Here is a 230686-nt window from a genome sequence, read left to right as displayed (position 1 = left end):
TTACAGGTCGGCCCGGGCGTCGCCCGGGGCCCGCGCCGCCGTCGGGCCCTCCGTCTGCGCGGGCTCGTCGCCGAGCAGGTACCGGGCGCCGGCGCCCTGATCGGCCGCGGCGTCGTGCGGGTTGTAGAGGGAGCACTTGCGCAGGGACAGGCAGCCGCAGCCGATGCACCCCGACAGGCGCAGCTTGAGCCGCTCCAGGTCGGCGATCTGCGCGTCGATGCGCCGACTCCAGACCCGCGCCACCGCGTTCCACTGGTTGGCGCTGGGGGCGCGGTCCTCGGGTAGCCGGGCCAGCGCGGCGCCCGCTTCGTCCAGCGAGAGGCCAACCTGCTGGGCGGCGCGGATGAAGGCGACGCGGCGGAGCGTGGCGCGGGCGAAGCGGCGCTGGCCGCCGGCGGTGCGCTCGGAGTGGATCAGCCCGAGCTCCTCGTAGTAACGCAGCGCGGAGGTGGCCAGCCCGCTGCGGGCCGCGAGTTCGCCGATCGTCAGTCGGTCGTGCTTCGACGTCATGGCGTGCGAGCGTAGTCGCCGCCCGCCGCTGGCAGCAGTGCCCTCCGCTGCGCCAACAGCCCCTCCCCCGCTGGCCGCCGGGGCGGCGGCGCCGACCCCGACTGCATCGACGGCGACGATGCTGTACGCTCTTGACCTGCAACGACGACGGCAACGCGAGGGCGCGGCCGACGTGGGACGCATCGGGACGTGGCGCAGCTTGGTAGCGCACTTGACTGGGGGTCAAGGGGTCGCAGGTTCAAATCCTGTCGTCCCGACTCGTGAGAGTCGCAGGTCAAGGGCTGGTTTCGGAATCTTCCGAAACCAGCCCTTCCTCATTCCCCGGGGACCAGTTGGGGACGGGTCGCCTTCCGCCCTGATCGGAGCCCTCCTGGGCCGCCATGGCCGCCATGTGCCCAGGCCACGCGCGGTGTCCGTCAGCGTCTCGCCGCCGCCCGGGACGACGCCCGGTTCGCCGAACAAGCGCATGGCCGCACTCGACGCACGGATCGCCGCACTGCCCGCCGCTCCACCCGCGCGGTCCATGGACGCATCTCCCCGTTCTGCCAGGCGAGGGGCGGAGCACGCGGTGTCGGTAGGGGCTCTACAGCAGGGCGCCGCCGGACACTTCGAGGCGCTGAGCGGTGACCCATCGCAGGTCCTCGGAGGCGAGAGCGGCGATGGCGTCGCCGATCTCCCGTGGTTCGCCGACGCGGCCGAGCGCGGTCTGTGCGCTCAGGTTCTCGCGCAGCCGCGCGTCGTCCCGCATGGCGCCGCCGTTGAAGTCGGTGGCGGTCGGCCCCGGGGCGATGGCGTTGACGCGGATCCTGCGCGGCCCCAGTTCCACGGCCAGTGTCCGGCTGAGGACCTCGACCGCCGCCTTGGAGGCCGAGTACACCGAGGTGCCGGCACTGGTGTGGCGGCTGAGGGAGGAGGAGACGTTGATGATCCGTCCCTCGTCGGCCAGCACGGGCGCGAGCGCCTGGATGAGGAAGAACGTGCCGCGCACGTTGGTGTCCATCACCGCGTCGTAGTCGTCGACCGTGACCGCTTCCAGCGGTCCGAACAGTCCGATCCCGGCGTTGTTGACCAGGACGTCCAGCCGGGTCGCGTCCCAGCGCTCCAACCGCGCGGCCAGGTGGGAGACGAAGGCCGGAAAGGAGGCCACGTCGCTGATGTCCAACCGCAGCGCGGCAGCCGTGGCGCCGGTTTCCTGAACGCTCTCGACCACCTCCTCGGCCTCCTGCGCGTCGCCGCGGTGGGTGACGATGACGCGCAGCCCGTGCCGGGCCAGCGCCTGGGCCGTGGCCCGGCCAAGGCCGCGATTGCCGCCGGTTATCAGTGCGATCTTGCCTGACCCCATGAGTGCTTCCCCTCCGGGAACGGAACGACGCCGGCCGGGAGTGCTCCCGCCGGTCGAGGCGAGTCACTCGACTCGCAACCCTGTCCACGTAACCACCCGCTCGATGGCGAGTCAAGTGACTCGCCTCGGGGTGGGTCATACTGGGCCCATGACCGCAGGACTCTCCGCGCATCATCAACGACTCGCTCAGCGCAAGCGCGAGGCGATCACCGCGGCGGCCACGAGGCTGTTCCTGGAGCGGGGCTATGACGGGACCTCGCTGGCGAAGATCGCGCAGGAAGCGGCCGTCTCGAAGTCCACGCTGTTCAAGCAGTTCCCCACCAAGGCGGCGCTCTTCGAGGCCATCGTCACCGAGTACTGGAAGGGTGGGCCGGACCCGGCGACGCCCACGACACACCCCGGTGACCCGCGCGCCGGCCTGAGCGCGATCGGCCGCCAGTACGCCGACCTGATCGGCCGGCCCACGATGGCGGCCCTCTTCCGCATCGTCATCTCCGAACTGCCGCGCTTCCCGGAACTGGGACGGGCTCAGTTCGAGCTGGGCAAGCTGCCGTACTTCATCTCCGTCCAGCGCTACCTGGAGGCCGAGCACGCCGCGGGCACAGCGGTGGTGCCCGACGCGGAGAGCGCCACCAACCAGTTCCTCGGCATGATCGCCAACTACGTCCTGTGGCCGCGGATGCTGCTCGCCGACTGGAACCCCGCACCTGCCGACATCGACCACGCCGTCGACGAGGCGGTCACGACGATGCTCGCCCGCTACGGCCGCGGCGCCGGCGACCCGCGGCACTCCTGAGGACTTCGGCGCCGCTGCCGGGTGCGGACGGCACCCGCCCCCTGGGACGGAAACGGCCAAGGCTTCTGGCTCCGCGCCGACGTGCCGGAGTCGGGCGCGATGTACGGACCTGATCAGTCGCCGAGTGGATCGGTGTGTACGGGGAGCAGGATGCGGAACGTGGCGCCCTGACCGGGAGAGGTGTGGACTTCCATCCGGCCGTGATGGGCGGCGACCAGGGAGTGGGCGATGGACAGGCCCAAGCCGGCGCCGCCGGTCCGCGTCCGGCCTCGGGCGGTGTCGGCGCGGTAGAAGCGGTCGAAGACGCGGGCGGCCTGTTCGGCTGTCAGGCCGGGGCCCTGGTCGCTCAGTTCGAGGATCGCCAGTGTGTCGCGTGTGCCCACACCGATCCGGACCGGGCTGCCGGCCGGGGTGTGGGCGATGGCGTTCCCGATCAGGTTGGACATGACCTGGCGTAGCCTCGCCTCGTCGCCCAGCACGGGGGCGGCTCCCGGAGGGCCGCCGCCGGGCCCGGTCAGGGTGACCGCCCGGTCGGAGGCGAGGGCTCTCAGGTCGTGCAGGGCGTCAGCCGCCAGGGTGCGCAGGTCCATGGGGGTCGGCTTCAGCGGCAACTGGGTGCGCGCGGTGGGGTCCTCGTCCAGGCGGGCCAGCAGCAGGAGGTCCTCGACGATGTGCACCAGGCGGGCTGATTCGCGCTCGATGCGGTTCATCGCGGTGTCGACGTCCGCCCGCTCGTGCATGCCTCCCATGCGGTACAGCTCGGTGAAGCCCTTGATCCCGAACAGGGGCGTACGCAGTTCGTGGCTGGCGTCCGCGATGAAGTCGCGCATCCGGTCGTTGGTGGCCGCCCGTGCCGCGTCACCGGCTTCGATCCGGTCGAGCATGCCGTTGAGGGCGGCGGCCAGGCGCCCCAGTTCCGTACGGGTGGAGGCCAGGTCGGGGACCCGCCTGGAGAGGTCACCGCCGGCGATGGCCGCCGCGGTCGTCTCGACGCGTCGCAGGGGACGCAGCCCGGCGCGCATGGCGAACCAGCCGATGACGCCCAGCAGGACGAGGACCAGGGAATCGATCACCAGCATCCGCAGTCCCAGGCTCCGGATCGTGCCGTTCACTTCTTCCAGTGAGCCGGCCACGACGATGCTGCCCGTGGAAGGCGTGCCCCTGTCCGTGTCCTGTCGCGGCGGCGAGGAACGCACCGGCTGGGCGATCACCCGCCAGTCGCTGCCGCCGCCCGACGCCTCAAATGGGTCACCACCGCGGGTCGCGACCGCCGCTGTGTCCAAACGCGGCAGCTCGGGTACGTCGCCCACGGCGGGGCGCAGGCTCCGCGACACCCGACCGTCGGCGTTCAGACGGGCCACGTACACGTCACCGATCAGCTGACGCTCCACCGCATCGCGCACCGGCGGCGCGGTGACGTCGGGAGCCTCGCCGAGGTCGGGGAGCCGCGCTGCCGCTGTGGCGGCCGTGCGCAACCGCTCGTCAAGCTGGTCCACAAGCTGCCGCTGGAGGAGCGTGATCAGCAGGACGTTGCTGGCCAGCAGGGCGGCCACCACCAGCAGCAGGCAGATGATCACCAGACGGGTCCGCAGCGACAGACGCGCGGCGCCGCGGCGCGTGGACGTCGTGGTCATCGCCTGGGCCTGCGCAGGACGTAGCCAGTGCCGCGCACGGTGTGGATCAGCTTGGTCTCTCCGGTGTCGATCTTCCGGCGGAGATAGCTCACGTAGGAGGCCACGATGGAGTCGTCGCCGCCGAAGTCGTAGTGCCAGACCTGGTCCAGCAGTTGTTCCCGGGACAGGACCTGCCCGGCGTTCTCCATCAGCACGCGCAGCAGGTCGAACTCGGTCGGAGACAGAGCGACCGGCACGCCGCCCCGGGTCACCTGATGGCTGTCGACGTCCAGTTCCAGGTCGCCCACCGTGACGCGGTTCTCGGGTGGGTGGCCGCTGGTGCGGCGTAGCACGGCTTGGATGCGCAGGACCAGCTCCTCCAGGTTGAACGGCTTGGTGACGTAGTCGTCCCCGCCCACTCTTAGCCCGCTGATCCGGTCCTCGGCCGCGTCCCGCGCGGTGAGGAAGAGGATCGGCGTGTGTCCTGTACGCACGTCCGGGCGCGCTCGCAGGCGGCGGGCGACCTCGAAGCCGTCGATGTCGGGCAGCATCACGTCCAGCACGATCAGGTCCACCGCGTGCTCGCGTACCGCTTCCAGCGCCTGTGCGCCGTTCTCGGCCGAGTCCACGTGGAAGCCGGCCAGTTGCAGGCTGGCTGACAGCAGCTCGCGCAGGGTGGGCTCGTCCTCCACGAGGAGCAGGCGTTGTCTCGTTGTCATGGCATCTGTCCCCGACCGGTGGTCTACTGCACGCCCAGTGTCCCCGCCGTGTCAGGCATCGCGCTTGCGGAACACGACGAACGCCGCCGCGAGGAGTGCGGCCACGCACCCGGCCATGACGCCGAGCCCGGCCCAGGGGCCCAGTACGTCCGGGTCTCGGACAGCGGTGATGATCTGTCCACCGGCGATGGGCGGCCAGAACTTCGAGACCCAGTCCCCGAGCGCGCCGGGCAGCGCGGGCGCGAATGCCTGGACGATGAGCATCGCGCCGAACAGCGTCGTCACCGTAGCCGTCGTAGAGCGGATCACCGCGCCAAGAGCCAGTCCGAAGAGGGCGGCCAGTGCCAGGTACACGCCACCGCCGAAGACGCCGCGCAGTGCCACACCGTCCGACAGCGCCAGGTGTGGAGCGCCCGCCCCGGACAGCGCAGCCTGTCCGACGAGAAACCCGCCGAGCGACACCACGATCCCGACCGGCAGTGCCACCCCCACCAGCACCAGGGCCTTCGATGCCAGGACCCGGGCCCTCTGTGGCACGGAGGTGAGGGTGGGCACGATCGTGCGCGCCCCGTATTCGGAGGTCATCACCAGGCCGCCCAGCAGGCCGAACGCGATCTGCGCCACCAGGTAGCCCATCAGGCTGGTCGCCAGCGGATCGAACGCGGCCTGGTCGGCGGGCGACAGGTCCGCGTACTCGTCGCCTGCCGACGAGCCGTTCAGCGCGGCCAGGGCCACGGCGAAGGCCAGCGCGCCCAGGATCACCCACAGTGTCGACCGCATCGTCCGGATCTTGACCCACTCGGCGTGCAGGCTGTGCCAGAAGGTCGCCCGGCCCGACCTCGCGCTGTTCGACGCGGGCCGCCCGCGGCGCGCACGAGAGAGCGGCTTCACCGGAACCGGTGCCGGCTCGGGGTGCGTGCGAGGGTGGCTCATCAGTTCGTCTCCTTCTCGGCCTGGTACTCCACCGCGTCGCGGGTCAGGTCCATGAACGCCTTCTCCAGGGACACCTGACGCGGGGACAACTCGTGCAGCTCCACTTCGACCGCCGCGGCCAGGGCTCCTATCGCGGCGGCTTCCAGGCCGGTGACCACGAGCGTGTCGTCGCCCTCGGCCCGCACGCCGGCGGCGCCGGCCAGCAGCGGCCGGAGCGTCTCGGCCTGCGGGGTGCGCACCAGGACCTCGCGCTCGGAGTGCGCTTCGATGAAGTCCTTCATCGTGGTGTCCGCGATGAGCTTGCCGCGCCCGACGACGATGAGATGGTCCGCGGTCAGTTCCATCTCACTCATCAGATGGCTGGACATCAGCACCACACGCCCCTCGGCGGCCATCCTGCGCATGAGCGAGCGGATCCACACGATGCCCTCGGGGTCGAGACCGTTGAGGGGCTCGTCGAAGACCAGGACCGGCGGATCGCCCAGCAGCGCGGCGGCGATCCCCAGGCGCTGGCGCATCCCGAGGGAGAAGGTCCCGGCCCTGCGCCGCGCGACCTTCTCCAGTCCCACCTCGGCCAGTACCTGGCCCACGCGGCTGCGCGGGATCCCGTTGCCGGCCGCGAGGGCCAGCAGGTGATGGAAGGCAGTGCGGCTGGGCAGCACCGCGCCGGGGTCCAACAGTGCCCCGACCGCCTTGAGCGGGGCGGGCTGGGCGCTGTACGGCCGACCCTGCACGGTCGCGGTGCCTGAGCTGGCGGCGTCCAGGCCCAGAACCATCCGGAGGGTCGTCGACTTGCCCGCGCCGTTGGGCCCCAGGAAGCCGGTGACCTCTCCCGCGCGGACGCCGAAGGTCAGGTCGTCCACGGCGAGGACCTCACCGTAGCGCTTGGTCAGTCCACGTACTTCGATCATCGAGTCTCCACAGGCCAGCGGTGGCAGAGGTGCCCGCGACGACCACGAGCACCGCACCAGCGTCGCCCGCGGACATGGGAGCGCATGGGAGAACATGAGCGCCGCATGGCACCGCTGGCCCGGTGACCTGCGCTCATCGTGTCGCCGGTTGCCTGCGGAGCAAGGTCCTCACATGGAACTCACACGTTGGCCCGCTGCCGCGGAGGCAAGATCGGTCGCGTGGTACGCGATCCCCATGACGATGCCGAACTGCTGACCCTGGTTCGCCGCTATGTCACACCCGGACGGCGTTACCTGAAGCTCAGCGGCAGCTTGCTGCGCATGGAAAGTCCCGAGTACGACCGATTCATGCGAGATCTCCGTGAGGACGCGGGACGTATCACCCCGGAAGAGATCGCCACGCTCCTTGAGGGCAGTTGGCGAGAGCGGAGAACCGCGGCTTGGCTCGTGGCTGTCTCCCGCCGGACCGAGTTTCGTGAGCGTCTCGGGGAACTCCTGCTGTCCAGCGAGGTCTGCTGCGTTGGGCTGGCCTACAGCGTGGCCCTGGCGAGTTTCGGAACGGCGCGGGACGCTGACCTGCTCGCCGCCTACCTCGATCGCTACCTCTGCCGCCCTGACCTCGGATACGACCAGGCCGTCGTCATGGGCGCTCTCCAGTTCATCGACCTGAGCCTTGGAGGCGGTCAGGTCGACCGTTTCCTGGGACCGGGCGGCTTGTGGCAGGAGTGGCTCAAGGAGGCGCCTCACCAGCAGGCTGACACGGACCCCGCCCCCCACTTTCTGAGCCTTACTCGTCGGCTCTGCGTGTTCGTCGACGAATGTGCCGAGGCGCTGTGAGCGCCCCCCTCTCCTGGTGGCCTCTCTGAACCATGGCCGCCGCCCGGCGGAGCGGTCAGATCTGCGTGCAGACGCGATGCAGTCGAGCCAGTCGCGTCTGGCGTATCCGGTCCGGCGGATGGCGTTGCTGACGCTGGCGCCGGCGAAGTCGGTGAGGACGGATCCCCTCCGGGACGCCGAGGCGCTCGGCGAGGGCGGCAACGTCATGCTGGACGTCGCCCCCGTACCGCGTCAGCGTCCCAGGACGCACCGTTCAGCGGGTACCGGGTAGCGGAGCGGGAGCGGCTGCGCGGTCGTCGCGTCAGGCGGTGCGGTTGCGGCGTGACGTCCGGCCGCCACCAGGGCGGCCTGGCGGGCGATACGGGTACCGAGGTACTCGGCGGTGCCGATGTCGGCGGCGTGGACGGTGTCGGCGCCACCGTCGAGCGGGGTCTGGGCGCCGGCGCCGCCCCAGAAGCCGAGGCGGTTGAGGTCGTTCTCGGAGGCGGTGGTGGAGTTCCAGCCGGCGGCGAGGCCGAGGCTGACCCACAGCATGCGGTGCTGGGCGGCGAAGGTGGCGAAGAAGGCGAGGGTGCTGGACTTGTCGCCGGCCTTGGACGCGGAGTTGGTGAAGCCGGCCGCGAGCTTGTCGGCCCAGCGGCCTTCCGCGAAGCGGCGGCTGGTGGCCTCGGCGAAGGCGTGGAACGCGGCGGACGCGCTGCCCATGTAGGTGGGCGAGCCGAAGACGATCGCGTCGGCGTCGTCCAACTGCTGCCACTGTGCGTCGGTGATGGTGTCCACCGGAACGAGGGCTGCATCGGCCCCAGCGTGCGCCGCTCCACGCCGGACCGCCTCGGCGAGGACCGTGGTGTGGCCGTAGCCGGAGTGGAAGGCGACGACGACTGAAGGAGGCGGGGTGACGAACTCGGACATGCGAACTCCAGCGATTCACGCGGTCGGACACCGCGATGGGGGAAGACGGAGGTGCTCGGCCGGGGTGTGCGTCGCCGACTGCTTCGGACCGTGTCCCTGACGCCGACGTGCTCCCCGTGCACTGTCGACGCTACGACGACTACTCAAGACGCAAGGACGCTGACCGTCTGGCTTTTATGACCGATCGTCTACGGTGACGCGATGGATCCCATCGATGACGTCCTGGCGGCGAGGTCTGTCGAGGACTCGCGGTACGTCAGCGTAGAAGCCCGCGGAGCCTGGGGTATCTCCTTCAGGTCGCCCCATACGACCTACGTGATGATGATCAGGAGCGGGCGCTGCTGGTGGCAACCCGGCTCGCACGCCGAACCGGAACTGCTCGCCCCTGGCAACTGCTTCCTGGTACGGGCCGGCGCCGAGTTCGCCCTCGCGGACGAACCGGGGCGGTCCCTGGTCAGTTGCGAGAGCCTCCTGGCGTCTCAACCTGGTTCTCCTGTGCGCCACGGCACGGAGGGGCCGGTGACCGAGATCGTCTCGGCGCGGTTGGCCTTCGACACCGGTGCCGCCGAGCCGCTGTTGAGAGTGCTGCCTCCCGTACTGCGGCTCGATCTCGACGACTCGATCGGCGACGCGTTGCGTTCCACCTTCAGGCTGCTGGAGTTGGAGCGAACATTCTCCGGTTTCGGGTCCGGGTTCATCACGAGCCGCCTGGCCGACGCTCTCTTCGTGTACGCGCTTCGTACCCACGTCTCATCCGCCGACAGCTCACACGGGTGGCTGTCCGCTCTCAGCGACCCGCGGCTCGCGCCGGCACTGCGCGACCTTCACGCCGATCTCGCACACCCGTGGACGGTTGCGGAACTCGCGCGCCGAGCCGGGATGTCGCGAGCGGCGTTCGCCGCGGCGTTCAGGCGAAAGACAGGTGACTCGCCCATCAACTACCTCACCTACTGGCGCATGCACCGGGCGAAAGCACTGCTGCGTGACACGGAATCGAGCCTGCAACAGATCGCCCTCGTGATCGGTTACGACACCGACGCCGCCTTCAGTCGGGCGTTCCGCCGGCACGAGAGCATCGCGCCCGGAGCATGGCGACGCCGTTGGCGTGCCTCAGCCGGGGACTCGGGCGAGGCGGCCGAGTGACACCTGGCCGGGTCACGGCAACCGGACAGAACCGCCCGGGCGCGGCCTTCCCGCCCGGCCTCCTGCGGGCCCGTCCCCCGCGCGTGCGGGAAGCGGAGGCTTACAAGTTTCCAGGGCGGGCACGCGCAGGGTGACAGCCTTTACATCAGGATGAACAGGGCGAAAGGAATTACCGTGTCGTTTCTCTGGGCCATCATCGCGGGGCTCATCATCGGTCTGCTGGCGAAGCTCGTCATCCCTGGCCGCCAGCCCATTCCCTTGTGGCTCACGATCATTCTGGGCATCATCGGCGGTCTCGCCGGCAACGGACTCGCCTCCGCGTTCGGTGTGCGTGACACCGGTGGCATCGACTGGATTCGCCACTTCTTCCAGATCGGCATCGCGGCCGTCCTGATCTCCGCCCTCACCCCCATGTGGTTGCGCCGGCGGGCATGACATGAGGCGGCGGTCGGCCATGTGGGGCCACGCCGCGACCAGCTCGCGCGTGAGGTGGGCGAGGCGTTCGGTCGCGTCCCCGGACAGGGACGGGCCCACAGGGGTCCGGACACCTCGCCTCCCACCGTGGACCGTGCAGCGGCCGGGCGCGCGGGTCCGCCTGACACACCCAGCACTGCCCCGGCAGTGCGGGGAGTCGGCGGGCCAGCGCGCCCGGCCCACGCGGCAGCGACCTCGTCCCCGCCAGCCGCGAGGCGCCGCAGCACTCGCACGCACCGGACTCGGGCCCCGCGCGCGGGGAGCAGGACGGCGGGCAGGGCCGTCCGACGCGGCTCAGGGCCACGTGAAGAGGAACGGGGTGCTGGCTGAACGCGTGCCGTCCGGGCCGACGGCCACGACGTCGAGGGTGATGGTCGTCTCTCCCTGCTTCTCGAGTTGGTCGACGTAGTAGACGGTGTTGGAGGTGCCGCCGAGGTAGAGCGGTGACGCGTTCTGGGCGCGGCGGCGGTACACCTCGTAGTGGTGGACCGCCGGTTCGGGGGCGGAGGGCGTCCACGCCAGCCGGAGGCCCTTGCGGTTGTTGGGCAGTGCCACGGTGCCGAGGTTGCGGACGTTGGCCGGCGTGCCAGGCGTCCCGAAGGCTCCGTCGTGGACGGCGATCTGGCCGACGTTGATCGCGTAGGTGTCGACCGTCGTGGTGGAGACCGCCCGCAGGGCGAGTTGGACGACGGTCCGGTTGGCGTAGCCGGCCAGGCTCAGTGTCCTGGTCTCCCAGTTCGCCGATGTGGTGCTGCCGAGGTCGATGGTGGTGAACTCGGTGGGCTTGTCGCTGAAGGCCAGGGCGAGCTTGAGGTGCGTGGCGCCGGCGACCGGGGTCCGGAGGGCGACGGTGGCCTTGCTGGCGGAGGTGAGCGGCAGCCGGGTCTGGTACAGCCGTACCGTGGCGGCCTTGTTGGCCGTCAGCTTGCCGCTCAGGCGCAGACTGGTGCCGCCCTCGTAGGCGTCCGTGAAGGAGAACGACGCGAGGACACCGGCGTCCGCGGGCTCGACGACCCACCGGTAGGTGGGGAGGACGTCCTGGAGGGAGAGGTTGTTCCACCCGCCGGTGCGGACCTTCTCCCCGCGCCGGAAGTACCCGGTGCCGTGCCCGGTGTTGAAATGGGTCACGAAGGGCAGTCGCCGCACGGGAGTGGACTCGGCCACATAGCGGGCGATGCCCCGCCAGCCCTCAGTGGGCGTGGATGCCGGATTCCCGTTCGCGCCGACCCAGGTTTTCGCCTCCTTCGTGTAGAAGTCGGCCAGGTCCATCGTCTTGTACTTTCCGTTCACCTTCTCCGGCATGGACTTGTCCTCGGGGACGAAAAGCGCCACGGAGGTCAGGTGTTTCTTCCCCTGTGGGCAGGCCGTCTCCGGGTCGAGAGGGGTGGCCCACGACATCTCCACCCCCGCGTAGACGTCGTAACGGCTGCGTTTCAGTTCGCCGGTGGCCTTCTCCCCCGATGTGGTGAGCTTGCTCTGATTCCACCGGTAGTCGAGGAAGAGGGAGTCCGACACGCGTACCCCGCCGTCCTGCAGGAACATCTTGTTGGCGTCGTTCAGTTCGCCCTGCCAGTCGATCTTGCCGGAGGCGACCATGCTGTCGTACCACATGAATTCGACGGTGCTGGTGGCCCGCGCGTAGGCGAGCACGTCCCTGAAGCCCCGTGCGATGGTCGCGTCGGCGCCTTCGTCGCCGCCGGTCTCCTGATTGATGAACCAGCCCTCGAAGCCGTAGTGCTGGGCGACGTGGATCAGCTTGTCCGCCACCGGATACGCCGCACCGGCTTTCTGGACGAACTGCTCCAGCCACTTCTTCTTCCCACCCGGCTTTCCTTCCTGGGGAAAGAACACCGTTCCGTAGACCTTCACGCCGTTGCGGCGCGCGGCGTCGAACACCGGCGCGCTGGGGGCGAGGATGAGTCCCTCGCCGGCGGAACCGCCCCAGAAGACCAGGGTGTCCAGGTACTGCCAGTGGCTGAAGGCGTAGAACGTGTGGTCGTAGAAGCCCTGCGAGGGGTTCTTCGAGGTGTCGGCGAACACGCAGCAGGCGGCGATCCGCGCCTCGCCGGCCCGCGCGTTGGGGTTCGCCCTCAGCCCGGCGTTCTGCTCCCGGGGCATCAGGGGGACCCGGGAGCGGTTGAACGACGCGTTGGGGTCCGTGGCCGGGTCCCAGGTCAGAAGGGTGTCCGGGTGCCAGTGGGAGGCGTAGGGCGGGTCAGTGACCGACGGCAGGGCCGGGGCCGTCCTCGCGTCCGTCGCCACCTGAGTACCGGTCATGGTGATGTCCTCCTCCTGTCGCCGCATCGCGTACGCGACGGGGGATTCGCGCGAAGCGTGCCTTACTGGCACAGGTCTCTCAGGACGGGGCTCTTCTCACACGAGCGTCCGGCACTTTCACTCCAGCGGTCGGGGGCGTTACGGACGGCTCCGCCGGGGCGGACCAGGCTGCCCGCCAGGGCGAGCCTGCGAGAGGGCCCCGGCGTGGGCCTCCGCGCGGGCCTCGGCGTCACTCGGATGGCGTACCCCGGGCAGCGGGCGGCGGTCACGCTCGGAGACTGGAACTACCCAAGCCAACAAGAGGAGCGCCCATGACCACCGCCGCGGACATCATGCACCCCGGGGCCCAGTGGGTACCGGCAACCGAGACCCTGGACCGGGTCGCCCAGCTCATGCGGGAACTCGACGTGGGCGCCCTTCCGGTCAGCGATCCCACCGACCCGAACGAGCGGATGTGCGGCATCGTCACCGACCGTGACATCGTGATCGGTTGTGTCGCCGCAGGGCACGATCCGGCGCGGGTCACCGCGGGAGACCTGTGCAAGGGCACACCGCGCTGGGTCAGCGCCGACGCCGACGTGGACCAGGTGCTCAGGGAGATGGAGAGCAACCAGATCCGCCGCCTGCCGGTCATCGACGAGAACAAGCGCCTCGTCGGCATCATCAGCGAAGCCGATCTGGCCCATCACCTGAGCGACGACCAACTCGCGCAGTTCGTGGAGAGCGTCTACGCCTGACCGCCCGAGCCGAGCACGGCGACGCCTGCCGAGCGCGCCGCGCTCGCTCCCCGAGAGACCGCGCGACGCGGCCCGGCTACCGCTGAGGTGGTGTGGCCGGGCCGTGCGGGGTCGCCCGCGCGGCTTCGGCCGCCTCCCGCCCGGCGCCCCGCTCACCGGCGCAGCAGCGAGGGCGGCTCCTCCTTCCCCGGCGTCGGGGTGCCGTTGATCGCCGGGCCGAGCATGATCGTTCGGGAGACGAGGAAGGTGATCGGGACGGCGGCCGCCGCGGCGATCAGCGGTGACGCCTTGTCGTTCATTCCCGCGAGGTCGACCAGTACGTAGACGCCGCCCGTGGTGATGGTGAAGTTGGCGACCGTGGTCAGGGGGAAGAGCAGGAAGGTGCGCCAGGCCGGGCGCGTGCGGTAGGTGATGTACACGTTCAGGAAGTACGAGCCGACGGTGCTCAGCGCGAACGCCACGACGTGCGCCGCCAGATAAGGCATCCACCGCAGCAGGAGCAGGTAGCTGAGGTAGTACGTGCCGGTGTTGACGACTCCCACCAGGCCGAACCGCAGGAATTGTCCGGCGATCACCGCACCAGGTCCTTGATGTCTGCCGTCTGGTCCACGTTCGTGCTCTGGACGAGGTAGTGCGGGCGGCGCTTGACCTCGTAGTAGATCCGCCCGATGTATTCGCCGATCACGCCCACCATGACCATCTGCACGCCGGCCAGCGCGGTCATGACCACGAGCAGCGTGGCATAGCCCGGCGTGTCCACCCCGTCCACCAATACCCCGCCGACAATCCACGCCGCGTAGAGCACAGCGACGGAGAGCAACAACAGTCCCAGATACACCGCGGCACGCAGCGGCTTGTTGTTGAACGAGATCACACCATCGGCACCGTAGTTGAGCAATTGGCTGAACGTCCATTTGCTCCTGCCCTCCTCCCGTACCGCGTTACGGTATTCGAAGGTGACGCTGGGGAAACCCACCCAGGCGAACAGTCCCTTGGAAAAGCGGTTGTACTCGGTGAGCTGGAGTACGGCGTTCACCGCGCGCCGGGAGAGCAGTCGGAAGTCGCCGACCCCGTCCACGAGTTCCACGTCGACCAGTCGGTTCACCAGCCGGTAGTAGCCGCGGGCCATCCAGGTGCGGGTGACGCGGTCGCCGTCCCGGGTGCGCTTGGCGATCACCTGGTCGTGGCCGGCCTCCCGCAGCTCGACCATGCGCCCCACCAGCTCGGGCGGGTGCTGGAGGTCGGCGTCCATGATGATGACCGCGTCGCCGGACGCGTTGCGCAGGCCGGCGAACATCGCGGCCTCCTTGCCGAAGTTCCGGCTGAACGAGACGTAGCGCACCCGCGCGTCGGTCCCGGCGAGCCGCTTGAGCATGGAGAGCGTGTCGTCCTTGCTCCCGTCGTCCACGTAAACGAACTCGAACTCGTGCTGAATGGTGAGGAGCTCAACGACGAGGTGCTCGTGGAAGCGGTCGATCACGGCTTCCTCGTTGAAACACGGGACGACTATCGAGATCAGCATGATTCTCCCCGTACGGGTTCACGGTGGTCGGGTCCGCTCGGGGTGTGAGCGGAGCGCGGAAGGGTGGGAGCGGGCCGGTCAGTCATGGCTGGCCGCGCTGGTCGAGGGGTGGCCGGCCGGCGCGCGGCCGGTCCGCCGCGCCCGCCAGGCGCGCCAGGCGCCGATCGAGACGAGCCCGAGCAGCGCCAGGCCGGCGGCGGCGGCCCCGCCGCGCAGGCCGGGCGGCTGGAAGGTGCAACTCACGGAGGTGGCCTTGCCGTCGAGCGGCACCGAGACGAGGCCGAGGTAGGAGGTGGCGGGGCGGGCGGAGCCGCCGGCCGCGCACTCCCAGCCCTTGATGTTGGGCATGGCGACCACGGCGGTGCCGCGGCTGCCGGCGGGCACGGTGGCGCGCACGGTGGCGCCGTCCACGCTGACGTCGGTGGCCCCGCGGCCGGTCAGCCGGTCGGCGGCGGCCTTGAGCTTGCCGCGGTCCAGGCAGCCGATCGCGCCCCTGGGCACGGAGCCGCCGCGCAGGGCGGTGAGCGTGATGCGCACCTGGCCGTTGGCCGGGGTGCGGCCGAGTTCCTGCATGGCCGCGCTCCGCTTGGGCGGGTAGTCGCCCCGGAAGTCGGCCTGCGGGCCGCGCCCGTCGCGCAGGTCGGCCTTGCCCCAGTAGCGCGGCGCCCACAGGAAGACGGAGCTGCCGGGCCGGCAGACGGCCTTGACCTGCGCCGTCGGGTCGGCCGCGCGGTGCCGGGCCGGCACCCGGTAGCCGCCGTCGCGCGTGCGGGGCAGTTGCGGCCGATCGGTCAGGTGCAGCGTGTAGCTGGGGACGTCGTACACGCGGGCGCCGAGGAGCAGTTCCTGGTTGCGGTAGGCCGAGCTGCCGTACGCGGGCCGCGGCCCGGGCGGGCGCACGGTCACCAGCGGGGGGACCTTCTGGCGGACGGTGACCACCGGCCCGGGGTGGCGCGGGTTCCACCGCTGGTGCGGGTCCGGCGGCGAGTACAGCCGGGCCCCGACGGAGAAGATGACGTCGGTGACCGGGTTGTCCAGGCTCTGCACCGACCGGCCACCCGAGGTCCAGCCGCCGCCGAGCGCCGTCATGGTGCGGCTGAGCACGTCGGAGGTGAGGCTGCTGTAGTACTGCGCGCCCTGGCCGCCGACCATCATCGGGTCGTTGCCGACGGTCTGTTGGCGGCCGGGTTCGGTGCGGTAGGCGGGCCAGCCGTCCACGGCCTGGATGGCCGCGCGCTGCTCGCGCTGGCGCTCGCCCCAGGGCGCGTAGTCGTCCATGTGGGCCAGCCGCTTGCGGTCGCTGACGGCCAGCGTCGCGGCGGACTGCCCGACCTGCATGCCCACCAGGAGTACGGCGGCGAGCACCACGAGCACGGGGCGCCGGCGGGCGTCCGCGAACCGCCAGAGCGCGAGGGCGAGGGCGAGCGCGGCGGCGCCGGCCAACATGATCGGGACGGACCACGCGTACAGGAGTTGGCTGTCGCGCGCGGTGAGCGTGAGGGCCGCGAGGACGCCGCCGCCGCCGAGCAGGGCCCGCCAGGTGGGCCTGGCGTGGGCGAGCGAGAGCCAGGCCGCGATCACCAGCAGGGCGCACAGCACGAACGTCTGCCGGAACTGGCTGCCGTTGGGGGTGGTGAAGGCGTGCCAGGCCAGGTGGGTGGGCTTCCACTGGAAGGACAGCAGCACGGCGACGACCAGCGCGGACCAGCCGTACCGCACGCGACGCGGCACGGCGGTGTTGAACGGCAGCGTGAGGGCGAGGAGCAGGGCGACGGTGTCGACGTAGAGCGAGGGCGAGTTGTAGCCGTAGCCGCCGGGCAGCAACCGGGCGAACACGTCCTGCCACGGCTCGGCGACGAACTCGGTGTCGCGGCCCGGGTACGCCTCGCCGGTGCCGGCGTAGATGACGCTGACCAGCGGCGCGGCCAGGCCCACCCCGAGCAGCAGGGTGACCAGGGGCCGCCACAGCTCGCCGAGGAGTCGCGGGACCGAGGGGCGCGGGGCGGAGGCCGGCGAGCCCGCGAGGGTGGCGGCCGGGGTTCCACGGTCTGCGCCCACGTCGTCCGGGCCGTCGTCGCCCGCGGCGGTGGCGGGTGCGGTCGCCGGGTGCTCGGCGGCGGTTTCGCGCTCCGCCTTCGCCGCGGTCCGCGCGCTCCCGCGCGGGGTCCCGGCCACGGCGGTGACGACGTGCGCGGGGCGGTCGATGACCAGCCGGGCGATGACGAACAGCGCGGCCCCGATGGTGGCCATGTACGCCGTGTAGAAGTTGGCCATCCACGCGACGGCGACGAGCAGCGCGCCCGTGATCGTCCGCCGGCGGGCCAGCGCCCACTCGCCGACCAGGCACAGCAGCGGCAGGGCGATCAGACCGTCCAGCCACATAGGGTTGTACACCGCGGTGGCCAGCGTCCAGCCGCACAGCGCGTACGAGGCGCCGAGCGCTCCGGCGACCCACCAGGGACCGGTGCGCACCGTGCGCAGCAGCCAGGCCATGACGGCGCCGGCCGTGGCGATCTTGAGCACGGAGATGACGTAGACGGCCAGGTCGATCTCGTCCCGTGGGAAGAGTCCGACGAGCACCGCGAAGGGGCTCGTCAGATAGGTGCCCAGGTCCGGCAGGAAGCTGGAGCCGTATCCGGACTGCCAGTTGACGAGCACGTCGCCGTCGGCCTCGCCGTGCAGCATGTCCCACAGGTGCGCGTGGTACGGCACGAACTGATTTCCCAGGTCATTGACGTTCCGCGTGCGTGACCCGAAGGGAAAGCTGCGGGCCAGGGCGTCACCGAAAACCAGGCAAATCATGGTGAGCAGTGCCGCGAGACCCGCGGCCCGTGCACGGACGCCCCGAAAAGACGACTCAGACTTCGCCTCGTCTTGACGCGGAATGGCATCCGCTGCGGGCATGGTGAGAGAAGGCATTTTTTCTTTCGGGGATGTGAAAGGGCAGTGACTGAGCGCGGAGATTGCGCGCTGCTATTTCCCTGTCCGGCCGGGCCGGCGCGTTTCCGTGACTCCGGTCACAGATCGGCAGGGGCGACGCTGCGCGAGCGTGCGGAACCACGGGCCGATGCCAATTCGTTCCCCTCTCGGACCAGCGCGTTCGAGTTCGTCAGCGGGTTTGACGAGCGAAATACGGGGAGGGTTGCCCACTCGCTCGAACAAAAAAGCCGCGCCAAACGAATGCGCCGGGAGTTAATTGTTCCTCAAACCTGAGTTCACTTGGCATTGGGCAACCCGTTGGAATAGGGGCCGGCGGGCGGGCGAGTGGGACGGCCGGCGTACGGCAAGGTGGCGCGCGGGCGCGCGTTGGGCGCGCCGCGAAGGCGGGCGGATGCGAGGGCGCGGCGGCGCGCGGGGGCGAGGGCGCGGCGCGGAAAGTGGGCGGCGCGCGCGGTGGGCGGCGACGGGCGGGTGACGGGGCCGGGGCCGGGGCCCGGTGCGGCCGGGCCCCGGGGGGTGTCGGGGGTCAGCCGTCGTGGGTGAGCAGGCCGAGGCGGGCGGCGCGCGCTCCGGCCTCGAACCGGCTGGCGGCGCCCAGCTTCTGCATGAGGTGGGTCATCAGGCGTCTGAGGGTGCGGTCCGAGCAGCCGAGGCGCCGGGCGATGCTCTCGTCCTTGGCGCCCAGCGCCATCAGGTTGACGATCTCCCGCTCCTGCGCGGTGAACTCCTCCTCGGAGCGGTCACCCGCCTCGTCGGTGGCGTAGGGGCGGCCCGCGGCCCAGCCGTACTCGAAGACCTGTTGGAAACAGAGCGCCAGCAGGGGGCTGTGCACGATGGCGTCGCCGTCCTCGAAGTGCGGCGCGGCGCCGAGCGAGAGCACGGTCACCGCGTGGTCGAAGGAGGCGAAGTGGGCGGGCACCGCCGTCGCCACCCGGAGCCGGGCGCCCCGGGCGACCAGGGTGTCGAGGTAGCGGCGGGCGCTCGGGGCGCGGGTCGCCGCCGGGGAGACCACCATCCGCCAGCGCACGCCCTGGTCGAGCATGTGCAGGTCGTTGACGAGGCTGGCGTCGAGGACCTTGGCGTCCGGCAGCGACATCCGCATGACGATCACTTCCTCGCGGCCCAGCGCGTCGAACTCGTGCAGCCGCTTGCGGAAGAGTTCCCGGTCCCGGAAGAACTCGACCTCCGCGGTGTGCACCCCGGCCACCCGGGTGGACGGGAGCAGGCCCAACACGTCGTCGATGGCCCGCATGCCGGCCTCCAGCGAGGACGCGGCCGAGCGCAGCCGCTGCTGCTGGGCGGCGACGAGTTCGCGCAGCGCGCGCTCCACGGAGCGGACCGCGGCCCGGTCCTCGCTGAGCAGTCGGCGCTCGATCAGCCAGCGCGCCACCCCGTCCGGCAGCGGGCCAGCGCCGGCGGCGTCCGCCGGGGGCGTGCCCATGGCCTGCCGGACGAGCGTTCCGTAGGCGTTCCTGGCCTCGGCCGCGGTCGGGCGGTCGGCGCCGTCCGGGTGGGGGCAGGCGCAGGTCGGGCGGTCCACGGCACGCGGCGTACGAGAGTCGATGGACATGCGCCTGACAATAGGTCGTACCGTGGCGCCGGACCAGGGTGAGGCGGCGTGCTCGCGGACGGCGCGCGTCCGCGCTGGCCGGCAGCGGCCACGCCGGTTGCGGCCAGCGCAGACCATGGTCGCCCGCGGCCCACGGCATCTACCGTCGTCGCAGCACCGTCCGGTACGTGGACGTCGCGAAGTCCACGCACCGCTGCCGTCCGCGCACCCCCCACCGCACCGGGCGTGGACGGATCGACGAGGTACCCCGCCCCGTCGATGGGGTCTCCCCGCCCCTCCGCGTCTTCCCGCGCCCACCGCTCCGCCCGCGCCGCTGGCCCGGCGCGTGCTCGGGCTGCCCGCGCGCTGCCGCCCACCGGCGGCCCGAAGACGCGGCCAGACTCACCGCCGGTGCCTGTACGGGCCGCCGGCGGCAGACGAAAGGTTTTCCCCGATGAAGCGTTCCCGTCTTGCCGCGGTGCTCCTCGCCACTCCCCTGGTCGTACTCCCGGCGGCCACGGGCGCGGCGAACGCCGCCCCGAGCGAGCCGTCCGCCCCGATGGTCGCGGTGCAGAAGGCGGCCCCCGGCCAGGCCGTGCAGGGCAGCTACATCGTCACCCTCAAGTCCGGGGTGACGGCCAAGAGCCTCACCAGGGCGAAGGGGTTGAACACCCAGTACGTCTACTCGAAGGTCTTCAACGGCTTCGCGGCCAAGCTCACCGCCGGCCAGTTGAGCGCGTTGCGCGCCAACCCGGCCGTGCAGGCCATCGAGGAGAACCAGAAGGCCACCGTGAGCGGCACGCAGAACGGCGCCACCTGGGGTCTGGACCGCATCGACCAGCGCAACCGCCCGCTGGACAGCACGTACACCTGGAACCGTGACGGCGCCGGCGTCACCGCGTACATCATCGACACCGGCCTCGACAGCCGCCATGCGGACTTCGGTGGCCGGGCCCAGAACGTGTACAACTCGGTCGGCGGCAGCGGTGAGGACTGTCACGGCCACGGCACGCACGTCGGCGGCACGGTGGGGGGCAACGCGTACGGCGTCGCCAAGGGCGTGGCGCTGCGCGGCGTGAAGGTGCTCGGCTGTGACGGCAGCGGCTCCTTCGCCGGCATCATCGCCGGGTTCGACTGGGTGCGCGCCAACGCGGCCAAGCCCGCGGTCGCCAACGCCTCGCTGGGCGGCGGCTACTCGGCCGCGGTGAACACGGCCGCCGCCAACCTCGCCAACTCGGGCGTGCACCTGTCGGTGGCCGCCGGCAACGACAACCGGGACGCGTGCAACTACTCCCCCGCCAGCGCGTCGAGCGTGCTGACCGTCGCCGCGTCGGACAGCTCCGACCGCAAGGCGTCCTTCAGCAACTACGGCCGCTGCGTGGAGACGTACGCGCCCGGCGTGTCCATCACCTCGGCCCGCATGGGCGGCGGCAGCACCTCGATGAACGGCACCTCGATGGCCTCGCCGCACGCGGCGGGCGTCGCCGCGCTGTACAAGGCCAACAACGGTGACGCCTCGTCCGCCACGATCAACAGTTGGGTGACCAGCAACGCCACGCCCAACGTGATCACCGGCAACGTCACCGGCACCCCGAACCGGCTGCTGTTCAAGGCCGGCCTGTAACACCCCACCCGCCGCGCGGGGCGGCCATCGGCCCCGCGCGGCCGGTGTTCCCGGGCCACGGGAAGGCCCACCCTCCGACGCGGAGGGTGGGCCGCACCCGTCCCTCGGGTCGCCGGTCGCTAGCAGGTCAGGGGCTTGCGCCAGGCGCATTCGAGCGCGCCGGACTGGTCTCGGGCCCGGTCGGTAGCGGGGCGGCGCGGCGCGCGGGTGGTTTCGCGGTCGTCCGACGCGGCCAGGGTGACCACGATCGCGTCCTCGATGTCCTTCACGGACGGGGCCAGGTGGTGGTTGAGCACGACGCTGTACGCCAGTTCGCGGCCCGCGCGGTCGGTGACGTAGCCGGTGAGGGCGGAGGCGCCGGTGAGCGAGCCCGTCTTGGCGCGGGCGTTGCGGGCCGCCGGGGTGTCGCACATGCGCGAGCGCAGGGTCCCGCCGGTGAGCCGGTCGGGGTCGCAGGCCACCGGGAGCGCGGCCTGCCACAGCGGGTACCACGGGGCGTCCCGCACGGCGGTCAGCAACCGGGCGAGCTGGCCGGCGGTGAGGGCGTTCATCCGCGACAGGCCCGAGCCGTCCACCTGGCGCAGCCGCGCGGTCTCCACCCCCTCCGCACGGAGGTAACCCTCGATGGCCGCGAGCCCGGCGCCCCAACTCCCGCTGCCGGCACGCTCGTAGCCGATGGCCTTGGTGAGCACCTCGGCGTGCGTGTTGTTGGACAGTTTCAGGAACGGCCGCAGCAGCTTCGACAGCGGCATGGAGCGATGCGTGGCGACGGGCTCGGCGTCGGCGGGGGCCGGCCGGCCGGAGCGGGTGGCGCCGTCGACGCGTACGCCCTCGGCCGCCAGGGCCTCGGCGAAGACCGTGGCGGCGTGGACGGTGGGCTCCCAGACGCTCACCCACTGCTTGCCGGGTTGCCCGTCGAGCGGGATGGCGCCGCTGACGGTGAGGGTGTCGCCGCCGTGCGCGCGCTCGACGGCCAGCGTCCGTGGCTGGCCGGCCGGCACGGTGCTGGCCAGGTTGACCACGCGCGGGTAGCGGCTGTGCGGGACGGTGCGCACGCGCGGCCGGTCGCCCTCGCGGGCGCCCGGTGTGGTGTGCACGATGACGCTGCCCGCGTCGTAGTCGGTGTCGGGGGCGACGGTGAGCGCCGAGATCGGGGCCGCGTAGTACGCGGACTCGTCGTCGGCGGCCCAGCCGCGGCCGATCCGGGCCCGGTCGAAGCGGGTGTCGTCGGCGACCAGGTGACCGGTGACGCGGGTGATGCCGGCGCGCGCGACGCGCGCGGCCAGGGCTCGGTAGTCCGCGGCGAGCAGGGTGGGATCGCCCGTGCCGCGCAGGTACAGGTCGCCCGCGAGCACGGCGCCGCGCCGGGGCCCGTGCGCCAGCACCTCGGTGCGGAAGCGGTGGTCCGGGCCGAGGAGTTCCAGCGCGGCGGCCGACGTCGTCAGCTTGGCGTTCGACGCCGGCAGCAGGCGTTCCTCGGGCCGGTGGGCGTAGCGGACGGCGCCGCTGTCCGCGTCGGCGACCACCACGCCGGCCGCCGCCCCGTCCAGGCGCGGGTCGGCGAGGATGGCGTCGATGGCCTCGGGCAGGCCCGGGGGCGCGGCGGGGTCGGCGCCGACCGGTGAACTCCAACTCAGCGTGGCCAGCAGCCCGACGACGAGGGCCGCGGCCCCCAGCCGGCGCGCGCGGTGCGGAGGGTGTGCGCGGTGCGGGCGGTGTGGGCGGTGTGCGCGCCTGCGCTGCGGGTGGTCGGCGCGGTGCGGGCGAGGGGTGCGGGGGCGGTGCGCGGGTCTCCTCATGCCACGGCAGCATCCCGCGTCGCGGGCCGCCATGGGAGTACGCCACGGGCGGGTCGCCGCGTTTCGCCGCCGCTGGCGTGGGAGGTGCTCCGGCCCGCCGGTTCGAAAGAGGGCCGAAGAGGGCCGAGCACGAACCGAGCCAGGGTGCCTCTACGAACGGGGCGCGGCGCGCCGTGACGGGTGGCGGGCGGGGTGTCGGCCGCATCCTTCGCTTTATCAGGAGATGGCGGTCCGCAGCGCACTTCCCGGATATCGCCCGGTTCTCCCGAAACTGCCTTTAGTGTGATCTCCACACCGGGGACCTAGGGGGGTGCCCGGCCGTGATTGAAGGATGTCCTGATGTCAACGCTTTCCATACGCACCGCCGCCTGCGCCGCCGCCGTCGCCGGGGCCGTGCTGGTTCCGCTGCTGCCCGCGCAGGCCCACGCAGCGGGCTCCGTGCACCTGCACAAGATCTACTACGACAGCCCCGGCACGGACGACCGGTCCACCAGGAGCCTGAACGCCGAGTACGTGCAGATCAAGAACTCGACCAGCCGCGGCGTGAACCTCCGGGGCTGGACGCTCACCGACGCCTCGCGGCACAAGTACACCTTCGGCACCTTCACGCTGGGCGCCGGCAAGACGGTGACGGTCCGCACCGGGCGCGGCAAGGACAGCGCGTCCACGAAGTACCAGAACCGTCGGGCATACGTGTGGAACAACGACCGGGACACGGCGACGCTGCGGAAGTCCTCCGGCAGCCGCGTGGACACCTGCTCGTACAACTCCACCCGCTACGACTACAAGAACTGCTGAACCCCGCGCGTCGGCGCCCGTCCGTCCGCGCTGGTGCGCGGGCGGGCGGGCGCCCCCGGGCCGGGCAGCGCCCGGCTCAGGCGTCGATGCCGGCGGCGCGCAGTCGGCGGCGGACCTCGTCCCAGGCCGGGTCGACCGGCTCGCTGGTCCGCGTGCCGACGGAGACGTCCTTGAAGCCGCTTGAGGTGGAGATGCACACCACCGGTCCCTCGACGTCACCCACCTGCCGCAACCCCGCCAGTCCGGCCGCCGCCGACAGCTCGACCCACAGCCCCGCGGCGGCCAACTCGCGTTGTGCCGCCCGCATCTCGTCGTCGGTCAGCAGCAGGGGCCGGCCCTGGCTCGCGCGCAGCGCGACGACGCCGCGGTAGCCGCCGACGGAGCAGTCGATGCCGTACGCGTCGGTGTCGCCCACCTCCACCGTGGTCGCGGGCACCCCGGCGCGCACCGCCGCGGCCAGCGGGCCGCCGGCGGCCGGCTCGCAGGCGAAGATCCGCGGGACGGAGTCGGTGACGCCCAGGCGCTGGAGTTCGGCGAAGCCCTTCCAGACGCCGTAGAGCAGTTCGCCGTAGCCCGTGGGCACGAAGACGGCGGCGGGGGCCCCGAGTTCGGCGTGGATCTCGTACGCGATGGTCTTGTAGCCCTCGGCGCCGTAGGCGTGCCCGGTGTGGGTGGCCGTCAGGTTGCTGACCGGGTGCAGCCCGCAGTGCTCGACGACCTTGCGGACCAGCGGCCACCGGTGGTCGATGGGCACCGGCAGCACCACCGCCCCGTACGCGTGCAGGAACGCGTCCACGGCCGGGGGCGTGTCCGTGGAGGTGAAGACCACGCAGCGCAGCCCGGCCCGGGCCGCGTAGGCCGCTGCCGCCGCGCCGTGGTTGCCGGACGAGGCGACCACGACGCCCGGTGCGCCGGCCCGCACCGCCGCGCTGGTCGTGCAGCGGTTGAGCCGGTCCTTGTGGCTCCAGGTGGGGTTGCGCGCCTCGTCCTTGATGTGGACGCCGGGTGCGAACTCGATGAGCGGGGTGCCGCCTTCGCCGAGGCTCGGCGCGTCCAGCGGCGGCAGCAGGGGCGCCCACCGTTCGATGCCCGCGCCGCGCGGAACGCCGTGCCGCGCGGCGTACCCCGGCTCGAACAGGGCGGTGTCCACGCGCTCGTACGCGTAGTCGACGTCGACCGGATAGGAGAGCGTGTCGGTGCTGGTCCGGGGGCAGCCGCGGGTCAGCGCGGGCCACAGCGGATAGCTGATGTCCGGGTCACCGAGTGAGCGCTGGACGGTGGCCAGCGTGCTGGGAGGGGTCACGCCCCCCGAGCCTAGGGCGTGGGACCCCGGCGCGCTGTCGGACGGGGGGTTCGCCGGGGTCGGTGAGGAGGAGCGGCGGGGCGGGCGCATGGTGGTCGGGGGCTTGGCGGGGCGTACGACGCCGGGGCGGCGGTGCGGTGTTGCCGGATGGGCGGGCGGTTCCTACCGTCGCGGCATGACACCTGCTCGCACCGTGACCGCCGCCGTCGTCCAGGCGGCGGCCCCCCTCTTCGACACCCCCGCCGCGCTGGCCCGGGCCGACGAACTCCTGCGCGAGGCCGTCGGCCGGCGGGGCGCGGAGGTCGTCGTCTTCCCCGAGGCGTTCGTCGGGGGCTATCCCAAGGGTCTGGACTTCGGCGTCCCGGTCGGCAGTCGCACCCCGGAGGGGCGTGACCTCTTCCGCCGCTACCACGCCGCGGCCATCGAGGTCCCGGGCCCCGAGGTGGCGACGCTGGCCGCCGTCACCCGTGAACTCGCCTGCCACGCCGTGGTCGGCGCGATCGAGCGCCAGGGGGGCACGCTGTACTGCGTGGCGCTCTTCTTCGGCCCCGACGGCTATCTCGGCCTGCACCGCAAGCTGATGCCGACCGCCGCCGAGCGCTGTCTGTGGGGCCAGGGCGACGGCTCCACCCTGCCCGTCATCGACACCGGCGCCGGCCGCCTGGGCGCGGCCATCTGCTGGGAGAACTACATGCCGTTGTTCCGTACCGCGATGTACGCGAAGGGGGTGGACCTGTGGTGCGCGCCGACCGTCGACGACCGCGACGCCTGGCAGGCCACGATGCGGCACGTCGCCGTGGAGGGGCGCTGCTTCGTGCTGAGCGCCAACCCGTACCTGCGCCGCGACGCCCTGCCGGCCGACCTCCACCCGGTGCAGGGCGACGCGCCGGACACGGTCCTGATCAACGGCGGCTCCGTCATCGTCTCCCCGCTCGGCGAGGTGCTGGCCGGCCCGCTGCGCGACGGCGAGGGCATCCTGACGGCCACGCTGGACCTGGACGACCTCGCGCGGGCCCGCTTCGACTTCGACGCCACCGGCCACTACGCCCGTCCCGACGTCTTCGCCCTGCACGTCGACGAGTCCGCCCGCGCTGCCGTCACGTACCGCTGCTGACCTCGGTGCCGGCGCTGGGGGCGGGCGCGCGAGTGGCCCGGGGTTAGGCGGGCAGCGCGGCGACCTCGGCCGCGGTGGGGTAGGACTGCTGGGCGCCCGGCCTGGTGACGGCCGCCGCGCCCACCCGCACGGCGTACCGCACCGCCGTCGCCAGGTCGTCGCCCGTGCCGAGGCGCCAGGCCAGGGCGCCGGTGAAGGCGTCGCCCGCGCCCGTGGTGTCCACCGCCTCGACCGGGAGGCCGGGCACCCGGGTCTGGCCTCGCCGGTCAGCGGCGAGGGCGCCGGCCGGGCCCAGCGTGATGACCACGGAGCGCGAGCCGCGCCCCAGGAGGGCCGCCGCCCAGGCCGTCGGGTCGCCTCCCGCCCCCGCCGGGTCCCCGTCGAGCAGCGAGCGCGCCTCGTGTTCGTTGACCACCAGCGGGTCGCAGGCGGCCAGCACGTCGGGCGGCAGCGGCGCGGGCGGCGACGGGTTGAGCACCACCCGGGTGTCCGGGCCGACCGCCCGTGCCGCCGCCGCGACCGTCTCCAGCGGGATCTCCAACTGGAGCGAGACCACCCGGGCCGCGGCCAGCAGGGGCGCCGCCGCCTCGATGTCGGCCGGCGTCAGGCGGGCGTTGGCGCCGGGCGAGACGACGATGCTGTTGTCGCCCGAGGGGTCCACGGTGATCAGCGCGACGCCGGTGGGGGCGCCGCCCACCAGCACCGGGCGCGTGTCCACGCCCGCCGCGCGCTGGGTGTCGAGCAGCATGCGGCCGTGCGCGTCGTCGCCGACCCGCGCGAGCAGCGCGGTGCGCGCGCCCAGGCGGGCGGCGGCCACGGCCTGGTTGCCTCCCTTGCCGCCCGGATAGGTGGCCAGGTCGGAACCGAGCACGGTCTCCCCCGCCGCGGGCCGTCGCCGTACGCCGACCACCAGATCGGCGTTGGCCGACCCGACGACCACCAGGTCATGGCCTTCCGTCAGCACGTCACGTCCTTGTCCGCCCTCGCGGGCCTCGTCGCTGCGTCCACCGGAGGCCGCCGCGCCCGGCTCAGCGCGGGCGCGCGGCGACCACCTTCACCGGCACCTTGACCGTACGACGTGGGCTCTCGCCCCGGGCGAGCCGGATGGCGTTGCGTACCGCGAGGCGACCCAGTTCGCGCGGTTGCTGGGCGACGGTGGCGGCGAGCGCGCCGCCGCGCACCGCCCGCAGCGCCTCGGGCGTGCCGTCGAAGCCCACGACCTCGACGGACGTGCCGGCTCTGGTGCCCAGGGCCTTGACGGCGCCGAGCGCCATCTCGTCGTTCTCCGCGAAGACGCCGTCGACGCCGGGGTGCGACTGGAGCAGGTTGGTGGTCACGTCCAGCCCCTTGGCGCGGTCGAAGTCGGCGGACTGCCGGCCGACGACCTTGATGCCGGGGTAGGCGGCGATGCCGTCGGCGAAGCCCTTGCCGCGCTCGCGGGCGGCGGAGGTGCCCGGGGTGCCCTGGAGGACGACGACGGTGCCCCGGCCGCCGAGTCGGCGGGCCAGTTCGCGCGCGGCGAGCCGGCCGCCGCCCACGTTGTCGGAGGCGACGAGGGTCAGGGCGGGCGCCCCGGTCACGCCCCGGTCGGCGGCCACCACGGGGACGCCGCGCGCCACGGCCCCCTGGACCGCGGGGCCCGCGGCCTGCGAGTCCACCGGGTTGACGACGATCGCGTCCATCCGCTTGCTGAGGAAGTTCTGGACGTGGTTGGCCTGTTGGGAGGCGTCGTTCTGCGCGTCGGTGACCTGGAGCCGCACCCCGGCGGCCTCGGCCTCCTCCCGCGCACCCGCCTTGAGCTGGACGAAGAACGGGTTGTTGAGGGTGGAGAGCGACAGGCCGACCCTGGTGCCGCCGCCCGAGTCGGGGTCGCGCAGCGCGGCGCCGACGACCACGGCCGCGACCACCACGGCGGCCACCCCGAGCCGGAGCGGCGCGCCGGTCAGCCAGCGGTGGCGCGGTCCCTGGCCGCCGCCCGCGGCACCGGGCGCGGCACCGGACGCGGCGGGGCGGGCCCCGGCGCGCCGGCGCGCGGTGTCGAGGAGGACGGCCAGCGCGATGACCGCGCCGATGACGACGTGCTGCCAGAACGTGGAGACTTCGAGGAGGTTGAGCCCGTTGCGGAGCACGGCGAGGATCAGCGCGCCGATCAGGGTGCCGGACGCCTTGCCGACGCCGCCGGCGAGGCTGGCGCCGCCGATGACGACGGCGGCGATCGCGTCGAGTTCGTACCCGTCGCCGGCCTGCGGCTGCGCCGACGAGAGCCGCGCGGCCAGCAGCACGCCGGCGACGGCGGCGAGGGCGCCGCTCAGGGCGTACGCGACGATCTTGTGGCGCCGCACCCGGATGCCCGAGAGGTGGGCCGCCTCCTCGTTGCCGCCGATGGCGTACATGGCCCGGCCGGTGTACGCGCGACCGAGCACGCCGGCGGTGAGCAGGCCCGCGACGAGCATGACGAGTACGGGCACCGGCAGCCAGCCGCCGAGGGTGTCGCCCAGCGTGCTGAGCGGGTCGGGCAGTTCGATGGGGCTGCCCTGCGAGACGACCAGGGACAGGCCGCGGGCGATGGAGAGCATCGCGAGCGTGGCGATGAACGGCGGCAGCTTGCCGAAGGCGATCAGCGCACCGCTGACCAGCCCGCAGCCGACGCCGGTGGCGAGGGCGAACAGCACGGCCAGCCACACGGGCAACCCGTGCGTGGTCGCGGTCCAGGCCAGCACGATCGCCGAGAGCGCGGCCACCGAGCCGACCGACAGGTCGATGCCGGCGGTGACGATGACGAAGGTGACGCCGAAGGCGAGAACGGCCGTGACAGCCGCCTGGACGCCCACGTTGCGCAGGTTCTCGGCGGTGAGGAAGTCGCCGGACAGCAGCGACAGCGCGGCGACCAGCACGACCAGGGCCGTCAGCGCGCCGTTGTCGAGCAGCAGGCGGACCGCGCGCTCAGCCCCGGCGCGCGCCCCCACCGCGTCGGCCTCGTACCCCGTGTCAGCGGCCATCGGAGTTCCCCTTCTTGTCGGTCTCGTTGGTCTTGTTGGTCGCGTTGGGCCTGGTGGCTTTGGTTGCCTCGCTGGTCCTGGTTGCCTTGTCGGGCTCCGTTGCGTTGCCGGGCCTACGGGGCTTGGTCGGCTCCCCGGGCCCGGCGGGCTCGGTCGGGTTGGCCCGGTCGGCGTCGGCTGGGTGAGCCCGGTCGGCTGGGTTGGCTGTGTTGGCTGGGGTGGCTGGGTCCGCCGAGTCGGCGGGGCTGTGCGCGGTGGTGGCGCCCACGGCCAGGGCCATGACGGCGTCCTGGGTCGCCTCCCGCGCGTCGAGTTCGCCGGCTATCCGGCCCTGGGCCATGACTAGCACCCGATCGCTCATCCCCAGCACCTCGGGCAGGTCGCTGGAGACCATGAGGACGGCCCGGCCCGCCGCGGTGAGTTCGTTGACGAGGCGGTAGATCTCGACCTTGGCGGCCACGTCGATGCCGCGGGTCGGCTCGTCCAGGATGAGCACCCCGCTCTCGGCGAGCAGCCACTTGCCGATGACGACCTTCTGCTGGTTGCCGCCGGAGAGCGTGCGCACGGGGTGGTCGAGCCCGACCGTGCGGATCGCGAGCCGGTCGGCGACGCGGGTCGCCGCCGTGCGCTGGGCCGCCCGGTCCACGAGGCCGGCGCGGGTGGCGCCGCGCAGCGTGACCAGGCCCAGGTTGTCCGCCACCGAGGCGTCGAGGAGCAGCCCCTGCCCCTTGCGGTCCTCGGGCACCAGGCCGATGCCGGCGCGCAGCGCGGCGCCGACGTCGTGCGGCGGCAGGCGCCGGCCGAGCACCGTGACGCTGCCCGCGTCGTACGGGTCGGCGCCGAAGACGGCCCGTACCACCTCGGTGCGCCCCGCGCCGACGAGCCCGGCCAGCGCCACCACCTCGCCGGCCCGCACCTCGAAGCTCACGTCGTGGAAGCTGCCGGCCCGGGTGAGGCCGGCGACGCTGAGCAGCGGCCGGCCGGGCCGGTCGGGGGCGCTGCTGGCGCGCGGGTACTGCTGTTCGATGGCGCGCCCCACCATGAGGCGGACCAGGGTGTCCCGGTCGGTCTGGGCCGGGACCTGGGTGACGCTGCGTCCGTCGCGCAGCACGGTGACGCGGTCGCCGATGGCGGCGATCTCCTCCAGGTGGTGGGTGATGAAGACGACGGCGACGCCGTTCGCGCGCAGCGCGCGCACCCGGTGGAAGAGTCGGTCGACCTCGGCCCCGGTGAGCGCGGCGGTGGGCTCGTCCATGATCAGGAGGCGGGCGTCGCGGCCGAGTGCCCGCGCGATCTCCACCAGTTGGCGGTGGGCGATGCCCAGGTCGCGCATCCGGGCCCGGGGGTCGACGGGCACCCCGACGCGGTCCAGGAGTCGGGCGGCGTCCGCCTCCATGCGCCGGCGGTCGACGAGGCCGAGGCGGCGCGGCGGGCGGCCGAGGAAGAGGTTCTCGGCCACGCTCAGTTCGGGCACCTGGGCCAGTTCCTGGTAGATGGTGGCGATGCCGAGGCGCTCCGCGTCCCTCGGTCCGCTCAGCCGTACCGGTGCGCCGTCCAGCATGATCCGCCCGGCGTCGGGGCGGTGCGCGCCGGACAGGATCTTGATCAGCGTGCTCTTGCCCGCTCCGTTCTCGCCGAGCAGCACGTGCACCTCGCCGGCGCGGAGGTCGAAGTCGACGCCGTCGAGCGCGACCACGCCGGGAAACGTCTTGCGGATGCCCGCCACGCGCAGCACGTGCGGGTCGTCCGGTTCGGCCTGCGGCTCCATCCGGGCCTCCCTTCCTCGGGTTGGTGGCTGGGGTGTCCCGCCGCGCGTGCGGGGCGGGTCGGTGGCCGGGGGCCTGCGGGGTGGTCGTGCCCGGGCCGGCGGCCGGCCGGCGCGGCGGGGCGACCGGTGAGTGGGGGCTGGCGTCGTCGTCTGCACAAGGGGCGTGTTGCCCGCGTTGTGGTGCCGCGACCCGCCGGCCGGCGTGCGGAAGGCGGCGGGCGGACCGGTCGGGGCCGGGCCCACCTGGCGCGGCGGCCCGGCCCGCGAGCCGGGCCGGGTGCCGTCGGGGCGTGCGACATGCCTGGTGGGAGGGGGTTAGGGTGCTAGGTCGGGCGCCCCTGACCAGGCGCGCCACCGGGCAGCGTCAGCGGCGCTCGACGGGCTCCGACCGCTGCCTCCTACCCCCACCCCGAGGAAGCCGCATGATCTTCATCACCGTGAAATTCACCGTCCGCCCCGAGCGGGCCGACGACTGGATGGACGTCGTCCACGACTTCACCGAGGCCACCCGGAACGAGCCGGGCAACCTGTTCTTCGAGTGGTCCCGCAGCGTGTCCAACCCCCACGAGTACGTACTGGTGGAGGCGTTCCGCGACGGCGAGGCCGGCCGCCAGCACGTGGAGTCCGCGCACTTCGCCGCGGGCATGGACGCCATGTCGTACGCGGTGGCCACCACGCCGCAGATCGTCTCGACCGAGATCCCCGGCATGGACGGCTGGGGCCAGATGGCCGAGGTGACGCCCCGGAGCGCCTGACGGCGCGCGCTGGCGGTGGGCCCGCGCGGTGCGCCGCGCGGGTCCGTCGTCGCTTTCGTGGGCGCGAGCCGCCCGGCACTGCCGGTGCGCGCTCCCCCACCGGGCGCCCCGCGCCATGCGCCGCCGTGGCCCGCGCCGCCCGCTCGGCCCACCGCGGGTGCGGGGCCGCGCGGGCCGGCCGAGACTGGGCGGGTGACCGTCCTCCGCGCGCTGGCCGCCCTCCCGCTCCTCGCCGCGCTCGCGCTGTCGGCGCCCGCCCCCGCGCCGGCCGCGCCCGCACCCCCGAGCCCCGCCGCCGCGCCGGCGGCCGGGCGGACCGTGTCGGCCTGGCTGCCGTACTGGCAGCAGGAGGGCGCCTACCGGGACGCGCTCGCCCACGCCGACCAACTGCACACGGTCAACCCGTTCTGGTACGAGGCGACGTCCGACCGGCGGTTCACCGCGCACCCGGGCGCGGGCGACCGGCGCGTCATCGACGGCCTGCGCCGGGCCGGCGTCAAGGTCGTGCCGACCGTGACCGAGGCCCCGGACGCCGCCGCCATGGCCGCGATGCTCACCGACCCCGCGCGGCGCGCGGCCCACGTGGCGGCGCTGCTGCGGCTCACTGCCAGCCGGCCCTACGACGGCCTCGACCTGGACTACGAGCGGATGAACCACTCCGCCGACGCTGGCGTGTTGCGCCGGGTGCGCGGCGGATTCACCGCCCTGGTCCGTGAGGTGTGCGCGCGGCTGCACGCGCGCGGCCAGCGGTGCACCGTGGCCGTCTACCCGCGCACCCGGGCGCGCGACACGGCACCGGTCTACGACTACGCGCGGTTGGGGCGCGCCGTGGACGGGCTGCGCATCATGGGTTACAACCTGCACAACGCCCTCGGCCCGCCAGGGCCGTTGAGCTCGCCGCGCTGGTACGACGCGATCCTGCGCTACGCCACCGCGCACGTCCCCGCGGCCAGGATCGAGATGGGCGTCCCGGCATACGGCTGGGACTACCGCACCGGCGACCGGGCCCGCGCCACGCACCGCACCACCCGGGAGGCGCAGGCCCTGCGGCGCCGGGTGGGGGCCGCCCTGGAGCGGGACGCCGACTCGCGGACGCCGCACTTCCGGTACGTCGAGGACGGGCGGCGGCGCGAGGTGTGGTACCAGGACGCCCGCGGCATCGCCGCCCACCTCCCGGTGCTGCGCCGGCACGGCGTGACCCGCACGGCCCTGTGGGCACTGGACTTCGAGGAACCGGCGCTGTGGCGGACGTTGGCCCGCGGCGGGCCGGACCGGAAGCCGTAGGGCGCACACGGCGTGCACGGGAGGCGCGAGGGCCGAGCGGGCGCGCGCTCCCCCGACGTGGAGGGGCTCCCGGCAACACCCAACCGCCGTGTATTATCCGCGAGTTGAGCGGTCTCTGTGGTCAACCCCACTGCGCGATGGCTGTGTTGCGCATTGACGGAGGCGCCCGTCTCGCGACTAAGGTGATCTTTCGTACCAGCTCCCACCCCGGCCTCTCCATCGCCGTCAACGAGATCATCGACGCGGACGACCCCCACGCCACCCTGCTACGCGACACGACACCCCCATCCGCACGACGACACCCCCATCCGCACCCAACATGCCCTCGCCCATACCTACGCCCACGGCCCCCGACCCACCTGGCCCCACCGCACACCACCCGCACCCGTCACATCCCTGCCGACGTTCCCCTTCCGCCCGGCGCCGTGCCGGAGCCGGTCGGCCTCGCCGTCGAGGGGCCTGGCCCGCACCTGGTCTGTCTGCCCAGCGTGTTGGCGACCTCGGGGCCGCACCAGTTCGCCCGGTTCGCCGCCGCGTTGCGCGCCGACTGCTCGGTGAGCGCGCTGCCGCTGCCCGGCTTCCGGCCGGGCGAGCCGCTGCCGGCGAGCCTGGACGCGCTGCTGGACGCGTTGGCCGAGGCCGTGCGATCGGCCGTGGGTGACGAGCCGTTCGCGGTGGCCGGCTACTCGTCGGGCGGGCTCCTCGCGCACGCCGTCGCCGAACGCGTCGGGGCCCGGGCGGTGGTGCTGCTCGACAGCCGTCCGCTCGACGCCTACCGCGCGGCCGACTCCGAACGGCTGCTGGCGGGCCTCGCCGCGCGGGCCGACTACCTCGACGACACCCGGCTCACCGCCATGGGCGGCTACCTCCGGCTGCTCGCCGGGGCCAGCCCGCAGCCGCACGGCCGCCCCACCCTCCTGGTGACGGCCGCCGAGCGGGAGGCCGAACCGCTCGCCCCGTGGCCGCTGCCGCACGCGGAAGTGAGCGCGCCCGGCGACCACTTCACGCTGATCGAGGAGCACGCGGAGACCACCGCGAAGGCGGTCGGCACCTGGCTGGCGGAGCTGGGGCAGCTCGCCTGACCCGTACAGAGCCGGCCCGGCACGGGCTCGTACGCGTGGGCGGCGGCACGAAGCGCCGCCGCCCACCACCCCCGGCTTTGCCCTCCACATCACCGCCCTGCATGCTGCGGTTCATGTTCACGAAACACGGCGTTCGCCCCGACGGGTTACTGATCGGGGCCTGCCTGGCCGTCGCCGTCACCACGCTCGCGGCGCTCCCCCTGTCGCTCGCACCCGGCTGGGACGAGCTCGTCTACCTCAGCCGCTACGCCCCGTACGACCCGGCCACCCCGTTCAGCGCGCCCCGCTCGCGCGGCGTGCCCCTGCTGGTCGCCCCGGTCGCCGCGGTGACCGACTCGGTCGTCGTGCTCCGCTGCTACCTCACGGCCACCGCGACGCTCGCCCTCTACCTGGGCTTTCGCCCGTGGACGCGGGTGCTCGGCAACGCGCTGGTCCCGGCCGTCGCGGCGGCGGGGTACGGCAGCCTGTGGATCGCCCTGTTCTACGCGGGCGCCGCGATGCCCAACCACTACCTGGCGATGGCGGCGGTCGGCGCGGTCGGGTGCTTCCTGCTCGCCGTCGCTCCGCGCGCCACCTCGGCGAGCGTGCCCAGCCCCGCGTCCGCGCGCCCGGCGCGCGGCCCGCTGGTTGGGCTGGCCCTCGCGCTGTGCGTCGCCGCGCTGATGCGACCGAGTGACGCCGTCTGGCTCGCCGCCCCGCTGCTCCTCGCGCCCCTGGCCGTACCGGCCTGGCGCAAGCGCGCGCCGGCGGCGGCCGTGGCCGCCGGACTCGCGGCGGGCCTGGTGCCGTGGGCCGTCGAGGCCCACACCCGCTTCGGTGGCATACGCCAACGGCTGCGGGAGGCCAGCGACATCCAGGGCGGCATGCGCCCGACGTTCTCGCTGCCGGAGTACGTCACGACGCTGGACGGCCCGCTGCTGTGCCGGCCGTGCACGGGCGACGCGGTGGACTGGCCGGCGGTCGGCTGGTGGGTGGTGCTGCCGCCGCTGGTCGCCCTCGGGTTGTACGCGGCCCACCGCGCCGGCCGGGCCGGCGCCGCCTGGCTGGCGGTGCTGGTCGCGACGGCGACGGCGGCCACCTACCTCGCGTTCCTCCCGTACGCCGCGCCGCGCTTCCTGCTCCCCGCCTACGCGCTGCTGGCCATCCCGGCAGCGCTGGGCGGCATCGCCGCGGTCCGCCGCGCCTGGCCGTCGACCGGCACGGACGACACGGACGGCGCCGGGCGGGACGGGGCTGCGGGCGCACGCCTCGCCGCGCGTGCCACCGCGCGCCGGCGCGTGCGGGCCACCGTCGTGATCGTGGCGCTGGTGGGCGTGTGCGTCGCGCACGGCACCGTGCAGTGGGACATGGTGCGCCGCCACGTCCGCGTGCAGGAACGGGCGCGCGCCGACTGGCAGCACATCGCCGCCGTCCTGCGCGAGCAGGGTGTGCGCCCGCCGTGCCTGGTGGGCGGAACCCACGCGGTCGTGCCCATCGCCCACGCCGCGGGCTGCCGTTCGCAGCGTGACACCCCCGACGGCCGTGAGTCCGGTGGCGGGGTGCCCGACGCCTTCGTACTGCGGGGCGACCGCCGCCCGCCGCCATGGGCCCGCGCGTGGCCCCGCCACCGGGTGCCGGACGCCCACTACCGGGGCTGGCGGGTAGCGGTGGCCCCGCGCCCGGGGAGCGGGGACTGAGGGGCCTCGCACGCGACGTGGGGCAGCGGTTGAGTAGGGCAGTTGAGGCAGTGTCCCTGGCCGGTCGTACGCGAGGAGGGTCCAGTGCCGCGCGGGACGCGCCCGCGCGGGGGCCGGATAATGTGCCCTTCCATCGGTGAGGGGGCCGAGGCATCGGCGTGGGGCTCGACGGTCAGGGCTGGAGCGCTGCCCGTTCTCGGGTGGAGAAGGAGCTGTGCGCGGCGGAGCGCGTCGAGGAGGTTGAGCGGCTGCGCGGCGGCTGGACCTCGGAGACGCGCCGCCTGGATCTCCACGGGACCCCGACTCACGCCACCCGACAAGACCCTCGTCGTGCCAACCGGCCGCGGAAACGCCCTCAGGGAACCTGGTAGCCGGGGACAGAGGGCCAGCGGACCGTCAGGAGCACGGACTCCTCCTCCGCGTACCACGAGTGGTCGACGCCCCGGCCCCATACGACGTAGTCACCTTGCTCGGCCAGGAGAACACTGCGTCCGGGCAGTTCCACTCGGAAACGCCCTCTGATGAGGACCTGCAGGGTGGTGCGCTCCTCACCGGTCACCCACCGAGCCCGTTCATCGCCCCGTGGGTGGACGCCCCACTTGATCTCCACGTCCTCGCTGTGCCGAGGATCGGAGGCGTCCTTGAAATGGCCCAGCAGCCATCCCCGGTCCAGTGCGGCGTCCCTGCCCGCGTTGCCCACGTACACGCTGTCGGTCATGGCTCCGGAAGGTAGCAGCCAGCGACGTCGACACTCACAGCAGCGACTACCGTCACCATCGCAACAGACCACGACGACGCCGGACCGGACGGCACCGGGACAAGCGGTGCTCGGCGAAGGCGCCCCGCTGCCGCTCGTGCTCCCGTCGGTCACCCCGCGCCGGCCGCGCACCGGCCGCGCGCCGGCACGGCGTACGAGCACGCCGCTTCAGGCGCCGCCTGCCGCCGGGGTCCGCTCCGCGCGGGCGTCGCCGACGCCCCCCTCGTTACGCTGCGGGGCGTGACCAACCCGGACGCTCGCCGCGCCGACCGCCACCCGGACCGCCCCGCCTGCCTCGACGTCTGCATCGACCCGTCGGCGGCGGGCGGGACGAAGCCGGTCCTCGGAAACCCCTTCGGGGCCGAGGGCCGGGCGGGGCCGTCGCGTTCGGGCGCGGGTCGGCGTCGGTTGGTGCGCGGCGGGGCGGGTGGGGCCGCGGCGCTGGCCGCGTGGACGCTGGCCGGGCGCCCGTCCGAGCCGGGGCCGGTGCTTCGGCTGCGGCTGGCCACGGGGCCCGAGGGCGGCCCGTACAACGCCTTCGGGCGGGCCCTGGCGGCGGCCGTCGCGGCGAGCGGACAGCGGCTGGAAGTGGTGCCGGTGGCGACCGCGGCGAGCGTGGACAACCTGCGCAGACTCGCCGCCGGCGAGGTGGAGTTGGCGATGACCATGGCGGACGCGGCGCAGGACGCGGCGCGCGGCAGAGCGCCCTTCGCCAGGCCGGTACCGCTGACCGCGCTGGCCCGGGTGTACGTCAACTACACGCACCTGGCGGTCCCCGCGCACGGCCCGGTGCGCTCCGTCGACGACCTGGCGGGGCGCCGGGTGGCCACCGGGGCCACCGGCTCGGGGCTGCGGACGGTCGCCGAGCGGCTGTTGCACGCGGCGGGGCTGGCCGGCGAGCGCGCCGCGCGCGAGGCGCGCCTCGGGCTCGGCGAGTCGGCGCGGGCCCTGCGCGCCGGCGACGTACACGCCCTGATGTGGTCCGGAGGCGTCCCCACGCCGACGCTGGAGGCGCTCGCGCGGGCGATGCCGCTGCGGTTGGTGCCGCTGGACGCCCTGGGGCGGGAGCTGCGCGCCGCGTACGGGGCCGTGTACGCGCCGGTGACCCTGCCACCCGGCGCGTACGGGCTGCGTGAACCGGTGCGTACGGTCGGGGTCAGCAACTACCTGGCGGCGCGCGGCGACGTGCCCGCACGGGTCGTGCGGGCGCTGCTGCGGGTCGTCTTCGGGCGCTGGCGCGAGTTGCTGCGCGAGGTGACCGCCGGCGCCCGCCTCGAACCCCGGTTCGCCATCGCCACCGGCGTCGTGCCCCTCCACCCGGGGGCCGTGGACTACTACCGGTCGGTGTACGGCTGACGCGGCCCGTGGCTCGCGGCTCGGCGGCGTGGCCAGGGCACGCCGCGGCGCGGCCGGGCAAGCGGGCGAGCGGGCGGGTTCGCGGTCCGGTGAGGGGTCGTACGGGCTACGGCGGCGCGGCGGCGGGCAGTCGCAGTTCCACCGCGAGGCCGTGCGGCGTCGCGGGCGCGATGGTGAGGGTGCCGCCGCTGGCGCGGGCCAGTTCGTCGGCGATGGCCAGGCCGAGCCCGCTGCCCGGCAGGTTCTGGTGCGCGGCGCCGCGCGCGAAGCGCCGTACCAGGGCGGCGTGCTGGTCGTCCGGCACGCCGGGCCCGTCGTCCGTCACGCGCACCGTGACCTGGCCGTCGCGGGCGACGGCGTCGATCCGCACCCGGCCGCCGGGCGGCACGAACTTGGCGGCGTTGTCGAGCAGCGCGTCGAGCACGCGGCCCACCGCGCCCGGCAGCGCGCGCACCCGCAACCCGTCCGCGATGTCGGCGGCCAGCCCCACACCCAGCTCCCGGTAGACCGGCGCCCAGGCCACAGCGCGCTCCCGGGCCGCCGCCGAGGCGTCCTGGGGGGTGCGCTCCGCGGTGCCGGACTCCACGCGGGCCAGCGCCAGCAGTCCGTCGAGGAGTTCCTCCAGCCGCTCGGCCTCGTCCAGCGCGCGGGTGTGCTCGTCGCGGCCGGCCGGCGCCAGGTGGGGTTCCACGTTCTCCAGTTGCAGCACCAGCGTGGCCAGCGGGTTGCGCAGTTGGTGGGAGGCGTCGGCGACGAAGTCGCGCTGGCGGCGTATCGACTCGGACATGCCCTCGGCCATGGCGTTGAAGTGCTGCCTGAGTCGGCGCAGTTCCGGCGGTCCCGAGTCAGAGACGGCGCGGGTGTGCAGGCTGCCGGCCGCGAGGCCGCCGACGGCCCGGTCCAGGTCACGTACGGGGCGCATCAGCCAGCGGGTGATCCCGCCGGCGGCCAGGGCCGCGGCGGCGAAGGCGACGAGCGCGCCGGCCGCGATCAGCGACCAGCGCGTCGTCACGTCGCGGCGGGCCGCGTCGGTGGGCACGGCGAGCACCGCGCTCCCGCTGACCCGCTCGTCCCGCCCGACCGGCTCGGCCAGCACCACCATGTCCGGGCCCCAGGGGCGCACGGTCGGCAGCCGCTCCGTGGAACGCCCGGCCAGCGCCCGGTCCTTGGCCTCGGCCACCCGTGGCCCGGACCACCAGGAGGGGGGTCCGGCGCGCAGTACGGCGCGGCCGTTGGTGTCGGTGATGAGCACGCCGGCGCCGTACAACTGGGCGTAGCGGTGGATCTCGGCGGCCAGCTCCGACTGGTCGGCCTCGGTGAGCCCGCGGTCCGCGAGATCGGCGAACCGCACCGCGTCAGCGCGCCGCTGGAGCAGCAGGTGTTCGGTGCGCCCGCGCGCGTACGCGTCGGCCAGCGGTACGGACAGCAGTACGGTCGCGGCCCCCATCATCGCCATGAGCACGGCCAGTAGCCTGCGCCTCACCGGTGCGCCGGTCCCAGCGCCGCGGGCGGCTCCTGCGCGTCGCCGGCGGCCGGTTCGCCGCCCGTCCCGGGGCCGAGCTGGTAGCCGAACCGGTGCACGGTGCGCACCAGGTGGGGTCGGCCGGTCTTGGTGCGGATGCCCGCGACGTGCACGTCGAGGGAGCGGGACGCGGCCCGGAGCGCGTCGCCCCAGAGGCGGTAGAGGATCTCCGCGCGCGAGTGGGCCTCGCCCGGCCGGGCCGCGAGGTAGGCGAGCACGTCGAACTCGCGCCGGGTGAGCCGGACCGGCGCGCCGGCCACGGTCACGGTGCGGGCCGCGAGGTCGATCACGGTGTCCCCGGCGCGCACCGGCCCCGGCCGGCCGGCCGCCGGCTCCCCCGGCGCGGGCGGTTCCGTGCCGGGAGCGCCGGGGGCGGGGCTGGTGCGGCGGCGTACGGAGTCGATCCGGGCCATCAGCTCGGCCATCCGGAACGGCTTGACCACGTAGTCGTCGGCGCCGGCCCGCAGCCCGCCCACGATGTCGTGCTCCTCGCAGCGCGCGGTGACCACGATCAGCGGCGCGGCGCACAGGGGACGCAGCCGGCGCAGCAGCTCAAGCCCGTCCAGGTCCGGGAGGCCGAGGTCCAGGAGGACGAACTCGGCCTCCCCGGCGTGCCGCAGGGCGTCCTGGGCGCGGCTGACCCGGCGCACGGTGTGCCCGCGCACGGCCAGCGCCGTGCCGAGGGCGTGCGCCATGCGGTCGTTGTCCTCGACGAGAAGGGTGTGCATGAGGACTCTCCTGGTGACCGGGGGCGACGGCTACCGGAATACCACGGGCCGGCGCCGGATGCGACGGCCGGCCGGACCGGCCCCGTGCCGGCCCCGTGCCGACTGCGTGAGCCCACTGGCCGTCGACCGCGGGCCGCGGGTTGGCGGCCGGTCCACGCGGGCCCGGGGCCGCGCCCGGCCTGCCGCCTGTACGAGCGGCACGGGTTCACGGTCGAGAGCGAGGACCCGGTGGACGTGTTCATGGTGCGCCGGCCGACCTGAGCCCGCCGACCTCGGCCTTGACCTCAGTCTTCGCCTTGGCCTCAGTGGTCGCGGCCTCGGCGGTCGCGGAGTCGGTGGCCACGGCCTCGGCGGTCGGAGCAGCCGTGGTCGGGGCGCCACCCGGTGCGAGAACGTCGGCCGGAGGGGAGGTCTCGGTCGTGGCGGGGTCGTCGGCCGCTTCCTCGGCGCGACTGAGGGCGACGTTCCTGGTGTCCGGCATCAGCAGGTAGGTCACCAACGAGACGAACGCGCAGCCCGAGACGTACCAGAAGAACATCGACTCCCGCCCGCTGTTCTTGAACCACAGCGCCACGTACTCCGCGGTGCCACCGAACAGCGCGTTGGCGATCGCGTACGGCAGGGCCACCCCGAGCGCGCGTACCCGGGTGGGGAAGAGTTCCGCCTTCACTGCCGCGTTGATCGACGTGTAGCCGGTGACGACCACCAGGGCGATCAGCGAGAGGCCGAGCGCGGGCCAGTACGAGGAGGCGGAGCCGAGGGCCGTCATGATCGGGTACGTCCCGACCGTGCAGCCGACGGCGAAGGTGATCAGCAGGGGCCGGCGGCCGATCCGGTCGGACAGCGCGCCGGCGAACGGCTGGAGCACCGCGAAGACCGCGAGCGCGGTGAAGCTGACCAGGGTGGCGGTGTTCTTCGGCATCCCGGCGCTGCCGATCAGGTACTTGGTCAGATAGGTGGTGTACGTGTAGTAGGCCACCGTGCCACCCAGCGTCAGGGCCATCACGAGACCGGCCTGGCGGCGGTGCTGCCACAGCACCTTCAGCGTTCCCGCGCCGTCGTCCGGGCCATCCACCGACTTCTCCTGGAACGCCTGGGTCTCGGTGAGCCGCCGCCGCAGCCAGTAGACCACCACCGCGAACACCGTGCCGAGCAGGAACGGAATCCGCCACCCCCAACTCTCCAACTGGCCTTTGGACAAGGTGTGTTGCAGGGTGATGAGGATGCCGAGGCCGAGGAGTTGGCCACAGGTCATCGACACGTACTGGAAGGACGAGCCGAGCCCGCGGCGGTGCCGTGCGGACGCCTCCGTGAGGTAGGTCGCGCTGGCCGCGTACTCGCCACCGATGCTCATGCCCTGCAACAGCCGCGCGAGCAGCAGCACGAGGGCGCCGCCGTAGCCCGCCTGGTCGTAGGTCGGCGCGATGGCGATCAGCAGCGCGGCCACCGACATCATGGTGACGGTGAGCGTGAGCGCGCTCTTGCGGCCGTGCCGGTCGGCGGCCCGCCCCAGCACCCACCCGCCCACCGGGCGCATCAGGAAGCCGACCGCGAAGATGCCCGCCGTGTTCATCAGCTTGGTCGTCGGGTTGTCGCCGGGGAAGAAGGAGTCGGCGAAGTAGATGGCGAAGCTGGCGTAGATGAACCAGTCGTACCACTCGACGAGGTTGCCCAGCGACCCACCGATCAACGCGAAGCGACGCTGCCGACGCTCCTCAGCCGCGTCGACCGGCTTGGCTGTCTCGGCTGGACTGACTGTCTTGGCTGGACTGGCTGGGTTGGCTGAGTTGGCTCGGTCGGCTGGGTTGGCTGTGTCGGCAGGGTTGGCTGGCTCGGCCGTGCGGGTCGCGTGGGTCGCGTACGACGCGTGGGTCGCGGGCGGTGCCTGGGTCGCGGGCGGTGGGTGGGGGCCGTCTGCCGCGCCCTCGGCGGGTGGTGTGGCGTGCGGGGGTGGGGTGGGTGAGCCGATGGGGGGCGTCGGGGTGGCGGCGGACGATGACATGGCGGCTCCACGAAGCTCCTGGTCGGGGTGGTGCGAGGTGCCCAGAGCATCGGGTGGTGCGCGGTCGCCTCACAAGGCGCGGCGACGAGATCTAACGTTCCGCTAAGAAACCCACCGCGCCCGTGCGGTGCCGGCGCGCTCCGGCCGCCTTGCTACTATCCGCGACCTGGGGCGCGATGGCCCCGTGGCAGCGAAACCGGGGAAAGCGAGGGGGTCGGATGAGCACGCGCACGCTCCGCACGTCGGTGGTCGCGCTCCTCACGGCCGGCTTCGCCGCGGGCACCCTGGGCACCACGCCGGCCGAGGCGGCGGGGCTGCGGGGTGGCAGGGTCACCTGGTACGCGACGGGCGAGCGCGTCAGGGTGACGGACACCCGTGCCGACGGTTACGCGTTCGGTGTGCGCCTCTACGACACCAGGCGGCCCAAGGCCGTCAGAACCTGTGCGGTCAACGGCCGGGGCCGGTCGCGGGTGTGTGACTTCGCCTTCCCCGAGGGCCGCCGCATCATCATCGTGGCCCGCCTCACGAAGGGCTCCCGGGCCCTGTACGCGGGCTCCGTCCAGGTCCGTTCCTGACGAGGCGCTGACGAGGCGCTGACGGGGCGGCCGTTCCTCACCGACCCGGTCCCGCCCCGTCGGCGACCCGCTACTTCCAGGGCAGGTTCCGCCAGGGGCTGCCCGGGTCGGACATCAGCAGCCGGTGGGCGGCGACCATCTCCTCGTACCAGTCCCCGAACTCCTCCTCGTCGAAGTGCAGACAGCGCCCGAGGATGTAGGCAGCGGAGAAGTCCGCCCAGGAACGGTAGTTGGCCTGGCTGAGCCGGCCCGCGCGCAGCACCGCCTGTTCGGCCTCCGACAGCGTGCAGTAGCGGGCGCCGAGCCCCCAGCGGGCCATGCAGGAGGCGCGCCCGTAGTCCCACGCCTCCACCGAGCGGACGAACCTGCCGTCGGCGAGCAGCCCGTCCGCGCGGAACCTGGCCTCGTAGCGGGTGATGCGGCCGATCAGCCGGCGCACGCCGGCGACCTGGGAGCGCACCTCGGCGTCGCTGCGCGGCTGGGCCACCGTGACGCCGTCCGGGGTGATGCGCGGCTCGGCCGCCTCGGCGGCGTTGTGCCACAGCGCCCGCTCCGCCACCTGCCGCCAGTGGTCCACGTCGACGGCGCCGGCGAAGTCGAGCGCCAGCGAGCGGCGGATGCCAAGCGTGAACTCCCATACCGGGCTGGTCATCTCGGCGCGCAGCAGGAGTTCCAGGGTGCGCTGCCAGTCGGCGCGGGAGGTGATGCCCCACCACTCGCTCAGCCGGTCCCGCTCGGCGGTGTAGCCGCCGCCGTGGTAGGCCATGGCGTTCCACAGCTCGGCGTTGTTGACGCTGAGCAGCGCCCCGCAGGCCAGACCGTGGGCCACCGGGCCGCGCAGCGGTCCGCCCACGATCAGGGCGCGGAGCTGTGGGTGTGGCGGGGCGTCGGTGGCGGCGGCGCGGTCCGCGTGCTGCTGCCAGACCGCGCGGTGGCTCGGGGTGGTGGGGAAGTACGCCTCGCACGGGCTGCCCGGGTTGACCGCGAGCCACGGCGGGTCCTTGGGCCCCCACACCCGCGCGTACCAACCCAGCGAGCCGGAGTGGAAGACCGGGTCCTCGGCCGGCGCCGGCAGCATGCCCTCGGTGTACACGGCGAGGCAGTCGGTGCGGGTGCGCGGGTCGCGGTAGGGCGTGAAGACCACGGTGTCGGGATGGGCGTCCACGCGCTCCCGCGAGTCCGCGACGAAGAGCGGGGTGTGGGCCAGCGCGGTGACGTAGCGGGCCCAGTCGCCGCGGGTCTTCGCGTCGTACAGCTCCTGCTCGATGGCGCTCGGCGGCTGCCACGCGGAGGACTGCCACTCCGCCCGCGGCTGTGCCTGTGCCGTCACCCGTGGCTGTGGCTGTGGCTGTGGCTGTGCGGGTGTCTGTGACTGTCCCTGTGGTTGTTCGTGTGCCTGTGGCTGAGCCTGCCGCGCGTCGTCCCGTGGCGGGTTCGGGCCGTCGGCCGCCGTGGGCGCGTCGGACGGCTGTCGGTCGTCGGGGAGCCGGGGGGCGCCCGGCGGGGCGGGGTCGCCGGCCGCGTGCGGGTCGGTGGGTGGCGCGGGGTCGGCGGCGGGGCGGGGGGCCGGCGCGTGGCGCGGCGGGGTGCCGCCGGTGTCGGTGGGTGGGTCGGCCTCGGCCGCCGAGGCGTCGCGGGCTGCCAGCGTCTCGCGCTCGCCGACGCCGCGCGCCGGGCCGTCGACGCTCCGCACGGGACCGTCGGCGGTGCGCTCGGGCTCGGTGCCACCCTGTTTCGCGGGTTCCTCCCCGTTCCACAACCCCATGAGCGGGAACTCTACCCAGCACCCGCCCCGTAGCACCCGGGTGGCCGGCCACCGAATGCCCCCACGGAAGGCGAATCTGCCCTCGCGGAACGCCGATGTGCCCCCGCGCCGGGTCGGCGCGGGGGCACATCGGGTGGTGCGGTGGTACGGGGAGCCCTCGATCAGCGATCGGTCAGGGGCGCCCGCTCAACGGTCGAGCCGCTGGTCAGAGGCTGACGCCCTTGCCGCGCAGGTAGCTGACCGGGTCGACGTCCGAGCCGTAGCCGGCGCCGGTGCGCACCTCGAAGTGCAGGTGCGGGCCGCTGCTGTTGCCGGTGCTGCCGGACAGGCCGATCTGCTGACCGCCGGTGACCGACTGGCCGGCCGAGACGGAGAGCTGCGACAGGTGGGCGTACTGGCTGTAGTGGCCGTCCGCGTGGCGGATGACGACCTGGTTGCCGTACGAGCCCGCCCAGCCGGCCGAGACGACCTGGCCGGCGCCGATCGACTTCACGGAGGTGCCGGTGGCGACCGGGAAGTCCACGCCGGTGTGGTAGCCGCTGGACCAGCTACCACCGGACTGGTGGTAGGGGGTGCCCATGGCGCTGTTGGCCACCGGGGCGGTGAAGCCGGTCGCCGAGGGGGCCTCGGCCTGCGGCTTCGGCGCGGCCTGGGCGGCCTGCGGCTGCGCGGCCTTGGGGGCGGCCTGCTGCTTCGGCGCCTGCGGCTGGGCGGCCTTCGGGGCGGCCTGCGGGGCCGCCTTCTGCTGCGGGGCCTTGGCGGCGGAGCCGGCACCGGGCAGGGTCAGGTGCTGGTTCGGGAAGATCAGGTTCGGGTTGTCCCCGATGACGTCCTGGTTGCGGTCGTAGACCGCGCGCCAGCCACCGTTGACGTCGTGCGCCTGGGAGATCTTGAACAGCGTGTCGCCGGAGCGCACGGTGTACGCCGTGCCGGCGGTCGAGTTCTGGGTGCGCGGAGCGGGCTTGCTCTCGGCCTTCGGGGCGGCCTTCGGCGCGGCCTTGGGGGCGGCGGCCTTGGGCGCGGCCTTCGGGGCAGCCTTGGGGGCAGCCTGCGGCGCGGTGCGGGCGTCGCGGGTGGTGTTCGCCTGCTCGCGGGCACCGTCGGGGGAGACCTGCGGGGCCGGGCCGCCGGCGGTCAGGCCCGCCTTGACGGAGCACACGGGCCAGGCGCCGGGGCCCTGGACCTTGAGGACCTTCTCGGCCACGGCGATCTGCTGGTCCTTGGTGGCCAGGTCGGCGCGCGGGGCGTACTGCGCGCCACCGAAGGCACGCCAGGTGCTGTCGGTGAACTGCAGGCCGCCGTAGAAGCCGTTGCCGGTGTTGATGCTCCAGTTGCCGGTCGCCTCGCACTGGGCGACCTTCTCCCACACGTCCACCGAGGCGGCGTTGGCCTGGGTGGCACCGAGGAAGGGAATGGCGAGGCTGGCGCCGCCAGCGGTCAGCGCGACGGACATACCGAGGCGACGCGGGCTGATGCGGCGGTGACGCGTGCGATGAGACATAGGGGTATCCCTCTCCTATGCCTGCGAGGTGAGCTGTCGGATTCGGGCTGGAGTTGCCCGGACGTGCCCTGCGCGGCGCCTGGCGCCGCGACACGTCTTCACCCCTAGCCGACCGCGCTCGGCGCGGTACGGCACTTACCTGGTTCCCCCGCTCTTGCCGTCATGTCTTTGAAGTTTCTCCTCGGCCAGCGGCAAGATTCGGCATCCCGGCGTCGGATACCCGCCTTCGTTTCAGCGGGAGCGCCAACAAAACACATTCATTTCGCCGGCGACAAGCCATGAACCGCCCGATAAAGATCAATTAAGGCATTAGCTCGCAATGCGAGATAACACTGCGTACGGGATCTGTCTCCCGGGGCGACATCTTCCGGACGCCCACAGCGGCCATATCCCTGACGGGGGCGGGGTCCGGCCGGGCAGCCGACATCGCACGGACACGCCGCGTGACAGATCAACCAGCGACACCCGTGAGCTGCAGCACAGAGCCCGATAAGCCCGAACAGTCCGTTTCTAAGTGATCTCGCCGGACGCTCTCGCGGCATCGGCACACCCAGCCAGTCGGCCCCACATGTGCCCCGCGCCACAGAAAACCGGCACGTCGGCGGGGTGTCTCGCACGCCTTCCCCTTAAGAACACGCTCCATGCCTCGTCCGGGTTGCCTCACTCCACGAGAAATCCCGCCCCCGCCCCACGCCGCCCCGCCCCGTCCCCGCCACGCGGCCCCGCGTATCCCTCCTGCCTCGTATGCCTCGCATGCTTCGCGCGCCTCGTACCACCGAAGCCGACAGGTCCGGGCGGGGCGAAGGCGACTGGCGGACTCCGCCGGGTAGCGGCGACGACGGCTGTCTCCCTCGGCGAGGCCGAGCCCGCGCATCACCCACGAAGGCATCGCGTCCGGCACACACCCACGTCGGCGGCCCACGTCGGCGCCGAGTCGCCGAGCGGCCCCCTCCTGGCGTTCCGGCCGCCGCCGGTCCGTCTCCCCCGCCGCGAACATCCGCCCGCGCGACCCGCTGACATCTCCGGGTCTCGGCGCTACCTTGTTCCACCACCGGCAGCACCTCCGTCCCACCCCTCAGGGCACGGTATTCAGCCCTCGTATCGCCTCATCTCGCCTCTCTCCGCATACTTTTGACTGAGCGTTTACTGTGGCCTGGTTCAGGTTGCGAGGGGGGCACATGCGAGACGAAGACAGGGCCGGGGCCGGCGGAGGGCCCCACGACCCCTGGGCGGGCAGCACACCGGCGCGGGCCGACTCCGAAGCGGCACAGAGATGGCCCCGGACGCCGACGCACAAGGACTCCCCCGCGCCCGGCCGTCCGCACGTGGTGATCGAGGGCCGGTACGAACTGCTGGAACCGATCGGCAGCGGCGGCATGGGCGAGGTGTGGAAGGCCCATGACCGACGGCTGCGCCGGTACGTGGCAGTGAAGGGCCTGCTCGACCGGAACGCGATGACCGCCGGCACCCAGGACGCGGCGATGCAGCGGGCGCGCCGGGAGGCGGAGGCGATCGCCAAGATCGAGCACCCGAACGTGGTGACGGTCCACGACCAGGTCGAGACGGACAACCAGGTCTGGATCGTGATGAAGCTGCTCGACGCCGGGTCGCTGGCGGACCTGCTCCGCAGCCAGCAGGTGCTCGCCGTGCCCAGGGCGGCGGACATCGGCCACCAGATCCTGCGCGGCCTACGGGCGGTGCACGCGGCCTCGGTCGTCCACCGCGATGTGAAGCCGGGCAACGTGCTGGTCCGGGACGACGGGCTGGTGATCCTGGTGGACTTCGGCATCGCCACGTTCGTGGGCGCCGCCTCCCTCACCCGACCCGGCAGCATCATCGGCACGCCCCCGTACCTGGCACCCGAACTCTTCGCACCCGGCTCCCGCGGCCCCACGCCCGCGTCCGACCTGTGGGCGCTCGGCGTCACGCTGTACGAGATGGTCGAGGGCCGCCTCCCGTTCGGCGGCAGCGAGGTCTGGGAGGTCCAGGAGAGCATCCTGCGCACGCCGAACCCGGTCCCCCGCTACGCCGGCCCGCTCGCCCCGGTGATCCAGGGGCTGCTGCGCAGCGACCCCGACGAGCGCCTGGACGCGGCGACGGCCGACGTCATGCTGCGCGAGGTGCTGGGCGGTACGTCGAACGCGGGCCCGGCCAGGGTCGAGTCACCCCCACCGGCGCCCGCGCTCGAGCCGGACCCCGCGCCGAGGGTCGCCACTCCCGCCGCCGCTGCCCCGGCCTCGCCCGAACCGGCCTCCCCCGACCCCGATCCCGCCCTCGCGGAGGAGCGCCCGCGAACCGGCCCCCGTAAGAGGGGAAGGGTGGTGGTGGCGGTGGCCACGTGCGTCGCACTGCTGATCACCGCCGGCTGGTTCGTGACGGACGGCTTTGACTTCGGCGAGAAGGCCGAGGGCAGCGGTACCGCCGGCCCGGACCGCCAGGGCGGCGGCCCCGGGACGCCGACATGGCGGAAGACGCATCCCATCCTGCGGATCGGCGTGAAGGACGACCAGCCGGGCCTGAGCGAACGGGTACCCGGCACGAAGGACAGGTACACGGGCTATGACATCGACATGGCCTACAAGGTCGCCGAGCACCTGGGGTACACGGACAAGGCGGACGTGAAGTTCTCCGCGGTGACCACCGAGAACCGCAGCAGCGAGCTGGCGAAGAAGACGGTGGACCTCGTCGTCGCCTCGTACACCATGCGGAACGACGGCGACATCGACTTCGTCGGCCCTTACTACAAGGCGGGCCGCGGGTTCCTGGTGCACGAGAAGTCGAGCAAGTACCCCAACATCCAGGGCCCCAACGACCTGAAAGAGCTCGGCGTGGAGGTGTGCACGCCGCAGAAGTCGACGTACTGGAAGGAACTGCCCAAGCTCGGCTTCACCATGATGAAGTCCCCGCCCACCAGCTACAAGCGCTGCCTGAAGGAACTGTTGGACGAGGACTCGCAGGTCTACGCCGTGGCCTCGGACGACGTCATTCTCGCGGGCTACGAGAAGACGTACGCGGGCGAGGTCCGGCGGCTGGAGACCATCGAGGGCACGGAGGCGTACGGCGTGGCGATGCTCCCCGGGCAGCCGGTCCTCAAGCGCGAGGTGTGCTCGGCGGTGCGGAAGATCCTGGCGGACAGGAAGGGCTGGGAGTCCATGTACGAGAAGAACCTCGCCGCCCTGCTCGCCCCGCAGGGCCCACCGGGCCCACCGGATCTGGACCCGGAGTCGTGCGAGGAGCCCTGAGCGGGGCGGGGAGGCGCGCTCCTTGAGCCCGCCTCCCTGCCCCGAGCGACCGCCGGGCGGTGACGGGGAGGGCAGGGAAGCGCTCCGTGCGGGGTGCCGGATGGCCGGCGGGCCCCTCGCGTCGGCGGTCGGCGGCGTGCCTAGCGCGCGCCCCCGGTCGGCGCGGCGTCCTCCCCGAAAAAGGCGAGCAGCTCCCGCACCACGGCCTCCGGCTGTTCCTCCGGTACGTAGTGGCCGCTGCCCGCCACCTCGACCACGCGGATGTCGGTGCCCTTGTCGGGACCCATCTGTTCGCGCAGCGCGGCGTAGCTGGTCTCGCCGGCCAGCGTCAGGATGGGGAGCGTCACGGGGGCGTGGGTGGCCAGGTCGGCGATGTCCTGGCGCATCGTCTGGTACCAGCCGTTGCCCGCCCGGATGGCCTCGCGCGTGTCGTAGGCGTGGGCGTAGATCCGCCGCGCGTCCTCCTCGACGGACGCCTGGTCCAGCAGCATGTGCCCGTACAGCCAGTCGATCAGCGGGCGGAAGCGGCCGGCGAGCAGTTCCTCGGGGAGGCCGCGAACCTGGTTGAACGCGAACCACCAGGGGTAGCCGCCGCGCCCCTCGGCGATGGCCGCTGCCTGTTCGTCCGAGCCGGGCAGCATGCCGATCCGCAGCCAGGAGTCGTCGGGTACGCCCAGGTCGATGGTGGCCAGGCGGCGCACGGACGCCGGGTGGTTGGCGGCGAGGTGGTAGCCGAGCGACGCGCCGATGTCGTGTCCGGCGACGAACGCCGAGTCGTGGCCCAGGTGTCGGATCAGCTCGTGGATGTCCCGCGCCATGGTGCGCTTGTCGTAACCATCCGCCGGCTTGTCCGAGCCACCCATGCCGCGCAGGTCCACGGCGGTCACCCGGAAGGTGCGGGCCAGCTCGGGCAGCACCTTCCGGAACTGCCACCAGGTCTGCGGCCAGCCACCCAGCAGGATCAGCGGGGCGCCGCTGCCGCCGGTGACGTGGTGCAGTCGGACGCCGTTGACGGTGGCATACGCGCTGGTGAAGTCGCCGGCGAGCGAGGCGGCCAACTCGGCGTCGGTGGGGACGGGGCGGTGGTCGGTCATGGGGTGGGTCTCCTTCTCGCTCTTCTTCTCGTCTTCTGTCTTCTGGCCGGTCGCGCCTTCTCGCCGTGTCGAGCGTCGGGCGTGAAGGCTTCCGGTTTTCTTGAATGAGCAGTCAAATAAGCGGGCAGGGGTACGTCAGGCGCGAGACAGGCTCGGGCCACCCCGGCACCTGGGGCTCGGCCACGCAGGCGGCGACGGCCGCGTGCGGGCGCCGCAGCGCCGGGCGGCGCGGTACGGCGCGAGGCGGGCGCGCTCCGGGCCGGAGATGAGGGGAGGAACGGGGGACGGGGGTGACGGGCCCCGTCGCGGCGGCTCAGTCCAGGACGGCCAGCGCCCGCTCCACGGTGTCCTTCAGGAAGCGCTCGCGCACCGGGGTCTTGCCCACGACGCGGACCCCTTGGAGCAGCGTGACCAGGAACCTGGCCAGCGACGCGGGGTCCTTGTCCGGCGCCAACTCGCCCTCGGCACGGGCCCGGACGAGCGCCCCCATGATGGCCGTCTCCAGGGATTCCAGGCCGGTGGCCACCCGCCGGCGCGCCCCCTCGTCCGCGGGCAGTTCGACCGCGGTGTTGGTCATCAGGCAGCCCTTGTGGTCCTCGTCCGCCAGCGCGCCCTCCACGTAGAAGCGGACCAGGCCGCGCACCGCGTCGAGCCCGGGGCCCGGCCCGGAGAGGCGGCTGACGAACGCCTCCCTGGCGTCCTCGCCGTAGCGGTCCACGGCCTTGAGGTACAGCTCACGCTTGCTGCCGAAGGTGCCGTAGATGCTGCCGCGACCGAGCCCGAGGTGGTCCACCAGGTCCTGCATCGAGGTGGCCTCGTACCCCTTGCGCCAGAACAGCTCCATGGCCGCCCGCAGCGCGGCGTCCGGGTCGAACTCCTTCACCCTGCTCATGCGCTCACCCTAGGAGAACTTGACCGATCATTCAAGTAAGCCGCCGAAAGGCCCGCCCTAACTCGCCAACCCCTCGCCGTCCTCGCACGGTTCTCCGACTGGGCCGCGGCGGGGCTCGCGCCCAGGCTGGGACGCAGGGTGGGACGAAGGAACGGGAGGAAGGGGGCGAGGGGACGGGAAGAAAGGGAAGAAAGGGCGCGCCAACGCGCCGGGCGCGGTGGCATGCTGGCGCCCGTGAACGCGCGTCCTCACCTCCAGGTCAAGCTCGACCCCGCACTCCACCGCTTCGTCACCCCGGACCGCAGGGGTGCGTCCTTCCCTCTCGCCACCGACGGGACCTCCTCGCTCGGACACGTCGTGGAATCCCTCGGCGTCCCGCTCACCGAGGTGGGCGAGTTGCTGGTCGACGGGGACCCGGTGGCCACCGCGCACGTGCCGGGCGACGGCCGCACGGTCGAGGTGCGCCCCGTGCGGCGGCCCCAGCGGGTGCCGGGAGCGCCGCTGCGCTTCCTCCTCGACGTCCACCTGGGCACCCTCGCGCGCCGGATGCGGCTGCTGGGCATCGACACCGCGTACGAGAACGAGGACATCGGCGACGCGGCGCTGGCCACCCGGTCGGCGAGCGAGCGCCGGGTGCTGCTCTCGCGCGACCGGGGCCTGTTGCGGCGGCGCGAGCTGTGGGCCGGCGCGTACGTGTACAGCGACCGGCCCGACGAGCAACTGCGGGACGTGCTGGGCCGGTTCGCGCCCCACCTCGCGCCGTGGACCCGGTGCAGCGCGTGCAACGGGCTGCTGGCCGAGGCGGACAAGGAGTCGGTCGGGGAACACCTCGAACACGGCACGCGCCGCACCTACGACGTCTTCGCCCAGTGCGTCTCCTGCCGCCGGGTGTACTGGCGAGGAGCGCACCACGCGCGCCTGGAGGCCATCGTGGAGGCGGCGCTGCGGGAGTTCGCCCCGGTGGCCGGGCGGGGCACGGACGGCGGGTAGGGCCCGGAGGGTGGGTAAGGCCCGGAGGGTGGGCGGCCGTCCCACCCTGGCCCGTCCCACGCCCGGTCGGACTGGTCAGCCCGACCGGCCCCGTCGCCCCCTTCGGCTCCATCGCCCCCTTCGGCTCCGTCAGCTCCGTACGCCCTGACCCGCGCCCCGCCCGAGCGGCCCGGCCCCGTGCGCGGTGGCTCGGCGACACCTGGGGTTTTAGCCGGACGCCAGGATGCGGCGGGAGGATCACCTACCCAGACTGGATGATCCCTCTCCCACGCGCGCACGTACTGCCGCAGCAAGGAGGTCCGCGTGTTCAGCTCACGATGGCGCCGGGGCGCGATCACCGCGATCGCGGCGACGACGTCCCTGGCCACCCTCGCCGTCGGCTCGGCCATCGCCGACGGCACCGACGCACCCGAACGGCCCACGATCACGGTGGCTGACGGGCGGACGCAGGCGGCGTTCTCGTACCGGGACGCGGTCCGCGAGCACCTCATGGTCCAGCTCGACGTCGACAGCGACCGCGACGGCAAGCTGGACCGCGCGGGCGTGGACGTCATTCGTCCCAGGGAGACCGACCAGGGCCTCAGGGTGCCCGCGATCATCGAGTCGAGTCCGTACAACGACACGGTCGGCCGCGGCTTCGAGTCGGAGAAGAAGGCGTGGGACGAGCGGGGCCGGCCCACCACGTTCCCGATGCACTACGACAACTACTTCGTGCCGCGTGGTTACGCCGTCGTCCAGGTGGACACGACGGGCACGGCGAAGTCCGACGGTTGCCTCACGGTGGGGGGCGACAGTGACGTCGCGGCCAGCAGGGCGGCCGTGGACTGGCTGAACGGCCGGGCCCGGGCCTACCGCGCCGACGGCAGCGAGGCGCGGGCCCACTGGTCGACGGGCAAGGCCGGGATGGTGGGCAAGTCCTTCGACGGCATGCTGGCCAACGCCGTGGCCGGCACCGGCGTCGACGGGCTGGAGACGATCGTGCCGATCTCGGCGGTCAGCTCCTGGTACGACATCACCCGCTCGCGCGGCGCCAAGCACTGGGAGGGGTTCAGCCACTACCTGTCCACCGAGCTGGACACCGACCCGGACGCGAAGTGCCAGGCCGTACGGGACGACCTGAGGGCCGGCGAGGACGACGCGACCGGCAACTACAACGCGTACTGGCACGAGCGCAACCACGTCGCCCAGCCGGCGCCCGAGGTGGGCAGGGTCAAGGCGAGCGTGCTGGTGGCGCACACCCTCAACGACCAGAACGTGCGGCCCAACCAGTTCACCCACTGGTGGGAGGGGTTGAAGCAGCAGGGTGTGCCGCGCAAGCTGTGGCTCGGGCAGTACGGGCACACCGACGGCTTCGACTTCCCGGGGCGCCGGGACGTGTGGGTGGACACCCTGCACCGGTGGTTCGACCACTGGCTGTACGGCATCCAGAACGGGATCATGAACGAGCCGCGGGTCGATCTCCAGACCGGGCCCACCACCTGGACGACACAGTCCGACTGGCCGGCGCGGACCTCGTCGGTCTCGCTCCACCCGGGCGCGGACGGCTCGCTCGGGCTGCGTCCCGCCCGCACCGGCTCCCAGTCGTTCACCGACGTCAAGGCCAGCGAGGCCGATCTGATCACCGACCCGACGACCGCCAAGCCCGGCCGACTCGCCTATGTCAGCCAGCCGCTGACCGGCCAGGCCCGGATCTCCGGCACGCCGTCCGTGGACATCAGGCTCTCGCTGGACAAGCCCACCAGCAACCTCACCGCGCTGCTGGTCGACTACGGCACCGACGAGCGCGTCGACGTGCTGCGCAACGAGCCGCAGAACAACCTGCACGACGGTGTCCAACTCATCGACGAGGAGAGTTGCCACGGCGAGAGCACCACGGCCGATGACGCCTGCTACAAGAAGGCCGTCAACGTGACCGCCAAGCACCCGGTGCACGTCATCGCCCGCGGCTCGCTGGACGCGCAGAACCACGCCTCGGCGAGCGACCCGCAGCCGCTGACGCCGGGCCAGGGCTACCAGATCCGCTGGCAGACCCTGCCGAACGACTACGTCCTCAAGCCCGGCCACCGGATCGGGCTCGTGCTCGCCGGAACGCCCGCCGAGTACCTGTACTTCGAGACGGCCACCGGCGCGCGGGCGACGGTGGACCTGCCCGCCAGCAAGATCACCATTCCGGTCGCCGACGCCGCGCTCACCAGCGCCGACTTCGCCGCGCCCACCCCGGACGCCGCACCGTGGCGCGGACCGAGCACCGCGCCCCGGCCCCCGCGCCCGACGTTCCTCCGCTGACGGCCCGCCGCCCCGCCCACCCGGCGGGGCGGCCCGCGCCACTGACCCGGGACCCGGTCAGCACCGCGACCGGGCCTCACTCGCACGGGTACGGTCGGCGTGAAGTACGCGAGGATCAGCCAATCGGGCGTAGCGTCAGATACATGACGAAAGTGAATCTCGCGGGTGAGAAGGCCACTTTGCTTCCCACCCTCTACGGCAGGGCGCTGGACTCCCAGTCCCCCGATTCCATCCTGCACGACACCATGGCGTACGACGCCGTCCAACAGATCGAGGTGGACTTCTCCACCGTGGGCCTGCGGCGCGGCGACGACACCGCGATCGCCCTGCGGGCCCGGTGCCTGGACGACTGGGCGCGTGAGTTCCTGGCGGCCCACCCCGAGTGCGTCGTCCTGCACCTGGGGTGTGGTCTCGACACCCGGGTGTACCGCATCGACCCGGGGCCGGGGGTGCGGTGGTTCGACGTGGACTACCCCGAGGTCATCGAGTTGCGCGGGCAGCTCTTCCCGGACCGCGAGGGCTACACGGCCATCGGCGCGTCCGTGACCGACCCGATGTGGCTCGCCGAGATCAAGGGCGACCTGCCGGTGCTCGTGGTGGCCGAGGGCCTGTTCATGTACCTGAGGGAGGACGAGGGCAAGGACCTGGTACGGCGCGTCCTCGACCACTTCCCGAGGGGTCAGTTCGTCTTCGACGGCCTCAGCAGGCGCGGCACGAAGCTGCAGAAGCTCAACAAGGCGGTGCAGGCCGCGAAGGCCACCGTGCACTGGGGTTTCGACAGTTGCGAGGAGTTGGAGGCCATCGACTCCCGGCTGCGCTGCGTGTCCTCGATGAGCGCCTTCGACCTCGACAACGACCGGCTGCCGACGGGCTTTCGCATGACGGCCAAGGTCTCCAAGGTCTTCACCGGCATGCGGAACCTGGCGGTCTTCTACCGGATGGACTTCCAACCCTCCGCCTCCGGCTGACCCTCGACTGCCGGGTGGTCCTCCGCTCCCCCGGGCCCACGGACGGTCGGGCGCGAGCCGGGCGTCCGTGGGCCCGGGGTGCGGTGGTCGGTTCAGTGTCCGCCGGTGAGTTGGCCGGCGAGCTTGTCGTGGATGGCGGCGCTGGGTTGGTTGAGCCCGACGATGGTGACCTTCTTGCCGCGCTGGCGGTACTTGTGCTCGATGGCGTCGAGCGCGGCCACCGACGAGGCGTCCCAGACGTGCGCGTCGGAGAGGTCGATGACCACGTCGTCGGGGTCGTTGGCGTAGTCGAACTGGGAGACGAGGTCGTTGGACGAGGCGAAGAACAGCTCCCCGGTGACGGCGTAGACGACCTGGCCGCCGTCCGGGTCGAGGACGCCGGAGACCCGCGCCAGGTGCGCCACCCGCCGGGCGAAGATCACCATGGCGGTGAGCGTGCCGACGATGACGCCGACGGCCAGGTTGTGGGTGGCCACCACACAGCCCACGGTGACCACCATCACCAGCGTCTCCCCCACCGGCATCCGCCGCAGCGTCGCGGGGTGGACCGAGTGCCAGTCGAAGGTGCCCACGGCGACCAGCACCATGACGGCCACCAGCACGGCCATCGGGATGTCGGAGACCACCGGCCCGAAGACGATGCACAGCACCATCAGGAAGGCCCCGGCCAGAAAGGTCGACAGCCGCGTCCTGGCCCCCGAGTTCCTCACGTTGATCATGGTCTGGCCGATCATGGCGCAGCCGCCCATGCCGCCGAAGAAGCCGGTGACGATGTTGGCGATGCCCTGCCCGACGGATTCGCGGGTCTTGCCGGAGTGGGTGTCGGTGATGTCGTCCACGAGCTTGGCCGTCATCAGCGACTCCATGAGGCCCACCAGCGCGAAGGCGAAGGCGTAGGGGGCGACGGTGGTCAGCGTGTCCAGCGTGAAGGGCACGTCCGGCAGGCCCGGCACCGGCAGCGAGGAGGGCAACTCGCCCTTGTCGCCGACGGTGGGCACCGCGATGCCGGCGGCCACGGTGATCACGGTCAGGGTGACGATGGCCACCAGCGGCGCCGGGATCACCCTGGTGACCCTCGGGAAGAACACCATCAACGCCAGCCCCGCGGCGATCAACGGGTAGACCGCCCAGGGCACGTCGTGCATCTCCGGCACCTGTGCCATGAAGACTAGGATGGCCAGGGCGTTCACGAAGCCCACCATCACGCTCCGTGGGACGAAGCGCATCAGCTTCGCCACCCCCAGGGCGCCCAGCACCACTTGGAAGGTCCCGCCGAGGATGACGGCGGCGACCAGGTAGCCGAAGCCGTGCTCGCGGTTGAGCGGGGCTATGACCAGGGCGATCGCGCCGGTGGCGGCGGAGATCATGGCCTTGCGCCCACCGACGAAGGAGATCACCACGGCCATCGTGAAGGACGCGAAGAGGCCGACGCTGGGGTCGACGTCGGCGATGATCGAGAACGAGATGGCCTCGGGGATCAGCGCCAGGGCCACCACCAGTCCGGCCAGCACCTCGGTACGGAAGACCTTGGGCGAGGCGAGCCAGTCAGGCCGGCCGACGCCCCTGGGCAAGCGGGCGCGCAGCGCGGCGGCGGGGGACAGCGGTGAGGACATGCGACCGTTTCTGTTCGGGCGCCCGCGCCCGGGCGGCGGGGGCGTGCGCGTCGTGTACGGCCCCGGCCCAGCGGACGGAGCGGACGGAGCGGGTGGGAGACAGCGGAAAGGCCTCGGCGGGTGGCGCCGGGGCGTCGTCGCGGGCCGTACGCGGGGCACGCGGCGCGGGCTCCGTCGACCGCGGGTCGGGCAGCGTCACCCGGACGTTCCAGAGTGCCACCTGAGGGAGCGACCCGGGGCGGTGAGGCCGTCTCCGGGGAAGGGTGACGCCCCGCCCGGCGCCGCCCGAACTCTACCTTAACGTGAGGGCAGAGTACGCATGCCGGCGGTCCGCCCCGGGCGCCACGGCGGGCCGGCGCGGCACGGCTGATCCGTATGCTGGGGTACTTCCCGCCTGGTGGGCGACGGAGAGCACCCAAGGAGACGACGCTGCGATGACGGAACGGCGGATGCAGATCGGTGAGGTCGCCGAGCGGACCGGTTTGTCGCTGCGCACCATCCGGCACTACGAAGAGGTCGGCCTGGTCACACCGTCCGCCCGCAGCAAGGGTGGCTTCCGGCTGTACACCGAGGTCGACGTCGAGCGCCTGATGGTCATCCGTCGGATGAAGCCGCTGGACTTCTCCCTGGAGGAGATGCGGGACCTGCTGGAGATCACCGACCGGCTGGCCGTCGCCGACGACGGGCCCACCGGCGAGGAGCGGGAGCGCCTGCGCGAGCGGCTCGACGCGTACCGCGAGGTGGCCGACGCGCGCTGCGAGACGCTGCGGGCCAGGCTGCTGGCGGCCGAGGACTTCGCCGCCACCCTCCGCCGCAAGCTCGACCCGGCGACGTAGGCCCTCGCGGGACGGCCCGCGAGGAGGCGCGGCCCGGGGGCGCGGCTAGACGAGCCGTTCGGGCCGGCTGAGCGCGGCGTGCACGAGGTGGTCGGCGTACGCGTCGGTCAGCCGACCCGGCCGGAACAGGATGCGGTACATCATCGGGGCGACCAGGCTGTCGAGGACGGCCTCGCAGTCGGGCACGGCCTCGCCGCGCTCCCGCGCGCGCCCGAGGATGACCTCGACCTGCGCGGCGGCGTAGGTCGAGCACTGCCCCGCGTTGCCGCCGTCCGGGTCGCCGAGCAGCGCGTCCCTGATGTACGCCCGGCCCGTGGGCGAGGCCATCTCCTCGAGGAACTGCCGGGCCCAGGCCGTCAGGTCGGCGCGCACGTCGCCGAGGTCGAGCGGGGGCTCCTCGGGGCGCAGCCGCTCCACCGCCACATCCGACAGGAGTTCCTGGAGGTCGCCCCAGCGCCGGTAGATGGTGGACGGGGTGACGCCCGCGCGGGCCGCGATCGCCGGGACGCTGAGCGCGGCCCGTCCCCGTTCGGCTTCCAGCGCGTGCACGGCGGCGTGCACCGATGCCTGAACGCGGGCGCTGCGCCCACCGGGCCGCGCCATGGGCTTGGGGCTCATGTCTCCACCTTAATGCCACATCGTTGCGTCTAGCCGGCCGCCGGCCATCGGTCGCGCGCCCGGCGCACCCCGGCGCACCGGCGACGGGGGGCCGGCGCGGGCCAGCCCCGTGGGCGCGCGGGTCCGCGCCCACGGGGCCGTGGCGGGGCGCGCGGGTCAGGACACCAGCGCGCCGGGGGTCGTGCGTACGCCGTGGGCCGCCTCGTAGGCACGGCCGGCGCGCAGCACGGTGGCGTCGGCGAGCGGGGCGGCCATGAGCTGCATGCCGATGGGCAGGCCCGCCGCGTCCCGGCCGACCGGCAGCGTCAGCGACGGCATGCCGGTGATGTTGGCGGGGGCGCTCAGGCGCACGTACGCGTCGGAGACGCTCTCGACCGTGCCGTCGGGCCAGTGCACGGCGTGCTGGTCCACCGGGACCGCGGTCATCGGCACGGTCGGCGCGGCCACCACGTCCACCTGCTCGTACACCCGCGCCCAGGCCCGGCGCAGCAGGGTGCGGGCGCGCTGGGCGCGCAGGTAGTCGCCGGCCGAGACCAACTCCCCCGCCTCCAGGAGCACTCGCACGTCCGGGCCGTACGACTGTGGGGTGCTGCGCAGCGTCTGCTCGTGGTACGCGGTCGCCTCCGGGACCATCAGGCCCCAGTGGATGGCGTGGATGTAGCGGTCCATCGGGGTGGTGACCTCGACGAGTTCGGCGCCGAGGTCACCCAGCCGTGCGATGGCCGCGCGCACCGCGGCCTCGACCTCGGGGTCGACCCGTTCGAAGTAGTACGTGCTCGGGACGCCGACGCGCAGGCCGCGCAGCCCGTCCTCGTCCGCGCCGCGCAGCACGTCGCCGGCGGACCCGGCGGGCAGGCTGGCCGGGTCGCCGGCGTCGGGCCCGGCCAGCGCCGCGAGCAGCAGGGCCGCGTCACGCACGGTGCGGGTGATGGGGCCGACGTGGTCCAGGGACCAGGACAGGGAGGTGACGCCGGAGCGCGGCAGCAGCCCGTAGGTCGGCTTGAGCCCGACGAGGCCGTTGAGCGCCGCGGGCACCCGGATCGATCCGCCGGTGTCGGTGCCGAGGGCGAAGGTGGCCGCCCCGGCGGCGACCGCGACCGCCGAGCCGCCGCTCGACCCGCCGGCGACCCGGTCCTGGTCGATGGCGTTGCGCGACTGGGGGGTCGTCAGGCCGTAGGCGAACTCGTGCGTGTGCGTCTTGCCCACGAGCACCGCGCCGGCCTCGCGGAGCCGGGCCGCGACGGCGCTGTCGGAGTGCGCCACGTGCCCGGAGCGCGCCTGGGAACTGGCCGTCGTCGGCAGTCCGGCGACGTCGATGAGGTCCTTGAGGCCGCCGGGGACGCCGTGCAGCGGGCCGCGGTCGCGGCCGGCCGCCCGCTCGGCGTCGGCGCGTTCGGCCGCCGCGCGCGCCACCTCGTCGGTGACGGTGACGTACGCCCCGACGCGCGCGTCGACGGCCTCGATCCGCTCCAGCACGGAGTGGGTCAGCTCGGTCGCGGACAGCTCGCGGTGCCGCAGGGCGTCGCTCGCCTCGGTGAGGGTCAGCTCAAAGGGTCGCATCGGGGACCTCCGGCAGGGCGGAGTAGACGGCGGCGGGGTGGGTCTCGCCGAAGTCCAGTTCGCGCAGCCTGCTGACGACGGCGTGGATGTGTTGCGCGGTGGTGGCGACGACGGCGTGCCGCTCGCCGTCCAGCGGGAGGCCCGCGCGGTGCGCCCAGTGGGCGGCCTCCCGCGCGGTCAGGTCCGGAGTGCTCATGGGTGCCCTTCGTCGGGGTGTCGGCCGGTGGGTGACGGCCGTGGGGCGCCTGCGCTCCCCATTTAAAGCAGAAAATTTGCGTTAGCTGGAGCCTAGGGACTAGCGTCCACTAATGCAAACGGTTCGCTTTTATTGCTCCTCCGTCGCCGTCTGACCCCCGCCGCGGACCGCCCCGCACCGCCCGAGGGCCCGTACTACCCGGCCGCCCGACGCCACCCCGTACGAGCCGCGCGGCGCACTCGCCACCCACCGACCCACCCGAGAAGGACTCGCCCGATGCCCAACTCGCCCCGCCCGCTCGCCACCCCGCCCGCCTGGACCGTCGGCGATCTGCGCGTTCACCGCGTCGACGAGGTGACGCTGCCGCCCGCGACCGGCCCCTGGCTGCTGCCGTCGGCCACCGCCCAGGTGGTGGACCAGGCGCCCTGGCTCCGGCCCGACTTCGCCGACGAGGCCGGCGTGCTGCGGCTGGCCAGTCACAGCTTCGCCGTCGTGGTGGACGGCCTGCGGATCGTGGTGGACACCGGCATCGGCAACGGCAAGACGCGCGCCAACCCCGCCTGGGACCACCTCGACAGCGACTACCTGGCCCGCCTGACGGCGGCCGGCTTCGCGCCCGCCGACGTCGATCTCGTCATCCTCACCCACCTGCACACCGACCACGTCGGCTGGAACACCCGCGAGCGGGACGGCGCGTGGCACCCCACCTTCCCCCACGCCCGTTACCTGACCGCCCGCGCCGAGTGGGACCACTGGGCCGGGGTGGAGCTGGAGGACGCCAGGCGGCAGATGTTCCGGGACTCGGTGTACCCCGTCGCGGACGCCGGGCTGCTCGACCTGGTCGACGTCGCCGCCGACGGCACCACCGTCGCCCCCGGCGTACGCCTGCTGCCCACCCCGGGGCACACCCCGGGCCACCTCGCCGTGGAGCTGCGCAGCGGCACCGGGACCGCGCTGATCACCGGTGACTGCGTGCACCACCCCGTACAGCTTCTCGACCCCGCGATCACGAGCTGCGTGGACGCCGACCCGAGGCAGGCCCGGGCCACCCGGCGGCGGTTGCTCGCCGCGCTCGCGGACACCGACACCCTGCTGCTCGGCACGCACTTCCCCGCGCCCACCGGGGGCCTGGTCCGTTCCGCCGGCGACACCTTCCGGCTCGCCCCCGTGCCGCCCTCCCCCGCGCCCCGGCCCGCGTGAGCCGGCCAGCCCGCGCGCCCGAGCGCGCCCCCCGTGTGCGCCCCCGTGCCTCGTCTCACCCGCCACCCGCCCCGGCGACCGGCACTGGACGATCGGGCCGCTCCGGGCCCGCCCGGCACCGCCGGGCGACCGGACGCCCGGGGTCAACGGGTACGTAACGCCCCCACCCTCGGAGCAGCCGCCCACCCACCCCCCGAGCAGGACCGTTTCCGCACTCCCCGCGCGCTCGGCACACGCCTTGACCCCGGGCCCGTACGCAGTACCTTCGGTGCGCACAACCGGCCGTGGCCGGCTTCGACTTGAGGGGAAGCACAGTGCGCAAGGGCGATCTCGTCGGTGACCGGTACCTACTCAAGGAAGGGCCGATCGCGGGTGGCAGATCCGAGGTGTGGCTCGCCCACGACACCGTGCTGGGCCAGGACGTGGCGCTCAAACGGGCCCGGACCGACGACAACAGCGACCGCGCCTTCACCCGACTCCGGGACGAGGCACGGGCGTTGGCCAAGTTCCGCCGGCACGAGAACGTGGTCACCCTCTACGACGCCGTCAAGATCGGCGAGCCGCCGGCGGCCGAGTTCTGGCTGGTCATGGAGTACGCGTCGGGCGGCAGTCTGGCCGGCCGGCCCCCGGTCAGCCCGGGCGAGGCCGCGTCGATCGGCGCCCAGATCGCCGACGCCCTGGAGGAGTTGCACGCGGGGGGCGTCGTCCACTGCGACGTCAAGCCCGGCAACATCGTGCTCGGTGACGACGGGGCGGCCAAGCTCACCGACCTCGACGCGGCCTACCGACTGCCCGGCTTCGCGACCCGCACACCCAACCGCGGCATCGCGTACACCCCGGACTACGCCGCGCCGGAGGTGGTGCAGGGCATGCCGGTCCCGGCGTCGGACGTCTTCTCGCTCGGCGCCACCCTCTACGAACTGGTCTGCGGCCACCCGTCGGCGGGGAGCGACGGCGACGCCTCCTCGCGGCGCTCGGCCACCGGCACCGCGCCCGTGCGGCCCGACGACGAGACGCACGTCGACGGCGAGGACAGCGCGGCGGGCGGCGGTGGCGCGGCGGGCGGCGGGGTGGTGGTGTCGCGACGCCGGACCCGGGGCGGTCTGGCGAGGCCGAACGACGATGTGGGGCCGCTGCGCGAGACGTTGGACGCGATGTTGTCGGCACAGCCGCACGACCGCCCCACGGCGGCCGAGGCGTGCCGGCGCCTGCGGCGGATCGCGGCGGGGGCCGACCAGCCACCGGCGCCGGACGCCGACGAGCGGCAGGCGGCGAAGGAGCGCTGGAGGCCGACGGGGCGCCGGCCGTGGGTGGTGGGTTCGGCGGCGGTGGCCGTCGCCGTGCTGGCCACCGTCGTCCTGCTGCGCCTGACCTCCGGCGACGGCGACGGCGACAAGGGCGGCGAGGGGAACACGGCCAGGGGCGCGTCGAGCCAGACCGTCCCGCCCGCACCGCGACCCGCGCCCGCGGCCCGTGGCATCGACCCCTGCGGGCTGGTCAGCACCGAGAAGCTCAGCCGCTTCGGCGAGGCCCACCTCGATCCGGCCTACGGCAACTTCGACCGCTGCGACGTGCTCGTGACGGACGGCGAGGACAGCGAGGTCGACATCAAGGTCGACCTCAGCAACGACCCTCCGTCCGACGCCGCGCCGGCCGCCCGCCGGGTGGGTGGGGTCGGCGTGACCGAGTTGCCCGCCGAGAGCGACGAGTGCACCCGCAGGCTACTGCCGGGCGGCGGCGCCCGGTACAGCGTCTACGTCACCGCCCACCAGATCGGCGACGGGCCGGCGCCGCTGTGCGAGATGGCCGAGACGGCGGCCACGTACGCGGCGCAGCGACTCGACAGGGGCGGCCCGCCGCGCCGCACGACCCAGCCGGCGGCCGACTCGCTGTCGCGGCAGGACGCGTGCACCCTGCTCGACGCCGAGGCGCTGTCCGTGGTGCCGGGCATCGACGCGGGCGACCCGGACGTCGGGTACGGCAACTGGGAGTGCAGTTGGCGCAGCACCACCAGCAAGATCGTCGCCGACCTCAGGTTCGATCGCGGGCTGACCTCACCGTCGTCGACCAGCCGCAACACCCAACTCGGTGGGCGCGAGGCCGTCGTCGAGCCGAAGGGCGACGGGTCGGACACCTGCCGCGTCCGGGTGGTGCACCGCCCGTACACCGACCACAACGGTCGCCGGGCGACGGAGCAGGTGCACCTCGTGCTCACGGGGCCGCAGCCGGTGAACGAGCTGTGCACCATGGCGACCGATCTCGCCACCTCGGCCGCCGACGAACTTCCCCCTCCGCGGGCGTAGTCACCCGCCCCCGCGGCGGCCGAGGTGTGTGCGGGAGAGCACGTCCCCTTTCTAGCGGGCCCGCGCGGGGACGGGTCCCGGGCCCGGCGGGGTAGGGGCCGGGCCCGGGCGAACGGGGCGGGGCGGCACGGTTCGGGCGGGGCGGCGCGGCTCGGGGCGGGGCGGCGCGGGCCGCGTGGGCACCCGCTGACCGGCGCGATTACCGTATGGGCCATGACCGATTCCGAGGATGTGCGTCGCACCGCGCTCTCCCTGCCGGAGACAGTGAAGAAGATCGCCTGGGGCATGCCCACGTTCCGGGTTGCCGGAAAGATGTTCGTCACCATTCCCGACGACGAGACGTCGTTCGCGGTGCGCTGCCCCATGGTCGAGCGCCAGGAGCTGATCGCGGCGGAGCCGGCCAAGTTCTGGGTCCCGCCGCACGAGGCCAGCTCCCACTGGGTACGGGTGCGCATCGCGGCCCTCGACGACGAGGACGAGTTGCGCGACATCGTCGTCGACTCCTGGAAGCAGGCGGCCCCGCCGCGCCTCTTGGAGAGCTTCACCGCCCCCGCCTGACACCGCCGGCCGTCCCGGCCCCACCTGGGCCCCGGCCGGCCGCGCCCGCGCCGGGCCCGGGGCCGGTGGGGCGACAGGGGTGGTCACGCCAGCGTGCGCAGCAGTGCGCGGCAGGCGTCCGCGCAGCGGCGGCACGCCTGGGCGCAGACGCGGCAGTGCTCGCGCGCGTCGGCGTGCTGTTCGCACTCCTCGGCGCAGGCGGCGCAGACGGTGGCGCAGGCTTCGAGCTGGGCGCGGGTCACGTTGACGTCGTAGCCGGTGTGGCGGGAGAGCACCGAGGCGGTGGCCGCGCAGATGTCGGCGCAGTCCATGTCGGTGCGGATGCACCGGGTCAGGTCGCCGACGGCGCCCTCGGCCAGGCACGCGTCGGCACAGGCCGTACACGCCTGGGCACAGGCGGCGCACTCCTCGATGCAGCGCTCCAGGGCAGCGGGGTCCACGCCGCCGAGGTCGGCGGGGTAGGTGTGCAGCATGTCCTTGACCGTCGTCGTCATGACGGGCTCCTCGTCGGTCGGGGTGCTGCCGGACCGGCCCGCCCGGCAGGGGTGACTCGCTCCCCGGGTTTCACCGCGACACAAGCGCAAACGCCACCTGCCCGGTGGTGGGGAGTACGCCGATACGTCTCGCCCGATATCTACCGATATGCGCCAGAGAAGCGCACAATGGAGTCGGCGTGATGCCGCAGGACGCGGCCACACTGGTGCGAACCAAAAGGAGGCGGGACTCATGGCCAATGTCTCGCGTCACCCCGGTGACCTGGCGGATCACCCCGACGTGTCGGAGATGCGCGACCGGTACGCCCGCATGCTCGGGCGGCCGGGAGTGGTGGCGGTGGACGGGCTGCTGCTGCTCGCCGGGCTGTACGTGGCCATCTCTCCCTGGACGGTTCACTTCGCCGCGGCGGAGACCGAACTCGCCCGTAACAACCTGATCATGGGCATCGCGGTGGCCGTCATCGGCCTGGCACTGACGATGGTGCCGGAGCGGATGGCCGGTCTCAGCGCCGCCTGTGCCGCGATCGGCGTCTGGTTGATCGTCTCGCCGTGGGTGGTCACCCGCCACCCCGACACGGGGACGGTGTGGAACAACGTCGTCGCGGGCACCGTCATCTGTCTGCTCGGCCTCGTCGCCGCGGCCATGGCGACCCGTGCCAGCAAGCAGGTCCCGTCGGTCAGGACGTAACGGACCAATCCCCACCGCCTCGTACCGAGGTGGGCCGCCGCGCCGGTGCGCACACCCGCCGGCGCGGCGGTGCGTCCGGCGCCGGTCAGGGCGCGGCGCGCGGCCGGTGCTCGGCCAGCCAGCCCGTGGCGTACGCGACGGCGTCGGCCACCGGGAACAGGCGCGCCTCCGCTCCACCGACCGGGCCGCACAGCACCGGGCGCTCCTTCTCGAAGGCGGCGCCCAACTCGTCGAAGCGGTCGTCACTGATCGACCTGTCCCGTACGGTGCTCCAGCGGCGGCCCGCCGGGGTCGTCACGGCGAAGGAGTTGTCCACCCGCTGCCCCGGGATGCGGTACTCGGCCAGGTGGAAGGCGGTGCACGAGTCGTACCCCACGCCCAGCAGCAGCACCCGGGCCGCGGCCTGCTCGAGGCGGGCCAGCGGGCTGCGCTCGCCGAGCCGGCAGTCGAGCGCGTGGTCGTCCACGATCGCGTGGGCGCGCGCTCCCACGGCGGCGAACGAGGTCTGCGGGTGGGCGCTGCGCGCGGCGCCCGGCCAGGTGCGGGCGGCCTCCGGTATCGCTCCCACCCGGTAGCTGCGCGAGGTGGCCGGGTCGTAGGCCGGCAGCGCGGCGCGGATGGTCGGCCACCAGTGGGCCGGCACGGGTGGTTGACTCCAGCCCGCGGGGTCCGAGTTGTCGCTGGTGTGGGTGGGGACCACCAACGTGCCCGCAGGCCCCAGGACATCGAGCAGGGCCGCGACGACGACCGGGGCGCCGCCACAGACCCAGCCCAGCGAGCTGAGCGAGGAGTGCGCGAGCAGGGTCTCGCCGGGCCGTACGCCCAGGTCCCGCAACTCCGTGACCAGGGAGTCGCGCGTGCACAGGGGGCCGGTCGGCTGCGCCATCGACATGGCTGACGAGTCTGTAACACCCCGGCGCACGCCGCCACCGCGCAGGCGCCCGCCCGCGCGCGTTCCGGCCACCGCGCGCCGGGCCCACCCCGACAGGGGCTCGCCTCCGCGGGGAGCCGTCCCGGACCCGGCGTCGTACGGTGTGGCCGAGCGCGCCACGGTCGGGGCGCGCGGTGGGGCGCCCTTTCCGTCTCGGCCCACGCCCCGTCAACTCCGGGCGCTGGCGATACCCTTGGCAGCGAGTGCGTTCTTGTGTCAACTCAGCTCCGTGAAAGGGAATTCCGTGAGCAGTCTCAACAAAGGGCTGAAGAAAGTAGAGGTGGCCCTCAAGTGGGACCCGAGTCCCGCGGGCGAGCCGGTCAATGATCTCGATATCATCGCCGCGACCTATTCCACCGATGCGCCGTACGGGAAACCCGTCTATCTCGTCCACTTCGGCAGCCGTTCGCCGGACGGCACCATCAACCTGAACCGGGACAGCCAGACGGGTCAGGGTTTCGGCATGGACGAGGTCATGATCCTGGAGCTCGACCGGCTCGCCGAGACGTACGGGCGGGTGGTGGTGGGTGTGGTGATCCAACAGAAGGGCGGACACAAGGCGTTCGGGGACGTGCCGAGCACCGCCGTCCAGATACAGGAGCGGTACACCAAGCTCGTGGAGTACGACTTCTCCACCGTGGCGGGGGCGACGGCGGCCACCATCGCCGAGTTCACCCGGGACGAGGCGGGAGAATGGGAACTGCGGGAGACCATTCGCGGATTTGACACCGACCCCGCGGGATTCGCCGAGTTGATGGGCCAGCGGCCCGTCTGAGGGCCCACTTCGGCTTTGCCGTTCCGCGGCTTCGCCGTGGCATTCGCCGAACCGGGTTCGTCGCCACTACCCCTTGCGGGCCGCGTAATGTCGCGCGGCCCGCACTCTGTTTCCGCACTTCGTGGTGCACCAGCGGCGGGCGGCGTGCGAGCGCAGGAACCAGCGGGCGCAGCCGCGCGCGCCGCACTCGGCGAGTTGGGCCGCGTCCGGGCCCGTCAGCAGTTCGGTGCCGTCGTCGGCGAGCAGCGAGAGCGCGGCGCCGGCCGGATTGCCCGAGTCCGGTTCGTCCGCGCGGCGCGGGCCGTCGGCGGTCCACGTCAGCCGGGGGGTGGGCGGGGCGGCGGCGAGCGCCGCGTTCAGCGTCTCCAGGCTGGCCGGCGCGGGCGCGGCGCCACTCGCGCGGGCCGCGAAGAGTTCGCGCAGCGCCTCGCGGAGCGCGCGGAGCCGGCCGAGCTGGCGGCCGGTGAGGGCGACCGGGTCCGGCAGCATCTCGTGCCGGACCAGCCACAGGTGCGCGGCGTCGGTGTCCTCCAGCAGGTCGACGGGGCCGTGGCTGACCGTGAAGCGCGTGTTCACCAGGGCGAGCGAGGCGAAGCGCTCCTCGCCCGGCACCGGGAGCTGATGGAGGTAGTACGGCGCGTCATGGTCCACGGCCTCATGGTAACGGTTGCGCTTCTCCGTGAGGAGGTCTAGCGTCCCTCACGCTGAACATCATCAAAAGGCGTGAGAACTCTGGAGGTGCCCCCCGTGGCCATCGACGTCGACAAGCTCCGCGACGACTTTCCGATCCTGCGACGGACGATGGCCAGCGGCGCGCGACTGGTCTATCTCGACTCGGGTGCCACCACGCACAAGCCGCTCCAGGTCCTGGACGCCGAGCGCGACTTCTACCTGACCCGCAACGCGGCCGTGCACCGGGGCGCGCACCAACTCGCCGAGGAGGCGACGGAGGCGTACGAGGCGGCCCGGCAGACCGTGGCGGACTTCGTCGGCGCGGCCCGGGACGAGGTCGTGTTCACCAAGAACGCCACCGAGGGGATCAACCTCGTCGCCTACGGCCTGGGCCAGGCCACGCGGGGCAGGGACGGCCGGGGTCCCATCGGGCCGGGTGACAGGATCGTGGTGACGGAGATGGAGCACCACGCCAACCTCGTGCCCTGGCAGCAGCTCGCGGCCAGGACCGGGGCCCGGCTCGACTGGTTCCGCCTGAGGACGACGGCCGGCTCGACCTCGACGACCTGGACCGGCTGGTCGACGCGGACACCAGGGTGGTGGCCCTCAGCCACCAGTCCAACGTGCTGGGCACCATCAACCCGGTGCGCGCCATCGCCGAGCGGGCGCACGCGGTGGGCGCGTACGTCGTGGTCGACGCCGCCCAGTCGGTGCCGCACCGGCCGGTGGACGTGACCGCGCTCGGCGCCGACTTCCTGGCCTTCTCCGGGCACAAGATGCTGGGCCCCAGCGGCGTGGGCGTGCTGTGGGGCCGCGCCGAACTGCTCGCCGCGCTGCCGCCGTTCCTCACCGGCGGCTCGATGATCGAGGTCGTGGAGATGGACCACGCCACGTTCCTGCCGCCGCCCCAGCGCTTCGAGGCGGGCGTGCCGATGGCGGCGCAGGCGGTGGGGCTCGCCGCGGCGGTGGACTACCTGCGGGCGCTGGGCATGGACGAGGTGGCGGCGCACGAGGACGCGCTGACCGCCCGGGCGATCGAGCGGCTGAGCGAGATTCCGGGCGTGCGCATCATCGGCCCGCGGGACCTGACCGAGCGCGGCTCGGCCGTCTCGTTCACGGTCGCGGACCTCCATCCGCACGACGTCGGGCAGGTGTTGGACGAACGCGGCATCGCCGTACGCGTCGGGCACCACTGCGCGCGCCCCATCGTCCGCCGCTACGGCGTCCCGGCCACCACCCGGGCGACGTTCTACGTGTACAACACGCTGGAGGAGGTCGACGCGCTGGCCGACGGCGTGCGCGCGGCCCAGGCGTACTTCGGCGGATAGCCGCACGTCCCGGCCGCGCGGTGGCGTCGGCGGCCCGCCCGCCCGCGCGGCCGGTGGAGGCATTCGAAAGGTTGGCCGAATCCTTGCCGCCGACACGGCGCGATGTCCTCGCCCCGCCCCACGGTGTTGGTCATCCTGGTCCGGTCAAGTACCGGGCCTCACACAGCCGATGATGGGGCGTCATGAACGGTGGTGCCGCCGTGTCCTCGCCGGCTCAGCTCGCACTGGGTGAGTTACGCCAGATCAACGTACGGGTCTCCACGCACCCGGGCCTCACGGTGCGCTCCCTCTTCTCGGACGTGCTCGGCGGCCCGCCGCAGGGCGTGCCGCCGCGCGTCCGCCAGATGATCCGGGCCGCGCTGCCGCCCGGTGCCGCGCGGCTGCTGCGGTCGCTGTTCGCCGCGTCCCACTCCCCCATCCCCTGCTTCCTCACCTCGGCGATGGACCCGTTCGCCGAAGGCGGCGTGGAGGCCCAGCTCGAACGCATCCGGGACCTGTCGTCGGACGCCGTCCAGCACCAGGTGGCCGAGCACTTCACCGGCCAGCCGACCGCCGTGTGGCACCGGCTGTTCCAACACCCCCGGGTCTTCGCCGCCGCGTCGGCCAGCGTCCAGGAGGCCATCTGGCGGGCGTACGAGCCGCTGTGGCGGCGCACGGCCGCCGTCCGGGCCCGGGAGGTCGAGCGCATCGGCACCGCCCTGGTCACCCATCAGCTCCCGCTCGTCCTGGCCGACCTCGGCCCGGGCTCCCGGTTCGACGGCTCCACGCTGCACTTCGCTGAGGCCCGGCGGCTGCACGGCGGTTCGGTCACCCACCCCCGGCAGGGGCCGGACGGCAACCTGCTGGTGCTCGCGCCGCTGTCCTCGGGCACCAGGGCGCTGGCGGGCTGCACCGTGGGCGCGGGCAGCGTCCGCGTCGGCTATCCGCCCGCGGGGCTGGCCCGGGCCCTCGAGGGCGCGGACGCGTCGCACCCGGCGGACGCGCTGGTGCTGGTGCTGGGCGAGCAGCGGGCGACGATCCTGCGGCACGGCAGCCGCGGGGCCACCATGACCGAGATCGCCCACCACCTCGGCTGCTCCCCGGCGACCGTGACGTACCACTGCGCGCAACTGGAGCGCGCCGGGCTGGTCCAGCGGGTGCGCCAGGGCCGCACGGTGCGGCTGCGGCTCGCCGACCGTGGCGCCGAGCTGATCGACCTGCTCCGGTGACGTGCCCGGGCGCGGGCACCCCGGGGGCAGCGTGGGTGCGCCGTCAGCGGGAGTTCCCCGCGGCCCCGGTCGGCACGGCCTCCCGGGGGACGTAGGCCACCCACACCGGGCCGCGGGCGAAGGCGAGGCGGTCGCCGTCGGGCGTGGTGAACTCCGTGCCGCGGGTGGCGGCCGGCCGCTCCCAGCGGGCCTGGTGCGCCTTGCCGTCGCGCAGCACCAGGGCCGGCCCGGAGCCAGTGGTGTCGGTGAACGGCGACGCGCTGCCGGAGCGGTCGTGGAAGCGCGAGTCGCGGATGGTGACGCCCTGCACGACGACGGTCGCCGGCCCGCGCCCCTTCGCGTCGGCCACCGGTACCGACGTGCCGTCCATCGAGACCCGGTAGCGCTCGCGCTCGCCCGCCCAGGCGAAGGAGACCGCCGCCGCCGGGTAGCGGACGGTGTACGAGGGGGTGCTGCGACCACCGGCGGGCGCGGCGCCGAAGCGGAAGCCGATGTCCGCCGCGTCGTCGGCGTCGGGCGCGGCGGACAGCGCGCGCTCGGGCCGCAGATAGAGGTTGTGCGGGGCGGCGCGGCTCTCGCTGCGCGTGTAGCCGTCGCCGACCCGCTCGGGCGGCACCGGGTGCAGCGGGGCGTCCTTCACCAGCGGCAGCAGCTTGGACTGCGCGCCCGAGTAGGCGAAGGCCGGCTCGCCGAACTGGCGTAGCAGTTCCAGGTCGGTCTCCCGGGCGCTGCGCACCGGGCCGACGGTGGGTGGCAGGTGGGAGGAGTAGACGGCCATCAGGCGGGAGAGGCCGGCCTCCACGCGCTCGACGTAGACGATGTCGGCCGAGCCGAGGCCGCTCTGGGGCCGGGCCGGCCCGACGTTGTCGATCTTCACGGCGAGCACGGGGGCCTCGCGTGCCGCGAGGCCGGTGAAGGGCGACGTGCCGTCCTCGGGTCCCGAGCTGTCCTCACACCCGACGGCGGCCAGCGTGAACACGGTGGTCAGTGCGGCCCACCACGCTGCCGCCCGGCGTTTCCTGATGTCCACCGCAGCCCTCTTCGTCCGGGAGTTCGGCTCCAGCAGACCCCATCATCGGCGCCCGCGCCAGTGGGCGTCACCCATCGTGGGGTGAGGGCGCCGCCGGTGCGTCGGGCCGGGGTCTGGTCCGGTGGTACGAGGGGATGACGCTGGCGATGGCCGCGCCAAGCGCCGCTCGGCCCGCACCGCCGGGCCCGTGGCCGGCCGGTGGAGGGGAACTCAGCGGCAGGCCGGTCGCGCTGCGGGCCTCGCGCAGCGAGCCGTGCACCACGAAGGCGTGGTGCAGGCCGGTCACCCGCAGCATCTTGAGGGTCACCGGGCGGGTGACCAGGACGCGCAGGCGGCGCCCGCGCGCCATCAGCCGCTCGTGCAGCGAGCACAGCAGGCCGAGCCCACTGCAGTCGAGGAACGTCACCGGCCGTAGGTCGACGATCACCTCACCACCCGCCGCGGCGATCAGCCGGCGCAGCCGGGGCGCGAGTGCCTCGGCTGCCACGATGTCTATCTCTCCGTGAAGCTCGACGACGGTGTTCGCGTCGTCGTACCAGCATCTCGCTTGGAACTCGGAATGCCACTGGCGCATGAGATGCCCTCATCGCTGTCGGTGCGTCCTCGGTCAGACGGTGAACCGTCGGTGCGTGCCGAGATTCTGACTCCTCGACACGCGGCATACGTGCGGTGGGGGACGGTAGTCGCCAGGGGCAGGGCGACACCGGTCTTCACACTATTGCCGCTGTCACGTGCGACTACACCGACACTTACCGGCCAACTCCGAAACGGCGGCAGAACGGCGAGCTTTGCACAGCGACGCCGTGGTTGACGTTCTTTGACAGCGCTTGCGTCGCCCGCCCCGAAGATCGCCCACGCCGCCGGGCCGGCGCCCGCTGGGGACCGCCGCCGCCCCCGTGACCACGGCAGGCCCGGTGAGCGCGGCGCGCCAGCGCCCGAGACGCCCCCGTGGTGGGCCGCGTGGCGCGGCGCGGCCGGGCCACCCGCGCGGCGTGCCCGGCCGGCGCGGGACCGGCGGGTAGAAAGCGCCGCCACCGGGGTGCGCGGGTGTGGATGGGCCGGTCATCTGGCTGGTTCCGACCTGTTCGCCGTGGCAGACGTCCGGCATGGCGAGGCCCGGTGAGAGCACGCCCAACCGCCGTACGGGGGCGCCGGCGAGGGGCGCGGAGCGGCGTACGAGCCGGGGGCCCGCGGTTGTCGGGGCGGTGCGCGCGCGGGGCGGCGGGGTCGAGCGGCGCGAGCGGCGCCCGCGCGGGCGCGAGCGCTCGGGCTCGGTGGGGGGAGCGGACCGCACCCCCGCGCGCCCGGTGTCGGGGGGCGCGCCGGGATCGGCGGCGTGCGGCCCGTGGAGGCGGCGGTGGGCGGCGAGGGCGGCCCCACGCGCCCTCAGGCGCCCCACAGGATGGCCGAAAGTTTTCCCCTCTCGTGTGCCGCTTCTCCGCGCTGTCATCCGATCCCCCCGAAAGCCTCCTGGCTCGCCCGCGCACGGCCGCGAAAATCGCTGTGCCTGCCGCCAACCAGCACGTAGTTTCCGACACATGGACAGCACTGCCGGTACGGCACCCCCGCGTCTGACCCGCCTCACCTTCCACGGCCCGTTCTCGGAGGAGCGGGCCGCGCGCATGATCGACCGACTCGCCAGGACCGAACCCCGCACCATCCTCGACATCGGCTGCGGCTGGGGGGAGTTCCTGCTCCGCACGCTCGCGGCGACGCCCGGCGCCACGGGCGTCGGCGTCGACCTGAACGAGGAGGACATCGCCCGGGGTCGCGCGCTCGCCGCCGCGCGCGGGTTGGACGAACGGGTCACCTTCCACGCGGAGTCCGGCGTCGCCACCACCCGCGGCCCCGCCGACCTCGTGCTCTGCTTCGGCGCCAGCCACGCCCTGAGCGACACCCAGCCGCCCGGGCACACGGCCGCCGCGCTGGAGGCGCTGCGCGGGCTGGTCAACCCCGGCGGCCGGGTCGTGCTCGGCGAGGGTTTCTGGGAGCGCACTCCCACGCCCGCGGAACTCGCCGCCATGTGGCCGGACGCCAGCCCTGACGAGCACCCCAGCCTCGCCGGGCTGGTCGACCTGGCGGTGGCCGCCGGGTTCCGCCCGGAGTGGATCGAGTCGGCCGGTGTCGACGAGTGGGAGGAGTTCGAGTCCGGCTACCGGGCCGACGTGGAGGAGTGGCTGGCGCACCATCCCACGCACCCCGCCGCCGAGGAGACCCGCGCCCGCGTGGACCAGCAGCGCTCACGTTGGCTGCGGGGCTACCGCGGGGTGCTGGGCATCGCCTACCTCACGCTGGTCCCGGTGGCGTGAGCACCGCCTCCCGTCGGCCCCGCGGTCTCGGCGGTGCGGCGGCGCTCGACCGCGCCGCCTGCCGGCCGGCGGGCAGGCGGCCGACGGGAGCCGTCCCACCCCGTCGCGCGGCGGCGGGCCGGCCACGCGGGGGCGGCTCGGGGTGCCGACGGCGTTCCCGGGCAGAGTAGGCGGGGCGCCGCCCCTCCCCGCGTACGGGGCGGGGCGCCCGCGCATAATGGGCAGCGGAACTATCCGCTTCGGACGGTGCCGCCGCCGGGCCCGCTCATGCCAGCCGACCGGGACGGGATCCGAGGAGAACGACGTGAAGATGTCCGAGCTGAGCCGCCGCAGTGGGGTGGCCATCCCCACGATCAAGTACTACCTGCGCGAAGGGCTGCTGCCGGCCGGGCACGCGACGGCCAGCAACCAGGCGGACTACGACACGGACCACCTGCGGCGGCTACGGCTGGTCCGCGCGCTGATCAGCTTCGGCGGCCTCTCGGTCACGGCCAGCCGCGAGGTGCTGCGCGCGATCAGCGAGCCGCTCGACCTCTACCACACGCTCGGCGTCACCCACTACGCGCTGGGCGCTCCGGTCGCCGACACCGGCGCGAGCGCCGGCACGGGCGACCCGGACGCTCCGGGCGAGGACGACGACTGCGCGGCCGAGGCGGCGGCGTTGGTCGACCGGATGGGCTGGTCGGTCGGCGAGGAGTCGCCGGGGCGCGCCGCGCTGGCCGCCGGGCTGCGCGCGCTACGCAGGGTGGGCGCGGACGTCGGGACGGACGAGCTGCTGCCGTACGCCGAACTCGCCGCGGCCACCGCCCGGGTGGACCTCGACCACCTGGCCGGCATCGAGGACCGTATCGACGTCGCCGAACGCGCGCTGGTCATGACCGTCCTGTTGGAGCCGGTCCTGGCCACCCTGCGCCGGATGGCCCAGGAACACGAGGCGGCGCTGCGCTACCCGAGCGAGTCGAAGCAGCCCCCGCGTCCCCCCGCGGCCCGGGCCGGAACCGACGCGGCCGACCGGGGGGCGCGCACCGGGTCCCACCGCGCCACCTGAGGCGCCCGAGCCACCGACCGCACTACCCCGGGCGCGGCGTCCGCCCGGCCGCCCCTCCCCCGCGTACGCCCAGCGCACCGGCCAGGCGTCGGCGGTGGCACCGGGCGATGAGACCGCGTGAGGAAACCGACTCACCGGCGGCCGAAGAACTCCACCTCCGCGACGGCGACGCGGCGCTTGGCGCTCTCGCCGTAGGCCGCGTCGACGGTCAGCCGTACGCGTACGACGTCGGAGCCGCGCACGTCGAAGGTCTGTTGGCCGGGCTGGTCCTTGAGGTTGACCGCCTTCGTGGAGCGCTCGCCGTCGGCGGTGAAGAGCGTGACGGTCAACTCGGCGGGGCGGGCCTGGGTCAGGAACTCGTCCTGGTTGGCCGACCGCCCCGAGATGACCAGCAACTTCCGTAGCCGCACGGGCTCCTCGAACGTGGCCTCCAGGTACTGGCCGGTCGCGGGGCCGGTGTCGGCGGGGGACCAGTAGCGGTTGGTGAAGCCGTCGAAGGCGGCGCCCGCGCGGTGCCCGCCCGCCTCGCTGGAGGCCCGCGCCTCGGCGGGGCGCAGCGCCTCCGGCTTGCCGGTCTGGTCCTGCGTGAAGGTGAGCGCGTCCGAGAGCTGGGAACGGGCGAAGTACGCGGCTGCCAGGAGGATCAGCAGCGTCAGCGGCAGCGCGAGCCGCGGCCTGGGCCACGTGCGGTGCCGGGGCCGGCTGCCGGCCTCCAGGACCCGGTCCCGGTCGCGCCCGAACAGCCGCCGCCACCACGGCGGTCGGTTCTGGCCCGGGGCCCGGACCGGGGCGCCGAGCTGCGCACCGCAGCGCTGGCAGAGCCGCCGCTCGTGCGGGTTGTCCGCCCGGCAGCGCGGGCACGGGCGGCTGCCGGTACGGGTGGCGGGGCCCGGCGCGGGCGCGGGGTCGGCCGGTGCCGGCGCCACCCGGTGGTCGGGCCCGGGGTCGTGCGCGTCGTCGCGCCGGTCGCCGGGGCGCCGCAGGGCCACCCCGTCCGGCCCGGGTGGGGGCACCGGCCCCGGAGCCGGCCGGGCAGCGGGCCGGGAAGGTGACTCCGGGCCCGGCCGCGGCCCCGGCGGTGGCACCGTCGGCGACTGGAGCGGGCGCGGTGGCGGCGCGCTCCGGTCGGGCGCGCGGGACGGCGGTGGAACGGGGGGCGGCGCCGGGTGCGGAGACGGCCCCGGGGGCCCGGGCGCGCGGCTGGTGGCGGCGGGGTCGGGCTCGGGGGTGGTGGTCTGGGGCGGGTCGACGGTAGCGGCGGCGGCCTCAGGAGGAGGCGTGCTCGGGCGTGGTTCGGCGGGCGGCGGGCTGGGAGCGGGGTTCGGGACGGGGTGCGGGGCGCGGCCGGCGGGTGGTCGGCCGGCGGGTGGTCGGCCCGTCGCGCCGCCCGTGTCCGGGGGTGCGCCGGCCGCGCCACGGCCCGCGCGGTCAGCCTGGTCCGCCGCGTCTTCCCAGTCCAGGAAGGCCCGGCACGAGGCGCAGAACTGGGCGCCGGGCGCGTTGCGGTGTCCGCAGTCGGGGCAGGTCATGCCGGGCCCCCCGGGTCCTCGCCGGTCGCCTCGGCGGCCAGGATCTCCAGGCGGTACCCGACGTGCGCGGGGACCTCGGCGGCCACCAGCCGCTCCAGGCGGGCCCGGTCGAAGCGCTCCGGGTCGGCCACCCGCAGCCGGACCCGCACCCAGGGCGGCGCCGAGCCGGGCAGCGCGCCACCGCGCTCGTCCGCCCAGGTGGTGGCCCCGCTCTCGGTGATCTCGGGCTCGACGCCGGTCTCCACCCGGATCGCCGCGGCCAGCCCCGCGCGGGTGCCGCGCTCGCGGTGGCGTACGACCGCGCTGGCCACCACCGCCCGGCGCTGGTTGACCGGCCGCTCCTCGTCCGTGCGGGTGGCGACCCAACTCGCCATCCAGGCCACGAAGTCGTCGGGGGCGGTACGCGGATGCAGGTAGGCGGGCAGGTTGTCGAGGGTCAACAGCACGGGGGCGAGCACCTCGTCCAGCGCGCCGAGGAAGCGTACGAGGAAGTCCTGGTCCAGGTAGACGGCCGGGAGCTGGTCGGCCAGCGGGTGGGGGGTGGGAAGCCCCGGGATCACGGCACGCATCTCACACCTCACGGACCCGCAACTGGTGCTCGAAGCTGAACACCAGCGCGTGCTGATCGAGGAGGATCTTGTTGGCGGGCTCGGCCCGGTCCCCGGTGACCGGGTCGGCCGGGAACAGCAGGACGTCCTCGACCAGTTCGACGCCGGGCAGCCGCTGCAACACCGCGTACACCTCGCCGGCGTGGACGGGCCGCCCGAAGGGCCAGCCGTCGCCGTCGGGGCCGCCCGAGAGCGGGTTGAAGTAGCCGTACAGCGCGGCGAGCCCGGCCTCGCGCAGCCGGTCGGCCGCCGCGCCGCGCTGCGCCTGCACCCTGGCGACGACGGTCACGCCCTGGTAGTACGGCGGTTCGACGTGCAGCCGAGTGCCCAGCGGGCGGCGCTCGTCGAGATGCGTGCCGATCATCGAGAGCGTCTCGGTCGAGGGGGTCAGGTCCTCGAACCTGATCCGGCCCTGTTGGTCGCCGCGCCCGGCCGGCACGATGAGCAGCCGCACCCCGCCCGCGTCCGCGGCCCGCCGCGCCCGGTCCTCGGCGGACTCCGCCCCGTCGTCGGCCAGTTCGCCCACCGGCACGCAGTGCACCCGGGCCACGTCGGGCGCGGCCTCGCGGGCCAGTTGCTCGTAGTCGTGCGGCACGACGGCCCGGTGCAGGGTGGCCAGCGTCAGCGGTCCGCGCACGCGCGCGTCGTCCACGCTCTCGCCGTCGACGCCGCCGAGCGCCGGGCGCCGGTTGTCGACCCGCGCCACGTACGGCATCGAACTGCGCAGGATGCGCAGCGCGTGCCGGGAGACGTTGCCGCGCCGCCCGCCGCCGGTGCGGTAGCGGCGCACCCGCACGGTGCTGCCCTTGGGCGGCACGGCGCCGAACAGCCGCAGCGAGCCGTCGCGTTCGCGCACCGCCGGACCGAAGTCCACCTGTCCGGAGTTCGGGTCCAGGGTGATGTGTCGTTCGTACGCGGTGGAGTGGGCGAAGTTGTCGACGCGGGTCCACTCCACCCAGCCCGCGCCCTCGGCGACCTCGACCACGAAGGGTTCCTCGCTCGGCACCACGGGCGGCCTGGCCACCTGGAAGCTCTGCCCCGGCACCCCCTCGCAGACGCCGATGACCTCGTCGGTGACGGTCTCGGCGTGGCTGGCCTCCACGGTGCCGCCGATGGTGAACGCGGTGATCTCGCGCACCGTGGGCGAGGCCACGTAGGTGGGTTGGTCGGGCGCGGCCTTGAGCAGCCGGCACCGTATCCAGCCGGCGGTGTGCCGGGCCACCACCGACGCGGCGTGCTGGGCGGGCAGGTGGATGATGACCTCGCCGGCCTTGTTGAAGCCACCCGTGTCGTCCTTGTCCACCTCGCAGGCGACCCAGGCGGAGCCGTCCCACGCCTCCCACAACAGCGGCGGGCGGCGTGGGTCCACGCCCACGCCCTCGACCCTGCAGTCCAGGCGCAGCACGACGACGCAGGCCGGCGCGGGGTTGGACAGGCCGACGTACAGGCAGTCCCCGGGGCGCGGGGTGGTGCCGAAGCAGTGGACGTCGCGGCCGAGCGCCAACTCCTCGGTGCCGTCGGTGGCGTCCCCGCCCAGCGGCCAGGTCGCCAGGTGGGCCAGCGAGCACGGCACGACGGACAGGTCGGCGCTGGTGGTGAAGACCACCGCCTCCTCGGCCTCGGTGCGCACGGTGGCGACCTCGGTGCCGGCGGGGACCCGCACCGGCTCCGGCTGCGGGGCCGAGAGCCAGAAGGTGACGTCGGTACGGGCCGCGGTGGGTGGGTAGAGGCGGACGCCGATCAGGTCGAGGAAGGCCAGGTAGTTCTTGTCCGGCACCCGGTTCAACCGGTAGACGAGCTGGTCGACCATGCTGGCGAACGCCTCGATGAGGGTGACACCGGGGTCCGAGACGTTGTGGTCGGTCCACTCCGGGCAGCGCTGCTGCACCAGTCGCTTGGCCTCGTCCACCAGCCCCTGGAAGTGCCGGTCGTCCAGGTTGGGGCTGGGGAGCGTCATGTGCCCTCCTCGTGCCGGGGGATGACGTAGAACGGGAAGACCAGGTTGCGGGGGTCGTTGGCGCCGCGTATCGCGTAGCTGATGTCGATGTAGAGCACGCCCTCGTCCGCCTCGTCGAAGCGCACCGCCACGTCGGCCACGTCGATGCGTGGCTCCCAGCGTTCCAGGGCCAGCCGCACCTCGTAGGCGAGTTGGCCGGCGGTGCCCGCGTCGGCCGGGGCGAAGACGTAGTCGCCGAGCGCGCAGCCGAACTCGGGGCGCATCGGGCGCTCGCCCGGCGACGTGGACAGGATGAGCCGGATGGACTCCGCGATCTCCTGCCCGCCGCGGACCAGGGCGATGCTGCCGGTGGCGTCGGTGCGGGGCGGGAAGGCCCAGCCGGCGCCGATGAACTGCTGGACCATGGTCAGCCTCCGATCAGGACGGTGGGGCACCCGGCGACGATCGGCGAGCCGCACCCGGCCGCGTCGCCCACCCGGGCGGCCGGTCGGCCCCCGATGAACACGCTGGCGCTGCCGGGCGGGCGCAGCGGGGACGCCGGGTGCGCGGCGGGTGACGCGCACTGGTGCGGGGTGCCGACGGTGGCCGCCGGGCGCCCGCCGATCAGCACCGTCGGCACGCCAGGTCCGCCCACCACCCCGGGGTGGCCGGTCGGATCGCCCACGCGGGCGGCTGCTGGCATGCGCGCTCTCCCCCTGCCTTCGCTGCGGTCCGGTCAATTGATGCGTACCAGCGGGGAGTTGATGGCCACGGTCGAGCCGCCCTTCACCTCGGTCCGGTTGGTGCCGTGCACCGCGACCTGGCTGCCCCGCACCTCGACGGAGCCGCCGGTGGCGAGCTTGACCTCGCCGTCGCCGCCGTTGACCTGGACCCCGCTGCGGGCGGTGAGCCGCACCGCGTCGCCGGCGAGTTCGAGCGTCCCCTTGCCGGCGTCCAGCGAGACGCCGCTGCCCGCCTTGATGGACACCCGCTGGGTGGCCTCGATCTCCACGGTCCCGTCGCTGTGCAGCACGATGGTGGTGCCCTTCCGGTCGAGGTTGATGCTGAGCTTGCCGTCGCCGGTGACCAGGCGCAGGCCCTGTGGGCCGTTCGCCGTGTCGAGGAGTTCCAGCTTGTTGCCGCCCTTGGAACCGAACGCCCGCCTGGTGACCGCCCCGCTGGTCGGGTCCACGGCACTGCCCTCGCCACCCGCGCCACCCGCACCGCCGGCCCCGGCGGCTCCCGGGCCGCCGCCCCCGCCGGGCTTGTCCTGCCCGTTGTAGAGCGCGGCCAGCACGTACGGGCGGTCCATCCGGGCCTGTTCGAAGCCGACCAGCACCTCGTCGCCCACCTCGGGGATGAACGCCTCTCCCCCGCCGATGCCGCTGGCCTGCGCCGTGCGCGCCCAGTCGCTCGCGTACTCGTCCGACAGCCACGGGAAGCGCACCTTGACCCGGCCCAGGCCCTCGGGGTCCTTGGTGTCGGTCACCGTCGCGTTGACGAGCCCGGCCCGGTGCGCGCCACTCGCCTGGCCGCCGCCGCCCGCGCCGCCGGTCAGTCCGTACAGCGAGCGCTCCTGCTGCCCGGAGACCGTCAACCAGGTCTCGTAGCCGCGTACGGCGTCGAAGACGTGTCGGGACGAGGTGATGGTGTAGCGGCCCTCGAAGGGCTTGCCGACGCCGGTCAGGGTGACCGCGCCGCCGGCCCGCACCGCCGGGTTGCCCCTGATCACGGCCTCCAGCTCGGCGAACGAGCCGGCGATCCGCTGGGCCAGCGCCTTGGCCGCCTGGTCCACCTCGGCCTGGCTGCCGTAGACGGCGTCGGTGGCGACGTAGGTGGCCTCGCCGAACGGCTTGGCCGCGTCCGCCGCCGTGAGCCCGAGTTCCAGGGTGGTCGCCGTGCCGGCGTCGGCCCGGCCGACCAGGGGTTGCTTGGCCCGCACGTCCCAGCCGCGCACCTCAACGGCCGACACCTGTTCGGCCGCCGAGACCGCGGCCCGGCAGCGCAGCAGGTTGTCGCCCATCTCCAGGACCAGCGGGTTGCTGTCCGCGCGGGCCGCGGTGTCGGGGGCGCCGCCGGCCTCGGTCGGCTTGGTGACGTGCAGTTGGCCGTCCATCACCCACGCCTGCGCCCCCGCGCCCTCGGCCAGCGCGCGGATGAACTCCCAGTCGGTGACGTTGGGTTGGGCCACGTGTTCCAGTACGGGCCCGGCCACGTCCACCGTGCCGGGGCGCAGGCCGGCGCGCTGGGCGACGCGGGAGACGACGTCGGCGAGCGTCATGTTCTGGTAGCTGGCCACCCGGCGGCCCCGCAGCAGCCGGTGCGACTCGTCCAGGCCGCGCACCACCGTGAACGTGCCGGTGTCGTCGATGTCCACCTCAAGGGCGGTGACGTGCCCGCTCAACAACGGCCCCGAGGCCCCCTCGCCGGCCTGGGCCAGCAACCGCACCGGCGCGCCGATCTCGATGCCGGCCTGCTCCAGGAAGACCCGGCTCGGATCGCGGAAGCGCAGCAGGAACAGGTCGGGCAGGGTACGGCTGTCGTCCACGTACGCCTCGACCAGCGTGTTGGCCCACGCCGCGGGCAGCGGCCGGCCCGCCACCTCCACCACCAGCGTCTTCGCGACGCTCTGGCTCACCATCGGCGCCCCTGCGTCGACGGGGCGCTGGGCAGCGGGTTCGGCGCCACCACCGGGGCCGACCCACGCTCCAACTCCCCGGCGCGGGCGGAGGGCGCGAGTCGGCCCTGTTGCCCGTGGGCGGCCAGGTCCCGGGCCGTCGACCCGCGGCCGGGCAGCGCCGGGGCCGCGGCGCTGGCCGCGCGCAGCCGGGTCAGCTCGTCCGGCGCGGGCAGCAGCAGCTCCCGGCCGTTGGCCAGCCGCATCGGGTCGTCGATGCCGTTCGCCTCGGCGATCACCCGCCAGGCCGTCGGGTCGCCGTACTCGCGCCAGGCCAGGTCGGGCAGGGTGTCACCGGTGCGCACCTGGTGCACGCGGCGCGCGTGCAGCGCGCCGGACGTCGGGTTCTGGCCCGGCGTCTCGCCGCTGATCTCCTCCATCGTCACCTGGCACACGGCCCGGATCGGCACCCCGGAGGTGGTGAACAGGGTGTACTTCACCTGGACCTGGCTGAGGTAGCCGGGGAAACCGGTCAGGCCGCCCCAGTGGAAGACCACCCACGGCGGCGACGAGCGCTGTTGCTGCCGGGTCTCGCTGGTCGGCACGCAGCAGGCGAGCAGCTTCTCCACCGAGGTCACCACGCTGGTGTCCTGGGTGTCGCTGGCGTCGAAGAACATTTCCACGGTCAACTTGCTGGGCTTGGGCCCCTGGTACTCGGGCGGCCCCGCGCTCTTCGCGCCCTTGGCCGGGCTGCGCTTCCAGGCCGCCGCCTTGGTGAGCGTCAGCTCCTTAGGGTTGAACTGGAAGTCGATGCGCCCGGCCGGCCCACCCGGCGTGAGGCTGCCGCCCGGCGGCGGGGTGCGCATCTCCAGGTACGCGTGTTCCAGCTTGGGCCGCGCCCCGCCGCCCCCGGGCCCACCCCCGGTGCCCGCCGCGCTGAACGCCACGGAGCCACTCATGTCGTACCCCTCCGCCCCCTCCGCCCGCGCACGCCGACCCCGCGCGGCACGCCGCCCACCCCGGACACCGCTCAGCCCTCCATGACGTAGCCGTGGTGGGCGATCTCGATGGTCTCGATGGCCACCTTGGGCGACTCGGGATTGAACGAGGGCCCCGTCCAGCGCACCGGCACCACCTCAAGCAGGCCCCACTGGGCGACCTTCTGCCCGTCGCCGGTACGGGCCTCGATGTGGGCGGTCTTGCGCTTGAACCCACCCGTCATGCTCGCGAACCACCTGGCCACCTTCTCCGTCTCCCGGGTCAGTGGCCGCGACAGCTTGACGTTGGAGTACTTGAGCCGGGTGGGGAGCTGCCACAGGTGGCCGTTGTTGCCGCCCTCCTCGCGCTGTTCGAGCACCACCTCGCACCCCAGGCCCTCGCACGTGTTGAAGGAGCCCAGCTCGATGCCGTCGATGGTGACGACGAAGCACACGGTCACCGCCGGGTCATCGGTCACGCTCACGCCGTACCTCCCTTCCCTGCCTGCTCGTCGCTGCCCACTCGTCGGGGGCCTGGTCATCGGTGCGGGGTCATTGGTGTCTGGTCATTGGTGTCTGGTCATTGGTGTCTGGTCATCGGTGTCTGGTCATCGGTGTCTGGTCATCGGTGTCTGGTCATCGGTACGTGGTCATCGGGTGCCTGGCGTCGGGGTTCCGCTCATCGGTGTTTCGTCTCGATCAGGAAGCCGGCGCGTTCGCGTTCAAGCCGCAGCTCGGCCTTGAGCAGCCGGCTCAGCGGCGCGAACAGGGCCCGCACCAGCTCGTCGGTGACCGCCGGCGCGCCCCGCCCCCGTCCGTCGGAGGCCGACTGCCCGCCCCCCGGCGCCGCCTCCCCGCCCCCGTCCGGCGGCTCGTCGCCACCCGGCGACTCGGCGTCCGGTACGGGCTCGGGGCCGGGCCCCGGCTCGGGTTCCGGTCCGGGGTCGGGCGGCGGGTCCGGGGGCGGCGGCTCGGCCGTCTCGACGTCCCGTTGCACGGGCGGCGGCCCGGCGGCGGGCGGCGTGGCCGCCGGCTGCCGGAAGACCACCGAACCGTCAGCCATGCGTTGCGCCACACCGGCCGCGACGGCCACCGCACCGGCGTCGGGCAGCGGCCCGGGTGGGCCCGACTGCCGTACGCCACCGCCGCGTTGGGCCGTTGACCGGTGCGACTCCGTGGCGCGTTGCAGGGCCGGCGACGGCGCGTTCGGGCCGGTACGGGTCGGGCCCCGCTCGCCGCCGGGCGCGCTCGGCCCGCCGGACCACGGCCCGGCCCACCGCTGCACCTCGACCGCCGGCCCGCGCACTCCGCCGGAGCTCGACGCTGAGGAGTCGCCCCCCGTGCCCGACGCGGCCGACTCGTGCGTCGTGGCTGACGCGGCCGACTCCGTCTCGGGACCGTCCCACCGCACCGGAACGGCGGCCTCCGACGGCTCGGACAGCGGCCCGCGTGCGGCCTCCCGTACCGGACCGGAGAACAGCGGCACCGCGCGCTGGGCCACCAACGGCGCCACGACCTCGGGTGCCGACGCCGGCCCGGTGGGTGCGGGCAGCGGGCTGCCGTCGGCCGCCGCCTGCCGCACCGGAACCGCCGCTCGCTGCACCACCTCGGCGCCTCGACCGGGGCCGGCGCTCCGCTCCGTCGGGCTCGCGGCGTACGGGGGCGCCTGCGTACTCGACTGCCCCGACCGGGTCTCCCCCAGCGGCATGTCGGCCGACGCGGCGACCGCCGGCGCGGCCGGCTGGTCGGGCTCCGCCACGCGGGAGACCAGCGGGTCGGCGCCGAGCAGCGGGCGGGTCGGCGGCTCGGGGGCGGTGGTGGGAGGGGGCCCGGGCGCGTCGGTGAGCGCGAACCCGTCGGGGGCGGGCGGCGGGTCGGCGGGCGTTGGGGTCGACGTGTCCGAAGGCGGCGGGGTGTCGGCGCCGGCGGTGGGTCCGGCATCGGTCGGGTCAGGCACCGGGGGCTGGCCGCTGGTGCTCGCCACGGGGGTGCGCTGGGCGGTGGGCGGCAGCCCGGACAGCGGCGCGCCCAGCCCCGTGCCGCGCGTGCCTACGGGCGGGGTGCCGGCGCCCGACGGCCCCGGGGTCGCTGAGCGTTGCACGGCGAACGGCGGCGCGCTACCGGAGGCGGGAGGCGGACCGCCGGGTTCCGTGGCGGGCCGTGGCGTGGCCGGCGGCACGCTCGGCACCTCCCGCAGGAGGGCGGTCTCCAGCGGGCGCGCGGAGGTCAGCGGCTGGGTCGGCTGGGTCACCACACGCTGGACCGCCGCCCGCGGCTCGGCCGGGCCGGCCGGGAGGGCGTGGCCCGTCGGGTCGGGCGCGAAGTGATGTACGGAGGCGGTGTCGTGGCCCGCGCCCGAAGAGTCCGAGGTGGCCGGGGTGGTCGGGGTGGTCGGGGTGTCCGGGGGGTCAGGCTCCGTGGTCGCGGGACCGGTCGCGGTGGCGAGGTCGTGGCCGAGTCCGGCGGGCGCGTCGGGGCTGACGAGGTGGCCGAGCGGCGTGCTCAACGAGGCGTCCTGCCAGGTGCCGAGCGAGGCGTGGAACGGTTCCGGGTCGGCGACCAGGGGCGCGGCGCCCACGGTCCGTTGCAGCGGCGGCAGGTCGCGCCACGCCTGACCGCCGGACGCGCGCCCGGCGGCGCCGTGGCCCGGAGTGGCGCCGGAGGCCGGGGCAGCCGGGGGCTCGGGCGACGCGCTCCCGGCCGAGGCGGCGCGGCCCAGGCCGGTCAGTCGAGACAGCCGGGACAGCAATCCCATCAGCGGTCGTCCCTCCCCCTCGTACGGCGCGGTTCACTGCCCGTTCAGCCGGGCGATCTGGTGGACGTAGCGGAGCCGGTCGGCGTGTTCCAGGTCGAGGATCTGGTCGAGCGACCAGTGGAAGTGGTAGGCGAGGTACGCGACTTCCTCGTGTATCCGGTCGGTCGCGTACGTCACGATTCCCCCAGGCGACCACCGCCGGCGAGGTCCACGGCGAAGGTGTCCCGGCACGACGGGCACGTCACGGAGGCGCGGGTGTGCCCCTCGGAGTTGATCCTGCGGTAGAAGTCCTGGAGGAACGCCAGGTCGGAGGCGAACAGGTCCTCCACGACGCCCGGGTGGATGTCCTCGATCGTGCCCAGCCTGACCAGCACCCGGGAGATCAACACCACCGACAGGTAGGCGCTGTTGTCGCGGACCCGATCGTCCCGCAGCGGAACCAGCTCGTCCCGCGCGGTCGCCAGCCGCATCACCCCCGACCTGTGCACGGTGCCCGACTCGTCGACGTACCCGCGCGGCAGCTCGAAGGCGAACTCGGTCCGCAGCTTCTCGGGCTGCCCGCCGTTCCCCTCCTCGCGGCTGGACGCCGGCGCGGAGGCGTCCGCGGGTGGGGCGGGGATCGCGATGGTGCGCCTGCGCATCACTCGACTTCAATGCTCTCGAAGGTGATGGCCAGCTTCTCGGTGAGTACGGAGGTGTCGCCCGCCTTGAGCGCGCTGATCTCCAGCGTCTTGGGCCACGCGTTGATCAGCTTGTACCGCTTGATCGGGATGCCCTCGTAGTCGTAGACGATGATGGAGCCGTTGCGGCGGGCGTTGTTCATGCGGCCGAAGCGCGAGTCGGTGATCCACCGCTCGAAGCTGTTGTCCTCGGTCAGGCCGCGGGTCACGGTGACCTCGCCGGCCTTGGGGCGGCCTGGCAGCTTCTTTATCGCGTACTTGCCGTCGGCGGTGTTCTGCTTCAGCTCGATGACGTCCTGTTCCATCTTCAGGCCGGTGACCTCGGTGATCTGCCGGATCAGCACGCTGTCGAATTCCAGGCCGAAGGAATGCCCGACGGAGCTGTCGAGATCGGGCAGCGGCATAGCAGCCTCCTTGAGTCAGTCGGTCGCGGGCGCGGGCCGGTGCGTCACTCGTCGACCGCGCCGGAGCCGCCGGAGAGTTGGGCGAGTCGGAACACCACGAACTCCGCCGGCTTGACCGGCGCCACCCCGACCTCGCAGATGACCTGGCCGGCGTCGATGCTCTCCGGTGGGTTGGTCTCCCGGTCGCACTTGACGTAGAACGCCTCCTCCGGGGTGAGCCCGAAGAGCGCGCCCTTGCGCCACTCGTTGACCAGGAAGGCCGAGATCGTCCGCCGCACGCGGGCCCACAGCGCGTCGTCGTTCGGCTCGAAGACCACCCACTGGGTGCCCGCGAGGATCGACTCCTCCAGGTAGTTGAAGAGTCGGCGTACGTTGAGGTAACGCCAGGCGGGATCGCTGGCCAGGGTCCGCGCGCCCCACACCCGGATGCCGCGCCCGGGGAAGGCCCGGATGCAGTTGAGCCCGATCGGGTTGAGCAGGTCGTGCTCGCCCTTGGTGATCTGCGTCTGGAGCGCCACCGCGCCGCGCACCACCTCGTTGGCGGGCGCCTTGTGCACGCCGCGCGAGACGTCGTTACGGGCCCAGATGCCGGCGACGTGGCCGCTGGGCGGCACGAAGGCGTTGCGTCCGACGGCCGGGTCGAACACCTTGAGCCACGGGTAGTACAGCGTGGCGTACTTCGAGTCGAAGCCCGTCGTCTCCGTGCGCCAGGTCCTGACCTGCTGCGGGCTGAGGCCGGGCGGCGGGTCGAGGATGGCGATCCGGTCGCCCATCCCCTCGCAGTGCGCGATCAGCCCCTGCTGGACCGCGATCACCGTCTCCAGGTCGAGCACGCGCCGCTGGTAGGCGCTCATCAGGTCGGGCGCGGCGACCATCGTGACGTCCTCGACGGCCTCCAGACCGCCGAACCCGGTCCGCTGGTCCGGGTCGCCCACGTACGTCTCGGCCGACACCGCCTGCGGCGCCACGCCCGCGGCCCCGCCCGGCGGCACGGCCAGCCGAACCGACTGCGGCTCGGGCCGCGGCGGCGCCGCGCCCTTGCCGGGCTCCTCCAGGGCGATCAGTTGGGATCGCGCCTTGACCTGCGTCGCGACGTTCTCCTTGCTGCGCTTGGTGGTCACCACGGGGTACGTCTCGGCGACCTGCCCGTCGTGCCGGACGATCAGCTTGAACACGTCCTGCGGCGGGTCCTCGGCCTCCGAGTCCGCGACCTCGACGGTGATCTCGCCGGTCACGCCGGGCAGCGTCCGCACGACGTACGGGCCGAGCTGGGCGTGCGGCGCGATGTCGATCTCCTCGTGGGCCGTGCCACCCGCCCCGTCCGGTTCCTGCTCGGCGCGCGGGCCGCCGATGCGAATGACGTAGCAGACGCCTCCGCCGTTGGCGAAGTACCCGTAGACCGAGGTGGCCAGGTACGTCCCCTCGACGAAGTCGCCGAAGACGGTGACGAACTGGGTCCAGTTCGTCACCAGCGTCGGCTCGTTGAAGGGGCCTTTCTGTGCGAACCCCACGAAGGCGGCAACCGAGGTCCCCACTCCCTCGATGGGCCGTGACCCGGACTCCACCTCTTCGACGTAGACGCCCGGGGACAGGTACGACGACGGCATACCACTCTCCTTGGCCGGGGGAAACGACAGCGATTCTCGTCATGTAAAGGATCAACGGAAAAGGACTTCGGGCTACCCGGCGTGCCTTCCGGGTTGCCCCAACGGGCAGCGGGCAGATCGCTGAGCGGTCACCGCGGGGTGCACCGGATCGTTCCCCGCCGTCTTGTGCTGTGGACCGCCGCCCGGGCGCATCCTGACGCCCATGTCCACTGCGCACGCGGGGAGTTGGGACGGCCCGGGGCGAACGACGCGCGTGCCCTGCGGGCGGTAGCCGGGTGCTGCCGTGAAGAGCACACCCGACGCGCCGTCCCCCAGCCGGCAGCGCCCGCACGCGGGCGCGCCCGCCGCGGGGCAGCATACGGGCGCGGACACGGAGCTGGCGCCCACGGTCGGTGAGTCGCCCGGGGTGTCACGCGCCGTCCGTACGCCCCCCGCCCCGGTCTCCGGCGGGCCGGGCCTGGACCGGCGTGGCCTGCAACGGCTGCAACGCGCGGCGGGGAACGCGGCGGTCTCGCGCCTTGTCGCGCAGCGGTACGCGGCGCCGGTGAAGCCGTCCCCGGCGCAGGCGCCGGGCTTCCGGCGCGTGAAGGCGGACGTCGGGACCAAGAAGCAGACAATCAAGCAGCACCAGCCCGCGACAACGGAGTCAAAGTCCGCCCAGGACGCGGCGGTGGCGCCGCCGGACGACAAGGAAGCCCAGGGCAAGGCGGCGCAGGCCGAGAAGATGAACGCGGCCAAGCCGGGCGAGTTCAACAAGCAGGCGTTCATCGACGCGGTGAACAAGGCGATCGCCGATCAGGCGCCGAAGAACCTGAACGAGGCCGACAAGTTCGCCGACTCCGGCAAGGCCGACCAGGTCAAGGAACAGGTGGACGGCAAGGTCACCGACGGCAAGAAGACCTCAGCCAAGGACATCGAGACCACCACCAAGGCCGCCCCCGACACCTCGAAGGCCAAGACCAAAAAGGTCACCCCGATGACGGCGGACAAGCCGCCGGGGAACCCGGGCGCACCCAGCGCGGACGACGCGGTGCCGGACAAACAACCGCCCGAGGTCACGGACTTCTCCGACGGGCCGAGGCAGAACGACAAGGCGATGGCCGATGCCGAAGTCACCGAGGAGCAGTTGGCCAAGGGCAACGAGCCGCAGTTCGACGAGGCGCTGAGCGAGAAGAAGAAGGCCGAGGAGCACTCGAAGAAGGCCGGGCCGCAGGGCCGACAGGCCGAGGACGCGGAACTGGCGGACGCGAAGGCGGGCGCCGCGGCGGCCGGCGCGAGCGCCATGGCCTCACTGACCGCGACGCGCAGCGAGGCGGGCCAGAAGGTCGACGGCGGCAAGGGCGAGACGAAGTCGAAGGACGAGAAGAAGCGCGAAGAGGTCACCGCCAAGCTGCAGAAGGTCTTCGACGCGACGAAGAAGGACGTCGAGTCCACGCTTGAGGGCTTGGACAAGAAGGTGGACGACCAGTTCACCAAGGGTGAGAAGGCGGCGAAGGACGCCTTCACCGAAGACCACAAGCGCCGCATGAAGAAGTACAAGGACAAGCGCTACTCGGGCTTCCGCGGCAAGCTCCGCTGGGTCAAGGACAAGTTCAAGGGCCTCCCGGAGGAGGGCCTGAACATCTTCAAGGAGTCGCGCAAGCTCTACGTCTCCAAGATGCAGGGCGTCATCTCCTCCATCGCCGACACGATCGGCACCGAACTCGGCAAGGCCAAGGCCCGTATCAAGCAGGGCCGTTCAGAACTCAAGGCCGAGGTCGACAAGCTACCGGAGGACCTGAAGAAGTACGGCCAGGAGGCGGCGAAGGACTTCGAGGGCAAGTTCGAGGACCTGGAAACCAAGGTCAACGACAAGTCCGACGAACTGGTCCAGACCCTGGCGCAGAAGTACACGGAGGCCCTGAACAAGGTCGACGACGAGATCAAGAAGCTCCAGGACGCGAACAAGGGCCTGATCGCCAAGGCCAAGGACGCGATCGTCGGGGCGATCAAAACCATCATGGAGCTGAAGAACCTCCTGATGGGCATCCTCGCCAAGGCCGCCTCCGCCATCGGCAAGATCATCAAGGACCCCATCGGCTTCCTGGGCAACCTCGTCAAGGCCGTCGGCGCCGGCCTCAACCTCTTCACCTCCAACATCCTCGACCACCTGAAAAAGGGCCTGGTCGCCTGGCTCCTTGGCACCGCCACCAAGGAGGGCATCGAGATCCCGGCCAAGTTCGACATGAAGGGCATCATCCAGCTCGTCGGCTCCATGCTCGGCCTCACCTGGGACAACCTCCGCGCCCGCATCGTCGGCAAGGGTGTGCCTGAGCAGGCCATGGAGAAGGTCGAACAGTCGGTGCCGGTGGCGGGTGCATTGTCGCGGGAGGGCCCCGCGGGTGCGATGGATGAGATCCAGGCCGATACGGGTGACCTGAAGACCAAGATCCTGGATGACCTGAAGTCTTATCTGGTGCCGACGGTCATTATCGCGGGCATTTCGTGGATCGTTTCACTGCTCACGCCGGCTTCGGCTTTTGTGCGGGCCGTTAAGGGCATCATCGACATTATTACGTTCATTGTTAATCAGGGTGCGCAGATTGTTGAGTTTGTTAATGCGGTTCTGGATGCGGTGATTGCTATTGCGGGCGGGGGTAGTGCCGGGGTTCCGAAGATGGTTGAGGCTGCGCTGGCGGCGAGCATTCCGTTGCTGATTGGATTCCTGGCCGCATTGGTGGGGGTTGGCGGGCTGGCCAACAAGGTGAAGAGCGTACTGCGGGCTGCGGGGCGGCCGGTGAAGCGATCCCTTGACAAGTTGGTGGGGGTGATTGCCCGGAAGGGGAGGGCGATTTGGGGGCGACTTAGAAGAAAGCGGCATCAGAATGAACACAACAATAAGGCAAAAGAGAGGCACAGAAGAGATGCCCGCGAGGATGATAGCCCTCAAAAGAAAAGGGACAGCCTAGAGCGCATTGCCGCCACCTTAACTCCAAAGATCATTAAGTACGTAGGATCCGGAAAACATCGCACAGCCTTAGAACGGAGGCTCTCCGCATGGCGTAAAGAATACCGGCTCACCAGCCTCACGATGGCGCGAGATGGCTCAATAGAAGCCAAGATCAACCCATCAGTCACAATCAACAAAATCAGCATTAAAGATCGGCAGCTAGCCCAAATGATTCTCCCCGCCCTCGTAGAAGCCGAACGCGAATATTTCGCACATCTACTCCTGGATGAAGGCCGTGGTCCGACGCTGACTAAGGCAATTCACGGCTGGTCCAACGGCCGCCCCAATTCTCTAACCGAATTATCATCCTTCGAAAAAGGCATGGTAATGGCGTATTTTCGCCCCGGAGTCAAAGTTCTTGCAATCGAAAAGGGAGTCTCGATATTCACACCCGACAGCCAGCGGAGAAGCGCTTCTGTTGGCGTAATCGGGAGGGTTAACAACGTTGGAGCTTACGCCGCCAAGAAGAAGATGAACAAGAAAGGAAAAGTTATTGACGTCCTCAGCGCCGCTCAAGATTTGCGATTGAAATCAAAAAAGGCATACGGCAACCCTCTCGACGATCAAGAAATTGCCGCGAACTTGAGTTCATCGGAATTCAAAGAAACAGAACTGCGCGGCCGAGGAAACCCGCGCACTAAAACCGCAGCGAAGGCTCTTGAAGTTTTCATTCGTGCGATGAGAAGGAATCACAGGCTTATTCAATCGGTAGAAACAGGTCGAATGCACGGCGTGCCAAGTGCGACGGCGATTCGCAACGCCCTAGTGCAATCTAGGGTTGTGACGGGACTGGATCCGATCCTCGAAATGGATGGACAAATGAATATAATGGCACCTCTTGCGCAAGACCCAGATCAACAGAAGAAGCGCGAAGAGCGCCTCGGCATCGTCCTTATCGAGATGATAAAGACGTCTCCGCGCGCAGAAAATTCCCATATAATGAGCGAAAACTTCCTCATGTCAGGCAATATACTCGTGGCGGACGGGTACAGCGTTAATCCATTGGCCGAGCAAGTTGAACGCTACGCAGAGGCCAAATTGTCGGGAGCCGACCCAGAGCAGATCGAAAACGAGTTTAGGATGCTCAAGGTCGGGGTACGCGAATTACTCGAGCGCACGAATAGTTGAAAATTAAGACAATGCATTCGAAAGGCTGACCATTCGACCGCTACTACCAAAAGGGTATTCATGCGCCTGAATATGGTCTTCCGAGATGAGATCGACCCACAAGAACTGGCCAATTTTGCTGAGCAGAAACAGTGGATTTTTCACGGAAGCTACCCCGCAACGGAGTCAGAACCTGCGGAGCTCACCTGGGCATCACCGACAGGTGTCGGCATACACCTGATTGAGGACGAGGTACTTGACCTGATTTACTTGTCAATCGAGAGTGATTCGATAAAGGGCACACGTGAGAGCGATCTCAGGGAGGTTGCACGGTCAATCTCAGAGAGGTTCGAAACGATCGAACCTCAAGAGCTGTTAGACCTCTACCACTCCGAGCCAGACTGGAACGGTAAAGTGCTCGCCCTGATGCTGGTGGCGGCAGTAGCGGGTGAATACTCCACAGGCATCTCTGAAGCAGTGAAGAGCGGGTTCAGTTCTCAAAGCTCCGACGTGAGGAAGGCTGCAGCTATCGCCTCGATGTACACTCCTTGGAGCGACCTCAGGGAAATAGTTGAGGCTGTTTCTCGGAGTGACCCCGATGACCAAGTTCGCAACCTGGCTGCGACATCACTCGCAAATTTCCCATAATATCGCAGAGAAGTGCGGAATCAGTCGCTCCCTGCGGGTCAGTGGTCTTCGGCTGTGCATATCGCCCCGTGCGGAACTCTGACTAGCTCAGCATTCAACACGAGATATAATCTCCTGAATTCGCCCTCACCTCATGCGCCTCAACTACCGCGACCGAGCGAAGCTCCGAGAAGCCGGCGTAAGCGTTACTGGCTACGCCCTCCGCCCATGCTTGCGGTTTATTCTGGCACGGTGTCCCTACCAGCACCACACGCCACTCGCCTACTTTCGTGAGCTTTTTGCTAGGGTGAAGCATGCTCACTCATTCCTACGTCTCCAGTGAGCGGCTCACGACGCCCGTCTCCGTACACGAAGACATTGTCGACGCGGTGCACGCCCGCGTCGACAAGCGCTCGGTGCCCGCATACGGTGAGACCACTATGCAGTCCCAGACCGAACGCGAGGGTCTAGCCGAGATGACTTCGGCTAACGAGAAGACCCACGGGCCGCTGACCGCCGAGGAGATTCGAGCAGCCGAGGCCAAAATGTTCGGCGACGCGGATATCGCGAGCTTGAGCCGCACCCCGCCCGGCCCGCCCGTCACCATCACCAAGGTCTAACCCAGCACTCTCAAGCCACCCCTCACACCAACAACCCCACATACTCCCCAAACTCCGAAGCCAGCGTCAGCCGACCCAGCTTCTGGTACTCCCGCTGCACCGCGTGGATCAGGTCCTCCATGCGCACCGGCCCGCCGGACTCCGCCGCCAGGTATGCCGCAGTCACCGCGACCGAGCGGATGTTGCCACCGGCCAGCTCGAAGGACTCCGCGCAGAAGTCCAGGTCCAGGCCCTTCGCTCGCGGCAACAACGGCCCCAGGCACCGTTCCCACAGCACCCGCCGCTGCTCCGCGTCCGGCATGGGGAAGTCGACCACCAGGTCCAGGCGGCGCGTGAACGCGTCGTCCAGGTTGGCCCGGAGGTTGGTGGAGAGGATGGCCAAGCCGTCGAAGGACTCCATGCGTTGGAGGAGGTAGGCGCTTTCGACGTTGGCGTAGCGGTCGTGGGCGTCCTTGACCTCCGAGCGTTTGCCGAAGATCGCGTCGGCCTCGTCGAAGAGGAGAACGCCGTTGATACCGGCAGCCTCGGAGAAGATCTTCTCCAGGTTCTTCTCGGTCTCGCCCACGTACTTGTCGATGACCGTGGCCAGGTCGACCGTGTAGAGGTCGAGGCCCAGGTCCGCCGCGATGACCTCGGCCGACATCGTCTTGCCCGTACCCGAGTCGCCCGCGAACAGGGCCGCCACGCCGCGGCCACGGCCGCCGCCGGGGCGCATGCCCCACTCGCCCAGGACGCGGTCGCGGTGGCGGGCGCGGGCGGCGAGTTCGCGGAGTTGGGCCAGGGGGTCGGCGGGGAGGACCAGGTCGTCCCAGGTGACGGCGGGTTCGATGCGGCGGGCCAGACGGTCGAGGCCGGCGGCGTTCTGTGCGCGGGCGCCGGCGCGTACGTCCTCGGCCTGGACCTCGCCGCCGTTGAGGGTGGCCACTTGCGCCGCGCTGCGGGCCGCCTGTGCCACCTGGGCCGGGGTGAGGAGGAACGGAGACAGGACGCGGGTGAGGTCCAGGTCGGCGGCCAACGGTGCCGAGTGGGCCTGTTGCCACAGGGCCGCGCGGGCCTCGGGGCCGACGCGGGGGGCGGGCAGCAGGAGGGGTGGGCGGGCGGACCAGGTGGCGTCCCAGGGAGCGCGGCCGACCAGGATCACGGGGAGGTTCGCCTCCGCGACGAGGCGGATCACCTCCGGTTTCTCCCTGGTCAGCGGATCGATGGGGGCGCCGACCAGACCGGCGCCGGTGAGGCGGGCCTCGCGGACGAGGGTGCGTACGGCGTCCGTCGGGTGCGGGTCGGCGGCCAACCGTTCCAGGTCCACGCCGATGACCGACCGGCCCGCGTGGGAGAGCGCCGCCGCGGCGAGGGCCGTGCCGGCGCCGCCCTGTTCCTCGCGTACGTAGGTCAGTCCGACGCCGCCCGCGATGGCCCTCGCCAACGGGGCCGGGTCGCCGGTGCCTGGCGTCTGACGCCAGCTCGTGCCCGGGTCGCCGTGCCACGGCGCGAGGACGTCGGCCACCCGGGGGTCGGGGGTGTCGTGGCCCAGCAGGTGCGCCGTCACCCGGTCGGGGACGCGCAACGCGCGGGCCAGGAAGGGGCGTTCGGGCTCATCGACGAGCAGCAGTCCGCCGGCGCGCAGGGGCGCGGCGGGGTGCAGTCGGCCCCGTGCCTGCGCGTCGGCCGCCGACACGCCGCACAGGCCGAGCGCGAGGCCGGCCGAGGGGCGTTGGCGGGTCACGTCGTCGTTCAGGTAGGCGTAGAACTGCTCGAAGCGGTCGTCCAGGTCGGGTACGAGCGCGATGAGGAGGATCTCCACGTCGAGTGGGGTGAGGCCGAACTCGCGGGTGAGGGCGCGGAGGCGGGTGGGGCTCGTGGTGGACTCCACCCTCTTCTGGAATCGGTCCGGCTCACCCCGCTCCCCCGCATCCGCCCAGAGGGCGTCCGCCTGGTCCGCCCATGCCTCCGCCGCCGCCAGTTGGTCCGCGTCCGTCGCGTCGGGGCCGGCGGTCGTGCGGCCCTCGTCCAGGAGGCGGCGTACGGTCTGGTCGTCCAGGTAGAGGCCACGGAACGCGTCGTCCGGGTTCGGGTCGGTGGCCTGGCGGGCGTCCACGGCGCGGCGTACGCGCTCCTCGACGAGGGCGGCCCTGGCCAGCAGGTGGCGCAGGCTCAGGTCCTGGGCCGGGTGCGTGGCATCCTCGCTCATCCGCGCCGTTCTTCCGAGATCCGGCGACCGATCCCGGCCTGACGGCGACGCCCGGCGCCACGGCCCGTACCCGCACCGGGCTCGCCCGTGCCGCTTTCCTGCGCGGCCGGGTCCGGGCGGCCCGGCTGGCGGCCGTAGATCGGCAACTCGGCGCCGCCCGGCGTGCGTTCGCGCGCCGGGGCACCGGCCGCCGGGTCATGCGGGTCGTGGTCCGTGAAGCCGAGCCGCAGCCCCTCGTCCGTGACGGGCGGGCCCACCGGGTAGACCGGGGACTCCGTGACCGGGACGCTGACGACCAGGTCGAGCGAGGGTTTCAGTTCGCCGCCGAGGGCGCTCCACACGTCGGCGAACGAGCGGTCCTCAGGCGGTGGCAGGGCGACCGTCATCGGGACGGCGACACCGATGTCGGCGAGCGCGCCGGTCAGCCGTTCACTCGGCAGCGACTCGTGACGTAGCAGGCAGGCGAGGAGCGAGGAGAGCAACCGGTGTTCGTCCTCGGGGCGCTTGGTCCAGGCGGTGATCAGGTACGAGAGCTTGAAGAAGCGCGGCGGGCGGCGACGGGCCACGACCACGCCGCGCGCGTCGTACTCGTTGTGCAGCCCGCGCTCCCGCAGTCGCATGTCCTCCCTGATGTCGTACAGGTACAGGTTGATCGTGGGAGCGTTGACCTTGGCCGCCCACTCGCGGGTGGGCGCGTCGAAGACGACGGCGATCTGGGCGCCCTCCAGGACGTCCGTACGGAACAGCGCCCGCAGCACCTCGTCGACCTCGTGGATCACCGGCCCGTCTCCCTCCGCCTCCGTCGTTCCCAGCCTCGTTCCCGTACGTCGGCCGCCGGGCCGACCGCGCTCGGCGGCTTTGGCCACGTCAACTGCGGCCCGCGAAGTCGGGTGGTTGCAGGTTGCGTTGGACTACCAGGAACGGTTTCGTCAGCCGATCGATCCCGCGTACGTCGGCGCGCAGCTCGCGCGGGCCGAGGCGGTCCTTGCGGAGTACGAGCATCTGCACGGTGAAGGTGCCGTCCGGGCTGACGCGTACGGACGAGCGCGCGGGCGTGATGCCCGGCTTCCAGGACAGCGAGACCACGGCGCCGGGCGGGAAGTCCGTGCCGCGCACCAGCGCCACCTCGCCGGGCGTGCCGACCTTCGGGGTGACGGTCAGCTTCGGCTGGAGGACGCGGAGGCGGGCCGTGGCCGTGTTGTCGCGCTGGTCGGGGTCGGCGAGCGAACCGCGTACGGACGCCCGTACGTCGCCGCTGACCGCCGCGCGGTACTCGGCTCTCTGGGTCACCACGAGCCGCCCGCCGGGTGCGATGGAGCAGGGCGCGCGGCGGGTGCAGGCCGTCGGGGACGCCAGGGTGCGCCGGTCCGCGTCCTTGGTGCGCGGCCAGGTGGTGTCGAGGACGACGTCGCGCGCGGTGTCGGGGCCGGCGTTGGTGATCACGAAGCCGGCCGAGATCCGCTGGCCCGGGTAGGCCCGGGCGGGCGCGAGGGTCGCGCTGACCGCCACGTCGGCGCTGGGCGGCCGGGGCGGGTCGGGCGGACGCGGTGGGTCGGACGGGTCCGGCGGGTCGGGTTGGTCCGGTGGGTTCGTCGGGTCCGGTGGGTCGGGCGGCTCGGGTGCGGGCAGCACGGTGAAGGTGGCCGTATCGGTGCCCTCGTTGGCCGCCGAGTCGGTCGCGGTGCAGGTCACGGTGGTCCGGCCGACGGGGAACAGCGAACCGGACCGCGGGTCGCAGGTGACGGGCAGCGGGCCGTCCACCTCGTCCACGGCGGTGGCCGGGAAGGTGATCCGCGCACCACGGTCGTCGGTGGCGTCCACCGTACGGTCGTCCACCACGATCACCGGCGCCGTGACGTCGTTGACGCGGATGGTGATGCGCTGCCGGTAGTTGGGGGTGGGGGGCGGGTCGTCATCGTCGCCGCCGGGACCGCCCGGGTCACCACCGGGGCCGCCGGGGTCGCCACCAGGACCGCCCGGGTCGCCGCCGGGGCCGCCCGGATCGCCACCAGGGCCACCCGGGTCTCCCCCGGGGCCGCCGGGCCCACCGGGGCCACCCGGGTCGCCACCAGGGCCGCCGGGGTCGCCACCGGGCCCACCCGGGTCACCACCGGGCCCACCCGGGTCACCACCAGGGCCGCCCGGATCACCGCCAGGGCCGCCGGGGTCGCCACCGGGCCCGCCCGGGTCGCCACCGGGCCCGCCCGGGTCACCGCCAGGACCACCCGGATCGCCGCCAGGACCACCAGGATCGCCGCCAGGGCCGCCGGGGTCGCCACCGGGCCCGCCCGGGTCGCCACCGGGCCCGCCCGGGTCACCGCCAGGACCACCCGGATCGCCGCCAGGGCCACCCGGACCACCCGGATCGCCACCAGGCCCACCGGGACCGCCCGGCCCGCCCGGGTCACCACCGGGACCACCGGGATCACCACCGGGCCCACCCGGATCACCCCCGGGCCCACCGTGCTGGCCCCCCTGGTGGCCACCCTCATGGCCACCGTACTGGCCGCCGTGATGCCCGCCCCACGACGTCGCGGTGGTGCCGCCGAGTACCCCGCCGAGCGTGCCGCCCGTCTGCGTACCGTGCTGGCCGCCGTGCGTGCCGGCGATGGTGCCGCCGGTCACGGTCGTGACGGTGTCGCGCTCGCCACGGCCGCCCGTCCGGCCCGTGCCCGGGTCGCCGTCGCCGGGCTCCTGCGACGCGTCGTCGAAGAGGTGCGCGTGCACCCTGCTGTCCGGGTCCGGCACCTTGCCGTCCAGCAGGAACTGGACGCCGCACTCCACCGCCGCACCCTGCGGGGCGTCGTCGGCGAGTGCGATGGTCTCCCGGAAGGTGGCCACCTCGCCGCTCGTGACCTGCTGGGACGCGGGCTCAAGGCGTACCTGGAGCGCGGGGTCGCAGTTGACGGGCTGGTGGCTGACGGTGGTGGGCAGGTTGGTCAGGCCCTCGGTGATCTTCTCGGCCACCTGGTCCGCGTCGATGCCTTGGAACAGGGTGCCGTTCGTCGCCTGGATGACCTTGGTGGCCTGGTTCGGCTCGTGGGTCGGCTCGCCGTTCTGGCCGGGGCCGTTGCCGTTGTCGCCGTTGCCGTTCAACCCGTCGCCGAGGTACGTCTCCACGTCGACGCCGATCACCCGTACGCCCGCGTCGACCAGGGCGTTGGTCGCGTCGGCCAGGGTGTGCCCCTCGCTGGGGTCGTGGCTCGACGCGTCGCCGACCAGGACCACGACCGGGCTCGCGTCCTCCCGGAACCGCGTCTTGCCGTCGGCTCCGTTGGCGATCTGCCACAGCGCGTTGATCCAGTCCTCTGCCGGGCCGGGGCTGCCCGTGCCCAGGTCGGCCTTGAGCGCGTTGACCGCTCGGGTCACGGCCGACAGGTCGTGCGTGAGGCCCTGCCCCACCTCGAAGACCCGCTCCTCGTCCTTCCGGTCGCCAAACCTGGCCACCGCGAACTGCGAGTCGGGCTGCGACGCGCGTACCCCGGTGGTGATCTTCTCCAGGTCGTCTCGCAGATCGGCGAGGGTGTCTTCCATGCTGAGCGTTGCGTCCACGAGCAGCACCACGTCCGGCCGGGGCGGTACGACAGGCGTCCGGACCTCCTTGACCACCTCGGTCGACTCCCCTGGTTCGAGGGAGCGTTCCACGACGGCCGGTGTGATCCCCTCCGGGGCGGGCGATCCGCGATCGACGGCGAGGCCCGGGACGACGCTCACGGCCAGCAGCAGGGCGAGGGTCAGGGCGGCGACGCGGAACGCGTCGGAGCGCTCGGCCGGTTCGCCGTCGGCCCGTGATCGGTCGGCGCCGCGCGACGCGGGCCGCCAACCGCTCAGTCGCCAACCGTCCGGCCGCCAGCCGCTCGACCGCCACCGAGCCGGCCGCCACCGGGCGCGGCCAGCGGTGTCGGTTCCGGTCCGCGTTGGAAAGCGCTCACGCCCCCGCACAGAACCCCCCACTCGGTCCATGACGCCCATGCCGCATCGGATCGCTCAGCCAGCCCTGCCTGCGCTCTGGCCTGCGCAGCCTGCGCGCCGGGCTCCAGCCTCACCCGCGCGCCCACCCCCGGCAGCGGGGTCCGAGCCAGCCCTTCGGGTACGGCGCCTGCCCGAAGGGGCAGCGCGGCGGGCCACACCACGGGCGGCAACCCACCCACTCGGCACCACCCAAGCCACCGCACCACACCACACCGCTCACCACGGTCCCAGCCACCGTCACCCGCACAGCCAGACACACCCACAGCCATGACCACGGTCATAACGCCGATCACGTCACCGTCACAGTCACCCCCACAACAGCCACCCATCACACCCATCACACCCACTGACACAGCCACCACAGTCGGCACAGCCCGGCACAGCCATCCCAGCAACACAGCTGACACCAGCGGGTGACAACTACAGCGAACAGGGTTACTGGTTGCGTGCCGCCCACCCCGCACGACCGCGAGGTGCGCCGGCGCGGGCGTGCGAGGGCGCGGGTTACGGGCGCGCCCCCCGGCGGGGGCGCGTCAGATCAGGCCCTGGCGGAGCGCGTACGCCACCGCGTGCGAGCGGTTGCGCAGGTTGAGCCGGGTCATCACCGCGTGCAGGACGTTCTTGATGGTGCGCTCGGAGTAGGCGAGCTTGAGCGCGATGTCGGCGGTGTCGTACCCCTCGGCGACCAGTCGCAGGACCTCGATCTCGCGTACGGAGAGCCCGGTGAAGTTGAGCCCGCGCGGGCCGAGCACCTCCCCCTGGAGGCGGCCGACCTGGGCGAGCAGGGTGCCGAGCAGGTCGGCCGGCACGTGTCCCTCGCCCTTGGCCACCGCCGCGATGACCTGCACCAGGCGCTCGGGTGTCGCCTCGGTGCGCCGGATGACGCCCACGAAGCCGCACTCGGCGGCGCTGACCAACTGCTGTTCGTCGATGTGCGTGGTGACCAGCACGCCGCGGGCCGTGCCGGTGCGTTGGAGTTGCCGCAGCAGGCTCAGCACCTCGTCGTCGATGAGGTCCACCACCACGAGGACCACCTGCGCGTCCTCGGTGCCCGCCGGGTCGACGATCCGCACCTCTGGTCTGGTACGGAGTTGGCTGGCCACGCCCGCCTGGGATACCGGATCTTGTGCTCGAAGGTCCACCAGGATGCGCTCCGCGCTCGTCGGATGCATATGCTCTCCCGCCCCCATATCTGCCATGGACCTGACACGAACGGAACCTGTGCCACCCCTCAGGTGCGTCGCTGTGCCACCCCCAGATGTGGCGCTCTTTCCCTTACCCGCGCTGTTCCTCACCCGGGAAGGAACCGATGGCTCAGAGCGAACCTGGTTCTGCCCGAAAGTGTTCCTGCTCGGCCACTCCTGTCCTGTGAAGCACGCCGTACCGTCCGGGCATGAGTGTTTCGGCCAGCTTGGACGACTCGCCCGTCTCCGTTCAGCCCGGCGGCGAGGCCGATCTCCCCGTACAGGTACTCAACTCGGGAACCACCGTTGAGGAGTTCCGATTCGAGGTGGTCGGGCCTTGTGCCGCCTGGGTCACAGTAGAACCAGCGGCGCTGTCTCTCTACCCCGGCGCATCGGGCACCGTCACGTTGCTGCTGCGCCCGCCGCGGAGTTCGCGGATCTCCGCGGGCCCGATGCCGCTCGGTCTGCGGGTGATTCCGACCAACGACACCGCGCACACCCAGGTGCCCGAACGGACCATCACCATCCTGCCGTTCGCCGACGTCACCGCCGAACTCGTGCCGCGTTCCTCGCACAGCCCCTGGCGCGGGCGGCACAAGCTGGCCGTCGACAACCTGGGCAACACGCCGCTGACGCTGGGCCTGGCCATCCAGGAGGGTACGGAGCGGGCCAAAGTGACCTTCGAGCCGGCCGAGCTGACCATCCCGCCCGGCCAGGCGAAGTTCGCGCAGATCGCGGTGCGCCCGACGAACCGGCTGTGGCGCGGCGCCCCGGTCACCCACCCGTTCCAGGTCGTGGCCGCGGCGCGGGGCGCGGAGGGCGTCGACGCTCCCGCGCCGCACGCGCCGGTGGTGGTGGACGGCTCGTACGAACAGCAGGCCATCCTGCCGCACTGGTTACCCCGCGCGCTGATCGTCGCGGTGTTGCTGGTGGGCGTGTTGGCCGGGCTCTGGTACTCGCTGCTGCGGCCCACCGTGCGGTCGGCGGCCCGGGAGGCCATCACGCCGGAGGCGATCGAGTCGGCGATCGACGAGGACAAGAACGGCGAGCAGGGCGACAGGCCCCCGGGCCAGGGCGGCGACACGGCCGGCGCGACCGGCGGCGGGGCCAACGGGGGCGAGGCGACCGGCGGCGGCGTCAACGGCGGGAACACCGCCGGCAACACCGGCGGCGGGGGCCAGAACGGCGGCCGGAACGGCGGCGGCAGCCAGGGCAACACGGCGGGCAACGGCAGTGGAAACGGGAGCGGCAAGCCCGGCGAGCCGGGCGGCCCGGCCGCGCCGAAGAGCGCCCGCGTGCAGGTGCGCGACGCGGTGGGCGGCTCCTCCACCACGCGGGACGCCTACACGGTGCCCGAGGGCAAGACGTTCGCGCTCACCGACATCGTGGTGCAGAACCCGCAGGGCGACGCCGGGACGCTGACCGTCTCCAGCCAGGACGGGCAGATCCTCAACCTGGCCCTTGAGAACTTCCGCGACTCGGACTACCACTTCGTCACGCCGATCCAGGTGCCCGCCAAGAGCCGGATCAGCATCTCCGTGAGCTGCCGCGAGGTGGGCAAGCCGGTCAAGGCGCCCCGGCCGACGCAGTGTTCGGAGTCACTGTTCCTGGGCGGCTCACTGATCGCCGACGCACCGGCCGAGGACTGAGGATCGAGGACTGAGGGTCGAGGACTGAGGGGCAAGGGCCGCGGGGCGGGCGGACCGATGGTACGCGGGCCGGTCGCGGGACGGCCGGCCGAGGGGGCGTGCGGCCCACGCGCCCTCAACTCCCTCGCGTGACCGCCTGTTTTGCGGCCTCCACGGGCGCACACAGGTCGTGCAGGTGCTCGCCGGGCAGGAGGCGGTGGGTGGTGCAGCGCTCGCCCCGGCTCATGAGGTCGGTTGAGGCGGAGATGATGGTGTCCAGCCGGTCGCGGGTGCTCGTCAGGCCGGCGATCTGCTGGTCGATGCGGTCCCGTTCGTCCGTGAGGCGGTCGAGCAGCAAGGGCGTCACCTCGCCCGTGACCATGCACGGCATGATGCCCAGGATCGTCTTGCTGGACAGGCCGGCGGCGTAGAGCTGCTGGATCAACTCGACGCGGCCGACCGCGGATTCCGGGTACTGCCGCTGCCCGCTGGCCGAGCGCACCGCCGGCAGCAGGTGCTGCTCCTCGTAGTAGCGCAGCGATCGCACGCTCACGCCGGTCCGCCGTGCCAGCTCGCCGATACGCATCGGGTCCGCGCCTCCCTGGGCCCTGGCCTGTGGTCCTGCTCACAGGAGTTGCCTCTGACGTCAGTGTCAGGTTTTAGCGTAACCCACGACCGGACCACGCATCACCGACCAGCGCGGAGACCCTCATGACCAGCTTGTTCGACACCTACCTGCTCGGTGGACGCACGCTGCCCAACCGCATCGTGATGGCCCCGATGTCCCGGGCGCGGGCGACCGTCGACGGGTTGCCGACGCCGTCCACGGTGACGTACTACGCCCAGCGCGCCAGTGCCGGGCTGATCGTCAGCGAGGGCGTGCAGCCGAGCCTCCAGGGGCAGTCGAACCCGTACACGCCGGGGCTGCACAACGACGAACAGGTCGCCGCCTGGCGGCCGGTGACCGATGCCGTGCACACGGCCGGCGGGCGGATCTTCGCCCAGCTCATGCACGCCGGGCGGGTGGGGCACGAGGCGGTCGCGGGGTTCCACCCGGTGGCGCCGTCCGCCGTGCGACTGGAGGCCGAGCTGTTCACCGGGCCTCGGGGGAGGCTGCCCGCGCCCGTCCCGCGTGCGCTGGCGACCCGCGAGGTGGCGGGCGAGGTCGCGGCGTTCGCCGACGCGGCGCGGCGCGCGGTGGACGCCGGCTTCGACGGCATCGAACTGCACGGTGCCAACGGCTACCTGATCCAGCAGTTCCTGTCCTCGAACGTCAACCAGCGCACGGACGCGTACGGGGGCTCGGTCACCGGTCGCATCCGGTTCGCCGTCGAGGTCGCCGAGGCGGTCGTGGACGCCATCGGCGCGGACCGGGTCGGCATCCGCCTCTCCCCCGCGGGCACGATCTGGGACGTCGAGGAGAGCGAGGTCGCCGAGCTGTACACGGCGCTGTACCGGGAACTCGCTCGGATCGGCGTCACTTACGTGCACACCCTGAACTCCGCCGACCTGGAGCTCACCGCCGCGCTGCGCAAGGCGTGGCCGCACACGTACATCATGAACCCGTCCGCCGGCATCGTGGGCCCGCAGGCCGACCGGGAACGGGGCGAGTACTGGCTCGCCCAGGGCATGGACCTCATCGGCTACGGCCGCGCCTTCATCGGCAACCCGGACCTGGTGGAGCGGTTCCGGCGCGGGGCGCCGCTGCGCGAGGCCGACATCGAGACGTACTACCAGGGCGGCGACCGGGGCTACATCGACTACCCGCCGCTTCAGGACTGACCGTACGGAGCGTACGGAGGGTGCTGAGGCGGGGGTCGAGGGACGGAGGTCGGAGGTGAGGGCTCTCGCCGGGGGCCTACTCGGGCGGGGTTTCCTCCTCCTCTTCCTCCGGCTTCTTCTCCGCCCGTTGCACGAACGCGCCCTGCACGTCCGCCGGTTCCTCGTCCTCGCCCTCCTCGGCGGCGCGCTGCACGGCGGGCGCGGCCGAGAGCTGGACGGCCGCCGGGGCCGCCGGGGCTGCGGCCGGCTGCGGCGCGGCGGACTCGGCCGGCTGGGGCGTGGGCGCCGGCGGCTCCGCCATGACCCGCTCGGCGGTGCTGGCGGCCTCCTGCTCGAAGCGGTCCCCCGGGTCGCTCACCCGGATGCCGCCCGGCGCCTCGGCGCCGTCGACGGGCCCGGAGCGCTGCTGGACGACGTGCGTCAGCTCGTGGGCGAGCATCGTGCGGCCCTGTTGCGAGGACGTGTCGTAGGCGTCGCGCTGGAAGACGACGTTGTTGCCGACGGTGTACGCGTGGGCGCCGACCTCCTTCGCCGAGTCGTGCGCCGCGGCGTCGGTGTGCACCCGCACGTCGGAGAAGTCGGCGCCGAGCCGGGTCTCCATGTCGGTGCGCGTCTCGGGGTCCAGGGCCTGCCCGCCGCCCGAGGACACCACGTCGTGCACCGACGAACGCGGCTGCTCCACGGCCTCTTCGGTGGCCTCGGTCGCCTCGTTCTCCCCGGCTGCCTTGCGCTGGACGAGGGTGCGGGCGGCGCTGTTGCCGACGGCGCGTTGCAGGGTCGCCATGCCGGCGCGGCCGAGGACGTCGGTACGGCCGGCGACGGCGGCCCGCAGGACGTGCGGGGTACGGGCCCGCTCGTGGGCCTCGGCCGCCGCGCCGCGCGCGCCGGCCTCGTGGTGCTCGTGGTGCTCGTGCTGCTCGTGGTCGTGCTCGTGTCGGCGCATCGTCGGCTCCCTTGGGGCGTCCCCCACCCGGCGTCCTGTCGCCCTCCAGCCTGGGCGCCGGCCCGGCCTCGCGTCCAGGCCAGCTCCCGGCGGAGCCGGGCAGCCCTGGCTGCACCTTCGGGCAGCGGCGGCGACTCGGCGCGCCACACCACCGCCGACGCCACCCGACGCGTGCCGGACTCGGGGTGGGGCCGTTCCGGACGTGGCGGGTCCGGGCGGCGGGGTGGCATCATCCGAGGCGGCCACCGGCAGCCAGGGCGGTTGCGGCGACGGCCACGGCGGGGGGCAGGGCAGTGTGGGACGGTCGGTACGTACGGTTCCAGGGCACGACCCGCAACGAGCGCGGCGCCTACCCCGGCATCTTCGTGCTCGTCAACGGGCTGGCGCTAGAGGGCAGGCTGACCGCCGAGCAGGAGCGCTTTCGGCGGGCCTCGAACGCCTGGTACGACGCCGCGTACACCAACCCCTCCCACGTCGACGCGTCGGTGTACGACCGCGAGCGGCATCCGACGGCCGTGGCCTGGTTCAGGAGCTCGGCCCGGCACCTCATCGAGCGGGCTGACGGCTATCTGGAGATCCTGACGGCGCACGGCGTCGAGTGGGTGCGGCTCAGCTCGACCGATCCGGGGCGCGTGCTCTACGAGGACGCGGTGCAGATCGTCGTGGTGCCGCACGCGTCGGCCGCGCCCGGGAGCGCGTCCGACGTCGCGCGCTCGCGGTGAGGGCCCGGGCCACGCCCCTGGTGCGACCCGGGCCCCGTGCGCCCGCGCGCCGCCGGGCGCGGGGCCCGGGCGGCTCGCGGACGGGCTCGGATCAGCCCTGGTAGCCGGCGAGGATCTTGGAGAACTCCCACTGCTTCTGGTCGATCCCGCTGCACGAGCCGCCGTCGCCGCCGCCCGCGCACGGCCGGTCCCGGTTCACGGCCCAGAAGCTGACTCGCGCCAGGTGGTGCTGCTTGGCGTAGTTGACCATCTCCTGGAAGCCGGCCGGGGTGACGACCTCGCCCCGCACGTCGGTCTTGCCGTTCATCGAGGAGAAGCCGACCTTGCGGTACGCGGCGGCGTCGCTCAACCCGTACTCGGCCTTCACGATGTTCTTCAGGCCGTCCACGGCCGACTTGGTGGCGGCCACCATGTCGGTCGTGCCGTCACCGAAGTCGAACGGCATGACGGTCCAACCGTCCACGTCCAGGCCGGCCTTGGCGCCCTTGCGCACCAGGTCCTTGCCCGGCGCGATGGGGCCGCTCGGGGCGGTGCCGAAGGTGACGTAGACCTTCAGGCCCCGGTTCCTGTCCTTGAGGATCTTCAGCGCGTCGATGACCCGCTTGCGTACCGGCTCGCTCTCGACCTCGGTGGACTCGATGTCGATGTCGATCGAGTCGAGCTTGTACGCGTCGATCACCTTCTGGTACGCGCCGGCGAGGTCGGCGGCGGACTTGCATGCCTCGCCGAGCTTGTTGCCGCTCCAGCCGCCGATGGACGGGGTGATGGAACCGCCCGCCGCCTGCACGGCCTTGATGGTCTGCGCGTCCCGCCCGCCGGCCAGCGGGCGCTGGCCGTCCCAGGCGGGCTCGCAGCCGCCCTTGGCGAGGATGAAGGCCATGGTGAGCTGGGTGTTGCCGGTGGCCTTGAGGAACTCCGTCGCGTTCGGCGGGTTGCCCCAACCGAGGTAGAGATAGGGGCCGTTGAGGCCGCTGACCGCGGCCTTGTCCGCCCCTCTGGCGGGCTGCTGCTCTGCCGACTCCTGGGGTGTTGCCTGCGCGGTGGCCGTCATGACTCCGGCGGCGGTGAGCGCCACGGCGAACCCGAGTGCGAGGCGGCGGCGCGGTGCGAGGTGGGGGTGCACGGCACGCTCCAATCACGTGGAGGGGATGTGGCGTGGCGCACGCTATCCGCGTGTCATGGTCCAGACAATAGAAACGTTAGGAAAGTTTCCTGTTGGCTGGAGTTCGCCCACCCACAGCCCGCGCCGCATCCCTCTTCGCGCCTGTCCTCTTTCTCAAACCGCCAGTTCAGCGCGGTGGTTGGGGCACGACGCGGCCGTCGCGGCCGGTCGTTGCGCGCCAGCGGTCGGCGCTCCGGCGCACCGCGCCGCCTGCGCGCCCGTACGCCGGCGGGCTCCGTACGCCAGCGGTCTCCGTACGCCGGCGCGTCTCGCTCGGGTCGCGGGGCGGTGGTGCTCCGGGCGGGGGCGGCCGGGGCGGCTGTCAGGCCGGCGGCCGACAGACCGGGCACGGCTGCGCGCCGGTGCCGCCTGTCGTACCCGCCCGCCCGCACACCCGCAGGCCCTCACACCCGCACCCGCTCCTTCCCGGCTACGCCCGCCGTGCCCCGCGGCGCGGCCACGTCCGGCGCCGCCGTTCCGGCCAGGGGTGCCGGGGCCGGCGCGGCGGCCGGAGCGGTCGGGGCGGGGTCGGCCGGCGCGTCGGGGCAGGGCGCGTCCAGGGCCGCCACCTCCGCGAGCCGGCGCATCGCCGCCCGGACGGCGCCCGGCCCCGCGGGCAGCAGCGGCAGCCGGACGGCGGGCGTGGGGATGCGGCCCTGGGCGGCCAACACGCCCTTGACCACGGTGGGGTTGGGCTCGGCGAACACGGCGGCGGCGAGGCCGGCCAGCGCGTGCCCCAGCGCGCGGGCCCGCTCGACCCGTCCGGTGCGCCAGGCGGCGACGAGTTCGGCGAACCGCTCCGGGGCCAGTTGCGCCGTCGCGAGGATGCCGCCCGTGGCACCGACGGCCATCAGCGGGGCCACGAACAGGTCGTCGCCCGCCAGCACCGCGCGCCCCTCGGGGAGGTCTTCGAGCAGCGCGAGGGCCTCGGCGTCCACGCCGCCCGTCGCGTACTTGACGCCGGCGACGCCCGGCAGCCGGACCAGCGCGCGCAGCGTCGCGGCGGTGAGCGGCTGACCGGTGCGGTACGGGATGTGGTAGACGACCAGCGGTACGGGGCTGCCGGCCGCCAGCTCCGTGAAGTGCGCGAGCACGCCCGCGTCCGAGGGCCGCGAGAAGTAGGGCACCGGGACGAGGGCCGCGGTGATCTCGGGCCAGGCGGCGAGCGCGGCCAACTCCGCCGCGCTGCCCCTCGTGTCGTGGGAGCCCGCGCCCACCACGAGCGGGGCGGAGCGCCGGGCGCAGACGCGGGCGCACACGTCGATGACGGTGCGCCGCTCCGCCGCGTCCAGCGTGGCGGGCTCCCCCGTCGTGCCGAGCGCGACGATGCCGGTGGCGCCGCCGTCGAGGACGGCGTGGGCGAGCCCTTCGAGCGCGTCGACGGCGATGGCTCCGTCGGCGTCGAAGGGCGTGATCAGTGGCGTGTAGAGCCCGTGCAAGGGCAGGTGCGGCGTCATGCGGCTGAGCCTGCCGCAGCCCGAAGATGCAGGTCCAGTTCGCTTTTCTGGCATCGAGCGTAAGCTGAGCTGATGCTTGACGTCCGCCGTCTACGCCTGCTGCGCGAACTCGCCCTGCGCGGGACCATCGCCGCCGTCGCCGAGGCCCTGGCCTTCACCCCCTCCGCCGTCTCCCAGCAACTCAGCGCCCTGGAACGCGAGGCGGGGGTGCCACTGCTGGAGCGCACCGGGCGCCGGGTGACGCTCACCCCCGCCGGCCAGCGCCTGGTGCCGCACGCCGAGGCGGTGTTGGAGCGGTTGGAGCTGGCCGCCGCCGAGTTGGTCGACGCCCGGCAGGGGCTGGCCGGCCCCCTGCGGATCGGCACCTTCCCCACCGCGGCCCGGGCCATCCTGCCGGCCGCGCTGGTCGCGCTGGCCGACCGGCATCCACGGCTTGAGCCGATGCTCTCCGAGGTGGACCCGGCGGCGGTGGCGGACGCGCTGCGGGCCGGCGAACTAGACGTGGCGCTGGTGCACGACTACGACTTCGTCCCCTCTCTGGCGGAGCCGGGCCTCGCCACGGAGCCGCTGTGCGCCGAGGCGATGTACCTGGCCTCGCTCACCCCGCCCGAGCCGCCCGCCGCGGCGCCGGTCGGGGCGCGGCGGCCGACTGGTGCGCGCGCCGGCGCGGCGGGGCCCGGGGGCGCGCCGGCGTGCGAGGGCGACGACGGGTCCGGGCTCGCGCGCTGGCGGGACGCGACGTGGATCACGGCCACGCCGGGGACGCTGTGCCACGCCATGACGATCCGGGCCTGTCAGGCGGCCGGCTTCGCGCCTCGGGTGCGGCATCAGGTGGACGAGTTCGCCACGGTGCTCGCCCTGGTCGCGGCGGGTCAGGGAGTGGCGCTCGTACCGCAGCTCGGCCTGGTGCACCCGCCGCCGCAGGTGACGCTGGCGCCGATGGCGATGAGCCGCCGGACCAGGATCGCCTTCCGTAGCGGCGCCGGCCGGCATCCGGCCGTCGCGGCCGTCGCGGCGGCGCTGCGCGCGGTGGTCGCGGAGGACGCCCCGGACGGGCACGGCGGCCCGCGCGGGCCCCTCACGATCGACGACACGGGGCGCACCACGGCCGTCTGAGGGCGACTTGACTTCAAGTCGACTTGAAGTTGCAGGCTACCTGCCATGAACACCACGACGCTCGAAACCCCGCCGACCACCCCTTCCGGCTACGCCGCGCTGCCCGGGCTGATGAGCCTGATGACCGGCGACGAGAAGCACGACGCCGCGGCCACGTCCACGCTGGACGCGCTGTGGGTGCTCTACGACCGCGTGCTGCGCGTCTCGCCGAGCGAGGTCGACTCCCCCGGCCGCGACCGGTTCCTGCTCTCCAAGGGGCACGGCCCGATGGCGTACTACGCGGTCCTCGCCGCCAAGGGTTTCCTGCCCGTCTCGACGCTACCGACCTTCGGGGCGTACGACTCGCCGCTCGGCCACCACCCGGACCGCACGCTCGTCCCCGGCGTCGAGATCGGCAGCGGGTCGCTCGGGCACGGGCTGCCGCTCGCCGTGGGGGCGGCGCTCGGGTTGCGGGCCCAGGGGCTGACCGACTCCGCCGTCTGGGTCCTGATCGGGGACGCCGAACTGGACGAGGGCAGCAACCACGAGGCCATCGCGTACGCGGGCGCCGCCGGTCTGGCGCGGCTGCACACCCTGGTCATCGACAACGCCTCGGCCACGCACGGTTGGCCGGGCGGTATCGCCTCCCGCTTCGAGGCCGCGGGCTGGTCCGCGACGACCGTGGACGGCCGGGACCACGAGGCGCTGTACGCGGCCTACACGCAGCCGCATCCGGACCGGCCGCACGCGGTGGTCGCCCGCGTCGAGCCCAAGTAACCCGCCCCCACGTAACCCGCCCCACCGCGCGCCCGGACCTCGCACGCCGCGAGCCCCAACGCGCCGTCCCGTCACCACCCACCCACCCCACCCACCGTTCGGAGAGACCCACCCATGGACACCATGCGCGAGCGCTTCACCGCCATCACCTCCAGGCTCCTGGACGAGGACCCCCGCCTCGCGGTCGTCCTTGCCGACATCAGCGCGGACCGGTTCACCGACGCCGCCCGGGCCCATCCGGATCGGGTGATCAACGTGGGCATCCGCGAGCAGTTGCTCGTCAGCACCGGCGGCGGGCTCGCCCTGACCGGCATGCGCCCGATCGTGCACACCTTCGCCAGCTTCCTCGTGGAGCGCCCCTTCGAACAGGTGAAGCTGGACTTCGGGCACCAGGGGACGGGCGGCGTGCTGGTCAGCGCCGGCGGCTCGTACGACTGGCCCGCCGGCGGCTTCACCCACATGGCGCCGGGCGACGTGGCCCTGCTCGACACGCTGGACGGCTGGACGATCCACGTGCCGGGCCACCCGGACGAGGCGGAGACCCTGCTGCGACACGCGGCAGCCGCCGGTGACGACCGGGTCTACCTGCGCCTTTCCGAGCAGTCCAACACGGCGCCACGCCCCGTGGACGGCGCCACCCTGCACACCGTGCGCCGGGGGCGGCGCGGGGTCGTGGTGGCCGTCGGGCCGATGGTGGACAACGTGCTCGCCGCCGTCGCCGGCCTGGACGTGACGGTGCTGTACGCGACGACGGTGCGCCCCCTGGACACCGCGACGCTGCGGTCGGCCGCCGGCGCCACCGACGCGGCCGACGTGGTCCTGGTCGAGCCCTACCTGGCGGGCACGTCCTCGGCCGCCGCCGGCGAGGCGCTCGTCGACCTCCCGCACCGGGTGCTGGGGCTCGGCGTGGCCCGCCGCGAGTTGCGCCGGTACGGCACCATCGAGGAGCACCTGGCGGGCCAGGGCCTGGACCCGGCCGGACTGCGCGCCCGCATCGCGGGCTTCCTCGGCGCGTGAGCCGGGGCGGGGCGGATCGGGGCAGGGTGGGCGACGGGTGGGCGGGGACGCGCTGGGTGGACCAGGCAGAGCGGCCCGGGTCGTGCTCGGGTCGCGCCCGCCCGCGTGACGGCCTCGTGTCGGGCGCGTGACGGCTCGCGGGTGACGGGCGGTCACGTCGGATGAGGCCAACGACCCCTGTACAGCGGTGAAGTGACCGATCGTCGGGGCCGCCGTGGTGACGGCCAGGGAAATACGAGCCGGCGATGCGGTGTTGACCTTCCGACCCTCGTCCGTGTCACGATCAGGCGCTTTGTTCTCCGCTCCCGCCCCGCGCAACCCTCGCGTTTCAGGAGGATCGTTGGACACCACCGCCCCACCCGCCGCTCCGCACGACCCCGCCGGCGCCCCCGCCGCCACGCCCCCGGCGGCGCCCGCCGCCGACGCCCCCAGCGAACCCACCGCCGGCCTCGAAACCACCGCCGCGACGCCGGTCGACCCACCCACCCGCTCCCCGCTGTCGCGGCGCACCTTCCTGCAGGCCGCGGCCGGCACCGCCGCCCTCGCGGGCGGGGCCGTGGGGCTCGTCCCCGAGCCGGCCGCCGCGGCGCCGCACCGGGCCACCCTGTCGTTCACGGCCGCCACCAACGGCGCGGCGACGCTGGCCCCGGCCGGTGACCGGCTCGTCGCCGAGGTGCAGAACATCCTGTGGTCCATCCCGCGCGCGGGCGGCGAGGCCACCGCGCTGACCACGCCCGACCTCGAGCCCACCCGCCCGGTGTTCGCGCCCGACGGCAGGACGCTGGCCGTCTGCGCCTACCGGGGTGGCGGGTTCCACCTGTGGACGCTGCGCCCCGACGGCACCGGGCTGCGGCAGCTCACCGACGGGCCGTGGGACGACCGCGGCCCGGCGTGGTCCCCGGACGGCACGCGGATCGCGTTCGCCTCCGAGCGCGGGGGCGACCCCGTGAAGGGCAGTCCGTACCGGGTGTGGGTGCTCGACGTGCGCAGCCGCCGGCTCACCCAACTCACCGGCCTGCCCGGCCAGGACGGGCCGCACCAGGACGGCGCCTGGGAGGACTTCGACCCGGTGTGGTCGCCGGACGGCGCGCGGGTGTTCTTCGTGCGCGGCAGGCTGGTGAACGCCGCGCTCGACGCCCGCACCATCGCCTCCGTGCCCGCCGACGGCGCCGGCCCGGTCACCGTCGAGCACACCGACACCAGCACGGCGCAGCTCATGACGCCCGCCCTGGCACCCGACGGCAGGCTCGCCTACCTGCGCACCACCCCGGCGCCCGCCGCCTCCTGCACGCTGGTCGTGGACGGCGCCCCGGTCAAGGTCGGCGGCGACGTGCTGCCGGTGCCGCCGCGCTGGGTGTCACGCGATGAGTTGCTGCTCACGGTGGATGGCCAGTTCCAGCTCGTACGGCCGGGGCGGGCCGGCGCGCGGGAGGACGCCGCGGGTGCGCCGGGCGGCTCCGCGGCGCTCACGGGCGCCGAGGTCATCGCGTTCTCCGCCACGCTGCCGGTGCGGCGGCCCCGCTACCGGGTCAAGCGCTACGACTTCGACGGCGCCGGCGTGCGCCCGGTGCGCGGCGTGCATCTGCCCGCGCTGTCGCCGGACGGCCGGCGGGTGGCGTTCGCCGCGCTCGACTCGCTGTGGGTGGCCGACATCGGCGGCGGCCGGCCCCCGCGCCGCGTCGTGCGCACCGACCCCACCCGCTATCTGCTGGCCCCGACCTGGACGCGGGACGGCAGCGCGCTGGTCTACGCCGACGACCGGGACGGCCTGTTCGCGGTGCGCCGCCGCGACCTGCGCTCGGGGGCGGAGACGGTGCTGGCCTCCGGCGGCCGGGTGCAGCCGGCGCTCTCGCCCGACGGCAAGCGGCTGGCCAGCATCGACATGTCGGGCAACCTCGTCGTACGCGACCTGGCGGCCGGCACGGAACGGGTGCTGGCGGCGCCGCTCGGCGCGGGCGGCCTGCCCGGGCGGCCGAGCTGGTCGCCGGACGGGCGGTGGCTGGCACTGTGCGACCGCAACCGGCTCAACCAGCGCTTCCGCGAGGGGTACAACCTCATCCGCGTGGTCGACGCCGACAGCGGCCAGGCCAGGCTGCACGCCGTCGCCCCGCACGTGTCGATCTCCGACCGCTACGACTCGGGCCCGGTCTGGTCGCCCGACGGCCGCCACATGGCCGTCGTCACCGAGTCCGCGCTGTGGCTGCTGCCGGTGCGCCCGGACGGTACGCCCGACGGCGCGCCGCGCCAGCTCACCGAGGAGAACGCGGACCACCCCTCCTGGTCCGGGGACTCGCGCACGCTGCTCTACCTCTCGTCGGGCAGGCTGCGGCTGGTCTCGGCCGACGGCGGCACGCCCCGTACGGTCCGCGTCGCGCTCGACTACCGGCGTCGGCGGCCCGAGGACCTGGTGGTGCACGCGGGGCAGGTGTGGGACGGCACGGGCGAGGCGGTGCGCGAGGACGTGGACCTGCTGGTGCGCGGCGGGCGGATCGCCGGCATCGAGCCGCACCGCGCGGGCCGGGCCGCCAACCGCCGCGTGGACGCCTCCGGGCACACCGTCATCCCGGGCCTGTGGGACGCGCACACCCACCCCTGGCAGGTGACCTACGGCGGACGGCAGCCCGCCTCCCAGCTCGCGTACGGCATCACCACGGCCGTCTCCTTCGGTGGCTTCGCCTACGAACAGCTCCGCATCCGCGAGGCGATCGCGGCCGGTGCCCTGGCCGGGCCGCGCCTGCTGACCACGGGCGAGCTGCTGGACGGCGGCCGGGTGGCGTACAGCATGGGGCGCGCGCACCGCACGCGGGCCGGGCTGCGCCGCTCGCTGGCCCGGGCCGAGGCCCTGGACTGGGACTTCGTCAAGACGTACGTCAGGGCGCCGGGCTGGATCATGGAAGAGGCGGCCCGGTTCGCGCACGAGCGGCTCGGGGTGCGCTCCGGCAGCCACCTGTGCACGCCCGGCGTGCAGCTCGGGCAGGACCTGACGACCCATCTCCAGGCCACCCAGCGCCTTGAGTACGGCCATGCCACGTCCGCCACCGGGCGCGCGTACCAGGACCTGCGCGAGATCTACACGGCCGGCGGTGACTTCCACATGGTCGCCACGCCGTTCACCTCGTCGCCGCTGGTGGGCGCCGACCCGTCGGTGGCGGACGACGAGCGGGTGACCCGGCTGATGCCGCCGTGGGACACCGCGTTGGTGCGCCAGCTCGCGGCGCAGCCGCCGACGGAGGCACAGCTCGCGGCGTTGGGCACGGAGATCGACGTGTACCGGCGGGTCCTCGCCGACGGCGGTCTTGTCGCGCTCGGCACGGACGCGCCGCTGGTGCCCGTGGGGCTCGGGCTGCACATGGGGCTGCGCGCGCTGCACCGGGGCGGGCTGACGCCGGCGCAGGCGCTGCGCACGGCCACCTCGGTCTCGGCCAGGGTGTTCGGCGCCGAGCGCGAGTCGGGCACGCTGGAGCCGGGCAAGCTCGCGGACCTGGCCGTGGTGGACGGCGACCCGTTCACGGACTTCGACTCGCTGGTGCGGGTGGTCTCCGTGTTGCGGGGCGGGGTGCGCTACGAGACGCGCGCGTTGGTCGAGGCGTTCCCGGCGGGCGACACGCTGCCGGCGGGGCCCGCGCCAGGCCACCGGCACGCCGACACGCCCGACCACCGGCACGCCGACGGGGCTGCCGGGGCTGCCGGTGCCCATGAGGCAAGCTGGCTGGAGGTGGGGCGGCTGTTGCGCCGGGACTCCTGCTGCGAGGGCGAGGGCTGATCCGGCGCGTGGGTGGGTCCGGTGCGCTCCGGCGCGGGCGCCCCGGACCCACCCGCTCCGGCCCTCCCGCCGCCGCACCGCACCGACAGTCCACTGGCTCGCCACCTGGTCGCAACCACAGGGTGGTAGGGAGCCAGGCCTGAGCCCGGCAGCCCGTGAGGAGCAAGGATGAGTCACTCCGCAGCGACTCCCCACCCCTACTACGAGGACGTCTCGCCTGGCAGCGGCACCCTGCCGCCCCGGTCCCACTCCCCCGCGTCCGACGCCCGGCGGCTGGACCTCAGCGGCACCTGGCGCTTCCGCCTGTCGCCCGGCGCGACCACCGCGAGCACGGACTTCGCCCGGCCGGAGTTCGACGCCACCGCCTGGGACGAGGTGCCCGTGCCCGCGCACTGGGGGTTGCACGCCGGCCCGAAGACCCACCCCACGACCCCGCCGATCTACACCAACACCGGCTACCCCTTCCCGGTGGACCCGCCACGCGTGCCCGCCGAGCACAACCCCACCGGGGACCACCGACTCGTCTTCGACCTGCCGGCCGACTGGCCCACCACGGGCGAGGCCGTACTGCGCTTCGAGGGCGTGGAGTCCTTCGCGCGCGTCTGGCTCAACGGCCGGGAGCTGGGCACCTTCCAGGGCAGCCGGCTGCCGCACGAGTTCGCCGTGGGCCCGCTCCGCGCCCCGGACGAGGGCGACGAGCACGCGCTGCGCGAGCGGGGCAACGTGCTGGCCGTGCGGGTCCACCAGTGGTCGGCCGGCAGCTACCTGGAGGACCAGGACCAGTGGTGGCTGCCCGGCATCTTCCGCGAGGTGACGCTGGTACACCGCCCCGCCGGCGCCGTCGCCGACTACTTCGTACACGCCAGCTACGACCACCGGGACGGGCGCGGGACGCTGTGCGTGGACAGCGAGCCCGCCGGCCGGGTCACGGTGCCGGAACTCGGCCTGAACCTGGCCACCGGTGAGAGCGCGAGCCTTCCCGTCGAGCCGTGGACGGCCGAGGCGCCACGGCTGTACGCGGGCGAGTTGGTCACCGAGGGCGAGCGGGTGCCGCTGCGCATCGGCTTCCGCACCGTGGCCGTCGAGGACGGGCTGTTGCGGGTCAACGGGCAGCGGGTGCTGTTCCGGGGCGTGAACCGGCACGAGTTCCACCCGGAGACCGGCCGCGCCCTCGACCTGGAGACGATGCGGCGCGACGTACTCCTGATGAAGCGGCACAACATCAACGCCGTGCGCACCAGCCACTACCCGCCCCACCCCGCCTTCCTCGACCTGTGCGACGAAATGGGCCTGTGGGTCATCGACGAGTGCGACCTGGAGACGCACGGCTTCCACGCCGTCGGCTGGCGGCGCAACCCCGTGGCCGACGACCGGTGGACGCCCGCGCTGCTCGACCGCGCGGCCCGCACCGTCGAGCGGGACAAGAACCACCCGGCGGTCATCATGTGGTCGCTGGGCAACGAGTGCGGCACCGGCGCCGGCCTGTCCGCGATGGCCGCCGCGATCCGCGACCGCGACCCGGACCGCCCGCTGCACTACGAGGGCGACCCGACCTGCGCCGACGTGGACGTCTACTCGCGGATGTACGCCCCGCACGCGGAGGTCGAGGCCATCGGCCGCCGCGCCGAGCCACCGCTGCCGGACCCCGCGCTCGACGCGCGCCGCCGCGCCCTGCCGTTCATCCTGTGCGAGTACGCGCACGCCATGGGCAACGGGCCCGGCGGGCTCAGCGAGTACCAGCGGCTGTTCGAACGGTACGAGCGCTGCCAGGGCGGCTTCGTCTGGGAGTGGATCGACCACGGCATCGCCCGCCGCACCGCCGACGGCACGCCGTACTTCGCGTACGGCGGGGACTTCGGTGAGGAGTTGCACGACGGCAACTTCGTCTGCGACGGCCTCCTCTTCCCCGACCGCACCCCGTCGCCCGGCCTCGTCGAGTACAAGAAGGTGATCGAGCCCGTCCGCATCGCGCCCGTCGGCGGCCCGCACGACACCGACGGCACGGCGACGGGCCCGGTCTCCGGCGTACGCGTCAGCAACCTGCACGACTTCGTGGACCTGGCGCACCTGACCTTCCGCTGGTCGTACGAGGTGGCGGGCGAGGCCGTGGCGCGGGGCGAACTGGCCGTCCCGCCGCTGGCCCCCGGCGAGTCGGCGGACGTCAAGCTGCCGCTCGTCGAGGACAGGGCGCGGCCGGCGGGCGAGGCGGTGTGGACGGTACGCGCCGAACTGGCCACCGACACGCCCTGGGCGCCGGCCGGCCACGAGGTGGCCTGGGGCCAGTGGCTCGCGGAGCCGGACACCGCCGCGAGCGACCCGCTGGCCGCGCCGGCGAGCGCGGCTGCGACGCCCGTCTCGAACGAGGTCGGCGAGTCCGACGACGACGCGCCGGCGAGCGCCGCCGCGCGCGTCGCGCCCCGGACCGCCGACGACGGACGGACCCTCCTCCTCGGCCCCGGCGCCTTCGACGCGGGCACCGGCGCGCTGCGCTCGCTGGGCGGCAGGCCGGTGGTGGGCCCGCGGCTCGACGTCTGGCGGGCGCCGACCGACAACGACGAGGGCGCCCCCTGGCAACCCGACGTCCGCTACGGCACCGTGTGGCGGCGCGCCGGGCTGCACCGCATGCGGCACCGCACCACGCGGGTGCGCGCCGAGGACGGGGCGCTGACGGTCGAGGCCAGGGTCGCGCCCGCCGCCACCGACCGCGCGCTGTCCGTCGTCTACCACTGGTCCGCCACCGCGTCCCGGCTGCGCCTGACGGTCAGTGTGATCCCCGAGGGCGACTGGGACTTCCCGCTTCCCCGACTCGGGGTACGGCTCGGGGTGAGCGCCGACCTGGGCGAGGCCGAGTGGTACGGCGGCGGCCCGGGCGAGGCGTACCCGGACACTGCGGCGGCCTCGCGCCTCGGCCGGTACGCCATGTCGGTGGACCAGATGCAGACCCCGTACGTGCGTCCGCAGGAGAACGGGGCGCGCGCGGACGTGCGCTGGGCCCGGCTGCGCGGGGCGGACGGCGGGTGGCTGCGGGTGGACGGGGAGCCACCGTTCTGGTTCACCGCGCGCCGCTGGACGAGCGAGCAACTGGACGCCGCGACGCACACCCCCGACCTGGTGCCCGGCGACCGGATCTGGCTCAACCTCGACCACCGGCAACACGGCATCGGCACCCAGTCCTGCGGCCCGGGCGTCCTGCCCGCGCACCGCCTCGACGCGGGCCCGGCGACCTTCTCGCTCACCTTCTCGGCCGGCGGCCCCGGCGCGAGCCCGGCGACCGAGGACCCGGCCGCCGCGTCGTAGCGCGCGGGGCGACGCGACCCCGGCGGCGGACGGCGCAGTCAGGCCATCCGCCGCCGGGGGCCCGCCGGGGGGCGTACGCGGGCGGCCGGGGGGCCGAGCCCGGGGCCGCCGAGCGCGCCCGCGCACGGCGCTGACCCGCGCCGACGACGCGGACCTACGGCACGGCGCCGACCACCGCGCCCCCTCAGCCGGTCGCGGCCGTCGCGCGCTCGGCCGGGGTGCGGTAGGCGCACAGGGGCAGGCAGAACTGGGTGATCGTGCCGACCGTGAGCGCGTAGGCCACGGTGCCCACCCCCACGCCGCCGCCCAGCAGCCAGCCCACCGCCAGCACGGTGAGTTCGATCAGGGTGCGGACGAGCCGAAGGGAGCGCCCGGTCAGGGCGGACGCGCCGGTCATCAGCCCGTCCCGTGGCCCGGGCCCGCAGCGCGCGCCGACGTAGACCGCGACGGCCAGCCCGTTCAGCGCGATGCCGCCGACGAGGAGGGCGATCCGGCCGGGCGGTCCCAGGTCCGCGGGCAGCAGCCACAGGCCGAGGTCGGCGGAGAACGCCAGGACGACGATGTTGGCCACGGTGCCGAACGTCGGCCGCTGCCGCAGGGGAATCCACAGCAGCAGCACGAGCGCCCCCACGAGGCCGCTGATGGTGCCGAAGCTCAGCGAGGTGTGCCGCTCCAACCCCTCGTACAGCACGCTCCACGGGTTGATGCCGAGCGCGGCCCGCACCATGACCGCCAGGCTGAAGCCGTACAGCGCGAGCCCGGCGAACAGTTGCGGCAACCGCCGCAGCGGGCGCTCACCGAGCCGGACGTAGGTCAGCGGTGGGCCGCCGCCGGCCTGGGGCTGTCGGGAGCGGGCCGGTCGCGCGGGTGCGGTGCCTGGGCCGGGTGCGGTGCCTGGGCCGGGCGCGGTGCCTGGGCCGGGCGCGGGCTCGGGTGCGGGTGCGGGTGCGGGCCGGCCAGGTCGGGGCTCGTACGCGGAGGGTCCCGTCGTGTCCTGCTGCATGTCTCGTCGCCTCCGCCGTTTCGTACGCCATCACGCCACCTCGCCCGCGTGAGCCGCCGAGGGTCTGCCCGGGCCGTGACCGTGGGCCGTGGGCCACCAACGGCCGCCGGTGGGCCACTCTGTAGAGTGATTGGCCTGGAAAACAGGGCCAATATCGGGAGGGTGGTATGGCTGACGCGCGCGGGTTCCCATCCGGAGGTCGATCGGGCCGTACGGAGCGGAGCGTGGGGAGCCGTCAACTCGCCGCGATGCTGCCGGACCCGGCGGGGGCCCGGCCCGCCTACCGCCACCTGGCCCAGGCCATCAGCGCGCTGATCCTGGACGGGCGGATCGCCCTGCACGTGAAGCTGCCCGCCGAGCGGGAGTTGGCCACCGCCCTGCGCACCAGCCGTACCACCGTCACCGCCGTGTACGACCTGCTGCGCGAGAGCGGCTACGCGCGCAGCCGCCAGGGCTCCGGCACCTGGACGTCCCTGCCCGACGGGCACGCCCCCACCGGCGTGGGCCGGCTGCTCGGGACCCAGGACACCGCGATCGACCTGGCCAGGGCCGCCTCCGGCATGCCCGAGCAGGCGCTGCTCGACGCCCTCGCCGAGATCACCCCGCACCTGGTCGAGCACGTCCACACGCCCGGCTACCACCCGTACGGCCTACCGGAGCTGCGCGCCGCCATCGCCGAGCGGTTCACCGCGCGCGGCCTGCCGACCGTGCCCGAGCAGATCCTGGTGACCTCGGGGGCCCAACACGCGCTCACCCTCGTCCTGGGTCTGCTGTGCGGTCCTGGCGACCGGGTCGTGGTCGAGAACCCGTCCTATCCCAACGCCCTGGAGGCCATGCGCCGCGCACGGCTGCGCACCGTGTCGGTGCCGGTCACCGACACCGGCTGGGATATCGAGATCATCGAGTCGACCCTGCGCCAGGTGGTGCCCCAACTGGCCTACCTCATACCTGACTTCCACAACCCCACCGGACTCCTCATGCCCGAGGCCGACCGCGGCCGGGTGCTGCGCGCCGCCGGGCGCTCCGGCTCGTGGTTGGTCATCGACGAGACCCTGACCGACCTCGCGCTCGACGTCCCGGCCCCGCCGCCGTTCGCCTCGCACGCCGCGCCGGGCGGCACCGGACAGGTCATCACCATCGGCTCGATGAGCAAGACCCACTGGGGCGGGCTGCGGATCGGCTGGCTGCGCGCGCCCGCGCGCCTGGTCACCGAGTTGGCGGGGCAGCGCGTCGCCGCCGACATGGGCGGATCGGTGCTGGACCAACTCCTGGCCGTCGCCCTGCTGGCGCGGGCCGGCGAGTCGCTGCCGCCCCGGCTGGAGCGGATGCGCGAGCAGCGCGCGGCGCTCACCACGGCCCTGGCCGAGCACCTTCCGGGGTGGACCTGGCGGCTACCGCCCGGCGGGCTCTCGCTCTGGGTCGACCTGGCCGAGCCGATCGCCTCGGCACTGGCCGACCGGGCGCTGGACCACGGCGTACGCATCGAGAGCGGCGCCGTCTTCGCCGCCGACCCCGGCATCTTCGAACAGCGGCTGCGCATCCCCTTCACCATGCCGGCGGACACGCTGCGCGAGGCGGTACACCGGATGGCCGCCGCCCTCGCCGACGGCCTCCCCGCCCATCCCGCGTCGCGACGCCCGCACTGGGTCGCGTAGGACGAGCGCCGACGCCCCGGTCGACGGCTCACGGCTGATGGCTGACGACTCACGGCCGACGGCGCGCCGAACAACCGGCGCCCGACGGCGCTCGCGCACGGCCGGCCCGCGTGAGCGGCCGAACAACCCCACACCCAGCGGTCCAGCAACTCGGCGGCCGGCCGCGCGGCGTCACAACCTGACGAGCTTGCGCAGCCGGGGAAAGCGCCCGCGGTCCTCGCGGGCGTTGCGGTCGAGTTCCTCCATGAGCCGCGTGGTGCGGTGCTCCATGTCCATCTCGTCCAGCATCCGGTCGATCTCCGAGAGCAGCGCGCCGCGCAGGTGCCACTGGCGGGGGTCGGCTTGGACGGACTCGCCGAGCAGGCGCGCGGCCCGTTCCCGGCTGTCCGCCGCCGCGTCCAACACCTCCGTCAGCCGTGTCTCGGCCTGCTGCGCGTCGGCGCTGACCTGCGTGGTGACCAGGACGGCGAAGCTCTCGACGGCGTCGGCGACGTGCTCGATCAGCTCCGCCAGCGCGTCGGCCACCTCGGGCTCGAACAGTGGCTCGTCCCTGCGGTGCTTGGCCAGGTCGGTGAGCGTACGGGTGAGCACGCGCACCACCACGGTGCAGATCTCCAACGTGTCCAGGCCCGTACGCAGCACCACCCGGTGCAACAGGCCCTCCTTGACCCGCGGGTTGAGGCGCAGGCTGTCCTCCGCCTGCCGCAGCGCGGCATCCACCCGGGCGACGTCGTTGTCCAACCGACGGGCCTCGTGCAGGCGTGCCGCGGCGCGGTCGACGGGGGTGTGCTCGCCGAGCCCGCCCCTGATGTGCAGCAACAGCTCGCGCAGCCGGCAGGCCAGGTCCTCGATGTGCTCGCTGGCGGTCTGCACCCAGACCGGTGGCGCGAAGAGGAAGTTGAACAGCAGCCCGACGATGGCCCCGATCAGCGTCTCCAGCACCCGGTCCCAGGCCGTGTTGGCCACCCGGGTCACCCCGAGGACGAGCATGGCGCTGATCGCCACCTCGGCGGTGAACTCGCGCACCTTGACCAGGTGCCCCGCGGCCAGCGAGGCCAGGATGATCAGGCCGAGGCTCCACCAGGACAGCCCGACGAGCGAGCTGAACGCGATGGCGATGAGCACCCCGGAGACCACCGCGTTGACCCGCCGAATGCCGGTGGTCAGCGTGGCGTACAGGGTGACCTGCACGACGAGCAGGGCGGTCAGCGGCGCCGTCAGCGGCACCGGTTCGCTGCTGAGCTGGAGGGCCACGGCATACGAGATGGTCGCCGCCGCCGTGGACCGTATCGCCTGCACGACGGTGGGGTGGCGGCTGCGTTTGGTCAGTTCGGCTACGGGCTCCTTCACGTCGGGCACGTCCTGCCTGTCCCGCCCCCAGCCACCTCCGACACCGAAATGCCCGCTCTGCCACCTGCCTGGCGGTAGGCGAGCCAACCGCGCACCGAGGGCCGACAGGCCCACCGCGCCGGGTCGCGCCGCGTCACGCCTCCTCCTTCACACTCCCGTCAACGCTCCTGTCAGCGTCTCCCGCCTGGCCGTCTTCCCCGTTCACCCGCCGCACGCACATCTCGGACAGGTCCGCCTGGGATCACCCGTCCGACCGACCGACTCGGCCAGTCGGGTGATCGATCCGCCTGCGGACGACCGTCCGTGACGGTCCGCTCCCCGAGGTCAGGGGGTGGAATGGCTGGCACCTCACGACGGCTCTGCCCGAGCGGCCCGTCCACGATGGGCACACGGATGCGCACGGATGCTTCGGGCATGGGCATGGGCATGGGCATGATGCTGGTCGCGGCCAAGGCCGTCTCGCTGCTCACGCCCCACGCCGAGACGAAGGCGTTCCGGAGCAGATCGTCGTGTCCGCCGTGAAGCCGAAGGCCGCGATCGCCGAGGCATGGGCTCACAGCACTGAGCGGGGCGGCCGTGGCCGCCCCGCGGGTACAGCTAGTTGCCCTGCCTCTTGATGTAGGTGAGCGCACTCATGCCGAGGCCAAAGGCTCCCGCCAAAGCTCCGGCACCCCCAGCCACGGCAGCGCCAGGTGCTGTCCCGAGCAGGGCGAGCACGAGGCCAGACACAAGGCCGACGACCATCGAGGTCGACAGGAGCAGACAGACCTCCAGAGTGCGGTGGTCGCACACGTCCTGAGTCGAGTTGGTTGCCATCCAGGCACCTCCATGCAGCTCTCACATATTCCGCTGAATCCGGGCAGATGTCCCCCCGGACATCACCCACGGATCTCGGCGGAAGCAGGCTCTTAGCGCCTGATTACGGAGAGTTGGAGCCTTCGGCGTGACAACCTCAAGTGACCGCTCCTGTCGGGCAGTTGATACCCCACCACCGTACAACAGTCTTCGATACGCCTGCCAGCCATTAGGAGTTGACGTCATCCGCCGGCTGACCGCGCAGCCCACGGGCAAGCGCCCACCACGGGCAACGGGGACCAGACCAGAAAGGGGCCGCCATCCGGGACCGCGGGTGAGAACGGGTGGTCCGGGCACGGGCTGGCTGGTTCGATCGACCGAGCGTGTGCTACCCGGGGGCGGCGCGTGGCCCCCGTGCAGCGGGATCTCCCGGAGACCGTACCGGCCGCGCTCCAGCGGTCACGCGCGGAGGTCGGCTGGTGGCGGGCCGGCTCGTGCACGAGCCGCCCGTTCGGGTTCCGCCTCCGGCGTCATCGCTCGTCGCCCGGCTCACGGTCCGCGCGGGTCGGCGGCTGCGGGCCCACGGCGTCGGGGCGGCGCCACGGGCGGTCGACGGGCTCGCACGCCACCCGCCACCAGGGAGCCACCGGCACCTCCCCCGCGGGCTCGAAGGGCTCGCCGGGGCGGGGGAACGCCACCGGGACGCCGGCGTCCGCGGCGGCGTCCCTGGTCCACTCGGCCGGCTCGGCCCACGGGTGCGGGGCCAGGTTGAAGGTGGCCCAGTGGATGGGCAGGAGCACGCCGCTGGCCCCGCCCTGGAGGTCGAGGTGCGTACGCACCCCCTCGGCGGGCGTCATGTGGATCTCGGGCCAGAACTCGCTGTACGCGCCGATCTGGATCATCGTCGCGTCGAACGGCCCGTACTGCCGGCCGATGTCCGTGAACTCCGCGAAGTACCCGGTGTCCCCGCTGTGGAAGACCCGGTGGCGCGGGCCGGCCACGACCCAGGAGGCCCACAGCGTGTGCTGTCCGCCGCGCAGTCCGCGCCCGCAGAAGTGGCGGGCCGGCGTCGCGGTCAGCGTCAGGTGGGCGACCTTGCCGGACTCGTGCCAGTCCAGCTCGGTGATCCGGGTGGCCGGCACCCCCCAGTGCTCCAGGTCGGCCCCGACGCCCAGCGGCACGACGAAGGCCGTGTCGGTGCGGGCCAGGGCGCGGATCGTCGGCATGTCGAGGTGGTCGTAGTGGTCGTGGGAGATGACCACGACGTCCATCGGTGGCAGCTCCGCCAGCGGCAGCGGCACCGGGTGCAGGCGCCGCGGCCCGGCGAAGGGGAAGGGGGAACACCGCTGGCCCCACACCGGGTCGAAGAGCACTCGCTGCCCGTCGATCTCGGCCAGCACGCTGGAGTGCCCCATCCAGGTGAGCCGCAACCCCGAGGCCGGCTCCGCGGCCCAGTCGGCCGCGATCGGGTGGTGCACCGGCACGTGGCCACGCGGTGCCCTGCGGGCCCGGTCGACCTTGCTGAGCTGGGTGAGCAGCAACCGACCGGTGGAGCCGGGAAGCAGGGTGCGGGTCGGCAACGGGTTGCGGAACTGACCGGCGACGAACTGCGGTGACCGCCGCATGCGTGCCAACCGCTCTCCCGTCGGGTCGGCCCCGAAGGCCGCCGGCCGCAGCGCGGCGATGGGCTTGCGTCGAGCGTGGGGGCCGGTCAAGGCACCTCCTAGGAAGGGGCGTGGGCGAAGCCGGTGGTGGCGCGCGGGGCGGTTGTCCACAACCTATGCGACGCCGCGCGAGCGACCAGTCCCCGGGGGCGGGGCCGCCGCGTCGGCTCAGGTCTGCCGCTGCGGCTCGTACGCCTCGGCGCTGAGTCCGAACGTCCAGGCCACGCCCTCGCGCGCGGTGCGCGTGCGCGGCGGCACCCGCAGCCAGTACGTGCGGGACGAACCGTCCGGCTCCGGTGTGGAGTTGACCACCTCGACCATCACCACCGGCTCGTCGCCCTCCAACTCGATGCGCCACAGCACCCCCGTCTCGTCCCGGTGCACCGGCTGGGCGCCGGACTCGCTGAGGTAGCGGTCGTACCCGTAGTGCTCCAGCATCACGCGGCGCAGTTCGGCGTTCTCCTCGGTGCGGATGCGCCGGGCGTCCAGCGTGCCGAGGCCCGCCAGGAAGTCGGCCGGCACCGGCATGCCCCGCCAGGCGTACAGGGCGAAGCCGTCGGGGTAGGCGAGGGCCGGGCCGTCGCCTCGGTCGAGCCGGCCCGCCTCGTCCCGGTGCAGCTCGCGGGGGCGTTCACTGATGACCGCCACGTTCTCGTACGGCCACCACCAGCCGGCCGCGCGGGCCACCGCGCTCACCCCGGCCAGCGCTTCGGTCCCGTCGAAGGCGGCCAGCCAGGCCGCGTCGTGCTGGCCCAGCACGGCCGACGCGAGGGCCAGCCGCACCGCCGTCTCCTGGGCCGCGCCCCGCTGTTCGTCCTGTGGCTCGCTCCGCTGCCCGTCCCGCTGTCCGATCTGTTGCTCGTCGGGTCCGGGCGCTGGCGCGTCGGTGTTCCCGCCGATCACCACGCCGGTGGCGCGCCCTTGATCGGGGCCGGCGAGGCCGGTGGTGATGCCGGCGCGGACGCGGTCGGTCAGGCCCCGCGACAGCTCCCACAGGGGCGCCGAGGTCAGCGCCCACCGCGCGGCCCATCCCCGCGGGCCGAGTTCGGTGAGCACGCGCCGCCGCTCGGCCTCCCATGGCCTGCTGCGGACCGCCTCGCGCACCGAACGGCCCGGCCGCGGCGCTTCCGGGTCGACACCCGCCGCGCGCAGCGTCCGCGCGGCGCGCGCCGCGACGTCGTCGGGCAGCGTCGCGCGCTGCCCGGTCAGCAACAGCACGGCCGCGGTGGCCACCAGGGGCGAGTCGGCCCACACCATCCGCTCGGGCTCGGCCAGGCCGGCCTGCCGGTAGGCCAGTCGCACGCCCGCCTCGGCGCCCGCGCGGTCCGCGCCAGCGGTGGCCGCGGCGACCGCGCGCCAGTCCGTCCCGCCCGCGCCGCTCGACGGCGCCGGCGTCCGCTGCTCGTCCACGGCCGACTGCCCGCCTGCGGTCCGCTGTTCCCCAGCGCTCCGCTGTTCCCCGACGGTGTTCGTCATCTTCCCGCTCCCCCTCTGTCGTTCGGTGTGTGTGTGGCGGTGCCGGGCCCGCGGCGGGCGGTGCCGCGCGGGCCACGGCCGCGTCGGCGGCTCAGTCCGCGACGACGCGCACCGCGCCCGGCGCGTACTCCCGCTGGCGCACCACGCGGTACCAGCCCTTCGGCAGCGGTATCGGCGCGTGCTCCTCGTGCACCACCCGGCCGCCTTCCGGGAGGTGCAGGTAGCCGGCGCCGCCCAACCCCGGCTCGCGGACCAGCGAGCCCGGTCCGACGACCGCGTGCGCGTGCCCGGTGACCTCGCCGAGGGCCAGGACCAGCCGGCCGCGCCCGTCCCGTGGCCGTGGGGGCAGGGCGGCCACGCTCGGTGGCAGGGCCTCGCGGGCCACCGGCACGATCAGGACGTCTCCCTGTCGGTACATGCGCTTCCTCCGTCGGGCGGTTGGGCCGAGGTGTTCCGGCGACGCTCACGACGTTAGGTGGGGGGTCTGACAATCGACCGCGCCCGCCGCCCACGGCCCGGCCCACCGGCCGCGCGCCCGACGCGACGGGGTCGGCGCCCGCCACCTGCCGCCCGCCGCCCGCTGGCCCGACTGTCAGTGCCGCTTGGTAGAACTCTTCGCAACGTCCCTCGCACGTCGCGCGAGCCGTACCGAACCCAGGAGATCCGCCCCATGACCGTTGAGCACCTGCAAGAACTGCACGGCCTGCCGACCTTCGTCTTCCCGTCCAAGGGCGAGTCGACGGAGTTGCCGGCCGCGGAGGTCGTCGCCTGGTCGATCGCCGCGTCGCCGTACAGCGACGAGACGGAGGAGTTCACCGAGGTCTTCGAGCGGTTCCTGTCGACCGTGGAGGTCGCCAAGGTGCGTGCGCTGATCATCGGCCAGTGGGGCGAGCCGTACGACAACAGCTCCGACGACGTGGTCGAGCTGCTGGTGGCCGCGAAGGACCGGCTGACCTCCCTGGAGGCCCTGTTCATCGGGGACCTGGAGGCCGAGGAGGCGGAGATCTCCTGGATCGAGCAGGGCGACGTGACGCCCGTGTTGGCCGCCTATCCGCGACTGCGTGAGCTCGGCGTGCGCGGGGGCACGGGGCTGCGGTTCCCCGCGGTCGAGCACGAGGCGTTGCGCACGCTGACCTTCGAGGCCGGCGGGCTGCCCGGTGAGGTGGTGCGCGGCGTGGTCGCCAGCGACCTGCCGGCCCTGGAGTACCTGGAGATGTGGTTGGGCGTGGAGGAGTACGGCGGCGACGCCACGGTCGCCGACCTGGCGCCGCTGCTCGACGGTGGCCGCTTCCCGCGCCTGCGCCACCTCGGGCTGCGGAACAGCGAGATCCAGGACGAGATCGCCACGGCCGTGGCCGCCGCGCCCGTGGTGGCCCAGCTCGCCTCGCTCGACCTCTCGTTGGGCGTGCTCAGCGACGCGGGCGCCCTCGCGCTGCTGGACGGGCAGCCGCTCACCCATCTCAAGTGGATCGACCTGCACCACAACTTCGTCACCGAGGACGTGGCCAACCGGCTGCGCGCGGCCTGGGAGCCGGCCGGGGTCGAGGTCGACCTCTCGGAGACCGGCGACTCGTGGGAGGACGGCGACGAGATCCACCGCTACACGGCGGTCGCCGAGTGACGTACGCGCCCACCCGCCGTCAGGCGCCGCCGCGTCCCGGGCATCGGCCGGCCGGCGCGTGCCGTACGGCAGGCGCGTGACGCGCCAGGGGCGCGGGCTCGCCGCCCGCGCCGCGCGCCGCGCGGCCCGGTGGACCCGCGGGGTCGGCCGGGCCCGGAACAGCACAGCCCGGGTACGGGGCGAAGAACAGGGAGGTGAGCCGCCATCGCCACGTCGTACGCGTCGGATGAGCGGGGTCCGCGCTTCGCGGTCGTCGGAGTGCGGGACGGCCGGCGGGTAGCGCTGTTCGCCGCCGCCGCCCGTGCCGCGGGGCTCGCCGCCCCGCGCGTGGTGGACTGGTCCCGGGTGCTGCGTGCGGGGGCCGTCTTCGCGCCGGGCGAGACCGTGCGGATCGACTCGCCGGGCGAGGACGTGTCCACGGAGCGCGCGCTGCGCGGCGTCGACGATCCGACCCGGGTGGAGGGCACGGCCCGCTGGTACGCGCGGTTCACCTCGGCCACGGCGGAGGTGGCCGGCGCGGCGCGGGCGGCGGGGGCTCAACTCCTCGACGATCCCGACGAGTTGGCCGTGCTGTTCGACAAGCGGCGCTGCCATGGTGTGCTGCGGGCGGCCGGCGTGCCGGTGCCGCCGTCGCCGACCTCGCCCGCGCCGGCGGCTCCCCCGCGGGTGCGGTCATCACTCCCGGTTGGCGGGGCCGGCGCGGTCGAGCCCGCGGGGCCCTGCGCGCCCGTGCGCGGCTGGGACGACGTGCGCGCGTTGCTCGCCGGGCCGGGCGGGCTGCGGCGCGCCTTCGTGAAGCTCGCGCACGGCTCGTCGGCCTCCGGCGTGCTGGCCGTCGAGTGGGCCGGGCCCGGTCGGGTGTCCGCCAGGACCTCGGTGGAGCGCTCCCCCGACGGCCGGCTGTTCAACTCGCTGCGCGTGCGCCGCTACGCCACCGAGGCGGAGGTCGCCGCCTTGGTGGACGCGCTCGCGCCGGACGGGCTGCACGTCGAGCGTTGGCTGCCGAAGGCGTCGCAGCGCGGGCGCGCCGCCGACCTGCGGATCGTGGTGGTCGGCGGGCGGGCCACGCACGCCGTGGTGCGTACCAGCCGGTCCCCGATGACCAATCTGCACCTGGGCGGGGCGCGCGGCGAGTTGGCCGCCGCCCGGGCCGCGACCGAGGCCGCCGGCGTGGCCTGGGGCGAGGTGCTGGGCCTGGCCGAGCGCGCCGCCGCCTGCTTCCCGAGCACCCTGTGCGTCGGCGTCGACGTGCTGCCCGGCACGGGCTGGCGGCGCTTCGCCGTCGGCGAGGTCAACGCCTTCGGCGACCTGTTGCCCCGGCTGACCGGCCTGCCCGGCAGCGGCGCCGAGGGGCTCGACACCTACGGGGCGCAGATCGCCGCCGTCACGACGAAGGAGCACCACCACCATGCCACCCGCTGACCCCGCAGGTCAGGGCCTCCGCGCGGCCTCGGTCGCCCCGGAGCGCGACAACCCCGGCTGTCCGGGCCCGAGCTGGGGCCCGCCCGAGCCGCGCGACGAGGCGCCGCACCTCGTCGAGCCGGACATGAACGCCGTCGTGGGCAGCCACGACCTCCTCCTGGTCACCCTGGACACGCTGCGCTACGACGTGGCCGTCGACCTGCTGGCCCGTGGCCGGCTGCCGCACCTGGCACGCCACCTGCCCGGCGGTCGCTGGGAGCGCCGACACGCCCCCGGAAGCTTCACCTACGCCTCCCACCAGGCGATGTTCGCGGGCTTCCTGCCCACGCCGGCCGCCCCGGGGCCGCACCCGCGGCTGTTCGCGGCGCGCTTCGCGGGCAGCGAGACCACCGCGGACGGCACGTACGTCTTCGACGCTCCCGACCTGGTGTCGGGCCTCGCCGCCGCGGGCTACCACACGGCCTGCGTCGGCGGCGTGGGCTTCTTCAACAAGGGCGGCGCGCTCGGCTCGGTGCTGCCCGGCCTCTTCCGGGAGAGCCACTGGGAGCCCGAGTTCTCCGTGGCCTCGCCCACGTCGTTCGAGGCGCAGGTGGCCCGCGCCGAGCAGGTCGTGGCCCGCACCCCCGCCGAGCAGCCGCTGTTCCTCTTCGTCAACGTCTCCGCGCTGCACCAACCCAACTGGTTCCACCTGCCGGGCGCCACGCGCGAGGCGGGCGACTCGTGGGAGACGCACGCCGCCGCGCTGGAGTACGTCGACCGGCACATCGGCCGCCTGCTGGCCGCCGCGAGCAGCCGCCGCCGCTGCTTCGCCATCATCTGCTCCGACCACGGCACGGCGTACGGCGACGGCGGCTACACCGGCCACCGGCTCGCCCACGACGTCGTCTGGACCGTGCCGTACACCCACTTCTTCCTTGAGGGCCCATGACCGTCACCATCCCGCTCAGCAAGCCCGGCACCCCGACCGATCCGGCCGCCCCGACCGGCTCGCCGTACCAGTCGTACGTCTACGGCTACCCGCACAAGACCGCGTACGAGGCGCTGGAACCCCGTCCCGCGCTGCGGGAGCTGTGGGCGGGCGAGGACCGCGGGGCGTTGTCGCTGTACGCGCACATACCGTTCTGCGAGGTCCGCTGCGGCTTCTGCAACCTGTTCACCCGCATCGGCGCGCCCGACGGTCTCACCGGCGCCTACCTCGACGCGCTGGAGCGGCAGGCGCGCGCCGTGCGCGAGGCGCTGGACGAGGGGGGTGACGCGCCGCGGTTCGCGAACGCCGCGTTCGGCGGCGGCACGCCGACGTTCCTGACCGCCGCCGAACTCAGCCGGCTGTGCGACATCGCCGAGCAGCGGATGGGTGCCGACCTGCGGGCCGTTCCGCTGTCGGTCGAGGCGTCGCCGGCGACGGTGACCGCGGACCGGCTCGCGGTGCTCGCCGAGCGCGGGACCACCCGACTGAGCCTCGGCGTGCAGACCTTCGTCGAGGCCGAGGCCCGGGCCGCCGTCCGGCCGCAGCGCCGCGCGGACGTGGAGGCGGCCCTCGGCCGGGTGCGCGACGCCCGCATACCCGTGCTCAACATCGACCTGATCTACGGCATCACGGGCCAGACCGAGCAGTCCTGGCAGCACTCCCTCGACGCGGCGCTCGCCTGGCGGCCCGAGGAGCTGTACCTGTACCCGCTCTACGTCCGGCCGCTGACCGGCCTCGGCCGGGGCGGCACCGGGGCGGACCCGGCCTGGGACGAGCAGCGGCTGCGGCTCTACTGGTACGGCCGTGACACGTTGCTGGCCAGCGGTTATGAGCAGACGTCGATGCGGATGTTCCGGCGTCGCGGTGCGCCGGTCGTCGGCGACGACGAGTACGCCTGTCAGCGCGACGGCATGGTGGGCCTGGGGTGCGGTGCCCGCTCGTACACCTCGCGGCTGCACTACTCCTTCGACTACGCCGTGGACATGCGCGAGATCCGGGGCATCGTCGACGACTACGTGGCGCGGCCCGCCGACGCGTTCGCGCGGGCGACGCACGGCCGTTGGATGGACGAGGACGAGCGCCGGCGCCGCCACGTGTTGCAGTCGGTGCTCCAGGCCGAGGGGATGGTGGTGGCCGACTACCGGCAGCGGTTCGGCACCGAGCCCGGCGCGGACTTCGCGGCCGAACTGGCCCGGTGTGCCGAGCGCGGCTGGCTCGACGAGGGCGCCGGGCCCGAGGTGTTGCGACTGTCCGCCGAGGGGCTGGCGCACTCCGACGCGCTCGGGCCGCTGCTGTTCTCGCCCGCCGTGCGCGCCGCCATGGCCGCCTACGAGCCCAAGTGAGGAGCGCGCACATGCGAGAGGAGTCGGCGACCGGCGCCGGATCCGGGCCGTGCGAGGGCGCGGGCACGGAGCTGACCGTGCTCTACCGGGGGCCGCTCGCCTCCTGCGACTACGACTGTCCGTACTGCCCGTTCGCCAAGCGCCGCGACTCCCGCGAGCAGTTGCGCGCCGACCGGGCGGCCCTGGAGCGCTTCACCGGCTGGGCCGCCGAACGCGCCGAGGACAGGCTGTCGCTGCTGTTCACGCCGTGGGGCGAGGGGCTGGTCCGCTCCTGGTACCGGCGCGCGCTCACAGAGCTGAGCCACCTGCCACACGTGCGCCGGGTGGCGATCCAGACCAATCTGAGCTGCCGCACCGACTGGCTGGGCGCGGCGGACCTGGACGCGCTGGCGCTGTGGTGCACCTACCACCCGGGGCAGACGCCGTACGAGCGGTTCGTGGCCAAGTGCGGCGAGTTGGTCGAGCGCGGGGTGCGGTTCAGCGTCGGCATCGTGGGACTGCCCGAGCACCTGGCGGCGGCGCACCGACTGCGGGCCGCGCTGCCCGCGCACGTCTACCTGTGGGTGAACGCGGCCGAGGGGCGCGCGTACACCGATGCCGAGGCCGAGCGGTGGACCGCGATCGACCCGCTATTCGGCTACAGCCGGCACCCGCACGTCAGCGCCGGCCTGCCCTGTCGAACGGGCTCCTCGGTCATCTCGGTGGACGGCGACGGCACGGTACGCCGCTGCCACTTCGTCCGCGACGCGTTGGGCAACCTCTACGACGGGTCCTACCGGGCGGCGCTGCGCCCGCGCCCGTGCACGCGGACGGTGTGCGACTGCCACATCGGCTACGTCCACCTGGAGACGCTGCCGCTGTACGACGTGTTCGCCGGCGGCGTGTTGGAGCGGATACCGGCGCGGACACCGGCGTCGGGCGCGGTGCCGGTGCCGCTCGGCCCGACCAGGCTCACCGCTTGACGCCCACGCCCCCGTAGAAGGCGACCCGGCTGTCCTCCGCCGCGGCGGCGGGGTCCTCCGGTTGCCATCGCGACGCCTGCACGACCCCGGGCTCCAGCAGGTCGAGCCCCGCGAACAGGGCCTCGACGGCCGGCCGGTCGCGCAGGTGGAGGGATGCGGTGGCGGCCCGGTAGACCTCGCTGGCGTCGCCGCCCGCGCGGTGGAAGTCGCCCGTGCCGTGGCTGAGGACGAGGTAGCTGCCGGCGGGCAGCGCGTCCCGCAGCGCGGCGACGATGCCGGCCGGGTCCTCCTCGTCCTTGACGAAGTGCAGGACGGCGAGGAGCAGTACGGCCACCGGCTGATCGAAGTCGATCAGCTTGCGGACGGTGGGGTGGTCGAGGATGTGGCGCGGCTGCCGGGCGTCGGCCAACAGGAAGCCGACGCCCGGCGTGTTGGTCAGCCTGGCCTCGGCGTGGGTGGCCACGATCGGGTCGTTGTCGACGTAGGCCACGCGGACGTCGGGGGCGATCTGGCGGGCCGCCTCGTGCGTGTTGGGCGAGGTGGGGATGCCGGTGCCGATGTCGATGATCTGCCGCACGCCCTGTCGCACCACGTGTTGCACGGCGCGGAGCAGGAACCGCCGGTTGGCGCGGGCGCTGGGGCGGGCCTCGGGGGCCATGGCTATGACGCGCTCGGCCGCCTCGCGGTCGATCTCGTAGTTGTCTTTTCCGCCGAGGTAGTAGTCGTACATGCGGGCCGGGTGTGGCCTGCTGGTGTCGATCCCGTGGATCGAGGGGCCCTGCTCAACCATGCCGTGCTCCGCTCGGTGCCGATGCCTGTGGTGTCGCCGCACGCGCTCGCCCGTGCCCCGCCTCGCCGGCGCTGACGGCCGGCGAGGCGGTGCGGTCAGGCGAGGAGGAAGTCGGCGTCACCGGCCTTCGCGCCCTGGATGAACCGCGCGATCTCGTGGTGGCTGTAGATCAGGGCGGGGCCGTCGGGATCGGTGGACTGGCGCAGCGCGATCCGGCCGTCGCCGAGGCGCATGGCCTCCACGCAACTTCCCCCGTTGCCCCCGCTCCAGGGCTTGTGCCAGCCTTCGGTGCCGAGGTCGGTGGCGGGCATGCCGTTGTAGATGCGATCCATGGTTCAGATCTCCTTGCGAATGCCACCGAGGATCGACTCGGTGGTCTGTGCTGGCGCGGCTTGCGCGCACATCCGGTCCAGGGCCTCCAGGAACATCGACACGTCATCGCGCTGGTCGAAGTAGACGGCGCCGACGAGGCTCTCCGAGTACGCGATGTCGGGAAGTTCCGGGATCGGGAACCGGAAGATGTGGAAGGGGCCGTACATGGCCGGGTGTGGCCCGGCGTCGAACGGCATGACCTGGAGCCGGACGTTGGGCATGGCGGTGGCCTCGATGAGGCGCGCGAGTTGGTCGCGCATCACGCCGGGTCCGCCGATCGGCCGCCGCAGCACCGTCTCGTCGAGCACGGCCCACAGCAGCGGTGGGTTCTCGCGGGTGAGCAGCGCCTGGCGTTCCTTGCGCAGCGCGACGCCGCGGTCGATGTCCGCCTCGGAGGCGTGGGGCATGCCGGCGCGGAGCACGGCGCGCGTGTAGTCCTCGGTCTGCAGCAGGCCGGGGATGTAGTGCGGCTCGTAGGCGCGGATGAGGTTGGCCTCGACCTCCAGGCTGACGAAGGCGCTGAACCAGTCCGGCAGCACGTCGCGGAACCGGTGCCACCATCCGGGCTGGTTGGCCTCGCGGGCCAGCGCGAGGAAGCCTTCGACCTCTTCCTGGTCACTCACGCCGTAGGTGGTCAGCAGCTTCTCGACGTACGGGATCTTCAGGCCGACCTCGGCCTTCTCCATCCGGCGGATCGTGGCGTGGGTGACGTCGAGCGCACGACCGGCCTGCTCGTAGCTGAGCCCGGCCTTCTCCCGCAGGTCCTGCAGGCGCCTGCCGAGCACCACGCGCAAGACGGTCGGGGCACCGCCTCCCGACCGTGCGTCTGCCACTGCCGTTCCCCTTCCAAGCGCCGTCACGGGTAAGCAGTCTGTCATGTGCTCAGCTCACCGAACAGACTGCTCTTACGATTCTGCAATTTACAGATTGAAGCTTGCCATTCGTCACTGACGGGCCGCATAGTTGCGGCGTGGCCACTTCATACGACGGTCTCTGGTTAGGACGCCCGGGCGGCGCGGTCGCCCAACGCCTTCAGGACGCGTTCCATCTGCCGGCGCTCAGCACCTCCGTCGCTGAGGCACGCAAGCGGGTTCTGGCCCGGCTGGCCGAGTGGGGTGCCCACGACGAACTGCGGGACGACGCCCAACTCGTCGTATCGGAGCTGTTCACCAACGCGGTGCGGCACACCAACAGCGACCGGGTCCGCTGCGAACTGCGCGTCTTCGCCGACCGACTGCGGGTCGAGGTGGCGGACCAGGGGCGCGAGCACGCCACGCTGTGCCCCCGCGAGAGCGGCTGGGAACAGGAGGGCGGACGCGGGCTGATGCTCGTGGAGGCGCTGTCCGACTCCTGGGGCGTGCGCCCGCGCGAGGGCGGCCAGGGCCGGGCGGTCTGGGCCTATCTGCCGACCGCCGGCCTGCCGGCGCAGTCCGCGGGGCTCCCGGACCGGCCCGCCGGCTCCTCCCCCCTGTGGGCCTGACGGACCCGCCCCTGTCTGAACGCGCCTGGCGGGCCTGCACCTTCCGGGCCTGACGGGCCCGCCCCCGCACGACGCGGGACCGCGGGGCTCCGACGCCGGAGCCCGCCCGACGGGGCCCACCCCCGGCGCCGACGAAGCGCGAGCCCGCGCCCGGGAGGGCGCCCCGCGCTACCCCGGAGCGCCGGTCGCGGACTAGAGCGGCAGCAGGTCGGGCCGCTTGGGCTCGACGTGGTCGCCGGAGGACTCGCCGCGCAGCCGGCGGCCGATCCAGGGGACCAGGTGCTCGCGCGCCCAGTGGATGTTGTCCCGGCGCACGGCCGCGGCGGGGCGCTGGGCCAGCGGCGGCCAGGGCTGGTCGGGGTCGGCGCACACCTCGAGGCCGAGGACCTGCGCGGCGCGCAGGGCGACCCGGGTGTGGCCGTCGGGCGACAGGTGCAGGCGGTCATCGCTCCAGGCGCGCCGGTCCTGCACGGAGCGCAGCGACCACAGGTCGAGCACCGGGCAGTCGTAGCGGTCGGCGATGGCGCGCACGTGCGCCGTGTACGTCGCGATCTTCCCGCGTAGATGCCGCAGCACCGGCACGTCGCGCGTGTCGAAGCCGGTGCACACCAGCACGGTGCCCACGGACGACGCGAGCTTGGCCACCGCCGCCTCGTACCGGCTGGCGACGTCGTCCGGGTCGCTGCCCGGTCGCAGGATGTCGTTGCCGCCCGCGCAGAACGACACGAGCTCGGGCCCCAGCTCAAGGACGCGCGGCACCTGCTCCTCGACGATCTGGTCGAGGAGTCGGCCGCGGACGGCGAGGTTGGCGTAGCGGAAGTCGTGCTCGGCGCGTTGGTCCGACAGCAGGACGGCGAGCCGGTCGGCCCAGCCTATGAAGGCCCCGTCGGGACCCGGGTCGCCGACGCCTTCGGTGAAGCTGTCTCCGACGGCCGCGTACGACTCGAACGCGTCACTGGTATTGGTCTTCGAATCGGCTGCCACGTCCGCACATCCTCCTCCGTGTGAAGTGACCTACGCCACCGTAACCATGGGTTGACGTGGGGTGATCTATCCCACTGGATCTCTTACATAAAGCTGGAATAAGGATCTGCGCCGGCGATGACAAGGTGCGGGCGCGGCCGAAATGATGGGGTGCCGGACCCGTACCGTAGGGTCGGCCCCCAGCCTCTCGTTGACCACCGCAGGCACACCCGCACCGAGGAGCAGCCGTGACACAGCAGATCCCGCACGCCTCCCCCAACACCCCGGACGAGACGGAACCGCGCCTGTCGGGGGTCAGGAACTTCCGGGACGTGGGCGGCCTGCCGACGATCGACGGCCGGCGGGTGCGGTCGGGCGTGCTCTTCCGCAGCGGCCACCTCGCCCACGCGACCGAGGAGGACGCGGCGTTCCTGGCCACGCTGGGCCTGCACACCATCTTCGACTTCCGCAACGCCGCCGACATCAGGGTCGAGGGACCCGACGTCGCGCTCCCCGGCGTCCGCAACGTCAACATCCCGCTGACCGACCCGGCCGAGGGCGCCGAGTTCTGGTCCATGGTCTTCCACGGCGACATCGAGCAGCTCCGGGCCGAACTCTCCGACGGCCAGGCCGCCGGCCGGATGATCGCCTCGTACCGCACGATGGTCACCACGCGCACCGCCGAACACGCCCGCGTGCTGGCCGCGCTGGCCGATGACAGCGTGCCGGCGCTCATGCACTGCGCGGCCGGCAAGGACCGCGCGGGCCTGTCGATCGCCATCACCCTGCTCGCCGTCGGCGTCACCCCCGAGGCGATCGAGGCCGACTACCTGGCGTCGGCGGCGGCGCACCGCCGCTACAAGGTGCGGCGGCACAGCGACTCCGCCGAGGCCATGTCGCCGGAGGTGCTCGAACTCATCGGCCCCCTCTTCGACGCGCGGGCCAGCTACCTGGCGGCGGCGTTCGAGGCGATCGAGACGACCTGGGGCGACACCGAGCGCTATCTCACCGAGGGACTCGGCCTCACCCCCGCGCTGCGGGGGCGGCTGCGCGAGCGACTGCTGACCGACTGACCGCCGGCGCGCGCGGAGCCCGTGCCGGGGCGCGCGCCCGGCGCGGCCACCCGCGCTCATCGACTGGCGACGGCTTGCTTCACGAGGGTCTTGCCGAACTCCCACAGCAGGCCGCCTCCGTCGTGCGCGTCGTCCATGACGTCCGTGAACGCCGCCACGAAGCGGTCCACCTCCGGCTCGCCGATGATCAACGGCGGGATCAGCTTGATCACTTCCAGGTGGTCGCCGGAGACCTGGGTCAGGATGCGGTGCCGGTGCAGCAGCGGCGCCACCACCAACTGCGCGAACAGCCCCTTCCGCGCGGCCTGGAGCATCGTCCAGCGGCTGCGCAGCTTCAGCGAGGTGGGCCGGCCGAACTCGATGCCGATCATCAGCCCCCGGCCGCGCACCTCGTGCAGCAGTTCGTAGCGCGGCACGAGCGCGGCGAGCCGTTCGCGGAGCAGGTCTCCGGTGCGCCGGGCGCGGGCCACGACGTCCTCCTGCTCCATGACCGCGAGGGTGGCCAGGCCGGCCGCCATGGCCTGGGCGTTGGAGCCGAAGCTCGCGGAGTGCACCAGCACCCGGTCCATCGAGGAGTAGACCCGCTTGAAGATCCAGTCCTTGCCGAGGGTCGCCCCCACCGGCACGTAGCCGCCGGACAGCGCCTTGGCCACGCACACCAGGTCGGGCTCGACGCCGTCCTCGTGCTGGTAGCCGAAGAAGTCCCCGGTGCGCCCCATGCCGGTCTGCACCTCGTCGGCGATGAGCAGCGCCTTGTGCCGGTGCAGCAGGTCCTGGGCGGAGCGCAGGTAGCCGGGCGGGGCCGCGAGCACGCCCTTGCCCTGGATCGGCTCGACCACCAGGGCGGCCACGTCGCCCCGCCGCAACTCCCGCTCCAGGGCGGCCAGATCGCCGAGCGGCACCGCCGTGTCGGGCAGCAGCGGCGCGAACCCGTCGCGGAAGCCGTCCTCGCCGTTGACCGAGAGCGCGCCGGTGGTCAGCCCGTGGAAGGCGTGCGGGCAGTACAGCACCCGGGGCTTGCGGGTGGCGTACCGGGCGAACTTGAGCGCCGTCTCGACCGCCTCGGTGCCGCTGTTGCCGAAGAAGACCCGGTCCAGGTGCGGGGCGTGCGCCAACAGCCGCTCGGCGAGGAGTCCGGGCAGCGGCTGGCAGTCGAAGCGGGTGAGGTCGGCCAGGCCCGCGTCCAGGACGTCGTGCAGCGCCTTGCGGACCACGGGGTGGTGGCGGCCGAGGCCCATCACCCCGAAGCCGGCGAGCATGTCCAGGTAGTCCTGGCCGTCGGCGTCCCAGAAGTACGCGCCCTCGGCCCGCTCGTAGACCTTGTCGAAGCCGATGGTGTGCAGCATGCGCGGCAGTTGGTGGTTCAGGTACCGGGCGTGCAGTGCGTAGCGTTCGGCCCCGCGCTCCGTGAGGAGTCTGCCGAGGTCGAAGCCCGTCGATTCGGCCACTGTCATGCCCCTGCCCCTTCGTGTGTGCGTCGCTCGTCCCGCCCCGCCGGCCGGTGCGGGCCGCGGGCCGGCCCTCCGGGGGCGGGCGCCGGCCCCCGCTCGGGGTGGGTGCCCGACGCCCGCGCCGGTGGCCTCACTTGTTGGCCGACACCGTTTCCCTGGCCGCGCGCAGCGACTCCTTGAGGGAGCCCATGGTGGCGAGCACCGCCGTGGGCTCGTACCCGCAGTGCGCCATGCAGTTGTCGCAGCGCGGGTCCTTGCCGCGGCCGTACTTGTCCCAGTCCGTCTCCTCGATCAGCTTCTGGTACGTGGTCACGTACCCGTCGCTCATCAGGTAGCACGGGCGCTGCCAGCCGAACAGCGAGTAGTTGGGGATGCCCCAGGCCGTGCACGGGAAGTCGGTCTTGCCCTCCAGGAAGTCCAGGAAGAGCGGGCTGTGGTTGAGCCGCCAGCGGCGGCGGTTGCCGCCGGCGAACGCCTTGCGGAACAGTTCCCTGGTCTGGCCGACGCCCAGGAAGTGCTCCTGGTCCGGCGCCTTCTCGTAGGCGTAGGCGGGCGAGATCATCATCTCGTCCACCTTGAGGTCGTCGTTGAGATAGTTGAGCACCTCGATGATGTTCTGCGGGGTGTCGGTGTTGAAGAAGGTCGAGTTGGTGGTGACCCGGAAGCCGCGCCGCTTGGCCTCCTTGATCGCCTCCACCGCCTCGTCGAACACCCCCTCCTTGGCGACCGACTCGTCGTGCCGCTCGCGCAGGCCGTCGATGTGCACGGTGAAGGCGAAGTAGGGCGAGGGGGTGAACTTGTGCAGCTTCTTGCGGAGCAACACCGCGTTCGTGCAGAGGAAGACGTACTTCTTGCGCTTGACCAACTGGCGGACGATCTCGTCGATCTGCGGGTGCATGAGCGGCTCGCCGCCGGCGAGGGAGACCATCGGGGCCCCGGACTCCAGCACCGCGCCGACCGCCTGCGCCACCGGCATCCGCTGCTTGAGCACCCCGGCCGGGTGCTGGATCTTGCCGCACCCCTCGCAGGAGAGGTTGCACGCGTACAGCGGTTCCAACTCCACGATCAGCGGGAACTTCTCCCGCCGCCGGATCACTTTCTGTTCAAAGAGATACGTCCCGACCCGGATGGTCTGACGAAGCGGCATGGCCATCTAGCTCACCTCCTGGAGAGCGGTAACGAACGGTGCCATTGGCAGAAAGCAGGAAGGATCGAGCGGAGCACCCGGAAGGCGGATATTCCACCGCGCAGGGTGCCGATGCGGACCAGCTCATGCTCTGGAGCGTCCACGACCACCCGAACGGCCGCAACCGGGCGCGGGCCCGCCCGCACGGCGGTACGCAGCGTCGCCGCGGACTCCATGTCCACGGCGACGGCCCCGGTCGCCCGCAGCCGGGCGCGCTCGGCGCCGCGCACCACGTGGTCGGAGCCGGCCACCGGGCCCGTGTGCACGGCGGGCGCGGGGCCGCGCCAGGAGCGCCGGCAGAGTTCGGCCAGGGCCCTGGCGAGCACCTCGGTGCCGGTGCACTCGGTGCTGCCCGCGTGGTCGCGGGTCTGGTCGGCGACGACGAGGTCGCCGGGGTGCATCCCCGGGGCCAGCCCGGCGCAGAACCCGGTGGCGATGACGGCCGCCGGGCCCGGGCCCCGTACCGGCCGGTGACCGGCCGCCGGACCCGGGCCCGGCGGATGCCCCGGGGGGCCGGCGTCACCCGCTTCCGGGCGTCCTGGCCCCGGCCCGGCCGCCGTGGCCAGGACGCGCTCCATCGAACGCTCGGCCGCCCGCGGGCCCATCCCGGTGCGCAGCAGCACCACGGGGCCCGCGGCGGCGCCGCGGTCGCCGCCGCGCAGCGCGAGCCGCTCGATGCCGAGCGCGCAGACCACCAGGAGCGGCGAGGCCACGCCCGGGTCCGCGGCGGAGGCGTCCGCCATCAGGTCCCCTGCCGTTCCGCCCCGAACGGCTGTGCGTGGATGTAGCGGCCGAGCGCGGTGATCGGGAAGACCATCCGGTACAGGTGGTAGTTGATGGAGAAGTCCCACGGGAAGCCGGTGCCGGTGAAGTACGGCTCGTCCCAACCGCCGTCCGGGCGCTGGGTCTCCACCAGCCAGGCGATCCCGCGCCGCACGCACTCGCTCTCCCGCTCGCCGGCCGCCAGCAGCGCCAGCAGCGCCCACGCGGTCTGCGAGGCGGTGGACTCGCCGCGGCCCACCCACGCGCGCTCCCGGTACGAGCGCTGGTCCTCGCCCCAGCCGCCGTCCTCGTTCTGCACGCTCTCCAGCCAGCTCACGGCCCGCCGGATGCTCGCGTGCGTGGTGGGGATGCCGGCGAGTACGAGGGCGGGCACCACGGAGCCGGTGCCGTAGAGGTAGTTGGTGCCCCAGCGGCCGAACCAGGCACCGTTCGGCTCCTGTTCGGCCAGCAGCCAGTCGATGCCGCGCTGGGTGCGCGGGTCGCCCCGCTCGCCGAGCGCCACCAGCATCTCCACCACGTGCGCGGTGACGTCGGCCGACGGCGGGTCGATGACCTCACCGAAGTCGCAGAACGGCAGCTTGTTGGGGAACGGGCTCACGTTGTCCGCGTCGAAGGCGCCCCAGGCCCCGTTGCTCGACTGCATGCCCAGGTTCCACTCGGCGCCGCGCTGGATGGCCCGCTCGACGCGCTGCGGGTCCGGGTGGCTGACCCGGCGCAGCGCGAGCACCACCTCGGCGGTGTCGTCGATGTCGGGGTAGTTGTCGTTGTGGAACTCGAACGCCCAGCCGCCGGGGCGCAGTTCGGGCCGGCGCACCGACCAGTCGCCCGGCTTGTACACCTGCTCGTCGAGCATCCAGTCCGCGGCGCGCACCAGGGCCGGGTGGTCGTCCGGCAGGCCCGCGTCCGCCAGCGCGATGGTGGCCAGGCAGGTGTCCCACACCGGCGACTGGCACGCCTCGACCATCCGGACCCGCTCCCCGTTCTCGTCCTCGCGCCAGACGGCGAACCGGTCGAGGGAGGCGAGGCCGGCCCGCAGCACCGGGTGCTCCAGGTCGTAGCCGAGGAGGTGCAGGGCGATCACCGAGTAGACGGCCGGTGGCTGGATGCCGCCCCAGCAGCCGTCGTTCTCCTGCCGTTCGATGATCCAGCGCGCGCAGGAGCGGATGGCGGCCCGGCGCAGCGGGCGGACGGCGACCTTGCGGTAGCTGTGCAGTGCCCGGTCGAGGCGCTGGAAGGCGCCGTCCCAGGTGGTGGCGGGGGCCAGCGGGCGCGGCGGGTTGGGCCGGCGCGGGTCGGTGTGCAGCTCGTCCAGCGCGAACGGCGCGGGGCGCACCGGGCGCTTGGCCGAGACGATGGTCAGCGGCACGATGGTCTGCCGCGCCCAGCAGCCGAAGTCGTAGATGTTGAGCGGCGCCCACCTGGGCAGGTAGATCAGCTCGGGCGGCAGCTCGGGCAGGTCGTCCCAGCTCCACCAGCCGAAGAGGGCGAGCCAGATGCGGGTGAAGACGCGGCTCGCGGCGATGCCGCCCGCCTCGCGCACCCACGCGGCGGCCGCGGCCAGGTGCGGCGCGTCCGGCTCGTCGCCCGCCAGGCGCAGCGCCACGTACGCCTCGACGGTCGCGGAGAGATCGGGCGGGCCGCCGTGGAAGGTGCCCCAGGTGCCGTCCGGGCGCTGCTGGGAGCGGATGTGGCGGGCCGCCGCCGCGGTGGTGGCTGGGTCCTGGATGCCGAGGAACTGGCGGAGCAGGAGGTCTTCGGCGTCCATGGTGACGTTGGTCTCCAGGTCACCTTTCCACCATCCCTCCTTGTCCTGGCGGGCCAGCAGGTGGTCGACGGCCCGGGCCGTCGCCTGCCGGGCCGCCGTTAAAACCGTGGTTGTTTCGACGACTGTCGCTGTCATGGCTTCCCCTTTCACAGTCCGTTCACTGCCGTGCTGGGGTTGCGTCGGAGGGCGCCGTGGCCGGCGCCCTCCGGCGACCGCGAGCTAGGTGTGGTGGCTGAGCCTGGCCGGATACTCCTGCCAGCCCCCGTCTCTCATGGGCAGGTCATCCCTCTCGTACGACGACGAAGTCGGCGAGCGCCACCAGTTGCGCTCGTACCGCAGCGGGCATGTCCACCTCGTGCAGCGCCGCGACGGCGGTGGCGTGCTGTCGGCGAGCTTCCTCCGAGGTCCACTCGCGACCGCCAGCCTCCTCGATCAACGCCGCTCGGCTAGCGAACTCTTCCTCATCGAAGTCAGCGATGTCATCCGTTTTCCCGTCATGACTCGCGTCGGCCGCCAGAATTCGGGCCAGCCGCTCGGAGGCGGGCCCGCCGGCGGCCAGCGCGGCGACGACGGGCAGGGACTTCTTGCGCTGACGCAGGTCGCTCCAGGGCCGCTTGCCGGTGGCCACCGGGTCGCCCCAGATGCCGAGCAGGTCGTCGACGGCCTGGAAGGCGAGCCCGAGGTGGTAGCCGTACGTCTCCAACGTGTCGGCCATCCGGTCGTCGGCGCCGCCGAGCACCGCGCCGATGGAGACCGAACAGGCCAGCAGCGCCCCGGTCTTGTTGCCCTCCATGTCCAGGCACTCCTGGACGTTGACCCGCCCGCGCTGCTCGTACGAGATGTCCTGGGCCTGCCCGTCGATGAGGCGGCGGGTGGCGGTGGTCAGCCGCCTGGTCGCGCGGCCGGCGTCCACCGTGCCCAGCTCCAGCAGGACCTCGTTGGCCAGCGCGAACAGCGCGTCGCCCACCAGGACGGCCTGGTCGGGGCCGTGCACCTTCCACACGGTGTCGCGGTGGCGGCGCTGCTCGTCGCCGTCCATCAGGTCGTCGTGCAGCAGCGAGAAGTTGTGCACGAGCTCGACCGCGACCGCGCCGGGCAGGCCCACCTCGGGGGCGGCGCCCGCGGCCTCGGCGGAGAGCAGGGCGAGCGCGGGGCGCACCGCCTTGCCACCGTCGGCGGCCGAGGGGTTGCCGTCGGCGTCGATCCAACCGAAGTGGTAGGCGGCGACGGAGTTCATGGGCGGGGCGAGCCTGTCGACGACCTCGCGCAGCACGGGCGTCACCAGGGTGCGCCCGCGTGCCAGCATGGCGCTGACGTTCGCGGTCTCGACGGGGATGGCCGGAGTCACGGTCTCTCCTCTGTTTCCGGTCACAGTGCTCATACCGCCTCCCGCAGCGGGCTGCGGTGCGGGCGGCCGAGCTCGGAGAGCGCCGCGCCGGCCGCGGTCAGCCCGCTGCGCACCGCGCTCTCCATGGTCGCTGGCCAGCCGGTGGCGGTCCACGCGCCGGCCAGGTACAGGCCGGGCGCGTTCGTGGTGGCGGGCGGGCGCAGTCGGCCGACGCCCGGCGCGGGAGCGAAGGTCGCCGTGCGCTCCCGGGTGACGAAGAAGTCCCGCACGGTCGCGCCGCGGGCGGCGGGCAGCAGGCGGGCCAACTCGGGCAGGTAGCGCTCGCGCAGCCGGGCCACGGGCTGGTCGATGTCGTCGTGGGCGGCGGACTGGGAGACCGCCAGGTACTGGCCCTCGGTCAGGCCCGAGGTGTCGGTGCGGTCGAAGACCCACTGCACGGGGGTGCCGATGGCCACGAAGAAGGGGCGGCGCAGCACCGTGCGGTCGTAGACGACGTGCAGGTTCAGGATGGGCGCGGTGCCGATCTTCAGCAGCCGGCCGGGGTCGTCCAGCGCTCCGACCGGCAGCAGTCCGTGCGCCTCCTGCTGGGGCAGGGCCAGGACGACCGTGTCGGCGGTGAGCCGGGTGCCCGCGTGCGGCGCGGTCTCCACCTCGACGCCCCAACCGCCGTCCGCCTCGCGGGCGATGCCGGTGACCCGGCTGCGCAGCTCGACGCGTACGCCCGCCGCCTCCAGCGTGGCGCGGGCCCTGGTGTCGTGCAGCTCGCCGAGCGGCACCCGGGGGATGCCGATGTCGGCGTGGCCGGGCTTGGTGAGCAGCCCGGTCTTGAAGACCATGGTGGCCAGGCCAAGGGAGCACTGCGCGGAGCGGGCGTTGAGGGTCGCCACGGCGACGACGTCCCACACCGCCTGGATGGCGCGCGCGGACTGGCCCTTGCTGCGCAGCCAGTCCCCGAAGTTGATGCCGTCCAGGGCCGGGTCGTGCGGGTCCAGGGACTTCAGGGCGAGCGCGGCCCGGCCGACGGCCGCCCGCTCCAGGGGCGACAGGTGCGGGTAGGTGGCCAGGGTGGCGGCCAGGTGCAGCGGCACCGGGAGCGCGGTGCGGCGCAGCCGCCCGAGCCGCGGCTCGGCGCGGCCCACGTCGAGCACGGGCACGTCGAGCCGGTCCTGCAGCGGGGCCAGGTGGCGGGCGCCGACGCGGTCCAGGAACCAGCCGTAGGCGGTGCAGCACCGCAGGTAGACGTGTTGGCCGTTGTCGATGGTGAGTTCGCCGGCGGGCGAGGGGCGGCGGAAGGAGAACGCGGCGCCGCCCAGCCGGGGCCGGCCTTCGAGCAGGGTCACCCGCAGCCCGGCGTCGGCCAGGGCGAGGGCGGAGGTGATGCCCGCGAGCCCTCCCCCGACGACGATGGCGGTCCGGCCCGCGCGGGTCGGGTGCTCAGGGTGCGTGCTCGCTGCCATCGTGCGCCCCTTTCTCGGCTGTGCTCGGCTGCTGCTTCTCGGCTGTGTTCGGGTACCGCCTCGCGACCGCCTGGGCCGCTGGCGGCCGGTTCTCGCCGCTCGCGACCGCGGGCGGGCGGCGCCGCGACCGTTCCCCGGCTGCGACGGGGGACGCCGCGACGCCCCGTAGGGTTGCCCCGCCGGCGGGGCTCTCACGCCGGGTCGCGCGAACGTACTGATCTCCCAGCGTGCGCGGGGGCCAACCGGCGTGCGGCACGGGCGCGGGGACCATCACCTGCGCCCCCCGCCGACCCGCCGGTTCACGGTGCGCGCGTCGACGCCGGCCAGGCCGCGCACGGCGACGTACGCCTTCTCCCTCCCGGGCAGCGAGACGCGGCCGTGCAACACGGCCGCGGGGTCCCTGGCGATGCGCTCAAGGAGTCTGCGGTAGATGCCGGCCATGGCGGCCACGCACGCGCCGCTGCGCCGGTCGAGCAGCGGCAGGAGCCGGTAACCCTCGGCGAACAGCGCCCGCGCGCGCCGGGCCTCGAAGTGCACCAGGCCCGTGAAGTCGGCGCCGGCCGGCGGCGTGGCGCCGTGGAACCCCGCCGAGCAACCGAACTTGGCCAGGTCGTCGGAGGGCAGGTAGGTGCGCCCGTTGGCCGCGTCCTCCCGAACGTCCCGCAGGATGTTGGTGAGTTGGAGGGCCAGCCCCAGCGTGTCGGCGTACTCGGCGGCGTGCTCGGCGCCGGGGGCCCCGGGCACCGTACCGAAGACGCCGAGCGAGAGGCGGCCGATGGCACCGGCCACGCACCGGCAGTACACCCGCAGCTCGTCCCACGTCTCGTAGCTCTCGCCGCGCACGTCCATCAGCACGCCGTCGATCAGCTCGTCGAGCCCGCCGAGCGGGATCGGGAAGCGACGCGCGGCGTCGGTGAGGGCGACGGCCACCGGGTCGGTGTCGTCCTGCTCCACCGCGCCGTCCGCGATCCGGCGCAGCAGTTCGCGGGTGCCCTCCAGCCGCTCTTTCTTGGCCGACGCGCTCAGGGCGCCGTCGCCGATGTCGTCCACCCGGCGCGAGAAGGCGTACAGCGCGGACATCGCCCGCCGCTTGTCCGGGGGCAGCAGTCGGATGCCGTACGCGAAGTTACGGGCCTGCTGGCCGGTCACGGCCTCGCAGTAGCGGTACGCCGCCGTCACCGGTGCGGGGGTAGGCGAAGGTCCTTCCACTTCCTGGGTCACCCCTCTCCTCGCAGTGTCGCCGCGACCTCGCGCAGTTGGCTGAGCTTGGTGGGCTTGGGGGCTGCGGGGAACACGTCGTGGTCGGCGCGCACGACCGCTTTCAGGGCGGCCCGCCCGCCCCCGACGAAGCCGGCGAGCAGCAGCCTGAGCCGGCCGTGGACACTGCTCACCAACGGAGAGCCCTCGTTCAGCAGGTCGTGGGCGCGGCGGGCCTCGAACGCGATCAGCGCGCGCACCGGCGCGCTGGCCGTCCGGGCCCGCAGGTCCGCCTCCGTCACGCCGAAGCGCCGCATGTCCTCGGCGGGCAGGTAGATCCGGTCCCGGCCGAGGTCCTCGACGACGTCCTGGAGGTGCTCGATGACCTGCAACGCGGTGCAGATCGCGTCCGAGCGCCGCACACGCTCGGGCGTCGCCGTCCCGGTGATGGCCAGGACCAGGCGGCCCACCGGGTTGGCGGACAGCTCGCAGTAGTCGAGCAGCTCCTGGTAGCTGGCGTACCGACGCACCCGCTGGTCCTGCCGGTTGGCCTCGATGAGGCCGAGGAAGGGGCCCGGTCCGAGCCCGCACCGGCGCACGGTGGGACGCAGCGCGCGCAGCAACGGGTGCCGGGGCGGCTCGGCCCGGGCGTCGAAGACTCGGCGCAGGTCGGCCTCGAACGCGTCGAGCAGCGCGGTGGTGTCGTGGGCCTGGGACCGGTCGAGGCCGAGCAGCACGGCGTCCCCGCCGCCCGGCGCGAGGTCGCCGTCGCCGATGTCGTCGACGAGTCGGGCGTACCCGTACACGGCCATGAGGTCGTCGCGCCAGGCGCGCGGGAGGAAGAAGGGGGCGACGGGAAAGTTCTCGTGCGCTGCCTTGTCGAGCACCGCGCGCGCCTGCTGCTCCGGCCAGGCTCGCGGGGTGGGGTGGGACCGGCTGCGCTCGTCTTCCAGGGTCACCGGAGACAGCCAGGCGTACGGGCGCGTACAGCGCCACCACAGGGGGCAGGGGCGCCGGGGCCTGCGGGGGCACTGGGTAGGGGCCGCGTGGCCAATGCCGTCACATCCCCCGTTCTACACCGCATGTCAGTCACGGCACGACGCGGACACGCCGCGCCCCAGGTCGCGGGGGATGGGCTCCGGACCCCCGAACGGGGGGCCGGACACGTGTCCGCCATAGTCCGGATGGTCATCAGTACAGCGTACGCGGAGCCGAGCGGTGCGCCGTCAGCTCGGGGGTCCCGTGGCGGGCGGGCCCTGTCGGCCGGAAGCGGCGCGGCGCGGCCTCCCGGCCGCTGGCCGGCCCGACGCGACGGGCCGGCGCGCACGGCGGGGTCAGCGGGCCACCGGCTGGTCGGCCGCGTAGAACTCCTCGATGCCCAGGACGGCGGCCAGATCCTGGAGTTCGCGCTCGAAGAAGGCGTCGCCGTTGGGGAGGGCGAACGCCAGGTGGCCCAGCGCGTCCATCGAGATCACGCCGTACAGCCGCACCCAGCAGCGGACCATGATGGCCAGGGCCTCCACCGGCAGCTCGACCTGGTACTCCTGACGCAGCGCCGTGAGCTGTGCCACCAGTTCGGGGTCGAGGGAGTCCGGGTCGGGGGCGGGGAAGCCGCGGGTGCGCCACAACTCCGCTATCAGACCGGCGAACAGCGACCCGAAGGCCCAGCTCGCCTCGCGCTCGGCCTGGCCCGCCTGCCTGCCCTCGCTGGGCCCCCACGGGCCGAGGATGAGGCCGAACTCGTGCGGGTGCTCGATGGCCCAGCGGCGCAGCGCGCGCCCGGACGCCAGCAGTTCGACGGCGGGCTCGCGCTCCGGAATGGCCTCGATCACCGCGCGCAGATGGCCCCCCATCTCGCCGAAGATGTCGCGGCGTATCGCCTGGATCAGCTCGTCCCGACTGGTGAAGTAGCGATACACGGCGGGCGCCGTCATGCCCATTTCGCGGGCAATAGCGCGGATCGTTACATTGCCCGGACCGTCCTGCACGAGAAACTCTCGCGCCACATCCTTGATCTCCTGAATGGTCGCGATCCGCAGTCGTTCACGACGCGAATATGGTGCGACAGGTACTGCTTCTTGCGACACACGCCCTCCCTATGCCCGGCGTTTTCGCGTGCGATCCCCACGCGTGCGAGCACGCCCCACGTTCGAACTCGTCAGCACCCACGGCAACCAGCCGGTCACGCGCAGCCCGCCGCGCGGCGCCACCCCGCGCGCCGCGCGCGGGTCGACGGCCCCCAATTCACCGCCCCGACCGCTCCCACCCGGCCGCACTATGGAACACATCGCACCGAAAATGCTCGCCCCGGAAATCCGGGAAAGATCGCGAGGACCAGCGCGGCAGCACCCTACGGGCACACGATCGCACACACAACACAGCGTACGAAAAGTGATAGCGCACGCGCCTCGCCGCGCGCCCTCCACTTCGGCCCGCTGAATACTCGACACCGGTTTCACGAAATGTGGTACAGGCCAATTCATAAAGCGGCAATGAATTGTACGGGTGGTGACCTCGGCGGGCCCGGGAAACGCCACAAGAAAACGCCCGCCCGGCGTGTGAACGCGGGGCGGGCGGTGTGCGCAGACGGCGGGACTACCGGCCCGTCTCCTTCTCGTACGCCTTGATGACCTCGTCGGTCGGACCGTCCATGAGCAGTTCGCCCTTCTCCAGCCACAGGACGCGGTCGCAGGTGTCGCGGATCGACCGGTTGTTGTGGCTGACCAGGAAGACCGTGCCGGCGTCCTTGCGCAGTTCGCGGATGCGGGCCTCGGAGCGCTTCTGGAACTTGCGGTCGCCGGTCGCCAGCGCCTCGTCGATCATCAGCACGTCGTGGTCCTTGGCGGCGGCGATGGAGAAGCGCAGTCGGGCCGCCATGCCGGAGGAGTAGGTGCGCATCGGCAGCGTGACGAAATCGCCCTTCTCGTTGATGCCGGAGAAGTCCACGATCTCGTCGTACCGCTCGCGGACCTGCTCGCGCGTCATACCCATCGCCAGGCCACCGAGAATGACGTTCCGCTCGCCGGTGAGGTCGTTCATCATGGCCGCGTTCACGCCGAGCAGCGAGGGCTGGCCGTCGGTGTAGACGTGGCCGCGCTCGGTGGGGAGCAGGCCCGCCACGGCCTTGAGGAGCGTGGACTTTCCCGAGCCGTTCGAGCCGATCAGGCCGATCGACTCGCCCCGGCGGGCGACGAAGGTGACGCCGCGCACGGCGTGCACCTCGCGCATGCCGGGCGAGGTGGTGCGGCGGAGTATGCGGCTGAGCGCGGCGGTGGCGCTGCCCTTGCCACGGGCGCCGCCGTTGACGCGATAGACGATGTGCACGTCGTCCGCGATGACGGTGGGACGCGGGTCCTTGGGGATCTGCTCGGGGGTTCGCTCAGCCACGGCCGTACTGCTCCTCTGCCTTCCAGAAAAACAGGAATCCACCGATGCCGACCAGCACGGCCCAGCCGAGGGCCAGCAGCCACACGTGCGGCGGCAGGTTGGAGGCGGAGTAGTCATCCATGAGGGCGTAGCGCATCAGGTCGATGTAGACCGATGCCGGGTTGGACAGCAGCAGGTCGTCCAGCCACTCGGGGACGTCCTTCTTCGCGAGCATGTCCGGGATGCTGTACATCACGCCGGAGGCGTAGAGCCAGGTCCGGGTGATGAACGGCAGCAACTGCGCCAGGTCGGGGGTCTTGCTGCCGAGCCGGGCCATGACCATGGCAAGGCCGGTGTTGAAGACGAACTGCAGGGCCAGCACCGGGATGATCAGCACCCAGGACGGGCTGGGGTAGTGCCCGAACCCGACCAGCACCATGGCCAGGACGATCATCGAGAACAGGAGCTGCTGGAGCTGCTGGAGCGAGAAGGAGATGGGCAGCGCGGCCCGGGGGAAGTGCAGCGCCCGCACCAGCCCGAGGTTGCCCGAGATCGCCCGGACGCCGGCGAGCGCCGACGTCTGGGTGAAGGTGAACACGAAGACGCCCGTGACCAGGAACGGGATGTAGTCGTGGTTGTCCATGTTGCCCCGGCCGCCCATGACCAGGCCGAAGATGAGGAAGTACACCAGCGCGTTCAGCAGCGGCGTGGCCACCTGCCAGAGCTGCCCGAGCTTCGCCTGGCTGTACTGCGCGGTGAGCTTGGCCTGCGAGAAGGCCAAGATGAAGTGGCGCCTCCCCCACAACTGCTGGACGTACTCGCCAAGCCCCACCCGGGCACCGCTGACCGACAGCCCGTACTTCTGGGCGAGCTCGGCGGGGGTGAGCCCGTCGTCGGGGGATGGTGGGGAAGTCATGGCGACCACACTGTCGTGCGTAGTCTCGCTCACAGTTGACACTTTCATCCTCAAGGTGCGCTGCCGGGGCCGTGCCCAGGATCGCGCCCGATGCTCTCAGACCAGAGCTTCTCAGATCACAGGAGGTCGGCCCAGCCGGGTCAGGCGCCATACCGTACGCCACTTCATCGGCCGTCGCGGACCGCACGGCGTCGTCCAGCCTTCCTTGAAACCGCCGAACCACGCGCGCAACGCCGGCCCCGACGGCCTCCTGGCCAACGTGAGCAGCATCCATACCGCCAGATAAGCGGGCACCAGCGGGAACGGCAGGTTCCGGCGGGCCAGCCACACCCGGTTCCGGGCCACCATCCGGTGGTAGACCGCGTGCCGGCTCGGCGCGGTCGTCGGATGGAAGAGCACCAGGTCTGACCGGTAATCGATCATCCAACCCGCGTCCAGCGCCCGCCAGGCGAGGTCGGTCTCCTCGTGCGCGTAGAAGAACTCGTCGGGCAACCCCCCGACCTCGGCGAAGACGCGGGTGCGCACCGCGTTGGCGCCACCGAGGAAGGTGGTCACCCGCGAGGAGCGCATCGGGTCGGAGGCGCGCAGCCGGGGCACGTGGCGGCGCTGGGTCACACCGGTGTCCGGGTCGGCGATGCGGAAGCTGATGATGCCGAGCGCGGGGTCGGCGGCGAAGGCCGTACGGCACAGCTCGGCCGTGTCGTCGCCGGCCAGCAGCCCGTCGTCGTCGAGGAAGAGCAGGATGTCCACGTCCCGGCCGCCGGGCCCGAACGCCTCGATGCCCACGTTGCGGCCGGCGGGGATGCCGACGTTCTCCGGCAGCTCCACGGTGCGCACGCCGGCCGGCAGCGGTGGCAGCGGCGAACCGTTGCCCACCACGACCACCTGGACCGGGTCGCCGTGCTGCCGGGCGACCGAGTCGAGGAGGGCCCGCAGCTCGTCGGGGCGGTTGCCCATGGTCAGGACGACCGCGCCGACGGAGAGCCCGGAACCGGCGCTCACTTGAGCCTGCTGGAGGCGAGGATGGACACCAGGTGCAGCAGGGTCTGCACGATGGCGATCGCCGCGAGCACCGCGACCCCGAGGCGCGTGAAGAACAGGTCGCCCCGCGTCAGGTCCAGGAGCGCGACCAGCAGGATGACCAGCGACGCCTCGACGCCACCGACCAGTCGGTGGAACTTCAGCGCGGCGGCGGCCTTGCGGGCCAGCGCGATCCCCGAGGAGCGCGGCGTGGCGGCCTCGTCCTTGACCGCGGGCAGCCCGCTGCGCGCCCGGGCCACGTCGACCAGGTCGGTCTCGGCCTTGATCAGGATCGCGCCGAGGGCGGCCAGCGTGCCGAGGAAGGCCCACATCCAGTTGGTCGAGTCGCCCTCCTGGTGGAAGACGTCGGCCGCCCGGACGCCGAAGCCGACCAGCAGCGCCGCCTCCGAGAGGTAGTGGCCGATCCGGTCCAGGTAGACCCCGGTGATCGAGGTCTGTCCCCGCCAGCGGGCGACCTCGCCGTCCACGCAGTCGAGCAGCAGGTAGAGCTGGATGAGCACGGCACCGAGCAGCGCCCCGGTCAGCCCCGGCACCAGCAGCGCCGCGCCGGCCAGGATGCCGGCGACCACCATCAGGTAGGTGAGCTGGTTGGGCGTGATCCTGGTGTTCACCAGGTACGGGTCGCACCGCAGCGAGATCTCTCGCATGTACAGGCGTCCGGCCCAGTGCTCACCGCTGCGCCGGTCCTTGACACCCTCGGGGTGGACGACCGGACGGAGTTCAGCTACTGACGGTTTTGGCATAGTCGGCGTATGCGTCCCTGATCTCGTCGGTGGAGAGCCCCAGGTGCTCCAAGATCGTGTAGCGCCCTGGGCGGGTCTGCGGCGCGTACTCCACTGCCGTGACGAACTCGTCGGTGGTGAAGCCGATCTCGCTGGGCAGCACGGGCAGCCCGTGCCGCTTGAGGACGTCGACCATCAGGGCCGACATCTCGTGCGCGCCCCGCAGGTACATGGCGAAGGCGGCGCCGAGGCCGCACTGCTCGCCATGCGAGGCGGCGCGCTTGGGGTAGAGCAGGTCGAACGCGTGGTTGATCTCGTGACAGGCGCCCGACGCGGGACGGCTGTCGCCGGCCACCGACATCGAGATCCCGGTCAGCACCAGGCCCTCGGCCAGCACCGTGAGGAACTCGTCGTCCCCGCAGCCGCCGGGGTGCCGCAGCACCGCCTCGCCCGCCTGCCGGGCCATGGCCGCGGCCAGGCCGTCGATCTGCTCGCCGGTCTCGCGGTGCGACAGCTCCCAGTCCGCGACCGCGGAGATGTTGGAGATCACGTCGCCGACGCCCGAGCGGACGAAGCGGATCGGGGCCTCCCGGATCACGTCCAGGTCGATGACGATGGCGATCGGGTTGGGCACGCCGTACGAGCCGCGCCCCGCGTCGTTGTCGAGCGTGGCGACCGGCGAGCACAGGCCGTCGTGCGAGAGGTTCGTGGCGACGGCGACCAGGGGCAGGCCGATCCGCGCCGCGGCGAACTTCGCGCAGTCGATGATCTTGCCGCCGCCCATGCCGACGACCGCGTCGTAGCGCCCCGACTTCATGGCGTCGGCGAGCTTGATCGCGTCGTCGAGCGTGCCCCCGCCGACCTCGTACCAGGAGGCGCCGGGCAGCGCCGGCGCGAACCGCTCGCGCAGCGCCGCGCCGGAGCCGCCGCTGATGGCGATGGCCAGCTTGCCCGAGGCGGAGATCCGCTGGTCGACCAGGAGCCCGGCCAGGTCCTCCAGGGCGCCCGACCTGATGTCGACGACGACCGGCGAGGGGATGAGCCGGGTCAGTACTGGCACGCGATCTCACGTCCCTTGGCGAGGTCGTCGTGGTTGTCGATCTCGACCCACTTGACGTCGCCGATGGGGGCGGTGTCGATGGTGAAGCCGCGGTTCACCAGCTCCTGGTAGCCGTCCTCGTAGTAGAGGTCGGGGTCGCGCTCGAAGGTGGTCTTCAGCGCGTCGGCCAGTTCCTCGGCCGCCTCCGGCTCGATGAGCGTGACGCCGATGTACTCGCCGCTGGCCGTGGCCGGGTCCATCAGCTTGGTGATCTTCTGGACGCCCTTGGCCGGGTCGGTGACGACCTTCATCTCCTCGTCGGCCAACTGCTTGACCGTGTCGAGCGCGAGAATGATCTTCTGGCCCTTGCCGCGCGCGGCGAGCAGCGACTTCTCGACGGAGACCGGGTGCACCGTGTCGCCGTTGGCGAGGATGGCGCCCTGCTTCAGCACCTCACGGGCGCACCACAGGGAGTAGGCGTTGTTCCACTCCTCGGCCTTGTCGTTGTCGATGAGGGTGAGGCGGACGCCGTACTTACGCTCCAGCGCCTCCTTGCGCTCGTACACCGCTTCCTTGCGGTAGCCCACGACGATGGCGACGTCGGTGAGACCCACCTCGGCGAAGTTGCCCAGCGTGAGGTCGAGCACGGTCGTGGTGCCCTCCCCCGCGGGGTCCACGGGCACCAGGGCCTTGGGCAGGGTGTCGGTGTAGGGGCGCAGACGCCGCCCGGCGCCTGCCGCCAGCACGAGGCCGATCATGCGGGTTCTCCTGATTCGTCGTGTACAGCGGGTGCTCCGGAGGAGACCCAGAAGCGGATGCTCTCGATGAGCACCGCCAGCGCCAGGGCGACCGCGAGTGCCGTCAGCGCGATGGTGAAGCCAGTGCCGTGCAGCAGGGCCGCGATGACCGTGACCACCAGGACGCGTCCCTCGTGCCCACCCGTCATCCGCACCAGCCAGGCGGGCGGCGCGCCGGTACCGCCGCGGATGCGGTACACCGTGTCGTAGTGATGGTAGGCGACAGCGGACACCAGTCCGAAAGCAGCGGGCAACGCTCCGTTCACCTCGGAGCGAGCGGCGAGCACGAGGATCGTCACATACTCCGCCGCCCGGAACAGCGGCGGGACCAGCCAGTCCAGGGCGCCCTTGAGCGGCTGCGCCACGGCCAGGCCGGCGCAGAGCGCGTACACCGCGCCGCCGAGCACCGGCCACCAGGTGCCCGGCTCCCCCACCCACAGCGAGCCGACGAGCACCGCTGTGCCCACGGCCGCGAGCAGCGGGGCGGCGAACGGGAGCAGCGCCGCGCGGCGCCAGGGGCCGCGGCCGACCGCCTCGGCCAGCGGGCCCGAGTCGGCGAGCTGGGCGAGCGCGGCGGCGGCCCGGTCGGTGCGCACGGCCGTCCGGCTCAGCGAGCGCAGCACCCGGCCGGCCGTGGTGTAGCAGGCGGCCAGGGCGCAGCCGACGAGCAGCGCGTAGAAGGTGATACGGGGCGTGGTGAGCGCGGTCAGTACGGCGATCATGGCCCAGCGCTCGCCGATCGGCAGCACGACCATGCGCCGGGCCCACACCGTCCAGCCGACGGTGTTGAGCCGGTCGGAGAGGGCGGCGGTGGGACTGTTGTTGCCGGTCGCGTCGTGGTTGGCCTCGTTGAAGGAGAAGTCCACGACGTGTCGGCAGGTCTGGAGGACCATGGCGGCCAGCGCCAGCGTCCACACGTCGTCGCTGCCGCCGCCGCGCGCGGCGCCGATGGCCAGGCCGGCGTAGTACGCGTACTCCTTGGCCCGGTCGAAGGTGGCGTCCAGCCACGCGCCGAGCGTGGAGTACTGGAGCGAGTAGCGGGCGAGCTGGCCGTCGGTGCAGTCCAGCACGAAGGAGGCGATCAGCAGCACGCCCGCGGCGACGAAGCCGGGCCGGGTGCCGGTGGCGGCGCAGCCCGCCGCGACGAGCGCGGTGAGCAGCGACGCGGTGGTGACCTGGTTCGGGGTCAGGCCGCGGCGGGCGCACCAGCGGGCGATGTAGCGCGAGTAGGGGCTGACGAGGAAGGTGGTGACGAAGCCGTCGCGGGCCTTGACCGCGCCGCGCAGCCGCACCTTCTCGTCGTCGACGGCGGCGACGGCCGCCCTGGCGCGGGCGCGCGCCGTCTCGTCGGCGGGCACGGCGGCGACCAGGACGCCGAGCTCGGGCCGGTGCACGGGCACGTCGGCCGCGGCCAGGTCGGCGGCGATGAGGTCGGGCAGGTTGGCCGCGGTCGCCGCGTCGGGGCCGCTCGCGGCGGAGCCGTCGGCCTGGGCAGGGGCGGCGTCGGCGGGGTGCCGCGCGGGCGTCGCGTCGGTGGGCGCGGTGCGCGTGGGTATGGCGCGGGCGTGCGCGGCGCGCACGAGGGCGGCGCGGGCCTCCGGCTGGGCGGTCAGCGCGCCGGTCACGGCGGCGGCCGGAAAGCGCGGGTCGGTCAGCGCCAGGCGCAGCGCGTGCGGGTGGCCGGCGAAGCGGGCGTCGACCAGCGCGACGCGCTGGTGCGCCGGGATGGCGGCCAGTTCGCGGGCGACCTCGGCGGCGTCGGCCGCCTGGCGGACGTCGAAGCCGAGGGTCCGCAGGTCGTCCACGACGGACGGGCCGACGACCGGAGGACCGGTCACAATGGCGGTCGACAGACGAACTCACTCCTTGGCAACTGGCATGGCCGCGCCGGTTCATGGCCGATTCACGCGATGTCCGGGCAGCGGTCGTGACCTGCCCCGACCCGGCTGCGGCGGACAGGGCGTCGGCAGAGGCTATCGGATCACCGAAGGCGACCGTTCACCGCACATTCACTCAAGGATCGAGTGAACGACGGCTTGGTCTGCGCGATCATCATGGTCGATGGCCGCTACCCGCGCCAAACGCCCGTTCGCTCCGGCCGCCGATTTCCGGTCGGTAGGGTGCGGACATGATGTGGCTGATCACCGGCGGTGCCGGATACATCGGGGCGCACGTCGTCGCGGCCATGCGCGCGGCGGGCGAGCGCGTGGTGGTGCTCGACGACCTGACGGCCGGCCGGTCCGACCGGCTGCCGGCGGACGTGCCCGTGGTCCGCGGCTCGGTCCTGGACCGGGAACTCCTTGGCCGGGTGCTGGCCGAGCACGAGGTGGCCGGTGTGGTGCACCTGGCGGCGCGCAAGCAGGTGACGGAGTCCGTCGAGCAGCCCATCCGCTACTACGAGGAGAACGTGCACGGCCTGGCCGTGCTGCTGGACGCGGTGACCGCCGCCGGCGTACGCGCCCTCGTCTTCTCCTCGTCCGCCGCCGTCTACGGCATGCCCGACGTGGACCTGGTCACCGAGGACACCCCGTGCCAGCCGATGAACCCGTACGGCGAGACCAAGCTCGCCGGCGAGTGGCTGGTACGGGCCGCCGGTCGCACGCACGGCATCGCCACGGCCTGCCTGCGGTACTTCAACGTGGCCGGCGCGGCCCGCCCCGAACTCGCCGACACCGGGGTGTCCAACATCGTCCCGATGTTCTTCGACCGGGTCACCACGGGCCGGACCCCGCTGGTCTTCGGCGAGGACTACCCGACCCCGGACGGCACCTGCGTACGGGACTACATCCACGTCTCCGACCTCGCCGACGCGCACCTGGCCGCCGCCCGCTGGCTGGCCGACCGGCCCGCGCCGGGCGACCTGACCGTGAACGTCGGCACCGGCCACGGCGTCTCCGTGCGCGAGATGGCCGAGCTGGTGGCGGAGGTCACGGGGCACGGCGGCCCGGTCGCCGAGGTGGCGCCCCGGCGACCGGGCGACCCGGCGCGCGTGGTGGCCTCGGCGGAGCTGATCGCCAAGGAGCTCGGCTGGTCCGCCCGGCACGACGTACGCGAGATGGTCACCTCCGCCTGGCGGGGCTGGCAGCACCACCGGGGCCAGACCGGCTGAGACGCCGCTCACGGTGCCGTGGGTGCGCCGGCGCACCCACGGCACCGCGGCGCGCCGGACGGCAGCGGAGTGGCACCGCTCGTCGGAGCGCGGCGAGCGCACCGGCCGCGCCCGCGCGCCGCCGGTGACCAGCGGCTGGGCGGGTGGCACGACCCGCGCCGGGCCGCCGGGCGCGCCGCCGGCCGCGCATGCCGCGCGCCGCCACCCTCACCACATCGCATCTGTGCAGGTCACGGCACATGACAACGGTATTCAGCGCCGCGTTGCAATCACCCCCCGTCGCACCGTTCACTGAGATCGGCGCCGGTCCGCGGCGGCCGGAGCGAGTCCGATGTGGAGGCACTTCATGGGCGCTGGGCATCAGCACGGGCACTCCCACGGGAGCCCGCCGGCCGGGGCGACGGGCACCGCTGCCGCCGCCTACCGGGGGCGGCTGCGCATCGCGCTCGGCATCACCCTCTCGGTGATGGTGCTGGAGATCCTGGGCGGCCTGATGGCCGGCTCGCTGGCGCTGCTCGCGGACGCCGGGCACATGGCCACGGACGCGGTGGGCCTGGCCATGGCGCTGCTCGCGATCCACTTCGCCAACCGACCGCCGAGCCCGCGCCGCACCTTCGGCTACGCGCGCGCCGAGATCCTGGCCGCGCTCGCCAACTGTCTGCTGCTGCTCGGCGTCGGCGGCTACATCCTGTACGAGGCGATTAGCAGGTTCCGCACGCCGGCCGCCACCGAGGGCGGGCTGACCCTGGTGTTCGGCGCGATCGGCCTGGTCGCGAACATGATCTCGCTGTCCCTGCTGCTACGCGGCCAGCGCGACAGCCTCAACGTGCGCGGCGCCTTCCTCGAAGTACTCGCCGACGCGCTGGGCTCGGTGGCGGTGCTGCTCTCGGCCGGGGTGATCATGGCGACCGGCTGGCAGGCCGCCGACCCCATCGCCTCGCTGGTCATCGCGGTGATGATCGTGCCGCGCACCTGGAAGCTATTCCAGGAGACGCTGAACGTGCTGCTTGAGGCCGCCCCCAGGGACGTGGACATGGCCGAGGTACGCGCGCACATCCTGGGGCTGCCCGACGTGGAGGACCTCCACGACCTCCATGTGTGGACGATCACCTCGGGGATGCCCGTCCTGTCGGCACATGTCGTCGTACGTCAGGATGCGCTGGATTCGGTGGGCCATGAGAAGTTGCTGCACGAGTTGCAGGGCTGCCTGGGCGAGCACTTCGACGTGGATCACTGCACGTTCCAGCTGGAGCCGAGCGGACATGCCGCGCACGAGGCCAAGTTGTGCCACTGACGTGTGCCCCTGTCATACGGCAAACTGGGTGGCCGAAGCCCGACGACGAGGATGGACATGCCGACCACACCAGCCAACGGCCGCTCCACCGACAGCGCGGCGGCATCCGTGCCCGCCTCCGCTGCGCAACCGATCATGCTCGAACTGGTCGATGAGGACGGCAACACGATCGGGACCGCGGAGAAGCTCTCCGCCCACCAGGCACCGGGCCAACTGCACCGCGCCTTCTCCGTGTTCCTCTTCGACGACCGCGGCCGGCTGCTGCTCCAGCAGCGCGCGCTGAGCAAGTACCACTCCCCCGGCGTGTGGTCGAACACCTGCTGCGGCCACCCGTACCCGGACGAACCCCCCTTCGTGGCCGCCGCCCGGCGGACCGGCGAGGAGTTGGGCGCGGCCCCGCTGCTGCTGCGCGAGGCCGGCCGGGTGCGCTACAACCACCCGGACCCCGCGTCGGGCCTGGTCGAGCAGGAGTACAACCACCTGTTCGCGGGGCTGATCGGGACCGACCTGCGGCCCGACCCGGAGGAGATCGCCGACACGGCGTTCGTCACGCCCGACGAGCTGGACAAGCTGCGCGCGGAGCGGACGTTCTCGGCCTGGTTCATGGACGTGCTGGACACCGCGCGGCCCACGATCCGGGAGATCACGGGCGCCGCGGCGGGCTGGTAGGGGCGAGCGGCAGCGCGGCCCACACGACCTTGCCGCCGCTGGCGGTGTGCTCGACGTCGTAGCTGCCGCCGACCTCGTCGGCGACCGCCTTCACCAGCAGGAGCCCCCGACCGCCGGTCTGGCCCTGGTCCGCGACCAGGGCCTTCGGTCGGTAGGGGTGGTTGTCCTCGACCGCGACGCGCACCCACGCGCGGCCGATGGAGACCTCCACGGCGATCTCGGGCGAGAGCAGCGCCGCGTGCTTGACGGCGTTGGTGACCAGTTCGGAGACGATCAGCAGCAGGGACTGCAGGACGTCGTCACCGACGGGGACGCGCTGGTTCCTGAGGAGGTCGCGCACCGCGTGCCGCGCCTGGGGCACGGCCGCCTCCTCGGTCTTGGCCGTGAAGCGCCAGACCCCCTCGTACGCGACGGCTCTCCGGGGCGGGGCCTGCCCTGGGTCAGGCGGGACGCTCCCGAGGATCTCCATGTCCGATACCCACCCATCGCCGCAGCTCGACACTGGGGACGAGTGTTGGGAATGCGCGGGGCCACACCGGCCAACTGAACACAAGTCAGCGCCTATCGATACCTTTTGACCGGTTGAGGGCCCCTCGCGCACTCATGCGACACATCTTGTCCGCTCCCTGTGGGGCACGTTGATCGCCATCCGGGGCCCGACCGTCGCGTCGCCGGCGCGACCACGGCGGCCCGCTGGCCGGTTCGGACGCGGCGGCGCCGGGGGCGGGTCCCGTGGCCTCGGCGGCGCCCCGCGCGCCGGGCCGCCGCCCGCGCGCCTCGGTCGGTTCCGCACGGCGCGGGGCGCGCGCGAGGGATCGCGGCGCGACGCGCACCACCGTTGCCCGACCGCCCGGCCGCCCGGTCGCCCGTCACACCGGCGCACGCGCACTGGCGGAAACCACACCCCCGTAGAGGCGTGACCGGCCCGCCTCGCCGGCCCCGACGAGCCCCACGCGGGCCCGGCGCGGCGCGGGCGGGCGCCTCTCGAACGCCGCGGAGGCCACCGTCACCCGGTGGCGCCGGCCCCACTCATCCGGGTGGTCTTGACGCCCGACGGTCACGGCGCCCCACGCCCGGGGCGCCGCGCGGTCCCTGCGCGGGGCGCCGCCGCGCGCGCCGCCGCCCCCGCCGCGACCAGGCAAATTGCCCCCTCTAGGCGCCGTTGGGGACTTTGCCCCGGGCTCGCGGACAGGGGAAGTGATCTCTTCCACTCAGCCGACGATGCGATCTTCGCCGTAGCCTTCCGGCCACCCGGATACGATCCGCGCATGGAGCCTTGCCTGCTGTATTCGGTCACCGACGGCATCGCGACCGTCATGATCCACAATCCCGCCAAGCGCAACGCGATGACCTACGACATGTGGCGCGAACTACCCCCACTCCTCGACAAGCTCACGGTGGACCCGCACGTGCGGGCCCTGGTGTTGACCGGCGACGGGGACACGTTCTGCGCGGGCGCGGACATCGGCTCCCTGATCGAGCGGGGCGAGGAGGCCCAGGGCCTCGCGGTCTCGGCCGAGGAGGCGTTGGCGACGTTCCCCAAGCCCACCCTCGCCGCGGTGCGCGGCTACTGCGTGGGCGGCGGCTGTCAGCTCGCCACCGCCTGTGACCTGCGCTTCGCCACCGACGACAGCGCCTTCGGCATCACGCCGGCCAAGCTCGGCATCGTCTACCCCGCCTCCTCCACGGCCCGCCTGGTGAGCCTGGTCGGGCCGGCCACGGCCAAGCAGTTGCTGTTCTCGGCCGAGTTGATCAACGCCCAGCGGGCCCATCTGCGCGGCCTGGTGGACGAGGTGTTCGCGCCGGAGGACTTCGACCACGAGGTCGCCCGCTTCGCCCGCGTGCTGGCCTCCCGGTCGCAGCTCACCCAGGCCGCCGCCAAGGAGTTCGCCGCGGGCCCCGTCGACCCCGAGCGCACCGCCTACTGGACCGAGCAGGCCCGGACCAGCGATGACACCGTCGAGGGCGTCACCGCCTTCCTGGAGCACCGGGCGCCGCGCTTCAGTTGGACACTGCCCGCCAGTTGACCCACCGGCCGGGCGCGGGACGGCGGGGCCACCCGCCGGGGCCCCATTGAGGCCACCCGCCGAGGTAGGCCGCCCGACGGCAGGGCCGGGGCGAGCGGGCGACGGGGGGCTGAGGACGTGCCCCGTGGCTCTCCCGCGACCGGCTACCTGCGGGTAACGTGCCGGGCATGACCTCACTCCCCGAGCGCGCCGGCCGCCACTGCCACCAGGTGCTCAACCCCCTCCACTCCTGTACGTACTTCGCCCCCGAGTTCACCGACGAACTCGGGCGGATAGGCGTCAAGGAGCGCGCCGCGTACTTCGCCGCCCGGTCCGCCCCGCTGGGCCGGGTGGGTGCCGGCACGGTGACCGCGACCTTCTACAACTTCAAGTACGACTGGGTCGCCCAGCACGTGCCCGCCGTCTGGGACGTGACGACGCCCGAGGCGGTCATCGAGGCCCGCCTCGCCGCCGCCGACGGCACGCTGCGCCGGCTCCTGGGCGCGGAGGTGATCGCCTCGCCGGAGATGGCCGAGGCCGCCGAACTCGCGCTGCGCGCCACCGAGGCGTGCGGCCGGGCCGCCCGCCCGCTGTACGCGGCCCACGCCGAACTGGCCGTCCCCGACGCGCCACACCTGGCGTTCTGGCACGCCGCGACGCTGCTGCGCGAGCACCGCGGCGACGGCCACCTGGCCGTGCTCGTCGCCGCCGAACTCGACGGCCTGGAGGCCGTGGTCTCGCACACCGCCAGCGGGTTCGGCGTGGCGCCCACGTGGGCCCGTACGATGCGCGGCTGGTCCGAGGAGGAGTGGGTGGCGGCCCAGGAGCGGCTGCGCGGGCGTGGGTTGCTGGCGGCCGACGGCGAGTTGACGCCGGCGGGGACCGCGCTGCGCAAGGAGCTTGAGGTCGAGACCGACCGGCTGGACCGGGCGCCGTACGAGCACCTGGGCGCGGCGGGCGTGGCGCGGCTGACGGAGCTGGCCACGGCCTTCGCCTCGACGGCCATGGCCGCGGGCGCGTTCCCGGCCGACTTCCTGGGCAAGGGCTGAGCCGAAAGCCGGTACGGCGCGCCGGAGTACGGGCCGGATGCGGTTTACCGACCGCGGTTGGGGTTACTCGGGGTCACGAGCCACGGGGCGTCCTGGCGGGCGCATCGTGGGCGCAGACAAGGAGGATTCCGTGTTCCGTGCCATCGCAGATGTCCTGCGTACCATCGGTGGCGCCATCGCCACCGTGGTGACGCTCCCCTTCCGCGTGCTCGCTCGGCTCTTCGGCGGAGCGTCGCGTGGTGGCCCACGCCGACGCGGGGTGTGAGCACACGTCGGTGGGTGACGACCTGACCCCGCCCGCGAAGTACCGCACTCCACGCGCCTGACCGCAGCCGCCCGGCCCTCGTGCCGGGCGGCTGCGGTGTGCTGGGCGCGAGCGGGGTGATGCGGCTGGGTGCGGGGTGATGGGCGGGGGCGATCGGTCGCGGGCGGGGTGGATCGGGGGCTTGGCGGGTGTGAAGCGCGGGAGGTGCGGAGCGCGGGAGGTGCGGGGGCGCGCCGCGCCCGGGGCGCGGCGGCCCGTGGGGCCGGCGGGTGTCGTGTCGGGGCGGGCGCGGGTACGGTCCGCCTCTCATCCGGCGGCCGAGCGGTCCGGTGTCGCCGCGTTGTCGTACCCACCTGCCACAATGCAGGTCGCGGTGCAGAGACGAAAGCGGAGCGTGAAGTGACGACGTCCATCGAAGGCCGGATCGCCGAAGAGCTTGGGGTGCGGGAGCGGCAGGTGAAGGCCGCCGTCGAGCTGCTGGACGGCGGTTCGACCGTGCCGTTCATCGCGCGCTACCGCAAGGAAGCGACCGAGATGCTCGACGACGCGCAGTTGCGCGCCCTTGAGGAACGGTTGCGCTATCTGCGCGAGCTGGAGGAGCGGCGGGCGGCGATCCTGGAGTCGGTCCGCTCGCAGGGCAAGCTCGACGCGGAGGTGGAGGCGCGCATCCTGGCCGCCGACTCCAAGGCGCGGCTTGAGGACGTCTATCTCCCGTTCAAGCCCAAGCGGCGCACCAAGGCGCAGATCGCCCGGGAGGCCGGGCTCGAACCGCTGGCCGACGGGTTGCTCGCCGACCCGTCGGTGGAGCCGCGCGTCGCCGCCGAGGCGTTCGTGGCCGCCGACCGGGGCGTCGCCGACACGGCAGCCGCCCTCGACGGCGCGCGGGCCATCCTCACCGAGCGGTTCGGTGAGGACGCGGACCTGATCGGCGAGTTGCGCGAGCGCATGTGGCAGCGTGGCCGGGTGGCGGCGAAGGTGCGCGAGGGCAAGGAGGAGGCGGGCGCGAAGTTCGCCGACTACTTCGACTTCGCCGAGCCGTTCACGGAGCTGCCCTCACACCGGGTGCTGGCCATGTTCCGCGGCGAGAAGGAGGAGGTCCTCGACCTCACCCTGGAGCCGGAGGAGCCGTCCGACGAGCCGGGCCCCAGTTCGTACGAGCAGATCATCGCGCGCCGCTTCGGCATCGCCCAGCGCGGCCGGCCCGCCGACGGCTGGCTGGCCGACACGGTGCGCTGGGCCTGGCGCACGCGGGTGCTGGTGCACCTCGGCATCGACCTGCGGCTGCGGCTGCGGCAGGCGGCGGAGGACGAGGCGGTGCGGGTGTTCGCGGCCAACCTGCGCGACCTGCTGCTGGCCGCCCCCGCGGGCACGCGGGCGACCATGGGCCTCGACCCCGGCTTCCGTACGGGCGTGAAGGTGGCCGTCGTGGACGCCACGGGCAAGGTGGCCGCCACCGAGACCATCTACCCGCACGTGCCGCAGCAGAAGTGGGACGCCGCGCTCGCCACGCTGGCCCGCCTCGCCAAGGAGCACCAGGTCGAGCTGATCGCCATCGGCAACGGCACGGCGTCGCGCGAGACCGACAAGCTGGCGGGCGAGCTGTGCGACAGCCACCCGGAGCTGCGGCTCACCAAGGTGATGGTCTCCGAGGCCGGCGCGTCCGTGTACTCGGCCTCGGCGTTCGCCTCCCAGGAGTTGCCTGGCATGGACGTGTCGCTGCGCGGCGCGGTGTCCATCGCGCGCCGGCTCCAGGACCCGCTCGCCGAACTGGTCAAGATCGACCCCAAGTCGATCGGCGTCGGTCAGTACCAGCACGACCTGTCCGAGGTGAAGCTCTCCCGCTCGCTGGACGCGGTGGTGGAGGACTGTGTGAACGGCGTGGGCGTGGACGTCAACACGGCCTCGGCGCCGCTGCTCGGCAGGGTCTCCGGGATCAGCACGTCGCTCGCCGAGAACATCGTGGCGCACCGCGACTCCAACGGCCCGTTCCGCAACCGCAAGGCGCTCAAGGACGTGGCCAGGCTCGGCCCGAAGGCGTACGAGCAGTGCGCGGGCTTCCTGCGCATCCGTGGCGGGGACGACCCGCTGGACGGCTCCAGCGTGCACCCCGAGGCGTATCCGGTGGTGCGCCGCATGGTGGCCTCGGCCGGCGGCGACGTGGGCTCGCTGATCGGCAACACCGCGGTGCTGCGCCGACTGGACCCGGCGGAGTTCGTCAACGACTCCTTCGGGCTGCCGACGGTGACCGACATCCTCAGGGAGTTGGAGAAGCCCGGGCGTGACCCGCGGCCGGCGTTCAGGACGGCCACCTTCAAGGAGGGCGTCGAGAAGCTCGGCGACCTGACGCCGGGGATGTTGCTCGAGGGCGTGGTGACCAACGTGGCCGCGTTCGGCGCGTTCGTGGACGTCGGCGTGCACCAGGACGGCCTGGTGCACGTCTCGGCGATGTCGAAGACGTTCGTGAAGGACCCGCGGGACGTGGTCAAGCCAGGCGACATCGTGCGGGTCAAGGTGCTCGACGTGGACGTCCCGCGCAAGCGGATCTCGCTGACGCTGCGGCTCGACGACGAGCCCGTGCGGGGCGGTGAGCGCGACGGCGAGCGGGCCGAGCGCGGCGGCGCCCGTCGAGGCGCCCCGCAGCAGCGGCAGCGCGGCCCGGGCAGCGGCGGGGGCCAGGGCGCCCGCGCGGGCGGCGGCCAGGGGGCCCGCTCCGGTGGCGGCCAGCGCGCCGGGGCCCGTCGTGACGCCGCGCCGGCCAGCGGCGCCATGGCCGACGCGCTGCGCCGCGCGGGCCTGGTGGACCCGGGGCGCGGCTGAGCGGCGGCGCGTTCGCGGGCGCCCTCGCGCTCCCGCGAGCGCGCCCGGAGGGGCGGGCGGCGGATGCCCAGCGGCTGGCCCGCCGGCCGGACATCCGCCGCGCCCGCCGTCGCCTCAGTCCACCGGGGGCAGCGCGCCCAGCCAGTCGAGCAGCATGCGGGTGACCTCGTCGGGGCGCTCCTGCTGGACCCAGTGGCCGCAGCCGTCGATGAGGTGGCAGGCGGTCAGGGCGGGCAGCGTGCGGTCGAACGCCGCGATGGCGTCGGCCATCCAGGTGGTGGAGGCGTCGCGCGTGCCGCCGATGAACAGGGCGGGCCGGGTGATCGGGGCGCCGTCCCGGTCGGCGAGGTCGGCCCAGTCGCGGTCGATGGCGCGGTAGCGGGAGAGCGCCCCGGCCAGCCCGGTGCGCTCGAACTCGCCGGCGTACGTGTCCAGGTCCGCGCTGCTCAGCCAGGCGGGCGCGCGGTCGCCGGGGAAGCGGTCCCGCATCCGCCCGCCTTGCGGGACGAGGTACGGGCTGGGGGCGTCGGCCGGGGGCATGGTGTCGGCCGAGAGCGCCGCGTAGAACCCGGCGAGCCAGCCCCGTACGTCGGGCTCGATCTCGGCCTCGGCCCGGCCGGGGCGCTGGAAGTAGCTGACGTAGAACTCCTCGTCGCCGCCGATCCCCGCGAACGCGTCGGTGGGCTTGACCGGGCCGCGCGGCGCGTAGGGCACGCTGAGCATGCCGACGGCGGTGAAGACGTCGGGGCGCAGCAGCGCCGCGTGGGCCGCGATGTTCGCGCCCCAGTCGTGCCCCACGATCACCGCGGTCCGCTCGCCCAGTCCCTCGACCACGGCGGTGGCGTCGGCGACGAGTTCCACCATGCGGTACGCCTCGACGGCCGACGGCTTGCTGGAACGGCCGTAGCCGCGTACGTCGACGGCCACGGCGCGGTAGCCGGCGGCGGCGAGGGCGGGCAGTTGGTGGCGCCAGGAGTACCAGGACTCGGGGAACCCGTGGACCAGCAGCACCAGCGGCCCGCTGCCGCACTCCGCGACGTGGGTGCGGCCGGCGGGCGAGGGTACGAGCCGATGCGTGACCGGTCGCGACGGGTGGGACTGGACCATGGGGGCCTCCGGTGCGAAGAGGGTGGAACGTGAACCCGCTGCCGCGGGGTGCGCACACCGGCACGACGGCGCGACGCCGCCGGGCACGGTGCGGGGCCGCGACGCGTCGAGCCGCTGCCGTCCGCACGGGTTCGATCATCGAGGCCCCGGCGACGGCACCGCGAGCGGCTTTGCCGAATGGGCAAACGGCTCTCGCCGGGTGGCGGGGCGGGTTCAGCGCGCCTTCTTCCCCACGCCGGCCCGACCGTACGACCGCACGCTGTGGTCGGCGGCCGGTCGCTCGGCCGTCAGATCGACGATCGCGTCGCGGCCGAACAGCCTGGCGGCGGAGACGGGCAGTCCGGGCGGATCCGGCGGCCCGCACGGTCGCCCGGGCCGGCGCGTGCCGCCGCGAGGTACAGTGGTCGAGTCCTGTTGTCTCCGATTGAGGTGGACGTTGCGCATCTGAGGTTCGCGACCATCGCGCGGTACGGCCCCGGCCGTACGCCTACCACGTTGAGCTGGCTCTCTCGCCGCCCGTGGTCCGCGCGGATGCGACCTCGGTGCCCGAGCCGTCCCGACCCGTCGGACGGCCGCGCTCCCCCCTTCCGGTTCCGGCCCGGTCGCCGCGTGGTGCTCGCATACGAAGCCCCCGTTCCTGCGCTTGTGACTGCGAGATCACCATGGCCCATTCACCTTCCTCTGCTTCCTCTGGTTCTTCTGCTTCCTCCCACTCCTCCCCCGCCGCCGTGACCTGCTCGGCCCTGACGTTCCGGTGGCCTGACGGCACGCCGGTCTTCGACGGGCTCTCCTTCACCGTCGGCCGGGGCCGCACCGGGCTGGTCGGCGGCAACGGCACCGGTAAGTCCACGCTGCTGCGGCTGCTGGCCGGCCAACTGAGCCCGGCCAGCGGCTCGGTGGCCCTGCGTGGCAGCCTCGCCTACCTGCCACAGAACATCACCCTCGACACGGAGCTGCGCGTCGACCAGGCGCTGGGCATCGCCGAGCGGCGCGCCGCGCTGCGCGCCATCGAGTCGGGCGACGCGCGCGAGGAACACTTCGACACGATCGGCGACGACTGGGACATCGAGGAGCGGACCCAGGCGACGCTGGGCCCGCTCGGCCTCGGCGACATCGAACTCGACCGCACGGTGGGCCAGTTGTCCGGCGGGGAGACCGTCCTGCTCCGGCTGGCCGCGCTGCTCATCGAGCGCCCCGACATCCTGCTCCTCGACGAGCCGACCAACAACCTGGACCTGTTCGCCCGGCGCCGGCTCTACGACGCGGTCGACTCCTGGCGCTCCGGCGTGCTGGTGATCGTCAGCCACGACCGCGACCTGTTGGCGCGCGTGGACCGCGTCGCCGAGCTGCGCTCCGGTTCGGTGACCTGGTACGGGGGGAACTGGGCCCAGTACGAGCAGGCGCTCGCCACCCAGCAGGAGGCCGCCGAGCGCACCCTGCGGGCGGCCGAGGCGCAGGTGCGCAAGCAGAAGCGCGAGCTGGAGGAGACCCAGATCAAGGTGGCCCGCCGCGAGCGGCACAGCAAGAAGATGGACGCCCAGCGGCGCGCGCCCCGGATCGTCGCGGGAGAGCGCAAGCGCTCCGCGCAGGAGTCGGCGGACAAGCTCCGGGGCGTGCACGAGGAGCGGCTCAGCGAGGCGCGCGAGCGGCGCGAGGAGGCGGCGGACGCGCTCCGTAACGACGCCGAGATCCGGGTCAGCCTGCCGCACACCGCCGTGCCGGCCGGCCGCACGGTCCTGAGCCTGCGCGCGCTGCGGCCCCGGTACGGCCGGCTGCGCGAGGGTGACCTGCACGTGCACGGGCCCGAGCGGATCGCGCTCGTCGGGCGCAACGGCGCCGGCAAGACGACCCTGCTCCGTACCATCGCCGGGACGCTGCCGGCGCTGTCGGGCGAGGCCACGGCGCACGTGCCGCTGCGCTTCCTGCCCCAGCGGCTCGACGTGCTGGACGAGGAGTTGAGCATCGCGGAGAACGTGGCCCGGATGGCCCCGGGCGTCGGCGACCAGGAGATCCGCTCGCAGCTCGCGCGGTTCCTGTTCAGGGGCGCGCGTGCCGCGCAGCCGGCCGGGACGCTGTCGGGTGGGGAGCGCTTCCGGGCCGCGCTGGCCGCGACGATGCTCGCCGCGCCGGCCCCGCAGTTGCTGATGCTGGACGAGCCGACCAACAACCTCGACCTGGCCAGCGTGCGCCATCTGAGCGGCGCCCTCGACTCCTTCCAGGGCGCCCTGCTGATCGCCAGCCACGACCTGGCCTTCCTCCAGTCGATCGGCATCACGCGCTGGCTGTTCGTGGACACCGCGCTGCGCGAGACGACGGCCGACGAGGTGTACGGCCTGCTGGAGGCGTCCGACACACCCGAGGAGCCCGACACGTCCGACACACCCGAGGCGTCCGCGGCGGCCGAGGCTCCGTAGGCGGGGGCGCCGGCCGCCGTGCGCCCGGGCGGCGCGGGCGCGCGGGGGCGGGGTCGTGCGGCGACGCGGGCGGGACGCGCTGGTTCACTGGTGCCGGCGCGTTCCGCCCGCCGCCGGTCGCCGGTCGCCGGTCGCCGGCCGTCAGGCGACACGGGCCGTCGGTCGGCGCGGGCCGTGGCCCGGGGCTGACCGACCGGCCGCCTGCGACGGGCGCCCGTGCCGGGACAGGGTTGAGGAGCGAGCCGGCGACCGGCCGGCGGGATGACCACAGGACCGAGGACGAGGAGACCAGCCATGCCCGACGCATCGCACGTCGCGGGGATCACCGTGCCCGACAGCACGCTCGCCAGGGAGGCCACCGACCTGGTGCGCACGGTGACCTCCGACCTGATCTACCACCACTCCCGCCGGGTGTTCCTGTTCGGCAGCCTGCTGGGGCGCGAACGCGGCCTGGAGTGCGACCCCGAGCTGCTCTACGTCGGCGCGATGTTCCACGACCTGGGCCTGGGCGAGGAGTTCCGTACCAGCGGGCGGCGCTTCGAGGTGGACGGGGCGGAGGAAGCCGCGAGGTTCCTGCGCTCCCGCGCGGTCCCCGAGGACGCCGTACGCCGGGTGTGGACGGCCATCGCCCTGCACACCACGCCCGGCGTGCCGGAGTTCATGGAACCCGAGGTCGCGCTGGTCACCGCGGGGGTGGAGTACGACGTGCTCGGCATCGACTACGAGCGCGTCAGCGCGGACGACCGGGCCGAGATCACCGCGCTGCACCCGCGCCCGGACTTCAAGCGGCGCATCCTGGCGGCGTTCACCGAGGGCATCGCGCCCAAGCCGGAGACCACGTTCGGCAACGTGAAGGCGGACGTGCTCGCGCATTTCGTGCCCGGCTTCCAGCGCGGCGACTTCGTCACCGTCATCGAGAACTCACCCTGGCCGGAGTGAGCCCCCTGCCCCGGCCGGGCCGGGACGGGCGTGGCCGGGCCGCGTCGCCACCCCGGGCCCGGAGCGACGCCCCGGCCCGGGCCACGGCGCGGCCCGCCGTCAGACCTCGCTGACCTGTCCGTCAGCCACCTCGATCCGGCGCGTGGTGTGCACGGCGTCCAGCATCCGACGGTCGTGGGTGACCAGCAGCAGGGTGCCGTCGTACGAGGCGAGCGCCGACTCCAGTTGCTCGATGGCGGGCAGGTCCAGGTGGTTGGTCGGCTCGTCGAGCACGAGCAGGTTCACGCCCCTGGCCTGGAGAAGCGCCAGGGCGGCGCGGGTGCGCTCGCCCGGCGAGAGGGTGTGCGCCGGGCGCAGCACGTGGTCGGCCTTGAGCCCGAACTTGGCCAGCAGCGTGCGCACCTCGGCCGGCTCCAGTTCGGTGGCGACGGCGCCGAAGGTGTCCAGGAGCGATCCGGTACGGGTGTCCGCGGCGCGCGAGCGCCCCGGCCGCGCGCCGTCGCCCACGGCCTGCCCCGCGCCGGCGCTCTGGTCCGGTCGGCCCGGGGCGTCGGCCGGGTCGGGACCGTCGTCGAAGAGTTGGGCGCGGGCCTGGTCCACCTCGCCGACGATCACGCCGGAGCCCAGGGAGGCGTGCCCCTCGTCCAGCGGCAGCCGGCCGAGGAGGGTGGCGAGCAGGGTGCTCTTGCCGGAGCCGTTGGCCCCGACGATGGCCACCCGGTCCGCCCAGTCGATCTGGAGGTCCACCGGGCCGAAGGTGAAGCCGCCGCGCCGCACGCGGGCCCCGCGCAGGGTGGCCACCACCGAGCCCGAGCGGGGCGCGGCGGCGATCTCCATGCGCAGCTCCCACTCCTTGCGCGGCTCCTCCACCTCGTCGAGCCGCTCAAGGAGTCGTTCGGTCTGCCGGGCCTTGGCCGCCTGCTTCTCGGTGCTCTCGACGCGCGCGTTACGCAGCAGCTTGTCGCCATCGGTGGCCTTGCGGCGCGCGTTGCGCACGCCCTTGTCCATCCAGGCGCGCTGGGTGCGGGCCCGCTCCTCCAGGCCGGCGCGGGTCTGCGCGTACTGCTCGTACCGCTCCCTGGCGTGCCGGCGCGCGGTCTCGCGCTCCTCCAGGTAGGCGGTGTAGCCGCCGCCGAAGAGGGTGAACCGCTGCTGGACGACGTCGAGTTCGAGGACCTTGTCGACCGTGCGGGCCAGGAACTCGCGGTCGTGGCTGACCAGGACGGTGCCGGCGCGCAGCCCGCGGACGAAGTCCTCCAGGCGGCTCAGGCCGTCGAGGTCCAGGTCGTTGGTGGGCTCGTCGAGCAGGAACACGTCGTACCGGCTGAGCAGCAGCGAGGCGAGTCCGGCGCGGGCCGCCTGGCCGCCGGAGAGTGCGGTCATCGGCCGGTCGAGGCCGACCGCGAGGCCGAGCCCGGCGGTGACGCTCTCGGCCCGCTCGTCCAGGTCGGCGCAGCCGAGCGCGAGCCAGCGCTCCCACGCGGTGGCGTACGCGTCGTCGGCGCCCGGACGCTCGGCCGCCAGCGCCTCGGTGGCGGCGTCCAGCGCGGCCTGCGCGGCGGCGACCCCGGTGCGGCGGGCGAGGAAGTCGCGTACGGTCTCGGCGCCGGTCGCCGGGTCGGAGCCGCCGGTACGCCGCCGCTCGTGCTCCTGCGGCAGGTAGCCGATGGTGCCGTGCGGCGGACTGAGCGTGACGCTCCCCTCCGCGGGCTCGGCCAGCCCCGCGAGGAGGCGCAGCAGGGTGGACTTCCCCGCTCCGTTGGCGCCGACCAGGCCGATGGTGTCGCCGGGGCCCACGACGAGGTCGAGCCCGGAGAAAAGGGTGCGGTCGCCGTGCCCGGCAGCGAGGTTCTTGGCAACGAGGGTGGCAGTCATCAGGCGGCGATCCTAACGGCGGGGTGCGGCGGGACGCTCGCCGATATCCGCCGCCCCGCGCGACGGGCCGGCCGCGCGGGGAGCCGAGCCACGGGTGGGGTCTCGCGTGGGGCGCGGCGAGCGGATAGCGTCCGCGCATGGTGAGCATGGTGCGCGACGTGATCGTGGTGGGCTCCGGGGTCATCGGCCTGACCTGCGCCGTTACGTTGGCGGAGGGTGGGTTCGGGGTGTCCGTGTGGAGTCGGGACCCGGCGGCTGAGACGACGTCGGCGGTGGCGGGCGGGCTGTGGTGGCCGTACCGCATCGAGCCGGCGGAGGCCGCGGGCCGCTGGTCGGTGGCCTCCCTGGCCGAGCTGACCGCCCTGGCCGCCGACCCGGGCGAGACGGGGGTGCGGTTCGCCGACGGCACGCACGCCGGGCTGGGCCGTGCCGGCCTCGGGGCGTGGGCGGACGAGGTGCCGGGGTTGCGCCCGGCCGCGCCGGCCGAGTTGCCCGCGGGGTACGCCACCGGCCTGCGGGCCCGCGTGCCGCTGATCGACATGCCCACCCACCTGCGGTACCTGGAGCGGCGGCTGGTCGCGGCCGGCGGCACGGTGGAGCGCCGGGCGCTGGCCTCGCTCGCGGAGGCGGGGCGACGGGCGCCGGTGGTGGTGAACTGCTCGGGGCTCGGCGCCCGGGAGTTGGTGCCCGACCCCGAGGTGCACCCGGTGCAGGGGCAGGTCGTGGTGGTGGAGAACCCGGGGCTCGCCGAGTGGCTGGTGGCGGCCGACCCGGTGGCGGCGGAGACGCTGTACGTGCTGCCGCAGCCGTACGGGGTGGTGCTCGGGGGCACGGCCCGGCCGCACGCCTGGGAGCTGCGGCCCGACCCCGCGACGGCCGAGGCGATCGTGGCGCGCTGCACCCGGGTCCGGCCGGAGTTGGCCGGCGCGCGCGTGGTCGACCACCGGGTGGGGCTGCGGCCCGCGCGCCCGCGGGTGCGGCTCGCGGTGGAGGAGTTGCCGGGCGGCGCGCGATGCGTGCACAACTACGGGCACGGCGGCGCGGGCGTCACCGTGGCCTGGGGTTGCGCCCGCGAGGCGGCGGCGCTGGCGACGGCGTAGCCGCGCGCCGGGGCGCCGGGCCGGGCGCCCCGTGTCCGCCGACGCGGGTGCGGGGTGCCCCCCGCGAGTCCGACGGCAGGGCCTTGGGACCGCCGGACTCGCGGGGAGCACGATCGTGAGGCCGGCGCGAGGCCGGCGGGGCCCGCCGCACGGGCCGGGCCGGGCCGCGCCGCGCTGTCGAGGCGCGGACGCCCGGGGCGCGGGCTCCTGCCGGTCGCGGCGGCGCGGGCCCGATGGGTCAGCGGGGGCGGGCGCCGAGCAGGGTGATCAGCCCGTCGGCGAGGGCGCCCCGCCAGCAGGCGTGGTCGTGGCCGCCGTTGAACTCGGTGCCCGTCACCGGGTAGTCGCGGGCCCGCAGCGCCGCCCGCAGGCCACGGGTGAGTTCCAGCAGCCGCCCCTCGTACAGCCCCACGTCGAGGTGGAGCCGCAGTTCGCGTGGGGCGCCGTCGGCGTACCGGCGCGTGATCCAGGGCACCGGGTCCGCCTCCGGCTCGCCCGCCGGGTGCCAGGGCAGTGCGGCGGACTGGGCCAGCACGTTGCCGAACCGCATGGGCGCGGCGTAGCCGGCGTACAGCGCGCTCACGCCGCCGAGCCCCTGGCCGGCGACGACGGTTCGAGCCGGGTCGTAGGTGACCGGCCAGCGGGCGGCGGCCCACGGCAGCAACTCCGTTGCCAGGAAGGCGACCTGGGCGTCGTGGCCGTCGAACTCCCGGGACCGGGTGGCCTCGTCCGCTCGGTCCCGGGAGTCCGGCGCGAGCACGAGCAGCGGGGGCAGCAGGCCGACGGCGATGAGTCGGTCGAGCGCGGACTCGAAGCCGAGTCGGCCGAACCACGTGTCGCCGTCGAGCAGCACCACCACGTCGGTCTCCTCGGGCAGCGGCCCCGGCGGCTCGTACACCCACACGTCGCGCTCGGCGGCGAGGGCGCGGCTGCCGAGCCGGTGCCGCCGCAGGCTGCCGGGGGGTACGTCGTCGGGCGCCTCGGCCCAGGGCGGGGCGGGGGCGTGCGGCAGTTCGGCGACCGAGCCGGGCCGCGCGTCCCAACGCCCGGGTAGCAGGCGGGGGTTGAGCGGGTCGGGTACGGCGCGCGCGGCCGGCCCGGCGGGCCCCGGATCGGGGTCCGTGGCGTCGTACCGGGCGATGCGGTAGGTGCCGCGGTGGTCGGCGCGCAGGTGGCAGGACAGGTACCAGACGTCAATGCCCGGCAGGCGGCGCATCCGCCCGGGCGCCCCGCCCGGGCCGGGCGACCAGTCGGCGCACAGCAGCACCGCGCGGGCGTCGGCGTCGCGCCACACGAAGGTGACGGTCCGGTGGTGGGGATCGCGGTCGACGGGTTCGACCAGCGGGGCGCCCACCGCCTCCACCTCGGCCCAGAACCTCGCCACCGCCGCCTCCCGCGCCGTCGCGTCGACGGCGACGGCCAGGCGCGCGGCGAGCGCGAGCAGGCGCGGACTGTCCGTACGGGGTGGCGGCGCGGAGCGCGGGCCGACGGCGGAGGCGTGGGAGGGGGCGTCAGCGCGCGGCGGCGGGGCGCCCGCTGGGGGGCGGTGGCTGGCGCAGCGGGCGGCGAGCACGCCCCTGGGGGTCGCCGTCATCGGGGTCGGGCGCGCGCTCATCGGCCGCTCCCGCCGCCGGCCGTCGGCTTGCGTACGGCGCGACGCGCCCGGGACGGCGCGGCCGTCGGGAGCGACGAACCACGGTGGGAGCGACCGACGAACCGGACACACATCGGCAACCTGCGTTTCCGCGCCCCTCATCGCCTGCCCCCGCCCCGGCGGTGGCGCGGGGCGAACGGCATGTCGTACGCGAGAGGGGCACATAGAAGGACGGTTGTGGGTGAGGTCACACACCCCACAGGGCGAACACTTACTTAGGTAAGCCTAAGCTAACCACGTGCCTCACCGCTCAACAACACCCCCAGGTCGTACGCCCCAACTCAGCGCCACCGGGCCCCTCTACCGGGCCCGCGCCCATGTCCCACCCTGCCGCGCGCCCCTGCCCCCGCCACCCGACCTCGCGGCGAGCGGGTCCAGCCACCACCCCTGAGCCCAGGAGCCACGGCCCGCCAACGCCGCACCACCGACAGGCGATGCGCACACGGCCCGCCCCTCCACCTCCGCGTGCCGCGACGCCGCCCCGTCGCCCGCTCCACCCCGTCCCCACGCCCCCGACCCCCGGAACTCCTATGAGCATCCTCGTCACCCAGGAAGCCGGCGCCGTCGGCTCCCCCTTCGCCGGCTCCCTTTTCGTCCGCTCACCGCTCGGCCCGCGGGGCCGTGGCGGCGCGTTGGCCGTCACCCTTCTCGACTCCCGCGACGCGGCGTCCGGCCGGGCGGACCTGCCCGGCGCCGGCTCGGACCGGTCGAAGGACACCGCCGGCCCCCGGGCCTCCGCGCCGCGCTACGCGCTGGGCGAGACGGAGATCCGCACCGAATTCCGCTTCGCGCCCCGGCACTCCGGCGCCGACGGGCTCGCCGCAACCATCGACGGGTACCGCTCCCACCGCTCGTGGTGGCGGGAGACGCGCGCACACCTGGAGGCAGTCCGATGAACGGCTGGTTGATCACCGGAGCCGGCGGCATGCTCGGCCGCGAGCTGCGCGCCCGACTCGCCGCGGCGTCCGTCCCCGCCCTCCCGCTCACCCACGCCGACCTGGACCTGACCGACACCGACGCGGTGGCCCGGGCCGTGCGGCGCACCAGGCCCGCGATCGTCGTCAACTGCGCGGCGTGGACCGACGCGGACGCCGCCGAGACGCGCGAGGCCGAGGCGTTGCGGGTCAACGGCGACGCGGTGCGCGGCCTGGCCCGGGCCTGCGCCGCGAGCGGCGCCCGGCTGCTGCACGTCTCGTCCGACGCCGTCTTCCCCGGCCGGGCGACCAACCCGTACGACGAGACCGCGCGCCCCGCCCCGCGCACCGCCTACGGGCGCACCCGGTTGGCCGGCGAGCGCGCCGTGCTCGAGGAGTTGCCGCGCACCGGCACCGTGGTGCGCACGGCGTGGCTGTACGGGGCGTACGGCCCCAACTTCATCCGCTCCATGGCCGCCCGGGCCGCGGCGGGCGATGCCACCCTGGCCGTCGCGCACGACCAGCACGGGCAGCCCACCTGGACCCGGGACGTCGCCGGCCGGCTGCTCGCGCTCGGCCGGCTGCCCGCGTCCCAGGCGGCGGGCATCTTCCACGCCACCTGCGGGGGCCGCACCACCTGGTACGACCTGGCCCGGGAGGTGTTCCGGCTCTGCGGTGCCGATCCGGACCGGGTGCTGCCGGTGGACGGGGCCAGCCTGGGCACGGTGGCGCCGCGCCCGGCGTGGAGCGTGCTGGGCCACGACCGGTGGGAGGAGGCCGGGTTGACGCCGCCCCGGCACTGGCGCGAGGCGCTCGCGGTGGCCTTCCGGTCGGTCACCTCCGATGGCCCGTCGGCGCGGCGGCGTACGGCCTCCCGGCGCCCGCTGCCGAGCGCGGCGCGAGCCGCCGCCACGAGCCGCGGCCCGGTGCGCGCGCTGAGCGGCTGATCGGCCGCGCGGACAACAGGCAAGGACAAACAACAGGCGAGGACAACAGAGCAAGAACGACAGGCGAGGACAACAGGCGCGGGGCCTCGCGCGGTGCGCGAGGCCCCTCGGTCGTGCGTGCCCGTACGTGCGGGCGGGTCGGCCGACCGGCCGGCGGGTGTTACGCCTTGCCCACGGGCGTGACGTCCTCTTCCTCCACGACGGTGGCCCCGGAGCCGGGCACGATCTGGAGCTCGAAGTCACCCGCGTACCGCTCGTGTCCGGCGATGACGGCCATCTCCACGGCCTCCTCGCCCTTCTCGCCCCGCACGATCAGCGGGTCGCGCCGCAGGTCGCGCATGAGCGCCACGCACATGCCGACCATGACCAGCACGAAGGGCGCGGCCACCAGGATGGTGAGGTTCTGCAGGCCGGTCAGTACGTCCGAGCCGCCCTCGCCGACCATCAGCATGATGGCCGCCACGGCACCGGTCACCACGCCCCAGAAGATGACGACGAGTCGGGTGGGTTCGAAGGAGCCCTTCTGCGAGAGCGTGCCCATGACGATGGAGGCGGCGTCGGCGCCGGAGACGAAGAAGATGCCGACCAGGACCATCACCAGGATGCTGGTGACGGTCGCGATCGGGTACTGCTCGAGCACCTCGAACAGCCGGCCCTCGGGCGAGGAGTCGGCGCCCAGCTTGTCGGCGGCCTGGAGCTTCATCGCGGAGCTGCCGAAGACGGCGAACCAGAGCAGCGACACGGTGCTGGGCACCAGGATCACGCCGCCGACGAACTGCCGGATGGTGCGCCCCCGGCTGATGCGGGCGATGAACATGCCGACGAACGGCGTCCAGGAGATCCACCACGCCCAGTAGAAGACCGTCCAGGAGCCCAGCCAGGCGGCGACGGACTCGCCGCCGGTGGCCTCGGTGCGGCCGACCAACTGCGGCAGGTCACCCAGGTAGGCGCCGATGGAGGTGGGCAGCATGTCGAGGATGACGATGGTGGGGCCGGCCACGAAGACGAAGACGGCCAGCGACAGCGCCAGCACCATGTTGATGTTCGACAGCCACTGGATGCCCTTGGCGATGCCGGAGACCGCCGAGGCGATGAACGCGACGGTGAGCACCGCGATGATGGTGACGAGCAGCCCCGTGCCCACGCTGCTCTTCCAGCCCAGCTTCTCTATGCCGCTGCCGATCTGCACCGCGCCCAGGCCCAGCGAGGCGGCGGAGCCGAAGAGCGTGGCGAAGATGGCCAGGATGTCGATGATCCGGCCGGCCGTGCCGTTGGCGTGGCGCTTGCCGATCAGTGGCGTGAACACGGCGCTGATGGTCTGCCGCCGCCCGCGCCGGAAGGTGCTGTACGCGATGGCCAGGCCCACCACCGCGTAGATGGCCCACGGGTGCAGCGTCCAGTGGAAGAGGGTGGTGGCCATCGAGGTCTGCATGCCCTCGGCGTCGTTCTTGGGGGCGGTGCCCGGCGGCGCGTCGATGAAGTGCGACATCGGCTCGCTGACGCCGTAGAACATCAGGCCGATGCCCATGCCGGCGCTGAACATCATCGCGACCCAGGAGACCGTGCGGAACTCGGGTTCCTCGCCCTCCTTACCGAGCGTGATCTTGCCGTAGCGGCTCATCGCCAACCACAGCGCGAAGACCACGAATCCGGACGCGGCGAGCATGAACGCCCAACCACCGTGGTGGATCAGGTCGGTGAGGAGGTCGGACGAGACGTCCTTGAGCCCGTCGGTGGCGATCGCGCCCCAGGTCACGAACGCGAGCGTGAGGGCGGCCGTCACGCCGAAGACCACGCGGTCGGTCCGTGGCGGCGTCGTCTGGTGGGGGCTGCCGGGCATGCTGGCCGGCACTGCCGGGTCGCCTCCGCCGCCCTTCTCGTGAGTGTTCTCCGCCACGCGTCGACCTTCTTTCATGGAGCAACTAACAAGTGATTCTTCTGCCCGCTACCCCCAACCGGCGAACGCACTCCTGCCGATTTTCGATAGCCCAGGCCGCCGGTGGCGGGTCGACTCGCCACCGGCGGCCTGGAGTTACGCCGGGTAAGGGCCCGTCGCTAGCCGATCGGCCGGGTCACGGGGCCCGCCGGCCGCCGGTCGATGGGGCCGGGCTCGGGCACCGACGTGAGCGGAGCGCTCGCGCCGGGCGCCGGCTCGTGCGCCGGGCGTTGCACGAGCGCCGGCGCGCCGCCGACCAGGGGCAGTTCGGCGCTGGTGCGGGTCAGGTCGAGGGTGAGGCGCGGCTGGCTGTTCGGGGCGCTGATCAGGCCGCGGTCGGTGCCGGCCACGATCAGCGCGAGCCGGTGCCCGGCCTTGACCACGTGGTCGCTGGCGGCCAGGTCGAGGGTGATGGTGTGCGCCCGGCCCGGGGTGAGCGGCCGGCCCACGTGGTCGTCGGCGTAGTTGCCGAGGTCCGCCCAACCCCGGCTGAAGATGGTGTAGTCCACGGCGCGGGTGTCGGCCCTGGTGTCCAGGAAGCAGGCGCTGTCGCCCGGCCGGCTCTCGCCCCAGCAACTACGGGTGGTGAGGTTGGAGATGCCCTCGCCGGAACCGGTGTAGTTGCGGATGGTGTCCGGGCCCAGGTCCACCAGGATGGCCGACAGGTGCGCGGTGCGGGTGGTGGGCGTCGCGGTGACCCGCACCTTCGCCGAGCCGGACACGCGCAGGTCCCTGGCGAGCGGCCGGGTGGTGAACGCGACCTTGGCGGCGGTCGCCTGGTCGGCGCGGGCGGCCCAGTCGGCCTCGCTCTGGCGCGGGTCGTCGGTGAACGTCTCGGTGCTGCCCGCCGCCGCGGGCTCGGTGCCGAGGGTGCCCACGCCGGGGGTGGTGCCGTTGCGCGGGCGCAGCGTGGTCGCCTGGGTGCCGGGCGCGGGCCAGGTCGCGTCCGTCGTCCACCGGTCCACCTCGCGCTCGATGTCGGCCATCGGCTCGCGCTCGACGCCGTTGTCGACGCCCAACAGGTAGTGGTCGAACCAGCGGTGCACGACGTCCACCCACTGCGCGCGGCGGATGTCGAACGGGTCCACGTGGCCGGCCTGGGTCAGCCAGATCTTGCGCTCGACACCGGCCGCGGCGAGCTTGTCCCACCACTGACCGAGGTGGTTCATGCGGACGTTGAGGTCCTGCCCGCCGTGCACGGCGAAGACGCTGGCCTTGACCTTGCCGGCGTCGGGCACGTAGTCGCGCTCGGCCCACATCGGCGTCCAGTCACCGGTGCGCGGGGCGCCGCGGACCAGCTCGTTCTTGACGGCGCCGCAGCGGGCCGCGGCCTCCGGGCTCTCGATGCCGCGGGCCAGGCCGTCGGGGCCACCGCTGTGGTACGGGGCGCCCTTGGCGAAGTAGTAGTCGTACCAGGAGGAAATGGCGCCGATCGGCACGATGGTCTTCAGGCCCGGCACGCCGGTGGCGGCGACGCCGTTGGCGACCGTGCCGTCGTAGCTCTTGCCGATCATGCCGGTGGCCCCGGTGCTCCAACTCGCGGTGGCCCTGGTGGTGCCGGTGCGGGTGGTGTACGCGGTGCCCTGGCCGTTCAGCCACTGCACGACGGCCTTGGCCGAGATGATGTCGGACCGGCCGCCGACGTCGACGCAGCCGTCGGAGCGGTTGGTGCCGGCGAGGTCCACCAGGACGGCCGCGTAGCCGCGCGGTACGAAGTAGTTGTCGTAGTGCAGCGGGAACTGCACGGGCTTGCCCGCGCTGTCATAGGTCTTCTTCTGCGGCTCGTTGCCGCGTCCGCAGCAGGAGTAGTAGGGGCTCGCGTCCATGACGACGGGCACCTTGCCGCCCCTGCGGGCGGGTTCGCTCGGGCGCACGATGTCGGCCGCCACCCGGTCGGGTCTGCCGTCGCGGTCCAGGTCGAGACCGGTGTCCACCCACACGGACTCGCGTATCGCGTCGGCGTAGGAGTAGACCGGCCGGCTCAGCCCGTCACGGACCGTGCCGTCCCGGCCCCGGCCGCCGTGCGCGGCGGCCGGGGCCGCGAGGGAGGCCATCAGGGCGGTCACGACCGCCAGTATGAGCGTCGTCCACTGGATGCGGGTGCCCCGCGCTCGTTTTCGCACGGGCGGACGGTAGCGCGAGTGGCCGGGTGGACAGAAGAGGGCGACGGGCCGCCTCCGGCCGGTGTGACGGGAGTGTTCCGCCAACGTGTGACAGGTGTGTCCTCCGTATGGCGCATGTCGATCGCGTGACAGTGAGCGCCATGGACATGTCCTCCGGGATCAGAAAACCATATGGTCAAGCCGACCCATCGATCGCTCGTCCTGACCAGGACGGATCGTTTCTGCCTGATCGAGTTGGAGGACTCGTGCGCTATAGATTCCTCGCCCCGAGCGCGGCTGCCGCCTGCCTGCTGCTGGCGATCCCGGCATCGGCCGCGCAGCCCACTCCGGGTGCCCCGGGCGTCGGCGACAGCTACTACCCGGAGAGCGGCAACGGCGGTTACGACGTCTCGCACTACGACCTGCGCCTGAAGTACCAGCCGAAGACCGACCTCCTGGAGGGCACGGCGACGCTGGTCACCACCGCCAAGCAGGACCTGTCGCGCTTCAACCTGGACTTCGGACTGCCCGTCAGCGAGGTGCGCGTGGGCGGCAAGAAGGCCGCCTTCACCACCTCGGGCAAGCACGAGCTGGTGGTCACCCCGGCCACGCCGCTGGCCAAGGGTCAGCAGACCTCCGTCGTCGTGCGGTACGCCGGCAAGCCCTCCGAGCTGGCGATCGACGGCTTCACCGCCTGGGCCCGTACGCCCGACGGCGGCGTCATCGCGCAGGAGCCCGAGGGCTCCGCGTGGTGGTTCCCGGGCAACGACCACCCCACCGACAAGGCGACGTACGACGTCTCCATCTCGGTCCCGGACGGCACCCAGGCCATCTCCAACGGCGTGCTGCTCTCGGAGTCATCGAAGCTCGGCTGGACCCGCTACAACTGGCGCTCGGACAAGCCGCAGGCCACCTACCTGGCCACGCTCGCCATCGGCAAGTTCGACATCACCAAGGACACCACCGCCTCCGGCCTGCCGGTCATCAACGCGTTCAGCAAGGACCTCGGCGCCAACGACGGCGCGGCCCGCGCCAGCATCGAGCGCAGCACCGAGATCACCGAGTGGCTGGAGACCGTGTTCGGTCCCTACCCGTTCAACTCGGTCGGCGGCTACGTGCCCAACGTGCCGGCCGGGTACGCGCTGGAGACCCAGACCCGCCCGTTCTACGGCAAGAAGGCGTTCGACCGGGGCAGCAACGTCTCGGTCGTCGTCCACGAGCTGGCGCACCAGTGGTACGGCGACAGCGTCTCCCTCAAGGACTGGAAGGACATCTGGGTCAACGAGGGCTTCGCGCGCTACAGCCAGTGGCTGTGGTCCGAGAAGGAGGGCGAGGGCACCGCGCAGGAGCTGGCCCAGTACGCGTACGACCAGCACCCGGCCGACGACCCGTTCTGGAAGGTCAAGCCGGGCGACCCGGGCCCGGAGAACCAGTTCCACGGCGCCGTCTACGACCGGGGCGCCATCGCCCTGCAGGCGCTGCGCAACGAGATCGGCGACGACGCGTTCTTCGCCATCCTCAAGGACTGGCCGACCGTCAACAAGTACGGCACCGCCTCGGTGAAGGACTTCGTCCACTTCGCCGAGAAGTCCTCGGGCAAGCCGCTGGCCCAGCTCTTCGACACCTGGCTCTACACCGACAGCAAGCCGGCCGCGCCCATCGCGCACGAGGCGGGCATCGCCCGCGCGGCGAAGCCCTCGTCGGCCTCGTCGGTCGCGCCCTCCGGCCTCAAACAGCCCAAGTCCTGGAAGCAGATCCAGGCCACCAACTCCGTGCACGACCACGGCGGGCACGGCCATGACCACGGTCACGACCACGAGCACGACCACCGCTGACACCGTCACCGACCCGGACGCTCCGCGCGCGGCGGCCTCCCGGCGGCTGCCGCCGCGGCCGGGCGCCCGGACATGAGCGCGCCGGCGCGACGAGACCCCCTCCGTCGCGCCGGCGCGCCGGGCGCCACCCGGCCGCACGGTGCCCCCCGGCCCCGTCGCGCACGGCCGCGCGGCGCCCCTTTCAGGGATGGTCACTCAGGGGTTCGTGGCGTGCCGAGGTGCCGCGCGGCAGCGGCCCGCCGCCCGTCCCGCGTGGACGGCTGCGCGAACCACTGGTCGGCGCTGTCGCTGCTCAGCGCCCAGCACACCGCGCCGGGCAGGGCGAACCCCGCGAGTTGCAGTGGGTGGAAGGTGGAGGTGGCCACCGCCAGCGCGATGCCCAACCCGCCGAAGCACAGGACCAGGACCTCGTACCCGTACACCACCTTGCTGGCCACCAGCGCGCGCCGGAAGAAGAACACGCTGGCCACCAGCAGTGCCGCGGCCATCCCGTAGCTGAGGTAGGCCAGGAAGCGCAGCACCCCCTCGGTCTCCACCTCCTGCCCGTGGTCGTGGCGCGTGTCGATCTCCGAGCACACCGACCACCCGATGTACGCGCTGGCCAGCGCCTGGATCCAGATCATCGCCAGGCAGCCTTTGACGGTCGCGGGCATGGCGGACGGCGGACGTGCGTTCATGGCGGGCGACTCCCTCGGACCAGATGTCGTGACGCCCGCGCAGTGTCACAGGACCGCACAGGGACCGGTCCCGGGCGACGTCCGGCCCCGGGTGACCAGCCCCGGCGGCCGAGCCCGCTTCATACGCTGGCCCGGCCGCGCGCCGCGCCGGGGCTCGCTAACGCGGCCCGTGCGCCCAGACCGTTCCCCGGTAGCTGTAGCGCCGCTCCGGCTCCGGACGCAGTTCCACCAGGGCCATCGGCTTGCGGTACGGGTTGCCCTTGGCGTCGAAGGCGATCGGGCCGCTCAGTCCCGGCAGCGGGCCGCTCTGGCCGATCTGCAGGAGCATGTTCCGCACGCCGGCCGCGTCCACCGCGTCGCCGCCCCGCGGGCCCGCCGCGCGGCGGATCGCCGTGCCGAGGGTGAGCACCGAGTCGTGGCCCATCATCGCCTGGCCGCTCCGCAACTCCCGGTCGCCGCCGAAGGCGAGGTCGTAGGCGTCCGCGAAGGCCGGGTACGGGTTGGCGGCCTTGGCCGGGTAGATGCGCCGGGCGCCGTCGGGGTGCGCGTAGGCCGTGTAGAGCACTCGCAGCCCGGCGCTGGCGCGCCAGCGGGCCAGCACGTCGCCGCCGACCGCCTCACTGCCGGTGACCGGCGGGTCGTAGAAGACGCCGAGCGCGCTGGAGCCGGAGAGCACGGTCAGCGGGCAGTCGCGGCCGGGCGCGGTCAGCGCCTCGACGAACAGCTTCAGCTCCCGGCCCCGGCCGGCGAAGTACACCGCGTCCAGGCGGCGTTCGGGGCGGCAGACGGTGGCGGCGATGTCGGCCAGGGTGTTGGCGGCCGAGGCGCTGCCGGAGACGAAGCGGTGCCCGTCGGGCGTCTCCAGGCGCAGCCGCGCCGCCTTGGCCGCCCGCTCGAAGTTGGCCCCGAGCGACTGGTTGTAGGTGTCGTCGCGCTTGATGTCCTTGACCACGTCGATGCGCGCGCCCTTCGCCTGGCGCCCCTTGAGGTAGGTGGCGGCGACGGCGGTCTGGTCGGCGTTGGGCGAGGAGACCCGGAAGAAGGTCGGGTCCCGGCTGGACAGGCCGTCCGCCGCCACGGTCGAACCCACCATGGGGATCTCCGCCGCGCGCAGCGCGTCGACCGTCTCCCGGGTGGTGGCCACGCTCTGCCCGAAGCCGGCGACCGCGACCAGTCGGTGTTCGCTGTCGCCGGCCATGTCGATGAGCTGCTCCACCAGCGGGCGCCACTGTTCGCCGCCCTGGCCGCTGTTGGCCAGCAACAGCTTGACCTGCGGCGTGCGGCCGTGGCCACCGCCCCGGTTCAGCTCCACCTGGGCCAGGTAGGCGCCCTCGATCGCCTGCCTGATCACCTGGGGCGAGCGGTCGTTGTGCGGGAAGGAGCCCGAGCGGCGGGTCATGGGCTCGGTGTAGGCGATGGCCACCCAGTCCTCGCCCGACTTCGCCACCCGCTCGTTCTCGTCCCTGATCTTCGCGCTGACCTCCGCGAACTCCTTCGCGTACACGTACGAGCCGTCGGTGACGCCCACGCACTCGTCGCCGGCGCCGCGCTGGACCACGCCCGTCGCGCAGCGGTGCTCCGACGGCCACCAGCGCTCGCCCGCCAGTGGCAGGGCCACCGCGAGGGCGGCGGCGCACAGCGCGGCCACCACCGTCCACAGCCGCCACCGCACGGGCGGCCTCGCGGGGACGAACCGTCGCGTGCTCGCGTCGCTCACCAGGGCTTCCCCTCGTACTGGGCTGCCTTGGCCAGCAGCACCGGATACCAGTCCGCGCTGCCGGTGTGCGCGGCGAGCGTGCGGAAGCGGGCGGCGATCTCGCCGAAGAGTTCGGCGTACGGGTCGCCCAGCGGGTTGCGGTACGGGTCGCCGGCCCGGTCGGTGGCGGCGCCGTCGGGCGGCTCGGGGGCGATCCAACTCGCCGCGAGCAGCCGGGTCACCGTGCGCAGCCGGCTGTCGATCTCACCCTCGCCCAGGAAGGCGACCAGTTGCTCGTAGTGCTCCCACGGCGGTCCCTCCAGGGCGCCGCCCGGCGTGCGCACCGGCGCGCGGCGCAGCCGGCACAGTTCGGTGCACCACTCCTGCGGGGAGCCGCGCTCGAAGCGGTCGTTGAGGTAGCCGGCCGCGGCGGGCAGGTCGCCCAGGGCCAGCGCGTGGTAGGCGGCGACGCCCGGGGACGCGCCGTCGGCGGCGTGCGCGCGCAGCGCGGTGTGGGCGGCCACCCAGCCGTCGGCGGGGGTGGCGGTGGGGGTGGCGGCGGGTGGGGCGGTTCGCGGGGGCGCGGCCAGCTTGCGCAGCAGCAGAAAGCGCAGCATGGGGTGCGGGGTCTCGGTGCGGCCGTCGGTGTCCCGGTCGCCGGTGTCGATGTGCAGGGTGCGCAGCACGTCGGCGCAGAAGTCGTCGAAGTCCTTGTGTACGGCCTCGTCCCCCTCCGCCCACAGCGTCCTGGCCGTGCCCGCCTGGGCGAGGTCCGCCGCGGCCGAGGCGCGGGTCAGCACGCGGACCAGCTCCCGGCCCGCGCCGATCGGCAGCAGCCGCTCAAGGAGTTCGTCCACCAGGTCGCCGTCCGGCTCGAAGGCCCGGCGCAGCCGTTCCTCCCAGGGCAGCCCGCCGCCGTGGGCGAGCAGCGCGGCCAGTACGCGGGCGGTGGCCGCGGGCTGGCCGCGCGTCAGCTCGTACACCACCCAGCCGAGCCACTTGACGCCGCTGTCGGCGTGGGGCGGCGGCACCTGGCGGCCGGCCGACCGCAGGGTGCGCTCGGCCTGTTGCTCGACCTCGTGCCGGTGCAGGTCGCGCAGTTGCCCGACGCGCAGCCCGCGCGCGACGCGCTGCGGGACGAACTTGGGCTGGTCCGCGGCCCAGCGCCCCGGGTAGCCGCCGGGCTGCGGCGGCCCGCCCCACGGGAAGGTCTTGAGCACGTCCGGGTAGCTGCCGGCGGCGGCGAGCACCACCAGCGGGTCACTCGCGTTGGCCATCTTCCTGGCTTCGAGCAGCAGCCGCAGGAACGCGTCCCCCAGCGGGCAGTCCACGTTGTCCAGGAGCACCAGGCACCGGGTGGTGCGGCGGCGGGCCCGGCGGCCCTCGTAGGCCCGGCACAGGTCGTCGACGAACGCCTGGAAGAGCACGGCCTCCGCGCGCTGGCGCTCGCCCTCCTCCTGCGCGCCGTAGCGGCCGTTGAGGGCGAGCAGGAAGGTGCCGGCCGGCTGGTGCGGGGAGCCTCGGCGCAGCCTGGCCAGGCGCAGCCGGGTGCGCAGTCGCGCCCAGCCGCCCTGCCACTCGGGCAGCAGCAACAGGCCGGCCCGCACCAGGGCCGGCGCGCCGAGCGCGGCGGCGGCCTCGGCGAGGCGCCCGAGCACCTCGGAGCGGTCGGCGGGCGGGTTGCCGAGCGCGCGCTCCATGTCGCGTACGGCGCTCTCGCGCGCGGCGCCGTCCACCTCCGTGGCGACGGCGATGGCCAACAGCCCGAAGGAGGGAAAGGCGAGCGGCGGGAAGTCCCGCTTGCGGGCGTTGAGGTCGAAGACCAGGGCGGCCAGCGCGTCGATCGGCTTGCCGCCGTCGCGGCCGAGCGCGGCCAGGTCGAGACGGGCGACCGGCGCGCGCTCGGCCCAGTCGGCGAGGTGGCGCAGCAGGGTGGTCTTGCCGCTGCCGCGCGGGCCGAGCAGCAGCGTGGTCTCCAGGGCGGCGGGCGCGGGCCGGTTGGCCCGCGGCGTCCTGGTGGCGGCGCGCGGCAGGCGCAGCCTGCGCTCGACGTACTCCTCGACGGCGCGGTCGCGCTCCGACTCCCCCGCCCACTCCCGCACCATGCCGCCCCCGTCGCCCTCGCCCAGCGTCCTGCCCGCGCGCGGTGATCCGCGCGCACGTCCCCATAAGAAAGCGGGAAAAGCGGTGCGGCACAAGGAGCTTGACCATGTCGCGGGTGGCGCGCGGGCGAACGGCGGGCGGCCGTGGGGCGACGCGAGCGTGGTCGGGCGGGGGCGGCGGAGTGCGCCGGGGCGCCTCACGACCGGCCGCCCGACCGCACGCGGCGCCGACCCCGACCCCCCTGCCCCCGGCCGCCCGCCCCGAAGGCCCCGGCCCCGGCCCCGAGAGCGGGACCGGGGCCAGGATCGAAATCAGGGACCACAGGCCAGGGGCGGGACCGGGCCGGGATCGAGACCAAGGGCCAGGGCCGGGACCGCCGGCGACCGGCTACTCCGCCCGCTCCCCCGTCAGCCCCTCCCGCTCGGCGCTGGCCTCCCGGACCCGACCGCGGACCACGAACCAGCCGGCGATCAGCGCGGCGACGATGATCGGGGCCAGCATGATGGTGTCCCGCCCGACGCCGCCGTCGTACCACATCAGCACGATGACGCCGGCCAGGAAGGCGATGGTGACGATCTCGGTGAAGGGCGAGAAGGGCAGTTGGAAGGAGGGGCGGGTGAGCTGGCCGGCCTCGGCGCGGCGGACGAAGACGATGTGACAGAGCATGATCGAGGCCCAGGCGGAGATGATGCCGAGCGCGGCTATGTTGATCACGATCTCGAACGCCTTGTCGGGCACGACGTAGTTCAGGCCCACGCCGACCACGCACACCGCCGAGGTGAGCATGATGCCGCCGTAGGGCACCTGGTTGCGGTTCATCCGGCCGGTGAACTGGGGCGCGGAGCCGGCCTTGGCCATCGAGCGCAGGATGCGGCCGGTGGAGTAGAGCCCGGAGTTGAGGCTGGACATGGCGGCCGTGAGCACCACCAGGTTCATCACGTGGCCGGCCGCCGGCACGCCGATCTTGGACAGGACGGTGACGAACGGGCTCTCGCCCGCGCTGTAGCCGTCCCAGGGCAGCAGCAGCGCCAGCAGCACGACCGAGCCGACGTAGAAGACCCCGACCCGCCACATGATGGAGTTGACCGCGCGCGGCACGACCTTCTCCGGCTCGGCGGTCTCGCCCGCGGTGACGCCGACCATCTCGACGGCGGAGTACGCGAACACCACGCCCTGCAGGACCACGACGACCGGCAGCAGCCCGGTCGGGAAGATGCCCCCGTTGTCGCTGATGAGGCTGAACCCCGGGGTCTCGCCGCCCACCTCGTGCTGGGTGACGAGCAGGAAGATGCCGATGGCCATGAACACGACCAGGGCCGCGACCTTGATGATCGCGAACCAGAACTCCAGCTCGCCGAAGATCTTGACCGAGACGAGGTTGATGGAGAGCACCACGGCCAGCGCGATCAACGCCATGATCCACTGTGGGATGTCGCTGAACATGCTCCAGTAGTGCGTGTACAGCGCGATGGCCGTGATGTCCGCGATGCCGGTTGTGGACCAGTTCACCACGTACATCCAGCCGACGGCGTAAGCGCCCTTCTCGCCCAGGAACTCCCGGGCGTAGGAGACGAAGGAGCCGGAGGACGGTCGGTAGACGACCATCTCGCCCAGGGCGCGCACGACGAAGAACGCGAAGAGTCCGCACACCGCGTACGCGATGGCCAGCGCGGGCCCGGCGGACTCCAGGCGTCCACCCGCCCCGAGGAAAAGGCCAGTGCCGATGGCGCCGCCGATCGCGATCATCTGGATGTGGCGCGCCTTGAGGTCCTTGCTGTACCCCGCGTCACCCGCGTCCTGTAGCGCCCCGCTGGGCGGCGGTGGGGTCCCGTCCTGAACGGCTTCATTGCCCACGAGCTACGTCTCTCGCCTTCGCATCGGAATGTTCTGTTCCAGGCCGCTGATCGATCGGCCCGCGGCAGTCTCACATCCCGAGCGCCGCGCTCACGTCATACCGTGGGTCATCTCACACCTCGTACATCTCCTCGATGACCTGCGCATACGTGGCGTGGATCACGTGCCGGCGCAGCTTGAGCGAGGGGGTCAGCTCGCCGGTCTCCGGCCCCCACTCGCGGTCGAGCAGGCGGTAGCGCTTGACCTGCTCGGTGCGGTTGAGCCGGCTGTTGGCCGCGGCGACCGCGCGCTCGACCTCGGCGCGCACGGCCGGGTGGTGCGGCAGCGGGCCGGCCCCGGTCGCGATGCCCTGATCGGCGGCCCAGGCCGCGGTGGCGTCCGGGTCGAGCACCAGGAGGGCCACCAGGTACGAGCGGCGGTCGCCGTACACCAGGGCCTGGCCGATCAGCGGGTGCGCCTTGAGCGCGTTCTCCACCAGCGCGGGCGAGACGTTCTTGCCCGTGGAGGTGATGATCAGCTCCTTCTTCCGGTCGGTGACGTACAGGTAGCCGTCCGCGTCGAGGCGGCCCACGTCGCCGGTGGCGAACCAGCCGTCCGCGTCACCCAGCCGCGCCACCGAGCCGTCCTCCTGGAGGTAGCCGCACACGACCTCGCCGCGCACCTCGATCTCGCCGTCGGCCGCGATCCGCACCTCGACGCGGTCGATCGGGCTGCCGACCGAGCCGAGCCGGAACCCGCCGTGGTGGTTGAGCGTGCACACGCCGGTAACCTCCGACATGCCCCAGACGTCGAGGATGACGACCCCGAGTCCGGTCCAGAACCGCACCACGTCCTGCGGCATCGGGGCCGCGGCGCTGATCGCCCACGTCAGCCGGTCGAAGCCCATCACCGCGAGCAGCGGATCGAGCACCTCCCGCCTGGCCCGGGCGTACGCGTCGGCCAGCGCGCCCGTGGGCTCCTCGCCGCGCTCGCGGGCGGCCACCCAGGCGCGCGCGGTCTCGCCCGCCGCCCGGACCGCCGCCTGGCGCTCCACGGGCAGCCGGGCGAGCGCGCCGCGCGCCGCCACGGTCAGCTTCTCCCACACCCGCGGCACCCCGAAGAACTCCTCGGGCCGCACCTCGCGCACGGCCTGGGCCACCTCGCCCGGGTCCGCGCAGAAGTACACGTGCGAGACCCGCAGCAGCGGCATGTACAGGCCCAACATGCGCTCGGCGATGTGCGCGAAGGGCAGGTAGCAGATGTGCGCCCCGTGCGGGGCCACGCCGAGCTTGCGGTCCAGGGACGCGCCGCTGACCACTACCTGCCGCTGGGTGGCCACGACGCCCTTGGGCTCGCCGCTGGTGCCCGAGGTGTAGACGACGGTCGCCGGATCGCCCGGGCTCCCCCGCCGCCAACACGCCTCGAAGGCGTCGGGATCGAAGCGGCGCACGCCGTCGGCCAGTACGTCGGCGTACGCGGTGACGCGGCCGTACGCGATGGTGTGGCCGGGCGGGGTGGCGGGGTCCTGCGCGGAGACGGGGTCCTGCGCGGAGACGGGGTCCTGCGCGGAGACGGGGGTGGCGGGCGCGTCCGGAGCGGCCTGGGGGGCCGCGGCGTCCGGCGCGGCGTCGGTTGCCGGGGGTGGGTCCACGACGACCAGGCGCTCAAGGGGCCCCGTACGCCGGTCCAACAGCGGGCCCCAGCGGGCGAGTTCCCGTTCGCCGTCCACGATCGCGCGCCGGGCGCCGCTGTGCCGGGCGATGTGCGCGATCTGCTCGGGCGACGCCGTGCCGTACACCGAGATCGGCACCGCGCCCAGGTGCACCAGGGCCATGTCGCTCAGCCAGTGCTCGGGCCGGTTGGCCATCATCATCAGCACCCGCTCGCCGCGCCGTACGCCGAGCCCGGCCAGGCCCGCCGCCAACTCCCCGACCCGCCGGCGGGCCTCGGCCCAGTTCATCGAGGCCCAACCGCCGTCCGGAGCGCGCCAGGAGAGGGCGGGCAGGTCGCCGAACTCCTCCGCGTTGCGCCGCATCAGGGCGGGCAGCGTCGGGTCGCCGGGCGGATCGGAGAGTCGCAAGGTCAGGGTCAAGGCCGCCTCCTGAGGGAGTGGGTGCCGGACGGACTGCGCGCGGGGAAGGTTTCACAGGAGCGGTGCGACAGCAATACTGTTGAACTCAGATGTACCCCGTGCCGCGTGCGCGCAAGGCCAGGAACCGGCCACCTCACGGCACCCGAGTGGCCCAGAGAGCGAGGCGCAGCCGATGAGCGAGGCCCTGACCGCGGACGCCAGCGAGCCCGAGGGGCGCCGCGCCGCGGCCGGCCCCGCGGCGCGCCCGGCGCCCGGCGCCAACGGCGCGCCCCCCGCCGACCAGGCTCGCGCGCCGGAGCCGACCGGCGCCGGCGGCTCCGCGCGGCTCGGGCTGACCGTGGACGAGTTGGCGGCCCGGGCCGGGGTCACGGTGCGCACGGTGCGCTTCTACGGCACCCGCGGCCTGCTGCCCCCGCCGCACATCGGCCCGCGCCGGGTCGGCCGGTACGGGCCCGAGCACCTGTCGCGGCTGGCCCTGATCGAGGAGTTGCAGCACCACGGCATGACGCTGGCGGCCATCGAGCGCTACCTCCAGCAGTTGCCCACCGACATCAGCGCGCACGACCTGGCGATACACCGCGCCCTGGTCGCCTCGTGGACCCCGGACGTGGCCGAGGAGGCCGGCCGCGACCTGCTGGAGCGGCGGGCCGGACGGCCCCTGACCGAGGGCGACATCGACCGGCTGGCCGCCATGGACGTGCTGGAGCGCACCGCCGACCCCGACGTCTTCCGCGTGGACCCGGCCATCCTGCACCTGGGTGTGCGACTGCTCGACGTGCCCATCCCGCTGGAGACCCTGCGCGCGGCCCGCACGGTGGTCCTCGACCACGCCCGCGCCTCGGCCCGCGAGCTGAGCCGCCTCTTCCGGGACGAGGTGTGGGGCCCCTACCGCGAACGCGAGTCGGACCCGGCCCAGGTGTCCGCGATGAAGTCGTTGTCGGCGCACATGCAGCCCATGGTGGTCCAGGCCCTGGTGACGGCGTTCCAACGCTCCCTGCGGGAGGAGTTGCGGGCGGCGTACGGGACGCAGGGGACCCCGGCGGAGGGTGGCGGGGCGGTGACGGCCGAGGAACCCCGGGGCGCCGAGGGGGCCGACACCGCCGGCGGCGCGGGCGGGGCGGGCGGGGCGGGCGGGGCCGAGACCCGGGCCGGCGGTGACGTAGGCGGGCCCGGCCGGGAGAAGGCCGGCTAGCTGTTCTGTCCGGCGGATCAGTGCCTGTCCGTGTGGCGGAGCCGGCGTCCGCGGAATGCTCCGCTGGGCAGCCTTCAGGGCAACGGCCGGGGCGCTGTCACCTCTTGTGTGTGGACGACGACGTCGAACCAGCTCGCGAGTGACCCGCCCGACATGTGGTAGGCCGCGTCATCCCGGGGGTCGTAGAACGGGCCGATCAACCGCGTGCGCGTCGGGGCGTCCAGGAGGCGGCGGATCGGCTCGGGTCGCGATGTGCCCAGATCCAGGACGTATCCCGCCCTGTTCTCGGCGGCGGCATGCAGCAGGCTGTCGACGAAGTCCGGGCGTGGAGCGGGCAGTGGCTGGCCGATCGAACCACGCGCCATGGTCAGGCCCACGGACCGGTAGTCCAGTCCCCTTCGTTCCCGCAGGTATCCGCCCATGTTCTGGTGCGACTCCAGGGGCTCGGAGGGGGACACGGTACGAGGGGTGCCGACGGCGGTGTGCGCCATGCCGCCCCAGTAGACGACCTTGTCGCCGGTGAGCCGCTGCCACCAGCTCACACCGTCGGCCAGCGTACGTTCCAGTTCGGCCAGACCATCAAGCCGTGTGGTGTGCCGCACCGGTTCAGCGGGGAACTGCGCGAAACGTACCGGATCGCCTGGGTGACGCCTGTTGTAGGACCGCATCCAGTGCACGAGATCGAGGATCTCGGCGGTCTGCCAGAACGACCGTGCCTTTCCCAGCAATGCGTGAGGATCTCCATCGCCGGTGGCGACGTAGACGTCCAGGCCGAGGCGACCAGGGTCGTCGCCCTCCAGGGCAAGGGAGCGGAACCCCTCCTCTTCCACCAGCAGCCGCACGATGCGATGCGCCACGTCCGACAACTCACGTGTCTGTCGGGCAGCCGCTCCAAGCGCCACGATCCTGGCGTCCCGCACCAGCGGGGCGAGCGGCCGCAGATCGTCCAGTGGCTCGTCAGGCTTCCTGTTCGTGAGCGGATGGGAGTTCTTCTCGATCCATTCGGTCACTGTCTCCACTGGCCCGCCCTTCACCGCCGAACTCCGCTCCTTGCGGACCACTCCAGGAGATCGTCTGACCTCAAGCTTGGTTGAGGTCAAGAGTCCGTGACGTGGAGCTGACGCTCATCACCGGAGCGGCCTGTCGTGGCTCAGGGGCGGACCCGAAGGCGTAGCGCGATCACCATGACGGCTCGGTGGAAGACGTGGGCGCGTTTGTCCAACCTCGTGGCCACGGCCGGGACACATGATCCGCCGGACAGGAGCTGGCCGTTCTGTCCGGGGAGGTCGTGGGAAGGGGGAGCGGTGGTCGTCGTGCCGGGTTCGTTGTCAGTGTCCGCTGTTACGTTGCCGGCGAGGATGACGCTTCGACCTCTGAGAGGGCGCATGCACGACGAACGGCTCGCCGGGTTCTCCCGCGAGCGGCTGGACGGCCGTCCCCTGCCCGCCGACCTGCGTGTGCTGCTGGTCGCGCGGTGGGAGGGCCGAACCGATCTCGCCCGCCTGCTCGACCTCGACTTCTTCGAGCCGGGCGAGGTCCACCCGCTGCTGGACACCAGCTACCTGAGCGAGGCGGAGCGCGCGGACCCGGAGTTGCGGGCCGTCAACGCCGGAGCCGCGGAGATGGCCAAGTACGTCAAGCTCGTGGCCAGGGGCGGCAAGGGGTGGGTCGGCTACTGGCTACACCCCGACGAACCCACGGACCGCCCCTGGCATCTCATAGCGCTGGACACCGAGTTCACCTTCTGGGGCCTGGCCGGCAGCGCCCTGGCCGAGGGGGTCGCCGCCGAGCAGGCGAGCTACCAGGACGAGCCCGACGAGCGGGTGGCCTTCGCACGGCTGGCCACCGAACTCGCCGCACTCGGCCTCCCGCTCGGCACCCAGGACTACGACGCCCTCGACGACACCGCGTACACGGTGGACCCGGAGAGCCTGATGGAGGAGCTGATCCAGGCCGAACGCGTCAGGCGCGGGCTCCGCTGAGCGGGCCGACGCCGACGCCCCGGCCCGGCGACCCGGTGGCGGTACGCCTCGTCGCCGGGCCAGCACGGCCAGACCCGACAGGGGCGGGGCCGGGCGCCGCCCGACGGTGGGTCCGCCGGACAGCGCCGGGCCGCCGCTCCCCGAAGCCCGCGCCGGCCAGGCGCTACGCGTCGGCGAACCGCTCCCCCCGCTCGGCCTTCTCCACCAGCAGGGCCGGCGGGGCGAAGCGGTCGCCGTAGGCCGCCTGGAGTTCGCGGGCGCGGGCGACGAAGCCGGGCAGGCCGCCCGCGTAACCGTTGATGTACTGGAGGACGCCGCCGGTCCAGGCCGGGAAGCCGATGCCGAAGATGGAGCCGATGTTGGCGTCGGCGACCGAGGTGAGCACGCCCTCCTCGACGCAGCGCACGGTGTCCAGCGCCTCGGCGAACAGCATGCGCTCCTTCAGGTCCTCGAAGGGCACCTCGGGGGCGTCGCCGGCGGGGCCGAAGTGCTCGCGCAGTCCGGGCCACAGCCCCGCCCGCTTGCCGTCCACGTAGTCGTAGAAGCCGGCGCCGCCGCTGCGGCCCGGGCGCTCGAACTCCAGCACCATGCGGTCGATGACCGCCTCCGCGGGGTGCGTCTCCCACACGCCGCCCGCCTCCTCGACGGCCCGCTTGGTCTCCTCGCGGATCTTGCGCGGCAGCGTCAGGGTCAGCTCGTCCATGAGCGAGAGCACCTTGGCCGGGTAGCCGGCCTGGCCCGCGGCCTGCTCGATGGTGGCCGCCGGGACGCCCTCGGCGAGCATCGAGACGCCCTCGTTGATGAAGTGGCCGATGACACGCGAGGTGAAGAAGCCGCGCGAGTCGTTGACCACGATCGGGGTCTTCTGGATCTGCCGGACCAGGTCGAAGGCGCGGGCCAGCGCGGCCTCGCCGGTCTTGCCGCCCTTGATGATCTCCACCAGCGGCATCTTGTCCACCGGCGAGAAGAAGTGCAGGCCGACGAAGTCGACCGGGCGCTCCACGCCCTCGGCGAGCAGGGTGATGGGCAGCGTGGAGGTGTTGGAGCACAGCAGCGCGTCCGGCTCCACGATGCCCTGGATCTCCTGGAACACCTTGTGCTTGAGCGCGGTGTCCTCGAAGACGGCCTCGATCACCGCGTCGCAGCCGGCCAGGTCCCGCGGGTCGGCGGTCGGGGTGATGCGGGCGAGCAGCGCGTCCGCCTTGTCCTGGGTGGTACGGCCACGCGAGACGGCCTTGGCGCACAGCTTCTCGGAGTAGCCCTTGCCCTTGTCGGCCGCCTCCTGGCTGACGTCCTTGAGCACGACCTCGATGCCGGCCTTGGCGCAGGAGTACGTGATGCCGGCGCCCATCATGCCGGCGCCGAGCACCGCGACCTTGCGTACGGTGTGCGGCTCGACGCCCGATGGCCGGTTGGCGCCGGAGTTGACCGCCTGGAGGTCGAAGAAGAACGCCTGCGTCATGTTCTTGGCGATCTGGCCGGTGACCAGCTCGGTGAAGTACCGGGCCTCGATGGTCTGCGCGGTCTCGAAGTCCACCTGGGAGCCCTCGACCGCGGCGGCCATGATGTTGCGCGGGGCCGGGTAGTGGGCGCCGTTCAACTGCTTGCGCAGGTTGGCCGGGTACGCAGGCAGGTTGGCCGCGAACTTCGGGTGGGCCGGGGTGCCGCCGGGGATCTTGTAGCCGTCGGTGTCCCAGGGCTGGCGCGACTCGGGGTGGGCGTCGATGAACGCGCGTGCCTTGGCGATCAACTCGTCCCGGTCGGCGGCCAGCTCGTGGATCAGGCCGGCCTCCAGGGCCCTGGCCGGGCTGTACTGGGTGCCCTGGAGCAGCACCTTGAGCAGCGCGTCGGTGATGCCGAGCAGGCGTACGGTGCGGACCACGCCACCGCCGCCGGGCAGCAGGCCGAGGGTGACCTCGGGCAGGCCGATCTTGCTGCCGGACACCTCCAGGGCGACGCGGTGGTGGCAGGCCAGGGCGATCTCGTAACCGCCGCCGAGCGCGGCGCCGTTGATGGCCGCGACGATCGGCTTGCCGAGGGTCTCGATGCGGCGCAGGTCGCGCTTGAGTTCGCGGCTGGCGTCGAAGACCGGCTGGGCGTGCTCGGGGGTGACGGCGATCAGGTCGCGCAGGTCGCCGCCGGCGAAGAAGGTCTTCTTGGCCGAGGTGACGATGATGCCGCGGACGGAGTCCCGCTCGGCCTCCAGGCGGTCGGCGACGGCGGCCAGCGACGCCTTGAAGGCGGCGTTCATGGTGTTGGCCGACTGGTCCGGGTCGTCCAGGACGAGGGTGACCACGCCCGTGTCGTCCTGTTCCCAGCGGATGGTGGTGGGCTCGGTGCTCATCTGTCTGTCTCCGTATGAGGGTTGGCGGCGGGCGGTCAGACGCGCTCGACGACGGTGGCGATGCCCATGCCGCCGCCCACGCACAGCGTGATCAGGCCGTACCGCTGGTCGCGCCGTTCCAGTTCGTCGATGACGGTGCCGAGCAGGATGGCGCCGGTGGCGCCGAGCGGGTGGCCCAGGGCGATGGCGCCGCCGTTGACGTTGACCTTGTCGAGGCTGAGGCCCATGTCCTTGACGTAGCGCAGCACGACCGCGGCGAACGCCTCGTTGATCTCGACCAGGTCGATGTCGTCGATGGTCAACCCGGCCTTGGCCAACGCCTTGCGGGAGGCGGGGGCGGGCCCGGTGAGCATGATGGTCGGGTCGGAGCCGGAGACGGCGGCGGAGACGATGCGGGCGCGCGGCGTCAGCCCGTACCGCTCGCCCACCGCGCGGCTGCCGATGGCCACCAGCGCCGAGCCGTCCACGATGCCGGAGGAGTTGCCGGCGTGGTGGACGTGGTCGATCGCCTCGACCCAGTGGTACTTCTGCAACGCCACCGCGTCGAAGCCGCCCATCTCGCCGATGGTGGCGAAGGAGGGCTTGAGGCCGGCGAGCGACTCGGGTGTGGTGCCGGGCCGCATGTGCTCGTCGTGGTCGAGGACGACCAGGCCGTTGCGGTCGCGGACGGGGATCACCGAGCGCTCGAAGCGGCCGTCCTTCCACGCCTCGGCGGCCCGCTCCTGGGAGAGCGCGGCGTAGGAGTCCACGTCGTGGCGGCTGAACCCCTCGACGGTGGCGATGAGGTCGGCGCTGATGCCCTGCGGGACGAAGCCGGTCTCCAGGTTGGTCATCGGGTCGCCGAACCAGGCGCCGCCGTCGGAGCCCATCGGCACCCGGGACATGGACTCGACGCCGCCGGCCAGGACCAGGTCCTCCCAGCCGGAGCGGACCTTGGCCGCCGCCATGTTGACCGCTTCGAGGCCGGAGGCACAGAAGCGGTTCTCCTGCACGCCGGCGACGGTGTCGGGCAGGCCGGCGGCGAGCGCCGCCACCTTGGCGATGTCCGAGCCCTGGTCGCCGAGGGGGGCGACGACGCCGAGGACGATGTCGTCGATGGCCGCCGGGTCCAGGCCGGGCAGCCGGTGGCGGAGTTCGTGGATGAGGCCGACCACCAGGTCGATGGGCTTGGTGCCGTGCAGGGAGCCGGCGGCCTTCCCGCGCCCGCGCGGGGTGCGGATCGCGTCGTACACGTACGCTTCGGTGCTCACGTCGGAAGCCTTTCGGGGAGCGGTACGGGGTCTGCCACCGGATTCGGCGCGTCCGCGCGCGCCCGGGGGCGGGTGGGTCAGGAGAGCAGGGACCGGCCGATGATCTCCTTCATGATCTCGGTGGTGCCGCCGTAGATCGTCTGGATGCGGCCGTCGGTGAACGCCCGGGCGATGGGGTATTCGGCCATGTAGCCGTAGCCGCCGTGGAGCTGGAGGCAGCGGTCGGTGACCCGCTTCTGGAGCTCGCTCGCCCACCACTTGGCCATCGAGGCGTGCGTGGCGTCAAGCTCCCCCGCGTCGTGGTCCACGATGCAGCGGTCCACGAAGCTGCGGGTGACGGCGCACTCGGTGGCCATCTCGGCGATCTCGAAGCGCACGTGCTGGAGCCGCGCGAGCGGCCGGCCGAACGCCTCCCGCTCCTTGACGTAGGCCGTCGTCATCTCCAGGACGTGCTCGGCCCCGGCGATGGAGGCGATGGCGATGTTCAGCCGCTCCTGGGCGAGGTTGGTCATGAGGTGGACGAAGGCGCCGTTCAACTCGCCGAGCAGGTTCTCCTTCGGCACGACCACGTCGTTGAAGAACAGTTCGGCGGTGTCCTGGGACTTCTGGCCGATCTTGGCCAGATTGCGGCCCCGCTCGAAGCCGGCCATGCCGCGCTCGACCACCAGCAGGCTCAGCCCGTGCGCCCCGCCCTCGGGGGTGGTCTTGGCGACGACGATGACCAGGTCGGCCAGGATGCCGTTGGAGATGAACGTCTTGGAGCCGTTCAGGACCCAGCGGTCTCCCCGGTCCTCGGCGTTGGTGCGAATGCCCTGCAGGTCGGAGCCGGCGCCGGGCTCGGTCATGGCGATGGCCGTGATGATCTCGCCGCTGCAGAAGCCGGGCAGCCAGCGGCGCTTCTGCTCGTCGGTGCCGAGCGAGGTCAGGTACGGGCCGATGATGTCGTTGTGCAGGCCGAGCGCTAGCCCGGGGGCCGCGGCGCGGGTGAACTCCTCGGCGAGCACGGCGCTGTAGCGGAAGTCCTCGTTGCCGCCGCCCCCGAACTCCTCGGGCACGGCGAAGCCCAGCAGCCCCTGCCGACCGGCCGCGAGCCAGGCGTCCCGGTCCACGATGCCGTTCTCCTCCCACCGCTCGTAGTGCGGCAGCACCTCCTTGGCCAGGAAGGTCCGTACGGTCTCGCGGAACGCCTCGTGTTCCGCGGCGAAGATCTGGCGCTTCACGTGTCTCTCCTCGGGTGCTGCCGTACGGGCGGGAGTCGCTGGGGCGGGGGCTGCGGGTGCGGGTGCGTGGGCTGCGGGTGCGGGTGGTGCGGCCACCCGGTGCGGGGCGCGGGCCGGGGCGTGGGCGGCGGCGCGGGTCCCGGGGTCACGGGCCGGTGGCGGGTGGGTCGGCGAGGTGCGGCAGGCCCCAGTCGTCGGCGACCTCGGCGGTGTGCGCGCCCGGCAGGGCCGGGGGTCTGCGCACGCTGCCGGGGGTCGCCGAGAAGCGCGGCGCGGGCGCGGGCTGGACGATGCCGGCGTGCTCGGTGAAGGTGCCGCGGGCGGCCAGGTGCGGATGGGTGGGCGCCTCGCGCAGCGAGAGCACGGGCGCGGTGCAGGCGTCCGACGCCGCGAAGACCTCGGTCCACTCCTCGCGGGTACGGGTCCTGAACCGGGCCGCCACCAGTTCGCGCAGCTCGCCCCAGCGGGCCATGTCGCCCTGTTCGGGTGCCTGGTCCGCGATGCCGAGCAGGGTGGTGAACTCGGCGTAGAACCGCGGCTCCAGGGCGCCGACCGCCATGTGGCCGCCGTCCGCGGTCTCGTAGACGCCGTAGAACGGGCAGCCGCCGTCGAGCAGGTTGGCGCCCCTGCGGTCCTGCCACGCGCCGGCCGCCAGCATGCCGTGGATCATCGAGGACAGGTGGACCGTGCCGTCCACGATCGCGGCGTCCACGACCTGGCCCGCGCCGCCCGGGGTGCGGGCGTGCTGGAGGGCCGCGAGGACGCCGATGACCAGGTAGAGCGAGCCGCCCGCGTAGTCCCCGACGAGGTTGGCGGGGATGGCCGGCGGCTGGTTCGGCGCGCCGATCATGCCGAGGACGCCCGTGATGGCGATGTAGCCGATGTCGTGCCCGGCCCGCTGGGCCAGCGGCCCGTCCTGGCCCCAACCGGTCATCCGGCCGTAGACCAGCGCCGGGTTGCGGGCCAGGCAGGCGTCGGGGCCGACGCCGAGCCGCTCGGCGACGCCGGGGCGCAGCCCCTCGATGAGGATGTCGGCGCGCTCGACGAGGTCGAGCACGGTCCCCGGGCCCCGCTCGGACTTGAGGTCGACGGTCACCGAGCGCTTGTTGCGGTTGGTGATGTCGTGGGCCGGGTCGATGCCCAGGCCGGCGCCGGTCGGGCGGTCGACGCGCACCACGTCGGCGCCGAGGTCGGCGAGCACCATCGCCGCGTACGGACCGGGGCCGATGCCTGCCAGTTCCACGACCCGCACCCCGGTGAGCGGACCGTGTGGTGTTGCCGTCATCCGACCCCCACGTCGTTATGACAATTTTGCTGTAACACCGCCGATGCTAAGAACACGTTCCAGTTTCCACAAGCCCTCCGAGCGACGGGCTCGCGCCGGTCGGGGCCCGACTTACCGTCGCGTAAGCTCCCTGCTCTCCAAGCCCGTTGAGCACGGCGGGCGTCAGCGGCCACTCCCGGCGTCCGGCTCCTCGCCCGGAACCGGCCGGCGCCGCCCGCCGCGGGAGCGCCCGCATTCCACCGGGGTGGAGTCGACCACCCCGACGTCGTCGTTCCATAGCGTGGTGTCGACCGCCAGCAGGCGTGTGACCTGCTGAATCAGCCCGGCGGCCTTGCGCAGCCGCTTGTTGTAGCCGGGCTGTTTCGGCAGGTACGGGAACAGATGCCGCGGGTTGCTGCGCGCCTAGCGGATCCAGCGGGCCTCGGAGGTGAAGCAGAGCAGTGCCTGCATGACCGAGAGCGTGACCAGTTCTGCGTCTCTCAGCCGCGGCGCTGTGCCGACGTCGGGTCGGTACGGGGCCAGATGCGGAGATGTCTTCAGCACGTCGTCAGTCTTCACATAGAGTGCGGTCGCGAGGATATCCAGATTGCTCGTCACACAATGATCATGGATGCCCTCGCCTTATCAACGCGTGGAACGCCTCCCGAGCGCGGGACAACTCCGGCCCGGCAGTGGGGTGTTCGCTCGCCGTGCCTCGATGGGCAGCGCGACGGCGTTGAGGCGCCATGTTCGCTACCGAGGGGGTCACTGACGATGGCTACGTATGTGTTGATTCCCGGTGCCGCGTCCGGCCCGTGGTACTGGCACCTGCTGGAGGCCGAGCTGCGTGGGCGGGGCCATGACGTGGTGGCGGTGGACCTGCCCTGCGACGAGGACTCGGCCGGGCTGGCCGAGTACGCCGACACCGTGGTCGACGCCATCGGTGATCGCACCGGCCTGATCTTGGTGGCCCATTCCTTCGGCGGGTTCACCGCACCGTTGGTGTGCGACCGCGTGCCGGTGGACCTGCTGGTGATGCTGCAGGCGCAGATCCCAGCAATGGGCGAGAGCCCGGGCCAGTGGTGGGCCAACACCGGCTACGAGCAGGCCAGGCGCGAACAAGACGAACGCGACGGCAGGGATCCCGACGACGACACTGCCCTGTTCCACCACGACACCCCGCCGGCACTGGCCGCCGAGGCCAAGAAGCACACGCGCACGCAATCGGCGACACCGTTCATGAAGCCATGGCCACTCGCCGCGTGGCCGGATGTGCCCACGAAGTTCCTCCTGTCCAGGGACGACCGCTTCTTCCCCGCCGAGTACATGCGCCGGATCGTGCGGGAACGCCTGGGCATCACACCCGACGAGATGCCCGGTGACCACTGCCCCATGCTCGGTCACCCCATGGAACTGGCCGACCACCTGGAGGCATACCGCCCCGGGGCGTAACAGCTACACAGCTACACGCCCGTCTGACGCGTCAGCGCCGATATCACCCCTTGGAATAGATCATCTAGGCCACCGGGCTCCGGTCGGTCAGCTCGATGCCCCAGGTCTCACGCAGCAGCTCCCGGCCGCTGTCCGTGGTGTTCAGCCCGCGGCCGGAGGGGTGCCGTACGACCCAGCGGGCGGCGAGGAAGCGCGTGCCGACCGCGGCGCCCAGGGCGCCGGCCAGGTGGGTGCGGCGTTCCGTCCAGTCCGGGCAGGCCCGGGTGGTGGGGCGGCGGGCGCGGAGCGCGCCGTCCACGTCCACGCCGAGCGCGCGCAGGCCCGTGGCGCCGGCGTCGGCGAGGGTCAGCGACTCGCGGTCGGTCAGCCATCCCCGGTGTGTCCAGGCGTCGGTCAGGGCGACGCCGAGCCGTCCGGCGAGGTGGTCGTAGCACAGCCGCGCCGCGGCCAGGGTGCGCGCCTCGCGGCTGCGGCGGTACCCGGAGACGGGCACCGGGTCGGCCAGGGCGCCGAGCGCTTCGAGTGCGGTGGCGACCCGTGGGCCGGCGAGCGCGTAGTAGCGGCGGCGACCGCGCGCCTCACAGGTCACCAGGCCGGCGTCGACCAGCGCCGCCAGGTGCTCGGACGCGGTCGACGCGCTCACCCCGGCCGCCCGGGCCAGCTCGCCGGCCGGCCGGCTGGTGCCGTCCATGAGGAGGTTGAGGAAGGCCGAGCGCGCGGGCGCGGCGAGCGCCCTGCCCACGCTGGTGAAGTCCCGGTCCCGGCTCATGGGGGTGACGATACGACGCCGACGCTTCGGCCGGCGCCGAAGCGTCGGGCGCCTACGGTCTCCGCATGGACACCCGCACCTACCGCGCCCATCTGCACTGGGACGGCTCCACCGCGGACGGGGTCCGCGGCTACTCGCGCGACCACACCGCCGTCGCCCCGCCCGCCGCCGCGCGGGTCGACCTGAGCGCGGACCCGGCCTTCCGCGGCGACCCCGACCGGCTCAACCCCGAACAACTGGTGGTCATGGCCGCCTCCTCCTGTCAGATGCTGTCCTTCCTGGGCGCCGCCGCCCGCGCCGGGGTGACCGTGCTCGGGTACGACGACGAGGCCGGCAGCCACCTCGACCTGACCGCCGAGCCGGCCCGGCTGGCCGCGATCCGGCTGCGGGTCACCGTCACGGTCGCCGCCGGGACGGACCCGGCCCGGGTCCGGGAGATCGCCGAGCGGGCGCACCGCTCCTGTTACGTCGCCAACAGCCTGTCGGTGCCGGTCGAGGTGGCCACCACCGTGGTGACCGCGTGACCGCCGGGCCGTGGGATCTTGAGGTGTGCCTGCCGGACCGGCCCGGGGCGCTGGCCGACCTGGGCCAGGCGCTGGGCGCGGCCGGGGTGAGCCTGGAGGGAGGTGGCGTGTTCGCGTGTGAGGGGCGGGCCGTCGCGCACTACCTGGTCGACGACAGGTCCGCCGCGCTGGCGGCCGTCGCCGCCGCGGGCCTGGGCCCCGCCGTCGTCCGCGACGTCGTCACGACCCGTCTCGACCAGGAGACGCCCGGCCAGCTCGGCACCCTCGCCCGCCGGTTGGGCGACGCGGGCGTGAACGTCGCCACCCAGTACAGCGACCACGCCGGCAACCTCGTCCTGCTCGTGTCGGACGAGCACCTCGGGGCCTGCCGCGAGGTGGTCGCACGGTGGGAGCGGGGCTGACGCGCGGGGGCCGGCCCCGGCTCAGTCGGCGGGCGCCGTCCCGCGCACGTCGTCCGCCCGGGGCGGGGCCGGGCTCCGCGCCGGGGCGGCGGCCGGCACCAGGTGGTCGTCCAGCGCTTCGGGGTCGGTGATCCGGGCCAGCCGGCGCGGGACGTCACAGCCGACGAGCACGATGACGACCAGGGTCAGCCCGAACGTCAACACGGCCAGCGCCCGCCCCAGCGGCATCCCCTCGGCCAGGTGGGCGCCGAGTACCGGGGCCACGGCGCCGCCGAGCGCGCCGACGTTGTAGACGAAGCCGAGCGAGGCGGCCCGGTTGCCGGTCGGGAAGTGGCTGGCGATGTACTTGGGGAGGATGCCCGAGATGCCCTGGCTGAGGGCGAGCAGCCCGAACAGCAGCACGCCGAGCGCGACCAGGCTCTCGTCGACGGCGAAGACGGGGAAGACGAAGCCCAGCGAGGCGATCAGGGTCCAGGCGTACGCGCGCCGGGTGCCCACCCAGTCGCCGACGAAGCCCGCGAGCCAGCAGCCGCACATGGTGCCGAACCCGGCGTAGAACATGACGTCGCCCACCTGGCCCGGCGCGTAGCCCATCTCGGTCTTGAGGTAGGTGGGCAGCAGGGCCTGGATCGGCCAGCTGTAGAGGAAGGCGCAGAAGACGGTGACCATGAGGGACACGTACAGGACCCACTGCCGTCGGCCGCCCACCTGGACCGCGAAGGCGATCAGGCAGCCGGCGGCCAGGATCGCCAGCGGCCACACCAGGCCCTTGCCGAGCGGGGTGAACACGCAGAACAGCGCGGCACTGGCGAGCACGGTCAGCAGCGTGTTCAGCCAGGTCCTGCGGTGCCCGGCGAACAGCGGCGCGAACGGGTTCGGGCGCTGGCCACCGGCGGCGACCTCCGCGCTCCAGTCCTCGGCCTCCGGCAGCGCGCGACGTACCCACAGGGCGACCAGGACCGGCAGCACGCCGATCCAGAACATCCAGCGCCAGCCCCAGTTCGGCACCACCCACTCGTAGAGCTTGGAGGCGAGGATGGTGCCGCCGGCGTAGCCGGAGATCAGGAAGCCGGAGGCGCGGTTGCGCAGCCGTGGCGGCCAGCTCTCCAGGACGTAGGTGGCGCTCGCGCTGTACTCCCCCGCCATGCCCACGCCGATCAGCAGCCGGGCGACGAAGAGGCTGGCGTACCCCCAGGCGAAGCCGCAGGCGAAGGTGCCGAAGGAGTAGAGCAGGATGCTGACGATCATGGCGGCCTTGCGCCCGTAGCGGTCACCGAAGGCGCCGAGCAGCGCGCCGCCGAGCCAGCGGGTGATGAAGGCGGCGGAGACCAGGCTGGCGGCCTCGACGCCGCTGAGGTCGAACTCGTCGGCGATCTCGGTCAGCACCAGGGTGATCAGGACGAAGTCGAAGCCGTCGAGGAGGTAGCCGAGCCAGGCGGCGAACATGGCCTTCCACTGGCCCGGGGACACCTCGCGGTACCAGCGCGTGCCCGCCTCGCGCCCGGTGGCGCTCACGCGGTCAGGCCCGCGTCGTCGAGGAACTTGCGCACCCGGTCCACGGCCGCGGCATCCAGCGGGACCTGCGGCGCCGCGGTGGCGGGGCAGTCGATGACGCCGAGCAGGTGCAGCGCGGCCTTGAAGCCGCCGAGCGCCGACGAGCTGCCGCCCATCCGCGCCGGATCGCCGGTCTCGGTGAGGGCGAACAGCGCGGCGAGCCGGTCCTGTTCGGCCGCGGCCTCGGCCCACCGGCCGGCGCGGGCGTGCGCGTAGAGCCGCAGGTAGCCGTGTGGGTCCACGTTGCCGAGGCCCGGTACGACGCCGTGCACGCCGGCCAGCAGGGCGCCGTCCACGGCCATCTCGGAGCCGGTCAGCACGGAGAACCGCTCGCCCAGGCCGCGGTCGCGGGCCGCGACGAGCAGCCGGCGCGCCTCCTCCACCTGGCCGCTGCTGTCCTTGAGCCCGGCGAGGGTGCCGTCGGCGGCCAGCGGCAGCACGATGGCGGCGGTGAGCTTGGTGTGCACGGCGGCGGGGATGTCGTACGCGAACAGCGGCAGCTCGGTGCCGGCGCGCAGCCGGCGGAAGTGGTCGGCGATCTCGGCGGGGTGGGTGCGGGTGTAGAAGGGGGCGGTGGCCACGAGGGCGTCGGCGCCGCTGGCGGCGGCGCCGACGGCGTGGTCGCGCATCCGCGCGGTGGTCGTGTCGATGACGCCGGCGAGCACGGGGACCCGTCCGGCGGCGGCCTCCACCACCGTCTCCAGGGCGATGCGGCGCTGGGCGTCGGTGAGGTAGGCGACCTCGCCGGTGGAGCCGAGGGCGAACAGCCCGTGCACGCCGGCGTCCAGGAGCCGTCGGGTGAGCGCGGCCAGCGACCGGGTGTCCACGTCGCCGGTGGGGGTGAGCGGGGTGCACATCGGCGGGATGACGCCGGTGAGGGGAACCGGAGGGCGCATCGGGATCAGCTTTCTACGAGGCGTCAGCCAGGGGTGGGAGGGAGCCAAGCCATAGCAGTAAAGATGACAATACGGACGTTGGACGTCCGATGTGTGGGGTGAATGTGACGGAGCGCCGGACGCCTGTCAACCTCTCCCACATCCGGGTGCCCTCTTGTTGACTGCTGGTCAATAGCTGCCTAGCGTGGCGGCCTCCAGGCTGTGGATCACGCACAGCGCAGCCACGCACCACGCTCGGGGCCCGGCCCGCGGGCCGCGAGGGGAAGCGATGCCACGCGAGGGACTCGACCCACAGCGCGCGTACGACGTGGTGCTCGTCGGCGCCACCGGCTTCGTGGGCGCGCTGACCGCCCACTACCTGGCCGAGCACGCCCCGCCCGGGCTGCGCTGGGCGCTGGCCGGGCGCAGCCGGGACCGCCTGGAGGCGCTGCGCGCCGAGCTGGCCGTCACCGACCCGGCGCACGCGGCGCTGCCGCTGCTGACCGTGGACGTCGCCGACCGCGACGCGGTCCGGGCGCTGGCCGAAAACACCCGAGTGGTCGCCACCACCGTCGGCCCCTACCTGCGCTACGGCGGGCCGCTGGTCGCCGCGTGCGCCGAGGCCGGCACCGACTACGTCGACCTGACCGGCGAGCCCGAGTTCGTCGACCGGACGTACGTGCGCCACCACGAGCGGGCCCGCGCCACCGGCGCCCGGCTCGTGCACACGTGCGGCTTCGACTCCCTCCCGGCCGACCTGGGCGCGCTGTACACCGTGGGGCTGCTGCCACGGGACGTGCCGCTACGCGTCGACGGCTACCTGCGCACCAACGCCACCTTCTCCGGCGGAACGCTGGACTCGGCGCTGACGGCCGCCTCCCGGCCGCTGGCGATGGTCCGCGCGGCGCGGGAGCGGCGGCGCGCGGAGCCCCGCCCGGCCGGGCGGACCGTGCGCGCCCCGCTCGGCCCCGTGCACCACAGCCGCGCGGTGCGGGCCTGGGGCGTTCCGCTGCCGACGATCGACGCGCAGGTCGTCGCCCGCTCGGCCGCCGCGTCCACGGCCTACGGGCCGGCGTTCCGCTACCGCCACTTCGCGGCCGTGCGCCGGCTGCCGGTGGCCGCGGCGGGCGTGGCCGGGGTCGGCGCGCTGGCCGCGCTGGCGCAGGTGCCGCCGGTGCGCTCCTGGCTGACCGGCCGGCGCGGCCCGGGCGACGGGCCGAGCCCGGAGCGGCGGGAGCGGAGCTGGTTCGCGCTGCGCCTGGTGGGACAGGGCGACGGGCGCCGGGTGGTCACCGAGGTCCGCGGCGGCGACCCGGGCTACGGTGAGACGGCCAGGATGCTGGCCGAGTCGGCGCTGTGCCTGGCGCTCGACGACCTCCCGGAGACCGCGGGCCAGGTCACGCCGGCCACCGCGATGGGCGAGCGACTCACGGCCCGGCTGGTCCGCGCGGGCCTCGGCTTCCGGGTCGTGTCGGAACACTGAACGGGGCGCTGACTGGGGGCGGGCCCGGCGCGCATCCCCGTACGGGCCCGAACGCGATGTCCGATACCCGCCAGAAGCGGCGCCCCGGGCGCTCCACCATGGCTGCATGAGCACCCACACGGACACCCAGACCCGCACCCTCGACGAGGACTTCCGGCCGCGCTACGAGATCCGCCCCATCGCCCCCGAGGTGCTGCGCGAACTGCGGGTGCGCGACGACGCCGGCCGGGCCCCGCGCGTGGTCGTCGACGAGGACGGCGGCAACCCGCTGCGCTGCTGCCTGGGCCGCAGCACCCCCGGTGAGCGGCTGATGCTGGTCTCGTACGCGCCGCTGCGCCGCTGGGCCGCCGAGACGGGCGCCACGCCGGGCGCGTACGACGAGGTCGGCCCGGTCTTCATCCACCCCGAGCCGTGCGCCGGCTGGTCCGGCGGCGGGCGGGACGCCACCCCGAACGGCTACCCGCGGGGCATCGTGGGCGAGCGGCGGGTGCTGCGCGCCTACTCGGCGGAGGGCCGCATCCTCGGTGGGCGGCTGCTGATCCAGGGGAGCCCGGAGCACGGCGGCTCCCCCGCCGAGGCCCTGGAGGAGTGGTACCGCGATCCGCGGGTCGCGGCCGTGCACATCAGGGCCGTGGAGTACGGCTGCTTCCTCGCGGAGACCCGCCGCGCGGGATGAGCGAAGCCGCCGAGCCACCCCACCGCGCGACCAGCGCGGCGGGGTGGGCTCGGCGGGGCCGGTCCGGCGGTCCGGGTCAGTCGAAGAGGTTGGCGATCACACCGGCGTACGACGTGCACAGCTGCCAGAACAGCCAGAACGCGCCGTACACGATGCCGATCATGAGCACGGTGGCCACGATCGGGTCCAGCCGGCGTTGCCAGCGGGACCGGTTCATCAACTGGTAGTCATGCTCTGCCATGCCACCAACATACCGACAACGCCAGCGGCCTCCGCCCGCGGCCGGCGGCGGCTAGCCGTGCTCGCGGGCGAGGGCGGCCAGCGCCCGGCGGCAGGCGGCGTCGGCCGCGCGGGTGGTCTCCGGCAGCCGGTAGCGGGGGCTCAGGCGCAGGGCGTGGGCGCAGGCGGCGTCGAGCGTCATCCGGTGGCCGACGGAGACGAAGACCGGCTTGACGCCCGGTTGGGTGCGCAGCGCCCGGCCCACCTCCTGGGTGCCGTCCCACAGCGGCGAGGCGTCGCCGCGCCGTTGGCCCGGCGGGTCGTGGCGGAAGACGAAGGGGCTCTTGGCGACGCCGATGGTCGGCAGTCCGGTGATCACCCCGAGGTGGCTGGCCAACCCGAAGCGGCGCGGGTGGGCCAGCCCGTAGCCGTCGCACACCACCAGGTCGGGCGTGTGGCCGAGGCGGTCGAGGGCGGCCAGCACGGTGGGGATCTCCCGGAAGGCGAGGAGGCCCGGCACGTAGGGGAAGGAGACCCGGCCGACGGCGGTCGCCTCCGCGACGCGGGCCAGGCCGCGCGCGTCGAGCGCGACGGCCGCCGCCGCGACCAGGTCGCGTTCGTCGTCGTACGCCACGTCCACGCCCACCACCAGGCCGGGGGCGCCCGGCAGGGTGGCCGCGCTCGACGCGTCGACGGCGCCGCGCAGCCGTTCCTGGACGGCGGTGGCCTCGGCCTCGGTGCGCGGCCAGTCAGCGGGCACGGCCGCCCAGGCCGGCTGTCCCGTGGGTTCGCTGGAAGAGCTCATACCGGTGATCACGCTACGCGGGGTCGAACGGTTGCCCCGCGCGGCGGCGGCGGGATCGGCGTCGGGCGTACGGCGTAGCCTGGTGATCATGTTCGTACTCGAGTTGACCTACACGGCTCCCCTGGAGCGCGTCGACGCCCTGCTCAGTGACCACGTCGACTGGCTGAACACGCACTACGCGTCGGGGACCTTCATCGCCTCCGGGCGCAAGGAGCCGCGCGACGGCGGCGTGATCCTCGCGGTGGGGGCGGACCGGGCCGCCATCGAGGAGGTGGTGGCGAGCGACCCGTTCGTCACGGCGGAGGTGTGCGCGTACCGGATCACGGAGTTCCTGGCGACCAAGACGTCGCCCGAGCTGGCCGCGTACCGGCAGGAGCTGCCGGCCTGAGCCCGCCCGGCCCCGCCGGACACCGGCTGGGCCGGGGCGAGACGCTCTCGCCCCGGCCCAGCCTCACCCGTCGCCCGTGCGCCCGGCGGCGCGGTCAACGGCCGGAGAGCGCGAGGCGCCCGACGCGGCCCTGCTCGCCGGCGGCCCAGCAGCTCAGGTCCGGGGTGCAGTCGACCGTGTCGTACGAGCCGGTGTCGAAGGTGTGCCAGCGCCGGCCGCCGTCGAGGGTGAGTTCGCTGCCGGTGGGGCCGACGGCGAGCGCGGCGGAGCGGCTGTGCGGCAGCCAGGCGACGCCGGAGCGGTAGCCGGGCGGCTGGCGCCGGGCGTTCGTCCAGGTCGCGCCGCCGTCGCCGGTGACCGCGGCGGTACGCAGCGACGGCTCGCCGGCGCGGTAGTCGCCGCCCACGGCCAGGCCGTGCCGGGCGTCGCGGAACGCGAGGCCGAAGACGCCGCGGGCCGGGTCGCCGGCCGGGATGGGCGCCTGGGCGACCGTCCAGGTCAGGCCCCGGTCGGCCGAGTGCAGCACGCGTGCGGTGGCGGCCCCGCCGGTGGCGATCCAGGCGTCCCGGCCGCCCGAGCTGACCAGGCACTGGCCGCTGGCGGCGAACGCGGCCTCGCCCGGCTGGGCGGCCGGCATCCCCGCCGAGGGCAGCACCCGCCAGCTCCGGCCGCCGTCGCCGGTGGACAGGATGCGGTACTTGCCGTCCACCGGGTCGCTGAGCGCGATGCCGTGCCGGGCGTCGAAGAAGGTCATGCAGTCGTAGAAGGCCGCCGGGTCGGTGTTGCGGAAGCTCTCCGTCCAGGTCGCGCCGCCGTCGGCGGTGCGGAAGACCCGCGACGCCTCGCCCTCGCCGATGGCGAGCACCACCGCGTGCCGCGAGTCGAACGCCTCCACGTCCCGGAACTCCAGCGCGCCCGCGCCGGGCGGCGACACGTCGCGCCAGCTCCGGCCGCCGTTCACGGTGCGCAACACGGTGCCCTTCGTACCGGCCACCCAGGCGGTGCGCCGGTCGACGGCGGCCAGCCCGCGGAACCTGGCGTCGCTGCCGCTGTCACTGGCCCGCCAGGCCAGCCCCGCTCCCGTGGCGTACGGCGAACCGCTCCCCGCGGCCCCGGCCGACTCCGCCGCGGCACCGTCCGACCGGTCGCCCGCACCCGCCGCGCCGGCCTGCGCCGGCGCCGTCAGCACGGCCGCCAGCGCCACCCCGCACAGCCCCGCCGTCATCATCCGTCGCATCGTCCCCATGACCCTCATGGCGCTGGAAGCTAGCCCATGGGCGCGGCGGCGTCCACGGTCGGCGCCCCACGAACACGCCCCGGTGGCGGGCGGGCACGAGCCGTCAGGGCCGGGGCGGGTGGCGGGCGGCGGGTGACGGGTGGCGGGCGGCAGGCGGAAGTTTCCGCCGCGAGCCTGCCGGTCGGTCAGCGGCGCCAGCAGATCGTCCAGCCGGGGAACAGCTCCTTGCAGACCAGGCCGCCGTCGGTGGGGCTGGGCGACGGGCCCGTGGGCGTGGGCGACGTCGCCGTCGGCGAGGGCGACCCGGTGGTGGGCTTGCCGGTGGGCGTGGGCTTGGTCGTGGGGGTCGGCTTGCCGGTGGGCGTGGGCCTGTCCGTGGGGGTCGGCTTGTCGGTGGGCGTCGGCCTGTCCGTGGGCGTGGGCTTGTCGGTCGGCGTCGGCTTGCCCGTGGGAGTGGGCTTGTCCGTCGGAGTGGGCTTGCCCGTCGGCGTCGGCTTGCCCGTCGGCGTCGGGGGCGCCGTGGTGGGGGCCGAGGTCGGCTGGGGCGGGGTGTCGGGGGTGGAGCTGGGCGGCGGCGTGGGGTCGGCGTCCCGGGTCGGCTCCGTGTGGTCGGGCCGGGTCGGGGCCGCGAGCGCGGGCGGGGGTGCCGCGAGGGTGGGAGGCGCCGAGGGGGTCGGCGACGCGGGGGTGGCCGAGGTCGGTCGGGGGGCACCGGGCGCCGTGGTGGGCCCGGTCTCGCCGCGCGGGGTGGCGCCGGCGTTCGACGGCGGGTCGGCCGGCGCCCGCTCGGGCGCGCCCGAGGACGCCGCGACGGGGGCCTGGGCCCGTCGCGCGGCGGACTCGCCGCCGCCGAACACCTGGCCGGCCGCGACCGCGACCGCGGCGATGGCCACCACGCCGGCGCCGGCCACCGCGACACCCACCGGGCCCGCCTGGCCGACCTGGCCGCGCAGCAGGTGGCGCACCGAGCGCAGCGCGCCACCCGCCGAGCCCTTGCCGCCCGCCGCGGCGGCCGTTCCGGCGCCCGCGGCGCCGGCGCCGAGCAGCGGGGCCAGGAACTTGGCCCCACCGCCCGCGAGCAGCACCAGCAGCGCGGGGCCGACGAGCGCCGGCAGCCGGGTGTTGGCCTGGGCCAGCACCGCGAGCCGGTCCCGGCAGTCCGCGCAGTCCTCCACGTGCAGGGCGATGCTCTCCGCCTGCCGGGGCGAGTCGGTGCCCCTGATGTGGGCGGGCATCCGCTCCCAGTGCCCGGCGCAGGCCGGGTTGCCCGGGGCGCCGGGCTGCTCGCGCAGGAACGCCTGGCGCATGCCCTCGCGGGCCCGGTGCAGCAGCACCGCGGTGGCGCCGGTGTTCGCGCCTATCTGGCGGCCGACGGACTCCAGCGGCTGGTCCTCGGCCTCGGCCAGCCACAGCGCCTTCACCCAGCGCTCCGGCAACTGACCCATGACCCGGGCCAGCAGATCGACGTACGCGACCCGCTGCGCCGGGTCCTGGCCGCTCCCCTGCTCGCCGTACCTGGTCAGGTCGTCCGCCTCGGCCACGGCGGGGTCGCGCGGCACCTCGCGGGCGCCACGGCCGGCGGTGTCGGAGGACAGGTGGCGCACCGTCGTCGTCAGGTACGCGGACACGTTGTCGATCTGGTGCCCGGTGCGCAGCCGGCGCCAGACGCGGAAGTGCGCCTCGGCCACCAGGTCCTCGGCGACCCAGGGGTTGCCGGTCAGTGTGCGCGCGTAGGCGACGAGGCGGGGGTGCTCGCGTTCGTACAGCCGCGCGTAGGCGTCCGTGTCCGGGGCGGCGGATGCTTCGGTCATGTGGGGGGACACCTCGGGGTGTGACGCGTGGTATCGCGGGGACTCGCGGGCTTGCCAGGATTTTCGCAAGCCCGACTTCGATCACCGCAGCCGCCCCCGTCGTGACGTACCTCACGCAGGGATCGAGTGCACGCGCGTAATGCACGGCCCCTCTTAGGGGTCAAAGAGACAAGGACCCGCACCAAGAGCAAGGGAGCAGGCGTTGTCCATCGTCATAGACCAAGCCATCCGGGCCCGGCTGATCGCCTCCGCGCCCGGCACCCGGGCCATCCCCGCACGACTGCGGTACGAGCCCACCGACCCGTTCGCGGTCCGCGTCTCGTTCCCGCCCGCCGCCTCCCTCGACGGGTTCGAGGTGGAGTGGGCCTTCGGCCGCGACCTGCTGGAGGAGGGGTTGCGCCAGCCCGCCGGCAGCGGGGACGTGTACGTCTGGCCGTGCAGCGCGGAGCGGATCGTGGTGGAGTTCCGCGCCGACGAGGGCATGGCCATGGTGCAGCTCAACTCGGCCGACGTGCGGGAGTTCCTCGGCCGCTCGTACGCGCTCGTCCCGGTGGGCGAGGAGGGTGGGTACCTCGATGTGGACGCCGACCTCGCGGCGCTGCTGCGGGATGCCTGAGCCGATGGGCGTCCGCTGCGAGACCGCGCCGCCGCCCACCGCGCCCGGCCTGGGTCAGGTGTCCGGCCTGGCCCCGTCGCCGGCGTCCGGCCGCCCCGCGCGGCTGCCGCAGCCCGCGCCGGCCGGTGGCGGCGTGCTGGGCGCCTCCCGGCTGCGAGGCCCGGCCGGCCGGGACGCGGTGGCCGGCGCGCCGTCGCCGCGGATGCTGACCGCCGCCTCGCGCAACGTCCCGGCCGACTCCGGCGAGGCCAGCGGCGACGTGTGCGCGGTCCGGCAGACCCCGTACGGCCTGCGGCTGCTCATCGGTGACGTGCGCGGCAAGGGCCCGCGGGCCGCCGTGGGGGCCGCCGCGCTGCGTCGGGCGTTCGACCGGGCCGCGGACCGGGTGCCCACCCTGTCCGTCCTGGTGGACACCCTGGAGTGGGCGTTGGTCGGCGCGACGGCCCGGCCCTCGGGAGCGGGCGCCGCCGACGGGGCCGACGCGGCCGACGACGCCACCGAGAACTTCGCGACCGTGCTGGTCGCCGAGATCAGCACGGACGGGCACGCGCTGCGCCTGGTCAACCGTGGCCACCCGGCGCCGCTGTTGCTGCGCCGCGGTCAGGTGCGCCGGCTCGAACCGCGCCAGCGGCTGTTGCCGTTGGGTCTCGGCGCGGTCTCCGGCGCCGGCCAGGTGCCCGCGCCGGCCGGCCCGTACGCCGACGAGGTGGCCTTTCCCGAGGGCGCGTCGCTGCTGCTGTTCACCGACGGGGTCACCGAGGCGCGGGACGCGCACGGCGTGTTCTACGACCCGCTGGCGCGGCTGGCCCGGTTCGCCGGCGCCGCCCCCGCCGACCTGCTCGACGTGCTGCACCGCGACGTCCTGCGCCACACGGGCGCGGCCCACGACGCGCGGGCGCTCTCGGACGACCTGGCGATGGTCGCGGTGCGCCGTGCGGCGCGCGCCGTGGGCCCGCGTGGCGCGGGTTACGCGCGGCGCTCGAAGAGGCCGTTGAGTTCGGGGTAGCTGAGCCCCTCGGCGAAGCTGGTGTACGTCCCCGAGGTCAGTACCTCGCGCGCGGCGCGCCGGGTCAGTGCGTGCACCGACTGGGCGATCGCCGCGCCGACGCTGATCCGCGCCACACCGAGCTCGGCGAACTCCTCGACGCTCGGCGCTCCCGGCCACACCATCACGTTGAGCGGGGCCGCGACGCCCTTGACGAGCGCGGTCACCGTCTCGAAGTCCACGACGCCGGGCACGAAGACGCCGTCGGCGCCGGCCGCGACGTAGGCTGCCGCCCGCTCCAGGGTCTCGTTCAGCCGGGTCTCGGGCTCTCCCACGGAGGCCAGGTAGATGTCGGTGCGCGCGTTGATGAACAGCGGCACGCCGACCTCGTCGGCCGCCTGTCGCGCGGCGGCGATCCGCGCGGCGTTCTCCTCGGTCGAGCGCACCGCGGGCCCCTCGGCCGCGTGGCTGGCGTCCTCCAGGTTGATGCCGACCGCGCCCGCGGCGAGCACGCCGCGCACGGTCGCCGCGACGTCCTCGGCGCCCTCGCCGTAGCCGGCCTCGATGTCGGCGGTCACCGGCACGTCCACCGTGGCCACGACGCGCGCGATCAGCTCGACCGCCCGCTCGCGGCTCAGCCGCTCCCCGTCGCCGAAGCCGAGCCCCCAGCCGACGCCGGCACTCGTGGTGGCCACGGCGGCGGCCCCCGCCTCTTCGACGACGCGCGCGCTGGCCGGGTCCCAGGCGTTGGGCAGCACCAGTGGCCGCTCGCCCGTGTGCAGGTCACGGAAGGTCCGGGCGCGCTCGATCTGGATGGCGGAGGTGGTGGGCGTCTCGTTGCTCATGCGCCAAGTCCACCAGCCCGCGCGGCCGTTCGGCTGGCGGATTTCCGACATGATCATCCGCGCCCCCGGCCGCCGGCGGGGCGCCGGCCCCGGTGGGTGATCCGAACAGGTGCGATCAGTGTCCGCTGGACCGCAACCGTCTTGGCCGTACGACGGTCACCTTGGGTGTCACCGACGCACAGGGCGCGGGCGGACGCGGTACGGGGCCAGCCGGCCCCCGGGCGGCCGACCCCGACGACGCGGCGCGCGCGGCACGTCCGCGCGGCGACCGGCCGGCGGCGGATGGCGTGTGGACGGCACGCGTACGGGGCGCGGCGCGCACCGGGCCGTGGCTACCGCGGCGGGGACGGCGCGGTGCCCGACGATGTCGGCATCACGCGGGTTCGAGTGGGATTGAGCGGGATCACAGGGAAACGGGGGGTGGCGCGGATGGCGAGCGCGACCGAGATCGAGAAGTTCGCGGACTGTCTGCGGGAGTTAAAGGAGCGGTCGGGGCGGAGTTACGGCGCGCTGGCCCGCCGGTTGCACGTCAGCACCTCCACGCTGCACCGCTACTGCAACGGCGACGCCGTGCCGGCGGACTACGCCCCGGTGGAGCGGCTGGCCAGGCTCTGCGGCGCCGCCCCGGACCAGTTGGTGGAGTTGCACCGCCGCTGGCTGCTCGCGGACGCGGCCCGCCGCACCGTCCCCGGCCGCGGGTCGCGCTCCGCGCGGGGCGCGGCGCCGAGTCGGGACGCCGTCGTACCGGACCCCGAGGCGGACTCCCCCGGCAGCGACGCCGCGGCGGACGCCGCGCCGGCCGCTCGCGCGGGCGGCGACGCCGGAGGCGACGAGCCCGGCGCCGCGCGTACGCCCACCGGGACTTCCGCCGGCGCGCCGGCTAAGGCTCCGGCCGAGAGTGACGGGCCCAGCGTCGCGGAGGGGGAACCCGCCGGAGCGGTGGGGAAGCCCACCGGAGCGGAGGGCGGGCCGGGCACCCCGGAGGGCGGGCCCGCCCCCGCCGACGTACCCGGCTCGGACACACCCATCGCCCCTGCGCCCGCCGGGTCGACGGCGGGCGCCGACGCGCCGGAGGGGGCGCGTGGGCCGGCTCGGCCGCGCGCGGGGCGGGCGCTGCCCACGCGGCTCGCCTCCGGGCTCGCCGCGCGGCTGCGCGGGCGGCGGGCCGTGGCGTGGTCCGCGGTCGGCGCGGTGCTCGCGGCGGCCGTCATCGGCGTCGCCGCGGCGGCGAGTTCGCCGCCGGACGGCACCGGTGGCCGGGGCGCCGCGTCCGGCGCGGAGCGTGGGCGCGCCGCCGCGCCCGAGGCGACGGCGGCGACCCGGCCGGGCGGCCCGAGTGGCCAGCCGCGGGACGAGCGGGGCGGGGCGGCCCGCGAGTCGGCCGCCGAACGAGGGACCGACGCGGGCCGGCGGGGGCAGGCCGAGGAGAAGCGGCCTGAGCCGACGACGGCCGCCCCGGACCGCACGCCCACCCCCGGCGGCTCGTCCCGCGCCGGCGCGCCGTCCGCCGGTGCCACGTCCGACGGCGACGCGGGGCGTGGCGGGGCGCACGGTGGGCCGGGCGCCGGTGCGGGCACGCCGCTGACGCTCAGCACCCGCTCGCACGTGTGGGAGAACGGCTGCGACCACCGCTACCTCGTGGACCGGGAGCCCGCCGAGGTCGCCCCGCCCCCGGTGGAACAGGACGCGCCCGGTTGGGCCAGGGCGCACGGGGCCGTGCACGGTGGCACGACGATCGTGGAGGTGACCGTGGCCGGGCGCTCGTCGCAGGCGGTGGTGTTGCGCGGGCTCCAGGTGCGGGTGGTCGGGCGGCAGGCGCCGCTCGCGTGGCCGGCGTTCGCGATGGAGAACGGGTGTGGCGGTTCGCTCACGCCGCGCGCGTTCTCCGTCGACCTGGACATGGCCCGTCCGCTGGCCAAGCCCACCGACGGGTACGACGGCCAGCGCCCGCTGCCCGCCGTGCGCTTCCCGTACCGGGTCTCGGCCACCGATCCGGAGGTGCTGCGCGTCAACGCCCGCACCGTCGCCTGCGACTGCCAGTGGTACCTGGAGCTGGACTGGGTCAGCGGCGACCGGCAGGGGACGGTACGGATCGACGACGGCGGCCGGCCGTTCCGTACCAGCGGGCTCAAGGGGCGCCCGGAGTACGGCTACTGGTCGTCGGACGGCGGCTGGCTCCGCGACGGCGGCTGATCGGATGAGGTGGCCGCGCACGACGGCGTGCGCGCCGCCCGCGCGGGGGTGCGCGCCCGTCTGCCCAGCGCACGTGGCCGCGCGTGCGACGACGATCACCAGCCAGCCGAGAACCCGGCCCTTGCAGGTTTAGGCAAGCCTTACCTACTGTTCGATCCGCGTCTGAACAGTACGAACACACCGGCGGATCGGGGACAGCATGGATGCGACGAGAAGGCAACTGCTGTGGGTCGGTGGCGCATTGGGGACCACGGCCCTGCTCGGCGCGTGCGGCGGCGACGACCCCGCCCCGGCGGCCCGGCCCAACGGCTCCGAGAAGCCCCGCAAGGGCGGCACGCTGCGGGTGGGCGCGCTCGGCCGGGCCTCCGCCGTCACCCGCGACCCGCACGGCGTGCAGGCGAACGAGAGCGACTACCTCATCATCGCCCTCGTCTACGACACGCTCACCGCGCCCGGCGCGAAGCCCAACACCGCGCCCCGGCTCGCCACCAGGTGGACGTCGTCCAAGGACCTGCGGACCTGGCGGTTCACCATCGCCGACGGCGCCACCTTCCACGACGGCTCGCCGGTCACCGCCGACGACCTGGTCTGGTCGCTCAAGCGGCTGCGGAACACCCCCTCGGGCGCCTCCCGGATGCCGGGCGTGGCGGCGAGGAACATCAGGCCGTACGGCGAGCGAGGGGTGGAGCTGGTCTCCGACTACCCCAACGCCGAACTGCCCCAGCTCGTACGGCTCTCCACCTTCATCCTGAAGCGGGGCACGCCGGAGAAGGAGATCCACCGGAGCCCGGGCACCGGGCCTTTCAAGCTCGACTGGTACCGCGGCGGCAACGCCCGGCTGGTGCGCAACGACGCGTGGCACGGCGGGGAGGTGCTGCTCGACGCCATCGAGGTGCGGCTCTTCGAGAGCCCGCAGGCGCTGTCCAACGCGCTCCTCGCCGGCCAGCTCGACCTGGCGTCCAACGTCGGCGCCGTCGCCGCCCGCACGGCCGAGCGGCGTCAGGACATCCAGGTCATCAGGCGGCGCGACGACATGCCGCTGCCGATCGTGATGCGCACGGCCGACGGCCCGTTCGCCGACCCGCGGGTACGCGAGGCCCTGCGGCTCGCCGTCGACAGGGAGGCCATGGTCGAGCAGGCGCTCTCGGGCTACGGCGTGGTCGGCAACGACATCATGGGCACCGGCGACCCGGCGTACGACCGGTCCCTGCCGCAGCGGGTCCGCGACCTGGGCCGGGCCAGGAAGCTGCTGGCCGAGGCGGACTTCGACCTGTCCAGGACGTACGAGCTGGTCACCACCGAGGACGTGGCCGCGCTGGCCGAGTCGGCCACCCTGTTCGCCAGCCAGGTGCGCGAGGCCGGGGTCAGGGTCAAGGTCGTCAAGCGGGACTCGACCGTCTTCTACGACGACGTCTGGCTCAAGGGCGATCTGTACACCACCTACTGGGGTACCAACGACTCCGTCGTGTTCTTCGCGAGCAAGACGCTCTCGGCCGACGCCGCGCAGAACGAGGCGGGTTGGCGGGACGCGTCCTTCGACGCCGCGTACCGCAAGGCCATGCGCACCGCCGACGCCGGCGAGCGCGCCACGCTGCTGCGCGAACTCCAGAAGATCCAGCACGAGAGGTCCGGCTACCTGCTGTGGGGCGTCGCCGACGGCATCGACCTGGCCGCGGCGCCCGTACGCGGCCTGCCCAAGTTGCCCGGGTACGGGCGCGTCCAGCTTGAGCGCGCGTGGCTGGCTCGCTGAGGGGCGCGGTGCGGCGGCCCGTGACACCCGCCGAGCGACCGCGCGCCGACCGACCGGCGCCCGACGCCGGCGCGCCGGAGCGCGGCGCGCCCGGTGGGCTGGCCCGCGCCGGGTCGGCCGCGGCGCGCCTGGCCGGGCTGCTCGCCCGCCGCGCCCTGCTGCTCGCCGTGCTCCTCGCGCTGGTCTTCGGCGCCGTGGAACTGCTGCCGGGTGACGCCGCCGACGCCACCGCGGAACGCGGCGAGTCCGCCGCCGACATCGAGGCGCGCCGCCATCTGCTCGGGCTCGACCGGCCGGTCCTGGAGCGCTTCGCGGACTGGATGGCGGCGCTGCCCACCGGCGACCTGGGCACGTCGGCGCGCGGCGAGTCGGTCGCCACGCTGCTGAGCACGCCCTTCCCCAACACGCTGCTGCTCGGCGGCCTCGCGCTCCTGGTGACCGTGGCGGTGTCGCTGGCGCTCGGCTGCTGGGCCGCGCTGCGCCCCGGCGGCGCGGTGGACCGGGCCGTGTCCGGGAGCGCGACGGCGGTGCTCGCGGTGCCGGAGTTCGTGGTGGCGGTCGCGCTGGTGCTGGTGTTCTCCCAGTGGGCGGGCTGGCTGCCGGCCGTGACCATCGCCGACGCCGCCGGCACGCCCGCGTCCTGGGACATGCTGGTGCTGCCGGTGTTCGCGCTGGCCATCCCGCAGATCGGCTGGAACACCCGGATCGTGCGGGCCGCCCTCGCGGACGAGGCCACGGCCCCGCACGTGGAGACCGCCGTCATCGACGGGCTGCCCCGGCACCGGGTGCTCAGCCACCACCTGCTGCCGGGCGCGCTGCCGGCCATCGCCGCGGGCCTGGCCACCTCGACCGGCATGCTCCTCGGCGGCGCCGTCGTGGTCGAGACGATCTTCAACTATCCCGGCGTCGGCTCGGTGCTCGCCGGGGCCGTCACCGACCGCGACGGGCCCCTCATCGCCGGCGTGGTGGCCCTGACCGGCGCGGTCATCAGCGGCGTGCTGCTCCTGGCCGACCTGGTCCGGGCCAAGGCGTCCGGGGGGCGCGGATGAACCTCCGGAGGGCACGCGTGACCGTCTCCGCCCACCCCGCGGGCCCCACCCGCCGGCCCGCCCCGGCCACCCGGTCGAGCCCTGGTCCGTGGGGCGTGGCGCTGCGCACGGCGCCCGCGCTGCTGCTCGTCGCGTTGGCGGTGGCCGGCCCCTGGCTGGCCCCGCACGCCGTGGACGCGCCGGTCACCGCGCCGTACGCCGAACCCGGCGGCGACGCGGCGCTGGGCGGCGACCAACTCGGCCGCGACGTACTGAGCCGACTGCTCGCCGGCGGCCGGCAACTCATCGGCACCTCGCTGCTCGTGGCCCTCCTGGTGACCGGCATCGCCGCGGTGCTCGGCGCGATCAGCGCGCTGCGCCCCGCCATCGGCCGCTTCGTGGAGCGCGCCGCCGACGTGCTGATGCTGCTGCCCGCCGTGCTCGGCATCCTGCTGATCTCGCTGTCCTGGCCGGACGGCGACCGGCTCGCGGTGGTCACGGCCGCCGTGGTGCTCGGCGTGCCGTACGCGGTACGGCTGACGGCGGGCGCCGCGGCGCCCATCGCGGCCTCGGGGTACGTGGAGGCGGCGACGGCCGGCGGCGAGGGGCTGTGGCACCTGGTGGTGCGCGAGGTGTTGCCGAACCTGCGGGCCACACTGCTCGCGCTGTTCGGGCTGCGCTTCGTCGCCGCCGTCTACCTCGTCGCCACCGCGGGCTTCCTCCAGGTCGGCCCGCAACCGCCGACCGCCGACTGGGCGTTGATGATCCGGGAGAACTCGGCCGGCATCCTCCTGAACCCCTGGGCCGTGGTGGCCCCCAGCATCGCCATCGGCCTGCTGGCCATGAGCGTCAACCTGGCGGCCGTCGCGCTCGTCCCGCAGGCCGGCCGAAAGGCGGTGACCGCGCTGTGACCCACCGAGCGCGCTGGACGTCGAAGAAGCCCCCGCAGCACCCCGCACCACCGGCCGTGGCGCCGGGGGCCGACTCGCCCGACGCCGCCGAGCCGACCGTACGGGTCACCGACCTCACGGTGGTCAGCACCGCGGGCGGCCACCCGCTCCTCGCCGCGGGCTCGTTGACCGTACGGCCCGGCCACGTGGTCGCGCTCACCGGGCCCTCCGGGGCCGGCAAGACCACGCTGCTGCGGGCCGTCTGCGGCGCGCTGCCGCCCGGGACGGAGCGCGCCGGCGGCGAGGTCGAGGTCCTCGGCCGCCCGGTGCTGCGGCTCGCCGAGCGCGAGTTGCGGGCGCTGCGCCGGCACCTCGTCGCCTACGTCGGCCAGGATCCCGGGTCCCGGCTCAACCCCCGGATGCGGGTGCGCTCGCTGCTCCGCGAGACGGCGGTCAGGCCCGAACCCGACACGGTGGAGCGGCTGTTGGCCGAGGTCCGGCTGCCGGTGGACGAGGGTCTGGCCGACCGCCGCCCGGGCGCGCTCTCCGGCGGCCAACAGCGGCGCGTCGCCCTGGCCAGGGCGCTGGCCAGGGAGCCGGTCGTGCTGCTCCTCGACGAGCCGACGGCCGGCCTGCACCCCGCGCTGCGCGACGAGGTCGGCGACCTGTTGCGGCACCTGGCCACCGAACACCGGCTCGCCATCGCCCTGTCGTGTCACGACGCCGACCTGGTGTCCCGGCTCGCCGACGAGGTGGTCGAACTGCGCCCGGCGGCCCGCCCGTCGAGCACGGTCGCCCCGTGCGCCCCGGGCACCGCGCTCCCCGCGCGACGTCCCGCCCCGAGCGCGGACGCGCCGACCGAGGCCACCGTTCCTTCCGTCGCTCCGGTCACCGCCACCCCGGCCACCCCGGCGGCCCCGACCCCGGCGCTCCTGACGGTGCGGGACCTCGGCGCGGTGGTGGGCCCGCGGCGCGCGCGGCGCACCGTGCTGCGCGGCGTCGGCCTCGCGCTACCGGCCGGCGGGTCCATCGGCATCGTCGGCGTCTCGGGGTCGGGCAAGACGACGCTGGCCCGCGCCGTGGTCGGGCTGCACAAGCCGACGTCGGGCACCGTCGCGTTGCGGGGCGCGCCGCTGGCGGCCTCGGTGCACGGGCGCTCCCGCGACCAGCGGCGCCGGATGCAACTCGTCCCGCAGGACCCGCTGGGCGCCCTCAACCCGAGCGTCACGGCCGGCGCCGCCATCGCGCGCCCCCTGCGACTGCACCACCGCGCGGGCGGCGCCGACGCCCGCGCACGAGTGGCCGAGCTGCTCGAACAGGTCGCGCTGCCCGCCGACTTCGCCGACCGCTACCCGCACGAACTCTCCGGTGGCCAGCGCCAGCGGGTCTCCATCGCCCGGGCCCTCGCGGCCCGCCCCGACGTGCTCGTCTGCGACGAGGTGACGTCGGCGCTGGACGGCGAGACGGCGACGGCGATCATGGACCTGCTGGTCGCCCTGCGCGAGCGGCACGGCCTCGCGCTCGCCCTGATCAGCCACGACCTGCGGCTGATCGGCGACCGTACCGACACGGTGCTGGTGCTCGACGCGGGGCGTGCGGTCGAGGCGGGGCCCACGGAACGGGTGTTCCGCGCGCCGGAGCACGCCGTCACCCAGGCCCTCCTGGCCGGCCGCCTCCCCGCCGCCGGCTCGGCCTCGGTGGCGTGACCGGCGCCCCGAGGGTGCGGGTGACGCAGGTCACTGCCAAGCCCCTAACACCCCCAGAAACACCGGCGGCCCCGACGAATCGGATTTAGGGGTTACTTGGGGCGGCGAGCTGCTGCTGAACTGCGGGAGAGGCGGCCCGTCGCCTCGCTGGAGATCGTGCACCCGCCTCCACAGCGCCGCTCACCGGAGGAGCTTTCCCTCGTGACCAACGAACTCGCGACCGAAGACGTTCTGCCCCGCCAGCCCGCGCCCACCGAGGCCAACATCATCCTCCGTGGCGGCCCCGCGGAGGACCTCCCCGACCACGAGCGCGTCCGGTACGTGCCCGACCCCGGGTCCATGTTCAAGCTGCCGCGCGGCAACCACTACGCGCACTTCGCGCCGACCACGGAGACCGTCGCCCACGGCGAGCACGCCCTGCGGGTCTTCCGGTGGACCCGTACCACGTACGTCGCCGAGTAGCCGGCCATCCCGGCCACTTCGGCCGTGGCGACCGCCCGTCGCCATACCGACGGCACCACCACGTACGAGCACGCGGCCACGGAACCCCTGTGGGGACCGTGGCCGCGTGCTCGCGTGCCGTGCCGTGCCGTGCCGTGCCGTGTGACGGCGTACCCGCCTGCCGCACGCCGCGCGTACGTCGACGGTGTCGCGGGCTACGAGGTGGGCATCTGCCGCGAGAACTCGTCGGTGCCGCTGTCACTCCAGGTGATGGTCAGCTTCTGACCACCCTCGCTGAGCGCCGCCTTGCCGGTCATCGTCTCGCCCTGGCAGGTGGCGTTGACGTTCATCTGGTCGTCGGAGGTGCCCGAGCACGTCATGGTGCCCATGCGCATGGCGAACGCGCTGCCGGAGACGCTGAGGATGCCCACCTGTCCGGAGTCGGTGCGCTCCGTCGTGTACCAGAGGCCCTGAGCGCTGCTGGCGTCCGAGCCCCCGGTCGAGCCGGAGCTGCCCGAGGTGCCCGTCGAACTCGAACCACCGGTCAGCCCGGTCGAGTCGGGGCCCGGGATCTTGATCTCGTCGCCGCCGGTGCCCTCACCGCCGCCGATGGCCTGATTGCCACCCTTGTCGGGCTTGCCGAACAACGACCCGCCGTCGTCCCCGTCGTCGCCACAGCCGGTCAGCGTGAGCGCCAGTGCCGCGACAGCGGCAGCAGCGGCGATCTTTGTCTTGTTTCGCACGGTAGGTCCCCCGTCATGCCCCGATCAATTGCCCGGGAAACCTAGCAGGCCGTGGCGGTTTCACAGACCGTCGGGCGGGGTCCGTCGAGGCTCGGGGACACAATCGATATCCAGCCGTTGCACAGCGGACCACCCCACTCCGCCCCCACAGCCCGCGCGCCCCGCCCCTCCCCCACCCGCCCCGCCGACGCCCCACCGCCTCGCGCACCGGCCCCCACCTGGCCTTCCTCGCGCCGGAGCCACACGCCTGCGCCAGCCCGAAGCAGTCGCGGCACACCGCACGGCGCGAGACCCCCTAGCCACACACCCCGCCCGACCCCTAGATCCCTCCCTGAACCCCTATCTCCTGGCCCGTGGCGTTAGTTGCCCGAGCACGGCGTGCGGGCGCCCGGGCGTCGCACCGGGCGGCCCGTCGCGTACGGCACGCCAGCGCCCTCACCCGCACCGCCGGGCTGACGAGCCGCGCGCCGTCCCCACATGGCGCACCCCGTCGCGGCGCGGGCTCGCCCGGCCCGGCGCGCGGTGGCGCGTATCCGCCGGCCGCGCACCGCGCGCCGGTATCGGATGCGGATGGCACCCATGGCGGGGCACCCCGGCGGGGAATACTGACTGCCATGGGGACGCCGATCATCGGAGCTACCGCACAGGTGCCCGCGTGGGTGCCGCCGACCGACGTCGAGAGAGCACTGTTCGAGGCGAAGGCGCGCCAGGACTGGGACGGTTACCTTCGGGTGCTGTTCGCCGCGCCGACCTTCGCGTACGCCCCCAAACAACTCGTCGACGACGACCAACTCATCGCCTGGGTCCCCCACACCGTGGCCCACGGCCCGCGCTACCTCGCCGTCTACACCCGTGGCGAGCTGACCACGCCGCGCGCCGGGGAGGTCGCCTGCTCCATCGCGCTGCCGCTGGCGCCGTACGTGTGGTGGGGCGAGAAGCTGCGCGGCATGGTGGTCAACCCGGGGACGCCGACCGAGGCGTTCTTCCCCGGGGCCCGGCGCAAGCGGCGCCGCTGGCTCGCGTTGCGGGACCAGATGCCGAGCCGCGAGCCGGCCGGGGAGGCGGCGGCCGGGGCGCTGCTGACCAAGTACACCGGGCCGCTGCGCGGGCGGCTGGCCATGGGGCTCGCCTGCGGGGCGCACCTGTCCGTGCACCGGCGGGCGCTGTGGAACGACCTGACCGACGTCTACGCGGACTACCGCGCCGACACCAGGATCCTGCGCGAGGCGTGGGGCGCGTCCAGCCGCGCCCAGTGGCGCCGGCAGCTCGACTTCCTCCTCCGGGGCCGCAACAGCCCGCCGCAGCCCGAGTTCGTGCTGCGGGTGCGGCGCGGCATCGCCCGTGGCGCCCACGGCGCGCCCGTCGACCCGCGGCTCTGGCAGCGGGCGGCGGCCGAGACGCTGTACGAGCGGGGTGCGACCGAGTCGGAGTTGGTGGAGGCCCGGGAGCTCATCCAGCGCATCCTGCGCTACGAGGCGCGGTTCCGCGCCGACGGGCTGCTGCCGCCCGACGGGCACGTCGCCTCGGCCACGGGGTACGACTTCGGGCGCGCGGTGAGCGTCGCGCGCTGGGGGCTCGGCGCCCGGTACGCGGACCGCGCGGAGGTCGAGGCCGCCGTGATCAGGGCCGGCTCGCTGTGTCGCCGGCACTACACGTCCTGGTCGGACTTCTCCGCCGGCTACGTACTCGGCCGCGTGCTGCGGTTCGACGAGGAGGCGTTCGGACCGATGTACGCCTCGGCGCTCGCCCCGCACCGCATCCTGCTCGACACACCCGGCAGCCCCTGGCGCACCCTGGCCTTCGCCGCCCCCGGCGAGTGAGAGCCCGGGCCCCGGGTCGGCACGGGCCCGTGGGCGGCCGGGGCGGGATTGGACTTTCGGCAGTGTCGGGCCGTGGCGTGGCCTTCGTAGGGTCGTGGGCGTGGAGAGCACGACGATCGATGGCGGGCGCGACCGCGGCGGGGCACCGCCGCGGTCGGCGCGGGGTGGCGTGGCCTCGGTGGTACGGGGGGTGGACCCCGGGCACCTGCTGACGGCCGTGGCGACGGTGACGGCGGGGCTCAGCGTGGTCAGCCTGTGGTGGGCGCTGCCCACCGCCGTCGCCGCGTTCCTGGCCGGGCGGCGGCCGGGCAGGACGCTGCCCACGGCGCTGGTGCTCGTCGCGCTGTTGGCCGCCGGCCTGGTGGCGATCACCGTGGTGCCCGCCTGGCTCGAACTGTCGAGCGTCTTCGTGGCGGTGGTGGTGGTCGCCGCGATGCTCCCCTGGTTCTCGGGGCGGTTCTGGCGGCAGTACCAGGAGCTGGTGCGGGCCGGCTGGCAGCGGGCCGGGCAGCTCGAACGCGAGCAGCGGCTCGTCGCGGAACAGGCCCGGCTGCGCGAGCGCGCCCGGATCGCCCAGGACATGCACGACGTGCTCGGCCACGACCTCTCCCTGATCGCGCTGTCCGCCGGCGCGCTCCAGCTCAGCCCCGACCTGGACGAGCGGCACCGGGCGGCGGCCCGCGACATCAGGGCCCGCACCGCGGCGGCCGTCGAGCGGCTCGGCGAGGTCGTCGGCGTGCTGCGCGACGCGTCGGACGCCGCGCCGGAGCGGGCCCGCGCCGCCACCCTGGAGCGCCTGGTGGAGGAGGCGGCGCAGGCCGGCCTCGCGGTGCGGCTGCGCGTCGCGGGCGACGCCGCCGCGGCGCGCCCGTCGCCGGTCGCGGAGCGGGCCGCGTACCGAGTGGTGCAGGAGGCGCTGACCAACGCCGCCAAGCACGCGCCGGACGCGGAGGTGGCCGTGCGGGTCGACTACGGGGACCAGGAGCTTGAGGTACGGGTCGAGAACGGGCCGCCGCCGGGCCGGGGCGGCCGGGCCCCGGCCGCCGCCGTCGGGGCCGGGCCCGGCGCCCCGCTCGCGGTGGCCGGGGGCGGGCGGGGGCTGATCGGCCTCGACGAGCGGGTGCGGCTGGCCGGCGGCAGCTTCTCCTGCGGCCCGTACGCGGCGGGCTTCGCGGTCACCGCCCGCATCCCGCACACGCCCCCCACCGGCCCCGAGCGGCGCCAACCGGCGGCGGTCGAACTCCGGGAGTGGCCGACCGGTGGCGTCGGGCAGCCGGGCGGGCCGGGGAGCCCGGATGCTGGCGCGCTGCCGCGCGAGCACCAGCGGGCCCGCCGGCGGGTACGCCGCACGCTGGTGGCGGCGCTGATGCTGCCGCTGGTCACGGGCGCGGTGCTGAGCGCCGTGCTCGTCGTGTGGAACGCGGTGACCACCTCGCGCGCCGTCCTGGACCCGGCCGACTACGCCCGGCTGCGGGTGGGGCAGGATCGTTCCGAGGTCGAGCGGGTGCTGCCGGACCAGCAGACGGTGCACCGGCCGCCCGCCGCGCCGCCGGAGGGCGGCCCGAGCACGTGCGCGTTCTACGCGGTGACGGCCGACCCGTTCGACGACCGGTCGGGCGACGCGTACCGGCTGTGCTTCAGGGGCGACCGCCTGGTGTCGCTCGACGTACTGACGAGTTGAGGACCCCGTGATCCGCGTACTGATCGCCGACGACGAGGCGATGATCCGCGCCGGCGTACGAGCCGTGCTGACCACGGCGCCCGACATCGAGGTGGTGGCCGAGGCCGCCGACGGGCGGGCCGCCGTGGACCTCGTGCTGCGGCACCGCCCCGACGTGGCCGTGCTCGACATCCGGATGCCCGGCACGGGCGGCATCGAGGCGGCGGCCGAGATCGGCAGGGCCGCGCCGGGGACCGGCGTGCTCATGCTGACCACCTTCGGTGAGGACGACTACATCCTGCGGGCGCTGGGCGGCGGCGCCGTCGGCTTCCTGATCAAGTCCGGGGAGCCCGAGGAGTTGATCGCGGGGGTCCGCGCGGTGGCCGACGGCGCCGCCTACCTGTCACCGAAGGTCGCCGCCCGGGTGGTCGCGCACCTCGCGGCCAGCGGCGCCGGTGACGCGGCGGGCCGGCGGTCGGCCGCCCGCGCGCGGGTCGAGGCGCTCACCGCCCGGGAGCGTGAGGTGCTCACCTTCCTGGGCGCCGGGCTGTCCAACGGGCAGATCGCCCGGCGGCTGCACGTGGTGGAGGGCACGGTCAAGGCGCACGTCAGCGCCATTCTGGCCGGGCTCGGCGTGGAGAACCGGGCCGCCGCGGCGGTCGTCGCCCACGAGGCGGGCGTGGTCGCCCCGACCGAACGCCCCACGGGCCCCGGCCGCGGGTGAGACCCGGGCGACCAGCGGCGTGACGGCGCGCGCGGCGAGCGGCCCCAGCGCGACGAGCACGGCGGCCGTGACGCCGCCGCCGAGCACCGCGCCGGCCAGCACGTCGTGCGGGTAGTGCACGCCGAGCACGACGCGCAGCAGCGCCGCCGCCACGGCCAGCGGCAGGGTCACGGCGGCCAGCCGGGGACGCAGCACGGCGAGCCCCACCGCGATGCCGGCGGCCAGCGTGGCGTGGTTGCTGGGGAAGGACCAGTCCCCCGGCTCCGGGCACTCGCCCAGCACGGCGGCGCCGCGCAGCGCGCGGCACGGCCGCTCCTCGTCCACGGCCAGCTTGAGCGCCTCGCTCGCCGCGTAGGCGGCCACGGTGCCGACGCCGACCAGCAGCGCGCCGGCCACCTGCCGCGCGTCGCCGCGCCGCACGGCGCGCCAGCACGCCCAGGCCAGCAGGGCGCCGAGGAGGACCAGCGTGCCCTCGCTGGCCAGTTCGCTCAGGGTGGCGCACCACGACGGGGCGCCGTCCAGCGCGTCGCCCAGCGAGCGGTACGCCTCGGCCGACGGCCCTTCGGTGACCTGGACCGGGTCCGGCTCGCCGACGCCGCCCGGCGCCAACCAGCCGACCACGCCGCCGACCGCCGCCAACAGGCCGACGGCGAACAGGGGGCGCCGCACGGCCCCGGAGTGTGTGGGAGATGTTCGTTCCATGGCCACTGAACGTAAAAGTGGCCGTGCTGGGAGACCCGGGTCGAACGGCAGGCCGCGCCCCCCACCTTCGTCGGGGTTGACACCCCGCCCGGGGGTGGACGCGGCGCCGCGCGGCCACCCCCGGTGGTGCCGTTCGGGTCAGACCTGGGTGCTGCCGGCCGGCTCCGGCGCGTCGGCGTCCTCGGGTGCCTGCGGGAGGCTGTCCATGAAGGAGCTGACCGAGAACACGGCGCGACCGGGACCGGGCGGGCCGTAGCCGGGCGGCGAGGTCAGGCCGTACTCCTCCAGGGTGGCGCGGTAGGTCTCCAGGAGTCGGATGTGGTACTCCAGCGGCGCGCCGTTCGGGTTGGCCTTGCCGAGCGGTGTGGTGGGCTCGGGACACCAGGTGGTGAAGCGGGGCACGACGCCGTGGGACATGAAGAAGCGCAGGCCCTCGGTGGTGGAGTCGATGGCCTCGCGCACCGTGGTGAAGCCGAAGGGCTCGGCCATCTCCACGCCCGCCACGAAGTTGGGGATCACGTTGCGGGGGCCGAAGATCTCGGTGGAGTCCAGGATGCGCCGGTGCCACTCGTCGCGGCCGACGTAGCGCTCCTTGCCGGGGCAGTACAGCTCGAACAACCGCCGGTCCCAGACCTCGAAGTTGGGGTGGTAGATGCGGATGCCGTAGTCGTGGAAGCGCTGTACGTCGTCACGCGGCAGCGCCTGCGCCACGACCTTGCCGATCCACCGCCCGGGGAACCGCTCCTCGATGGCCTTCGCGTAGTGGCCGTAGAAGTCGGCCTCGTCCCGGCCGCCGACGTGTGAGGTGATGGAGCCGCCGGTGAGCGTGTACGCCTGCGAGGCGCGCGCCGTGTCGTACCGGTCGATGATCTCCAGCGCCTCCAGCACCTCCTCGACGGGCTTGACGCCGGTGTACGGGCGGCCCGCCGCCTTGTGCTGGCGCCAGTTGTGGTTGATGTCGCAGTACTGGCACTCCTCCTTGGCGCCGAAGTACTGGCACACCCGGAAGACCGTCAGGTACACCAGGTAGCCCCACTGGATGGTCGGCGCGACCTCCATCACGGACTTGCCGTTGGCGAGCGTGTGCCGGTAGTAGTCCGGCATCGGCGGCAGCCCGACGTCGGCTATCCGGGCCCCGTCCAGGTACAGCCCGAGCGCGCCGTCGGCGCCGGCCCGCACCACGTACGGCGACGCGGGGTTGACCCGCACCGAGACCACGGTGCGCCGCAGGTCGTAGGGGCCGCCGGTGAGCACGATCTCCTCGGGCGGCCGGTTGAGCGCGGCGGCGCCGAGTTCGGGCAGCGTGCGGTGGTCGAACGAGAAGATGAAGTACGACTTCGGCTTGACGTCGCCGGACGCGCCGTCGGCCGTGCCGCTCAGCGCGGACTCGTCGAAGGCCATGCCGCCGCGCAGCAGGTCCTCCTTGATCACCGCTTCCCCGGGCACCTGCGGGAAGCGTTCCATCAGGTCTTCGACGAGCGCGGTCCGGCTTCGGCTCTCCATGTGCTGCTCCATCCCTGGCGTCCTGGGCGGCCACCGGATCGGCGGCTGCCGGCCACTGGCCCTTCATTGCACCAGAGCAGCCGCCGGGCCCACAGCGCGGGGTACGCGCGCCGCCGGCCCGTGCCGCCACGGGCCGGGCGGCTCGTGGCCCGCGCCTGGCACCCGGGCGGCGGGCCCCGGATGCCGTCCCGAGGCGGGTCGCCTGGCGTGGCGCGGGCGCGGAGTGGTGCGGCTCGCCGCGCGGGGTGACGCGTGCGCCGGCGTGGCGGGGGGCGCCGGGCGTACAGTGGCCGTCCGTCGACCGATGACCTGACGTCCGTCGCGGCCTGGGCCACTCGGTGTCCTACGGTGCCCGCCCGGCACCGGTGAGCCGTCTGGCGGGCGCCGGCCAGGACGCCGAGCGAGGTGCACGTATGCGACGCGCGGACAAGACCGAGGACCCCGTGTCCGCTCTCAGCGACCCCGCCGGGGCCGTACTGGACGCCCACGGCACCGTTCTGGGCTGGACCGACGAGGCGGCCACGCTGCTCGGGCTGGCCGGTGACCAGGCGTGCGGGCGGCCGGTCACCTCGCTGCTGGCCGACCGGGACCAGTGGCGGCAGGCCCTGCGGACCCGCACCCCCACCGCGTGGGAGGGGCGGGTGGTGCTCCGGCACGCCGCCGGCCACGAGGTGCCGGTCGTCTTCCGGGTACTGCCGCTGGGGGGCGACGCGGGCCGGGTCGACGCGGCCCGCTACCTGGTGCTCGCCGCGGCACGCCCCGCCTACGAGCGCTGGCGGCAGGACATCGCCTTCTCGCACGAGCTGTTCTTCCAGGACCGGATGGGCGTCGTCCTCTTCGACGTGGACCTGCGGCTGGTGCGCACCAACGCGCACCTGCTCTGGTACACCGGCGTCCCGAGCGACCTGGCCGGCCACCGGCTGGGCGACTTCCTCTTCCCCGAGGACGCGGCGGTCCTCGAACGGCACCTGGCGGAGGTCCTGCGCACCGGTGACCTGCGGCTCGGCGTGGAGGTGCTGATCCGCACCCGGGAGGACCCGCGGGGCGGGCGGCACATGACCATCTCGGCGTTCCGGCTGCGCGACCCGCACGACGGCGGGCTGGTGGGAGTGGCGGCGTTCTTCACCGACATCACCGACCACGTCCGCGCCCGGCAGCGCCTCGACCTGCTGCACCACGCGGCGGCGGTGCTCGGCGAGTCGCTCTCCATCATCCGTACGTGCGAGGACCTGACGACCGTCCTCGTGCCCGGTCTGGCGGACCTCGCGGCCGTCGACCTGGCGGACCCCGTG

The 230686-nt window shown here is 73.6% G+C and carries 186 protein-coding genes, 1 tRNA gene, 5 pseudogenes and 1 riboswitch (1 of these 193 only partly in view); of the genes and pseudogenes, 83 read left to right on the top strand and 109 right to left on the bottom strand.

Features of this window, described 5'->3' with window-relative positions; translation table 11 throughout:
* Entirely contained in the window at positions 1–510 is a 510-nt protein-coding gene (soxR, locus tag AC3CHW_RS31140) for a redox-sensitive transcriptional activator SoxR (RefSeq protein WP_488468685.1), read from the bottom strand.
* Between the two features lie 183 nt (positions 511–693).
* On the opposite strand from soxR, the gene AC3CHW_RS31135 reads away from it, so the two are divergent.
* Positions 694–767 (top strand) — tRNA-Pro (locus tag AC3CHW_RS31135).
* A 326-nt stretch (positions 768–1093) separates the two neighbouring features.
* Here AC3CHW_RS31135 and AC3CHW_RS31130 read toward each other — a convergent pair.
* Positions 1094–1852, bottom strand: coding sequence for an SDR family NAD(P)-dependent oxidoreductase (locus tag AC3CHW_RS31130; RefSeq protein WP_488468684.1), 759 nt, complete (start codon positions 1850–1852; stop codon positions 1094–1096).
* Between the two features lie 148 nt (positions 1853–2000).
* Here AC3CHW_RS31130 and AC3CHW_RS31125 point away from each other — a divergent pair, with 148 nt between their 5' ends.
* Positions 2001–2648 (top strand): TetR/AcrR family transcriptional regulator, encoded by a 648-nt coding sequence (locus AC3CHW_RS31125; RefSeq protein WP_398609012.1) that lies wholly within the window; start codon positions 2001–2003, stop codon positions 2646–2648.
* A gap of 113 nt (positions 2649–2761) precedes the next feature.
* On the opposite strand, the gene AC3CHW_RS31120 is transcribed toward AC3CHW_RS31125, so the two are convergent.
* The 4 genes from AC3CHW_RS31120 to AC3CHW_RS31105 are packed head-to-tail and all read right to left on the bottom strand — an operon-like array spanning position 2762 to position 6824.
* Entirely contained in the window at positions 2762–4282 is a 1521-nt protein-coding gene (locus AC3CHW_RS31120) for a sensor histidine kinase (RefSeq protein ID WP_488468683.1), read from the bottom strand.
* The gene (locus tag AC3CHW_RS31115) at positions 4279–4980 is read right to left on the bottom strand and encodes a response regulator transcription factor (protein ID WP_488468682.1); all 702 of its coding nucleotides are present in this window, start codon (positions 4978–4980) and stop codon (positions 4279–4281) included. The genes AC3CHW_RS31120 and AC3CHW_RS31115 overlap by 4 nt, the downstream gene beginning before the upstream one ends.
* A gap of 51 nt (positions 4981–5031) precedes the next feature.
* A complete protein-coding gene (locus AC3CHW_RS31110) occupies positions 5032–5913 on the bottom strand; it encodes an ABC transporter permease (RefSeq protein WP_488468681.1) in 882 nt (293 codons plus the stop codon).
* Positions 5913–6824, bottom strand: coding sequence for an ATP-binding cassette domain-containing protein (locus AC3CHW_RS31105; protein ID WP_459249977.1), 912 nt, complete (start codon positions 6822–6824; stop codon positions 5913–5915). The genes AC3CHW_RS31110 and AC3CHW_RS31105 overlap by 1 nt, the downstream gene beginning before the upstream one ends.
* A 219-nt stretch (positions 6825–7043) precedes the next feature.
* Here AC3CHW_RS31105 and AC3CHW_RS31100 point away from each other — a divergent pair, with 219 nt between their 5' ends.
* A complete protein-coding gene (locus tag AC3CHW_RS31100) occupies positions 7044–7661 on the top strand; it encodes a DUF6000 family protein (RefSeq protein ID WP_488468680.1) in 618 nt (205 codons plus the stop codon).
* Positions 7662–7892: 231 nt separating this feature from the next.
* Here the strand turns inward: AC3CHW_RS31100 and AC3CHW_RS31095 are convergent, their stop codons facing one another.
* Complete coding sequence (locus tag AC3CHW_RS31095) at positions 7893–8573, bottom strand: flavodoxin family protein (RefSeq protein WP_488468679.1); 681 nt, start codon at positions 8571–8573, stop codon at positions 7893–7895.
* A gap of 201 nt (positions 8574–8774) precedes the next feature.
* On the opposite strand from AC3CHW_RS31095, the gene AC3CHW_RS31090 reads away from it, so the two are divergent.
* Complete coding sequence (locus tag AC3CHW_RS31090; RefSeq protein ID WP_488468678.1) at positions 8775–9716, top strand: AraC family transcriptional regulator; 942 nt, start codon at positions 8775–8777, stop codon at positions 9714–9716.
* Positions 9717–9890: 174 nt separating this feature from the next.
* On the top strand, positions 9891–10151 hold the full coding sequence (locus tag AC3CHW_RS31085; protein WP_176160503.1) for a GlsB/YeaQ/YmgE family stress response membrane protein: 261 nt from the start codon (positions 9891–9893) through the stop codon (positions 10149–10151).
* Positions 10152–10484: 333 nt separating this feature from the next.
* Here AC3CHW_RS31085 and AC3CHW_RS31080 read toward each other — a convergent pair whose 3' ends face one another.
* Complete coding sequence (locus AC3CHW_RS31080) at positions 10485–12467, bottom strand: endo-beta-N-acetylglucosaminidase (RefSeq protein ID WP_488468677.1); 1983 nt, start codon at positions 12465–12467, stop codon at positions 10485–10487.
* 311 nt (positions 12468–12778) lie between these two features.
* Here AC3CHW_RS31080 and AC3CHW_RS31075 point away from each other — a divergent pair, with 311 nt between their 5' ends.
* A complete protein-coding gene (locus AC3CHW_RS31075; RefSeq protein WP_187065078.1) occupies positions 12779–13204 on the top strand; it encodes a CBS domain-containing protein in 426 nt (141 codons plus the stop codon).
* A gap of 152 nt (positions 13205–13356) precedes the next feature.
* On the opposite strand, the gene AC3CHW_RS31070 is transcribed toward AC3CHW_RS31075, so the two are convergent.
* From AC3CHW_RS31070 to AC3CHW_RS31055, 4 genes are all read right to left on the bottom strand, one after another.
* Positions 13357–13776: a GtrA family protein gene (locus AC3CHW_RS31070; RefSeq protein WP_398609174.1), complete on the bottom strand. Its 420-nt coding sequence runs from the start codon at positions 13774–13776 to the stop codon at positions 13357–13359.
* On the bottom strand, positions 13776–14726 hold the full coding sequence (locus tag AC3CHW_RS31065; RefSeq protein ID WP_398609022.1) for a glycosyltransferase family 2 protein: 951 nt from the start codon (positions 14724–14726) through the stop codon (positions 13776–13778). The genes AC3CHW_RS31070 and AC3CHW_RS31065 overlap by 1 nt, the downstream gene beginning before the upstream one ends.
* 78 nt (positions 14727–14804) lie before the next feature.
* Positions 14805–17528 carry a YfhO family protein gene (locus AC3CHW_RS31060; protein WP_488468676.1) on the bottom strand — a complete coding sequence of 908 codons (2724 nt, stop codon included), beginning with the start codon at positions 17526–17528 and terminating at the stop codon, positions 14805–14807.
* A 664-nt stretch (positions 17529–18192) separates the two neighbouring features.
* Positions 18193–19236, bottom strand: coding sequence for a helix-turn-helix transcriptional regulator (locus AC3CHW_RS31055; RefSeq protein WP_488468675.1), 1044 nt, complete (start codon positions 19234–19236; stop codon positions 18193–18195).
* 433 nt (positions 19237–19669) lie between these two features.
* On the opposite strand from AC3CHW_RS31055, the gene AC3CHW_RS31050 reads away from it, so the two are divergent.
* A complete protein-coding gene (locus tag AC3CHW_RS31050) occupies positions 19670–20839 on the top strand; it encodes a S8 family peptidase (RefSeq protein ID WP_381161135.1) in 1170 nt (389 codons plus the stop codon).
* Between the two features lie 119 nt (positions 20840–20958).
* On the opposite strand, the gene dacB is transcribed toward AC3CHW_RS31050, so the two are convergent.
* Positions 20959–22638 (bottom strand): D-alanyl-D-alanine carboxypeptidase/D-alanyl-D-alanine endopeptidase, encoded by a 1680-nt coding sequence (gene dacB / locus AC3CHW_RS31045; protein ID WP_488468674.1) that lies wholly within the window; start codon positions 22636–22638, stop codon positions 20959–20961.
* 339 nt (positions 22639–22977) lie between these two features.
* Here dacB and AC3CHW_RS31040 point away from each other — a divergent pair, with 339 nt between their 5' ends.
* Positions 22978–23436 carry a lamin tail domain-containing protein gene (locus AC3CHW_RS31040; RefSeq protein ID WP_398609025.1) on the top strand — a complete coding sequence of 153 codons (459 nt, stop codon included), beginning with the start codon at positions 22978–22980 and terminating at the stop codon, positions 23434–23436.
* Positions 23437–23512: 76 nt separating this feature from the next.
* Here AC3CHW_RS31040 and AC3CHW_RS31035 read toward each other — a convergent pair whose 3' ends face one another.
* Positions 23513–24661 (bottom strand): threonine synthase, encoded by a 1149-nt coding sequence (locus tag AC3CHW_RS31035; RefSeq protein WP_488471226.1) that lies wholly within the window; start codon positions 24659–24661, stop codon positions 23513–23515.
* 253 nt (positions 24662–24914) lie between these two features.
* On the opposite strand from AC3CHW_RS31035, the gene AC3CHW_RS31030 reads away from it, so the two are divergent.
* Positions 24915–25853 (top strand): nitrilase-related carbon-nitrogen hydrolase, encoded by a 939-nt coding sequence (locus AC3CHW_RS31030; RefSeq protein ID WP_488468673.1) that lies wholly within the window; start codon positions 24915–24917, stop codon positions 25851–25853.
* Between the two features lie 43 nt (positions 25854–25896).
* Here the strand turns inward: AC3CHW_RS31030 and AC3CHW_RS31025 are convergent, their stop codons facing one another.
* From AC3CHW_RS31025 to AC3CHW_RS31015, 3 genes are all read right to left on the bottom strand, one after another.
* Positions 25897–26817 carry a ribokinase gene (locus AC3CHW_RS31025; protein WP_488468672.1) on the bottom strand — a complete coding sequence of 307 codons (921 nt, stop codon included), beginning with the start codon at positions 26815–26817 and terminating at the stop codon, positions 25897–25899.
* Between the two features lie 64 nt (positions 26818–26881).
* A complete protein-coding gene (locus tag AC3CHW_RS31020) occupies positions 26882–28852 on the bottom strand; it encodes an ABC transporter permease/substrate-binding protein (protein ID WP_488468671.1) in 1971 nt (656 codons plus the stop codon).
* Positions 28842–30620, bottom strand: a complete 1779-nt coding sequence (locus AC3CHW_RS31015) for a sugar ABC transporter ATP-binding protein (protein ID WP_488468670.1) — start codon at positions 30618–30620, stop codon at positions 28842–28844. Before AC3CHW_RS31015 ends, AC3CHW_RS31020 begins: the two co-directional genes overlap by 11 nt.
* A gap of 422 nt (positions 30621–31042) precedes the next feature.
* Here AC3CHW_RS31015 and AC3CHW_RS31010 point away from each other — a divergent pair, with 422 nt between their 5' ends.
* The 4 genes from AC3CHW_RS31010 to AC3CHW_RS30995 all read left to right on the top strand — a co-directional run bounded on the left by AC3CHW_RS31010 (position 31043) and on the right by AC3CHW_RS30995 (position 35417).
* The gene (locus tag AC3CHW_RS31010; protein ID WP_359329942.1) at positions 31043–31375 is read left to right on the top strand and encodes a putative quinol monooxygenase; all 333 of its coding nucleotides are present in this window, start codon (positions 31043–31045) and stop codon (positions 31373–31375) included.
* Between the two features lie 192 nt (positions 31376–31567).
* Positions 31568–32659 (top strand): glycosyl hydrolase family 18 protein, encoded by a 1092-nt coding sequence (locus AC3CHW_RS31005; protein ID WP_488468669.1) that lies wholly within the window; start codon positions 31568–31570, stop codon positions 32657–32659.
* A 425-nt stretch (positions 32660–33084) separates the two neighbouring features.
* Positions 33085–33741 carry an alpha/beta fold hydrolase gene (locus tag AC3CHW_RS31000; protein ID WP_488468668.1) on the top strand — a complete coding sequence of 219 codons (657 nt, stop codon included), beginning with the start codon at positions 33085–33087 and terminating at the stop codon, positions 33739–33741.
* 113 nt (positions 33742–33854) lie between these two features.
* Positions 33855–35417: a hypothetical protein gene (locus tag AC3CHW_RS30995; protein WP_488468667.1), complete on the top strand. Its 1563-nt coding sequence runs from the start codon at positions 33855–33857 to the stop codon at positions 35415–35417.
* A gap of 355 nt (positions 35418–35772) precedes the next feature.
* Here the strand turns inward: AC3CHW_RS30995 and AC3CHW_RS30990 are convergent, their stop codons facing one another.
* Positions 35773–36135, bottom strand: a complete 363-nt coding sequence (locus AC3CHW_RS30990) for a cupin domain-containing protein (protein ID WP_488468666.1) — start codon at positions 36133–36135, stop codon at positions 35773–35775.
* A 279-nt stretch (positions 36136–36414) separates the two neighbouring features.
* Here AC3CHW_RS30990 and AC3CHW_RS30985 point away from each other — a divergent pair, with 279 nt between their 5' ends.
* Positions 36415–37530 (top strand): TAXI family TRAP transporter solute-binding subunit, encoded by a 1116-nt coding sequence (locus AC3CHW_RS30985; RefSeq protein ID WP_488468665.1) that lies wholly within the window; start codon positions 36415–36417, stop codon positions 37528–37530.
* A 106-nt stretch (positions 37531–37636) separates the two neighbouring features.
* On the opposite strand, the gene AC3CHW_RS30980 is transcribed toward AC3CHW_RS30985, so the two are convergent.
* Positions 37637–39013: a sensor histidine kinase gene (locus tag AC3CHW_RS30980; RefSeq protein WP_488468664.1), complete on the bottom strand. Its 1377-nt coding sequence runs from the start codon at positions 39011–39013 to the stop codon at positions 37637–37639.
* The gene (locus AC3CHW_RS30975; RefSeq protein ID WP_488468663.1) at positions 39010–39780 is read right to left on the bottom strand and encodes a response regulator transcription factor; all 771 of its coding nucleotides are present in this window, start codon (positions 39778–39780) and stop codon (positions 39010–39012) included. The genes AC3CHW_RS30980 and AC3CHW_RS30975 overlap by 4 nt, the downstream gene beginning before the upstream one ends.
* Before the next feature lie 174 nt (positions 39781–39954).
* Here AC3CHW_RS30975 and AC3CHW_RS30970 point away from each other — a divergent pair.
* Positions 39955–40041 (top strand): annotated as a pseudogene (locus AC3CHW_RS30970) (GNAT family N-acetyltransferase); the annotation flags it as partial.
* On the opposite strand, the gene AC3CHW_RS30965 reads toward AC3CHW_RS30970, so the two are convergent.
* Positions 40019–41470, bottom strand: coding sequence for an MFS transporter (locus tag AC3CHW_RS30965; RefSeq protein ID WP_488468662.1), 1452 nt, complete (start codon positions 41468–41470; stop codon positions 40019–40021). The pseudogene AC3CHW_RS30970 and the gene AC3CHW_RS30965 overlap by 23 nt on opposite strands.
* 530 nt (positions 41471–42000) lie before the next feature.
* Between AC3CHW_RS30965 and AC3CHW_RS30960 the strand changes: the two genes are divergently transcribed.
* Positions 42001–42357: a hypothetical protein gene (locus AC3CHW_RS30960; protein ID WP_459247690.1), complete on the top strand. Its 357-nt coding sequence runs from the start codon at positions 42001–42003 to the stop codon at positions 42355–42357.
* A 70-nt stretch (positions 42358–42427) separates the two neighbouring features.
* Here AC3CHW_RS30960 and AC3CHW_RS30955 read toward each other — a convergent pair whose 3' ends face one another.
* Positions 42428–44122 (bottom strand): DUF1266 domain-containing protein, encoded by a 1695-nt coding sequence (locus AC3CHW_RS30955; protein ID WP_488468661.1) that lies wholly within the window; start codon positions 44120–44122, stop codon positions 42428–42430.
* Positions 44123–44327: 205 nt separating this feature from the next.
* Entirely contained in the window at positions 44328–45623 is a 1296-nt protein-coding gene (locus AC3CHW_RS30950; protein WP_488468660.1) for a transglycosylase family protein, read from the bottom strand.
* Between the two features lie 3 nt (positions 45624–45626).
* Positions 45627–45820, bottom strand: a riboswitch (cyclic di-AMP (ydaO/yuaA leader).
* A gap of 981 nt (positions 45821–46801) precedes the next feature.
* Between AC3CHW_RS30950 and AC3CHW_RS30945 the strand changes: the two genes are divergently transcribed.
* On the top strand, positions 46802–48865 hold the full coding sequence (locus AC3CHW_RS30945) for a serine/threonine-protein kinase (protein ID WP_488468659.1): 2064 nt from the start codon (positions 46802–46804) through the stop codon (positions 48863–48865).
* Between the two features lie 140 nt (positions 48866–49005).
* Here the strand turns inward: AC3CHW_RS30945 and AC3CHW_RS30940 are convergent, their stop codons facing one another.
* A complete protein-coding gene (locus AC3CHW_RS30940) occupies positions 49006–49959 on the bottom strand; it encodes an alpha/beta fold hydrolase (protein WP_176160524.1) in 954 nt (317 codons plus the stop codon).
* A 313-nt stretch (positions 49960–50272) separates the two neighbouring features.
* On the bottom strand, positions 50273–50851 hold the full coding sequence (locus tag AC3CHW_RS30935; RefSeq protein WP_488468658.1) for a TetR/AcrR family transcriptional regulator: 579 nt from the start codon (positions 50849–50851) through the stop codon (positions 50273–50275).
* A 222-nt stretch (positions 50852–51073) separates the two neighbouring features.
* Between AC3CHW_RS30935 and AC3CHW_RS30930 the strand changes: the two genes are divergently transcribed.
* The 3 genes from AC3CHW_RS30930 to AC3CHW_RS30920 all read left to right on the top strand — a co-directional run bounded on the left by AC3CHW_RS30930 (position 51074) and on the right by AC3CHW_RS30920 (position 55095).
* Positions 51074–51841: a Mut7-C RNAse domain-containing protein gene (locus AC3CHW_RS30930; protein ID WP_488468657.1), complete on the top strand. Its 768-nt coding sequence runs from the start codon at positions 51074–51076 to the stop codon at positions 51839–51841.
* A 303-nt stretch (positions 51842–52144) separates the two neighbouring features.
* Positions 52145–54127 carry a CocE/NonD family hydrolase gene (locus AC3CHW_RS30925; protein ID WP_488468656.1) on the top strand — a complete coding sequence of 661 codons (1983 nt, stop codon included), beginning with the start codon at positions 52145–52147 and terminating at the stop codon, positions 54125–54127.
* 143 nt (positions 54128–54270) lie between these two features.
* Complete coding sequence (locus tag AC3CHW_RS30920) at positions 54271–55095, top strand: class I SAM-dependent methyltransferase (protein WP_488468655.1); 825 nt, start codon at positions 54271–54273, stop codon at positions 55093–55095.
* A gap of 92 nt (positions 55096–55187) precedes the next feature.
* Here the strand turns inward: AC3CHW_RS30920 and AC3CHW_RS30915 are convergent, their stop codons facing one another.
* Complete coding sequence (locus AC3CHW_RS30915; RefSeq protein ID WP_488468654.1) at positions 55188–56708, bottom strand: SulP family inorganic anion transporter; 1521 nt, start codon at positions 56706–56708, stop codon at positions 55188–55190.
* 434 nt (positions 56709–57142) lie between these two features.
* On the opposite strand from AC3CHW_RS30915, the gene AC3CHW_RS30910 reads away from it, so the two are divergent.
* Positions 57143–57544 (top strand): MerR family transcriptional regulator, encoded by a 402-nt coding sequence (locus AC3CHW_RS30910; protein ID WP_277323297.1) that lies wholly within the window; start codon positions 57143–57145, stop codon positions 57542–57544.
* 45 nt (positions 57545–57589) lie between these two features.
* Here the strand turns inward: AC3CHW_RS30910 and AC3CHW_RS30905 are convergent, their stop codons facing one another.
* The 3 genes from AC3CHW_RS30905 to AC3CHW_RS30895 form a co-directional block, all read right to left on the bottom strand.
* Positions 57590–58162, bottom strand: coding sequence for a TetR/AcrR family transcriptional regulator (locus AC3CHW_RS30905; protein WP_398609047.1), 573 nt, complete (start codon positions 58160–58162; stop codon positions 57590–57592).
* A gap of 156 nt (positions 58163–58318) precedes the next feature.
* Complete coding sequence (locus AC3CHW_RS30900; RefSeq protein ID WP_488468653.1) at positions 58319–59722, bottom strand: amidase; 1404 nt, start codon at positions 59720–59722, stop codon at positions 58319–58321.
* The gene (locus tag AC3CHW_RS30895) at positions 59709–59918 is read right to left on the bottom strand and encodes a hypothetical protein (RefSeq protein ID WP_459247679.1); all 210 of its coding nucleotides are present in this window, start codon (positions 59916–59918) and stop codon (positions 59709–59711) included. Before AC3CHW_RS30895 ends, AC3CHW_RS30900 begins: the two co-directional genes overlap by 14 nt.
* A 276-nt stretch (positions 59919–60194) precedes the next feature.
* On the opposite strand from AC3CHW_RS30895, the gene AC3CHW_RS30890 reads away from it, so the two are divergent.
* The 3 genes from AC3CHW_RS30890 to AC3CHW_RS30880 all read left to right on the top strand — a co-directional run bounded on the left by AC3CHW_RS30890 (position 60195) and on the right by AC3CHW_RS30880 (position 63979).
* Positions 60195–61118, top strand: a complete 924-nt coding sequence (locus tag AC3CHW_RS30890; RefSeq protein ID WP_488468652.1) for an MBL fold metallo-hydrolase — start codon at positions 60195–60197, stop codon at positions 61116–61118.
* 314 nt (positions 61119–61432) lie between these two features.
* On the top strand, positions 61433–63421 hold the full coding sequence (locus tag AC3CHW_RS30885; RefSeq protein WP_488468651.1) for a serine/threonine-protein kinase: 1989 nt from the start codon (positions 61433–61435) through the stop codon (positions 63419–63421).
* A 213-nt stretch (positions 63422–63634) separates the two neighbouring features.
* A complete protein-coding gene (locus AC3CHW_RS30880; protein WP_488468650.1) occupies positions 63635–63979 on the top strand; it encodes an MmcQ/YjbR family DNA-binding protein in 345 nt (114 codons plus the stop codon).
* A gap of 83 nt (positions 63980–64062) precedes the next feature.
* Here the strand turns inward: AC3CHW_RS30880 and AC3CHW_RS30875 are convergent, their stop codons facing one another.
* Complete coding sequence (locus tag AC3CHW_RS30875; RefSeq protein WP_488468649.1) at positions 64063–64473, bottom strand: four-helix bundle copper-binding protein; 411 nt, start codon at positions 64471–64473, stop codon at positions 64063–64065.
* Between the two features lie 232 nt (positions 64474–64705).
* On the opposite strand from AC3CHW_RS30875, the gene AC3CHW_RS30870 reads away from it, so the two are divergent.
* The gene (locus tag AC3CHW_RS30870) at positions 64706–65161 is read left to right on the top strand and encodes an SPW repeat protein (RefSeq protein WP_488468648.1); all 456 of its coding nucleotides are present in this window, start codon (positions 64706–64708) and stop codon (positions 65159–65161) included.
* Between the two features lie 85 nt (positions 65162–65246).
* On the opposite strand, the gene AC3CHW_RS30865 is transcribed toward AC3CHW_RS30870, so the two are convergent.
* Positions 65247–66053, bottom strand: a complete 807-nt coding sequence (locus AC3CHW_RS30865; RefSeq protein WP_488468647.1) for an AAC(3) family N-acetyltransferase — start codon at positions 66051–66053, stop codon at positions 65247–65249.
* Between the two features lie 283 nt (positions 66054–66336).
* Between AC3CHW_RS30865 and AC3CHW_RS30860 the strand changes: the two genes are divergently transcribed.
* Entirely contained in the window at positions 66337–66867 is a 531-nt protein-coding gene (locus tag AC3CHW_RS30860) for a TerD family protein (protein ID WP_488468646.1), read from the top strand.
* 66 nt (positions 66868–66933) lie between these two features.
* On the opposite strand, the gene AC3CHW_RS30855 is transcribed toward AC3CHW_RS30860, so the two are convergent.
* Positions 66934–67518, bottom strand: a complete 585-nt coding sequence (locus AC3CHW_RS30855; protein ID WP_176160540.1) for a CGNR zinc finger domain-containing protein — start codon at positions 67516–67518, stop codon at positions 66934–66936.
* A 96-nt stretch (positions 67519–67614) separates the two neighbouring features.
* Here AC3CHW_RS30855 and AC3CHW_RS30850 point away from each other — a divergent pair.
* Positions 67615–68867, top strand: a pseudogene (locus tag AC3CHW_RS30850) (SufS family cysteine desulfurase).
* Positions 68868–69049: 182 nt separating this feature from the next.
* Positions 69050–70075, top strand: a complete 1026-nt coding sequence (locus AC3CHW_RS30845) for an ArsR/SmtB family transcription factor (protein ID WP_217196354.1) — start codon at positions 69050–69052, stop codon at positions 70073–70075.
* Positions 70076–70118: 43 nt separating this feature from the next.
* Here AC3CHW_RS30845 and AC3CHW_RS30840 read toward each other — a convergent pair whose 3' ends face one another.
* Both AC3CHW_RS30840 and AC3CHW_RS30835 read right to left on the bottom strand, forming a co-directional pair.
* Entirely contained in the window at positions 70119–71099 is a 981-nt protein-coding gene (locus tag AC3CHW_RS30840) for a DUF3048 domain-containing protein (protein WP_488471225.1), read from the bottom strand.
* A gap of 73 nt (positions 71100–71172) precedes the next feature.
* The gene (locus AC3CHW_RS30835) at positions 71173–71679 is read right to left on the bottom strand and encodes an STAS domain-containing protein (RefSeq protein ID WP_398609056.1); all 507 of its coding nucleotides are present in this window, start codon (positions 71677–71679) and stop codon (positions 71173–71175) included.
* 964 nt (positions 71680–72643) lie between these two features.
* On the opposite strand from AC3CHW_RS30835, the gene AC3CHW_RS30830 reads away from it, so the two are divergent.
* Entirely contained in the window at positions 72644–73414 is a 771-nt protein-coding gene (locus AC3CHW_RS30830; RefSeq protein ID WP_488468645.1) for an SAM-dependent methyltransferase, read from the top strand.
* A gap of 310 nt (positions 73415–73724) precedes the next feature.
* Positions 73725–74462: a MerR family transcriptional regulator gene (locus tag AC3CHW_RS30825; RefSeq protein WP_488471224.1), complete on the top strand. Its 738-nt coding sequence runs from the start codon at positions 73725–73727 to the stop codon at positions 74460–74462.
* Between the two features lie 131 nt (positions 74463–74593).
* Here AC3CHW_RS30825 and AC3CHW_RS30820 read toward each other — a convergent pair whose 3' ends face one another.
* From AC3CHW_RS30820 to AC3CHW_RS30760, 13 genes are all read right to left on the bottom strand, one after another.
* Positions 74594–75475: a discoidin domain-containing protein gene (locus AC3CHW_RS30820; protein WP_398609058.1), complete on the bottom strand. Its 882-nt coding sequence runs from the start codon at positions 75473–75475 to the stop codon at positions 74594–74596.
* Between the two features lie 512 nt (positions 75476–75987).
* Complete coding sequence (locus AC3CHW_RS30815; RefSeq protein ID WP_488468644.1) at positions 75988–76560, bottom strand: phage tail protein; 573 nt, start codon at positions 76558–76560, stop codon at positions 75988–75990.
* Between the two features lies 1 nt (position 76561).
* Positions 76562–78556 (bottom strand): putative baseplate assembly protein, encoded by a 1995-nt coding sequence (locus AC3CHW_RS30810; protein WP_488468643.1) that lies wholly within the window; start codon positions 78554–78556, stop codon positions 76562–76564.
* The gene (locus AC3CHW_RS30805; RefSeq protein ID WP_176160548.1) at positions 78553–78960 is read right to left on the bottom strand and encodes a GPW/gp25 family protein; all 408 of its coding nucleotides are present in this window, start codon (positions 78958–78960) and stop codon (positions 78553–78555) included. Before AC3CHW_RS30805 ends, AC3CHW_RS30810 begins: the two co-directional genes overlap by 4 nt.
* A 2-nt stretch (positions 78961–78962) precedes the next feature.
* Positions 78963–79238, bottom strand: a complete 276-nt coding sequence (locus AC3CHW_RS30800) for a PAAR domain-containing protein (RefSeq protein WP_176160549.1) — start codon at positions 79236–79238, stop codon at positions 78963–78965.
* A 33-nt stretch (positions 79239–79271) separates the two neighbouring features.
* Positions 79272–81176 (bottom strand): VgrG-related protein, encoded by a 1905-nt coding sequence (locus AC3CHW_RS30795; RefSeq protein WP_488468642.1) that lies wholly within the window; start codon positions 81174–81176, stop codon positions 79272–79274.
* Positions 81170–82111, bottom strand: a complete 942-nt coding sequence (locus AC3CHW_RS30790) for a CIS tube protein (protein ID WP_488468641.1) — start codon at positions 82109–82111, stop codon at positions 81170–81172. Before AC3CHW_RS30790 ends, AC3CHW_RS30795 begins: the two co-directional genes overlap by 7 nt.
* 71 nt (positions 82112–82182) lie before the next feature.
* Complete coding sequence (locus tag AC3CHW_RS30785; protein ID WP_176160552.1) at positions 82183–82614, bottom strand: phage tail protein; 432 nt, start codon at positions 82612–82614, stop codon at positions 82183–82185.
* 194 nt (positions 82615–82808) lie between these two features.
* On the bottom strand, positions 82809–84884 hold the full coding sequence (locus AC3CHW_RS30780; RefSeq protein WP_488468640.1) for a hypothetical protein: 2076 nt from the start codon (positions 84882–84884) through the stop codon (positions 82809–82811).
* A gap of 33 nt (positions 84885–84917) precedes the next feature.
* Positions 84918–85061, bottom strand: coding sequence for a DUF6760 family protein (locus AC3CHW_RS30775; RefSeq protein ID WP_176160554.1), 144 nt, complete (start codon positions 85059–85061; stop codon positions 84918–84920).
* Positions 85058–85525, bottom strand: a complete 468-nt coding sequence (locus AC3CHW_RS30770) for a hypothetical protein (protein WP_488468639.1) — start codon at positions 85523–85525, stop codon at positions 85058–85060. Before AC3CHW_RS30770 ends, AC3CHW_RS30775 begins: the two co-directional genes overlap by 4 nt.
* On the bottom strand, positions 85525–85968 hold the full coding sequence (locus AC3CHW_RS30765) for a phage tail protein (RefSeq protein WP_176160556.1): 444 nt from the start codon (positions 85966–85968) through the stop codon (positions 85525–85527). The genes AC3CHW_RS30770 and AC3CHW_RS30765 overlap by 1 nt, the downstream gene beginning before the upstream one ends.
* Before the next feature lie 44 nt (positions 85969–86012).
* Entirely contained in the window at positions 86013–87575 is a 1563-nt protein-coding gene (locus AC3CHW_RS30760) for a phage tail sheath family protein (RefSeq protein WP_488468638.1), read from the bottom strand.
* A gap of 283 nt (positions 87576–87858) precedes the next feature.
* Between AC3CHW_RS30760 and AC3CHW_RS30755 the strand changes: the two genes are divergently transcribed.
* From AC3CHW_RS30755 to AC3CHW_RS30745, 3 genes are all read left to right on the top strand, one after another.
* Positions 87859–91692, top strand: a complete 3834-nt coding sequence (locus AC3CHW_RS30755; RefSeq protein ID WP_488468637.1) for a phage tail protein — start codon at positions 87859–87861, stop codon at positions 91690–91692.
* Positions 91693–91752: 60 nt separating this feature from the next.
* Positions 91753–92319 (top strand): HEAT repeat domain-containing protein, encoded by a 567-nt coding sequence (locus AC3CHW_RS30750; RefSeq protein ID WP_488468636.1) that lies wholly within the window; start codon positions 91753–91755, stop codon positions 92317–92319.
* A gap of 293 nt (positions 92320–92612) precedes the next feature.
* Positions 92613–92918, top strand: a complete 306-nt coding sequence (locus AC3CHW_RS30745; protein ID WP_488468635.1) for a hypothetical protein — start codon at positions 92613–92615, stop codon at positions 92916–92918.
* 22 nt (positions 92919–92940) lie between these two features.
* Here the strand turns inward: AC3CHW_RS30745 and AC3CHW_RS30740 are convergent, their stop codons facing one another.
* The 4 genes from AC3CHW_RS30740 to AC3CHW_RS30725 form a co-directional block, all read right to left on the bottom strand.
* Positions 92941–95106, bottom strand: a complete 2166-nt coding sequence (locus AC3CHW_RS30740) for an ATP-binding protein (protein ID WP_488468634.1) — start codon at positions 95104–95106, stop codon at positions 92941–92943.
* A complete protein-coding gene (locus tag AC3CHW_RS30735; RefSeq protein ID WP_488468633.1) occupies positions 95103–95885 on the bottom strand; it encodes a Pvc16 family protein in 783 nt (260 codons plus the stop codon). Before AC3CHW_RS30735 ends, AC3CHW_RS30740 begins: the two co-directional genes overlap by 4 nt.
* Positions 95886–95973: 88 nt before the next feature.
* Positions 95974–98820 (bottom strand): VWA domain-containing protein, encoded by a 2847-nt coding sequence (locus AC3CHW_RS30730; protein WP_488468632.1) that lies wholly within the window; start codon positions 98818–98820, stop codon positions 95974–95976.
* 791 nt (positions 98821–99611) lie between these two features.
* On the bottom strand, positions 99612–100250 hold the full coding sequence (locus AC3CHW_RS30725; RefSeq protein ID WP_176160563.1) for a helix-turn-helix transcriptional regulator: 639 nt from the start codon (positions 100248–100250) through the stop codon (positions 99612–99614).
* A 221-nt stretch (positions 100251–100471) separates the two neighbouring features.
* Here AC3CHW_RS30725 and AC3CHW_RS30720 point away from each other — a divergent pair, with 221 nt between their 5' ends.
* Positions 100472–101911 (top strand): COG1470 family protein, encoded by a 1440-nt coding sequence (locus tag AC3CHW_RS30720; protein ID WP_488468631.1) that lies wholly within the window; start codon positions 100472–100474, stop codon positions 101909–101911.
* Between the two features lie 115 nt (positions 101912–102026).
* Here AC3CHW_RS30720 and AC3CHW_RS30715 read toward each other — a convergent pair whose 3' ends face one another.
* Entirely contained in the window at positions 102027–102476 is a 450-nt protein-coding gene (locus tag AC3CHW_RS30715; RefSeq protein WP_488468630.1) for a MerR family transcriptional regulator, read from the bottom strand.
* Positions 102477–102601: 125 nt separating this feature from the next.
* On the opposite strand from AC3CHW_RS30715, the gene AC3CHW_RS30710 reads away from it, so the two are divergent.
* Positions 102602–103672, top strand: a complete 1071-nt coding sequence (locus AC3CHW_RS30710) for an alkene reductase (RefSeq protein WP_488468629.1) — start codon at positions 102602–102604, stop codon at positions 103670–103672.
* A gap of 76 nt (positions 103673–103748) precedes the next feature.
* Here AC3CHW_RS30710 and AC3CHW_RS30705 read toward each other — a convergent pair whose 3' ends face one another.
* The gene (locus AC3CHW_RS30705; protein WP_488468628.1) at positions 103749–104615 is read right to left on the bottom strand and encodes an eCIS core domain-containing protein; all 867 of its coding nucleotides are present in this window, start codon (positions 104613–104615) and stop codon (positions 103749–103751) included.
* A gap of 293 nt (positions 104616–104908) precedes the next feature.
* On the opposite strand from AC3CHW_RS30705, the gene AC3CHW_RS30700 reads away from it, so the two are divergent.
* Positions 104909–105337, top strand: a complete 429-nt coding sequence (locus AC3CHW_RS30700; protein ID WP_488468627.1) for a hypothetical protein — start codon at positions 104909–104911, stop codon at positions 105335–105337.
* A 91-nt stretch (positions 105338–105428) separates the two neighbouring features.
* Here the strand turns inward: AC3CHW_RS30700 and AC3CHW_RS30695 are convergent, their stop codons facing one another.
* Together AC3CHW_RS30695 and AC3CHW_RS30690 are read right to left on the bottom strand one after the other, a co-directional pair.
* Entirely contained in the window at positions 105429–106460 is a 1032-nt protein-coding gene (locus tag AC3CHW_RS30695; protein WP_488468626.1) for a chitinase, read from the bottom strand.
* 443 nt (positions 106461–106903) lie between these two features.
* A complete protein-coding gene (locus AC3CHW_RS30690) occupies positions 106904–107956 on the bottom strand; it encodes a dihydrodipicolinate synthase family protein (RefSeq protein WP_488468625.1) in 1053 nt (350 codons plus the stop codon).
* A 72-nt stretch (positions 107957–108028) separates the two neighbouring features.
* Between AC3CHW_RS30690 and AC3CHW_RS30685 the strand changes: the two genes are divergently transcribed.
* The 5 genes from AC3CHW_RS30685 (at position 108029) to AC3CHW_RS30665 (ending at position 117905) form a co-directional block, all read left to right on the top strand.
* Positions 108029–109072, top strand: coding sequence for a LysR family transcriptional regulator (locus AC3CHW_RS30685; RefSeq protein ID WP_488468624.1), 1044 nt, complete (start codon positions 108029–108031; stop codon positions 109070–109072).
* A gap of 45 nt (positions 109073–109117) precedes the next feature.
* Entirely contained in the window at positions 109118–109828 is a 711-nt protein-coding gene (locus AC3CHW_RS30680; protein ID WP_359322116.1) for a transketolase, read from the top strand.
* A gap of 114 nt (positions 109829–109942) precedes the next feature.
* Positions 109943–110845, top strand: a complete 903-nt coding sequence (locus AC3CHW_RS30675) for a transketolase family protein (protein ID WP_488468623.1) — start codon at positions 109943–109945, stop codon at positions 110843–110845.
* A gap of 496 nt (positions 110846–111341) precedes the next feature.
* On the top strand, positions 111342–114608 hold the full coding sequence (locus tag AC3CHW_RS30670; RefSeq protein ID WP_488471223.1) for an amidohydrolase family protein: 3267 nt from the start codon (positions 111342–111344) through the stop codon (positions 114606–114608).
* A gap of 168 nt (positions 114609–114776) precedes the next feature.
* Complete coding sequence (locus AC3CHW_RS30665; protein WP_488468622.1) at positions 114777–117905, top strand: glycoside hydrolase family 2 TIM barrel-domain containing protein; 3129 nt, start codon at positions 114777–114779, stop codon at positions 117903–117905.
* A 184-nt stretch (positions 117906–118089) separates the two neighbouring features.
* Here AC3CHW_RS30665 and yczE read toward each other — a convergent pair whose 3' ends face one another.
* On the bottom strand, positions 118090–118908 hold the full coding sequence (gene yczE, locus AC3CHW_RS30660; protein WP_488468621.1) for a membrane protein YczE: 819 nt from the start codon (positions 118906–118908) through the stop codon (positions 118090–118092).
* Between the two features lie 224 nt (positions 118909–119132).
* On the opposite strand from yczE, the gene yczR reads away from it, so the two are divergent.
* Entirely contained in the window at positions 119133–120563 is a 1431-nt protein-coding gene (yczR, locus tag AC3CHW_RS30655; RefSeq protein WP_488468620.1) for a MocR-like transcription factor YczR, read from the top strand.
* 171 nt (positions 120564–120734) lie between these two features.
* Here yczR and AC3CHW_RS30650 read toward each other — a convergent pair whose 3' ends face one another.
* Positions 120735–121922 carry an FUSC family protein gene (locus AC3CHW_RS30650; protein WP_459247644.1) on the bottom strand — a complete coding sequence of 396 codons (1188 nt, stop codon included), beginning with the start codon at positions 121920–121922 and terminating at the stop codon, positions 120735–120737.
* 384 nt (positions 121923–122306) lie between these two features.
* Here AC3CHW_RS30650 and AC3CHW_RS30645 point away from each other — a divergent pair, with 384 nt between their 5' ends.
* Positions 122307–122435, top strand: a complete 129-nt coding sequence (locus AC3CHW_RS30645) for a hypothetical protein (RefSeq protein WP_488468619.1) — start codon at positions 122307–122309, stop codon at positions 122433–122435.
* Between the two features lie 75 nt (positions 122436–122510).
* Here AC3CHW_RS30645 and AC3CHW_RS30640 read toward each other — a convergent pair whose 3' ends face one another.
* The 4 genes from AC3CHW_RS30640 to AC3CHW_RS30625 all read right to left on the bottom strand — a co-directional run bounded on the left by AC3CHW_RS30640 (position 122511) and on the right by AC3CHW_RS30625 (position 126266).
* Positions 122511–122729, bottom strand: coding sequence for a hypothetical protein (locus tag AC3CHW_RS30640; protein WP_398609084.1), 219 nt, complete (start codon positions 122727–122729; stop codon positions 122511–122513).
* A 509-nt stretch (positions 122730–123238) separates the two neighbouring features.
* Positions 123239–124423 carry an MBL fold metallo-hydrolase gene (locus AC3CHW_RS30635; RefSeq protein ID WP_488468618.1) on the bottom strand — a complete coding sequence of 395 codons (1185 nt, stop codon included), beginning with the start codon at positions 124421–124423 and terminating at the stop codon, positions 123239–123241.
* A gap of 117 nt (positions 124424–124540) precedes the next feature.
* Positions 124541–125629, bottom strand: a complete 1089-nt coding sequence (locus AC3CHW_RS30630) for a DUF6745 domain-containing protein (RefSeq protein WP_488471222.1) — start codon at positions 125627–125629, stop codon at positions 124541–124543.
* 310 nt (positions 125630–125939) lie between these two features.
* Positions 125940–126266, bottom strand: coding sequence for a hypothetical protein (locus tag AC3CHW_RS30625; RefSeq protein WP_187064944.1), 327 nt, complete (start codon positions 126264–126266; stop codon positions 125940–125942).
* 252 nt (positions 126267–126518) lie between these two features.
* On the opposite strand from AC3CHW_RS30625, the gene AC3CHW_RS30620 reads away from it, so the two are divergent.
* The 5 genes from AC3CHW_RS30620 (at position 126519) to AC3CHW_RS30600 (ending at position 132163) form a co-directional block, all read left to right on the top strand.
* On the top strand, positions 126519–127469 hold the full coding sequence (locus AC3CHW_RS30620) for an STM4015 family protein (RefSeq protein WP_488468617.1): 951 nt from the start codon (positions 126519–126521) through the stop codon (positions 127467–127469).
* A 204-nt stretch (positions 127470–127673) separates the two neighbouring features.
* Complete coding sequence (locus AC3CHW_RS30615) at positions 127674–128891, top strand: STM4014 family protein (protein ID WP_488471221.1); 1218 nt, start codon at positions 127674–127676, stop codon at positions 128889–128891.
* 124 nt (positions 128892–129015) lie between these two features.
* Entirely contained in the window at positions 129016–129819 is an 804-nt protein-coding gene (locus AC3CHW_RS30610) for an STM4013/SEN3800 family hydrolase (RefSeq protein ID WP_488471220.1), read from the top strand.
* Positions 129816–131201: an STM4012 family radical SAM protein gene (locus AC3CHW_RS30605; RefSeq protein WP_488468616.1), complete on the top strand. Its 1386-nt coding sequence runs from the start codon at positions 129816–129818 to the stop codon at positions 131199–131201. The genes AC3CHW_RS30610 and AC3CHW_RS30605 overlap by 4 nt, the downstream gene beginning before the upstream one ends.
* Positions 131202–131212: 11 nt before the next feature.
* Complete coding sequence (locus tag AC3CHW_RS30600) at positions 131213–132163, top strand: STM4011 family radical SAM protein (RefSeq protein WP_488468615.1); 951 nt, start codon at positions 131213–131215, stop codon at positions 132161–132163.
* Here the strand turns inward: AC3CHW_RS30600 and AC3CHW_RS30595 are convergent.
* From AC3CHW_RS30595 to AC3CHW_RS30585, 3 genes are all read right to left on the bottom strand, one after another.
* Positions 132153–132953 (bottom strand): SAM-dependent methyltransferase, encoded by an 801-nt coding sequence (locus AC3CHW_RS30595; protein ID WP_398609090.1) that lies wholly within the window; start codon positions 132951–132953, stop codon positions 132153–132155. The two genes, AC3CHW_RS30600 and AC3CHW_RS30595, sit on opposite strands and share 11 nt — an antisense overlap.
* A 95-nt stretch (positions 132954–133048) precedes the next feature.
* Positions 133049–133285: a DUF397 domain-containing protein gene (locus AC3CHW_RS30590; RefSeq protein WP_176160633.1), complete on the bottom strand. Its 237-nt coding sequence runs from the start codon at positions 133283–133285 to the stop codon at positions 133049–133051.
* A gap of 3 nt (positions 133286–133288) precedes the next feature.
* Positions 133289–134158 (bottom strand): helix-turn-helix domain-containing protein, encoded by an 870-nt coding sequence (locus AC3CHW_RS30585; RefSeq protein ID WP_187064938.1) that lies wholly within the window; start codon positions 134156–134158, stop codon positions 133289–133291.
* Between the two features lie 137 nt (positions 134159–134295).
* Between AC3CHW_RS30585 and AC3CHW_RS30580 the strand changes: the two genes are divergently transcribed.
* Entirely contained in the window at positions 134296–134805 is a 510-nt protein-coding gene (locus AC3CHW_RS30580; protein ID WP_398609091.1) for an ATP-binding protein, read from the top strand.
* A 192-nt stretch (positions 134806–134997) separates the two neighbouring features.
* On the opposite strand, the gene AC3CHW_RS30575 is transcribed toward AC3CHW_RS30580, so the two are convergent.
* The gene (locus AC3CHW_RS30575; protein WP_176160636.1) at positions 134998–135789 is read right to left on the bottom strand and encodes an SGNH/GDSL hydrolase family protein; all 792 of its coding nucleotides are present in this window, start codon (positions 135787–135789) and stop codon (positions 134998–135000) included.
* Between the two features lie 227 nt (positions 135790–136016).
* Here AC3CHW_RS30575 and AC3CHW_RS30570 point away from each other — a divergent pair, with 227 nt between their 5' ends.
* Positions 136017–136841 (top strand): tyrosine-protein phosphatase, encoded by an 825-nt coding sequence (locus AC3CHW_RS30570; RefSeq protein WP_398609092.1) that lies wholly within the window; start codon positions 136017–136019, stop codon positions 136839–136841.
* A 56-nt stretch (positions 136842–136897) separates the two neighbouring features.
* Here AC3CHW_RS30570 and AC3CHW_RS30565 read toward each other — a convergent pair whose 3' ends face one another.
* The 16 genes from AC3CHW_RS30565 to AC3CHW_RS30490 form a co-directional block, all read right to left on the bottom strand.
* Positions 136898–138295: an aspartate aminotransferase family protein gene (locus AC3CHW_RS30565; protein ID WP_488468614.1), complete on the bottom strand. Its 1398-nt coding sequence runs from the start codon at positions 138293–138295 to the stop codon at positions 136898–136900.
* Positions 138296–138422: 127 nt separating this feature from the next.
* Positions 138423–139445 carry an adenosyl-hopene transferase HpnH gene (gene hpnH / locus AC3CHW_RS30560; protein ID WP_176160639.1) on the bottom strand — a complete coding sequence of 341 codons (1023 nt, stop codon included), beginning with the start codon at positions 139443–139445 and terminating at the stop codon, positions 138423–138425.
* Between the two features lie 5 nt (positions 139446–139450).
* Positions 139451–140221: a 5'-methylthioadenosine/S-adenosylhomocysteine nucleosidase family protein gene (locus AC3CHW_RS30555; protein WP_488468613.1), complete on the bottom strand. Its 771-nt coding sequence runs from the start codon at positions 140219–140221 to the stop codon at positions 139451–139453.
* Complete coding sequence (shc, locus tag AC3CHW_RS30550) at positions 140221–142161, bottom strand: squalene--hopene cyclase (RefSeq protein ID WP_488468612.1); 1941 nt, start codon at positions 142159–142161, stop codon at positions 140221–140223. Before shc ends, AC3CHW_RS30555 begins: the two co-directional genes overlap by 1 nt.
* A gap of 145 nt (positions 142162–142306) precedes the next feature.
* Positions 142307–143407, bottom strand: coding sequence for a polyprenyl synthetase family protein (locus AC3CHW_RS30545; protein ID WP_387602348.1), 1101 nt, complete (start codon positions 143405–143407; stop codon positions 142307–142309).
* A complete protein-coding gene (gene hpnE / locus AC3CHW_RS30540; RefSeq protein ID WP_488468611.1) occupies positions 143404–144831 on the bottom strand; it encodes a hydroxysqualene dehydroxylase HpnE in 1428 nt (475 codons plus the stop codon). The genes AC3CHW_RS30545 and hpnE overlap by 4 nt, the downstream gene beginning before the upstream one ends.
* A 270-nt stretch (positions 144832–145101) precedes the next feature.
* Positions 145102–146052 carry a presqualene diphosphate synthase HpnD gene (gene hpnD, locus AC3CHW_RS30535; RefSeq protein ID WP_488468610.1) on the bottom strand — a complete coding sequence of 317 codons (951 nt, stop codon included), beginning with the start codon at positions 146050–146052 and terminating at the stop codon, positions 145102–145104.
* Entirely contained in the window at positions 146049–146915 is an 867-nt protein-coding gene (gene hpnC / locus AC3CHW_RS30530) for a squalene synthase HpnC (RefSeq protein ID WP_488471219.1), read from the bottom strand. The genes hpnD and hpnC overlap by 4 nt, the downstream gene beginning before the upstream one ends.
* 447 nt (positions 146916–147362) lie before the next feature.
* A complete protein-coding gene (locus AC3CHW_RS30525) occupies positions 147363–148115 on the bottom strand; it encodes a TetR/AcrR family transcriptional regulator (RefSeq protein WP_488468609.1) in 753 nt (250 codons plus the stop codon).
* A 508-nt stretch (positions 148116–148623) separates the two neighbouring features.
* Entirely contained in the window at positions 148624–149415 is a 792-nt protein-coding gene (locus AC3CHW_RS30520) for an ABC transporter ATP-binding protein (RefSeq protein WP_398609100.1), read from the bottom strand.
* Entirely contained in the window at positions 149408–150343 is a 936-nt protein-coding gene (locus AC3CHW_RS30515) for an ABC transporter permease (protein WP_176160647.1), read from the bottom strand. The genes AC3CHW_RS30520 and AC3CHW_RS30515 overlap by 8 nt, the downstream gene beginning before the upstream one ends.
* A 78-nt stretch (positions 150344–150421) precedes the next feature.
* Positions 150422–151267, bottom strand: a complete 846-nt coding sequence (locus AC3CHW_RS30510; RefSeq protein WP_488471218.1) for a glycosyltransferase family 2 protein — start codon at positions 151265–151267, stop codon at positions 150422–150424.
* Between the two features lie 41 nt (positions 151268–151308).
* Complete coding sequence (locus AC3CHW_RS30505) at positions 151309–152094, bottom strand: CDP-alcohol phosphatidyltransferase family protein (protein WP_176160648.1); 786 nt, start codon at positions 152092–152094, stop codon at positions 151309–151311.
* Positions 152072–153133, bottom strand: a complete 1062-nt coding sequence (locus AC3CHW_RS30500) for an iron-containing alcohol dehydrogenase family protein (protein WP_176160649.1) — start codon at positions 153131–153133, stop codon at positions 152072–152074. Before AC3CHW_RS30500 ends, AC3CHW_RS30505 begins: the two co-directional genes overlap by 23 nt.
* A complete protein-coding gene (locus tag AC3CHW_RS30495; RefSeq protein ID WP_187064922.1) occupies positions 153121–153870 on the bottom strand; it encodes a phosphocholine cytidylyltransferase family protein in 750 nt (249 codons plus the stop codon). The genes AC3CHW_RS30500 and AC3CHW_RS30495 overlap by 13 nt, the downstream gene beginning before the upstream one ends.
* Positions 153867–155762 carry a DUF5941 domain-containing protein gene (locus tag AC3CHW_RS30490; protein WP_488471217.1) on the bottom strand — a complete coding sequence of 632 codons (1896 nt, stop codon included), beginning with the start codon at positions 155760–155762 and terminating at the stop codon, positions 153867–153869. The genes AC3CHW_RS30495 and AC3CHW_RS30490 overlap by 4 nt, the downstream gene beginning before the upstream one ends.
* 275 nt (positions 155763–156037) lie before the next feature.
* On the opposite strand from AC3CHW_RS30490, the gene galE reads away from it, so the two are divergent.
* The 3 genes from galE (at position 156038) to idi (ending at position 158981) form a co-directional block, all read left to right on the top strand.
* Positions 156038–157018, top strand: coding sequence for a UDP-glucose 4-epimerase GalE (galE, locus tag AC3CHW_RS30485; protein WP_488468608.1), 981 nt, complete (start codon positions 156038–156040; stop codon positions 157016–157018).
* 346 nt (positions 157019–157364) lie between these two features.
* Complete coding sequence (locus AC3CHW_RS30480; protein ID WP_488468607.1) at positions 157365–158312, top strand: cation diffusion facilitator family transporter; 948 nt, start codon at positions 157365–157367, stop codon at positions 158310–158312.
* A gap of 57 nt (positions 158313–158369) precedes the next feature.
* Positions 158370–158981 carry an isopentenyl-diphosphate Delta-isomerase gene (gene idi / locus AC3CHW_RS30475; RefSeq protein WP_187064919.1) on the top strand — a complete coding sequence of 204 codons (612 nt, stop codon included), beginning with the start codon at positions 158370–158372 and terminating at the stop codon, positions 158979–158981.
* On the opposite strand, the gene AC3CHW_RS30470 is transcribed toward idi, so the two are convergent.
* Positions 158956–159450 carry an ATP-binding protein gene (locus AC3CHW_RS30470; protein ID WP_398609104.1) on the bottom strand — a complete coding sequence of 165 codons (495 nt, stop codon included), beginning with the start codon at positions 159448–159450 and terminating at the stop codon, positions 158956–158958. The genes idi and AC3CHW_RS30470 overlap by 26 nt on opposite strands.
* A gap of 799 nt (positions 159451–160249) precedes the next feature.
* On the opposite strand from AC3CHW_RS30470, the gene AC3CHW_RS30465 reads away from it, so the two are divergent.
* The 4 genes from AC3CHW_RS30465 to AC3CHW_RS30450 all read left to right on the top strand — a co-directional run bounded on the left by AC3CHW_RS30465 (position 160250) and on the right by AC3CHW_RS30450 (position 165118).
* Positions 160250–161008 (top strand): enoyl-CoA hydratase/isomerase family protein, encoded by a 759-nt coding sequence (locus AC3CHW_RS30465; RefSeq protein ID WP_176160655.1) that lies wholly within the window; start codon positions 160250–160252, stop codon positions 161006–161008.
* 167 nt (positions 161009–161175) lie between these two features.
* On the top strand, positions 161176–162036 hold the full coding sequence (locus AC3CHW_RS30460; RefSeq protein WP_488468606.1) for an SCO6745 family protein: 861 nt from the start codon (positions 161176–161178) through the stop codon (positions 162034–162036).
* Between the two features lie 130 nt (positions 162037–162166).
* Positions 162167–162301 (top strand): LPFR motif small protein, encoded by a 135-nt coding sequence (locus tag AC3CHW_RS30455; RefSeq protein WP_269475463.1) that lies wholly within the window; start codon positions 162167–162169, stop codon positions 162299–162301.
* 399 nt (positions 162302–162700) lie between these two features.
* Positions 162701–165118 carry a Tex family protein gene (locus tag AC3CHW_RS30450; RefSeq protein WP_488468605.1) on the top strand — a complete coding sequence of 806 codons (2418 nt, stop codon included), beginning with the start codon at positions 162701–162703 and terminating at the stop codon, positions 165116–165118.
* Between the two features lie 114 nt (positions 165119–165232).
* On the opposite strand, the gene AC3CHW_RS30445 is transcribed toward AC3CHW_RS30450, so the two are convergent.
* Positions 165233–166225, bottom strand: coding sequence for an alpha/beta fold hydrolase (locus AC3CHW_RS30445; protein WP_488468604.1), 993 nt, complete (start codon positions 166223–166225; stop codon positions 165233–165235).
* 662 nt (positions 166226–166887) lie between these two features.
* Here AC3CHW_RS30445 and AC3CHW_RS30440 point away from each other — a divergent pair.
* Positions 166888–168639 (top strand): ABC-F family ATP-binding cassette domain-containing protein, encoded by a 1752-nt coding sequence (locus AC3CHW_RS30440; protein WP_488468603.1) that lies wholly within the window; start codon positions 166888–166890, stop codon positions 168637–168639.
* A gap of 294 nt (positions 168640–168933) precedes the next feature.
* A complete protein-coding gene (locus AC3CHW_RS30435; RefSeq protein ID WP_398609109.1) occupies positions 168934–169578 on the top strand; it encodes an HD domain-containing protein in 645 nt (214 codons plus the stop codon).
* 99 nt (positions 169579–169677) lie between these two features.
* Here the strand turns inward: AC3CHW_RS30435 and AC3CHW_RS30430 are convergent, their stop codons facing one another.
* Positions 169678–171453, bottom strand: a complete 1776-nt coding sequence (locus tag AC3CHW_RS30430) for an ABC-F family ATP-binding cassette domain-containing protein (protein ID WP_488468602.1) — start codon at positions 171451–171453, stop codon at positions 169678–169680.
* 146 nt (positions 171454–171599) lie between these two features.
* On the opposite strand from AC3CHW_RS30430, the gene AC3CHW_RS30425 reads away from it, so the two are divergent.
* Positions 171600–172553, top strand: coding sequence for an NAD(P)/FAD-dependent oxidoreductase (locus AC3CHW_RS30425; RefSeq protein ID WP_459247697.1), 954 nt, complete (start codon positions 171600–171602; stop codon positions 172551–172553).
* A 238-nt stretch (positions 172554–172791) separates the two neighbouring features.
* On the opposite strand, the gene AC3CHW_RS30420 is transcribed toward AC3CHW_RS30425, so the two are convergent.
* Positions 172792–174168: an alpha/beta hydrolase-fold protein gene (locus AC3CHW_RS30420; protein ID WP_488468601.1), complete on the bottom strand. Its 1377-nt coding sequence runs from the start codon at positions 174166–174168 to the stop codon at positions 172792–172794.
* 569 nt (positions 174169–174737) lie between these two features.
* Here AC3CHW_RS30420 and AC3CHW_RS30415 point away from each other — a divergent pair.
* Both AC3CHW_RS30415 and rfbD read left to right on the top strand, forming a co-directional pair.
* On the top strand, positions 174738–175103 hold the full coding sequence (locus AC3CHW_RS30415; RefSeq protein WP_488468600.1) for a hypothetical protein: 366 nt from the start codon (positions 174738–174740) through the stop codon (positions 175101–175103).
* On the top strand, positions 175100–176068 hold the full coding sequence (gene rfbD / locus AC3CHW_RS30410; RefSeq protein WP_488468599.1) for a dTDP-4-dehydrorhamnose reductase: 969 nt from the start codon (positions 175100–175102) through the stop codon (positions 176066–176068). Before AC3CHW_RS30415 ends, rfbD begins: the two co-directional genes overlap by 4 nt.
* 160 nt (positions 176069–176228) lie before the next feature.
* Here the strand turns inward: rfbD and AC3CHW_RS30405 are convergent, their stop codons facing one another.
* Positions 176229–177908, bottom strand: coding sequence for a BCCT family transporter (locus AC3CHW_RS30405; RefSeq protein WP_488471216.1), 1680 nt, complete (start codon positions 177906–177908; stop codon positions 176229–176231).
* A gap of 215 nt (positions 177909–178123) precedes the next feature.
* A complete protein-coding gene (locus tag AC3CHW_RS30400; protein WP_488471215.1) occupies positions 178124–180058 on the bottom strand; it encodes a Xaa-Pro dipeptidyl-peptidase in 1935 nt (644 codons plus the stop codon).
* 314 nt (positions 180059–180372) lie between these two features.
* Here AC3CHW_RS30400 and AC3CHW_RS30395 point away from each other — a divergent pair, with 314 nt between their 5' ends.
* Positions 180373–181941: a M1 family metallopeptidase gene (locus tag AC3CHW_RS30395; RefSeq protein ID WP_488468598.1), complete on the top strand. Its 1569-nt coding sequence runs from the start codon at positions 180373–180375 to the stop codon at positions 181939–181941.
* 191 nt (positions 181942–182132) lie between these two features.
* Here the strand turns inward: AC3CHW_RS30395 and AC3CHW_RS30390 are convergent, their stop codons facing one another.
* The 5 genes from AC3CHW_RS30390 to AC3CHW_RS30370 form a co-directional block, all read right to left on the bottom strand.
* Entirely contained in the window at positions 182133–182618 is a 486-nt protein-coding gene (locus AC3CHW_RS30390) for a hypothetical protein (protein WP_488468597.1), read from the bottom strand.
* Positions 182619–182775: 157 nt separating this feature from the next.
* Complete coding sequence (locus AC3CHW_RS30385; RefSeq protein ID WP_398609116.1) at positions 182776–184335, bottom strand: type 1 periplasmic-binding domain-containing protein; 1560 nt, start codon at positions 184333–184335, stop codon at positions 182776–182778.
* Positions 184332–186419, bottom strand: a complete 2088-nt coding sequence (locus tag AC3CHW_RS30380; RefSeq protein ID WP_488468596.1) for an ATP-binding protein — start codon at positions 186417–186419, stop codon at positions 184332–184334. Before AC3CHW_RS30380 ends, AC3CHW_RS30385 begins: the two co-directional genes overlap by 4 nt.
* Before the next feature lie 385 nt (positions 186420–186804).
* On the bottom strand, positions 186805–188271 hold the full coding sequence (locus tag AC3CHW_RS30375) for an amino acid permease (RefSeq protein ID WP_488468595.1): 1467 nt from the start codon (positions 188269–188271) through the stop codon (positions 186805–186807).
* Between the two features lie 112 nt (positions 188272–188383).
* Positions 188384–190342, bottom strand: a complete 1959-nt coding sequence (locus AC3CHW_RS30370) for an AMP-dependent synthetase/ligase (RefSeq protein ID WP_488468594.1) — start codon at positions 190340–190342, stop codon at positions 188384–188386.
* Positions 190343–190514: 172 nt separating this feature from the next.
* Between AC3CHW_RS30370 and AC3CHW_RS30365 the strand changes: the two are divergent.
* Positions 190515–191375: pseudogene (locus AC3CHW_RS30365) on the top strand (MerR family transcriptional regulator); the annotation flags it as partial.
* Positions 191376–191608: 233 nt separating this feature from the next.
* On the opposite strand, the gene AC3CHW_RS30360 reads toward AC3CHW_RS30365, so the two are convergent.
* A complete protein-coding gene (locus tag AC3CHW_RS30360) occupies positions 191609–192595 on the bottom strand; it encodes an erythromycin esterase family protein (RefSeq protein ID WP_488468593.1) in 987 nt (328 codons plus the stop codon).
* A gap of 324 nt (positions 192596–192919) precedes the next feature.
* Here AC3CHW_RS30360 and AC3CHW_RS30355 point away from each other — a divergent pair, with 324 nt between their 5' ends.
* Positions 192920–193516: a hypothetical protein gene (locus AC3CHW_RS30355; RefSeq protein WP_488468592.1), complete on the top strand. Its 597-nt coding sequence runs from the start codon at positions 192920–192922 to the stop codon at positions 193514–193516.
* Positions 193517–193679: 163 nt separating this feature from the next.
* Here AC3CHW_RS30355 and AC3CHW_RS30350 read toward each other — a convergent pair whose 3' ends face one another.
* The 5 genes and pseudogenes from AC3CHW_RS30350 to AC3CHW_RS30330 form a co-directional block, all read right to left on the bottom strand.
* Positions 193680–195860, bottom strand: coding sequence for a 3-hydroxyacyl-CoA dehydrogenase NAD-binding domain-containing protein (locus AC3CHW_RS30350; RefSeq protein WP_488468591.1), 2181 nt, complete (start codon positions 195858–195860; stop codon positions 193680–193682).
* A 35-nt stretch (positions 195861–195895) separates the two neighbouring features.
* A complete protein-coding gene (locus AC3CHW_RS30345) occupies positions 195896–197110 on the bottom strand; it encodes an acetyl-CoA C-acetyltransferase (RefSeq protein WP_488468590.1) in 1215 nt (404 codons plus the stop codon).
* Between the two features lie 77 nt (positions 197111–197187).
* Entirely contained in the window at positions 197188–198330 is a 1143-nt protein-coding gene (locus AC3CHW_RS30340; RefSeq protein WP_488468589.1) for an acyl-CoA dehydrogenase family protein, read from the bottom strand.
* 145 nt (positions 198331–198475) lie between these two features.
* Positions 198476–199615 carry a CaiB/BaiF CoA transferase family protein gene (locus AC3CHW_RS30335; protein ID WP_488468588.1) on the bottom strand — a complete coding sequence of 380 codons (1140 nt, stop codon included), beginning with the start codon at positions 199613–199615 and terminating at the stop codon, positions 198476–198478.
* Positions 199616–199834: 219 nt separating this feature from the next.
* Positions 199835–200212 (bottom strand): annotated as a pseudogene (locus AC3CHW_RS30330) (IS982 family transposase); the annotation flags it as partial.
* A 156-nt stretch (positions 200213–200368) separates the two neighbouring features.
* Here AC3CHW_RS30330 and AC3CHW_RS30325 point away from each other — a divergent pair.
* Entirely contained in the window at positions 200369–201046 is a 678-nt protein-coding gene (locus tag AC3CHW_RS30325; RefSeq protein WP_468066340.1) for an alpha/beta hydrolase, read from the top strand.
* Positions 201047–201110: 64 nt separating this feature from the next.
* Here AC3CHW_RS30325 and AC3CHW_RS30320 read toward each other — a convergent pair whose 3' ends face one another.
* A complete protein-coding gene (locus AC3CHW_RS30320; protein WP_488468587.1) occupies positions 201111–201815 on the bottom strand; it encodes an ArsR/SmtB family transcription factor in 705 nt (234 codons plus the stop codon).
* Between the two features lie 65 nt (positions 201816–201880).
* Between AC3CHW_RS30320 and AC3CHW_RS30315 the strand changes: the two genes are divergently transcribed.
* Positions 201881–202339 carry an OsmC family protein gene (locus AC3CHW_RS30315; protein WP_488468586.1) on the top strand — a complete coding sequence of 153 codons (459 nt, stop codon included), beginning with the start codon at positions 201881–201883 and terminating at the stop codon, positions 202337–202339.
* Positions 202336–202740: a hypothetical protein gene (locus tag AC3CHW_RS30310; protein WP_488468585.1), complete on the top strand. Its 405-nt coding sequence runs from the start codon at positions 202336–202338 to the stop codon at positions 202738–202740. The genes AC3CHW_RS30315 and AC3CHW_RS30310 overlap by 4 nt, the downstream gene beginning before the upstream one ends.
* 21 nt (positions 202741–202761) lie before the next feature.
* Here the strand turns inward: AC3CHW_RS30310 and AC3CHW_RS30305 are convergent, their stop codons facing one another.
* The gene (locus AC3CHW_RS30305) at positions 202762–204186 is read right to left on the bottom strand and encodes a sialate:H+ symport family MFS transporter (RefSeq protein WP_488471214.1); all 1425 of its coding nucleotides are present in this window, start codon (positions 204184–204186) and stop codon (positions 202762–202764) included.
* A 65-nt stretch (positions 204187–204251) separates the two neighbouring features.
* Entirely contained in the window at positions 204252–205190 is a 939-nt protein-coding gene (locus tag AC3CHW_RS30300) for a dihydrodipicolinate synthase family protein (RefSeq protein ID WP_488468584.1), read from the bottom strand.
* A gap of 268 nt (positions 205191–205458) precedes the next feature.
* Here AC3CHW_RS30300 and AC3CHW_RS30295 point away from each other — a divergent pair, with 268 nt between their 5' ends.
* Together AC3CHW_RS30295 and AC3CHW_RS30290 are read left to right on the top strand one after the other, a co-directional pair.
* Entirely contained in the window at positions 205459–206652 is a 1194-nt protein-coding gene (locus tag AC3CHW_RS30295; RefSeq protein WP_488468583.1) for a saccharopine dehydrogenase family protein, read from the top strand.
* A gap of 106 nt (positions 206653–206758) precedes the next feature.
* On the top strand, positions 206759–207328 hold the full coding sequence (locus AC3CHW_RS30290) for a DUF1203 domain-containing protein (RefSeq protein WP_488468582.1): 570 nt from the start codon (positions 206759–206761) through the stop codon (positions 207326–207328).
* A 76-nt stretch (positions 207329–207404) separates the two neighbouring features.
* Here the strand turns inward: AC3CHW_RS30290 and AC3CHW_RS30285 are convergent, their stop codons facing one another.
* Both AC3CHW_RS30285 and AC3CHW_RS30280 read right to left on the bottom strand, forming a co-directional pair.
* On the bottom strand, positions 207405–207569 hold the full coding sequence (locus AC3CHW_RS30285; RefSeq protein ID WP_176160682.1) for a hypothetical protein: 165 nt from the start codon (positions 207567–207569) through the stop codon (positions 207405–207407).
* Between the two features lie 51 nt (positions 207570–207620).
* Complete coding sequence (locus tag AC3CHW_RS30280) at positions 207621–208352, bottom strand: endonuclease V (RefSeq protein ID WP_488468581.1); 732 nt, start codon at positions 208350–208352, stop codon at positions 207621–207623.
* Between the two features lie 88 nt (positions 208353–208440).
* On the opposite strand from AC3CHW_RS30280, the gene AC3CHW_RS30275 reads away from it, so the two are divergent.
* A complete protein-coding gene (locus tag AC3CHW_RS30275) occupies positions 208441–208740 on the top strand; it encodes a YciI family protein (RefSeq protein ID WP_176160683.1) in 300 nt (99 codons plus the stop codon).
* A gap of 94 nt (positions 208741–208834) precedes the next feature.
* Here the strand turns inward: AC3CHW_RS30275 and AC3CHW_RS30270 are convergent, their stop codons facing one another.
* Positions 208835–209986 carry a WD40/YVTN/BNR-like repeat-containing protein gene (locus tag AC3CHW_RS30270; RefSeq protein ID WP_488468580.1) on the bottom strand — a complete coding sequence of 384 codons (1152 nt, stop codon included), beginning with the start codon at positions 209984–209986 and terminating at the stop codon, positions 208835–208837.
* A gap of 176 nt (positions 209987–210162) precedes the next feature.
* A complete protein-coding gene (locus tag AC3CHW_RS30265; protein WP_488468579.1) occupies positions 210163–211788 on the bottom strand; it encodes a sigma-70 family RNA polymerase sigma factor in 1626 nt (541 codons plus the stop codon).
* A 202-nt stretch (positions 211789–211990) separates the two neighbouring features.
* On the opposite strand from AC3CHW_RS30265, the gene ssgD reads away from it, so the two are divergent.
* Together ssgD and AC3CHW_RS30255 are read left to right on the top strand one after the other, a co-directional pair.
* Positions 211991–212404, top strand: a complete 414-nt coding sequence (ssgD, locus tag AC3CHW_RS30260; protein ID WP_176160686.1) for a spore wall synthesis regulator SsgD — start codon at positions 211991–211993, stop codon at positions 212402–212404.
* Complete coding sequence (locus AC3CHW_RS30255; RefSeq protein ID WP_488468578.1) at positions 212397–213410, top strand: PP2C family protein-serine/threonine phosphatase; 1014 nt, start codon at positions 212397–212399, stop codon at positions 213408–213410. The genes ssgD and AC3CHW_RS30255 overlap by 8 nt, the downstream gene beginning before the upstream one ends.
* Here the strand turns inward: AC3CHW_RS30255 and AC3CHW_RS30250 are convergent.
* Positions 213371–214234, bottom strand: a complete 864-nt coding sequence (locus AC3CHW_RS30250; protein WP_488468577.1) for an isocitrate lyase/PEP mutase family protein — start codon at positions 214232–214234, stop codon at positions 213371–213373. The two genes, AC3CHW_RS30255 and AC3CHW_RS30250, sit on opposite strands and share 40 nt — an antisense overlap.
* A gap of 429 nt (positions 214235–214663) precedes the next feature.
* On the opposite strand from AC3CHW_RS30250, the gene AC3CHW_RS30245 reads away from it, so the two are divergent.
* The 6 genes from AC3CHW_RS30245 (at position 214664) to AC3CHW_RS30220 (ending at position 222263) form a co-directional block, all read left to right on the top strand.
* Positions 214664–216427 carry a helix-turn-helix domain-containing protein gene (locus tag AC3CHW_RS30245; RefSeq protein ID WP_488468576.1) on the top strand — a complete coding sequence of 588 codons (1764 nt, stop codon included), beginning with the start codon at positions 214664–214666 and terminating at the stop codon, positions 216425–216427.
* A 199-nt stretch (positions 216428–216626) separates the two neighbouring features.
* A complete protein-coding gene (locus tag AC3CHW_RS30240) occupies positions 216627–218177 on the top strand; it encodes an ABC transporter substrate-binding protein (protein ID WP_488468575.1) in 1551 nt (516 codons plus the stop codon).
* 98 nt (positions 218178–218275) lie between these two features.
* The gene (locus tag AC3CHW_RS30235; protein ID WP_488471213.1) at positions 218276–219226 is read left to right on the top strand and encodes an ABC transporter permease; all 951 of its coding nucleotides are present in this window, start codon (positions 218276–218278) and stop codon (positions 219224–219226) included.
* Positions 219227–219243: 17 nt separating this feature from the next.
* Complete coding sequence (locus tag AC3CHW_RS30230) at positions 219244–220116, top strand: ABC transporter permease (RefSeq protein ID WP_488468574.1); 873 nt, start codon at positions 219244–219246, stop codon at positions 220114–220116.
* Positions 220113–221801, top strand: coding sequence for an ABC transporter ATP-binding protein (locus tag AC3CHW_RS30225; RefSeq protein WP_488468573.1), 1689 nt, complete (start codon positions 220113–220115; stop codon positions 221799–221801). Before AC3CHW_RS30230 ends, AC3CHW_RS30225 begins: the two co-directional genes overlap by 4 nt.
* 201 nt (positions 221802–222002) lie before the next feature.
* Positions 222003–222263, top strand: coding sequence for a DUF5988 family protein (locus tag AC3CHW_RS30220; protein WP_359322039.1), 261 nt, complete (start codon positions 222003–222005; stop codon positions 222261–222263).
* A 194-nt stretch (positions 222264–222457) separates the two neighbouring features.
* On the opposite strand, the gene AC3CHW_RS30215 is transcribed toward AC3CHW_RS30220, so the two are convergent.
* Positions 222458–222985, bottom strand: coding sequence for a hypothetical protein (locus AC3CHW_RS30215; RefSeq protein WP_488468572.1), 528 nt, complete (start codon positions 222983–222985; stop codon positions 222458–222460).
* Positions 222986–223599: 614 nt separating this feature from the next.
* Between AC3CHW_RS30215 and AC3CHW_RS30210 the strand changes: the two genes are divergently transcribed.
* The 3 genes from AC3CHW_RS30210 to AC3CHW_RS30200 all read left to right on the top strand — a co-directional run bounded on the left by AC3CHW_RS30210 (position 223600) and on the right by AC3CHW_RS30200 (position 227189).
* A complete protein-coding gene (locus tag AC3CHW_RS30210) occupies positions 223600–224805 on the top strand; it encodes a DUF1266 domain-containing protein (protein WP_398609143.1) in 1206 nt (401 codons plus the stop codon).
* 100 nt (positions 224806–224905) lie between these two features.
* Positions 224906–226486, top strand: coding sequence for a sensor histidine kinase (locus tag AC3CHW_RS30205; RefSeq protein WP_488468571.1), 1581 nt, complete (start codon positions 224906–224908; stop codon positions 226484–226486).
* A 7-nt stretch (positions 226487–226493) separates the two neighbouring features.
* On the top strand, positions 226494–227189 hold the full coding sequence (locus AC3CHW_RS30200) for a response regulator transcription factor (RefSeq protein WP_398609145.1): 696 nt from the start codon (positions 226494–226496) through the stop codon (positions 227187–227189).
* A gap of 3 nt (positions 227190–227192) precedes the next feature.
* Here the strand turns inward: AC3CHW_RS30200 and AC3CHW_RS30195 are convergent.
* Both AC3CHW_RS30195 and AC3CHW_RS30190 read right to left on the bottom strand, forming a co-directional pair.
* A pseudogene (locus AC3CHW_RS30195) lies at positions 227193–227891 on the bottom strand (phosphatase PAP2 family protein); the annotation flags it as partial.
* 138 nt (positions 227892–228029) lie between these two features.
* The gene (locus AC3CHW_RS30190) at positions 228030–229394 is read right to left on the bottom strand and encodes a radical SAM protein (protein ID WP_488468570.1); all 1365 of its coding nucleotides are present in this window, start codon (positions 229392–229394) and stop codon (positions 228030–228032) included.
* A 413-nt stretch (positions 229395–229807) separates the two neighbouring features.
* Here AC3CHW_RS30190 and AC3CHW_RS30185 point away from each other — a divergent pair, with 413 nt between their 5' ends.
* A protein-coding gene (locus tag AC3CHW_RS30185) for a SpoIIE family protein phosphatase (protein ID WP_488468569.1) crosses the window boundary here: on the top strand, positions 229808–230686 show its beginning. The gene runs 2055 nt beyond the window's last position; 879 of the gene's 2934 nt are visible here — the first part of the coding sequence; its start codon is at positions 229808–229810; the stop codon falls past the right edge of the window.

It is taken from the genome of Streptomyces sp. MGP-BFMKR1 (assembly GCF_057766585.1).
The sequence above is the reverse complement of the archived record's forward strand: the minus strand, read 5'-3'. Positions and strand labels throughout refer to the sequence as shown.

Coding starts and splice junctions, on each gene's coding strand:
- AC3CHW_RS31080 (WP_488468677.1), bottom strand. CDS start 12,467: ATGACCGGTACTCAGGTGGCGACGGACGCGAGGACGGCCCCGGCCCTG.
- AC3CHW_RS30910 (WP_277323297.1), top strand. CDS start 57,143: ATGACGGAACGGCGGATGCAGATCGGTGAGGTCGCCGAGCGGACCGGT.
- hpnE (WP_488468611.1), bottom strand. CDS start 144,831: ATGGCAGCGAGCACGCACCCTGAGCACCCGACCCGCGCGGGCCGGACC.
- AC3CHW_RS30805 (WP_176160548.1), bottom strand. CDS start 78,960: ATGGTCCAGCAGTTCATCGGCGCCGGCTGGGCCTTCCCGCCCCGCACC.
- AC3CHW_RS31075 (WP_187065078.1), top strand. CDS start 12,779: ATGACCACCGCCGCGGACATCATGCACCCCGGGGCCCAGTGGGTACCG.
- AC3CHW_RS30295 (WP_488468583.1), top strand. CDS start 205,459: ATGCCACGCGAGGGACTCGACCCACAGCGCGCGTACGACGTGGTGCTC.
- galE (WP_488468608.1), top strand. CDS start 156,038: ATGATGTGGCTGATCACCGGCGGTGCCGGATACATCGGGGCGCACGTC.
- AC3CHW_RS30240 (WP_488468575.1), top strand. CDS start 216,627: ATGGATGCGACGAGAAGGCAACTGCTGTGGGTCGGTGGCGCATTGGGG.
- AC3CHW_RS30995 (WP_488468667.1), top strand. CDS start 33,855: ATGTTCACGAAACACGGCGTTCGCCCCGACGGGTTACTGATCGGGGCC.
- shc (WP_488468612.1), bottom strand. CDS start 142,161: ATGACAGCGACAGTCGTCGAAACAACCACGGTTTTAACGGCGGCCCGG.
- AC3CHW_RS30460 (WP_488468606.1), top strand. CDS start 161,176: ATGACCTCACTCCCCGAGCGCGCCGGCCGCCACTGCCACCAGGTGCTC.
- AC3CHW_RS30890 (WP_488468652.1), top strand. CDS start 60,195: ATGCCCAACTCGCCCCGCCCGCTCGCCACCCCGCCCGCCTGGACCGTC.
- AC3CHW_RS30630 (WP_488471222.1), bottom strand. CDS start 125,629: ATGGTGTGGGCCGACTCGCCCCTGGTGGCCACCGCGGCCGTGCTGTTG.
- AC3CHW_RS31015 (WP_488468670.1), bottom strand. CDS start 30,620: ATGGAGCCGCAGGCCGAACCGGACGACCCGCACGTGCTGCGCGTGGCG.
- AC3CHW_RS30305 (WP_488471214.1), bottom strand. CDS start 204,186: ATGTTCGCCGCCTGGCTCGGCTACCTCCTCGACGGCTTCGACTTCGTC.
- AC3CHW_RS31030 (WP_488468673.1), top strand. CDS start 24,915: ATGACACCTGCTCGCACCGTGACCGCCGCCGTCGTCCAGGCGGCGGCC.
- AC3CHW_RS30640 (WP_398609084.1), bottom strand. CDS start 122,729: ATGGCAACCAACTCGACTCAGGACGTGTGCGACCACCGCACTCTGGAG.
- AC3CHW_RS30810 (WP_488468643.1), bottom strand. CDS start 78,556: ATGACGCTCCCCAGCCCCAACCTGGACGACCGGCACTTCCAGGGGCTG.
- AC3CHW_RS30350 (WP_488468591.1), bottom strand. CDS start 195,860: ATGAGCACCGAGCCCACCACCATCCGCTGGGAACAGGACGACACGGGC.
- AC3CHW_RS30290 (WP_488468582.1), top strand. CDS start 206,759: ATGAGCACCCACACGGACACCCAGACCCGCACCCTCGACGAGGACTTC.
- rfbD (WP_488468599.1), top strand. CDS start 175,100: ATGAACGGCTGGTTGATCACCGGAGCCGGCGGCATGCTCGGCCGCGAG.
- AC3CHW_RS30465 (WP_176160655.1), top strand. CDS start 160,250: ATGGAGCCTTGCCTGCTGTATTCGGTCACCGACGGCATCGCGACCGTC.
- AC3CHW_RS30625 (WP_187064944.1), bottom strand. CDS start 126,266: ATGTACCGACAGGGAGACGTCCTGATCGTGCCGGTGGCCCGCGAGGCC.
- AC3CHW_RS30435 (WP_398609109.1), top strand. CDS start 168,934: ATGCCCGACGCATCGCACGTCGCGGGGATCACCGTGCCCGACAGCACG.
- idi (WP_187064919.1), top strand. CDS start 158,370: ATGCCGACCACACCAGCCAACGGCCGCTCCACCGACAGCGCGGCGGCA.
- AC3CHW_RS30750 (WP_488468636.1), top strand. CDS start 91,753: ATGCGCCTGAATATGGTCTTCCGAGATGAGATCGACCCACAAGAACTG.
- AC3CHW_RS30935 (WP_488468658.1), bottom strand. CDS start 50,851: ATGAGCAGGGTGAAGGAGTTCGACCCGGACGCCGCGCTGCGGGCGGCC.
- AC3CHW_RS30265 (WP_488468579.1), bottom strand. CDS start 211,788: ATGACCGAAGCATCCGCCGCCCCGGACACGGACGCCTACGCGCGGCTG.
- AC3CHW_RS30320 (WP_488468587.1), bottom strand. CDS start 201,815: ATGAGCCGGGACCGGGACTTCACCAGCGTGGGCAGGGCGCTCGCCGCG.
- AC3CHW_RS30760 (WP_488468638.1), bottom strand. CDS start 87,575: ATGCCGTCGTCGTACCTGTCCCCGGGCGTCTACGTCGAAGAGGTGGAG.
- AC3CHW_RS30325 (WP_468066340.1), top strand. CDS start 200,369: ATGGCTACGTATGTGTTGATTCCCGGTGCCGCGTCCGGCCCGTGGTAC.
- AC3CHW_RS30990 (WP_488468666.1), bottom strand. CDS start 36,135: ATGACCGACAGCGTGTACGTGGGCAACGCGGGCAGGGACGCCGCACTG.
- AC3CHW_RS30470 (WP_398609104.1), bottom strand. CDS start 159,450: ATGGAGATCCTCGGGAGCGTCCCGCCTGACCCAGGGCAGGCCCCGCCC.
- AC3CHW_RS30380 (WP_488468596.1), bottom strand. CDS start 186,419: ATGGTGCGGGAGTGGGCGGGGGAGTCGGAGCGCGACCGCGCCGTCGAG.
- AC3CHW_RS30725 (WP_176160563.1), bottom strand. CDS start 100,250: ATGCATCCGACGAGCGCGGAGCGCATCCTGGTGGACCTTCGAGCACAA.
- soxR (WP_488468685.1), bottom strand. CDS start 510: ATGACGTCGAAGCACGACCGACTGACGATCGGCGAACTCGCGGCCCGC.
- AC3CHW_RS30285 (WP_176160682.1), bottom strand. CDS start 207,569: ATGGCAGAGCATGACTACCAGTTGATGAACCGGTCCCGCTGGCAACGC.
- AC3CHW_RS30355 (WP_488468592.1), top strand. CDS start 192,920: ATGCACGACGAACGGCTCGCCGGGTTCTCCCGCGAGCGGCTGGACGGC.
- AC3CHW_RS30950 (WP_488468660.1), bottom strand. CDS start 45,623: ATGTCTCATCGCACGCGTCACCGCCGCATCAGCCCGCGTCGCCTCGGT.
- AC3CHW_RS30430 (WP_488468602.1), bottom strand. CDS start 171,453: ATGACTGCCACCCTCGTTGCCAAGAACCTCGCTGCCGGGCACGGCGAC.
- AC3CHW_RS30720 (WP_488468631.1), top strand. CDS start 100,472: ATGAGTGTTTCGGCCAGCTTGGACGACTCGCCCGTCTCCGTTCAGCCC.
- AC3CHW_RS30825 (WP_488471224.1), top strand. CDS start 73,725: ATGTCCGAGCTGAGCCGCCGCAGTGGGGTGGCCATCCCCACGATCAAG.
- AC3CHW_RS30665 (WP_488468622.1), top strand. CDS start 114,777: ATGAGTCACTCCGCAGCGACTCCCCACCCCTACTACGAGGACGTCTCG.
- yczE (WP_488468621.1), bottom strand. CDS start 118,908: ATGCAGCAGGACACGACGGGACCCTCCGCGTACGAGCCCCGACCTGGC.
- AC3CHW_RS31125 (WP_398609012.1), top strand. CDS start 2,001: ATGACCGCAGGACTCTCCGCGCATCATCAACGACTCGCTCAGCGCAAG.
- AC3CHW_RS30745 (WP_488468635.1), top strand. CDS start 92,613: ATGCTCACTCATTCCTACGTCTCCAGTGAGCGGCTCACGACGCCCGTC.
- AC3CHW_RS30495 (WP_187064922.1), bottom strand. CDS start 153,870: ATGATCGGCCTCGTGCTGGCGGCAGGCGCCGGGCGGCGTCTGCGCCCC.
- AC3CHW_RS30255 (WP_488468578.1), top strand. CDS start 212,397: ATGCCTGAGCCGATGGGCGTCCGCTGCGAGACCGCGCCGCCGCCCACC.
- AC3CHW_RS30710 (WP_488468629.1), top strand. CDS start 102,602: ATGACCAGCTTGTTCGACACCTACCTGCTCGGTGGACGCACGCTGCCC.
- AC3CHW_RS30510 (WP_488471218.1), bottom strand. CDS start 151,267: ATGGGCAACCGCCCCGACGAGCTGCGGGCCCTCCTCGACTCGGTCGCC.
- AC3CHW_RS30420 (WP_488468601.1), bottom strand. CDS start 174,168: ATGAGCGCGCGCCCGACCCCGATGACGGCGACCCCCAGGGGCGTGCTC.
- AC3CHW_RS30955 (WP_488468661.1), bottom strand. CDS start 44,122: ATGGGGTTGTGGAACGGGGAGGAACCCGCGAAACAGGGTGGCACCGAG.
- AC3CHW_RS30875 (WP_488468649.1), bottom strand. CDS start 64,473: ATGACGACGACGGTCAAGGACATGCTGCACACCTACCCCGCCGACCTC.
- AC3CHW_RS30895 (WP_459247679.1), bottom strand. CDS start 59,918: ATGAGCACTCCGGACCTGACCGCGCGGGAGGCCGCCCACTGGGCGCAC.
- AC3CHW_RS30425 (WP_459247697.1), top strand. CDS start 171,600: ATGGTGCGCGACGTGATCGTGGTGGGCTCCGGGGTCATCGGCCTGACC.
- dacB (WP_488468674.1), bottom strand. CDS start 22,638: ATGAGGAGACCCGCGCACCGCCCCCGCACCCCTCGCCCGCACCGCGCC.
- AC3CHW_RS30335 (WP_488468588.1), bottom strand. CDS start 199,615: ATGACGGCAACACCACACGGTCCGCTCACCGGGGTGCGGGTCGTGGAA.
- AC3CHW_RS30800 (WP_176160549.1), bottom strand. CDS start 79,238: ATGCCAGCAGCCGCCCGCGTGGGCGATCCGACCGGCCACCCCGGGGTG.
- AC3CHW_RS30920 (WP_488468655.1), top strand. CDS start 54,271: ATGACGAAAGTGAATCTCGCGGGTGAGAAGGCCACTTTGCTTCCCACC.
- AC3CHW_RS30565 (WP_488468614.1), bottom strand. CDS start 138,295: ATGACAGTGGCCGAATCGACGGGCTTCGACCTCGGCAGACTCCTCACG.
- AC3CHW_RS30605 (WP_488468616.1), top strand. CDS start 129,816: ATGACCGTCACCATCCCGCTCAGCAAGCCCGGCACCCCGACCGATCCG.
- AC3CHW_RS30795 (WP_488468642.1), bottom strand. CDS start 81,176: ATGGTGAGCCAGAGCGTCGCGAAGACGCTGGTGGTGGAGGTGGCGGGC.
- AC3CHW_RS30905 (WP_398609047.1), bottom strand. CDS start 58,162: ATGAGCCCCAAGCCCATGGCGCGGCCCGGTGGGCGCAGCGCCCGCGTT.
- AC3CHW_RS30270 (WP_488468580.1), bottom strand. CDS start 209,986: ATGGGGACGATGCGACGGATGATGACGGCGGGGCTGTGCGGGGTGGCG.
- AC3CHW_RS31110 (WP_488468681.1), bottom strand. CDS start 5,913: ATGAGCCACCCTCGCACGCACCCCGAGCCGGCACCGGTTCCGGTGAAG.
- AC3CHW_RS30245 (WP_488468576.1), top strand. CDS start 214,664: ATGGCGAGCGCGACCGAGATCGAGAAGTTCGCGGACTGTCTGCGGGAG.
- AC3CHW_RS30685 (WP_488468624.1), top strand. CDS start 108,029: ATGCTTGACGTCCGCCGTCTACGCCTGCTGCGCGAACTCGCCCTGCGC.
- AC3CHW_RS30210 (WP_398609143.1), top strand. CDS start 223,600: ATGGGGACGCCGATCATCGGAGCTACCGCACAGGTGCCCGCGTGGGTG.
- AC3CHW_RS30480 (WP_488468607.1), top strand. CDS start 157,365: ATGGGCGCTGGGCATCAGCACGGGCACTCCCACGGGAGCCCGCCGGCC.
- AC3CHW_RS30940 (WP_176160524.1), bottom strand. CDS start 49,959: ATGACCGACCACCGCCCCGTCCCCACCGACGCCGAGTTGGCCGCCTCG.
- AC3CHW_RS31105 (WP_459249977.1), bottom strand. CDS start 6,824: ATGATCGAAGTACGTGGACTGACCAAGCGCTACGGTGAGGTCCTCGCC.
- AC3CHW_RS30870 (WP_488468648.1), top strand. CDS start 64,706: ATGGCCAATGTCTCGCGTCACCCCGGTGACCTGGCGGATCACCCCGAC.
- AC3CHW_RS30445 (WP_488468604.1), bottom strand. CDS start 166,225: ATGGTCCAGTCCCACCCGTCGCGACCGGTCACGCATCGGCTCGTACCC.
- AC3CHW_RS31020 (WP_488468671.1), bottom strand. CDS start 28,852: ATGGCCGCTGACACGGGGTACGAGGCCGACGCGGTGGGGGCGCGCGCC.
- AC3CHW_RS30440 (WP_488468603.1), top strand. CDS start 166,888: ATGGCCCATTCACCTTCCTCTGCTTCCTCTGGTTCTTCTGCTTCCTCC.
- AC3CHW_RS31050 (WP_381161135.1), top strand. CDS start 19,670: ATGAAGCGTTCCCGTCTTGCCGCGGTGCTCCTCGCCACTCCCCTGGTC.
- AC3CHW_RS30900 (WP_488468653.1), bottom strand. CDS start 59,722: ATGCGACCCTTTGAGCTGACCCTCACCGAGGCGAGCGACGCCCTGCGG.
- hpnH (WP_176160639.1), bottom strand. CDS start 139,445: ATGGCCATGCCGCTTCGTCAGACCATCCGGGTCGGGACGTATCTCTTT.
- AC3CHW_RS30400 (WP_488471215.1), bottom strand. CDS start 180,058: ATGGCCTCCCTCGCGGCCCCGGCCGCCGCGCACGGCGGCCGGGGCCGG.
- AC3CHW_RS30770 (WP_488468639.1), bottom strand. CDS start 85,525: ATGCGCAGGCGCACCATCGCGATCCCCGCCCCACCCGCGGACGCCTCC.
- AC3CHW_RS30845 (WP_217196354.1), top strand. CDS start 69,050: ATGAACGGTGGTGCCGCCGTGTCCTCGCCGGCTCAGCTCGCACTGGGT.
- AC3CHW_RS30315 (WP_488468586.1), top strand. CDS start 201,881: ATGGACACCCGCACCTACCGCGCCCATCTGCACTGGGACGGCTCCACC.
- AC3CHW_RS31115 (WP_488468682.1), bottom strand. CDS start 4,980: ATGACAACGAGACAACGCCTGCTCCTCGTGGAGGACGAGCCCACCCTG.
- AC3CHW_RS30865 (WP_488468647.1), bottom strand. CDS start 66,053: ATGTCGATGGCGCAGCCGACCGGCCCCCTGTGCACGCGCGACTCCCTG.
- AC3CHW_RS30705 (WP_488468628.1), bottom strand. CDS start 104,615: ATGCGCCGACACGAGCACGACCACGAGCAGCACGAGCACCACGAGCAC.
- AC3CHW_RS30545 (WP_387602348.1), bottom strand. CDS start 143,407: ATGAGCACTGTGACCGGAAACAGAGGAGAGACCGTGACTCCGGCCATC.
- AC3CHW_RS30740 (WP_488468634.1), bottom strand. CDS start 95,106: ATGAGCGAGGATGCCACGCACCCGGCCCAGGACCTGAGCCTGCGCCAC.
- AC3CHW_RS30880 (WP_488468650.1), top strand. CDS start 63,635: ATGACCGATTCCGAGGATGTGCGTCGCACCGCGCTCTCCCTGCCGGAG.
- AC3CHW_RS31010 (WP_359329942.1), top strand. CDS start 31,043: ATGATCTTCATCACCGTGAAATTCACCGTCCGCCCCGAGCGGGCCGAC.
- AC3CHW_RS30300 (WP_488468584.1), bottom strand. CDS start 205,190: ATGCGCCCTCCGGTTCCCCTCACCGGCGTCATCCCGCCGATGTGCACC.
- AC3CHW_RS30960 (WP_459247690.1), top strand. CDS start 42,001: ATGAGCACGCGCACGCTCCGCACGTCGGTGGTCGCGCTCCTCACGGCC.
- AC3CHW_RS30190 (WP_488468570.1), bottom strand. CDS start 229,394: ATGGAGAGCCGAAGCCGGACCGCGCTCGTCGAAGACCTGATGGAACGC.
- AC3CHW_RS30595 (WP_398609090.1), bottom strand. CDS start 132,953: ATGGTTGAGCAGGGCCCCTCGATCCACGGGATCGACACCAGCAGGCCA.
- AC3CHW_RS30690 (WP_488468625.1), bottom strand. CDS start 107,956: ATGACGCCGCACCTGCCCTTGCACGGGCTCTACACGCCACTGATCACG.
- AC3CHW_RS30830 (WP_488468645.1), top strand. CDS start 72,644: ATGGACAGCACTGCCGGTACGGCACCCCCGCGTCTGACCCGCCTCACC.
- AC3CHW_RS30610 (WP_488471220.1), top strand. CDS start 129,016: ATGAACGCCGTCGTGGGCAGCCACGACCTCCTCCTGGTCACCCTGGAC.
- AC3CHW_RS31065 (WP_398609022.1), bottom strand. CDS start 14,726: ATGCTGATCTCGATAGTCGTCCCGTGTTTCAACGAGGAAGCCGTGATC.
- AC3CHW_RS31090 (WP_488468678.1), top strand. CDS start 8,775: ATGGATCCCATCGATGACGTCCTGGCGGCGAGGTCTGTCGAGGACTCG.
- AC3CHW_RS30680 (WP_359322116.1), top strand. CDS start 109,118: ATGAACACCACGACGCTCGAAACCCCGCCGACCACCCCTTCCGGCTAC.
- AC3CHW_RS31040 (WP_398609025.1), top strand. CDS start 22,978: ATGTCAACGCTTTCCATACGCACCGCCGCCTGCGCCGCCGCCGTCGCC.
- AC3CHW_RS31120 (WP_488468683.1), bottom strand. CDS start 4,282: ATGACCACGACGTCCACGCGCCGCGGCGCCGCGCGTCTGTCGCTGCGG.
- AC3CHW_RS31095 (WP_488468679.1), bottom strand. CDS start 8,573: ATGTCCGAGTTCGTCACCCCGCCTCCTTCAGTCGTCGTCGCCTTCCAC.
- AC3CHW_RS31060 (WP_488468676.1), bottom strand. CDS start 17,528: ATGATTTGCCTGGTTTTCGGTGACGCCCTGGCCCGCAGCTTTCCCTTC.
- AC3CHW_RS30405 (WP_488471216.1), bottom strand. CDS start 177,908: ATGCCCGGCAGCCCCCACCAGACGACGCCGCCACGGACCGACCGCGTG.
- AC3CHW_RS30250 (WP_488468577.1), bottom strand. CDS start 214,234: ATGAGCAACGAGACGCCCACCACCTCCGCCATCCAGATCGAGCGCGCC.
- AC3CHW_RS30675 (WP_488468623.1), top strand. CDS start 109,943: ATGGACACCATGCGCGAGCGCTTCACCGCCATCACCTCCAGGCTCCTG.
- AC3CHW_RS30715 (WP_488468630.1), bottom strand. CDS start 102,476: ATGCGTATCGGCGAGCTGGCACGGCGGACCGGCGTGAGCGTGCGATCG.
- AC3CHW_RS30835 (WP_398609056.1), bottom strand. CDS start 71,679: ATGCGCCAGTGGCATTCCGAGTTCCAAGCGAGATGCTGGTACGACGAC.
- AC3CHW_RS30790 (WP_488468641.1), bottom strand. CDS start 82,111: ATGAGTGGCTCCGTGGCGTTCAGCGCGGCGGGCACCGGGGGTGGGCCC.
- AC3CHW_RS30765 (WP_176160556.1), bottom strand. CDS start 85,968: ATGCCGCTGCCCGATCTCGACAGCTCCGTCGGGCATTCCTTCGGCCTG.
- AC3CHW_RS30590 (WP_176160633.1), bottom strand. CDS start 133,285: ATGGATCGCATCTACAACGGCATGCCCGCCACCGACCTCGGCACCGAA.
- AC3CHW_RS31130 (WP_488468684.1), bottom strand. CDS start 1,852: ATGGGGTCAGGCAAGATCGCACTGATAACCGGCGGCAATCGCGGCCTT.
- AC3CHW_RS30415 (WP_488468600.1), top strand. CDS start 174,738: ATGAGCATCCTCGTCACCCAGGAAGCCGGCGCCGTCGGCTCCCCCTTC.
- AC3CHW_RS30915 (WP_488468654.1), bottom strand. CDS start 56,708: ATGTCCTCACCGCTGTCCCCCGCCGCCGCGCTGCGCGCCCGCTTGCCC.
- AC3CHW_RS30555 (WP_488468613.1), bottom strand. CDS start 140,221: ATGGCGGACGCCTCCGCCGCGGACCCGGGCGTGGCCTCGCCGCTCCTG.
- AC3CHW_RS30600 (WP_488468615.1), top strand. CDS start 131,213: ATGCGAGAGGAGTCGGCGACCGGCGCCGGATCCGGGCCGTGCGAGGGC.
- AC3CHW_RS30620 (WP_488468617.1), top strand. CDS start 126,519: ATGACCGTTGAGCACCTGCAAGAACTGCACGGCCTGCCGACCTTCGTC.
- AC3CHW_RS30945 (WP_488468659.1), top strand. CDS start 46,802: ATGCGAGACGAAGACAGGGCCGGGGCCGGCGGAGGGCCCCACGACCCC.
- AC3CHW_RS30815 (WP_488468644.1), bottom strand. CDS start 76,560: ATGCGTGCCGTGATCCCGGGGCTTCCCACCCCCCACCCGCTGGCCGAC.
- AC3CHW_RS30275 (WP_176160683.1), top strand. CDS start 208,441: ATGTTCGTACTCGAGTTGACCTACACGGCTCCCCTGGAGCGCGTCGAC.
- AC3CHW_RS30390 (WP_488468597.1), bottom strand. CDS start 182,618: ATGAACGCACGTCCGCCGTCCGCCATGCCCGCGACCGTCAAAGGCTGC.
- AC3CHW_RS30930 (WP_488468657.1), top strand. CDS start 51,074: ATGCTGGCGCCCGTGAACGCGCGTCCTCACCTCCAGGTCAAGCTCGAC.
- AC3CHW_RS30505 (WP_176160648.1), bottom strand. CDS start 152,094: ATGCCAAAACCGTCAGTAGCTGAACTCCGTCCGGTCGTCCACCCCGAG.
- AC3CHW_RS30780 (WP_488468640.1), bottom strand. CDS start 84,884: ATGGGATTGCTGTCCCGGCTGTCTCGACTGACCGGCCTGGGCCGCGCC.
- AC3CHW_RS31055 (WP_488468675.1), bottom strand. CDS start 19,236: ATGTCCATCGACTCTCGTACGCCGCGTGCCGTGGACCGCCCGACCTGC.
- AC3CHW_RS30280 (WP_488468581.1), bottom strand. CDS start 208,352: ATGAGCTCTTCCAGCGAACCCACGGGACAGCCGGCCTGGGCGGCCGTG.
- AC3CHW_RS30645 (WP_488468619.1), top strand. CDS start 122,307: ATGCGCACGGATGCTTCGGGCATGGGCATGGGCATGGGCATGATGCTG.
- AC3CHW_RS30975 (WP_488468663.1), bottom strand. CDS start 39,780: ATGCACACCCTTCTCGTCGAGGACAACGACCGCATGGCGCACGCCCTC.